Below are 224606 nucleotides of genomic sequence, written 5' to 3'. Positions count from 1 at the left end.
CCGGCGCCTCGCGTTCGATCGAACGCATCAGCGACGGCAGCCAGAAGGCGGCGGTGGCGTCGGCCATGGCCAGGCGGAAGGTGGCATGCGCCTTGGACACGTCGAAAGTCTCGGGCGTGACCGCCGCCTCCAGGCTGGCCAGCGCGCTGCGCACGGACGGCCACAGGGCCTCGGCGCGCGGGGTCGGCTTGACGCCGTAGGCGGTGCGGATCAGCAGTTCGTCGCCCAGGCTTTCGCGCAGGCGCTTGATGGCGTTGGAGACGGCCGGCTGGGTCATTGCCAGGTGGCCGGCGGCACGGGTGAGGTTTTGCTCGGTCATCACCGCGTCGAATACACGCAGCAAGTTCAAGTCCAGCGTCAGGAAGCTCATAAATACTCGGCTCGGTGGTAAGGACTCTTATTCACGTTCCGTATAGTTGATATCGGGAAACGGAATTGGATTTATATGTTGCAGCGCACTATAGTGACACTTGATTGTAATTGCACCTGAACTTCAATGTCTACCTTCATTTCTGCTGTACAAGCCTTAACTACTGGAATTTCTATCATGGAAGCCGTTCAAATCCTGCTGGGCGCCGTGCTGGCGCTGGCCATGCTGCTGTTGTTTAAGCCGCTGCTGCGCGGTATCGCGCGTGCGCTGCTGCTGGTGGTGAAACCCAAGCTGAGCAAGGAAGAACGGCTGCAGCGCCGCCTGATGAAGGACGCCATGATGCTGAACCGCATGCTGAATTCGATGGAAAGCGCGCCCAGCCACGCCGCCGAATTGCGCGCCATGGCCGCCCGCGCCTGAGTTGCCCAAGATTTACGCAGCACAGATGGTATTGCGCGGCAGAACGGTTTAATACGTCTGCCGCGCCGCAACAACTTTATTTTTCCCCCAGCAGCTGAGGCTTCAGCGAGCTGTCCACCGGCTTGTCGCCCAGCCAGATGCGCAGGATGGCGTTATAGAACGCCACGTCCGGCAGCGTGCCGCCGACATTCTTGCCGTTCAACATCACCTGCGAACCGGTACCCGGTATCCAGTCCACCGTCAGCACATCGCCCTTCTTCAGCGCGGGGAACATGGCGAACATTTCACCGAATTGTTTGGTTTGCGGCACCAGCTTGGCGCGCTCGGCCGCGTCCGTGTTGTCATTGAGGCCACTCATGAAGGCTTTGCCGAACTCGTCCGACGTGAGCTCGCGCAGCACCACGATTTTCACACGGCGCGGGCCCTCGGCGGCCAGGATCTCGGCCACGGTCGATTTCTTTTCAGGGAGATACAGGCCCAGCGCGTAGACCTTGAAGATGACTTTGGTGCGCAGGCCGGCGCCATTCAGTTTCAGCGTGGCGCCGTTGACGGCGATGGTCTCGTCGAACTTCACGCCGGCCACGTCGGCGGCGAAAGCGGGCAAGGCGGCCAGCGCAAGCACAGCGGCTGCGGCGGCGCTTTTCAGGATGGAACGGCGGGCAAAGGTCATGTTGTCTCCATAAAGGTGTTATGGAGGCAAATATACCATTCCTTTAAGCGTTGTCAGCTTCGCCTTCACCCTTGCCTGCGGTCAAACGCTCGTATTTCGCCATCAGCTGCTCCTTGGTCTCAATCCAGGCCGGATTGAGGGGGATGCATTCCACCGGGCAGATCGCCACGCATTGCGGCTCGTCGAAGTGGCCGACGCATTCGGTGCACTTGTTGGGGTCGATCTCGTAGATCTCGGCCCCCATGTAGATGGCGTCGTTCGGGCACTCGGGCTCGCACACGTCGCAGTTGATGCACTCGTCGGTAATCAGTAAAGCCATGGTAAATCCTTAGCCCGCCGCCTGCGCGCCCTTGATCGCTGCAATTTTCTTTTGCAGCCAGCGGTCGACGGAAGGGAATACAAATTTGGACACGTCGCCGCCCAGCATGGCGATCTCGCGCACGATGGTGCCCGAAATGAACTGGTACTGGTCGGACGGGGTCAGGAACAGCGTTTCGACGTCCGGCAGCAGGTAGCGGTTCATGCCCGCCATCTGGAACTCGTACTCGAAGTCGGACACGGCGCGCAGGCCGCGCACGATCACCCGCGCGTCGTGCTGGCGCACGAAGTCTTTCAGCAGGCCGGAGAAGCTCTCCACTTTCACGTTCGGATAGTGGCCCAGCACCTCGTTGGCGATTTCCAGGCGTTCTTCCAGCGAGAAGAAGGGGTTTTTGTTCTGGCTGTCGGCCACGCCCACCACCAGCGTGTCAAACAGGCCGGAGGCGCGGCGCACCAAATCTTCATGCCCGCGGGTCAGCGGATCGAACGTTCCCGGATATACGGCTACTACCATTGCGGCTCCCTTGCGACGCACCATAGAACGCGCATTATGCCTGAAAATCAGGCGCTCCCGCAGGTCCGGGCCGGGTTTGGCCTGGTCCAGCCTAGCCCTGGTACTGAAGTAAATGATAGAACACCATCCCGGCCTTGTCAGCCCGGACCACGTTCCAGCCATTCATCCACTCGGGCGCCTCGCCCTCTTCGAAGGTCAGCGGCAGCCCGGATTCGGCATAGACCAGACCCTTTTCCTTGAGCAATTTGCTGCAAAGCGGCAAAACGCGCGCCAGGAAGTCCTGCTGGTAGGGCGGGTCCAGGAAGATCAGGTCGAACTTCTGGCCGCGCACGGCCAGCGACTGGGCGGTGGCCAGCGCGTCGCTGCGCAGCAGCTGCACATTGGCGGCGTTCAGCTTATTCTTGATCGCGTCCAGCTGGCGCACCACGGCGGTGTTGGTGTCGGCCATGATGACGCCGGCGGCGCCGCGGCTGGCGGCTTCGAAACCGAGCGCGCCGCTGCCGGCGAACAGGTCCAGCACCTGGGCGCTGGCCCATTCGCCGTCGCGCAGGTGGCTGATCCAGTTGAAGGCGGTCTCGCGCACGCGGTCCGGCGTCGGACGCAGGCCCAGCGCTTCCAGCACGGGCAACGGGGTGCGCTTCCAGGCGCCGCCGATAATGCGGACCTGGTTGCTGTGTTTTGGCCCGTGGACGGGCACTTTGGCGGGTTTTTTAACGGGCTTCTTTTGCATGGCGGCACTATAACATGCGGCGCCGGGCCGCTTCCCGGGCTGCGCCTACCTGGCCTGCACCGCCAGCGCGTTCAAATCCTCGATCCAGCCCTGCATGCGCTTGTGCGCGTGCGCCTTTTGTTCCGGCGTGGCGATGCGGATCACGGTCAGCACCAGTTCCATGGTGCCGTTGGCGTAGGCGTCGAAGAAAGGCTTGCGGTCGGACGGCTTCTCGGTGCGCTCGAAGTTTTCCTGGATCAGCTCGCGCACCATGGTCTCGGCCGCCGCCTGCGACGGCTTTTCCTGCTGGATGCGGTGCGCCAGCGCGAGAATGCCCTTCTGGCGCCGCATGCGCTCGTCCAGCCACAGCTCGTTGTCCAGCGGACGGGCGTCGGACGCCTTGCGGATCACGGCCTCCTGCTCGCGGCTGAAATTGCCGAACCATAACCCGAACTGCTCCATGGATTTCTTGTAGCGGAACTTGAGCTGCTCGTCGCGCCCGCCCTTCATGTTCTTTTTGCGGAAGTCGCGGTTGTTCTTGTCGAACTTCTCTGCCATCTGCTCGAGCTGCTCCGGCTTCAGCGACAGTGCCAGCTCGGCGATGTCCGGCGCCGCCTTGAGCAGCATGGCCTGGGTGCGCGCGCGGATGTCCTTGTAGTCCGCCTGCAAATCGGCCAGGCTGGGATTGGCCTGCAGTTGCTGCTGGGCGCGCTGCAGCACCTGGGCGTAGTCCTGCAGCTGGGTTTTGCGGTGCCAGCGGAAGAAGTTGCCGATGTCCGACTTGACCGGCGGCTTTTGCGCCGAATCCAGGTCCACATAGGCGTCCAGCCACCAGAACAGCAGCGTGTCGCCGTTGTTATAGGCCAGGCGCAGCGAGCTGCACGCGCCCAGCAGCACCAGGAAAAGGAAGGCGAAAATGTACCGTGCGCCCCGGTTGCGGGTGTCCTGCATGTTAAACTTTTCCATATTCTTAACTCTTTGAGTAGGCCTATGAACGTAGTTATTCTCGCCGCCGGCATGGGCAAACGTATGCAGTCCGCATTGCCCAAGGTATTGCATCCGCTGGCAGGCAAGCCGCTGTTGTCGCACGTGATCGATACTGCGCGCGGCTTGTCCCCGGCCAAATTATGCGTGATTTACGGCCACGGGGGCGCAGCCGTGCTGGAGCAGCTGGAAAAGGAGAAGCAGGTGCCCGGCGCCGATATCTCCGCCGCGCTGCAGGAACCGCAGCTGGGCACCGGCCACGCCGTCATGCAGGCGCTGCCGGTGCTGGACGAAGCCCACCCCACCCTGATCCTGTACGGCGATGTGCCGCTGACCACTTCGGCCTCGCTGCAGCGCCTGGTGGACGCGGCCGGGTCGGACAAGCTGGGCATCCTCACCGTGGAGCAGGATGATCCGTTCGGCCTGGGCCGCATTGTGCGCGAAGGCGGGCAAAGGACCGGCCAGATCATCCGCATCGTCGAGGAAAAGGATGCCAGCGCGGAAGAACGCGCCATCAAGGAAATCAACAGCGGCATCATGGTGGCGCCTACCGCGCGCCTGAAGAAATGGCTGGCCGCGCTGCAGAACAATAACGCGCAGGGCGAGTACTACCTGACCGACATCGTGGCCCAGGCGGTGGCGGACGGCGTGCCGGTGGTCTCGGCCAACCCGGGCGGCGTGTGGGAAGTGGCGGGCGTCAATTCCAAGGTGCAGCTGGCCCAGCTGGAACGCATCCACCAGCTCAATATTGCCCAGGCGCTGCTCGAGCGCGGCGTGACCGTGATGGACCCGGCCCGCATCGACGTGCGCGGCGAACTGGTTTGCGGCCGCGACGTCACCATCGACGTCGGCTGCGTGTTTGAAGGCAAGGTCGAGCTGGCCGACGGCGTCACTGTCGGTGCGCACAGCGTGCTGGTCAACGCCCGCATCGCTGCCGGTGTGCAGATCAAGCCCTTCTGCCACATCGAAGACGCGGTGGTGGGCGCCAAATCCATCATCGGCCCCTACGCGCGCCTGCGCCCGGGCACCGAGCTGGCCGAAGACGTCCACATCGGCAACTTCGTCGAAATCAAGAACAGCCAGATCGCCGCGCACAGCAAGGCCAACCACCTTGCCTACGTGGGCGACGCCACCGTCGGTTCGCGCGTGAACGTGGGCGCCGGTGTCATCACCTGCAATTACGACGGCGCCAACAAGTTCCGCACCGTGATCGAGGACGATGCCTTCATCGGCAGTGACAGCCAGCTGGTGGCCCCGGTGACGGTGGGCCGTGGCGCCACTATCGGCGCCGGCACCACGCTGACCAAGGATGCGCCGGCCGAGCAGCTGACCATCTCGCGTCCCAAGCAGCTGACCATTCCCGGCTGGAAGCGCCCGGTCAAGATCAAGAAGTAAGTTTCCGCATGCAGTGCACGGCGCCTTCGGGCGCCGTTTTTTTTGTGGATAACCATGTGAGCAAGCTTGTAGACAAGCTGTCCATATGCGGTGGGCAAGCAGGGGGTAAGTTGGCATAGGCGCAGTGGCTACTTGCTTGCTAGCTTTAGCGAGGTGCGCATGCGGACAGCTGCGCCGATTGTGGATAAGATTGTTGATATCCCACTGAAAAAGTCCTGAACAAGTGTTGGATAAGCCGGTATAAGCGGATTTTGATTCCGGACGGCCATATTTGCTGTGTGCATAAGCCTGTGGAAATCGACAGGAAAACTGCTGGATAACAGGGCTCCGACCGGGTGACGGCTGGGCGGCCGCCGGAGCACGCCGGCCGCGCGCTGATTTTTTTGCCCGCGCTGACCCCTTTTTCCGTTTCGGCGGTCATGGATAGTAAGGATGCCTTCGGCGTCCCTCCTGTCCGAAAAGGTTTGAGTGCATGGCAATTCCCCTTCCTTCCAAGTTCCGCCGCAACGCCGTGCTGGCGCTGCTGGGCGCCGCCGCGATAGCGGCCGGCGTTGCCGCATGGCGCCAGCAGCAGGCGGCGCCCAAAGTTGAAACCGTGCGCGTGGCGCGCGCCAGTATCGAGGCCAGCGTCATGGCCATCGGGACGCTGCAGCCGCGCAGCTATGTGGACATCGGCGCGCAAGTGTCCGGCCAGGTGCTGCGCCTGCATGTGGCGCCCGGCGCCGTGGTCGAAAAGGGCGACCTGCTGGTGGAGATCGACCCCAGCGTGCAGCAGGCCACGGTGGACGCGGGCCGGGCCGCGCTGGCCGGGCTGACGGCCCAGCTGGCCGAGCAGCGCGCCCAGCACCGCCTGGCCAGGCAGCAGGATGCGCGCCAGCAGCAAATGGCGCGCGACGGCGCCACCCGCGAAGAGGACGTGCAAGTGGCCGCCGCCGCCGTGGAGACGGCCGTTGCCCGCATCGCCAACCTGCGGGCGCAGATTGCGCAGACCGAAGCCGCGTTGAAGGCGGACGTGGCGCGCCTGGGCTACACCCGCATCTACGCGCCCATGGGCGGCACCGTGGTGTCGGTCGAAGCGCGCGAGGGGCAGACCTTGAACGCCACCTACCAGACGCCCAACGTGCTGCGCGTGGCGGACCTGTCGGGCATGACGGTATGGACCGAAGTGTCCGAGGCCGACGTGCGGCGAGTGAAGGCCGGCATGCCGGTCTATTTCACCACCCTGGGCGCCAGCCAGCGCCGCTGGGAGGGCAAGGTGCGGCAGGTGCTGCCCGCGCCTGCGGCCCAGCCGCGCGACGGCGCCACCGCGCTGGCGCCCACGCCCGGCAAGGTGATTCTGTACACGGCGCTGTTCGACGTGGACAACGCGGACGGGGAGCTCATGCCGCAGATGACGGCGCAGGTGTCCTTCGTCACCGCCGCCGTGAAGAACGCGCTGGCGGCGCCGCTGCCCGCCCTGGCCGCACGGGAAGGCAAGCCGGGACGCTACACCGCGCGCGTGCTGAACGGCGCGGGCGAGCTGGAACAGCGCGAAGTGGAAATCGGCGTGCGCGACCGCCTGCACGGGCAGGTGCTGCAAGGCCTGCGCGAAGGCGAGCAGCTCGTCCTGCGCGACATCGCGCCCGAAGGCACGGGCAGGTTCCAGCTGTGAGCGCGGACATGTACGCGCCGCCGCGCGCGCCGCAAGCTGGGGCCACCCGGTTGCTGCCGGCGGCCGCGCAGCCGCTGATCGCCCTGCGCGGCCTGCGCAAGCGCTACGGCGGCGAGAACGGCTCCCCGGCGGTGGAAGTGCTGCGCGGCGTTACGCTGGACATCCATGCCGGTGAGTTTGTCGCCATCGTCGGCGCCTCCGGCTCCGGCAAGTCGACCCTGATGCACCTGCTGGGCTGCCTGGACCGCCCGAGCGAAGGCAGCTACCGCTTCGCCGGGCAGGACGTGGCGGACCTGGGCGCCGACCAGCTGGCATGGCTGCGCCGCGAAGCATTCGGTTTCGTTTTCCAGGGCTACCACCTGATCGCTTCCGAAACCGCGCGCGAGAACGTCGAACTGCCCGCCATCTACGCCGGCATGCCGGAGCACCAGCGCAAGGAGCGCGCCGGGGCGCTGCTGCGCCGCCTGGGCATGGGCGAGCGCCTGGAACACCGTCCCAGCCAGCTGTCCGGCGGCCAGCAGCAGCGCGTGTCGATAGCGCGCGCGTTGATGAACGGCGGCCGCATCCTGCTGGCCGACGAACCCACCGGCGCGCTGGACAGCGCCAGCGGTGCGGAAGTGATGGCGCTGCTGAACGAGCTGGCCGACGCCGGCCACACCATCATCCTCATCACGCACGACCGCAGCGTGGCCGCGCAGGCGCGCCGCGTAATTGAAATCCGCGACGGCGCCATCGTCGGCGACAGCGGCGCCGCGCCGTCCGGACAGGGCCTGCCCGCCCCGGACATGGCCAGCGCTGGCGCCACGGGGCACAGCGCTGCTTCCTTCTGGGCCGACCTGCGCGAGGCCGCGCGCGCCGCCTGGCGCGTCATGTGGATCAACCGCTTCCGCACCGGGCTCACCTTGCTGGGCATCGTCATCGGCGTGGCGTCGGTGATCGTCATGCTGGCGGTTGGGCTGGGCGCCAAGCAGCGCGTGGTGGCGCAACTGGGCGCGTTCGGCTCCAACCTCATGTACATGTCCTCCATCGGCGCCAGTTCGCGCATGCCGGGCCGCAGCATCACACTGGCGGACCTGGACGCGGTCGCTACACTGCCCAACGTCGCGCACGTGCTGCCGAATGTGACCGGCAACCAGGTGGTGCGCTTCGGCGGGCGCGACGTGCAGACCTATGTGCGCGGCAGCGGCCCCGCACTGCCCGAAATCCAGACCTGGCCGGTGGCCAGGGGCGGCTTCTTCACCCCGGACGACGAGCGCGACATGGCCAATGTGGCGGTGCTGGGCCATAAGCTGGCGCGCGAACTGATGCCGGACGTGGCCGACCCGGTAGGCAAGGTGATCCTGATCGGCAACCTGCCGCTGCAGGTGATCGGCGTGATGTCGGAGAAGGGCGCCATCAGCGGCGACCGCGACGAGGACAACCTGCTGATCCTGCCGTTCTCGACCGCCGGGCTGAAGGTGTTCGGCCAGCGCGAGCCTACCTACACGGTGATGGCGGTCGACGACGTGAGCCGCGTCGCGCAGACGCAGGCCTCGGTGGAAGCGCTGATGCTGGAGCGCCACGGCCTGCGCGACTTCGACATCGGCAACGCCGCCGCCTCCATCGCCGCCGAGGCGAAAACCGGCGACACCATGACGCTGATGCTGAGCCTGATCGCCGCCGTGTCGCTGGTGGTGGGCGGCATCGGCGTGATGAACGTGATGCTGATGACGGTGCGCGAGCGCACCCGTGAAATCGGCATCCGCATGGCGACCGGTGCGCGCCGGCGCGACATCCTGCGTCAGTTCCTTACCGAAGCGGTGCTGGTCACGCTCACCGGCGGCAGCATCGGCGTGGCCGTGGGGCTGGCGGTGGGGTCGGCCCTGCTGTGGTGGGACGTGGCGCTGATCTTCTCGCTGAGCGCAATTGCGGGCGCGTTCGGCTGCGCGCTGGTTACCGGGCTGGTATTCGGCTTCATGCCCGCGCGCACCGCCGCCGCGCTGGACCCGGTGCAAGCGTTGGCCTCCGACTGAAATGGAATCGACTATGACAAGAATATCGTGGCTGCTGGTCCTGCCTCTGCTGGCGCTGGCCGGCTGCCGCACCGTGCCGGTTTCGGAGCGCTTTGCCTCCCACCCCGCCCCCCCCGCCGCCTGGCGCCAACCAGCGCCAGCAGTCTCAGCGCCCCTCGTCGCGCCGTCCGCCGCTGCGCCGCCGTTCGCTGTCGCCGCCGCACGGCCGCCAGCCGCTTTGCCCGCAACACCCGGCGACGGCTGGTGGCGCAACTTTGGCAGCGCCGAACTGGCCGAGATGGTCGAAGCTGCGCAGCGCGACAGCTTTGACCTGGCCGCCGCCATCGCCCGTGTCGGCCAGGCCGACGCCGCATCACGCGTGGCCGGCGCCGCCCGGCTGCCGGTGCTCTCCACATCGCTGGAGGCCAGCGGCGGCGGCAGGGCGGACGGCCTGGCTCGCGGCAGCGTGGCGCCAGCCTCCGGGGCGGCCGGCAACACCGCCAGCACCGGCGGCGCCTACGGTCTCGCCTTTCGCGCCAGCTACGAAGTCGACCTCTGGGGCGGCAACCGCGCGCGTGACGACAGCGCCGCCGCCCTGCTGCAGGCCAGCCGCCACGCGCGCGACGCGGCACGGCTGGCCGTCACCGCCAGCGTGGCAGCCGCCTGGCTGCAAAGCGCCGGCTTGCGCGACCGCCTGGGCGTCGCCGACAGCAACCTGGCCAGCGCCGAGCGCATGCTCGCAATGGTGGCTTCCCGCTCCAGCGCTGGCGCCGCGCACCCGCTCGAACTCGCCCAGCAGCGCGGCCTGGTCGCCGCCCAGCGCCGCCAGCGCGCCGAACTCGCCCAGCAACTCGACGAAAGCCGCACCACCCTCGCCATCCTGCTGGGCCGCACTGTTGCCCCCGCCGCCCCGGACGTCGTCCCCGTCCCGGCCGTCTCCCCGGGGCCCGCTGCTGCCGACCCTGCAGTCGCCACCATCCCGGCCGCAGCCGTAGCCGCCGCCCCCTATCCCGCCCCGGCCGCACGCCTTGCCGACCCTGCCGCCGCCACCGCCGCCAACGCCAACGCCAACGCCAACGCCAACGCCAACGCCAACGCCAACGCCAACGCCAACGCCAACGTGGCGCCGCCAGCCCCCAGCCTGCTCGCCAGCCTGCGCTTGCCCGCCATCGATGCCGGCCTGCCGTCCGCCCTGCTGGCGCGCCGTCCCGACATAGCGCAGGCCGAAGCCCAACTGGCCGCAGCGGACGCCGACATCATCGCCGCCCGCGCCGCCATGCTTCCCAGCGTCGCGCTGGGCGGCATCCTGCAATCCAGCGGCCACCGCCCATCCGGCTTGCTCGACAACCCGCTCTACAGCCTCGCCGCCAGCCTGGCCGCCCCCATCTTCAATGGCGGCCGCCTCGCCGCCCAGCGCGACCTGGCCGCCGCCCGCCGCGCCGAACTGCTGGCCGGCTACCGAAGCGCCATCGTGGCTGCCTTTGGCGACGTCGAACGCGCGCTGAACGCGCTGTCCTCCCTTGCCGAACAGCACGCCGCCCAGGAAGAAGAACTGGCCCAGGCCAGCCGCGCCTTCGACCTGGCCAGCGCCCGCTACCGCGCCGGCGCCGACAGCGCGCTCACCCTGCTCGACGCCCAGCGCACCCTGTACGCCGCGCAGGACGCCGCCCTGCAACTGCGCCTGGCGCGCCTGCAAGCCTCGGTGGCCCTGTACCGCGCGCTCGGTGGTGGATGGCAAATCGATACCGGAAACGGCGCCTGATATGTATAATGAGAATCATTCGCATTTATATGTCAGGATGTTCCCGTGTCCACCATCGCCCTCGCGCCCCGCTCCGACCTCGCCGCCATGTATGTGGACCACCACGGCTGGCTGGTGGGCTGGCTGCGCCGCAAGCTCAATGGCGCCGACCATGCGGCCGACCTCGCGCACGACACCTTCATGCGCATCCTCTGCCTGCACCAGGAAAAGCGCGCTCCGGCCATCCAGGAGCCGCGCGCCTACCTGACCACGGTGGCGCGCCACTTGCTCATCAACCACGCGCGCCGGCAGTCGCTGGAACTGGCCTATCTGGAAGTGCTGGCGCAAATGCCGCCCGCGCTTGCCCCGTCCCCCGAGGAGCGCCTGGCGCTGCTGGAAACGCTGCACGAAATCGACGCCATGCTTGACAGCCTGCCGCAAAAAGCCCGCGAAGCCTTCCTGCTGTCCCAGCTCGAAGGGCTAACCTATGCCGAGATCGGCGAACGGATCGGCGTCACCGTGCGCACTGTCAAGCGCTACATGGCGCTGGCTTTCGAGCAGTGCATCCTGCACGCGCCGGACCACGCATGAACCTCTCCCAGCGCGCCGCGCGCGAAGCCGCGTATTGGATGATGCGCATGCAGGACGGCGGCCTGTCCCCCGCCGCCCGCAGGCGCTGGCGCGCCTGGCGCGCCGAAAGCGAAGAGCATGAACGCGCCTGGCGCCGCGCCGAACAAGTCACTGGAACACTGGACAGCGTGCCATCCGCCCTGGCCGCCCCCGCACTGCGCCGCGCCGCCAGCCGCCGCAACGCCGTCAAGACGCTGGCGCTGGTGCTCACCGGCGCCCCACTGGGCTGGGCCGCCTGGCGCGCCGCGCCGTGGGACGAATGGCGCGCCGACCAGTGCACCGCCGCCGGCGAGCGCCGCGATATCACCTTGCCCGACGGCAGCAGCCTCACCCTCAACACCGATACCGCACTCAATGTCCGCTTCGATGCCGCCACGCGCACCGTGCACCTGCTGCGCGGCGAGATCCTGGTCCAGACCGCGCCCGATCCGGCAGGGCGGTCTTTCATCGTGCGCGGTCCGCAAGGCTCCATGCGCGCGCTCGGCACCCGCTTCACGGTGCGCCTGGATGAAGCCCACACCCGCCTCGCCGTGCTGCAAGGCGCAGTCGAAGTCTCCCCAGCCAACGCATCCGCCTACCGGTTGCCTGCCGGCAGCCAGACCCGTTTCAGCACCGCCGGCGGCGCCGTCGAAGGCCTGAACGAGGACGCGGCCGCCGCCTGGGTGGACGGCGTGCTGTACGCCGAGCGCATGCCCTTGGGCGAATTCATCGCCGAACTGGCGCGCTATCGTCCCGGGCTGCTGCGCTGCGACCCCGCCGCCGCGCATCTGCGCGTTTCCGGCGCCTTCCAGCTGCGCGACACGGACGGCGTGCTCAAGGCCTTGGCCTCCTCCCTCCCTGTGCGCCTCCAGGCGCGCACCCGCTACTGGATCACCGTGGCGCCGGCCTGAGCTTATTTCGCGCCGGCGTGTCCCCTTTCCGAACCTCGCGTGTCAAACAACTCAGGAGCAGCACAACTCATTCACGCACAAGGAAAGTTTTCATGGTTCGCACGTCCATCACCGCCGTCATGATCGCCGCCGCAGCGGCCGCACCTACCCTGGCCCTCGCCAAGGACTACCAGATTGCCGGGGGCGCCCTCAGTCCGGCGCTGTCGCGCTTCGCAGGCCAGAGCGGCGTCACCCTGTCGTCCAACCCGGCGCTGACCGACGGCCTGTCCACGCGCGGCCTGCAAGGCAACTACGGCGTTGCCGAAGGCTTCGCGCAACTGCTGGAAGGCAGCGGCCTGGAAGCGGCCCAGCAGGGCGGCGGCGTGTACGTGCTGCGGAAAACTGCGGCCGCAGCCACGGCGCAAAACGCGGCCGTGATGCAGCAGGTGACGGTGCTGGGCCAGGCGCTCGGCGCCAGCACCGAAGGCACCGGTTCCTATACCAGCGGCGCCATGCGCACCGCCACCCGCATGGAAATGTCGGTGCGCGATACGCCGCAGTCGGTCAGCGTCATCACCCGCGCGCGCATGGACGACCTGGGCATCAGCCGCCTGGACGAAGCGCTGGCGCAAACCACCGGCATCATGGTCGGCCAGCAGGACAGCGAGCGCACGCGCTACTATGCGCGCGGTTTCGGTATCAACAACATCCAGGTGGACGGCATGCCGCAAGGCGGCAACGCGCCGCTGTCGGACACCATCCTGTACGACCGCGTGGAAGTGGTGCGCGGCGCCAGTGGCCTGATGGGCGGCACCGGCGACCCGTCCGCCGCCATCAACATGGTGCGCAAGCGCCCTACGCGCACCTTGCAGGGCAACGCCGGGGTGGTGCTGGGGCGCTGGGACAGCAAGCGCGTGGAAGCCGACCTGTCCATTCCGCTGGCGGCGGATGGCAGCGTGCGCGGACGCGCCGCCGTGGCGCACCAGGAACGCGACTCCTACATGGATATGTACCAGGAGCGCAAAACCGTCGGCATGGCCATCGTGGAAGCGGATCTGGCCGAACGCACCCTGCTGACCGTGGGCGCGGACTTCCAGCACAACGCCCCCAAGGGCTCCACCTGGGGCGCAGTGCCGTACTGGAACTCGGAAGGCGGACTGGCCAACCTGCCGCGCAACTTCAGCCTGAGCGCACCGTGGAGCACCTGGGCCAACGAACAGGAAACCGTGTTTGCCTCGGTTGACCAGCGCTTCGCCAACAACTGGAAACTGCACGCCGGCTATGCGCGCACCACCAGCCGCAACAACACCGCCGTGGTCAACGGCGGCAGCGGCTACCCGAATGCCGCTACCGGCGCCGGCATGACGCTATGGACCGGTGTGTGGGGTGAAGGCGAATACGTGGACGACAACTTCGACGTCTACGCCACCGGCCCCTTCTCCCTGCTGGGCCGCCGCCACACCCTGATCGCAGGCTGGAACGGCGGCAACCAGACCTACACTACGCAAGGCGGTGAAGCGGACGTGAAATACCCGGCCAAGATTCCGGATTACCGCATCTGGACCGGCAATATCCCGCGCCCCGTATTCATCCCGGACGGCACCCGCAGCGAAGGCGTCACGCGCCTGACCGGCGCCTATCTGGCCGGCCGTTTCAGCCTCGCCGACAGCCTCACCGCCATCGTTGGCGCGCGCATTAGCAGCTACCGCACCGAGACCCGCAACTTCGATTCCAGCGGCAAGCACACCGGCACCACCGACTCCGTCGCCATGCCCGACGAGCGCACGCCCTACGTCGGCCTGGTGCTGGACCTGGGCGACAACCTGTCTGCCTACGCCAGCTACACCACCTTGTTCAATCCGCAAACCAGCAGAGACAAAAACAACAACTTCCTGCCGCCGGAGACCGGCACCAACGCGGAACTGGGCATCAAGGGCGAATACCTCAACGGCCGCCTTAACGCGTCCGCCGCCGCCTTCCAGACCAAGAAAAAAAACCTGGCGGAACTGGACAAGAGCGTGGCCCCCGGCTTCACGCTGCCGGACGGCGGCATGGCCTATGTGGCCAACGGCGAAGGCATCACCGCGCGCGGCCTGGAGTTCGACCTGTCCGGCCAGGTGGCGGCGGGCTGGAACCTGAGCGCCGGCTATACCTGGCTGGACGCCAGCGAAGCGAACGGCAAGCGCGCCGTGCCCACCCAGCCGCGCCACCTGCTGCGCCTGTCCGGCGCCTACGACTTCGGCGGCGCGTGGCAAGGCCTGAAACTGGGCGCCGGCATCACTGCGCAAAGCGCTACCTACGGCGAGTCGTGGTACGGCCGTCCGAAGGCGCCGAAGACCGAAGAAGCGCGTCTCGAACAGGGCGCGTATGCGCTGGTGAGCGCCATGGCCTCCTACCGCATCAACCGGCAGGCCAGCGTACAGCTCAACATCAGCAACCTGCTGGACAAGCACTACTACCGCAACGTGGGCTTCTACGACAGCGTGTTCTGGGGCGAGCCGCGCAATGTGTCGCTGTCGCTGAACTACCGCTTCCAGTAAGCATCACCAGCACCGATCGGGAGCCATCATGACCACCAAGCACGCTGCCACCGCCACCAGCCGGCTCGCACTCCTCCTCAACACGCGGCGCCCTGTGCTCGCGCGCACCCTGGCCGCGCTGCTGGGGGGCTATCTGTTCGCATCTGCCGGCGCCGTGCTGGCCTCGGTGATGTTCGTCGACCGCGACGGCCTGCCATCCGATGCGCTGCTGGGCGGCGCGCTGTGGGGACTGGTGCTGTACGCGCTGGCCATCATCTGGGCCTTCGGCGTGCGCAGCCCGGCCAAGGCATGGGGTAGCCTGTTGGGCGCGACCGCCGTGCTGGGCGCCTCGGCGGCATTGCTGGTGCTGGCGCAGCGGGGTGCGGCGTGAGCGGCGGCCTGCGGCAGCGCATGTCCTGGCTGCACACCTGGGGCGGCCTGTGGTTCTGCTGGCTCGCCTTCGCCATATTCCTGACCGGCACCCTGAGCGTCTTCACCGACGCCATCTCCGACTGGATGCGCCCGGAAGCGCCGATGCACGCCGACGCCGCGCCCTACGCGCGCGCCGGCAACCATGACGCGCAACTGGCGCACGGGCTGGCGTTGCTACAGCGGAAAGCCCCGCACAGCAACATGTGGGAATTGTGGCCGCGCGAAGGCGAACAGCGCTTCAACATCTATTGGCTCAATGCGCAGGGCCGCTACGAGGACGCGCACGTCTCCACCGCCACCGGCACCGAACTGCCGGAGGAAGCGCGCACCGTGCGCGACACGGCGGGCGGCAACCACTTCGTGGAGTTCCACCACGCGCTGCACGCCGGCGTCGCCGGCCTGTGGATAGTCGGCGCCGCATCGGTGGCCATGCTGGTGGCGCTGATCTCCGGCGTCATCACCCACAAGCGCATCTTCAAGGACTTCTTCACCTTCCGTCCCGCCAAGGGCCAGCGCTCCTGGCTGGATGCGCACAACCTGGGCGTGCTCACGCTGCCCTTCCTGTTCGTCATCGTCTACAGCGGCCTGGCGATCAGCTGGCACACCTACGTGCCGGCTGTGCTGTGGGCGCAGCAGCTGCGCGGCGAAGGCCACGTTAACGTGAAGGACTACGGGCCCGAACGGGGCGCAACCGGCAGGCCAGGCGTGCTGGCACCACTGGCGCCGCTGGTGCGGCAGGCCGAGGAAACCTTCCGCAGCCCCGTGTTCGCGGTGGTGATCAACCATCCGGGCGACGCCGGCATGACGGTGCAGGTGTACGGCACCACGTCCCCCGCCACGCAGGACGGTAACCTGCTCAGCACGCGCGGCGTGCTCACCTTCGACGGCGTCAGCGGGGCCCTGCTGGAGACGCGCATGCCGCACCGCGCGCCCGCCAACGGCGCCCGCGCCACTATGAGCACCCTGGACGAGCTGCACCGCCTGCACTTCGCCGGCAGCGCCATCCGCTGGCTGTACTTCGTGTCCGGCCTGGCCGGCACCGCCATGATGGCCAGCGGCGCCGTCCTGTTCATGGTGAAGCGGCGCCAGAAGTCGCAGCGCGAGTTCGGCGCGCGCACGCCGCAGGTGTACCGCCTGATTGAAGTGCTCAACGTGGCCTCGATTGCAGGCCTGTCGCTGGCCTGCATCGGCTACCTGTGGGCCAACCGCCTGGTCCCGCTCGGCATCGACGAGCGGCATGACTGGGAGATTCTCGCCTTCTTCGGCGCCTGGCTGGCCACCCTGTTGCACGCCGCCCTGCGTCCCGCCGCGCAGGCCTGGCGCGAACAGTTGCTCGCCGCCGCAACGCTTTGCCTGCTGCTGCCGGCGCTGAACGCCGCCACCACCGGCCAGCACTTCGCCGGCTACGTCGCGCAAGGGGACTGGGAGCGCGCCGGCGTGGAGTTGACCTCGCTCGCCTTCGGCCTGCTGTTGGTAGCCGCCGCCTGGCGCGTGCGCGGCGGAGCGGCCGCCAAGCCTGCGGCGAGCAATACCGCCGCTGTCGCCGGCGCCCGCACCGCCGGCAAGGCCGGTGCATGATGGCCGCGCTGCAAACTCTGGGCGCGCTGGCGCTGTGCTACGCGGGCATGGCTGCCCTGGCACTGGCGATGGACCGCCACCACCAGCAATGGCGCGGCCGCGATGCCACGCCCCTCGCGCGCAGCAGCCTGCGCGTGGCCGGCGCGCTGCTGCTGGCGGCAGCCCTGCTTTCCTGCAGCGATTTGTGGGGCGTCGGCGCTGGCGTAGTCGGCTGGACCGGCTTTCTCACTGCCGGCGCGCTGATCCTGGCCTTCCTGTTGCCCTACGGAGCAAGGCTGGGTGCGGCTTTGGCGCCCGTCAGCGCCATTTTCGGCCTGTGGACAACCCTGTAGAAAACCCTCTGGAAAAGCATGGAATAAGGCTGGTATAACCGTGGTAAAGATGGTGGATAACCCCGTGCATAAGCGGTGAATATACGGTGGATATACGGTTGAATAATCGTTGGATAAACCTTGGATAAGCTATGGATAAGCCTGTATAAGCTACACCGCGATGCGCGTTTCGAACTTGCTGCGCAGGGTGGAGAAGTAGGTTTTCACGTTGCGCACGTTGGTATGCGCCGCGAACAGCCGGTGCGCCAGCGCGTTGTAGGCTGGCATGTCCGCCACCTGTATCACCAGCACGAAGTCCGGCCCCGGCGACACCCGGTAGCACTGCAGCACCGCGTCGTCGCCTGCTACATGCTGCTCGAACTCCGCCATGCGTTCGGCCGCCTGCACATCCAGCGTGATCTCCACGATGGCAGTGAGGCGCGCGCCCACGCTTTCCGGTGATACGATAGCGACCTGCCGCTGGATCACCCCGGTTTCCGTCAGCTGCTTCACGCGCCGTAAGCACGTGGGCGGCGACACGTGCACTGCAAGTGCCAGCTCGGCATTGGTCAAAGCCGCATTCTGCTGCAGCACGTTCAGGATGCGACGGTCTACTTCATCCAGTTCTGGAATATTCATAAAATATAAGACATTAAGTGAAATTTAATTTCATTATTATACTTGAATGAAAGAATATTTCATACACGATTGAATTTAGAAAGCTTATTTCAAGACCGCTGCTCTAGTATGGATTCATTAACTATCCATACAGAGGTTTTCATGTGCGGCATCGTCGGCGCGGTAGCGCAACGTAACATCACCCCCATCCTGCTCGAAGGCCTGAAGCGCCTGGAATACCGAGGCTACGACTCCTGCGGCGTGGCGCTGCACGTGAACGGCCAACTGCAGCGCTCGCGCAGCACCTCGCGCGTGGCCGACCTGGAAAAGCAGGTCGCGGAAACCGGCCTGAGCGGCTTTACCGGCATCGCCCACACCCGCTGGGCCACACACGGCGCACCCGCCTCGCACAACGCCCACCCGCACTTCTCGCCTAGCTCGGACAACGCGCGCATCGCGCTGGTCCACAACGGCATCATCGAAAACCACGACGAGCTGCGCGCCGAACTGACCGCGCTGGGTTATGTGTTCCAGAGCCAGACCGACACCGAAGTGATCGCCCACCTGGTCGACCATATGTACAACGGCGACCTGTTCGAGACCGTGCAGCAAGCCGTCAAGCGCCTGCACGGCGCTTACGCCATCGCCGTGTTCTCGCGCGAGGAGCCGCACCGCGTGGTGGCAGCGCGGCAGGGCTCGCCGCTCATCGTCGGCATCGGCGAAGGCGAAAACTTCGTCGCCTCGGACGCCATGGCGCTGGCCGGCACCAGCAACCAGATCATCTACCTGGAAGAAGGCGACGTGGTCGACCTGCAACTGGGTAAAGTGTGGATCGTGGACGTCAACGGTAAGTCCGCCGAGCGCGAAGTCAAGACCGTGCACGCGCACACCGGCGCGGCCGAACTGGGTCCGTACCGCCACTACATGCAGAAAGAGATCTTCGAGCAGCCGCGCGTCATCGGCGACACGCTGGAAGGCATCACCGGCATCATGCCCGAGCTGTTCGGCGACGGCGCCTACAAGGTGTTCAAGGAAATCGACCGCGTGCTGATCCTGGCCTGCGGTACCAGCTATTACGCCGGCTCCACCGCCAAGTACTGGATCGAATCGATCGCCAAGGTCCCGGTCAACGTGGAAATCGCCAGCGAATACCGCTACCGCGACTCGGTGCCCGACCCGCGCACGCTGGTGGTCACCATCTCGCAATCCGGCGAAACCGCCGATACCCTGGCCGCGCTCAAGCACGCGCGTTCGCTGGGCATGGAGCACACCCTCACCATCTGCAACGTGGCCACCAGCGCCATGGTGCGCGAATGCAAACTGGCCTACATCACCCGCGCCGGCGTGGAAGTGGGCGTGGCCTCGACCAAGGCCTTCACCACCCAGTTGGCCGCGCTGTTCCTGCTCACCTTGACCCTGGCGCAAGTGAACGGCCGCCTGACGGACGAAGAAGAAAGCGCGCACCTGAAAGCCATGCGCCACCTGCCATCGGCCATCACCTCGGTGCTGGCGCTGGAGCCGCAGATCATCGCCTGGGCCGAAGAATTCGCGCGCAAGGAAAACGCCCTGTTCCTGGGCCGTGGCCTGCACTACCCGATCGCGCTGGAAGGCGCGCTCAAGCTCAAGGAGATTTCCTACATCCACGCTGAGGCCTACCCTGCGGGTGAACTGAAGCACGGCCCGCTGGCGCTGGTGACCGAGGAAATGCCGGTGGTGACCATCGCCCCGAACGACACGCTGATCGAAAAGCTGAAATCGAACATGCAGGAAGTGCGCGCGCGCGGCGGCCAGCTGTTCGTGTTCGCCGACGTCGATTCGCGCATCACCTCCGGCGACGGCGTGCACGTGATCCGCATGCCCGAGCACTACGGCCAGCTGTCGCCTATCCTGCACGTGGTGTCGCTGCAGCTGCTGGCCTACCACTCCGCCCTGGCGCGCGGCACCGACGTCGACAAGCCGCGCAATCTGGCCAAGTCGGTGACGGTCGAGTAAGGCTTGCGGGACTTCTTCCGGGGCAGCGAGACCAGCACAGGCGCTAAGGCGCGCATTGAAACCGGTACGCTGTTCCGCCCCGAAGGCGTCCGCCACTTCCTGAAGGCGGTGCCCAGCCGCGCCGCTATGGGCAAGCGGCCGCTGGTGATATTGCTGCACGGCGCTGGTTCCTCCGCCGAGCAATTGCTCGGGCTGAGTTTTCCGCCGTCTCCCTTGTCGCTGTGGCTGGAAATCGCCGAGCGCGAACAGCTGCTGGTGATTGCGCCGAATGGCAGCAAGCGCCGGGGCGAGCGCGCGTGGAACGACAGCTACGCCGGTGTCACCGCCAATCCCAAATCCGACGACAGTGCGCTGATCGGCGCCTTGATAGACCGCGCCATTGCGGAGGATGACGCCGACCCGGCGCGGGTCTATCTCATGGGCGTTTCCAAGGGCGGCATGATGGCCTACCGTGCGGCGACGGAGATCGCGCCGCGCCTGGCAGCCTTGTCGGTGGCGCTGGCCGCCATGCCCGTTGCCAGTAACTGCGGCCAGCCCCGCACGCCGCTGCCGGTCCTGTTCATGGCAGGCACGGCCGATCCCTTTATTCCCTACACGGGGCGTAAGTTCCTCTACCAGTTCCGCATCTTCTCCTCGCTTGCCGCGCCGATGACCAGCGTGGAGGAATCGGTCGCCGTGTGGCGCGAGCTGGCCGGTTTGCGTGGCGAACCCGCCGTCACCGCCATCGCGCAGCAGCGGCCTGGCGCCGCCACGCGCGTTACCCGCTATACCTGGGGCGCCGACCCCGCGGCGCTGCAGGTCTGCTTGCTGAAGATAGAAGGCGGCGGCCATGCCGAGCCCAGTGCGCTGAAACGCTATCCTGGCCTGTTTTCCTGGTTCCCCGGCGCCCAGAACGCCGACATCGAGGCAGCCGAGGAAGCATGGGCCTTTTTCAAGGACAAGCGCGCTCCGGTTACCGCATCAGCGTAGCGACCAGTTCGCCGATGCTGCCGCCGTCGGGCGCGCCCTGGCTGCGCCAGCCGATGACGCCGTCCGGCCGCACGACGGTGGCGCCTTCCGGCGGTACGCCGAACAGGGCGCCGAAGGGTTGCGCGGGCGGGAATACGATGCCGGTGCCCGCCGCCACGGGCTGCAGACCCAGCTCCCCGGCCACGGCCAGCCACGTCTCGCTCGCCGAGATCAGCACATAATCCTTACCGAACAGGTCGAGCGACGACATGCGCCGGCCCGCCCTTTCCAGCCACACGTGCGGCGCGCGGGTTCCGGGTTGGCCGATCCATTGCCCGGGCGCGGCGGCGGCCGGCAGGTCCGGGCCTGCGCCGGCCACTGCTGCGGATCGAACCAGCTGGCCAAACTCCAGGGCGTCGTTGCCGAATAGCGGGTCTGGCGTGAAGGCCGCGCCGGCCCGCGTCGCGTAATCGGGTCGGGAAAACGTCTGCTGGTGCCGCAGCCAGCCGATCGGCCGCCGCTCCGCGTCGTAGGTATCAAGCAGGCCCGGTGCCGCCTCGCCGGCGAGCACGCGCTTCAATTTCCATGCGAGGTTCCAGGCGTCGTCGATGCCGGTGTTGGCGCCGAAACCGCCGCGCGTGGGCGGCAGCTGATGGGCAGCGTCGCCCGCCAGGAAGATCGGCCCGTGGCGGTAGGTATCGGCAACGCGCCCTGCCAGTTCCCAGCGCCCCGTCGTGATGATCTCGAAGGCCAGGTCCGCACCGAGCGCGCGGCGGATCGCCGACTGCAGTTCCGCGCCGGTGCGGTCTTCGTCGCCGTCCAGCATCAGCACCCAGCGGCTGTCGCCATACGTGGTCAGGAAGGCGCGGTATCCCTGTTGCTCGATGGTGAACTGCTGCGCGCCGCGCTGCAGAAAGGCATCCGCGCCCGGACAATAAAACAGTACGCTGCGCAATACGCCAAGATGGCCAACTCCGCTGCGCGGTATGCCGAGTTTTTCGCGGATGGGACTGGCGGCGCCATCGGCTGCGATCAGGTAGCGCGCGCCGATTTCATACTGCTGCCCGCTAATACGGTCGCGCACCTGCGCCAGCACGCCGTCCTGCTCCAGACGGAAATCGATGAGTTCGGTACTGGTGCGGCAATCCGCGCCGCGCTTGATTGCCGCCGCCCGCAGAATCGGCTCCAGCCGGTCCTGGGCGATGGCGGCACCGGTGCACGGCGATAGTTCGCTCGGCCGGACCGGCGCTTCGCCGGGTGTCCAGGCCTGTTCGCTTTTCCAGTCCCCGGCCAGGCTGTCCACTGTCACGCGCCGCAAGCGCGTGCCGGCCGGCACCTGTGGAATCTGGTCGGCGATGCCGACCGCGCGGTAATGCTCCAGGGTGGTTTCGGTAAAGCCCATGGCGCGGGGATGCGGCGAACTGCCGGGGTGCTTGTCGATAACGATGTGGGCCACGCCGTGCCACGATAGGAACAGCGAGGTGGAGAGTCCAACCAGGGACCCGCCGACAACGAGGATGGGAGTATGTTGCATGGGAACGTCCTTTCTTGCCTATGGCTACAAAGGACGCGCGTCGATCCGCGAGAACCACAGCCCCGCCGGGCGGCAGGGCACGTCAAAAAAGTTCCACGAGAAATCGGCGCACGTCCGCTCTCGTCGTGGTTTTCAGCGCTGAGGCTGAGAAAATGCATCACTCCATGCCTGGAGTTGGCCGGGGCTCACCACGCCGGCCCACCTTTTTCGACAGGGCGATTGTAGCATCGCAACGCGGCGCCGATTTTGTCCTCTTCGCACGCCTGAAAAATTTTTACAAAAATAGCTTGCTATTGATTAGCGTACTACTTATACTTCTTCACATCGGTTGCAAACAAAGAAGCCTGTAGTAAACAAGTAGTGCACTATATATTGGTTCGCTAAATAAAATCTCTCACGAAAGGATTCACCATGAAAGCCATCAAAAACATCGCCCTCGCCCTGTCGATCATCGGCGCCGCCGCAGCACCTGCCATGGCAGCGTCCGCAGCGTCCGCAGCGCCTGCAAGCAGCGTCAAGCCGACCGTGGTCCTGGTGCACGGCGCCTTCGCCGACGCAACCAGCTGGAACGGCGTCGCCGCCAAGCTGCGTGCAGACGGGTACAACGTCATCGGCGCAGCCAATCCGCTGCGCAGCGTGAAGGGCGATGCGAATGTGGTGGCCGATATCGTGCGTAGCGTGAAAGGCCCGGTCGTGCTGGTGGGACATTCCTACGGCGGCGCCGTCATCTCGGCGGCAGCGAACGGCCAGCCCAACGTCAAGAGCCTGGTGTACGTGGCCGCGTTCGCCCCTGAACAGGGTGAGACCGCGCTCGAGCTGTCCGGCCGCTATCCAGGCGGCACGCTGGGCGGCGCGCTGGCCGAGCCGGTGGCGCTGGCGGACGGCGGCAAGGACTTCTACATCCAGCAAGATAAGTTCCACAAGCAGTTCGCTGCCGACGTTCCGAAGGCTGAGGCCGATCTGATGGCAATTGCCCAGCGTCCTATCGCCGAGGCGGCCCTGGCCGAAGCGGCAGGTGCGCCAGCCTGGAAAAGCGTGCCGTCCTACTTCGTCTACGGCACCGCCGACAAGAACATTCCGGCTGCGGCACTGGGCTTCATGGCTGAGCGCGCCAAGTCGCGCAAAACCGTCGCCATTCCGGGCGCTTCGCATGTGGTGATGACCTCGAATCCGGCCGCGGTGGCCAAACTGATCGAGGAAGCGGCGCAGGCCAAGTAACACGCCGCGGATCAGCGCCGTCAAACGACAAAGCCGTCTTGCCGATCGAGGTTGGCAAGACGGCTTTTTTGTTCGCGGCAGGCCAGTGCGGCCAGCCCTTACGGCGTTACGGTATTACGCCTGCTTCTTCGCGCGGCGGCGTACGGCGCCCATCAGGCCGAGGCCGGCGATCAGCGTTGCCAGGGTTGCTGGCTCTGGCACTTCGCCGGTAGGCGTGTAGGTGTAGGTGACCAGCACGTTACCGGCTGCCGACGTGTTGAACTGGGTCAGCAGGTTGCCGGCGCCGGTGCCGCTCGAATTGCCGATGGCGTTCAGGCCCAGATTGATGGTGCCGCCACCCAATGCCGAGAACAGCGAGAAGTCGCTGGCATTGAAGCTGGTGAAGGAGTTCGAGCCGTTTGCCGACACGGTGCCGGTGCTGCCGCCGGAAGCGCCGCTGAAGTTGATGGTGCCGTCGAAGGCGCCGAATTCGAATACCTGGCTAAACAGAGGATTGGTCACAACCAGCGTGCTGCCGTCTGGACGGGTCAAGCCCAGCAGTGCGCCCAGGCTCAGGGTAACGCTGGAAGCTGCGGCATCCAGGCTCTCGGCGTTGCCAGCACCCTGGACCGTGCCGCTCAGGTCGAATTTGATTGAGGTCAGGGTGCCCAGGCTGCTGTCGAATTTACCGAAGCTGAGGAAATCGGTCCAGTTCGTGGTGGCGATGGATTTGGTATCGGCAAAGCTGATGGTGGCGGCTTGGGCGCTGGCAAACGGGGACAGGGCGGCGGCAACCGCCAAGGCTGCAAAGATTTTTTTCAAGATAATTCTCTGGTTGAAAGGAAATGATCGGATAGGTGCTACGGCTGTATCGTTATGGAAGCGAAGTCGTTGGAAGTCTGATTCCTAATGAATACATCGATTACCTAAGAGCATAATCTATGCCAACTGGAAATGTTTCCTTAAAAACAAAGACTTAACTCTCGCACAACTGATATGACCTCTGCGGATGTAAAATTTGCCGACAGCCCCGTATCCTGCGCGACACATTTCCCCCTGGCCTGCTAGCCGCACTTCATCGACAGCTCCACATCGCCGCCGAACGGCAGGGACAGATACCCGCTTTGCGGCGCGCGTACCAATGCCAGGTACTCGGGGCAGTAGTCGGCGTTGTCGGCAACGATGAGGGCGCCGGGCCGGAGCCGCTGCTCCACCAGGCGCAGCACATCCGCATACAGCGCCTTGGCGCCGTCCAGCAGCAGCAGGTCGATCCATTCCGGCAGGTCCGCGCGCAGCGTTTCGAGCGCGTCGCCTTCGCGTATTTCCACCAGGTCCAGCAGGCCGCCGGCATCGAGATTGGCGCGCGCGCGCTGCGCCTTGGATGGCTCGAATTCCGTGGTGATCAGCCGGCCGCCGCCGTTGTCGCGCAAGGCTGCGGCAAGATGCAGGGTCGAGATGCCGAACGATGTGCCGAACTCGACAATGGCGCTGGCCTGAGTGCTGCGCGCCAGCATGTACAGCAGCGCGCCGGTCGCGCGGCTGACCGGAATCGCGGCCTCTTTCAATTGCGCGTACAGCTCGCGGTATTCGGTCTTGCTGCCCATCATGCGTGCGCGCTCCGCCGGGAGCAGCGCGGCGAACGCCGCCATTGCAGGTATCGGCGTGCTGCTGGCCTCGGCGAACAGACGCTCAAGCAGCGGGCCGACAGGGGTGTTGGTCAGGGTCGTCATGGGTATTCCTTTCTGAATTGAGAGCAGTAATAATATGAAGAATCCTTCACATTTCATATTCGCGTTCCCTGCTCCCGCCATGACGCCACCCCGCAGCCCCCGCATTTCCTCGCGCAGACAGCCGAAACAGGCACGTTCGAACGAGCTCGTTTCCGTGATTTTGCAAGCGGCTATTCAGGTTTTGGCGAAGGAAGGGGCGCACCGCTTCACCACCACCCGTGTGGCGGAGCGCGCCGGCGTGAGCGTGGGGTCGGTGTACCAGTACTTTCCGAACAAGGCGTCCATCCTGTTCCGGCTGCAAAGCGATGAATGGCAGCAAACGTCGGCCATGCTGGCCAGCATTCTGCAAGAGGCCGGCACGCCGCCGCTGCAACGCCTGCGCATGCTGGTACACGCCTTCGTGCGCTCGGAATGCGAAGAAGCGGAGGTCCGCACGGCGCTCGACGATGCCGCGCCCTTTTACCGCGACGCGCCGGAAGCGGCCGAGGCCAGGGCCGCCGGAGACCGCATGGTCCAGGCCTTCATGCTGGAAGCGCTGCCGGCCGCCGCCGAACCGGTGCGCGCAATGGCAGGCGATCTGCTCATGGCTACCCTCGGCGCCGTCGGCAAGCAGTTCTCGGAAATGCCGCGCACGGATGGGGAAATCACGGCATATGCGGACGCCCTCGCCGACATGCTGTGCGCCTACCTGGCCACGCTGTCCGTGCGCGGCGGCCTGGACGCTGACAGGCGCCCCGCAGTCAGCGGCGCAGCTGGCGAGCCGGCAGATGTTCCATGATAAAGCTTATCTCTTCCGGAAAAACGCACTGGGAACTGCCCGCCTTACTTGTGCCGCCGCCATCGGGCCCCTACACTCGCAGCAACCCTACACCGCCCTGGATCCCGCATGTCCGCCTACGAACTACGTGAAGCACTCTTGTTTTTGGCCTTGGCCGGCATCCTCGTGCCGGTAATGCAGCGCCTGCGCATCAACCAGATGCTGGGCTTCCTGATCATAGGCGTTTGCTTCGGACCGCATGGCCTTGCCAGCTGGGCTGGCGGCATGCCTTGGCTGTCGCATGTCACTTTCCATGACGTTGAGCGCATCCAGCCGCTGGGCGAACTGGGCATTGTGTTCATGATGTTCATGATCGGGCTGGAGCTGTCGCCAGGCCGCTTGTGGGCGCTGCGGCGCGACGTATTCGGCACCGGCGCTGCGCAGGTGGTGCTCACCGCCGTTGCCATCGGCCTGTTCGCATTCGCGTTCGGCAATCCGCCACCTGCCGCCATGGCCATTGGCATGACACTCGCCATGTCCAGTACCGCCGTGGCCATGGCGCTGCTGAGCAAACAGCATGCGCTCAAGACCCCCCTGGGCCAGAAGTGCTTCGCCATCCTGATGCTGCAGGACCTGGCCGTGGTGCCGGCCTTGATCCTGGTCGAGGGCCTCGCAGGCGATAGCGACGAGGCGCTGTGGCTGTCGCTGCTGCTGGCGGTCGCGAAAGCGGTTGCGGCGATTGCGCTGATCTACATCGTCGGGCGGCGCGTTGTCCGGCCCCTGTTCTCGTCGGCAGCCGTGCAGCGCCAGCCGGAAGTGTTTGTCGCCCTCATCCTGCTGCTGACGCTGGGGATCGCCGCCCTCACGGCAGCGGGCGGCCTGTCGCTGGCGCTGGGCGCCTTGCTGGCTGGCCTGCTGCTGGCCGATACCGAGTTCCAGTACGAAGTGGAAATCATCGTCGAACCGTTCAAAGGCTTGCTGATGGGCCTGTTCTTCATGTCGGTCGGCATGGGCGTCGATTTGCGCGTGGTGGCGGACTACCCGTTGCTGCTCCCGGCCTCCGTGCTGGGGCTGCTGGCGATCAAGGCGCTGGTCATCATGCTGCTGCTGGCGCCGCTGGGCTGGGCCACCGCCTTGCAGGGCGGGCTGTTGCTGGGACAGGGCGGTGAATTTGCCTTTATCATCCTGGCCTATGCGGTCAGCACGCAGTTGCTGACGCCCGCCGACAGCCAGTTTCTGCTGCTGGTGGTGAGCCTGAGCATGCTGCTCGCCCCCGGCGCGGCGGCGGCCGGCGCGTTCATCGCGCGGCGCGGCCGCGCCGGCCAGGACGCAGCGGGCGAAGCGCGTGGCGATGGCCAGGCGCTGGGCCACCGTGCCGGCCACGTCATCATTGGCGGCTACGGCCGGGTCGGCCAGCTGGTTGCGGATGTGCTGGGGCGCCAGGGTATCCAGTACATCGCGGTGGAGCGCGACCGCCATTTGGTGGAAGACGCGCGCAAGAAGCGGCAGGAGGATTGCGTGTATTCGGGCGACGCCGCCTTGCCCGAGCTGTTGCAGCGCCTGGGCAGCGTTGACGCGGCTTGCGTGGTGCTGACCATGGACGACCCGCGCGCGGCCCTGCAGGCAGTGAGCGCGCTGCGGCGCCACTACCCGCACCTGTGCCTGCTGGCCAGGGCGCGCGACGCGCGGCACGCCCAGGCCCTGAAAGCCGCCGGCGCCACGGAAGTGGTGTCCGAAGCTATTGAATCCGGCCTGCAGCTGGCCTGCTTCGCGCTGAACGCGGCGGGCATGCCGATGGGGACGGCGGGCTATCACATCGAACAGGAGCGCGCCAACCAGCTCGCCAGGATAGCCGACGCACCGCCCGGTTGAGACTGCCGGCAGCTTGCCCCATTCAAGCTGGCTGCCGAAGATGGACCGCGCCGGCCGCGCTGGCATCGCGCACCATCGGCAGGGACGACAACCGCAGGACCGGTTCCGGTTCGACAGTCGTGACGTTCAACCGCTGAAATCGGCCTGCGCGGCGCGGATGTAGTCCAGCATGGCAGCGCTGACCCAGGTGCCCTTCAGCAGCGCTGGTTCGCGCTCGTGCGCAAGCCGGATCCGCTCCAGCGTGGCCGGATCGCCGCCGCAGCGCAAATGGAATAGTCTCATCCACTCGGCGGCCAGTCCCTGCGATGACGGTTCATGGGCCGCAATGCCGCTGGCCATGTGGCGGTGCACCGTCACGATCAGCGCCATCCACGCGCGGAAGTGCTTGCCGCCATGCTCGCGCATGTGCTGAACTTCGGCGGCATGCAGGTATTTCGCATACAGCGCCAGGCGGTGCGCGCCCCATGCCTCGGCCACGTACTGCTTGAGTTCCGGCGTGATGCGGGTGAGCCGCTGCGCCGAGGCTTCCTGCTCCAGCATGCGCGTCATGCGCCACGCGAATTCCGGATCCCCGCCGGTGTCATCTTCCAGCATCTGCATCCAGCGCTGCGCCAATGCGCCGGCTTCCGGGGCGGCGGCGGGCAGGCCGCGCGCAATCGCCTCCAGCAGCTCGGTAACCAGCGTGGCCCAGGCCTGGTTGCGGCGCGCGTCCTGCTGCCAGAAAGGTAGCCGGCGCAGCTCCTCTTGCGAGAAGTATTGCTCGTACAAGTGCATATGTTCCAGGGTGGCCAGCCAGTCTTCCAGCTCCGGCTTGCCGCCGCCGTCCATATGCCGCTGCAGTTGCGTGAGCTGCGCCCGCAGCGCCGACGCTTGCGCGATCTGGCGGTCGAGCGCTTCGATCTGCTGCGCCACGACGCCGGCAAACGGCGCGTCCGGGCTGGCCAGCAAGGTGCCGATGTCGGCCAGCGCCATGCCGAATTTGCGCAGCGCCAGAATCTGGTGCAGGCGCGCGGCGTCGTCCCGGTTGTACAGGCGGTGGCCGGAATCGGCGCGCGCCGACGGCCGCAGCAGGCCGATGCTGTCGTAGTGGTGCAGCGCGCGCACCGTGAGTCCGGAGCGTGCCGCCAGTTCGCCGATTCTCAGTGCTTTCATGTCAGTGCTTTCATGCGCGCCAGTGTACTTCACACCACTGCGTCGCTGGGCAGCTTGAGCAGCAGCGCTAGCAGCGCCGCCAGCTCGGTGCGCATCTCGCGCCGGTCGACAATCATGTCGATGGCGCCGCGCTCCAGCAGGAACTCCGGCCGCTGATAGCCGTCCGGCAGCGTGACGCCGAGCGTGCTTTTGATCACGCGTGCGCCGGTGAAGGCAATCAAGGCCTTCGGCTCAGCGATCACCAGGTCACCCAGGAAGCAGAACGAGGCGGAGATGCCGCCGGAAGTGGGATCGGTCAGCACCGACACGAATGGCAGGCCCTGCTCCGCCAGCTTGGCCAGCATGGCGGTGGTCTTGGCCATTTGCATCAGCGACAGCAAGCCTTCCTGCATGCGTGCGCCGCCGCTGGCGGTGATGCAGACGAAGGGCACGCGCTGGTCGATTGCCGCCTGCACGCCGCGCACAAAGCGTTCGCCCACCACGGAGCCCATCGAGCCGCCCATGAAATTGAACTCGAAGCAGGCCACCACCACCGGCACCGACAGCACGGCGCCGCCGATGACGATCATGGCGTCGGTTTCGCCGGTGCTGTCCATGGCGGACTGCAGGCGTTCGGGGTAGCTTTTGCTGCCTTTGAATTTCAGCGTATCGACCGGCAGCACTTCCTGGCCGATTTCGTAACGGCCGCCCGCATCGAGCAGCGCGTCCAGCCTGGCGCGCGCGGCGATGCGCATGTGGTGGCTGCACTTGGGACAAACCTGCAGGCCCGCTTCCAGGTCGGGGCGGTACAGCACCGCTTCGCAAGCCGGGCATTTGATCCACAGTCCCGCCGGTACCGCCTGGCGCGCGCTGCCGCCCTTGATGCGGGGCGGCAGCAATTTTTCAATCCAGCTCATAGGGTCGCTCGCATGGTGTAGTCATGCGGTGCATCCTAAATCCTCACGTTACGTCAGGTTCAAGCGGAATTTCGCGCGCCTGCGGCAACGCGCCTTCCTACATGCGCGGCACGCCGTCGCGGTTCACCGGAATGTACTCACCCGGCGCCGAAGCCAGCTGGGTACGGTGTTCCACGCCGCGGTGCACATAGGTAACGTCCCAGTACTGCGGCGTGGCGTTGGCCACGTTTTCGCAGCGCCGCACATCCTGGCCATAGGTGTTGTTGCCGCCCCGGCCTGCGTTGGCGCCGATCGCGCCGCCGGCCAGCGCGCCGCCCACGGTCGCGATGTCGCGTCCCGACCCGCCGCCCACCTGGTGGCCCAGCACGCCGCCGAGGATGGCGCCGGCCAGCATGCCGCCGGTGCTGGGGCGGTTGTCCTGGGATTGCACTTGCTGGCGTTCAACCCAGCAGCGCTGTTCCGGCGGCCCCACCACGGCGCGCACCGAGGTCACGCGCGCCTCATAGGTGCGTTCGTTCGGGCGCTGGCGGTATTCGTAGCTGGGTTGCGGCATCGGCGCCGGGGCCTCGTTGTCGACCCGGCGGTTGCCGCGCACCTGGCGCACGGACGAAATGCTGTTGTTCAGGCCCATGCCGGCCAGCGAGTCATAGCTGCCGCGCTTGAGGATGCGGCATGCGCCACGGAAGCCGGCGTCCTCGCACACCTCCCAGCGGCCCTTTTCCACCACCACGGATGAGGCGCGGTCGTTGAAGTCGGCCCGGCGCAAGTCGTCCGAGGTGCTGGAAATGGTGACGGCGCGTCCGCGCCAGCCTTCGCCTTGATACAGCGTGATCTGAGCCATTGCTTGTCCGCCAAGCAGCATGGTGCAAGCCGCAAGTGTTGTTTTTAGTGGGAATTTCATGATGGTCTCCTAGTCATTAGGCCTTGAACAGCCCGGTATCATCAAGCTACCCGATAACAAACAGTTGGTCTGTGCGGAAGCGCGCTTAGGACACTGCCAGATGGCAATTGCTTAAACAATAAGCGTGCGCTAGAATGAGAATAATTCTTATTCACATTTGTCGGTGCCCGGCACCTGACCGGGAACTGTCATGTCCGTCGCCGAACCGGCCCTCCTTGAGCTGCAGGTCCACAGCCTCTACAGCCACCACCACGGCTGGCTGCAGGGCTGGCTGCGCAAAAAGCTGGGCTGCTCGCACCGCGCCGCGGACCTGGCGCACGACACCTTCCTGCGCCTGCTGGCGCGCGACGAGCCGGTCGCGATAGCCGAACCTCGCGCCTTCCTCACCACTGTGGCGCAGCGCGTGCTGGCCAACCACTGGCGCCGCGAGCAGATCGAGCGGGCTTACCTGGACGCGCTGGCGCAGGCCCCGGCGGCGCTGTCGCCGTCGCCCGAAGAGCGCGCCATGCTGCTGGAAACGCTGGTCGAGATCGACTGCCTGCTGGCCGGCTTGCCGCCGCAGGTCAAGCGGGCTTTCCTGTACGCCCAGCTGGACGGGTTGAGCCAGGCGGAGATTGCCGCCGAGCTTGGCATTTCGGTCAGCACCGTCAAGCGCCACCTGGTGCGCGCGGGTACGCAGTGCTACTTCGCCCTGGCGCAGGACTGATGCGCGGCGCCGACACCGCCGAAGCCGCCGCCGCCGATGCCGAGGTCGCCGCCGCAGCGGCAGCTGCGCCGCCTGTACCGCCAGCGGTGGCGCGGCGCGCGGTGGAGTGGCTGGTCGAGCTGCAGTCCGCCGAGACCGGGGACGCCGCCCGCGATGGCCTGGAGCGGTGGCGCCAGCAGCATCCGGATCATGAACGCGCCTGGCAGCGCATAGCCGCCGTCAACGCGCAGTGGCGCAGCGCGCTGGGCGGCTCTGCCGCTGCGGGACGGGCGGCGTCCCCGTTCGTGTCACAGGTGGCCCGTGGCGCGCTGCTCGATGCGCCGCAGGCCGGTCCGCACCAGGCCCGGCGGCGCGACGCCATCAAGACGCTGGCACTGCTGTTCGGCGCCGGCGGCGGCGCCTGGCTGGCGCAGGAGCACACGCCCTGGCGCGCGTGGAGCGCGGACGAACGCACCGGCGTGGGCCAGCGCCGCACAATCGCGCTGGCCGACGGCGGCAGCATCGACCTGAACACCGGCACTGCCATCAATGTGCGCTATTCCGGCGCCGAACGGCGCGTGCACCTGGTCAGTGGCGAGATCCTGGTGCGCACCGGCAAGGACGGCGCAGGCCGGCCGTTCGTGGTCGAAACCGTCCAAGGCGAACTGCGGCCGCTGGGCACGCATTTCGCCGTGCGCCAGCATGCCGCTCACGGCCGGGTCGACGTCTTCGAAGGCGCCGTATCGGTGCAACCGCGCGGGGGCCCTGGGCGCATCCTGCAAGCCGGCGAACTGGCCCGCTTTAGCGGTAGTGCCGTTTCGCCCGCCGAAGCCGTCAACGGCGACAGCATCGCCTGGAGCGACGGCATGCTGGTTGCCAGCGGCATGCGCCTGGATGACTTCCTGGCGGAAGTGGGGCGCTACCGCCATGGCCGCCTCGGCTGCGACCCGGCTATCGCCGGCCTGCGTGTGTCGGGCAGCTACCCGCTGGCGGATACCGGCCTCATCCTGGACACGCTGCGCGCCACCCTGCCGGTGGAGACACAGTTCATCACGCGCTACTGGGTCACGCTGCGGCCTGCGCACCGCTGAAAATATTTTGCGCCAGGGTGGTCTGTTTTCTGTTCTCGCGGGACATGGAAGGTGAGCAACGCACATCTTCAACTTTGTCCAAGGAACCGATCATGGGAGCACGCGCCCAATTGCCTTACTCTTTCAAGCACTCCGCCCTGCTGGCCGCCCTAAGCCATGCCCTGGCCGCCGGCACGGTCGCCGCATCAGCGTGGCCGGGCGCAGCACTGGCAGCTGAGGGCGCCGCCGAGGTGGCCCCGGCGCCCAGGGCCTACGCCATTCCCGGCGGGCCGCTGGAAGCGGCACTGAACCGCTTCGGCAGGGAAGCGGGCATCTTGTTGTCCTTCACCACCGAGACGACCGCCGGCTTGCATAGCAAAGGCTTGAGCGGCAGCCACATGGTGCCGGACGGCCTGGCCCTGCTGCTGCACAACACGGGCCTGGCGGCGGTGCCGCAGCCCAACGGCAGTTATGTGGTGCGGAAGCGTGCTCCTGCCACCGCTGCCGCTGCCGACAGCTTGCCGGTGGCGGCGCAGACCCTGTCCGAGATCACGGTGCAGGGCAGCGCCGCCGAGGACAGCGCCACCGGGCCGGTGGTCGGCTACGTGGCAGCGCGCAGCACCACGGCCACCAAGACTGCCACCCCGACGCGCGAAATACCGCAGTCGATCTCGGTGGTGACACGCGATGCGCTGGACGCGCGCGGCGTATCCACTCTTGCCGAGGCGTTGGAATACCTGCCCGGATTCACGCCCCGCACTTACGGCCGCGACGACCGCTATGACTGGTCGATCGCGCGCGGCATCGGCAACACCAACGGCGCGAACTTCCGCGACGGCTTGAAGGACAAAGGCCACAACTACGCCGTGCCGCGCCTGAACAGCTACGGCGTGGAGCGGGTGGAATTCATGCGCGGGCCGGCCTCCCTGATGTTCGGCAGCAACATCCCCGGCGGCGCGGTCAATTCGCTCACCAAGCGCCCCACGGAGGCGGCGCAGGGCGAGATCCGCCTGCGTGCTGGAGAGATTGACCGGCGCGGTGTGGCGGGCGATCTCTCCGGCCCCGTGAGCAGCGACGGCGCCGTGCGCTACCGCCTGGTGGCGCTCGCCGAGCAGTACGACCTGATGACGCCAGGGGCCAGCAAGGAAGAACGCTACTTTGCGCCTTCGCTGAGCTTTCGGCCCGGCAGCGGCACCGAGGTGACGCTGCTGGCCGACTACCAGCAGGACCGCATCGACGGCGACGCCTACCCGTACAACTACTACGAAGCGGTGGGCCGCTACATCCCGGTCGCGGAAAAAGGCTGGGACCGCTTTTACCGCGATCAATGGTCGGCTGCCCTGCTGCTGGACCACCGTGTCAGCGAACGCCTCAGCTTCCACAGCCGCAGCCGCTACAGCCGGGTCAAGCTGGACTACCGCGTCAATTTCCTCCGTGGCTTGGTGAGCGACACCGTGGTCACGCGCGCCGCCCAGCACATCGATGACGCATCGCGCGCCTGGCAGACCGACAACTACCTTGAGGCGCGCTGGAACGCCGGCAAGTGGGAGAACAGCACCATCGCCGGAATCGACTTCAGCAAGCTGACCGGCGCGCTGTCTCGTGGCGACGGTGACGCCATGCCCTACGACCTGGCACAGCAGCGCGGCCCCGGCGCGTTCGTCTCGCCCGCGCTGGCGCCCAACTATGTCTCCGCAACCCGGCAGACCGGCCTCTACCTGCAAAACCAGGCCAAGTTCGACCAGCGCTTCGTGATCGTGGCGGGCGTGCGCAATGACAGATACCGCGAGCGCGCGGTGGCTGCCTGGGTCGAGGGGCCCGTGCGCCACAACAAGGCCACCGGCCGCCTGGGCGGCGTCTGGCTGTTGCCGGCCGGCGTTTCGCCCTACGTCAGCTACGCCACTTCCTTCGAGCCGCAGTCTGGCGCCACTTACGAAGGCGCGTCTTTCAAGCCGACCTCGGGACGCCAGTATGAAGCCGGCGTGCGCTACGAGCCGGCCGGCGCGAACGCCATGTTCTCGGCAGCGGTATTCGACATACTTCAGCAGAACGTGCCCGCCGGCGATCCGCAGCATCCCGGCTTCAACGTCCAGCGCGGCGAAGTGGGCTCGCGCGGCCTGGAACTGGAGGCGAACGCCAGCCTGGCGCAGGGACTGGATTTCACGGCCAGCTACAGCTACACCGATGCCAGGATCACGCGGGACACCAATCCCGCTGCGGTAGGCCTCAAGAGCGGCCTGGTGCCGGCGCACAAGGCGGCGCTGTGGCTCAACGCGCGCCTGCCCGGCGACTGGCTGCGCGGCGCGAAGGTCGGCCTGGGAGCGCGCTACAACAGCAAGGTGCCGGACTTCGACAATACCCGCTGGGTGCCGGGCGTGACCCTGGTGGACGCGCGCATCGGCTACCAGTTCGATACGCACTGGGAGCTGGCGGTCAACGCCCGCAACCTGTTCGATAAGCAGCACCTGGGCAACTGCAGCTACGGCAGTTGCTATCCCGGCGACCGGCGCGAAGTGATCGCCACGGCGAACTACCGCTGGTAAGCTGGACGGCGCGCCCGCATGTGTGTAAAACACGGGGATGAGCGCGCCGAAATTCCATTCCGTCGAGGACTACCTGGCCACACTGGAGCCGGTGAAAGCCTCGACCGTCAAATCCATCATCGATTTCACATTGGCGGAATTTCCCGGCCTGGAAGCGAAGATCGCCTGGAACGTGCCGACCATACACCGCAAGGGCCAGTACGTCGCCGGCCTGGCCGCCTACAAGCGCCACCTGACTTTTTCTCCGTGGAGCATCTGGGTCATGGAAGACTTCAAGGACCGGCTGCAGGGTTTCGTGGTGTTCAAGAATTGCTTTCAGATTCCGGTTGACTGGGAACTCGATAAAGATCTGGTGCGCGACCTGGTGCGCGCCAGGCTGGCCGAACTCGAGTAAGAAGGCGGCACGCTAGCGGCCGCCGCACGCGCGCCTGCGAACTGGCATACTGGGCTACAATCGCTCCCACTTCCTGCAAGCAGGCCTCGCAGGCACGGCGACAATTCCCGGGTAGTTCAGTGGCAGAACGCTTGGCTTCAGACCGAGAGGGCGCAGGTTCAATTCCTGCCCCGGGACCCCTTACCCTGGCGAGGTTGCGACTTCGGGCGACATATGACTGACGGAAAACAGCACGGTAGCCCGGCCCCGGCCTATGCGGCCTTTCAGCTTGCCAAAGCCCTTCGGACCAGCGAGGACCACCAGCACCCGGACACCCGCGCGCGGGCGCTGGGCAAGGCCTCCACCTGGCAGGCGATTCTCGACAATATGCTGAGCGGCGCAGTGGCCTACGGCTCGCGCCAGCCCCTCGAAGGGATACCCGAGTGGGCCACGCTGGATGTTGCGGCCGGCGGTTTCGCCAGCGGGCGCCTGCTCGCGGGCGGGCCGCTGCTGCCGCACGAGCAGGCGCTGCTGGCTACGCTCCCGGCAGGCGCGGCGCGCGGCGGCCGGCTTGCCCTGAACGCGCATTTTCTGACCGAGGCGGGGCTGGCGCAGCTTCAGGAACGGCTGCGCACGGCCTGCTACCAAGTGGACGTGCCCGAGGAAGGCGCGCTGCTGGTGGTCGCCTGGCTGGCGGCGCACGGCCACGCTGAGCAAGCGCGCACAGTGCTGGACCAGATCGCTCCCTTCTTTTCCTCGCTGCGCTTCTATCCGGCGCCGCGTGACAAGCCGCAACGCGGCGGGCCGCAGGTGCATCGCCAGGATGTGCGGGCAACGGTGGAAGAGCTCCGCGGCATCAGGGAGCACCAGCGCATTCAGCGCCAGAAAGAGGCGGTGGAAATCTGGGCGCCGCTGTACGACCGCATGGTTGCAATGTTTTTGGAAACCGTGGCCGAAGACTGGCCGTGCAGGCAGTATCCGCAAGGCTGGGATGCGCGCGCCCGCGCGCTGCTGGCCGACTACGCCACGCTCAGGGAGCGGCACCGTTTGTGCGGCAAGTTCGAGCGCAGCGGCGCGCACAGCGCACAGCTCAGGGAGTTCCTGGGCCGCTGCGCGCGCGATCCGGCTTCCCTGTCGGGCCGCGATGTGGGACGAATCCGCCTGATCCTTCAGCGCTACCGGGACAAGCGCGGCGAACCTGGCTCCCCGGCCTGCAGCCGCATGCGCAGCCAGCAGGCGGCCGATGTGGGCGCACCCTCCTTCCCTTCGATTGCGCGCGTGGTGCTGTCGCGCCTTGCCGGCTATCCGCAGGATGAGGGCCTGGACGAGGTAGGCATCCTCGCGCACGCCGTGACTGCGGAGGAAAGCACCCGCACCGGTGTGCCGCAGGATACCGCGATTCCTCCGTCCATGCGGGCCAAGGCGGAGCGCTGCCTGAACGACACCATCGATGCGCTGATCGAACGCGGGCTGATCGGCTCGGGCGAAGTCCTGGCGCAGGTATTGCCGCAGATGACGTCGGACATCCGGGCTGCCGGCATAGACGAGCCGGTACTGCGTCAACTGTACGCCGCCATCTACCGCGCGTTCCGGCGCCACCGCTCTTTGCTGTTGTTGAGTATGGAGAAGCAGGTGCAGCTGGAGAGCCTGCCGTGGGTGGCCGCAATCGACCGTTACCGTTCCACAGAGCGGGATGCGCGCAGCCTTGCCAGGCAAACGCTGGAAGAGCTTGCAGTCGCCACGCTGGCGGCGTTCCCGCAGGCCGTGGTGCCCAACAAGCTGATACAGGAATTCGACGCGCTGGTGGCCGGCGCCGGCCTGCAGATTCCCCTGGTGAACGAGCTGGCCACGGACATCTTCATGGGGCAGTTCTCCCCGAAATTCACTGCGGCGGCAAAGGTGGCCGCCGGGCTGCTGAAGGGCAGCCTGTATGCAGCCTATTACGGGATCGACTATGACGAAATCGAGCGCCTGCCTGCCGGGGAAAAAACCGCGCGGGGCGCCGATGCCTTCGCCCGGATTTGCGCGGCGCGCGCCGGGGTGCCGCCAGGCGGATGGAATCCTGCAGTCAACGGCATGCTCATCGAGCAGCAACAGATACTGACCACCCAGAACCTGGCCGCCCTCTGCGCCGGCCTGCACTTGTCCCAGCCGCTGGCCGCCCACCTGCACGACATGGCGATGCGCTGCTTCACCTGGATGTGCAGCCGCCAGCAAGTCAAGGCGGAAGGCTGGCACGCCCGGCTTATCGTGGTCAAGAACACCGCGTACGCCTGGCGCCAGATGCTGTTTTTCCTGGCCCTGCTTCCGCCGCCAGGCCTGCAGCAGTTTCTTCGGCTCGCGGCTGCACACCTCAAAGCGCAACCAGACCAGTACCAGGCCCGGTTTGCCCCCGCGATGCAGGGCTTGCTGCTGGCTGCCGCCGGCGTGCCGCTCGACAGCGCGCAGGCGGCCGGCGCAGGCGCGCGCCGTTTTCTGGGATGGTCGCGTCCCGGCACCAGCCACTGGCTGCTACCTTGATGGAGATACGCATGTCAAAACCACTGCCGCAGTACATTCCTGTCAGCTGCGAGTTCCACGACCGGCTGGAGGATCTCGCCACGCTGCGCAAGCAGGCCAGCGTCAGCTACCTCGACGGCGGCGGCGTGCTGCAGCAGCGCGACGCCGTCATCAAGGATGTGTTCGCCCGGGAAGGCGCCGACTATGTGGCGCTCAGTTCCGGCGAGACCGTGCGGATGGACCGCCTGGTGGAAGTGGACGGCTACCAGCTGGCCGACTTCCCGCCGGACTGCGCGCTGTAGCCGGGCAGCGGCGCTGCGCTCACTTGCGCAGCGGACGGAAGCCGGCCCGCACTTCCTGCGTGAACAGCGCCGGCTGTTCCCATGCCGCGAAGTGGCCGCCCCTGTCGAGCTTGTTGTAGTACACCAGGTTCGGGTACGCGCTCTGGGCCCAGCTCTTCGGCGGCTGGTACAGCTCGTCCGGGAACACGCTCACGGCGGCCGGGATCTTCACGCCCTTGACGGCGAAGAAGGGATGCTTGTTTTCCCAGTAGAAGCGGGACGACGAGACCGCCGTGTTGGTCAGCCAGTACAGCGTGATGTTGTCCAGCACGTCGTCCCGCGTCAGGCCTTCCGTCTTGCCGTTGAATACGCGGCTGATCAGTTCCTGGCTGGGGCCGTCGTGATCCAGCAGGAAGGCCGCCAGGCCCACCGGCGAGTCCGTCAGGCCGGTCAGCGTCTGGGGACGCGAGCCCATCAGGCGGGCGTAGGCCACGTGGTCGTACACATAGGTCAGCTGGCCGGTCGCGCTTTTCTCCTCGGCGCTCAGGCCCGCCGGCAGCGGATTGCCGGCCCACAGCGCCTTGTCGATATCGGTCGGCACCGCGCCGGCCATATTGGTGTGGATGCCGATCAGTCCCGGCGGCGCCTGCACCGCCATCAGGTCGGTCACGATGGCGCCCCAGTCGCCGCCCTGCGCCGCGTACTTCTTGTAGCCCAGGCGCGTCATCAGTTCAGCCCAGGCGCGCGCGGTGCGGTCCGGACCCCAGCCGGTTTCGGTCGGCTTGCCCGAGAAACCATGGCCCGGCAGCGACGGGATCACCAGGTCGAACGCGTCCTCCGCCTTGCCGCCGTGCGCGGTCGGATTGACCAGCGGATCGATGATCTTCAGCTGCTCCACCACCGAGCCCGGCCAGCCGTGCGTGACGATCAGCGGCAGCGCGTTCTTGTGCTTGGAGCGCACGTGGATGAAGTGGATGTCCACGCCGTCGATCTTGGTGACGAACTGCGGCAGCGCGTTCAGTTTGGCCTCCACCTTGCGCCAGTCGTAGCCGGTGGCCCAGTAGTCGGCCAGCGCCTGGACGGTGGCCAGCTTCACGCCTTGGGTCGAGTCGGTGACGGTTTCGCGGTCCGGCCAGCGCGTCGCCTTGATGCGTGCGCGCAGGTCGGCCAGTTGCGCTTCCGGCACGTCGATGCGGAAGGGGCGGATCTGGCTGGCGTCGGCGGTGGCCGCGGCGGTTGGCGCCGTCGCTGCTGCTGTTGCCGCGCCGGCAAAACCTGGCGCGAAGGTGAAGGCGGCGGCCACGGCGAGGCTGGCGGCGGTCTTGAAGAGGTTGCGGCGGATGTGCATGGTGTTTTCCTTAGGGCGGTGGGCAGCGGCGCTCAGGCGGTAACGACGGTCAGCGCGACGTCGATATTGCCTTTGGTGGCTTTCGAGTAGGGGCAGATGGCGTCGGCGCCGTGGGCGATGGCGGTGGCCACTTCGAGGTCGAGGCCGGGCGCGATCAGGTTGATGCGGGCCTGGATGAAGTACTCGTTGCCGCCCAGGCCCAGATCCACGTCCAGCTCCACCGCCGTGTCGGCAGGCAGCGTCACGTTCATTTGCCTGGCGACGATGCCGACCGCACCGCTATAGCAGGCCGACCAGGCGCCGGCAAACAGCTGCTCGGCGGTCGGGTGGGCTACCACGGCGTCGAAGCGGTATTCGCGCACGCCAGGGTTGCCCGGCGCAGTCAGGTGGATGTCCAGCTTGCCTTCGTGGTTGCCGGAGAAGATGGCGGCATCGGTGCCGGTGGTGCGGGTCTTGCCGGTGGTCAGGACTTTGGTGATTTTGCTCATGATAATTGCTCCTTTAAAGCGTTATTTTGTTCGCATACGTTTACATCGCATGCGATATGTATATCGGTGTTTTAAGCGGTCACGACGTTGATGGCCACGTCGATGTTGCCTTTGGTGGCTTTCGAGTAAGGACAGATGGCGTCGGCGGCATGGGCGATTTTGGCGGCCACTTCGGCATCCAGGCCGGGCACGATCAGATTGATGCGGGCCTGGATGAAGTACGCGGCGCCGCCCAGGCCCAGGTCCACTTCGATTTCCACTGCAGTGCCGGCCGGCAGCGCCACGTTCAATTGCTTGGCCGAGATACCCACAGCCGCGCTATAGCAGGCCGACCAGGCGCCGGCAAACAGTTGCTCGGCGGTCGGGTGCGCTTCGACGGCCTCGAAGCGGTGCTCGGGGGCAACTGGGTTGCCGGGCGTGGTCAGATGGATCTCCAGCTTGCCTTCATGGTTGCCGGAGAAGATGGCGGCGTCGGTGCCGGTGGTGCGGGTCTTGCCGGTGGCCAGGACTTTGGTGATTTTGCTCATGATATTTCCTCTGTAAAGGTACGGTTCACTCCGAGTGGATTTGTGTCGCACTCGTTTAGATCGGATGCGATGAATGAATCATAGACCTCCGAAACGCGGAGGTCAAGCATTATTTTCGCATCCGATTAAAGCGTTTGCGATATAAATCCTGGCTTACCGGCGCGCCCGGCCGCATTCGGCCACGAGGTAGCGCCGCAGCTTGGGGCCGGACGGGGTGCGTTCGGTATTGTGGTAGCGGTCCAGGATGGTGTATTTGCCGTCGCAGGCATCCGCCGCTGCGTTGTAGCAGGCGTCCCAGTCCTGCTCGCCGCCGTCGCAGGAGACCACGAAGCCGGCGCGGCCGTTCGGCGTTGTGATGGGTTTGACTTCAGCCACGCAGCCAGCCAGCAGCGCAACCGCCGCTGCGGCGAGCGCAAATTGGAGAGAGTGAGAAAGCATGATCGACCTCGCATGGTTGCTGGCGGCCACATTGCCGCCGGACGCAGTGTGCGGGCCGGGCATGAAGAAAAACTGATGGGTGCGTGAAGATTGAATTAAGCGGGGCCGGTCAAACGCCTGTCATAAACGGGCGATACCATGCAAGCCGGCTCAAGAACACGGGCCACTATCAAGCGCCACTCGATGGCTGCTCTACCGGCGCCGGCGGTCGGGAAACATACCGGCACCAAACAAGACCCGCGCTGCGCCTACGCGGCGTGCACGAAACCCTGCACGTTGACGGTGCTGACCGGGGCTTCGAGCACCTTGGCCACCGTCACCCCGCGCAGCGAGACGTCCTTCACCGGCATTTCCGCCTCGCCCTGGATGCGGCACACGAAGGCGGCCTCGTCCACCTTCACATTGCTCACGTGCAGGCCCTCGATCGGCGTCAGCCGCCGCTCGTAGGTCGGTACCAGGTCGCGCCACTGGTATAGCACGTCCGTCTCCACGCTCAGCACGCCGCCGGCGATCCTGGTCGCGCTCACGTTCGACACGTGGATATTCTTCACGTAGCCGCCGCGCCGCTCGTTGGTCTTGACGAACAGGATGTTGTTGATGGTGCTGCGCGCGCCGGAGCCGGCATTGTCGAAGTGGCAGTTGTCCACGAACACGTTTTCCACGCCGCCGGACAGCTCGCTGCCGATCGCCATCAGCTGGTGGCCGTTCTTCACGCGGCAATTGCGCATGATGATGTTGCGGGACGGCACGTTGAGGCGCCAGGCGTCCTGGTCGCGGCCGGACTTGACCGAAATCGCGTCGTCGCCCTGGTCGAACACGCAGTCCTCCACCAGCACGTTCTGGCTCATTTCGGGGTCCACGCCGTCGTTGTTGTGGCCGTGTGCGCGCACCTTCACGCGGCGGATCACCACGTCGCGGCTCAGGTAGGGATGCAGCACCCAGAACGGGCTGTCGACGATGCTCACGTCCTCCACCAGCACATTGCGGCAGCGGTTGAACTGCACGAACTGCGGGCGCAGGTTGGCCTGGCCGACAGCCATCTGGCGCTGCTCCACCGGCACGCGCTTGGCGGCCAGGTGGTACAGCGCCACCAGCGCGTCCATGTGCGGCTTGGGGCGCGCGTACCAGACCTTCCACACGTCCAGTTTGGCCTTCAGCGTGCCCTCGCCGGTGATGGCCACGTTGTCGCACCCGTAGGCGTACACCAGCGGCGAATAGTTGTAGCACTCCAAGCCTTCCCAGGTCGTCATGACGGCGGGCAGGTAGTCGTCCGGGCGTTCCGAGAACAGCAGCGTGGCGCCCTTGGCGACATGCAGGTTGACATTGCTTTTCAGATGGATCTTGGCGGTGGGCCACACGCCCTCCGGCACCACCACCACGCCGGACCCGGCGGCATGCGCCGCTGCAATTGCCTGGGCGATGGCGGCGCTGGTCTTCTGCTGGTCGCCCTGCGCGGCGCCGAAATCGGTGATCGGGAAGCGCCGGCTGGCGGAAAAATCCGGTACGCTGATGTCCGGCATGGGGAATGGCGCGGCGGCGCGCACCCGCTCCTGCGGCAGTTGACGGGACGATGCCGATGCGGTCCCCGCGCGCGGTAGCGGCGCGCAGCCGGCGGCGGCGAGGGCCAGGCCGGCCAGCAGGGCCTGGCGGCGGGAGGGTAAGTGGCGTGTCAAAGCGGTCTCCAGAGTGTTTTTCCCATGGTAAACCGCCCTGCCGTGCGCAGCGGCCGGGCCGGGCAAACACTCACGCAATTGATCCGGAAAAAATAATTTGTCGAATTTGTCGAATTCCGGCGGCGCCAGCCGTCGTGCCTGTGAAAGCCACCGAAATACATTGAACCACCTAACCTGGAGACATCATGAACAAGCAAATTTTCGTCAACCTGCCCGTCAAGGACTTGCCACGCTCGAAAGACTTTTTTGCCGCCCTGGGCTATAGCTTCAACCCGCAGTTCACCAATGACCAAGGGGCTTGCATGGTGATCTCGGAGAACATCTTCACCATGCTGCTGACGGAAGAGTTCTTCAAGACCTTCATCAACCGCCCGCTGTCCTCGGCGCACGAATCGGCCCAGGTGATCAACTGCCTGTCCTGCGAAAGCCGGGAGGAAGTCGACGCCACCGTGGCCAAGGCGGTCGCCGCCGGCGGCGCCACGCTGCGCGAGCCGCAGGACATGGGCTTCATGTACAGCCACGGCTTCTCCGACCTGGACGGCCACCTGTGGGAATTGGTATTCATGGACCCTGCGGCCGTCCCGCCGCAAGCCTAAGCCCGCAGCGCGTCCGCCGCCCGCATGCGCATGGCCAGCCAGGCGTGGCGGGCCACGGCGGCGGCGGCCACCGCCAGCGTGGCCGCCAGCGCCAGCAGCAAGGTCCAGCCGCCTATCGGCGCGTGCTCGACATAGCCTGCCAGGTAGCGCTGGATTGCGAGCGCTGCCGGCGGCAGGCCGATCAGCGCGGCCAGCAGCGCCAGCAGGCCCACTTCCTTGACCACCAGCGCGCCGATGGCGCTGCTGCCCGCGCCGTACAGCTTGCGCAGCACGATCTCGCGCGCGCGCCGCTGCACGGTGTGCGCCGACAGCACATAGGTGCCGAACGCCGCGATGGCCAGCGCGATGCCGGTGGCCAGCGCCAGCAGGCGCGCCATGCGCGCGTCGTCGGCGTAGTTGACGGCCAGGATGTCGGCGGCCGGCCGGGTTTTCAGCATCGCATCCGGGAAGTACCTGGGCCACAGCGCGCGGATCGCCGGTTCCAGCCCGGCGGCCCCGGCGCCGTTGCCGCTGTCCGCGCGCACGCTGAGGGTAATGCCGGCGGTCCACAATTCATAGGCCACCGCGCGCGGCGCGGTGCGCAGCGAATGGAAGCGCAGTTCGGGCGCGATGCCCACCACGCGCTTGTGGATCACCTTGTTGTCGAAGCCGCTGAACAGCAGGGTTTGGCCGATGGCGGCGGCCGGATCGGCAAAGCCCAGCTCGCGCGCGGCGATGGCGTTCAGCACCAGCGGCACCGGGTCGTCTTCCTGGTCCAGCCGTGCATCGAACAGGCGGCCCGCCTGCGGCCGGATACGGTATTGTTCGAAGAAGTTGGCGCTCACCGACTTCATCTCCATGGCGGCGCTTCTGCCGTCCAGCCGCTTCAGGTCGCGGAACCAGGACACGTTGCTGCGCCCTACCGCATCCTCCGAAATCGCCACGCCTGCCACGCCCGGCTGGGCCTTCAGCGCCGCCACGAAGCTGTGCGCCGTGGGGCTCATGCGCACCGGCTCGGGCAGGTCCACGATCAGCAGCGGCGCCGGATCGAAGCCGGGCGAGGCACGCATGGCGTACCCGGTTTGCCAGCTGATGGCCACGGCCACGCTGGCCAGTCCCATGGCGGCGGCCACCTGCAGCACGGTCAGCACGCGGCGCGTGCGCAGGCCGTGCGCGGATTCGGCGTCGCCCCGGCCCGCCAGCACCTGGCTGGGCCGCACGCGCAGCGCGATCCAGGCCGGATAGAGCGCCGTCAGCACGCCGAGCAGGCAGCCCAGCAGCAGCGCGGCGCCCACATAGCCCGGCGATAGCACACTGTCCAGCCTGCGGTTTACCAGTGCCGAGAACAGCGGCAGCGCCAGCCACGCCAGCAGCAGGCCGATGACGGTGGCCAGCATGGCCACCAGCATCGATTCGGCCAGCAGCTGCAGCGCGATCTGGCGCGCACCGGCGCCCAGCACTTTGCGCATCGCCACTTCGCGCTGGCGGCGCAGCACGCGCACCGCAGCCAGGTTCACGTAGTTGACTGCCGCCAGCGCCAGGATCAGCAGCGCCACGGCGCCCAGGCCGGCAATGGCGGCCGGATGGGCGCGCGGGCCGGGCGCGGCGACGAAGTTCTGCGCCACGTCGGTGTCGAAGTAGGCGTCCTTCAGCGGCGCCAACGCCACATCCATCACCTTGCGCTGGCCCAGGCGCTGGCGCACTTCGGGCGGCTGCTTCTTCAGGCCCGGATTGGTGTCCACCGCGCGCTGCAGCGCCTCGGTGATGGCGGGCACGGACGCTCCCGGCTGGACGCGCACCAGCATCTTGCCCCACCAGCCGCGCGCGCCGGACGCCAGTTCGTCGCGCACCTCTGCCTCCACCAGTACCGAGTGCACGCCGAGCAGGGTTTCAAACGGGATGGTGCTGCTGGGCGGCGGCGTGCGCAGCACGGCGCCCACGCGCAGCAGCTTGCCTTCGGCCAGCATGGTCATGCCGAGCGCGCCGGTCGTGCCGAACAGGCGTTGCGCGGCTTCCTCGGTGATGGCAAAACTGTCCGGCTGCTGCAGCGCGGCAGCCAGGTCGCCCTGCACCGCCTGCAGGCCCAGCATGGCGGCGAAGTCGGGCAGCACGGTCAGGCTGTCGAGCTTGCGCAGCTGGCCGCCGATGCGCACCGTCAGGCCCATGCTTTCCGCCCGCGAGGGCAGGTAGCCGGTGGCTGCGGCCACGCCCGGGGTGCCGGCGGCGGCGGCGCGCAGCATCAGCGGCGCCTGGTCGAACCAGGGCGCCTTGGGGTCGGCATTGAAGCGCTGTTTCACCACGTAGACCTGCTCCACCTCCGGTATGTGGCGGTTGTATTGCCAGGAATGGCGCACCAGCCCGAGCAGCAGCAGCGCGGCGGCCAGGCCGATGCCGAGTCCGGCAACAACGACGAATGAGTATGCCGGGTCTTGCAGCAAGCTGCGCCAGCCGATACGGAAGTCCCGCAGTGTCATGATGAGAGCGTAGTGGTTGATCCGGGCTGGTAGGTGCAACATCTGTGCCACGCCGGGGCGGCGCGCCGCTGGGCGCGCCGTTGCGCCGCCTGGCGGCCCGGCGTCCGGAAGCGGACGCTGCGGTGTGCGCTTCCGGACAGTGTCCGCGCTAGGGCAGCGGCGTCAGCAGCGGCTGGCCGGCGAAGTGAGCCAGCAGGTTGTCCACCGCCAGCTGGCCCATGGCGTGGCGCGTCTCCACCGTCAGGCTGCCGATATGGGGCGTGAGCACCACGTTGTCCAGCGCGCGCAGCGCCGGCGGCACCTCCGGCTCGTGCGCGAACACGTCCAGCGCCGCCGCGCCCAGCGTGCGCGCCTGCAAGGCGGCGATCAGCGCGGCTTCGTCCACCAGCGCGCCACGGGCGATGTTTACCAGCGTCCCCTCCGGGCCGAGCGCTGCCAGCACGGCGGCGTTCACCGCGTGGCGGGTGGCCGCGTTGGCCGGGGCGCTCAGCACCAGGTAGTCGCTCTCATGCGCCAGCGCCAGCAGCGAGTCGGCGCGCGGCACGGGAACGCCCTGCACCGCCGCGCCGCCCACCGGGCGTGGCTGGTAGTAGTGGATCTGCATGCCCAGCGCAGCGAGCCGGCCGGCGATGGCCTGGCCGATGCGGCCGAAGCCGAAGATGCCGGCCACCTTGCCGCGCACGCTGCGCGACGGCGCCAGCGGCTTGCGCGCGCTCCAGTCGCCGTCCCGCACGTAGCGGTCCATGGCGGGCAGGCGGCGCGCGGCGGACAACAGCAGCAGCACGGCAAGGTCGGCCACGTCGTCGGTCAGCACGCCAGGCGTGTTGGTCACCGGGACGCCGCGCGCGCGCAGCGCGTCGAGGTCGATCTTGTCGTAGCCCACGCTGTTCAGGCTGACGATCTCCAGCCGCGGCAGGCGCGCGGCCAGCGCCGCGTCCACGCCCAGCGGCCCGGTGGTGACGATGCCGCGCACCCGGGCGGCCACGCTGTCCACGTAGGCCTCCTGTTCGGCGGCGGGAATCGACCACAGGTGGTGGCACTGGAAATGCGCATCGAGCTGCTGCATGACGGAAGCCGACGGGCTGGGGGCGAATACGAGGATGTCTGGTTTCATGGGGCTTTGAATAGGGGGGGGCGGTTTCAATCCAGGCCGTATCTGGCCAGGATGCGGCGGCTGCTGCCGTCGGCGGCCATGGCGGCCATGGCGCGCTGGAACTGCTGGACTTCGTCCGGGCTGAAATCGAGCGAGCCGGCCAGCCAGGCGGTGGTGCTGCGCAGCGGCGCACTCAGTTCGAAATCGGCCTCTTCGCCCCGGTTGCGCAGCGATGTGCGGATGATGTTGCGCTCGCCAAAGGCGGCGTCGGCGATGCCGGTCAGCAGGAAGCGGTGCACTTCGTCTATGGAGGCAGCTTCCACCAGGTTGCTGTAGCCGAGCTCGCGCAGCATGGCCGCCTGTCCCGCCCCGCGCAGCATGGCAATGCGGCGCGTCTTCATTTGCTGCCCACTGCGCACGTCGAACGGTCCCTTGCGCAGCGCCAGGAACACGTAGTGTTCGTCGTACAGCGGGGCCAGCCAGCGGTACTGGGCTTCGCGCTCGGGCAGCCGCGTCAGCGGGTAGATGGCCGTGGCCGGCATGGTGGTGGCCAGGAAGGTGGCGCGCCGCCATGGCACGAACTGGGTCTGCGGCGCCAGCTGCATGCGCTTGCACAATTCCGCCACCAGCTCCGTCAGTGCACCTGGCCGGGCGCCCCCGTGCTCGAGCACCAGCGGCGGCAAATGCGTGGTGACGAGCCGCATGCGGGCGGCGGCAGGGCTGGCGGCGGTTTTGGCGGGGGCGTCGGCCCAGGCATGGGGCGCGAGGCCCAAGATGGCGGCGGCAATGACAAGTCGTCTGTTCATGCGGCTAGTTTCACACATTTCCACCGTGTTGTAGTATATTTCGATAATCGTTGAAATATCGAATTGGAGCAAGCATGGACACCAAACAAGTTCTGGCGGCGCTGTCGGCACTGGCGCAGGAATCGCGCCTGGCGGCGTTCCGGCTGCTGGTGCAGGCCGGTCCGCACGGCCTGGCGGCCAGCAGGATCGCCGAGCAGCTGGATATGGCGCCGTCTTCGCTGTCCTTCCACTTGAAGGAGCTGGCCCATGCCGGGCTGATCGTGGCGCGCCAGGACGGCCGCTTCATCATCTACAGCGCCGGCTTCGACACCATGAACGGCCTGCTGGCCTTCCTCACCGAAAACTGCTGCGGCGGCGTGCCATGCGCGCCGGGCGCCGCCGGCACCCCGGCCTGCTGCGATCCGGCCACCACCACCAAGGAAGCCTAAATGAACGTTTTAGTACTGTGTACCGGCAACTCCTGCCGTTCCATCCTCGGCGAAGCCACTTTCAACCACCTGGCGCCGGCCGGCTGGCATGCCGTGAGCGCCGGCAGCAAACCGGCCGGCTATGTCCACCCGCGCTCGCTGGCGCTGCTGGCCCGCGAAGGCATCGCCACCGAGGGCTGCCACAGCAAATCGTGGGACCAGCTGCCGGTCACGCCGGACATCGTCATCACCGTGTGCGGCAGCGCGGCGGGCGAGGAATGCCCGGCCTACCTCGGCCCGGTGCTGCGCGCGCACTGGGGCGTGGAAGATCCGGCCCATGCGACCGGCACCGAAGAGGAAATCGACGCGGCCTTCCTGCACGCCTACCGCGTGCTGCGTGCGCGCATCGAAGCCTTCTTCGCGCTGCCGCTGGAGCAGCTGAAAAACAATCCGGCCCGCCTGAAGGCGGAGCTGGACAAGATCGGCGCCCTGCTGCCATGACCCTTGCCAAGCGCATCGTGGCCGAAGGCCTGGGCACGGCGCTGCTGCTGGCGCTGGTGGTCGGCTCGGGCATCATGGCCGAGCGCCTGGCCGGCGGCAATGTCGCCATCGCCCTGCTGGCCAATGCGCTGGCCACCGGCGCCGGGCTGGTGGCGCTGATCCTGATGTTCGGCCCCGTGTCCGGCGCCCATTTCAATCCCGTGGTGACGCTGTCGGCCGCCTGGCAGGGCCTGCATGCGCCGCGCGAAGTGCTGCCCTACCTGGCGGCGCAGACCGCCGGCGCCCTGGCCGGCGTGGCCGCCGCGCACGCCATGTTCGGCCTGGAGGCGTTCACCGCGTCGGTCCACGCGCGCACCGGCGCGGCGCAGTGGTGGAGTGAATGCGTGGCCACCTTCGGCCTGCTGGGCGTGATCATCGGCTGCACCCGCAGCCGGCCCGGCGCCACGCCGTTCGCGGTGGCGGCCTACATCACCGCCGCCTACTGGTTCACCGCGTCCACCTCGTTCGCCAATCCCGCCGTCACGCTGGCGCGCAGCGTGACGGACACTTTCGCCGGCATCCGTCCCGTGGACGCGCCCGGCTTCATCGCCGCGCAGCTGCTGGGCGCGGCCGCCGCCACCATCTTGTTCCGCTGGCTGTACGCGGAGAAAAAGGAGTTGTCATGAGCATCCCCAAGCTGCCCAACATCAAACCCGAGCTGCTGGACATGCCCACCCTCGCCAAGCTGGCGCCGGTGGGCGAGCTGGACCATCCGCCGCGCATCCTCATGCTGTACGGCTCGCTGCGCGAGCGTTCCTTCAGCCGCTTCCTGGTGTACGAGGCGGCCCGCATCCTGGAGCAGTTCGGCGCCGAGGTGAAGATTTTCGATCCGATGGAATTGCCGATGGCGGGCAGCGTGCCCGAGACCCATCCCAAGGTGGTGGAACTGCGCGAGCTGAGCTTGTGGTCCGAGGGCCAGGTGTGGTGCAGCCCGGAGCGCCACGGCGCCGTCACGGCCGTGATGAAGAACCAGATCGACTGGATACCGCTGGAACAGGGCGCGCTGCGCCCCAGCCAGGGACGCACGCTGGCGGTGATGCAGGTGTGCGGCGGCTCGCAATCCTTCAATGTGGTCAACACGTTGCGCTTGCTGGGACGCTGGATGCGCATGTTCACCATCCCCAACCAGTCCTCGGTGCCGATGGCGTACAAGGAGTTCGACGAGGAAGGCCGCATGCGCCCATCGGCTTATTACGAGCGGGTGGTGGACGTGATGGAGGAATTGTTCAAGATGACCCTGCTGCTGCGCGGCCGCACCGGCTATCTGACGGACCGCTACAGCGAGCGCAATGAACGGGCGGTCAAGGCCATCGACCGCCAGATTCAGAAGATTTGATCAGGCCTGGCCGGCCTTGCGGCGGCGCGCGGCCAGCAGGCCCAGCAGGCCGATGCCGGCCAGCGCCAGGCTGCCAGGTTCGGGCACGGCGCCGTTGCGGGTGATGCTGGCGGCGGTGAACCTGCTGGCGCTGGAGGCGCTGGCGTTGTTGTAGTAGCTGATGTAGCTGCTGTTGTTCAGGATGAAGATATCCGCACCCGGGGTGACGCCGTAGGTGGTATCGATATTCCAGGCGGTCGGCAGGAAGTTGGCAAAACTCATGGCGATGGTGAAGCGGCTGGTGGTGCGCACGTTGTCGAAGGTATTGTGGCCATCCTGGAACATCCATTTGATGCCGGGGTGGATCTGGCCGTGCGACGTGGAAATGTTGCCGGTGCCCTGGGCGCTGAGCAGGCTGGAATCGAAGCTTACATAGCCGGTGATGCGGTCGGCGGTGGTGAACGCGCCGCCGACGTTGGTGAAGGCCGGGCCGTTGAAGGTGTAGGTGATCGGGGTGGCCTGGGCGGTGGCGCAGGACAGGGTAATGGCGGCGGCCAGGGCCAGTTTGGAAATCAGGTTCATCGTGACTCGGTAAATAAATGGATGTGGCATGATGTTAAGCAATAACTGTTCCACTATAGAAATATCAATCACTTAGCGGAAATTCGTGTATTTTCATATATAAATATTTTGCGACTGTAAAGTTTTCCGACACCCATGCCCATGCCAACCATCCGCCCCGCCCGTGCCGCCGACGCGGCCGCCATCGCCGCCATCTACAACCACTACATCGCCACCACCACCATTTCCTTCGAAGAGCAGCCGGTGCCGGCCGAGGAGATGGCCGGCCGCATCGAGACCGTGGGCGCCATGCTGCCGTGGCTGGTGTGCGAGCACGATGGCGCCGTCGTGGGTTATGCCTACGCCACGCCGTGGCGGGTGCGCAGCGCCTACCGCTTTTCGGTGGAAAGCAGCGTCTACGTGTCGCCAGAGCATCCGCGCAAGGGCGTGGGCACGCGCCTGTACCGCGAACTGCTCGACCAGCTGCGCGCGCGCGGCCTGCACATGGTGATCGGAGGCATCGCCCAGCCGAATGAGGCCAGCGTGGCGCTGCACGAATCCATGGGCTTCAGGAAAGTGGCGCACTTCGCCGAGGTCGGCATGAAGTTCGGCCGCTGGATCGACGTCGGCTACTGGGAGCTGAAACTGGCCTAGTCTGGTCCGTTCAGCACAGCGCGGCCAGGCTGGCGAAGGACAGCAGATTGTCAGGCCGCAGTATCGCCAGCCAGGCCCAGCCGCACACGGCGGCCAGCGCGCCCCACAGCAGCAGGCTGTGCAGCGGTTTCATGCCGGCTCCAGCCCGGCCACGGCGCGGTCGTCGATGGGCCAGTGCAGCAGCGCTGCCACCAGGCCGATGCCGACCGACGCGGCCCACACCAGGTCGTAGGATCGGGTGGCGTCGAACACCGCGCCGCCCAGCCACACGCCGAGGAAACCGCCCAGCTGGTGGCCCACGAACACCAGGCCGAACAGCGTCGAGATGTATTTCACGCCGAACAGCTGCGACACCAGCCCGTTGGTCAGCGGCACCGTACCCAGCCACGTCAGTCCCATCGCGAACGAGAACAGGTAGATGCTGGCCGTGCTGATGGGCGCGGCGACAAACAGCAGCATGGCGGCCGAGCGCGCGCAGTACAGCCAGGCCAGCAGGTGCTTGCGCCGGTAGACGTTACCCAGCTTGCCGCACAAATAGGTGCCCGCCACGTTGGCCAGCGCCACGATGGCCAGCGCCATCACACCGGTGCTGGCCGAAAAGCCCTTATCGAGCAGGTAAGCGGGAAAGTGCCCGGCGATGAAGGCGAGCTGGAAGCCGCAGGCGAAAAAGCCCAGGTTCAGCAGCCAGAACCCCCGGTGCGCCAGGGCCTCGGCGATGGCGCGCCGCATGGACTGGCCGGGCCGCTGCGGCGCGCTGGCGGCGGCGCTGTCGTCCATGGGGAAGGCCAGCGGCGCGGCCAGCGCCAGCACGAAGGCCAGCACGGCCAGGGCGGCCATCCAGCCGGCGCCGGCGATCAGCCCTTGCGCGGCGGGCACCATGGCGAACTGGCCCACGCCGCCCACCGCGCCCGCCAGGCCCAGCGCCCAGCTGCGCCGCGCCGGCGGCACGATGCGGCTCAGCGCGCCGTACACGGTGCCGAAGGCGGTGCCGGACAAGGCCATGCCGATCAGCAGGCCGCCGGTGAGCGCCAGCTGCATGCTGCTGGCCGCGTGCGCCATCAGGTACAGGCCGAGCGCGTACAGCAGGCTGGCGCCGGCCAGCACGCGGCGCGATCCGTAGCGGTCGGCGATCATGCCGGTGAAGGGCTGTGCGATGCCCCAGACCAGGTTCTGCAGGGCGATGGCGAGCGCGAACTCTTCCCTGCCCCAGCCGCGCGCCGAGGTCATGGGCAGCATGAACAAGCCTTGCACGTGGCGCACGCCCAGCGCCAGGCCCATGATGATGCCGCCGCACAGCACCGCCGCCAACGGCGTCTTCAGGAATTTCATCGCGTTTCTCCCCGGTTTTCTGCAAGTGTGCTGCCAGCATAGCCAGGACGGTGGCGTGCGCGCCAACGGTAAATCGGCATGCGACCCATGCGCCGCACGCATGGATGGCATGCCGCGATAACGGTTGCCGCCAGGTCGTCGCAAGGCAACAATGCAGGCATAGCCAAACCAGGGAGAAAGCCATGCAAATCACCTTGCACCCGAAGGAAGGCGCCACCATGGCCCCCGGCCTGCCAGTGCGCATCCACTGTCTGGCCGGCACGCTCTGGATTACGAGCGAGCGCGACAGCAATGACCGTGTGCTGACGCCGGGCCAGAGCATCGAGTTGCCGGCCACGCATCGCCAGTACCTGTCCAGCGTGGGGCGTCACGAACTGGTGTCGTTCGACGTGAGCGGCGCGCTGGCCCGCATCAGCGTGAACCGCAGCGGCGCGACGGCAGCCAGCCCAGCGCGCGACGGCGTGCGGGCATGGCTTCAAGGCGTCTGGAGCAGTGGCTGGAGAGTGGCCTGACGCGAGAGGCAACGGCTGAGCGCTATGCGGTTGGCAACTGCGTGTCTGGTGGGTCAGGCCATGGCGCCGTAGGCCTGCGCCAGCTCCTGCGCCGTCAGCGCGGCCTGTTGCACCAGCCAGTCGCGGAAGGCGGCCACTTCCGCGCGCTGGGCGCCGGGCGCCTCCATCAGCCAATAGCGGTAGTCGTCAACTTGCAGGCACTGGTCCATGCGCGCGGCCAGGCGGCCGTCCTTGAGCATCGGCAGCAGCAGCGGCAGCCGCCCCACCGCCACCCCGTGTCCACCCAGCGCCGCGTGGATCAACTGGTCGTAGTGGTTGAAGTGCAGCCGTCCTTTCGGCTTGCGCCGCTCCAGCCCTTGCTCCTGCAGCCAGTATTCCCAGTGCAGCCACGGCCCGACCTTGTCGTCCAGGTCCAGCAGCACATGCTGCAGCAGCGCTTCCGGCTTGCGGAACGCTCTGGCAGCCACCACCGGACTGGCCACCGGCGCCACCACCTCGTCGAACAGCAGCTGGCCGCCCTGCGTCGCGTGCGAGGCGGGGCTGTAACGGATGGCGAGGTCGATGCCGTCGCGTTCCAGGTCCAGCACGCGGTTGCTGGTGGCCACGCGCACGTCGATGTGCGGATGCGCGCTCTGGAACCCGCCCAGCCGGGGCAGCAGCCACAGCGACGCCACGCCCATGCTGGCCGAGACCGTCACCGGCCGCACGCGCTGGTCCTGCCGCAGCGACTCGGCCAGATCCGCCAGGCGGTCCATCCACGGCGACGCCAGCTGGAACAGCTGTTCGCCCGCCGCCGTCAGCGCGATGCTGCGGTTGCTGCGCGTGAACAGCGGCGTGCCGAGGCGTTCTTCCAGCGCCTGGATCTGGCGGCTGACGGCCGATTGCGTCAGGCATAAATCGTCCGCCGCAGCGGTAATGCTCATGCGCCGCGCCGCCGCGACAAAGCCGCGCAGCGCGTCCAGCGGCGGCAGGGAAACGAGGCGGTTCTGCATGGCGGCTCCGGCAAGGTGAATACATGATTCTAGCGCATGGATCATCCGCGTGTGGGCAGCCGGGTGCGCGCTATAGCGGCGTTTCGTACTGCAGGCGGATGCCGGCAGTGGTGGGGGCGGTGGTGCTGCGTCCGGTGCTGCCGAAGGCGTCGGCGTAGTACTGGGCGCTGCGGCGGTCCCGGTGCAGCGCGTTGGCCACGGACAGGCGCAGTTGGCTGGTCTTGCCGGGCTTCCATAGCGCGTACAGGTCCAGGGTGCGCGCCGTTGCGGTGTCGCTGCTGAGCGCCTGCGTGATACGGGCCGGGCCGCCGCCCTGGACGTTGAAGTTGAAGCCGCCGCTCCATGCTGGCGTGACCCTGTAGTCGAGGCCGAGATTGGCTGTCAGCGGCGTCTGTTCGGCCAGGCGGTTGTGCGGCCCCGGCACGCTGTCCAGGCGCGACCAGTTGCGGCTGGCGTTGACGCGCAGGTCGATGCCGGGCGCGCCGGCGTATAGCGCGGCCAGCGGGAACTTGGCGTCGAATTCGATGCCTTGCGATGCGGCGCGGCCGTCGTTGGCGAGGGTGCCGACCCAGGTGGCGCCGTCCTGGAACAAGCGCTGCACCGTCACGTCGCTGATGCGGCGCGCGTAGGCGGACAGGCTGGCCACGCCGCCCTTGCCGAAATAGCTTTCGTAGCCCATGTCCACGCCCCAGGCCAGTTCCGGCTGCAGCTTCGGATTGCCTTCCACGTCCGGGTTGGTGGGGCCGTTGCCGTTGTTGATGGTGTAGCGGCGCGGCACCAGGTTGCGCGTCAGCGGCGCCTTGTAGGTGCGCGACAGGGCGAAGCGCAGCTGGTCGCGCTCGCGCTCGGGGAGCCGCCACAGCATCTGCAGCACCGGGCTCCACACGCTGGAGCGGCTGCGCACCTTGTCCATGGCGCGGCCCACGGTGCCGGTGTCCAGCCCTTCCCAGCGCAGCCCGAGGTAGGCCTGCAGGCGCGGCGTCACGTCCCATTCATCCTGCGCATACAGCGCCATGCGCTTCACGTCCGCCGTGTAGTCCTGGTCCAGCGTGTACAGCGGCGCGCCTTGCGGCGTGCAGTCCTGTTGCAGGCGCGCTTCGCGGCGGCGCGTGAAGCTGCCGTCCCAGCCGGCGCCGAAGCTATGGCCGGGCCACAGGGGCATCAGGTATTTGCCGCTGCTGCCGGCGCTGTTGTCGCTGGCGCTGGAGGTCACCTTGCGCACCAGCCAGGGCACACTGTTCGCGTCCGCGCCCTGGAAGAGGTAGTCGATGTCGCGCTGGTTGACGTTGACGCCAGCCTTGACGGTGAGCTTGCCATCCCCGCCCGTGCTGTGCGTCCAGCTGGCGTCGCTGCGCAGCGCGTCGTTGCGGATGCGGGAGCGGTAGGTGCTGACGGGCGAGCGCGTGGCGGCGCCTTGCAGCGTGGTTTCACGCGCGCCGCCGTGGTTGTCGATGCGCGCCAGGTCCAACAGGCTTTGCCAGGACACCGTGTCGCCGCCATCCAGCGTCCAGTTCAGGCGCGGCGCCAGGCTGGCCTTGGCGACGCTGCCGAGGTAGCGTTCGTCGAACCGGCGCTGCGTGGTGGCCAAGCCTGGTTCGCCATCCGGGGCCGGTGCGCCTGCCAGCGTTTCTCTGATGCTGGCGCCGTTGTCGTAGCCGGTGCGCGACAGCGTGCCGGCCACCGAGTACGCGTAGGCGCCATCGCTGCCGGACAGCTGCATGGTGGCGGCGGGGTTCCAGCGCTGGTCATGCTCGGCTTGCAGCTTCAGCTCGCGCCGGGCGCGGCTGGCGCCTTTCCTGAGCACGATATTGATGCTGCCCGCCACCGCCTGCGCGCTGAATTCCGCCGCCGTGGTGCGCATGATCTCGACGCGCTCGATCAGCTCCGGCGCCAGCGTATCGACGGCGAAGCCCGGCGGTGCCGGATCGCCGTTGATGAGGATTTGCGTGTAGCCCGCGCCCAGTCCGCGCATGCGCACTTCGCTGCCGGCGACGGACAGGCCGGGCAGGCGTTTCAGCACGCCGGACAGGGCGCTGTCGCCGTACTGCAGCAGCTCGTCCCTGCCCACCACGAGCTTGCCCGCCGTGTCGTTGCGGCGCTGGTTCTCCGCACCCGGCCCGCTGACTTCCACCCTTGCCATCTCCGCAGGCGCGGTATCGGCCGCGCAGCTGGCGCCGGCGTGGAGCGCGCCGGCCAGGGCGCTGAGTTGAAGGCGGCGGAATGTGTTCATGCAAGGCGTCTGCGAGGTTGGTCGAGGCTGCGAGTGTAATGACGCCTCTGCCGGCGCGCCTCGGCCATGTGACGAAGCGGCCCGGGCGCGGGACGAATTCCTGGGCTTCGCCGATGTTCCGGTCCATCGCTGCGGGTATACTTCCCGGCATGAATTCTTACCTCCATGCCGCCCGTGTGCTGGCGATCAACGCCGCCTTGTGGACCATGCTGTGCGCTCTCGGCGCCCTAGGCAGCTACAGCGACGGCCTGCGCGAGGGCATGACGCGTTCCTACGCGGTGCCGCTGTGGAACTGGTTCAGTACCCATCTGCTGATGATGGTGTTCAGCAGCGCCATGTATCTGCTGTTCTCGCGCCGGGGCGCCCTGCTGGGGCACGCGCGCCGCATCGCCGCCGTGTATGGGCTGGTGGTGCTGCTGTTCCTGCCGCTGGAACTGGCCTACGTGGGTGCGGTGTATGCGGTGCGCGGCGGAGCGGTCCTGTCGCCGGCCCATGTGTGGGCCGCCGTGCAGCGCCTGCACAATTTCGACCTGTTCATGGAACTGGCATGGACCAGTTTCACCTTCATCGCCGTGGTGGCGGTGTGCACCTGGCAGCGTGCGCGCGAGCGCGAGCAGGCCTGGCGCCAGGCGCAGACCGACAACCTGTCGCTGCGGCTGGAACTGGAGCAGCAGCGCTTGCTGGCGCTGCGCAGCCAGCTGGAGCCGCACTTCATCTTCAACGCCCTGAACGCCATCAGCGCGCTGGTGCGTTCGGACGACAAGCGCGTGGCGCTGACCGGCATCAGCCGCCTGAGCGACCTGCTGCGCTACGCGCTGGCCGCCAGTTCGCGCGACCGGGTCAGCGTGGCCGAGGAATTGCAGTTCGTGCGCGACTATCTCGACCTGCAGCGCCTGCGCTATGGCGAACGCTTGCGCGTCAGCATCGAAGGCGGCGATGGGCCGGTGCTGGCGGCGGACTGTCCGCCGTTGCTGCTGCAGCCGCTGGTGGAGAACGCGCTGCGCCACGATCTCGATTGCCATGACGGCGCCAGCGATATCCGCCTGGAGCTGGTGTGCGAGGCAGGCCTGCTGGTGATCCGCATCAGCAATCCGCTGGCGCAGGCGGCGCCGCCCAATCCCGGCCTGGGCCTGGGATTGCGCAGCACGCAGGCGCGTTTGCAGATGGCGGCCGGCGCCGCCGCGTCGCTGCATACGCGGCGGGACGGCGGCCGCTTCGTGGCCGAGGTGCGCATGCCGATGGAGCTGGCGGCATGATTGGCGGGCATGGGCAAAGCCGGGACCAGATTCGGGCGCTGATCGTGGACGACGAGGAGCCCGGCCGGGTCAACCTGCGCTATGCGCTGGCCGAGCATCCGCATTGGCTGGTGGCCGGCGAATGCAGCAACGCCGCAGCCGCGCGCGCCGCGCTCGAGGGAAACGGTATCGACGTGCTGTTCCTCGACGTCCAGATGCCGAACGAATCCGGGCTGGTACTGGCGCGCGAGTTGGCACAGCGGCAGGAACCGCCGTTGATCGTGTTTGTCACCGCCTACAACAGCTACGCAGTGGAGGCCTTCGACGTGCATGCGCTGGATTACCTGCTCAAGCCCTTCGACGACCAGCGCTTCGCGCAGGCGGTGGAGCGCGCGCAGGCCATGCTGGCGCAGCGCCAGCGCGCCAACTATGGCGCCGCCCTGAGGGTGTACGCGCAGGATTCGGTGCAAGATTCGCCGCAGGATTCGCCGCAATACTGGCGGCAGCTCAGTGTGCGTTCGGTCGGCCGCATCGAGTTCGTGCAGCTGGAGGACGTGCTGTGGATGGAGGCGGCGGGAAATTATGTCGAACTGCACATGGCCGGGCGCCGTGTGCTGCACCGGGTGACCCTGGGCCGCCTGGAGCAGCACCTGGACCCGGCGCGCTATGCGCGCGTGCACCGCAGCGCCATCGTGCCGGTGGCGCAGATCGCCAGGCTGGAATCGAACGGCGACGGCATCTGCCAGGCGGTGCTGCGCTGCGGGGATACTGTCCCCGTCAGCGAGCGCCACCTGGCATCGGTCAAGGCGCGGCTGGGCGCGTAGGGCCTGCGGTCAGGCCGTGTAGCGCGCGGCAGGCCTGCTGCGCGAGAGGTTGGGGCCCATGGCCAGACGCGCGGCCTCGAACTTGTCCCAGTCGGCACGGTCCGGCAGCGACGGTATCGTCACCACTTCGCCCAGGTCCAGGCCGGCCAGCGCCGCGTCCACCAGATCGTTCACGTTCATCACGATTTCGCCCGGCAGGTGCGCCACCGGCACGCCCGCGTGGTCCCAGAACTCGGTGCCGGTGGCGCCCGGCAGCACGGCCTGCACGCGCACGCCCTTGGCGCCCAGTTCGTGCTGCAGCGATTGCGTGAAGGCCAGCACATAGGCCTTGGTGCCGCCGTAGGTGCCGTTCAGGACTTCCGGCGCCACCGCCACGATGGAGGCAATGTTGATGATGCTGCCATGTCCGCGCGCGGCGAAGCCCGGCGCCACGGCGCGCGTGAGGCGGGTCAGCGCGTGCACGTTCAGGAAGATCATGCGGTCCAGATCTTCCTGCTTCGACTCGACCAGCGGCGCGGTGGCGCCCAGGCCGGCGTTGTTTACCAGCATGGTGATGCCGGCGTCGTTCGCCAGCCGCTGCTGCACCTGTGCCAGGCCGTCCTCCTGCGTCAGGTCGGCGGGCAGGATCTCCACGTTGCGGCCGGTGGCGGCGGCCACGCTGGCGGCGACGGCCTGCAGGCGTTCGCGGTTGCGCGCCACCAATACCAGGTCGTAGCCGCGTTCGGCCAGGCGCTGGGCGTAGCGCGCGCCGATGCCGGTGGAGGCGCCGGTGATGAGGGCAATGCCGGGATGTGCGTTGGTGTTCATGGTTGCTGTCCTTGGGTTTAAGTTGACAAGTGCAGTGTAGGCGCCTAGATTGAGTCCCGTATGCCATATATACCTCGTTTTGGGACATGAACATGACACGCAAGATAGGACTGCTGCTCTTCCCCCGCTTCCAGGTGCTGGACCTGGTCGTTACCACCGTGTTCGAGGTGGCCAATGAACTGAAGGGGGAAAGCTGCTACAGGATGGAGCTGTTGTCCGAGCACGGCGGCGTGGTGCCCAGCTCGTCCGGCGTGCCGGTGATGACGGAGCCGTTCGGCAGCCATAGCTACGATACGGTGCTGGTGGGCGGCGCGATGGAACTGGTGGTGTCGACGCCCGGCTTCATCGATTTCCTGCGCTCTGCCAGCGCGCTGTCGCGCCGCACGGCGAGCATCTGCACCGGCGCCTTCCTGCTCGCCGAAGCGGGCCTGCTGGACGGGCGCCGCGCCACCACGCACTGGTGCCAGGCGCGCGTGCTGCAGCATATGTATCCCAAGGTGAAGGTGGAGGAGGACCGCATCTTCACGCACGACGGCCGCGTGTGGACCTCGGCCGGCATGACGGCCTGCATCGACCTGTGCCTGGCGATGGTGGAAGCGGACCATGGCGTGGAGCTGGCGAAGGCGGTGGCGCGCAAGATGGTGGTGTACCACCGCCGCAGTGGCGGGCAGTCGCAGTTCTCGGCGCTGCTGGAGCTGGAACCGAAGTCGGACCGCATCCAGGTGGCGCTCACTTATGCCAAGAGCAATCTGCGCAAGCCGCTGTCGGTGGATGAACTGGCCGATGCGGCAAACCTGAGCAGGCGCCAGTTCAGCCGCACCTTCCGCATCGAGACCGGCCAGTCGCCGGCGCGCGCGGTGGAGGTGCTGCGGGTGGAGGCGGCGCGTGCGCTGATCGAAGCGGGCACGCTGTCCATCGACGTGGTGGCGCGTGAGACGGGATTCGCGGACCCGGAGCGCATGCGGCGCGCTTTCCTGCGCGCATATGGCCAGCCGCCGCAGGCCATCAAGCGCGCGGCGCGCGGGCAGGCATGAGGGAGCCGGCCGGGCCGTCCTGCTGCGCCTAGCGGTCGGTGCGCTCCAGCCAGTCGGCGGCTTCCTGCAGGGTGGCTTCCAGCACGCCGCGCACTTCGGCCAGGCGCGCGGGCAGTTCGCCGCTGCGCTGCTGGGAAATGGCGCTTTCCGCCTCCAGCGTGACGCGGATCAGGCGCTTGGCGCCCAGCACGCCGATGGCGCCGCGCAGTCCGTGCAGGACTTGGGCGGCCTCGGCGGCGCGGCCCTCGCGCCAGGCGCGGTCGGCGTCGTCCATCGGCTGCATGCCTCCTTCCAGCGCGCCGCGCACCATCTTGAACATGACCTGGCGGCCTTTCGGGTCCTTGCCCATGACCCGCACCAGGCTGTCCATGCTGAACAGGGGTTCGGCCGCCGCCGGGGCAGCGCTGGACGCCATCGCCGAGGCCGGCGCGGCGGCGGGGGCTGTCAGCGCCGGCGCGGGCGCAGGCGGCGCGTCGCCGGCGCGCTGGCCCGGCAGGTGGCGCTGTATCACCGCCATCATTTCCTCCACCACCACCGGCTTTGGAATGAAGTCCGTGATGCCCGCCTCCACGCAACGGTCGCGTTCCGAGGCCAGCACGCCGGCCGTCATCGCAATGACCGGCAAGGTCAGTTTGAACTCGCGGCGCAGCATGGCGGTGGCGCTGAAGCCATCCAGCACCGGCATCTGCATGTCCATCAGCACGATGTCGTAGCGGCCGGCGTGCTCGCGCATGATGTCCACCGCCTGCTGGCCGTCGCCCACCACGTCCAGCGTGGCGCCGGCCAGTTCCAGTATGCCGCGCGCCACCGCCTGGTTCAGCAGATTGTCCTCCACCAGCAGGAAATGCCGGCCCTGCAGGCGGCCGGCGATGCCTTCCGCCTGCGCATTGTTCTCCTCGCCGCTCTTGGCCACCAGCGCCTGGTGCAGTGCGTCGAACAGGCTGGAACTGGTGATGGGTTTTACCAGCACCACGTCGGCCTCCGGCGCGCCCGAGATCTCCTCCAGCTGGCCGCGCGCGAAGGCGTTGACCATGACCACGATGGGCTGCGCGTGCGGCCCGGCAGCCTGCCGTATGGCCTTGGCGACGGCCACGCCGTCCATGCCGGGCATGTGCCAGTCGGCCAGCACCACGTCGTAAGGCTTGCCGGCCTGCTGCTGTGCGCGGAAGCGCGCAATCGCTTCAGCGCCGGACGCCACCTCGTCCGCCGCCCAGCCCCAGGCGCGTATCAGCTTGCCCACCAGGTCGCGCGTGGTGCTGCTGTCGTCCGCCACCAGCAGGCGCAGCGCGCCCAGTGCGGGCTGGCGCTTGGCCGCAGGCGGCAGCACGGTAAACGGCAGGCTGAACCAGAAGCGGCTGCCCTGGCCCTCCTGGCTGTGCACGGAGATCTTGCCGCCCATGAGTTCTATCAGGCGCCGGGTGATGGCCAGCCCCAGGCCGGTGCCGCCGAAGCGCCGCGTGATGCTTTCGTCCCCTTGCGAGAAGGCGCCGAACAGTTGCCCCAGCTGCGCTTCGCTGATGCCGATGCCGGTGTCGCTGACGTCGAAGCGCAGCACTGTGCGATGGTCCGCCGCGTGCCCGCCATGGTTGCCCGCGGCCTGCTCCACGCTGACCCGCACCACCACCTCGCCCTGCTGCGTGAACTTGACGGCGTTGCCGGCCAGGTTGACCAGCACCTGCTGCAGCCGCAGCGCGTCGCCGTGCAGCAGGCGCGGCACGTCCGGCTCCACGGCGATGGCCAGCTCCAGTTCCTTGTCGCCGGCGTTCATGGTCATGGTGGTGGCCAGCGTGCTCATCACCTCGTCCAGGTCGAAATCGGTCGGCGCCACTTCCATGCGGCGCGCTTCGATCTTGGAGAAATCCAGTACGTCGTTCAGGATGGCCAGCAGGGTCTGGCCGGAGGACTGCACCATGGAAAGGAATTTGCGCTGCTGCGCCGTCAGCGGCGTATTGCCAAGCAGGTAGGCCATGCCCAGCACCGCGTTCATCGGCGTGCGGATTTCATGGCTCATATTGGCCACGAAGTCGCTCTTGGCGCGGTTGGCCGCCTCGGCGCGGTCGCGCGCCTGCTCCAGTTCCGCCGCGCGCGCCTCCACTTCGAGCTGCAGGCGGTGGCGCTCGGTGATGTCGGCGATCATGGCCAGCACCTTGGCGCCCTCGCCGGTCTGGATCGCGCTCAGGTTGACCTCCACCGGGAAGCCGCTGCCGTCCTTGCGCTGGCCGAACAGCTGCCGGCCCTCGCCCATGCGCACCGGCTCCGGCGTCAGCCGCGTGGCGGAGAAGCCCTGCCGCAGCCGGACATGGGCCGCACGCTGGACCGACGGCAGCAGCGTCTCGACCGGCTGTCCCAGCACTTCCTCCCGCTGGTAGCCGAAGTAGCGCTCGGCCTGGCGGTTGAAGGTTTCGATGCGGCCGTCCGCGTCCACCACTACGAAGGCGTTCGGCGCCAGTTCGATCAGGTCGTTCAGGCGCCTGTCGGCGGCCAGGCGCTCCTGCATCAGTGAATTGAAGGCGGTCGCCAGCGCGCCGATTTCGTCCTCCTGCCTGACCGTTATCGGCGTGTAGTCGGCTGCGTTGCCGCGCATGCGCTCGATGGCCCCGCGCAGCTGCGCCAGCGGCGACATCAGCCGCATGGTGAGCCAGCCGATCAGCGCGGCGGCCGCCAGCGAAGCCAGGCAGCTCCACACCGCCAGCCGCGCCAGCATGCCCTCGAAAGGCTCGAACGCCTCCTCCACCGGCAGCGAGGCGGCCAGCACCCAGTCCACCGACTTGAGGGTCTTGAAGCTGTTCAGCGCGCGCAAGCCGACGCTGTTGGTGCTGATGACCGTGCCCTCGAAGCCTTCGTTGAGGGCGCGCGTGGTGGCCGGATTGGCATTGGCCGGGCGCGGCTTCATCAGCCGGTTCAGGTCCGGGTACAGCACGTACAGCGGCACCTCGGCGCGCGTGACGGCGAAATAGTAGCCGGTGCGGCCGACCTTGGCGGTACGCAGGTGGCCCAGCACATTGTCCTTGTACAGGCGCAGCACGCCGATCAGCACGGCCCGCACTTCGCCCTTGTGGTCCAGGATGGGCGCGGCCATCTGCACGATGGGCTGCTTGCCGGTGCGCCCGATCACCGGCTCGGCGATCAGCGGCTGGCGCGTGGCCATCACGCGCTTGAAGTAGGCCCGGTCGCTGGCGTCCACGCCCATGCGGCCTGGGACCACCGGCAGGTCGGAGATCACCCGTCCCTGCGGGTCCAGCACCAGCACGTCGTCGAACAGGGACAGCACGGCGCGGTTGGCGTAGTAGGCGCGCAGGGCGGCCGCATCGCCGGCGATCTCCAGCGGCTGGTTTTTGGCCGACAGGGCGATAATCCCCAGCAGCATATTGAGCTTGTCGTCCAGCTCTTCGGCGGTGCGGTTGATCAGGGCGGTTTGCTGCGAAAACAGCACGCGCGTGAAATCGGCCTCCATGCGCTGCATTTGCATCACCGTTACCAGCACCACCATCACCACCGAGGTGATGCTGGTAGCCAGGGCAACCTTGACTTTGATACCGAGAGGTTTCATGTCTTCCTTGAGGAGGGACGCTGGGGAATTCTCCTATCAAAGTGGTTTTTTAGCAAGACACGCATGGTCCGGCGGCTGCGGGGTGTCGCCTTTCGCGCCAGCGTGGCCTTTCAGGAAAGGTTGCTGTTCAGTTTATCCAGCCCGCTGGCCAGCTGCTCCACATCCCGGTGGGTGATGGCGCAGGCGTGGGCGAACTGCTGGCTCACCCGCAGGCCGGCGGCGCGCAGCTCCTTGCCCTTGTCGGTCAGGGTCAGCACGCGGTTGCGCTCGTCCTGCGGATCGCGCCCGCGCAGCAGGTAGCCTTCCGCCTCCAGCCGCTTGACCAGGGGCGTGATCGAGCCCGAGTCCTGCTGCAGGCGCTGGGCGATGTCCTTGATGCCCAGGCCTTCCTGCTCCCACAGCACCACCATCACCAGGTACTGTGGATAAGTGAGATTGAGTTCGGCCAGCAGTGGCTTGTAGTGCTGCGTCATCTTCAGCGACGTCGAATACAGCTTGAAGCACAGGTGCTGGTCCAGCGTCGGGGGCTTGGGATGGTTATTTTTTTCGCTCATGGCGTGTAGCCTACCAAAATATTTTTGAATCCGCGAATCCAAACCCGCTTTGCCCGCCTCTTAGTAGCCGAGGGACGTCCTCTTGATGCAATCTACCAAAGGAGAGCAAAATGTTCTATGTGAAAAATGTACCGAATGGCGAGCGCGTGTTGCGCGTGGTGGCCGGCCTGGCGGCAGCGGCTATCAGCCTGATAGCGGTGGACGGCGCGCTGGGCGCGCTGCTGGCGGCGTCGGCGGGCGGCATCGCCGCCTCCGGCCTGTTCGGCTTCTGCCCCATGTGCGCCTTGGTGGGCCGCCGTCTCGATAAAGCGAAGAAGAATGGCACTGTCTGATCATCATTTGCCGGTGCTGGACGCCGCCCACCGCGGCGATCCGGCCGCGCTGGCCCAGTTGCTGCGCCTGTGCCAGCCCGACATCCGGCGCTACGCCCAGCGTTCCTGCCTGATCAGCGACGTCGACGACGCCGTGCAGGAGGCGCTGCTGGTGCTGTCGCGCCGTCTGGAGGCAGTGCGCATGCTGGCGGCGTTTTCCGGCTGGCTGTTCAAGGTGGTGCAGCGCGCATGCCGCCGCCTTGGCCGCGCCGCGCTGAACTACGACCCCTACGGCGAGGAACACGCCGAGCAATGGCTGGCCGCGCAGGACACGGCCGGTCTGCGGCGCGACCTGGTCAACACCCTGGAGTCGCTGCCGGCCGACTACCGCGAGGTGATACTGCTGCGCGACTTCGCCGAAATGAGTATCGCCGAAATCGCTGCGGAGCTGGGCTTGAGCGTGCCGGCGGCCAAGAGCCGTCTGCACCGCGCGCGCCAGATGGCGCGCGAATACCTGATCGCCTGAGTGCGGATTAGGCGATTTGCGGCGGTGCATCGTTTACACTGCGCGGATGACTATCGAGCTTCCATCCCTGACCATTCCCGGCATGACGGTCGACGTGCTGCGCGCCAAGTGCGCCAATTGCAGCATGCACCAGCTTTGCCTGCCGATGGGACTGGGCGCGGCCGACATGGATCGCCTGGACGAGATCATCGGCCGCCGCCGCAAGGTGCCGCGTGGCGGAACGCTGTTCCGCATCGGCGACCCCTTCGCCAGCCTGTACGCGATCCGCCTCGGCCACTTCAAGACCTACCAGGTGAACCCGGACGGCGCCGAGCAGATCACCGGCTTCCAGATGGCGGGCGAATTGCTCGGCATGGACGCCATCAGCACCGACCGCCACCACTGCAACGCCATCGCGCTGGAAGACAGCGAAGTGTGCGACATTCCGTTTGCCAGCCTGCAGCAGCTGCTGGCCGACATGCCGGCCCTGCTGCGCCACTTCCACCGGATGATGAGCCAGGAGATCACGCGCGAACAGAGCGTGATGCTGTTGCTGGGGAATATGCAGGCCACGCAGCGCTTCGCCGCGTTCATCGTCAACCTGTCCTCGCGCTACGAGGCGCGCGGCTACTCGGCGACGCAGTTCCAGCTGCGCATGTCGCGCGAGGAGATCGGCAACTACCTGGGGCTGACCATCGAAAGCATCAGCCGCCTGCTGTCGAAGTTCAAGAAGGAGGCGCTGCTCAAGGTCAGCAACCGCGAAATCGAACTGCTCGACCTGCCGCGCCTGAAGGCCATCACGGCCGGCACCGACCGCTGCGGCTGACCTTTCCTAGTCGGCCCGCACCGTCACTTCGCGCTGCGCTGGCCACTGCCAGCTGCCTTCCAGGCGCCAGTCGCGCTGTTCGTTTTCCAGCAGCACCTGCCAGCGGCTGCGCTCCAGCATCGGCAGCGCCGCTTCGAAGCTGCCGTCGGCGGCGGGCGCCAGTACCAGTTTGATGTCCCGCTCCGGCTGCGTGGCGTGCGCCAGGTGCAGCAGCACGCGCTGCGTTGCCGCGCCGCTGGAGACGCCGGCGACGGAGCCCCTCAGCACGCCGCGCGCCACGTCGTAGCGCAGCTCGGCCGACAGCCCCAGCGCGCTGGCCGCGCGGTCGCGCCGCAAGTCCTGGTTGATGGCCTTGCCGCGCTTGTAGTAGTCGCCCACCACCAGCGAATCGGGCTGCGAGAAGGCCAGCCAGCCGGTGTACAGGCCAGCCAGCAGCACGATGAACGGTCCCAGCATCAGCAGCCAGGGCCAGCGCTGCGACCACCACGGCTGGGGCGGGGCGGAAAAAGTAGTCGATTGCATGATGCGTCCCTCAAGTTATCCAGTTATCGCGGCACGATGAATACCGCTTCTTCCTTCACCCGCAGCGCCGGATCGTCCACCGCCGTCAGCTCGACGGCGATCTTGTTCGAACCCTTGGCGCCGTCGCCGTGGGCCGCGCGCAGGCGGATCGGCACCGCGCGCGTTTCCGTGCCGGCCAGCTCCACCTCGTTGTCCGTCACCACCGCCAGCGACGGCAGGCCGGACACGCTGATGCGGTAGCGGTGTCCCTGCTCGGAGGTGTTCATGATCTGCAGCCGGTACACGTTCTCTATCATGCCGTCCTCCACTTCGCGGCCCATGGCGCCGCGGTCGCGGATCACGTCCATCTTGAGCGGCGTGCGCAGCCACAGGGCGGCGCCGACCGCGCCGATGATGAACAGCAGGATGGCGCTGTAGATCAGCACGCGCGGGCGCAGCGCATGCTGGCGGATCTGCTTCGGCGTGTAGCGCTCGGCCAGCGCATGGTCGGTGCTGTAGAGCACCAGGCCGCGCGGCTGGCCGATCTTGTCCATCACGCTGTTGCAGGCGTCCACGCAGGCCGCGCAGCCTATGCATTCGTACTGCAGGCCCTTGCGGATGTCGATGCCCACCGGGCACACCTGCACGCACATGGAGCAGTCGATGCAGGAGCCGTTGCCATCCTTCACGCCGCCTTTGCCGAGCGGGCCGCGCGGCTCGCCGCGCTTGGCGTCATAGGTGATGATCAGCGTGTCGCGGTCGAACATCGAACTCTGGAAGCGCGCATAGGGGCACATGTACTTGCACACCTGCTCGCGCAGCCAGCCGGCGTTGCCGTAGGTGGCCAGGCTGTAGAACAGCACCCAGAACCATTCCCATGGTCCGAAGCTCAAGGTCAGCGCTTCCTGCGCCAGCGACTTGATGGGCGTGAAATAGCCCACGAAGGTGTAGCCGGTCCACAGCGCCACCGCGCCCCAGGCCAGGTGCTTGCCGCCCTTGCGCCAGGCCTTGTTGAAGGTGGCGCCCTCCTTGGCCAGCCGCATGCGCGCGCTGCGCGTGCCTTCGAACTTGCGCTCTATCCACAGGAAGATCTCGGTGTACACGGTCTGCGGGCAGGCGAAGCCGCACCACACCCGCCCCGCGATGGCGGTGGCCAGGAACAGCAGGTAGGCGCAGATGATCAGCAACGCCGCCAGGTAGATGAAGTCCTGCGGCCACAGCACCAGGCCGAAGATGTAGAACTTGCGCGAGGCCAGGTCGAACAGCAGGGCCTGGCGGCCGTTCCACGTCAGCCACGGGGTGCCGTAGAAGGCCAGCTGCGTGAGCCAGACAAACACCCAGCGCAGGCTGGCGTAGCGGCCCTTGGTCTCGCGAGGATAGATCTCCTCGCGGGCCGCGTACATCTTAATGACTTGTTCCGGCGCGTTCATGCTCGCTGCTTTCAGCCTTGGCTACGGCCGGTTGGTTCGACAAGCCCCACACGTAGGCGGCCAGCACGTGCACCTTGCCTTCGCCGAGGAAGTCCGCGAAGGCCGGCATGGTGTTGTTGCGGCCCTTGCGGATGGTTTCCATGATGGTCTCGGCGCTGCCGCCGTACAGCCACACCTTGTCCGCCAGGTTGGGCGCGCCCAGCGCCTGGTTGCCGGTGCCGGCGCCGGTATGGCAGCCCATGCAGGCGTTGAACTTGTTCTTGCCGAACACCACCTTGATCGGGTCGGCCGCGCCGCCGGACAGGCTCAGCACATAGTGCGCCACGTTCTCCACGTCCTTGTCCGACCCGAGCGCCGCGCCCATCGGCGGCATCACGCCGTGGCGGCCGTTCATGATGGTGGTCTTGATGACGTCCGGCGCGCCGCCGTACAGCCAGTCCTTGTCGGTCAGGTTGGGGAAGCCCTTGTTGCCGCGCGCGTCGGAGCCGTGGCACTGGGCGCAATAGGTCAGGAACAGGCGTTCGCCAATGGCCTGCGCCTTCGGATCGGCCGCCACCGCCTGCACCTCCTGCTTCAGGTACTGGTTGAACAGCGGGCCGTACTCCGCCTCGGCCAGCTTCAGCTCCTTGGTGTACTGGCCGCTGGACTGCCAGCCCAGCTTGCCGGCGTAGTCGCCCAGGCCGGGATACAGGAACAGGTAGGCCAGGCCGAACACGATGGTGATGTAGAACAGCCACATCCACCAGCGCGGCATCGGCGTATTCAGTTCCGTCAGGTCCTCGTCCCAGATATGGCCGGTGGTGCCCACCGGCGCGTTCACATCCTTGAGCGCCTTGACCTTGTGCTTGGACTGCGACCAGAGCAGCACCGCGCAGCCGAACACGCCGAGCAGCGTGAGCGTCACAATGTAGTAGTTCCAGAAACCGCTGGTGAAGTCAGACATGGTCTTTCTCCTCGTCGGCGAATGGCAGTTGCGCGGCTTGCGCAAAGCCGGCCTGGTTGCGGCGCGCGTAGGCCCACGCAACGATGCCCATGAAGGTGATGAATGAGATGACGGTCATCACGCGGCTGGCGTTGTCAAACAGGTTTTCCATGTCAGTTCCTCGTCTTGATCTGGGTGCCCAGGCCTTGCAGGTAGGCGATCAGGGCGTCTTCCTCGGTCTTGCCTTCCAGTTCGGCCGGAGCGGCGGCGATCTCGGCGTCCGAGTACGGGTCGCCCAGGCGCTGCAGCGCGCGCAGGCGCGGCACGATGTCGGCCGGTTTCAGCGCGGCCTTGGCCAGCCACGGGTAGTTCGGCATATTCGATTCCGGCACCACGTCGCGCGGGTTGGCCAGGTGGGTCTTGTGCCATTCGTCGCTATAGCGGCCGCCTACGCGCGCCAGGTCCGGGCCGGTGCGCTTGGAGCCCCACTGGAAGGGACGGTCGTAGACGAATTCGCCGGCCACGGAATAGTGGCCATAGCGTTCGGTCTCGGCGCGGAACGGGCGCACCATCTGCGAGTGGCAGTTGTAGCAGCCTTCGCGCACGTACACGTCGCGGCCCGCCAGGCGCAGCGGGCTATACGGCTTCAGGCCCGCCACCGGTTCGGTGGTCGATTTCTGGAAGAACAGCGGTACGATCTCCACCGCGCCGCCGACCGACACCACCAGCGTCACCAGCACGATCAGCAGCCAGGGGTTCTTCTCTATCCATTCATGCGAAAATTTCATGTTCTTAACTCCGTTGTCATTGCGCTGAAATCAGGCGGCTTTCAGTTCGGGGATGCGGGCCGTAACCGGGGCGCGGCCGCGCAGCGTCATCCAGGTGTTGTAGCCCATCAGGCACATGCCGCCCAGGTACAGCAGGCCGCCGGTGAAGCGCACCACGTAGTAGGGGTAGGTGGCTTTCACGCTCTCGACGAAGGTGTAGGTCAGCGTGCCGTCCGGGTTCACCGCGCGCCACATCAGGCCCTGCATCACGCCGGCGATCCACATCGCGGCGATGTACAGCACGATGCCGATGGTGGCGACCCAGAAGTGCAGGTCGATCAGCTTGACGCTCCACATCTGCTTCTGGCCGGCCAGGCGCGGCAGCAGGTAGTAGATCGAGCCCATGGTGATGAAGCCGACCCAGCCCAGGGCGCCGCCGTGGACGTGGGCGATGCCCCAGTCGGTGTAGTGCGACAGTGCGTTGACGGTCTTGATCGACATCATCGGGCCTTCGAAGGTGGCCATGCCGTAGAACGACAGCGAGACGATCATGAATTTCAGGATAGGGTCGGTGCGCAGCTTGTGCCATGCGCCGGACAGCGTCATCATGCCGTTGATCATGCCGCCCCACGACGGCGCCAGCAGGATCAGCGAGAACACCATGCCCAGCGACTGGGTCCAGTCGGGCAGCGCGGTGTAGTGCAGGTGGTGCGGGCCGGCCCACATGTAGGTGAAGATCAGCGCCCAGAAGTGGACGATGGACAGGCGGTACGAATACACGGGACGCTCGGCCTGCTTTGGAATGAAGTAGTACACCATGCCCAGGTAGCCGGCGGTCAGGATGAAGCCCACCGCGTTGTGGCCGTACCACCACTGGATCATGGCGTCCTGCACGCCGGTGTACATCGAGTAGGATTTGGTCAACGTTGCCGGCATGCTCATGCCGTTCACCACGTGCAGCAGCGTCACGGCCAGGATGTAGCCGCCGAAGAACCAGTTGGCCACGTAGATGTGTTCCACCTTGCGCTTGATGACGGTGCCGAAGAACACGATGGCGTAGGCGATCCACACCAGCGCGATCAGGATGGTGATGGGCCATTCCAGCTCGGCGTATTCCTTGCCGCGCGTGAGGCCCATCGGCAGCGTGACGACCGCGCTCAGGATCACCGCCTGCCAGCCCCAGAAGGTGAAGGCGGCCAGCTTGTCGGAGAACAGCCGCACCTGGCAGGTGCGCTGCACCACGTAGTAGGAGGTGGCGAACAGGCCCGAGATGCCGAACGCGAAAATCACCGCGTTGGTGTGCAGCGGACGCAGGCGTCCGTAGGTAAGCCAGGCGATGTCGAGGTTGAGGCTGGGCCAGGCCAGCTGCGCGGCGATGATGACGCCGACCAGCATGCCCACGATGCCCCAGACCACCGTGGCGATCGCGAACTGCTTCACGATCTTGTAGTTGTACTGTGCTTGATCCACTTTGTGTTCTCCCAAGAACGCTTTGATGATGTAAGTCAAAGGTTACGTGGGTGGGGCCTAAAAAACTTTGATGTGGATCAAAATTGGCCGAACGAGGAAGAGCTAGCTGTCGTCGTCCTGCAGCACGCGTAGCGCGGGGCCGACAAGGTCGTCGAACTGGCCGTTGTCGGACGCCTTGAAAAAGATCCACAGCGCGCCGAAGACCAGCGCCACGCTCAAGGGGACCAGCAGATACAGGGCTTCCATGATATTTCCTCTATTTTTCCGCGCGCAGGCGCAGCGCATTGAGCACCACCACGGCGGAACTGATGGCCATGCCGGCGCCGGACAGCCAGGGGTTCAGGTAGCCCAGCGCGGCGGCCGGAATGGCGGTGACGTTGTACAGCGTGGCCCAGGCCAGGTTCTGGCGTATCACGGCCATGGTGTGTGCGGCGGCGCGCGCGGTGTCGGCCACTGCGCCGAGCTGGCCGTTCATCAGCACCGTGTCGGCGTGGGCTTGCGCCAGCGCGGCGCCGCTGCCCATGGCAAACGAGACATCGGCGGCGCTGAGCACTGCGGCGTCGTTGATGCCGTCGCCCACCATCGCCACCACCGCGCCATCGCGCTGCAAGTCCTGCACGAACGCCAATTTTTGCTGCGGCAGGAACTCGCCGCCCGCCGCCGCGATGCCCAGGCCGCGCGCGACCTGCTGCGTGATCGCCTCATTGTCGCCGCTGAGCAGCACCAGCTGCTTGCCCTGGGCGCGGAAGTAGTCGACGGTGTCTTGCGCGTCCGGCCGCAGCGCGTCGCACAGCAGGAAGCGCGCGATCCACTCGCCGCCGCAGCCCAGGTACACCGGCGTGGCCTCGGCACCATCGGCGGCGGTGTCCGGCAGGGCCGCGACGGCCAGCTTGGCGGAGCCGGCGATGCCGGCCACGAAGGCCGCGTTGCCGAGGCGGTAGCGGGTACCCTGCACCACGCCTTCCAGGCCCTGGCCCGGCAGTTCCTGCACGTCGGCGGCGTTCCAGCGCGCCATCACGGCCGCTTCGCCCGCTGCCGCCAGGATGGCGCGGCCGATCGGGTGCGCACTGTTGGCCTCCAGCGCGGCCGCCACCTGCAGCGCGGCGCTGGCGGCGGTGTGGCCCAGCGGGTCCACGCGCTGCACCGTGGGTTTGCCCAGCGTGAGCGTGCCGGTCTTGTCGAATACCACGTGGGTGGCGCGGTGCAGCGTTTCCAGCACGTGCGGCCGCACGATCAGGATGCCTTTGCCGAGCAGGCGGTCGGTGGCGGCGGCCAGCGCCGACGGGGTGGCCAGCGACAGCGCGCACGGGCAGGACACCACCAGCACCGCGATCGCTATCGGCCAGGCGCGTGCGGCGTCGTGCCAGCTCCACCAGGCAAATGCGGCCAGCGCGAACAGCAGCAGGGCGGCCACGAACCGCGACGCGGCGCGGTCGGCCCACTGCGAGATCTGCGGCTTGTCCGAGCCGGCGTTCTCGATCAGCTTGAGCAGGCCGGAAAGCGTGCTGTCGCTGGCCGGCTTGACCACGCGGGCCACCACGGCGCTGCCGGCGTTGATGGCTCCGCCGGGCACCGCGGCGCCCACCGCCCTGTGCTGAGGCGCGCTCTCGCCGGTCAGCAGCGACAGGTCGACCGAGGTATGGCCCTCCACGATGTCGCAGTCTGCAGCGAAGGTCTCGCCCGGCTTGACGTGGATCAGGTGCCCGATGCGCAGCGCGGCTGCCGGCACGGTGCTGACGCGGCGGTCCAGTGGCCAGTCCGGCATATGCGAGGCCGACGCCGGCAGCCCGTGCTGCATGCGTTCCAGCGCGGCGCTGGCCTTGCGCCGCGCCGCCAGTTCCAGGTAACGGCTGCACAGCAGCAGGAAGATGAACATGGTCACCGAGTCGTAGTACACGTCGCCGTGCCCGCGCCAGGTGGCAATGCAGCTGGCCGCGAAGGCTGCGGCGATGCCCAGCGCCACCGGCACGTCCATGCCCAGCGCGCGGGCGCGCAGGCTGTTCCAGGCGCCGCGGAAGAAGGGCAGCGCCGAATAGCATACGGCTGGCAGCGTCAGCAGCAGGCTGGCCCATTGCATCAGCGCGGCCATGCCGGCGTCCAGCGTGCCGTCGTCGGCCAGGTAGGCGGGGGCGACGTACATCATCACCTGCATCATGGACAGGCCGGCGACGAACAGCTGGCGGCCCAGCGTGCGGCCGGCCTGCTGCAGCTGCCTGCTGTGGCGGGCGGCATCGTAGGGCCAGGCCTGGTAGCCGATGCCGTGCAGCGCGCCCAGGATGTCGGCAGGCCGGCACCGGTCTTTGTCCCAGCGCACTTGCAGGCGCTCGGTGGCCACGTTCATGCTGGCGCGCTGCACGCCGGGCAGCTGCATCAGGCGCCGTTCTATCAGCCACACGCAGGCGGCGCAGCGGATGCCTTCCACCAGCAGGGTGGCTTCGGCGTTGGCGGTGCTGCCGTCGCGCGCGCGGAAGCGCGGATCGGCGTTGTCGTACAGGGCCAGTTCGGGCGGCACCAGCTGCCCCTGCGCGGCGGTGGCGGCGTAGCCGGTGCGGTCCTTGTAGTAGGAGGCTTGCCCGGCGTCGGCAATGGCTTGCGCGACGGCGGCACAACCGGGGCAGCACATGGCGTGTTCGACACCGTCGATGCTGGCGGACCAGCGCTCGCCGCGCGGCAGCGGCAGGCCGCAGTGGTAGCAGTCGGATTGCGCAGGCGTGCCGTGCGGCGCCGCAGCCGTCGACGGTGCTGGCGCGGCGCTGCGGGCTGCGCGGGAGGCGTACTGGCCGTCGTTCATGGCCGGGTTCCTATGCACAGCGCGTCGAGCCAGCCGTGGGCTGCCGTGGCGTCGGGCATGCCGAGCGCGTGCAGCAGCGGCGCGGCGGCGCCGCTGGCGCGCAGCAGGCCCAGCAGGCCGAACGCCAGGACCAGCAGGCCGCAGGCGGTGCGCGCGGCGCGCCGCTGCAGCAGCTGGCGCACCTGCAGGCCCAGCGCGCCAAGGGCTGCCAGCATGGGCAGGGTGCCGAGTCCGAAAGCGAGCATCACTGCCGCGCCGCGCGCGGCCGAACCGCTCAGCGCTGCGGTCAGCAGCACGCTGTAGACCATGGCGCACGGCACCCAGCCCCACAGCCCGCCCAGCGCCAGCGCCTTGGCGGGGCTATCCATCGGCAGCAGGGGGCGCAGCAATGGCTGCAGGCGCTTCCACAATGCGCCGCCGGCGGCCTCCAGTCGGGACAGGCCGCGCCAGGCGTTCATCAGGTACAGCCCGAGCGCCACCAGCATCAGGTTGGCCAGCAGGAAGGCCGCGTTCTGCCAGAATGCGGCCTTCGACAGGCTGGCTGCGCCGCCCGCCAGGCCGCCGGCGATGGCGCCCGCCAGCATGTAGCTGCCGATGCGGCCGGTGTTGTAGGCCAGCAGGCGCAGCGCGGCGCCGCCGGCCACTGCCGCTGCCGGCGCGTGCTGCGCGGCGGGCGTGCAGGGCATCGCCTGCATGGCGGGGGCGGCAAGCCGCAGCGGGGCTGGAGCGGCGGCGATGGGGATCACCCGCCCGGCTGCCTTGGCGGCGCCGGGCGCGGCCGACAGCGCGCCGACGATGCCGCCGCACATGCCTATGCAATGCACGCTGCCGGCCAGGCCGACCAGGAACACCGGCAGCAGATTGACCCCGTCCATGGCGTTCTCAGATCGTTTTCGAGTAGCGCAGCGGCTGCGTTGTGGAGGCGGCGGAGGCAGCGCCGGCGGCGGATGCGCAAGCGGCGTCGTCCTGCGCACGCGGCATGCCGAGATAGCGGTCGAACACCATGCAGATATTGCGCACCAGCAGGCGGCCCTTCAGCGTTACCGACAGCCACTCGCTGTCGATGGCGATCAGCCCGTCCTCCTCCAGCGCGCGCAGCTGCGCCAGCTCGCCGGCGAAGTACTCCGCGAAGCGCAGCGGGTAGGCCATCTCGATGGAAGCGATCGACAGCTCGAAGCTGCACATCAGCTTTTGGATGATGATGCGGCGCAGCAGGTCGTCGGTATTGAGCTTGATGCCGCGCGCCACCGGCAGCACGCCCTGGTCCAGCTTCTCGTAGTAGGCCTCCAGCGTTTTCTCGTTCTGGCTGTAGGTATTGCCCACCGAGCTGATGGCCGACACGCCCACCGCCACCAGGTCCGCTTCCGCGTGCGTGGAATAGCCCTGGAAGTTGCGGTGCAGCCGACCCTGGCGCTGGGCCACGGCCAGGTCGTCGCCGGGCTTGGCGAAATGGTCCATGCCGATGTACACGTAGCCGGCCGCCGTCAGTTCACGGATGCACAGCGCCAGCATGTCCAGCTTCACGTCGGCCGGCGGCAGGTCGGCTTCGAGGATGCGGCGCTGCGGCTTGAACAGGTGCGGCAGGTGCGCGTAGTTGTACAGCGAAATCCGGTCCGGGCTGGCGGCGATCACTTTCGCCATGGTCTGGCGCATGCTGTCCAGCGTCTGCTTGGGCAGGCCGTAGATCAGGTCGATGCTGATGGAGCGGAAGCCGGCGTCGCGCGCGGCCTGCATCACGGCCAGCGTTTCCGCTTCGGGCTGGATGCGGTTGACCGCCTTTTGCACGTCCGGGTCGAAATCCTGCACGCCCAGGCTGACGCGGTTGAAGCCCTGCTGGCGCAGCGAATGCACCCGTTCGCGCGACACGGTGCGCGGATCGATCTCGATCGAGTACTCGCCCTCTTCGTCCGGCGCGAACTCGAAGTTCTTGCGCAGGTGGGCCATCAGCTCTTCCATCTGGCGGTCGCTCAGGTAGGTCGGCGTGCCGCCGCCGAAATGCAGCTGGCCGAGCTGGTTCATGCCGGAGAACAGCTTGCCCTGCATGCCGATTTCCTGCTTCAGGTAGCTCAGGTAGGTGGCCGCCTTGCTGCGGTCCTTGGTGACGATCTTGTTGCAGCCGCAGTAGTAGCACACCGTGTCGCAGAACGGCACGTGCACGTACAGCGACAGCGGGCCGCGCCCGCCGCCGCGCATCTTCAGGCCGGCCACCGCTTCCAGGTAGCTGCCGTAGCCGAAGTCGGCGCTGAAGCGGTCGGCGGTCGGGTAGGACGTGTAGCGCGGGCCGGAGGTGCTCAGGCGGCGGATGGTGGCGGGGTCGAAGCGCAGCGGCTGGGCTGCATCGCCAGTGCTGGACGCAGCGGTGGCGCCGGCGGCGCCGAAGATTTCCTGGGTCATGGCCGTCACCGCTTTCACGCAGCCAGGCGCTTGGCGCCGCTGTCTTTGCCCTTGCCGCTGCTGCGGATCGGGCTCACTTTGCCGCGCTGCGGCGGCAGCGCGCGCTTGCCGAACTTGAACAGGCTGACCGCCTGCGACAGGCCGCCCGCTTCCACCGCCAGGCTGTTGGCCGCCGCCGCCGCTTCCTCCACCAGCGCCGCGTTCTGCTGCGTCACCTGGTCCATATGGGCAATGGCCTGGTTCACCTGGTCCACGCCGATGCTCTGTTCGCGCGAGGCCACCGAGATCTCGTGCATGATGGCCGTGACCTGCTTGACCGAGCTGACCACCTGTTCCATGGTGGCGCCGGCGCGGTGCACCTGCGTCATGCCGGCGCTGACCTTGCCCACCGAGACGTCGATCAGGTGCTTGATGTCCTTGGCCGCCACCGACGAGCGCTGCGCCAGGTTGCGCACCTCGCCCGCCACCACGGCGAAGCCGCGTCCCTGTTCGCCGGCGCGGGCCGCCTCGACCGCCGCGTTCAGCGCCAGGATATTGGTCTGGAAGGCGATGCCTTCGATCAGGGCGATGATGTCGACGATTTTGCGCGAGGACGCGTTGATGTCGTCCATGGTGGCGATCACGTCGGCGACGATCTCGCCGCCTTCCACCGCCACGCTGGAGGCGGCCAGCGCCAGTTCGTTGGCCTGCACCGAATTCTCGGCGTTCTGCTTCACGGTCGAGGCGAACTCCTCGATGCTGGACGCGGTTTCTTCCAGGCTGGCGGCCTGCGCTTCGGTGCGGCCGGACAGGTCGGCGTTGCCGGCGGCGATCTGGCGCGTGGCCACGGCCATGGTTTCCACGTTGACGCGCACGTCGCGGATGGTGGCGATCAGGTTGCTGTTCATCTGTTGCAAGGCGCGCAGCAGCTGGCCCACCTCGTCGGTGGCGCTGGTGTCGAAGGACCCGGACAGGTCGCCCGCGGCGATGGCGCGCGCGCCGTCCAGCGCCTTGCCCAGCGGCTGCAGCACGCTGGTGCGCAGGGTGTACCACAGGAACACATTGACCAGCAGGCCGATGAAGGTGGCACCGAAGATGGTGTAGCGGGTCAGCCCGGAACTGCCGTCGCCGAACAGGCTGGCCAGGCAGACGAACAGCAGCAGCGTGTTGACGCCGCTGGTGGCGGCCCAGATGCGCGCGGCCAGCGAGAAATGGCCCAGGCGCGACAGCAGGTTGCCCACGCCGGGGTGGATCAGCTGGCCGTTCTTGATGACGATGCCGGCCGTCTTGCCGCCTTCGCGGATCTGGCGGTAAGCCTGCTCGGCGGCCCGCACCTGCTCGTTCGAGGCCTTGGTGCGCACCGACATATAGCCCAGGGTCTGGCCGTTTTCGCGGATCGGCGTGATATTGGCCTTGACCCAATAGTAGTCGCCGTTCTTGCAGCGGTTTTTCACCAGCCCGGTCCACGGCGTGCCGCTGCGGATCGAGCTCCACAGGTCGGCGAAGGCTTGCGGCGGCATGTCGGGATGGCGCACGATATTCTGCGGCGCGCCGATCAGTTCCTGTTCGCTAAAGCCGCTGACCTGCACGAAGTAGGGATTGACGTAGACAATATTGCCATTCAGATCAGTCTTCGAGACGATGGCCTGGTCTTCTGCAATCTCGACTTCACGGTTGGTGACGGGTAAATTGGTGCGCATCTGTGCTCTCCTGCGGGCTGTTTGCTTGCTCTATCGCAAGACATGCAGCCAGTGTAAGGAGTGCGGCGGGCAATTTTATTGATGTAGATCAAAAATGCCCGGATTGCGCGCGCTTCATTTCTCGGGCAGCGATCTCAGCAGGTTGTCGCGCAGCGCCACCACGCTTTTTTGCATTTTCGGAAATTCCTGGGCCGACAGGCCGCAGGCCTGGAACAGGTTTTTGCCCTCGGAGGCCTTGCGGCGCAGTTGCTGGCCCGCGTCGGTCAGGCTGACCAGCACCTGGCGCTCGTCGGCCGCGTCGCGCCGCCGCGTCAGGTAGCCCTGGGCTTCCAGCTTCTTCAGGATGGGCGTCAGCGTGTTCGATTCCAGGAACAGCTTCTCGCCCAGGCCGCTGACGGTCTGGCCATCCTGCTCGGACAGCGCGATGATGGTGATGTACTGCGTGTACGTCAGGCCCAGCTCGTCGAGGATGGGCTTGTACGCCTTGCCGAAGGCCAGGTTGGCCGAATAGATGGCAAAGCACAGGTAGTCCGCCAGCGGCAGCTTGGCGGCGTCGGGTGCAGCGGGGGCGGACGTGTCCATGGGAACTCCTGGTTGAGAGTTCCCATTATACATCGTATGCGATCTAATCGGTGCTGCTTAACATCGGCCGCGGCATTCCCACCGCGTGCCCCTGGGCATAATCGACCCCGAGGCCGCGCACCAGGCTGAGGGTTTCCTCGTCCTCCACGTACTCGGCCACGGTCAGCATGCCCATCACGTGGCCCACTTCATTGATGGCTTTGACCAGCGCGCAGTTGATGGCGTTGCTCTTGATGTCGCGGATGAACATGCCGTCGATCTTCAGGTAGTCCACCGGCAGCGCCTTCAGGTAGGCGAACGAGGACAGGCCGCTGCCGAAGTCGTCCAGCGAGAAGCGGCAGCCCAGGGCTTTCAGGCGCGACATGAACACCTGCGCCTTGGGCAGGTTGGCAATGGCGGCCGTTTCCGTGATTTCGAAGCAGATGCGCGTCGGATCGACGCCGAACTCGGCGAACTGCGCCAGGATGTAGTCGTGCAGCCCCTCGTCGTTGAGCGAGGTGCCGGACAGGTTGACCGAGTACAGCGTGCCGTTCGAGCGCTGCGCCCCCCGCTCGCTGCGCACATAGTCGCACACCGCGCGTATCACCCAGCGGTCGATCGCCACCATCAGGTCGTAGCGCTCGGCGGCCGGGATGAAGGCGCCCGGCAGGATCAGGTCGCCCTTGTTGTTCTGGATGCGGATCAGCACCTCGTCGTGCTCCTCGTCGTGCGTGCCCAGGTGCACGATGGGCAGCGCGAACAGGCGGAAGTAGTTGTGCTCGAAAGCCTCGTTCAGGCGCGACACCCACTGCATCTCGCCTTGCCGCTGGGCCAGCTTCAAGTCCGACTCCATGTAGTGGTGCACCCGGTTGCGGCCCTGCTCCTTGGCCAGGTAGCAGGCCTGGTCGGCCGCCATCAGCAGGTCGGTCATCGACTTGCTGTCGTGGTTGATCTCCACCAGGCCGATGCTGGCGCCGATCTCGAAACTGCGGCTGTCCCACACGAAGCGGAAATTCTTGATCGACTGGCGCAGCTGGTCGGCGATCAGCATGGCCTGGTTGGGCGGACAGTGCGGCAGCAGCACGCCCAGCTCGTCGCCGCCCAGCCGGGCCAGCACGTCGCTGTCGCGCATCTGGGTTTGCAGCATCTTGGCCAGGAGCTGCAGCAGCACGTCGCCGGCGCTGTGGCCGCAGGTGTCGTTGACCACCTTGAACTGGTCCAGGTCGATGTACAGCAGCGCGTGCGTGTGGCCCTCGTGCTTGGCCGAGTGCAGCGCGGCGGCGATCTGGTGTTCGAATTCGCGCCGGTTCATCAGGCCGGTCAGCGTGTCGTGGCTGGCGTACCAGGACAGCTGCTGGGTCAGCTTGCGCTCGTGGCTCACGTCGCGGAACACCACCACCGTGCCCAGCATGTCGCCATTGCCGGACCAGATCGGCGAGGCCGAATCTTCGATGGCGATCGAACGCCCGTCCCGCGTGATGAGCTGGGTGCCGTTGCTCACCCCGATAGACTGGCGCAGGCGCAGGCAGCGCGTGGCCACGTGCTCGGGGGCGCTGACCGGGTCGGCGCGCAGCGCCTGCGGCAATTGCTGGTCCCCCGGCTGCGGGCTGTCGTACACCAGCTTCATGGTCTGTTCGATCGGCAGGCCGCTGGCCAGGTCCTGGCTCCAGCCGGTCAGCTGCTCGGCCACGCGGTTCAGGAAGCGCGTGTTGCCTTTCGCGTCGGTGGTGACCACGCCGTCGCCGATCGACGCCAGCGTCACTTCCGCCAGTTCTTTTTGTTCCGCCGTTTCCAGTTCCTGCAGCTTGCGCGCGGTGATGTCCCAGACGATGCCCAGCGTGCGCTCGGCCACGCCCTGTTGACTGCAGTCGGCGTGGGCTTTCGCGGCCAGCCAGTGCACGCTGCCGTCCTGCCACACCACGCGGTACTCCACCTCGTAGTCGCGGCAGCGGTCGGCGGCGTCCTGCATGCGTTCGAACAGCTGGTCGCGGTCGTCCGGGTGCACGAATGCCAGGAAGTCCCGGAACGGCTGCTCGCACTGGCGTGCGGGCAGGCCCAGCAGCGCCGCGCCGTCGGGCGACCAGTGCACCATGCCCTCGGCAACCTTCCCGTCCTTCAACACGGAGTCCCAGATTGCCATGTGCGCTGCCGACATCGCCATGTGCAAGCGTTTTTGCAGGTCTGTCATCGCTGTCCTCCACGGTGCTTGGTCTCGGTGTGACTTGGGCGCCGGCGGAAAGTTCCGGCCCCTGCTGGCATAATAGGAAAGCAAATGAGGCAAGACAAGCAACGCGGACCAGGGAGCGGCGATGGCATCTCAGCAGGGCACGGTGGATTTTCTGGTGGACCAGATGGCGGGCGCGGGCACCTTGGCGGCGCGCAAGATGTTTGGCGAATACGCGCTCTACTGCGACGGCAAGATGTTCGCACTGGTGTGCGACGACCAGCTGTTCATCAAGCCGGTGGCGGCCAGCCGCGCCTGGATAGGCGAGCCGCGGCAGGCGCAGCCTTATCCGCAGGCCAAGCCGTGGTACGTGATACCGGGCGATCAGTGGGACGACCGCGAATGGCTGGCGGAGCTGGCGCGGCGCACGGCGGCCGCGCTGCCGTTGCCGGCGCCCAAAAAGAAGAAGCCGGCTGCGTAGCATGGGCGCAGCCGTGTTGCATCACACTTCGCCGGACTGCGGTTCGTCCTTGCTGCCGGCGCTGTCGCGCACGTTTTTCTGCACCGCCACGGCGGCAAACAGGCTCAGCACGAAAGACATGGCGTAGAAGCCTTTTTCGCTGGGCGCCAGCGTGGCGTTGAACAGGCCCACCGACAGCAGCAGCAAGGCCAGCAGCAGCGAAATCCAGCACAGGCCGAAATACATATTGGTGACCGGGATGCCTTCCATGCGGTCGCGCACCGACTTTTGCAGCGACACGGCGGCGAACAGGCCGTAGGCCAGCAAGGTGAAGTAATAGCCCTTCTCGTTGAGCTGCATGGTGGCGTTCCACAGCCCGGTCAGATAGGTGGCGGCGCCCACCAGCAGGGCCGCCCAGGAGGCGCCCACGAAGGCGGCGGTCGGGCGTTGCGGCGTGTTCTTGTTCATGCTCTCTCCATTCTTATGGCCGGGCGCCGGCTGGCGCCCGAACTGCTATCAAACCAGAAATGTCAATGCGAGCGCTTGAACAAGCGCAAGAATCGGCCGGCCGCCATCACGCCCACCAGCACCAGCGCGCCGGCGATCACGCCGGCGACGGCGTCCAGCAGCGACGGCGTGACCGCCTGCAGCACGCCGCCCAGGCCGGGCGCGGAACCGACGAACTCGGCCGCGTGGTGGATCACGTCGTGCGCGGCGGGAATGCCGTGCGTCAGGATGCCGCCGCCCACCATGAACATGGCCAGCGTGCCGGCCACCGACAGGAACTTCATCAGCTTGGGGGCCGCCGCCAGCAGGAAGCGGCCCAGGCCGCGCGTGAAGCCGCTGGCGCCGGGGCGCTGCGTCAGGTACAGGCCGGCGTCATCCATCTTGACGATGGCCGCCACGATGCCGTACACGCCCACCGTCATCGCCACCGCGATGCTGGCCAGCACCGCCACCTGCTGCGAGAACGGCGCATTGGCCACCGTGCCCAGCGCGATCACGATGATCTCGGCCGACAGGATGAAGTCGGTGCGGATGGCGCCCTTGATCTTGTCTTTCTCCAGCGCCACCATGTCCACGTCGGGATTGGCCACGGCGGCCACCAGCTCGGCGTGGTGCTGCTCGTCCTCGTGCTCGCTGTGCAGGTATTTGTGGGCGATCTTTTCAAAGCCTTCGAAGCACAGGTAGGCGCCGCCCAGCATCAGCAGCGGCGTGATGGCCCAGGGCGCGAACGCGCTGATGGCCAGCGCGGCAGGCACCAGGATGGCCTTGTTCTTCATGGAGCCGATGGCCACCGCCCACACCACCGGCAGTTCGCGGTCGGCGTTCACGCCGGCCACCTGCTGGGCGTTCAGGGCCAGGTCGTCGCCCAGCACGCCGGCAGTTTTCTTGGCGGCGACCTTGCTCATGGCGGCGACGTCATCAAGGATGGTGGTGATGTCGTCAATCAGGGCCAGCAGACTGGTGCCGGCCATCTCAGCGGCCTCCCCGGACAGCGGTGGACAGGCGGGCGGGAGCGTGTTTTTTCATGGTGCGTGGGAAATAAGTGGAAGCAGCGCTAATCTTACATCATAAGCAACTGCCGCCAGGCATGAGTTGACGCAAGCGCGTGCTGCCCGCGCTACAATGGCCGCTCAACAAACCCGCACCGGAACCCTCAGCATGGCCTTCAGCACCTGGATCACTTTCGTTATCGCCGCCTCCATCATTGCCGTCTCGCCCGGCTCCGGCGCGGTGCTGTCGATGTCGCACGGCCTGTCGTATGGCGTGCGCAAGGCCAGCGGCACCATCCTGGGCCTGCAGGCGGGCCTGCTGCTGGTGCTGGCCATAGCCGGCGCCGGCGTCGGCTCGCTGCTGCTCGCTTCGGAGCTGGCCTTCAACGTGGTCAAGACGGTGGGCGCGCTGTACCTGATCTGGCTTGGCTTCAGCCAGTGGCGCGCCAAGGTGCAGGCGGCGCCGGCCGGCGCCGATCGCGGTGCGCCGGCCAGGGCCGAGCTGCCGTCGCTGCAAAAGCGCGTGCTGACCGGTTTCCTCACCAATGCCACCAATCCCAAGGGCATCATCTTCATGGTGGCGGTGCTGCCGCAGTTCATTTCGCAAGAGCATCCGCTGCTGCCGCAGCTGCTGATCCTGGCCGCCACCATGTGCACCATCGACCTGGTGGTGATGCACAGCTACGCTTTCCTGGCCGCCTCCATGCAGCGCTTCTTCCGCGACGCGCGCGCCGTCAAGCGCCAGAACCGCGTGTTCGGCGGCCTGCTGATGGCGGTGGGCGCCGCGCTGTTCTTCGTCAAACGCGGCGGTTCCCACGCCTGAGCACCGCGCCTGAGGATGTAGCCGCGTTCTACAATGTGAAAACATTTGTAACCGGCGTCGCCGGAAACGCAAATGCGGCGTTAAATGAGTCCATCAGTACCAATCACCTATTGGAGTGCCGCCATGGGCCGCAAACTTGTACACATCATCCTGCTGACTGCGCTGGTTGCCGTCAGCTCGCTGGCGCTGGCGGACGACGATCCGCCCGGCCGCGTGGGCCGCATTTCCAGCGCCGAGGGCCAGGTGACGGTCGAGGCCGACGGCGAAGAAGCCAGCGGCAGCCTGGTGAACTGGCCGGTGGCCAGCGGCACCCGCATCACCGCCGCCCGTGGTTCCCGCCTGGAATTTCGCATCGGTTCGGCAGCCATCCGCATGGACGGCGATTCCAGCCTGGAAGTGGAAGCGCTGGACGACGACAGCCTGCGCCTGCGCCTGAATTACGGCACCGCCAGCGTGCGCCTGCGCAGCGGCGAAATGCTGGGCGACTTTGAGCTGACCACCCCGCAAGCCCGCGTCACCCTGCTGGAACCCGGCCTGGTGCGGGTCGATACCGAACGCCAGCCGGACACCAGCACGGTGTCCGTGCTGCTGGGCGTGGCCAGCGTCGATGGCGGCGGCACGGCATTGACGCTGCGCGCCGGCAAGCGCGCGGTGGTGCAGGGCGACCAGGTCAGCACCGGGCAGGCGCAGCGCGACCGTTTCGACGAATGGGTGATGGCGCGCGACCAGCGCGACGAGAATTCCCAGTCGCTGCGCTACCTGACGGCCGACGTCACCGGCTACGAGGAGCTGGACCAGCACGGCAGCTGGCGCGACAGCGACGAGTACGGCCCGCTGTGGTCGCCGCGCTCGGTGCCGCTGGGCTGGGCGCCCTACCGCGACGGCCGCTGGACCTGGCTGGACCCGTGGGGCTGGACCTGGGTCGACGACGCCCCTTGGGGCTACGCGCCCTCGCACTATGGCCGCTGGGTGATGCTGGACACGCGCTGGTACTGGGCGCCGGGCCGCTTCACGTCGCGCCCGGTGTGGGCGCCGGCGCTGGTGGGCTGGGTGGGCGGCAGCAACTGGAGCGTGGCGTTCGCCAACCGGCATAACGGCCCCGGCGTGGGCTGGTATCCGCTGACCCCGCGCGACCGCTTCGTGCCCTACTACCGGGTATCGGCCGAGCACGAGCGGCGCCTGGGCTGGCACCACCAGAACAGTGTGCGCTGGAAGCCGCAGCGCGAAGTGCGCCGCGAAGGCGTGACCGTGCTGCCGCGCGACCAGTTCGATGCGCGCCGCACCGTCAACGTCAACAAGGCGCCGCGCATTTCTCTGGCGCCCAACGACGCCCGCAATGTGCCGATCTCGACCGCGCCGCTGCCGCTGACCCGCATGACGCCGGGCGCGGTGACGCCGGGCCGCGTGATTGAAACCCGGCGCGAGCGGGGCGACGGCTTCGTGCGCCAGCCGAGGAACAGCATCAGCCAGCCGTTTGCGCAGCCCCCCGCCGCTGCTCCGCAGCAGCAGGCTCAGCAACCGCAGCAGCAGTTTACCGCGCCTGCCGCGCCGATCGTCACGCCGCGTCCGCAGACGGCCGACCGTAACGGGGACGACGAGCGCCGCGCGCGCATGGTGCGCGAGCGGGAGCAGAATGACGACCGCGAGCGCCGCGAAGGGGGCCAGCGCTGGAATCGCCAGTCCATCCAGGCTCAGCAGCCGCAGCCGCAGCCGCAGCCGCAGCACCCGTTTGCGCAGCCGGCGCAAGCCGCGCCGCAGCCGGCCGCCCAGTTCCGCCAGCGCGACGACGGCGCCGAGCAGCGCATGCGCGAGCAGCGGGAACGGGTGCAGCGCGAGCAACGTGAGCAGCGCGAGCAGCGTGAAGCGCCGGTGTTCCGGGCGCCGCCACAGCAAGCCCAGCCGCAACCTCAGCCTCAGCCGCAAGCGCAGCCCGCGCCCCGGCCGCAGATGCAGGCGCCGCAGCCGCCACAGCAGCGCGACGACAACAGCGGCCGCCGCTACCGCAACGACAAGGACGAGCGCGGCAAGATGCGTGAATAGGGACAGGGCGGGAACGCACTGCATTTCAGTCCGGGATTTCGCGCGTCCAGGGCGCGATTTATGCAGTTCATCACATTCCGATGGCAGCCTGGCTCCCGTTTTCATACAGTGGAGCCAGTCAAAAGTTCCCGACTATTTTTCTTTTCCCAATTAAAAATAGTGTTCGAGCCGGCCCTCCCAGCCGGCTCTTTTTTTACCGTCTTACTTTCCGCCTGCCAAATTGCGTATCCGCGCCCGCCATTCCCCCAGCGCCGACAGCGCGTCGTGAAACTCGCGCTCTATCAGATCCGCCTCGGATGGTGTAATCTTGCCATCTAATAAAGATTGTGAAACGGCCTCGGCGACGTCACCCACCTGGCTCATCACCCGGCACACGGTTTGCGACAGGTCGTCCTGCGCCACTTTCTCGGGCAGCGGCACGACGAACGCAGCCATGCCGTGCCGCGTCAGCAGGGCATGCAGGGGCAGCAGGGCGTCTTTCACCCCCGCTTTCTGGCACAGTTCTATGATGGCCGAGACCTCTTCGAACGAGGGGTAGTGCGAGGCAATCGTGGGTGACAATTTGTTACGTAATACGTTCACGGAAATACCCATGCATTGCGACAATGCCTCTATGCCGCCGGGATAGCCCCGGGCCACGGTGTAAAGCGCGTCGTGTTGATTCATATCAGAGTATTTGCGGGTCATGGTGAAGCGCGTCCTTTTTTACCGATGCTTTTATGAAGCATCAACATTATGCTGTTAATCATTCAACTTTGAGGTTGGGGCAATGAAGAAGTCTCTCCGCACTACGATAGCGCTGGTTTTGTCGATGACGCTGGCCATGAACGGCGCGTATGCCGATACGCGCCCGGCCAAGAGCTCCGGCTCGTTCAAGAGCGGATTCTCGTCGCAAAAGAGCAGCCCTGCAAGAAGTAGCAATTCTAACAAGGCCGACAGCGCCCGCAGCGGCAATACCTCGTTCGGCTCGTTCGGCTCGGCGCGCCGGGCGCCGGACAGCGCGGCGGGTTCGCGCAACCAGTCGGCCATGTCGCAGGACATGACGCGTCGCCAGGCCGAAGAAAACGCGCTGCGCACCATGGACAGCCGGCGCGCCGCCCGCGAAGCGCAGCAGCGCACCCTGCCGCCGCTGGACCCGGTCATGCCGCGCCAGCCGCAGCAGCAGCAGTCGCCGCAGTACGGCCAGCAGGCGCCGCGCTATGACAATCGCGGCTACGACAACCGGGGCTACGACAACCGGGGCTATGACCGGAGCGGCTACGACAACCGCGGTTACGACAGCCGGGGCTATGACCGCAACGGCCGCCTGGCGACCGCCGGCGCCGCAGCGGCGGGCGTGGTGCTCGGTTCCATCCTGAGCGGTCCGGCCCATGCCAACCGCACGCAGGCGCCGGCGCCGGTACCGGGCAATGTGCCGGCCGACATCGGCGCGCTGGGCCCGGTGGACCCGGCCGCCCCGGCTGGCCCCGCAGCGGAAACGGCCGGCGCCGCTGCAACCGGCAGCGCCACCGGGATGGATGCGGTGCAGGCCGAGCAAGCCAAGCCGCAGCGCAAGGAATCGGGCGGCCTGGGCTGGTTAGGCTGGGCCATGATCATCGGCCTGGGCTACGTCGGCTGGCGCTTGCTGCGCGGCCGCCTGACGAAGCCGAAAGCCGGCCGTAACTATTCTTTGGGAGATTGAGATGGGTTGGAAAGATGCAATGGATTATGTGCGTGGCGCGGCCACCAAGCGCGGCCTGGCCGAGGCGCCGGCGGACCAGCAACTGCCGCTGGGTGCGCGCATCGGCAGCGTGCTCAGCCTGCAGCAGTCGCCACTGCTGCGCGCCAGCACCGCCGGTTCGCTGATCCGCATGCCGAACGGCAGCGACACACGCATCCTGGCCGTCTCGCGCATCAAGCTCAACCTGTCCGGCAAGCTGTACCGCTACTACCTGGACAAGGGCGACGACGCCGACGATGAGAAGTTTCTGCAAGTGTATGTGAACGAGCAGGGCCAGGTGGCCGAGATCCTGTACTGCACCCAGCTGGCGCGGGTGATCCCGCAAACCGCCGAGGACCAGGAAGCCTATACCGGCGAAGCCGGCTACGGCCTGGGCGACGCCAGCTACACCCTGTGGCGCGCCCAGTTGGACGGCTACGGCCTGGACCCGCAAGACCTGGACCTGGCCTTCGGTGGCGAGGAGGGCCTGGAATACCTGCGCGACGCGGGCGATCCGGACGCGGAATTCGTGGCGCCGTTCAAGGGCACTGAAACCCGCATCGACGACGCCGGCGGCATGGGCGGCTTGCAGCAGGAAATGTATTTGATGCCCTATGTGCGCCAGCTGAACGGCGCAGGCAAGGAGTTTTTGCTGATCAGCACGGAGATCCTCCGCAGCGTGAACGGCGACGCAGGGAAACGCGGTATCCATGTCGATTTTGTCATCGGCATACCGGTTGAGCAGGAACGTCTCGTCATCCAGTGAGGACGGCGGCACGCACAGGCAGTTTCAACTTACTGAAAGGAAGCACAACATGAGCACTTCGAATGGCTGGGGTTTAACCGCGCGTCTGATCACCAAACACTTCGGCGCCCTGGGCGACCGCGTCTCCGAAGCGATTGCCAATTTCGATCCCGAAACGGCGACCGAGGCTGACCGCGACCGCCTGGCCGACACCTTGCGCGCCACGGCCCAGAAGCTGGCGTCGGCCCGTTCCTCCTTCGAAAAGGAGCACGCGGACGTGGTCAAGCTGCAAGAGCTGATCGCCAACGACGAAAAGGCCGCCGAAACGCTGGGCGAGCGCCTGGCCTCGGGCCGCATCTCGGAAGCGACCATCAACCTGTTCTGCGACGAGCTGGAGTCGAACAAGGCCCGCCTGCCGCTGGAAATCCAGGAGCAGGCCGACGCCGAGGAATACATGAACGAGCTGCAGAAGATCGTCGACGCGCTGTCGCAGCAGCTGGCCGACTTCGACGCCGCCGCCAAGAAGGCGCTGCAAGCGCTGGCGCAAGCCAACGCCCAGCGCGACCTGCAGCAAGTGCGCGCCGAGCGCCAGGAGCAGCTCAACGGCCTGAAAGGCCTGCAAGGCAACTCCAGCGCGCTGAATGCGCTGACCCGCCGCGCCCAGTCCGTCAGCAATGAAGCGGCCGGCATGAAGATCGTGGCCGACATCGGCCAGCGACCGATCGACCAGGCCGCCGAGCTGGACGCCATCCGCAAGTCCGTCAGCAATCCGGGCGCGGCCGGCGGCGAGTCCGCCCTGGCCCGCCTGCAGCGCCTGTCCGGCAAAACCGCCGCGGCGTAATCCGGCCATGCATGCCGCCGATATTGTGACCGCGTTACAATATCGGCTGGCATTCATTTTCTGGAATTATCATGGCAACAGCGATCCCCCCGGGCGAGTCCCTCATCGAATACCCGAGCGATTTCCCCATCAAGGTGATGGGTCCGACGCATATCGACTTCGCTCCCACCATCCTGGAGCTTGTGATCAAGCACGATCCGACCTTTCACAAGGGCAAGATGGAAGAGCGTCCGTCGGCCAAGGGCAACTACACCGGCCTGACGGTGACCGTGCGCGCCACCAGCCGTCCGCAGCTGGACGCGCTGTACACCGAGCTGTCGGCGCATCCGATGGTCAAAATCGTGATGTAAGCGCCTTAGCTGTGCTGGAGCTGCGCGGTGAACGCCGCCATCTCCGCCAGCATCCACGCGCGGAAGGCCCGCACCTGCGGCTTGGCCGCCGCCCCCGGCGGACTGACAAAGTAGTAATCGTGCGGACTGGGCGCGGCAATATCGAACAGCCGCACCAGCTGGCCCGACGCAATCTCCTGCATCGCCACCACGTGCCGCACCAGCGCCACGCCGTCGCCATCGACGGCCGAGCGTATCAGCATCGACAAATCCTCGAACATCACGCCGCCGGCAGGCTCCGGCAGCTCCAGCCCGGCCGCGCGGAACCAGGGCAGCCACGGCTCGTTGGAGCGCAGCAAGGTGGCTTGCGCCAGGTCGGCCGGCGTGGCCGGCAGCGTCCCGCCCCGGTAGTGAGGACTCACAGCCGGATAGTAGATGTCGCCCATCAGCCGGTCCACCACCATGCCCGGGTACTGCCCGCGTCCAAAGCGGATGCCCACGTCGATGGCTTCCCGCTCCAGGTCCTGCATGTGGCCGCTGGCCTGCAGCAATACCTCCACATTGGGATGGCGCTCGATGAAATGGCCCAGCCGTGGCGCCAGCCAGCGCGCCGCGAAGGATGGAATGGCCGACACCGTGAGGCGCTGGGTGCCCTGGCCGGGCCGCAGCGCGTCGGCCCCGGCGGCGATGTCGCCGAACGCCCTGGCCAGCAGCTGCGCGAACTTCAGCGCGTCCGGCGTCACCTTCACGTGGCGGCCGTTGCGCACGAACAGCGGCGTGCCCAGTTCCTGTTCCAGCGCGCGCACCTGGTGGCTGATGGCGCCATGGGTCAGGTGCAGCTCGTCGGCCGCGCGCGAGAAATTCTCATGCCGGGCCGCCGCCTCGAAAGCGCGCAGTTGCTGGAAGGTGGGCAGGCGCATGGCTGTGTGAACTCGATGGACGGTTTTTATGTGAATGAGATTAGCAAGAACAGTCAAAATATATCGTTATGTGGACGCATGGGCAAGCTTTACCATGTGTGGAAACCCTCACTACGCCGGAGCGCATCATGAGCCTTACCCTGTACGTCGACAGCCAGTTCACCAGTCCCTACGCCTTGTCCGTGTTCGCCACCCTGAAGGAAAAGGGCTTGCCGTTCGAACTGAAGACCGTGGACCTGGACGCCGGAGCCCAGCTGCAGCCCCCGTTTCGCGACCTGGCGCTGACCGCGCGCGTGCCGGCGCTGGTGCACGACGGCTTCGTGCTGACCGAGTCGAGCGCCATCAGCGAGTACCTGGACGAAGTGTTTCCGGCGCCCGAATACCACGCCGTGCTGCCGCGCAATTCGCAGCGCCGCGCCCAGGCGCGCCAGATCCAGGCCTGGCTGCGCAGCGATTTGATGCCGATCCGGCAAGAACGCAGCACCATCACGGTGTTCTACGAGCCGGCCACGCAGCCGCTGTCGGCCGAGGCGCTGGCCGCGGCCGACAAGCTGATCCGCACCGCCGGCAAGCTGGTGGACGGCCCCAACCTGTTCACCCGCTGGTGCGTGGCCGACACCGACCTGGCCATCATGCTGCTGCGCCTGATCAGGAGCGGCCACGAGGTGCCGCAAAAGCTGGTCGACTACGCCGAGGGCCAGTGGCAGCGTCCGCCGGTGCAGGCGTGGCTGACGCTCCTGCCCAAAAAATAGGCGCGGCAAGAAAGTATTTCATCACTGACTTATAATGTCGGGATGTCCATCGCCCCGGCAATCATCCGCCACCTCGGCCAAGCCGAGTACGAACCCACCTTCGCCGCCATGCGCGTGTTCACCGACGCGCGCACGCCCGATACGCCCGACGAACTGTGGATCGTCGAGCATCCGCCCGTCTTCACGCTGGGCCTGGGCGCCGACCGCGGCCACCTGCTGGCGGGCGCGGCGGCCATCCCGGTTGTACAGACCGACCGGGGCGGCGAAGTCACCTACCATGGCCCCGGCCAGGTGGTGATCTACCTGATGATGGACCTGCGCCGCAACAAGCCGGGCGGCAAGCTGTACGCCCGCCAGTTCGTCCATAAAATCGAGCAAGCCATCATCAATGTGCTGCAGGCGTATAATCTCGGCGGTGAACGCGTCGAGGGCGCGCCCGGCATCTATATCGCCGGCGGCCCGAAAAAAGGCGCCAAGATCGCCGCGCTCGGCCTGAAAGTGCGCGGCAACGGCTGCACCTACCATGGGGTGTCGCTGAATGTTGGCATGGACCTTGCTCCGTTTACCTGGATTAACCCATGCGGCTACTCCGGACTGGAAACCATCGATATGCGATCCATGGGGGTTGAAGCGCCGCTTGCCGACGTGCAGCTGGCGCTGGCCAACGAACTGGTGCGGCTGCTTGAGGCAGCTGTTCCCGCCGAAGAAACTACTGTATCAATTTAAGCCTATGACCACCGAGACCCCTTCCAGCACCGCCCCCGCCGCCCCAGCTTACAACGCTAGCGAAAAGCAAAAAGGCGCCAGCAAGACCTCGCGCATTCCGATCAAGATCACGCCGATCGAGCAGATCGAGCGCCTGAAAAAGCCGGACTGGATCCGCGTCAAGGCCGCCTCGGCGAACACCCGCTTCTACGAGATCAAAGAGATCCTGCGCGAGAACAAGCTGGTCACCGTGTGCGAAGAGGCGAGCTGCCCCAACATCGGCGAATGCTTCGGCAAGGGCACGGCCACTTTCATGATCATGGGCGACAAGTGCACGCGCCGCTGCCCGTTCTGCGACGTCGGCCACGGCCGCCCGGACCCGCTGGACGTCGACGAGCCGCAAAACCTGGCCAACACCATCGCCAAGCTGCGCCTGAGCTACGTGGTGATCACCTCGGTGGACCGCGACGACCTGCGCGACGGCGGCGCCCAGCACTTTGTCGAGTGCATCACCAAGACCAAGGAACTGTCGCCGAAGACGCAGATCGAAGTACTGGTGCCGGACTTCCGCGGCCGCCTGCAAAAGGCGCTCGACATCTTCGCCAACGGCCTGCCGGACGTGATGAACCACAACCTGGAAACCGTGCCGCGCCTGTACAAGGAAGCGCGTCCGGGTTCGGACTATATGCATTCGCTGAAGCTGCTGAAAGACTTCAAGGCCATGTACCCCGGCGTGAAGACCAAGTCCGGCATCATGGTGGGCCTGGGCGAGACCGACGAGGAAATCCTGCAGGTGATGCGCGACATGCGCGAGCACGACATCGACATGCTGACCATCGGCCAGTACCTGGCGCCGTCCAACAGCCACCTGCCGGTGCGCCGCTACGTGCACCCGGACGTGTTCAAGATGTTCGAGGAAGAGGCCTACAAGATGGGCTTCAAGCACGCCGCCGTGGGCGCCATGGTGCGTTCCTCGTACCACGCCGACGAACAGGCGCACAACGTGCTGGAAGCCGTGTAAGCCTGGCGCAGGTGCGCATCGAACCGTCCTGGAAGCTGCAGCTGCAGGACCGGTTCGGGCAGCCGTACTGGTCCTCGCTGACCGCCTTCGTGAAGGAAGAGTACGCGGCGGGCCACTGCTGCCCGCCCGGCCGCGACATCTTGCGCGCCGTCGGCCTGACGCCATTCGACGACGTCAAACTGCTCATCCTGGGCCAGGCCCCCTACACATGCCGGGCTTCTACGCAGCCTGAGTGAACCCGGCACGGTTGGCCGCAAAATGCCGCTCTACCTCGCCGATGGACCGGTGTTTTTAAAGGATGGCTCCGTTACTGGCGAGTGCAAATCACTTTCCGCACCTATCGCGCAGTCCTGGCAGAGCTAGTGCGTGTCTGCCGTCGAGGACAATATCTTGAACATGTCTGCGGCGCCGAGCGTGCCCTGTTTGCCCTCTTCCGCAGCCGTCACCAGTTCCGTCATGCGGCGGTTGACGGGCGCATCCATGCCCAGCGAGGCCGCCAGCGCCGTGATGGCGCCGTTCAGGTAGTGCACTTCGGTCTTGCGGCCGGCCTGCAAGTCTTCCCACATCGATGAACGCGCTTCCGGGTCTATCTTCAGCATGGACGCCGCCACCCGCGTGAACAGCGCGTCCGGCAGCCGCAGGATCAGCGAGAACGCGCGCGGGCCGACGCTGACCACCTTGGCCGGCTTGATGCCCGCCCTGGCCAGCACCGCGCGGCCCTCGTCCACCATCAGTGCCAGCGAGCGCCGGTAGCCGCGCTGGCGCAGCTGCTGCACCAGCGGCACGCCGGACAGCGCGTTCACGGAATTGTTCAGGTTGATGAGCAGCTTGCCCCACTGGATGGACGCGAAATCCGCACATTCGGTGACCGGCAGCTGCGCCGCTGCGAACGCGGCCAGCCACGGCTGCAGCGCGGGCGATGCCTCCGCCATCAGTTCGCCCGCCGTGCCCCGGTGCAGGCGGCCATCGGGCATTTGCACCACGTTGAAGGGCACCATGCCGCCGAGTACCGTCCAGCCGGGCAGGATGCGGCGCAGCGTGTCCGCATTGCCGACGCCGTTCTGCAGGCTGAGTACCAGTGCGCCGGGCCCCGCATGCACACGGATGGCCTCGGCTGCCGCTGCTGTGTCCGCGCTTTTCACCGTCACCAGGATCAGCGCGGCGCCAGCCAGCGCGGCGGCATCGTCCGTGTAGGGTATGCGCGCGCCGTCCAGTCTTAAAGCGCGGCCATGCAGGTCGGTCAGCTGCAGGCCGTGCGCGGCGATGCGCTGGCGCATGCGCGCCCGCCCCAGCAAAGTCACATTGGCGCCCGCGCCCAGCAGCGCGCCGCCGACGTAGGCGCCGATCGAGCCGGCGCCGAAGACGGCGATCGCGCCGGGAGAGGGAGCAAGCGGACTGTCCATGAATAGCAATAGAATACTGTTGTGGGCCAGGCTCCAATATGAACGCAAACGCCGTCGTGAACAGTAAAAATAGCGACAATCCGGCGGCGCTTCTCTATGATTCGTCTAAGACAAAGTGAATGGAACAACGCATGAACGCACCGAAATTCAGCATCGAACAGTTCAACGAACGCAGCGAAGGCAAACTGCCAGGGCACATGGGCATCCACTTCACGGCCATCGCCCCGGGCGAGGCCAGCGCTGAACTGACGGTGGCGCCCCACCACCTGGCGCCGAACGGCTACCTGCACGCCGGCACCGTGGTCACCCTGGCCGATACCGCCTGCGGCTACGGCTGCATCGCCAGCCTGCCGGAAGGTGCGGCCAATTTCACCACGCTGGAACTGAAGTCCAACCATCTCGGCACCGCGCGCGAGGGCGTCGTTGCCGTCACCGCCAAGGTGGCGCACATGGGCCGCACCACCCAGGTCTGGGACGCCACCGTGGTGCACAAGGATACGGGCAAGACCATCGCCATGTTCCGCTGCACGCAGATGATCCTGTATCCGAAGTAAGGCGCTAAGGATTGCTCATGATCGAAGCCGCCCGTACCGCAACGCTCGGCCTGCTGCTGGCGTCCTCGCTTGCCTGCGCGCAGACTCCGTACAACGACGATGCCACCTACCGGGGGCTGGGCGGCCAGGAAGGGATCAAGAAGATCACCGATACCTTTGTCGCGCTGGTGCTGGCCGACCCCCGCATCAAGGCGTCGTTCGACGATTTCGACATTCCGCAGCTGAACCTGCGCCTGCAGGAGCAGTTCTGCGAGTTCGCGGGCGGCCCGTGCAAGTACACCGGCAAATACCGCGACAAGACCATGGACGGCGTGGGCACGGTGCGCGACATGAAGTCGGTCCATATCGACCTGAAGATCAGCAACGCGCAGTTCAACGCGCTGGCCGAGGATCTGCAGATCGCCATGGAACAGCACGGCGTGGCCACCAGCGTGTCGAACAAGCTGATCGCCAAGCTGGCGCCGATGCAGCGCGATATCGTGACGTCCTCGCCGGGTGTGCAGCTGGGCGCCCGGCCGGACATGGGCAAATTCCTGGCTACCGGCGGCGTGAGCCAGCTCGAAGGCGCCGGTGGCGGCGGCATCACGCCGTGGGCGCTGATCACCGGCTACGGCTCGCGCGACAGCTGGGGCGCCAATGCCCACTACACGCAGGTGAAAACGCAGGACTATTCGCTGGGCGCCTACGGCGTGGCGATCGGCATCGGCGACCGGCTGGAGCTGTCGCTGGCGCGCCAGGACTTCAAGGGCGACCTGGCGCCGCTGCACGACTTGCGCATCAAGCAGGACATCGTCGGGCTGAAGGTGCGCCTGATGGGCGACGCGGTCTACGAGCAGGACTCCTGGCTGCCGCAGGTGGCGGCGGGCATCATGTACAAGAAAAACAAGGGCGTCGGCGGCCTGGGCGCGCTGGGCGTCACCAATGTGACCCAGCTGGGCGCCAGGGATGACAGCGGCTACGACTACTACGTGGCCGCCACCAAGGTGCTGTTCGAGCAGAGCCTGCTGGTCAATGCCACCTTGCGCGCCACCAAGGCCAACCAGATGGGCATACTCGGCTTCGGCGGCGACCAGGGCGACCATGCCAGGATCATGCCGGAAGCGTCGGTGGCCTACCTGATCAACCGCAAGCTGGCGCTCGGCGCCGAGTACCGCCGCAAGCCGCACAATCTGGGCGTGGACCCGGAAAAAGCCTACTGGGACGCTTTTGTAGCCTGGTTCCCGACCCGCAACATGTCCGTCACGGCGGCCTACGCCAACCTGGGCGAGATCACGGTGTTCAACAAGAAAAAGCAGAAGGGCTGGTACCTGTCGGTGCAAACCGGCTTCTAAAACGAAAAGGACGCCGGCGGCGTCCTCTTTTTAACCCTGCAGCGCTTTTTCAAGCAGCTTGTGCAGCGCCGGGAATTCCGGCTCGCCCACGTAGCGCTTGATGATGCGGCCTTCCTTGTCGATGACGAAGGTGGTGGGCGTCATGGCCACGTTGCCGTAGGCCTTGGCCGCGTCGCCCTTCACGTCCAGCGCCACCTTGAACGGCAACTGCCGCGTTTCCGCGAAGTTCAGCACGTAACTGGGCGGATCTTCCTTCATCGCCACCGCCACGAACTCCAGGCCCTTGTCCTTGTACTTGTTGTACGTGTCCACCATCTGCGGCATTTCCTTGACGCAGGTGGCGCAGGAGGTGGCCCAGAAGTTCACCATCACCACCTTGCCGCGCAAGCTGGCCGGCGTGATCTGCTCGCCTTTGATGCCGAGGAAAGTCACATCCGGCGCACTGCTGTGCTGGTTCAGCGAAAAGTAAGCGGTCACTCCCAGGCCGGCGATGACAGCGGCGGCCAGGGCGGGTTTGATCCAGGCGGTGGAGGAGGACATGATCAGTTGGCGGCAGGTTTAGGCTGGTACTGTTTCCATTCTTCTTCAGTAATATACTCGAAAACCTTGACCACCTTGTAGACGCCGCTCACGCCGCGCGCCACGTCGGCCGCGATGGTGCCTTCGCGCTGCGTCACGCGGCCCATCAGGTAGACGTTGCCGCGCTCGGTGACCACCTTGAAGGAGTTGGCCGAGATGTCTTTCATGTCCACCAGGCTGGCTTTCACCTTGGTCGTGATGAGGGCGTCGTTCGAGCGCGAGGTGTAGCTGGCCGGACCGGCGATTTCCAGCTCGTTGGTGACCGACAGCACGCCTTCGATGGCGCGTACTTCGCGTTCCACGTTGTCCTTCATGGCCTGGTCGCGCACTTCGCCGGTCAGCAGCACGCGGCGGTTGAAGCTGGCCACGTTCACATGGCCGGCGTCGCCCACCAGGTTGGGCAGCTTGACTTCGGTCTTGACGGCGATGGCCTTGTCTTCGGTTTGTGCGCCGAAAGTGCGGCGGTCGGATGCGGCCAGGGTGCCGCCCACGGCGCCGCCCACCACCAGCGGAACGCAGGCGGACAGCGACGACAGCAGGACAGCGCCAAATACCACGCGGCGAACTACGGTGCCGGCTTTACTCATTCACATCTCCTCCAAATAGCGCGACGTCGATGCCGTCGCACAAAGCATGTATGGTCACCAGGTGGACTTCCTGGATGCGGGCGGTACGGTCGGCCGGTACGCAGATGTGCACGTCGGCGTCGGTCAGCATTTTGCCGATGGCGCCGCCGCCCTTGCCGGTCATGGCGATCACGCGCATTTCGCGTTCCAGCGCCGCTTCGATGGCCGCCATCACGTTGGCCGAGTTGCCGGACGTGGAAATGGCCAGCAGGATGTCGCCGGCCTGGCCGAACGCCTGCACCTGCTTCGAGAAGATCTCGCGGTAGCTGTAGTCGTTCGCCACCGCCGTCAGGATGGAGGTGTCGGTGGCCAGCGAAATGGCCGGCAGCGGGAAGCGCTCGCGTTCGAAGCGTCCCACCAGCTCGGCGGCGAAATGCTGCGCGTCGGCAGCCGAGCCGCCATTGCCGCAGGCCAAGATCTTGTTACCGTTGGACAAAGCCGAAAACATCAGTTCAATAGCCTGCCCGATCGGCTGCGCCAGCACGGTCGCGGACTGGATCTTGATTTCGGCACTTTCGTGGAAGTGGGAGAGGATGCGTTGAGTATTCATGGTGTGGGATTATAGTGCAGTCGCGAGACAGACCGGACAAGCGCTGTTAAAAATGCTTACATATCAAGCAGGGCGCTCAGGAACCCGCCTCCAGCACGTTTTTGAGCCAGCTTAACTTCCCGGCATCGATGGCCACCAGGTCGAAGCGGCACGGCGGCAGCGGTTTCATGCGCAGCAGGTAGAACTGCGCGGCGTGAACCAGGCGGCGCTGCTTGGCCGGCGTGACGCTGGCGGCGGCGCCGCCGAAGCCGCGGCTGGTCCGCTGGCGCACTTCGACGAACACCAGGCCCTTGCCGTCGCGCATGATCAGGTCGATCTCGCCGCCCTGGCAGCGGAAATTGCGCTCCACCAGTACCAGGCCGTGCTGCTGCAAGTGGGCCAGCGCCTCGTCCTCGCCTGCGTTGCCCTGCAGCTGCCGCGTGGTGAGGGGCATGGCGCCGGCCTAAGGCTGCACCGGTTGCGGCACGCCGTTCTTGTACACCGCCGGCTGCACGCGCCGCTCGAACACGGCCGGGCCGTCGCCAAAGCGCACCTTCAACTGCCCGGTCACCCCATCCAGCTTGAAATCGGCGCTTTGCTTGTGCTGCGCGTTGCGGGCGATTTCGTGCGCGATGCGGAAGGCGTCGATGCCCAGCGCGTACAGGCGCTCCATGTCCGCGTCCCGGCCCACCGTTTGCGGATAGACCATCACCGCCGGGTGGTCGCGCTGTATTTGCCATGGCAGGTCCAGCAGGCGCACGCCGTCCAGCTCGGGGCCGGGCAGCTGCCTGGCCTTGCCAGGGTTGAGCGACGAGGTGCCGTAGACCGCGATCTCGCCCAGCGGCGGCGCCTGCAGCGCCACGCGCAGCTGGCGCGCCTGGTCCGGGTCCAGCGCGGCGAACACCAGCGCCGACGGCTCGCTTTGCAGCCGCGCGCGCAGCGCCACCATTTCGCCGTCGCTCAGGTAACCGTTCAGCACCATCATTTCCGCCGTCTTGGCCGAGCGGCCCAGGCGCTGCCATTGCGCGGCGAAGGCGCTCGCGCTGCGGCGCTGGTACTGGGCCTGATTGGACAGGATGTAGGCGATGGCGCCAGGCTGCTCGCGCGCGGCCCAGTTGGCGGCCTGGCGCGCCTCGTCCTCGATCGACAAGCCGATCACCAGCATTTGCGCAGGCAGCGTGGTTTCGCCGCGTCCGTCCGGGTGGTTGAGGGCGATGGTGGGTTTCTGCACCAGCGGGCTGGCCGCCACGGCGGTGACCGCCGAACGGGCCAGCGGGCCGACTATCATGTCCTGCTGCTCCAGCGCCGTGCCGTAAGTGGCCAGCACGTCCTGCGCCGCGTCGCCGGTTTCGATCACGGTGACGGCGATGCCCGCGCGGTCGCGTTCCCAGGCGGCCAGGAAGCCGTCGCGCACGGCCTCGGCGGCCACGCGCAGCGGTTCGGAGCGCAGCGGCAGCATCAGGCCGATGCGGTAGCCGGGAGCGGCATCGGCTGCCGCGCCTGCGGTGGCGCTGGGAGCAGCGGCGGATGCGTCCGCGCCGGCGCTGGCCGGCAGCGCGGCAGGCGATTCGGTCTGCGTGCCGGGCATGGCCACGGCAAAAGTTTCCACGACCGGCTGCGGCGCTTCCGGCGGGCGTTCCGGCGCGGGCCGGGGCGCGGCGGGCGCCGGTTGCGGCATCGGGCTTGTAATTGACGTCACAGGCGCGCACAATTTGCCCGGCGCGTCGCAAGGCGTGCTGCAAGCGCTGGTCAGACCGGCTGCCAGGCACAACAGCAGCATTTTCACTCTTATAGGCAGCATCCAACCTCCATGACAGACCAAGCAACCAGCATCGCCACCCTGCCCGTACTGGGCGAGACAGCCAACCAGACCTATCCTATCGCAACATTGTACGTAGTGGCGACCCCGATCGGTAATGTCACCGATATAAGTCTGAGGGGGTTGCATGTTTTGAGCCTGGTGGATGCGGTGGCCTGCGAGGACACCCGCAACACCGCCCAGCTGCTGACCCGCTTCGGCCTGCACAAGCCGCTCATCGCCGCCCACCAGCACAACGAGCGCGAAGCGGCCGAAACGCTGGTCGCGCGCCTGCAGGCGGGTGAACGCATCGCCCTGGTGTCGGACGCCGGCACGCCCGCCGTGTCCGACCCCGGCGCGCGCATCGTGGACGCGGTGCGCGCGGCCGGCCTGCGCGTGGTGCCGCTGCCCGGCGCCTCGGCGGCCGTGACGGCCATCTCCGCCAGCGGCCTGCTGAACGACCAGTTCCACTTCATCGGTTTCCTGCCGTCCAGAGCCAAGCAGCGCGAAACCATGCTGCAGCAACTGCGCAACGTCACCGCCACCATGGTGTTCTACGAAGCGCCGCACCGCATCGTCGAATGCGCGGCTGCGCTGGCGGCAGCGTTCGAGCCCACGCGCCAGGTGGTGTTCGCGCGCGAGCTGACCAAGCTGTTCGAAGAAATCCACCGCTGCCCGCTGTCCGAGGCCGTGGCCTGGCTGGGCGCGGACCCGCACCGCGAGAAGGGCGAATACGTGGTGCTGCTGGAAGGCGCGGCCGAAGCGGAGGACGCGCAGGACGCCGAAGCCGAGCGTATCCTGGCCCTGCTGGTGGCCGAGCTGCCCGTCAAACAGGCCGCCGCGCTCACCGCGCAAATCACCGGCCGCAAGAAAAACGCGCTGTACGAGCGCGCCCTGCAGATGAAGGCCGGCGCTGGCGCATAAACGCCCGGATGATATAAATTTAGCAATTGATTTGCAGCTGCTTTGGCCGCATACTGGGCTGTTTGATACTTAATGTTGTTCATTATGCCATGCAAGTAACCCATCGCTGTTCTTACAAGGAGCTCTTATGATCTCGTCGGAAGAATTGAGCCAACTGACTGCCAAGGCTGCAAAAAAAGAGGCTTTTCAAATGGGAAAAGCCAACAAGTCCTGGGACGATTTTGAAAAGTGGATGAAGGACAAGTGGGGGCAGCCGCATGCGGCCAAGTTGCAGGCGCTGTACTACGATGCGATCGCGAATACCCAGATACTGGCGGACTACAACGCGGTGTGTCAGCGGTTTCTGAACCTTAATCTGGGAAATTTTCAGACTTGCAAAATCGGATTGAGTGAGCACCGTAAAGTGCGTCTTTGCAGTTTGGTCGATGGGCTGAATATTGCCCTGCCCGGTAATGTCGACTTCCAGCCGACCATACTCATCAAGCTGCAGCCCAGCTCCGAAGAGGCGGGCGGCAAGAACCGAAAAGAGCTGTTCAAGTCCCAGATCAAAGCCAGCGTTACCCTGCTCAACGCGGCTACCGCTTTGTTGACCTATCTATGCGATCTGTCGGATACGGCGCGGCAAAATATGAGATCCGAAGACGGACTGGATTTCCGCTTTCTGCTGACCACCGACTTTTACAAGACTGCCAGCGGCCTGCCGGGAGGAATTTGCCACGTCCAGGTTCATAAGGCTTTATCCGCCAAGTCCGCACAATTCTTCTTGCGCAAGGGGTGATTGCCGCCGGCAGGCGCTACCATTTGCAGCCGTGATCCTTTTTGTCCATGGCCAGCAATAGCGGCGCCAGCAGGCCGCCCGGGATGCCGTCCTTGCAGTCGGCGCGCGCCGCCCGCGACATCTTGCGCGCCAGCGGCGTTTCGCTGGCCAGCGGCTTCTCGGGAAATTGCCCCACCGCCGTTCCCGCCTTGGCCGGATCGCGCTCGTTCGCCACCTTGCGCGCCGAGCGCCGCGCCGCATCCATATCGAACTTTGGGGCCGCCTCGGCCTGTGCCGGCTCCGCGAACGGATCGGCCGGCGTCGCCGGCGCTTCCGATGCGGGCGCAGGGGCCACCCAGGTCATGCCCGGCGCTTCGCTTGTCGGCGTGGCCTCAGGGTTTGTTGCTGGCGCTGGTGTGCGCGCAGTGCGTTCCTTGCGGATGTTTTTTTTCGGCGGCGGCGGCGGTTCGGCTTGCACCGTCAGCGGCACGCGCTGCGGCGGCAGCGGCTGCGGGATGGGCGGCGCGACGGGCGCCGGGCGCAGCCAGACCGTGATGGTTTCCTGCTGCGGCAGTACGGGCGCCGGCGGCGTCCAGCCGAAACGGGACTGATACAGCAAGCCCACATGCAGCACGATGGAAATCGCCACGCCGATGGCAATGCCGCCCGGCCTGCTGGCCGGCGAGCCATACCGCTCCACTGCGTAGGAAGAGTGCAGGCGCATGATGTTTTGCTTAATTAATATGCAGACAGTGTCCCATAACGAAGAAAAACCTGCATTTCTGAAGTTTTTTCGCCGCTGCCCTTGACCGAAGAAAACCCAGCTTGTATTATCTTGCTTCTTCGGAGTGTAGCGCAGCCCGGTAGCGCACCTGGTTTGGGACCAGGGGGTCCAAGGTTCGAATCCTTGTACTCCGACCAAAATTTAAAAACCCGCTTGATGGCAACATCAAGCGGGTTTTTTCTATTTCAGGCTGATGAAATTTAAGGCAAGCTAAGCCGCATTTCCCCCACCTCGGGGTCAGACCCCGAAGTGGGGGGGAATGCGGCTCAGCTTGCTAGCCGGCGCGCTTCGCCGCTATGGCGTTGCCGGCGCGGCTGGCGCCTTTGCGGCCCAGCACTTGCGAAATGTATTGCCCCGCGTCCACGACGATGTCGAGGTCGATGCCGGTTTCAATGCCCAGTCCGTTCATCATGTACAGCACGTCTTCGGTGGCCACGTTGCCGGTGGCGCCCTTGGCGTACGGGCAGCCGCCCAGGCCGGATACCGAGGAGTGGAAGATCGCAATCCCCAGCTCCAGGCTGGCGTAGATGTTGGCCAGCGCCTGGCCGTAGGTGTCGTGGAAGTGCCCTGACAGGCCGTCCAGGCGGAACGCGCCAATGGCAGTTTGCATCACCGCCTGTGTCTTGCGCGGCGTGGCCACGCCGATGGTGTCGGCGATGTCGATCTCGTCGCAGCCCAGGTCGCGCATGCGGCCCACCACGTCGGCCACCGCGTCCAGCGGCACGTCGCCCTGGTACGGGCAGCCGAACGAGCAGCTGATGGAGCCGCGCAGGCGCAGGCCGTTGTCCTTGGCGGCCTTGGCCACGTCCACGAAGCGGGCGATCGATTCGGCGATGGAGCAGTTGATGTTCTTCTGCGAGAACGCTTCCGAGGCCGAGCCGAAAATCACCACCTCGTCCGCCCTGGCCGCCAGCGCCGCCTCGAAGCCTTGCATATTTGGCGTCAGCGCGGAGTAGATCGTGCCCGGCTTGCGCGCGATGGCGGCCATGACCTCTTTGCTGGTGGCCATTTGCGGCACCCATTTGGGCGACACGAAGGACGCCGCTTCGATGTTGGCGAAACCGGCGCTGGTAAGGCGGTCCACCAGCTCGGTCTTCACCTCGGCGGAGATGGTCTCCTTCTCGTTCTGCAGGCCGTCGCGCGGGCCGACTTCAACGATTTTGACTTGCTTGGGCAGTGCGTTCATTTGAGTCCCTTGTTCAGTATCCATGCTGGCGGTTGATGACGTCGGCCACCGCCTCGCCGCGTTCCATCTGGCGGATCTTGCCGGCGATTTGCTGCACGCTTTCGCGCCGCAGCGTCAGGGCCGAAATATGCGGCGTGATGGTGATGCGCGGCTCCTGCCAGAACGGGTGCTGCACGGGCAACGGCTCGTTGCGGAACACGTCCAGCGTGGCCGCCGCGATATGGCGGGATTTGACCAGCGTCAGCAGGTCCGGCTCGGCCAGGTGTGCGCCGCGGCCGACGTTGATCAGGTAGGCGCCTTGCGGCAGCTTGCACATATTGGTGCGGTTGAGGATGTTGGCGGTGTCCGGCGTCAGCGGCAGCAGGCATACGGCCACGCGCGAGCCACGCAGGAAGGTGTCCAGCCCGTCGGCGCCATGGAAGCACTGCACGCCGTCCATGCTTTTGGCGCTGCGGCTCCAGGCGCGCAGCGGGAAGCCGAACTCCTTCAGCGCTTGCAGTACGCGGGTGCCCAGCATGCCCATGCCCAGCACGCCCACTGAAAAATCTTCGCGGTTGTGTTGCTGCAGCGGCGTCCATTGCCCGGCGCGCGCCTGCGCCTCGTACTCGTCGAAACGGCGGTAGTAGCGCAGCACCGCGTGCGTGACGTATTCGGCCATCTGCACGCCCATGCCCGCGTCGCCCAGGCGCACGATGGGCACGTTGTGCGGCAGCTGGGCGTCGAAATTCAGGATGCCGTCCGCGCCGGCGCCGGTCAGGAATACCGCCTTCACATCGGCCAGCGCCTGCAGCATGGCTTCCGGCGGCGCCCACGTCACCGCGTAGTCGCAGGGCTGCAGCGGCTCGTCTGCGTGCCATACCACCACTTCGGCCTCCGGCAGGTGCCGCGCGAAGTCCTTGATCCAGGGCTCGGTCTGGCCATCCGCCCTGTGCAGCAAAATTCGCATGCCGCTCTCCTTCTCAGGCGGCGGCCTTGAACGCCAGCAGCGGAGCGCCGTCGGCAACCTGGTCGCCCACCGCGTACAGCACGTCTTCGACCAGGCCGTCGTGCGGGGCGGAGATGGTGTGCTCCATCTTCATCGCTTCCATGATGACCAGCGCGTCGCCCTTCTTCACTTGCCTGCCCTTCTCGGCCAGCACCGCCACCACCTTGCCCGGCATCGGCGCGGTCAGGCGGCCGCCATCGGCTTCGGCCTCGCCGGCATGCGCCATCGGATCGTTGTAGGCCAGTGCGTAGTGCGCGCCGCCGGTGAATACGTGGAACACATCCCCGTCGCGGCGCACGCTGCCGTGCCAGGCGGTGTCGCCCAGCTTGATGCTGAAGTCCGTGCCCTGCTGCGACATCAGGCTCAGGCGCTCGGGCTGCGCCTCGGCGCAAGCCGGCAGGTTGAACAGCCAGTCCGCGTCGCGGTAGGTGATCTGCACGTTGTAGGCTTTGGCCGGCAGCGCCGCCGCGTAGTCGTCCGTGAAGGACAGGCCGCGCGTGTAGGCGTTGTTCATGCGCCAGCCCAGCGCCTGTCCCCACGGGTCGGCGGCATTGGCGCCGGACTGCGCGGCCGATGCGTCCTTCTCTGCTTCGATCAGCGCCACGGCGGCCAGCGCCAGCGCGCCTTCGGCTGCCGGCTGGGCGGCCGGGAACAGCGCGTCGTGGTTGCGTTCAATCAGGCCGGTGTCCAGGTCGGCGGTGGCGAAGGCTTCGCCTTCCACCAGGCGTTTCAGGAAGGCGATGTTGGCCGCCAGCCCCACAATCTGGTACTGCGCCAGCGCCTGCGACATGCGGGCCAGCGCCTGCTTGCGGTCCGCGCCCCAGACGATCAGCTTGGCGATCATCGGGTCGTAGAACGGCGAGATGGCGTCGCCCTCGCGCACGCCGGAATCGATGCGCACGCCGGACGGATGGCCCGGAATGCCGCCCAGTTCGAAGTTCACCGCATCGGGCGTGTCCAGGTGGCGCAACGTGCCGATCGAGGGCAGGAAGCCCTTCTCCGGGTTCTCCGCGTAGATGCGCGCTTCGATGGCGTGGCCATGGATGCGCAGCTCGTCCTGCTTCTTCGGCAGCGGCTCGCCTGCGGCCACGCGCAGCTGCCATTCCACCAGGTCGGTGCCGGTGATCATTTCGGTCACCGGGTGCTCCACCTGCAGGCGGGTGTTCATCTCCATGAAGTAGAACGAGCCGTCCTGGTTGGCGATGAACTCCACCGTGCCGGCCCCGACGTAGCCCACCGCCTTGGCGGCGGCCACCGCCGCTTCACCCATGGCGGCGCGGCGTTCGTCCGTCATGTTCGGCGCCGGCGCTTCCTCCAGCACTTTCTGGTGGCGGCGCTGCACCGAGCAGTCGCGCTCGAACAGGTAGATGCAGTTGCCCAGCGTGTCGGCGAACACCTGGATCTCGATGTGGCGCGGGCGCTGCAGGTATTTCTCGGCCAGTACCTTGTCGTCGCCGAAGGAGCTGATCGCTTCGCGCTTGCAGGAGGCCAGCGCCTCCTTGAAGGCGTCCGAATTGTCAACCACGCGCATGCCTTTGCCGCCGCCGCCGGCGGAGGCTTTGAGCAGCACGGGGTAGCCGATGCGGTCGGCTTCCCGGTTCAGGAAATCGGCGTCCTGGTTGTCGCCGTGGTAGCCGGGCACCAGCGGCACGGCGGCCTTTTCCATCAGCGACTTGGCGGCGGACTTGGAGCCCATTGCGCGCATCGCCGAAGCCGGCGGGCCAATGAACACCAGGCCCGCTTCGGCGCACGCGTCAGCGAACTCGGCGTTCTCCGACAGGAAGCCGTAGCCGGGGTGGATCGCCTGCGCGCCGGTGGCCTTGGCCACAGCAATGATCTTGTCGCCGCGCAGATAGCTTTCCTTGGCGGCGGCGGGGCCGATCAGCACCGCTTCGTCGCACACCGCGACGTGCTTGGCATTGGCGTCCGCTTCCGAGTACACGGCAACGGTCTTGATGCCCAGGCGGCGTGCGGTGGCGGCGACGCGGCAGGCGATTTCGCCACGGTTGGCAATCAGGATTTTCTTGAACATGTGGTCTCTCTCTATTCAGCTCGTGGCTTTAGATTTTTTGGTGCGCTTGGCCGGTTACGCTTCGCTAACCCGCCCTACGGTGTTCGTGATCCGCTGGCAAAGAAGTTCGTTCAGCAGGCGCAGCTTTCCTTCTGCACCGATTCCAGCGTGTTGGCGCGGGTGGCCAGGCCCAGCTTGGCCAGCAGCGCGCGGTCGTCGTTCGCTTCCGGGTTGTCGGTGGTGAGCAGCTTGTCGCCGTAGAAGATGGAATTGGCGCCGGCCAGGAAGCACATGGCTTGCACCGCTTCGCCCATCTGGCGGCGGCCCGCGGACAGGCGCACGCGCGCCTTAGGCATGGTGATGCGGGCCACGGCGATGGTGCGCACGAACTCGAACGGGTCCAGCGGGTCCATGCCGTGCAGCGGCGTGCCTTCCACCTGTACCAGGTGGTTCACCGGCACCGATTCAGGGTAGGGGTTCAGGTTGGCCAGCTGCGCGATCAGGCCGGCGCGCTGCAGGCGCGTTTCGCCCATGCCGACGATGCCGCCGCAGCAGACCTTCAGGCCGGCGTTGCGCACGTGGCCCAGCGTGTCCAGGCGGTCCTGGTATTCGCGGGTGGAGATCACGTTGTTGTAGAACTCGGGCGCGGTGTCCAGGTTGTGGTTGTAGTAGTCCAGGCCGGCGGCCTTCAGGCGTTCGGCCTGCTGCTCTTCCAGCATGCCCAGCGTGGCGCAGGTTTCCAGGCCCAGCGCCTTCACTTCGCGTACCATTTCCTCGACCTTGTCCATGTCGCGGTCCTTCGGGCTGCGCCATGCTGCGCCCATGCAGAAGCGGGTGGCGCCGTTTTCCTTGGCCTGGCGCGCCGCTTCCAGCACGGTGTCGATGCCGAGGATCTTCTTGGCTTCCACGCCGGTGTCGTAGCGCGCGGCCTGCGGGCAGTAGCTGCAGTCTTCTTCGCAGCCGCCGGTCTTGATCGACAGCAGCGTGGCCAGTTCCACGTCGCCGGCCGGGAAGTTGGCGCGGTGGGTTTCCTGGGCGCGGAACATCAGCTCATTGAACGGCAGCTCGAACAGCGCCATCACGTCGTCCAGCGGCCAGGTGGCCGCTTCCGGCAGTTTGATGGCAGGGCTTGGGCGATGCAGTTCTACGGTCTTTGGTTCTTGCAGGGACATCATGTTTCCTTCACGTTCAGGTATTGTTGCGGCGGGCCGGCCAGTTCGGCAGGCCCGTAAAATTCAGGTGCGCGGCTGCCGCTGCGGCAGTCGGCTGTTCCAGGCGCGGCACGCGTCCCAGCAGCGGCGCCGGGATGCGCTGCGCCAGTGCGGCCACGTTCTCGTCGGCGAAATTCATCTCGGCTTGCAGCTCGTTGGCCACCCAGCCAACCAGGGTCAAGCCGCGCGCGACGATGGCCTCGACCGTCAGCAGCGCGTGGCTGATGCAGCCCAGCCGCAGGCCCACCACCAGGATCACCGGCAGGTCCAGCTGCTGCGCCAGGTCGGCGGTGTCGAAGCTGTCGTTCAGGGGCACGCGGAAGCCGCCCACGCCTTCGACCACCACCGCGTCGGTGGCGGCGGCGATCTCCAGGTAGGCGGCCAGGATGGGCACCGCGTCGATGGCCACGCCTTCCATAGCGGCGGCGATGTGCGGCGCCGCCGGTTCTTTCAGCATGTAGGGCGTGGTCAGCGACTGCAGCATGGTGACGTTGCCGGCGGCGGCCAGCTGGTCGGCGTCGTCGTTGTGCAGCTCGCCGTCGCGCAGCTCGGCGCCCGCCGCCACCGGCTTCATGCCGCAAGCGCGCACGCCCTGCTTCACCAGCGCGTGCAGCAGCGCCGAGGAAGTGAGGGTCTTGCCGATCTCGGTGTCGGTGCCGGTGACGAAGCAGGCGAAACGCGGCGGCAGGCCGGCCATCGCCGGCGCTGGCGATGGGCTGGCCTGCGGCGCAGCCGCCGCAGCAGGCGTGGCCAGGCCAACGGCAAGATCCGTGTCTGGCGCGGCCACGATCACATCCGGTGCGTCGGCGGTGGGCGCGATGGTCGAATTTTCAGGGCGCATGGCTGGTCCTTTCCAATGCGTTCAGTGCTGCGATGAGCTGTTCCACTTCGGCTGCGGTGTGGCCGGCGGCCAGCGTCACGCGCAGCCGCGAAGTGCCTTGCGGGACCGTGGGCGGGCGGATGCCGCCTACCCACAGGCTTTGCGCGTACAGGGCTGCCGCCGCGCGCATGGTTTCCGGGTTCTCGCCGATGATGATGGGCTGCACCGCCGTATCGGACGGCATGTGCTGCCAGCGTTGCAGCTTCAGGCCGGCGCGCAGCTGTTTCACTAGGCTTTGCACGTTGGCGCGGCGCGCGCGGCCTTCGTCGCCGGCGATGATGTCGATGCTGGTGAGCAGCGCGTGCGCCAGCGCGGGCGGCGCGGCGGTGGTGAAGATGTAGGGACGGGCTTTCTGGATCAGTGTTTCGATCACCACTTCATGCGCGGCGACGAATGCGCCGCCCACGCCGGCAGCCTTGCCCAGCGTGCCCATGTAGACCAGGTACGGCGAGCGCAGCTTGAAGTGCTCCAGCGCGCCGCGTCCGTTCTCGCCCAGGGTGCCGAAGCCATGCGCGTCATCCACCACCAGCCAGGCGCCGTGCTGTTCGCACAGCGCCAGCAGTTCCGGCAGCGGCGCCAGGTCGCCGTCCATGCTGAACACGGAATCGGTGACCACGATCTTGTTGGCGGCCGTGCTGGCGGCCAGCAGGCCGGCCAGCGCCGCCACGTCCGCGTGGCCGTACACCTTGATGGCGGTGCGCGACAGGCGCGCGCCGTCGATCAGCGAGGCGTGGTTCAGCGATTCGGAGAAGAACTCGGTGTCCTTGTCGCCTGCGGCCAGGCCGGTCAGCACGCCCAGGTTGGCCATGTAGCCGGTGCAGAAGTACAAGGCGCGCGGCGATTCGATATACGGGCCGACGAATTCGGCCAGGCGTTCTTCCAGCTGCGCGTGGGCGCGGCTATGGCCGCTGATCAGGTGCGAGGCGCCGCTGCCGGCGCCGTACAGCGACACGCCTTCCTGCAGTGCGGCCATCACGCGCGGGTGGCTGGCCAGGCTCAGGTAGTCGTTGCTGCTGAAGCACAGCAGTTCGCGGCCGTCCACCGTCAGGCGCGGGCCGGTGGCCGAATCGACGGTGCGGCGCTTGCGTATCAGGCTGCGCTCTTCCAGCACGTTGAGCTGGGATTGGAGTTTGTTCAGCAGTTCCATCATGCCTCCGCTCCGGCCAGCGTTGCTTCGAACACGGACAGCGTGCGCGCGGCCAGGCCGTCGATTTCCCCGTCGTCGAGGATGTAGGGCGGCATCAGGTAAATGGTGGGACCGATGGGGCGCAGCAGCAGTTCCTGGCGCGTGGCTTCGGCGAAGTAGCGGCGCGAGAAGGTGGGGCCGGCGTCGATGGCGTCGAAGGCCCAGATCATGCCCTGCTTGCGGGCGTTCTTGATGCGGGCGTGGTTCGCCAGCGGTTCCAGCGCTTTCGTCAGGCGCGCGGCGCGCAGCTTGTTCGCTTCCAGCACGTTGTCCTGCTCGAAGATGTCCAGCGTGGCCAGCGCGGCGCGGCAGGCCAGCGGGTTGCCGGTGTAGGAGTGCGAGTGCAGGAAGCCGCGCGTCACGTCGGCGCTGTAGAAGGCCTGGTAGATCTCGTCGCGCGACAGCACCAGCGACAGGGGCAGATAGCCGCCGCTGATGCCTTTCGACAGGCACAGGAAGTCCGGCCAGATGCCGGCCTGTTCGCAGGCGAAGAAGGTGCCGGTGCGGCCGCAGCCGACGGCGATTTCGTCCAGGATCAGGTGCACGGAATGCTGGTCGCACAGCGCGCGCACCAGCTGCAGGTAGATCGGGTCGTGCATCGCCATGCCGGTGGCGCATTGCACCAGCGGCTCGATGATGATGGCGGCGATTTTGTCGCCGCGTTCATTGAACAGGCGCTCGACGTCGGCGGCGGCGCGGCGGGCGACATCCTGTGCCGTCTCGCCTTCGGCAGCCTGGCGCGCGTCCGGCGACATCACCGTCTGGGTGGCGCGCAGCAGCGGGCCGTAGGCGTCCTTGAACAGCGCCACGTCGGTCACGGCCAGCGCGCCGATGGTCTCGCCGTGGTAGCTGCCCTTGAGGCAGACGAATTCCTGTTTCCCGGACCGGCCCTTGTTGCGCCAGGAGTGGAAGCTCATCTTCAAAGCGATTTCGACGGCGGAGGCGCCGTCCGATGCGTAGAACGCGTGGCCGAGCTTGTGGCCCGTCAAAGCGGCCAGCCGCTCGGACAGCTCGATCACCGGCTCGTGCGTGAAGCCGGCCAGCATGGCGTGCTCCAGCGTGTCCAGCTGCTCCTTCAGCGCGGCGTTGATGCGCGGGTTGGCGTGGCCGAACAGGTTCACCCACCAGGAGCTGATCGCGTCCAGGTAGCGGCGGCCTTCATGGTCGTACAGCCATGCGCCACGGCCGTGCTTGACCGGGATCAGCGGCACAGTCTCATGGTGCTGCATCTGGGTGCACGGATGCCATACACTGCGCAGGCTGCGTGCTACCCAATCACTTTGTAAATTCGATTCCAAACATACTCCATTAGTTTAGCCATGCCGGCTTGCGCTTCTCCAGGAAGGAAGCGACGCCTTCGCGGCCCTGCTCCGAGGCGCGGATATGCGCGATGCGCAGCGCCGTGTCGGCCAGCAGCGCGTCGGTTACCGGCTGCCCGGTCACCTCGCGCACCAGCGTCTTGGCTTCCTTCACCGCGTTCGGGCTGTTGCCCAGCAGCGCCTTGACGATCTCCGCGACTTTCGCGTCGATCGCCTCCGCCGGCACCACCTCGTGGGCGAAACCGATACGGTAGGCTTCCGCCGCGCCAAAGCGCTCGGCGCTCAGGAAATAACGGCGCGCAGCCTGCTCGCCCATGGCTTTGATCACATAAGGTGAAATGGTGGCCGGGATCAGTCCCAGCTTCACTTCGCTCAGGCAGAAATTGGCCACATCGGCCGCCACCACCACGTCGCATGCGGCCACCAGGCCCATGCCGCCCGCGTAGCAGTCGCCGTGCACCTTGGCCACCACGGGCTTCGGGCACAGGTAGATGGTGCGCAGCATTTGCGCCAGCTGCATGGCGTCTGCATTGTTCTCGGCGTGCGTGTAGCCCGCCATTGCTTTCATCCAGTTCAAATCGCCGCCGGCGCAGAAGGCGGCGCCATTGGCGGCCAGCACAATCGCGTGTACCAGCTCGTTGCGGCCCAGCTCATCGAAAGCCAGCGCCAGTTCGTTGATGGTCTTCTCGTTGAACGCGTTGCGCACGTCCGGGCGGTTCAGCGTCACCGTCGCCAGTTTACCCGCGATTGTCACTTCCAGGGTTTCGTAAGTCATATATGTCCCCCCTTACATGCGGAATACGCCGAACTTGGTGTCCGGGATTTCCGCGTTCAGTGCCGCCGACAGGCCCAGGCCCAGCACCATGCGCGTGTCGGCCGGGTCGATCACGCCGTCGTCCCACAGGCGCGCGGTGGCGTAGTAAGGGTGGCCCTGGTGCTCGTACTGGTCCTTGATCGGCTGCTTGAAGGCCGCTTCCTCGTCGGCGCTCCACTGGCCGCCCTTGGCTTCGATGCCGTCGCGCTTGACGGTGGCCAGCACCGAGGCGGCCTGGTCGCCGCCCATCACCGAGATGCGCGCGTTCGGCCACATCCACATGAAGCGCGGCGAGTAGGCGCGGCCGCACATGCCGTAATTGCCTGCCCCGAAGCTGCCGCCGATGATGACGGTAAACTTCGGCACGGCGGCGGTGGCGACAGCCGTCACCATCTTGGCGCCGTTGCGGGCGATGCCTTCGTTCTCGTACTTGCGGCCCACCATGAAGCCGGTGATATTCTGCAGGAACACCAGCGGGATCTTGCGCTGTGCGCACAGCTCGATGAAGTGCGCGCCCTTCAGCGCGGACTCGGAGAACAGGATGCCGTTATTGGCGATGATGCCGACCTTCATGCCGTAGATGTGGGCGAAGCCGCACACCAGCGTGGCGCCGTAGCGCGCCTTGAACTCGTCGAAATCGCTGCCGTCGACGATGCGCGCGATCACTTCGCGGATGTCGAACGGCTTGCGGGTATCGACCGGGATCACGCCGTACAGTTCCTGGGTCGGGTATTTCGGTTCCACCGATTCGCGCAAGGCCATCTGCTGCGGCTTGGTGCGGTTCAGGTTGGAGACGATGGTGCGCGCCAGCGACAGCGCATGCAGGTCGTTTTGCGCCAGGTGGTCGGCCACGCCGGACAGGCGCGTGTGCACGTCGCCGCCGCCCAGGTCTTCCGCCGTCACGACCTCGCCGGTGGCCGCCTTCACCAGCGGCGGGCCGCCCAGGAAGATGGTGCCCTGTTCCTTGACGATGATGGACTCGTCGCTCATGGCAGGCACGTAGGCGCCGCCGGCGGTGCAGGAACCCATCACCACCGCGATCTGCGGGATGCCCTTGGCCGACATATTGGCCTGATTGTAGAAGATGCGGCCGAAATGGTCGCGGTCCGGAAACACCTCGTCCTGGTTGGGCAGGTTGGCGCCGCCCGAGTCCACCAGGTAGATGCATGGCAGGTTGTTCTGGTCGGCGATTTCCTGCGCACGCAGGTGCTTCTTCACCGTCACCGGGTAGTAGGTGCCGCCCTTGACGGTGGCGTCGTTGCAGACGATGACGCACTCCTGGCCGGACACGCGGCCGATGCCGGTGATGATGCCGGCGGCCGGCGCCGCGTCCACGCCCTTGGCGTCCTGGTACATGCCGTAGGCGGCCATTTGCGAGAATTCGAGGAAGGGCGTGCCCGGATCGAGCAGCATCTGCACCCGGTCGCGCGGCAGCAGCTTGCCGCGCGCAACGTGCTTGGCGCTGGCAGCCTCGCCCCCGCCCTGGGCGATCTTGGCCACCTTGTCGCGCAAATCATCGACCAGGGCTTGCATGGCGGACGCGTTGGACTTGAAGTCTTCGCTGCGCGGATTGAGTTTGCTTTCGATGTGCGGCATTCGGGTTCCTCTTGTTCTGGTCGCGCTGTCTCCGGCGCGTGCTGTCTATTCGGGGAAAGTACCGTCTACGTAAAACCAGCGCAGGCCCTCGGGGGAGGGTTCGCGCAGAAAGCGGCTGACTTCGTGCAGGCGCTGGCCGCGTCCGTTGACGCGAAAGCGTGCCACAAATTCAACAAAATCCTCGTTTTCTGCCTGATTTGCTTTACGTTGACGTAAACGTAAAGCAGATTTTACCTCAAGTCCCAGCCATTGCAATTTTTCATCGCTGCTGATGATGGGGTCCTGCGGGCGGGTACTGGCGTGCCAGGTGGCTTGCAGGTAGGGTTCGATGCCCAGGCTGTAGGCACTGTAGCGCGAGCGCATCAGTGCCTCCGCCGTGGGCGGCAGGGCCGCGCCCTCTATATAAGGGCCGCAGCAGGCGGCGAACGACGGCCCGCCGCATGGGCAGGCCGCTGGGGATTTGGACTTGGACATCCCGCAATTATCCGCCATAACGGGGTGGCCCGCCTTAAGGCGGTGCGCTTTCGTCGCGGTTCAGTATGGCGATACAGGCCGTATCGGCGTAGCTATGGTTGCGTTTTTGGCCAGACAGTTCGCGCACGATGCCGAACTCATCCGCTGGCGTTGCGGGCTGGTCAGGCGGCCAGCGTCAGGCCGTCGAGGGCGAAGGGGGTGGATTTACCGCGCATCAGGTCGGCCAGCAGGGCGGCCGTGCCGCAGGCGAAGGTGAAGCCGAGCGGGCCGTGGCCCACGTTGAGCCATAAGTTCGGATAGCGCGTGGCGCCGATGATGGGCGAGCTGTTCGGCGTGGCGGGACGCAGGCCGGCCCAGGCTTCGGCGCGGCTGTAGTCGGCCGCCGTCGGCATGGCCGCGCGCGCCAGGCGCTTCAGGCCGGCCACGCGGTCCGCGTCCAGGCTGGTGTCCTCGCCCACCATGTCCACCATGGCGGCGATGCGCAGGCTGTCGCCGATGCGCGCATACAGCACCTTGCGCTCGAAGTCGGTCACGCTGATTTCCGGTGCGCAGTCCTCGGCCCGGATCGGCGCGGTCAGGCTGTAGCCCTTCAGCGGGTAGATCGGCAGGTAGATGCCGGCGCTGGCGGCCAGGTCGCGGCTCTGGATGCCGGCGGCCAGCACGAACTGGTCGGCCTGGATCCAGCCCTCGCTGGTGTCGATCGCGGCGATGCGGCCGTGTTCGGCGAAGATGCTGCGCGCCTCGGCGTGGATCACGCCCTGGAAGCGCGGATGGGCGCGCAGGCGCTGCTCCAGCGCCAGGCAGAACGCGTGGCAGTCGGCCACCGCCTCGCCCTTGTTGTAGATGCCGCCCGCCAGCTGCGGGCTCAGTTCGGCCAGCGCCGGCTCCATGCGCGCGGTGTCGGCCGCCGACAGCACCTGGCGGTTGCCTTCGGCGTCGGGACGCGCCACGGCGGCGTCGAAGATCTTCCGGGAGCGGTACACCACCAGCTTGCCGGCGTCGCGCCATTCGAATTCGGACAGCGGCAGCACCAGTTCCAGCTGCGCCATGGCGTTGCGGCTCAGTTCGCCCAGTTCCAGCAGCTTGGCGGTGGTGCGGTGGTTGCTGGCGGCGTTGCAGTTGGCCAGGAAGCTGGCCAGCCAGCGCCACTGGCGCAGGTCCGCCTCGGGACGGAAACGCAGCGGGCCGTCCTGCTGCAACAGCCATTGCACGGCTTTCAGCGGCACGCCGGCGTCCGCCAGCGGCGCCACGTAGCGATAGCTGAGCTGGCCGCCGTTGCGGTAGCTCGAGGCGCTGCCGACGATGGGCGCGCGCTCCAGCAGCGTGACGCGATAGCCGGCCTCCAGCAGCCACCAGGCGGATGCCAGACCCACCACGCCGCCGCCGATGACCACTACCTGCTGTGCGTCTTGCTGTGTAACCTGATGCATCTGGAGAGCCGTTTATTGAAGATGGTTCAGAGTGTGGCGGCAGGCCCCGCTTCTTTCCAATGAATCGTCATGCGCAGGCCATAACCTTGGGTGATGTGTAAAGCCAGGCGCTACTCAGCCCGGCGCAGCACGGCGCGCCGGTACAGCGCCGTCAGGATCAGCTCCTCGGACCGCACCAGCGCCGAGTACTTTCCCGGATACTGGTCCGGATCGGCGCCGAAGCCGCCGATCAGCGAGACCAGGCCGTTGCGCCCGGCCAGGTCGAGCGCGAAGGTGGACACCAGGCCGTAGGCCTCGCCCAGGTGGCCCACGGCGCTGAAGCCGCCGCCCTGCACCAGGCGGTTGCCGCTGCCGGGCGCGTCGGCGAAGCGCTGCGTGCCCAGGCCCCAGCTGTGGTACAGGCCGCGCAGCGTATCGCCGTTGCTGCCATTGTTTGTCCATTGTTCGCTGAACATCAACTTGATCGTGTCCGGTTTCAGGATCTGCTTGCCCTCGTGCTTGCCGTGGTTGATCAGCATCAGCATGACTTTGCCCATGTCCGGCGCCGAGATGCGCATGCCGCCGGTCGGGCTGAACAAGGTGCCGTTGCTGCCGACGGCGTAGCCGTCGATGCCGGCCGGGGGAGCCGGCGGCGCTACGCCGTAGTTGTCGACCTGCGCGATCCACGGGCCGGCCGGGTCCCAGATCTCGGTGTCCGTGCTGCGCTTGCGGTACAGCGTGGCCGTGTCCGCCACTTCGGCCGGCGAGAATTCGGCGGTGTTGTAGCCGCCGCGCAAGCCCATCGGCGCCAGCAGCAATCGCTTCATCAGGCGGTCGAAGCGTTCGCCGCTCACGCGCTCCATGATGGTGCCGATCACACCCCAGTTCAGGTTGCAGTAAGTGAAATAGGCGCCGGGGGCGGCGTCGCCTGGCGCGGCCGCCTGTTGTGCCCACATGGCGCCGCTGCCGTATTTGCCGCCGCCGGGCAGCAGCACGTCGCTCAGCCTGGTGTCCGTGCCCCAGGAGTAGCCGGCATCGTCGCGCAGCGAGGAGGTGTGGGTCAGCAAGTGGCGCAGCGTGATGGCGCGGTCCGGATAGTGCGGGTTGCGCAGCGGGAAGCCCAGGTAGGCGCTGACGTCGGCGTCCAGTTGCAGACGTCCTTCCTCCACCAGCTTCATCAGGCCGAAGGTGGTCATCATCTTCGAAATGGAGGCGATGCGGAACATGGTGGCCGGCGTGACGGGCGCGGTGGCGTTGACCTTGCCGCTGCCGGCGGTGTCGATGCGGCGCAAGCCAAACTGTTGCTGGTAAGCCACCTTACCGTCGCGGATGGCCAGCACGGACAAGCCGCTCAGCGGATGCTGCGCGTCGTTGACGACGGCGGCCAGTTCGCGGTCCAGCAGGGCGGCGGCGGCCGTGGGCGGCGCCGGGACCGCGCCAGCCGCTGCCGGGCCCGCCGCCACGGCCTGCATCAGCCCGCCGCCCATCAAGGCCCATCCCAGCAGTGCGCGCATGCCCATTTTCATGGCCTGATCCCCTTCGTGTTGTTGTTGGAATGAGCATACGGGGCGCTTTGGGCCGCGCCTAATGAAATCGTTTCATCCGCGCATAACTTGGCGCTATGCGATGCCAGTATATTTTCATGCAACCAAAAATGAGCGCAAATTGGCCATCGCTATTACACTAGACGCCTTAGGAGATACCGTATGAGCCAGACCAGCGTTGAATTTCAAGCCGATGCAAAAGACAATTCGCCGCTGTACATGCAAATTGCACGCAAGTTGAGTGACGATGTGCGCAATGGACGCTACCAGGTCGACCAGGCGCTGCCGTCCGAGCGCACCTTGTCCGAATTGTTGAACGTATCGCGCGTTACCGCCCGCAAGGCTATCGACCAGCTGGTGGAGCAAGGCCTCGTAGTGCGCCGCCGGGGTTCCGGCAACTATATCGCCCCGCGCATCGAACAGCCGCTGTCCAATCTCACCAGTTTTTCAGAGCAGCTGCAGCAGCGCGGCTACAAGCCCGGCTCGCGCTGGCTGAAGCGCGCCATCGTCAGCGCCAGCGCGGACGAACAGATGAGCCTGGCCCTCTCGCCCAACAGCAAGGTGGCGCGCCTGGAGCGCCTGCGCCTGGCGGACGACGTGGTAATGGCCTATGAGGTCAGCGTGCTGCCGCAAAGCGTGGTGCCGCGTCCGGAAGCGATCGGCGATTCGCTGTATGAATTCCTGGACGCGTCCGGCAAGGCGCCGTCGCGCGCGCTGCAGCACATCCGCGCCATGAATGCCTCCGGAGAACTGGCGCGCCAGCTGGACGTGCCGGAAGGCCAGGCCGTACTCTTCATCACCCGCATCGCCTACCTGGAATCCGGCGAAGCGGTGGAGCTGACCCATTCCTATTGCCGCAGCGACCATTACGACTTCGTCGCCGAAATGCGGCGGGGGCCGGGATGAGCGGCTTAGCCGCCGTATAACTTTTACGCATGCCCGCGCATCGAGCTTTCATGGGCGGGGCGTCAGCGTAGGTGTTGTTTTGGTATTACACTGGTCTCATCGTATCACCACTGACAGATGACGATGTTAAAAACCGAAACACCTAGCCAGCAGCACGCGCAGCTGGACCAATACCTGGACATCGAGCTGGTGTCCGCCTTCATCGACGACCAGTACAACGCCGTGCGCGCCGTGCAGGCGGCCGCGCCGCGCATTGCCGCCGCCGTTGCCGCCGCCGTGCCGCGCATGCAGGCCGGCGGACGCCTGATCTACGCCGGCGCCGGCACGTCCGGCCGGCTCGGCGTGCTCGACAGCGTGGAACTCAACCCCACCTTCTCCTGGCCCAACGAACGCGCGCTGGCCCTGCTGGCCGGCGGCAACGGCGCCATGTTCCAGGCCGTGGAAGGCGCCGAGGACGACCGCGCACAGGGCGCCGCCGACCTGCTGGCGCTGGCGCCCGGCCCCCACGACGTGGTCTTCCTGCTGGCGGCCTCGGGCGGCACGCCCTATGTGTTGGGCGCGCTGCACGCGGCGCGCCAGGCCGGCGCACTGACCGTGGGCCTGGCCAACAACGCCGACGCCCCGGTGGCGCTGGAAGCGGAAATCGGCATCACGCTGGACACCGGCGAGGAAGTCATCTCCGGCAGTACGCGCCTGAAAGCGGGTACGTCGCAGAAGATCGCGCTGAACACCATTTCCAGCGCGCTGATGGTGCGTTTGCACAAGGTGTACGGCAACCTGATGGTAGACTTGAAGCCCACCAACGCCAAGCTGGTGCAGCGCTCCGTGCGCCTGACCATGCACGCCACCGGCGTGGAGGAAGCCGCCGCCCGCGCCACGCTGGAGCAGTGCAACTTCCACGTCAAGGTCGCCATCGTCGCGCTGCTCAACCAGCAGACCGTGGCCCAGGCGCGCGCCGCGCTGGAAACGGCGCACGGCAGTGTGAGGGCGGCACTGGCAGGATAAAGACATCGATAAAGGACGGAATGAAAGACGCGCATCAACGTAGCCCCTGGTGGTGGATCCCCAGTTTGTACTTCGGCCAGGGCATTCCGTATGTCGTAGTGATGACGCTGTCGGTGGCGATGTACAAGAACACCGGCATTTCCAATACCGACATCGCGCTCTACACCGGCTGGCTGTACCTGCCCTGGGTGATCAAGCCGCTGTGGTCGCCCGTGGTGGAACTGCTGGGCACCAAGCGCATGTGGATCGTGGCGCTGCAGCTGGTGATCGGCGCTGCGCTGGCCATGGTGGCGTTTACCATGCACCTGCCGGATTTCTTCCGCGCCAGCCTGGCGGTGCTGTGGCTGATGGCCTTCAGTTCCGCCACGCACGACATTGCCGCCGACGGCTTCTACATGCTGGGCCTGCGCCAGCAGCAGCAGGCTGCGTTTGTCGGCGTGCGCTCCACCTTCTACCGGCTGGCCATGATCGCCGGCCAGGGCGGCCTGCTGTACCTGGCCGGCCAGCTCACCGACCAGCTGGGCGACCCGCACGTGGCCTGGTCCATCGTGCTGTTCATCCTGGCGGCGCTGTTCGGCGTGTTGTTCGTCTACCATTTCTTCATGCTGCCCAAGCCCGCTGCCGACGTGCGCGCAGCGGCCGGCGGCGACCTGTTCCGCGAGTTTTTCGCCACCTTCGCCTCCTTCTTCCGCAAGGAAGGCATCCTGGTCACGCTGGGTTTCCTGCTGCTGTTCCGCCTCGGCGAAGCGCAGCTGCTGAAGCTGGCCGTGCCCTTCCTGCTCGATCCGGCCGCCAAGGGCGGCCTGGGGCTGAGCAACCAGGAAGTGGGCCTGGTGTACGGCACCATCGGCATCATCGCGCTGACGCTGGGCGGCCTGGCGGGCGGCGTGGTGATTTCGCGGTTCGGCCTGAAGCGCTGCCTGTGGCCGATGGCGTTCGCGGTGCACGTGCCGGACCTGGTGTTCGTCTACCTGTCCAGCGCGCTGCCCGAGAACATTTACCTGATTTCCGCGCTGATGGCGGCCGAGCAGTTCGGCTACGGGTTCGGATTTACGTCCTACATGCTGTACATGATCATGGTGGCGGACGGCCCGCACAAGACCGCGCACTACGCCATCTGCACCGGTTTCATGGCGCTGGGCATGATGCTGCCGCAAATGGCCAGCGGCTGGATCCAGCAGATGCTGGGCTACCAGCACTTCTTCCTGTGGGTGTGCCTGGCGACCATACCGGGCTTCATCATGACCGCACTGGTGAAGGTGGACCCGGCGTTCGGCCGGGAATGAGGCAGGTACAATACGGCCGCTTCAATTGAATCGAGGATACGGATTTGGCTTTTGACCCGAAAAAGCGGCGCACCCTGGCCGCCGCCGCTACTACCGCCACCGCCGCCGCAGTGGCGGCTCTGCTGGGCGCCTGCAGCAGCACGCCGCTCACGCCCGCAGCGGGCGGCGGCCCGGTGATGCCGTCGGCGCCCGGCGCCGGCCCAGCGGCAGGAACGGGCGCCGGGCCCGGCCAGGTTCCGCCGCCCAGCCTGACCGGGCCGGTGCCGCCGCCCGCGCCGCGCGAATTTCGCGCCGCCTGGGTTTCCACCGTGGCCAATATCGACTGGCCGAGCCGCGCCGGCTTGCCGGTGGCGAAGCAGCAAGCGGAAGCCATCGCCATCCTGGAGCGCGCCAAGGCGCTCAACCTGAACGCCATCGTGCTGCAGGTGCGCCCCAGCGCGGACGCGATCTACCCGTCCGAGCTCGAGCCGTGGACCGAGTACCTGACCGGCCAGCAAGGCAAGGCGCCGTCGCCGATGTACGATCCGCTGAAATTCTGGATCGACCAGGCCCATGCGCGCGGCCTGGAGCTGCACGCCTGGTTCAATCCATACCGCGCGCGCCACGCCACGGCCAAGTCGCCCAACTCGCGCGACCATATTTCCGCCACCAAGCCGCAGACGGTCAAGACCTACGGCCGCTACCAGTGGATGGACCCGGGCGAGGCCGAAGCGTCGAAGCACACGCTGGACGTGATCCTGGACGTGGTGAAGCGCTACGACATCGACGGCGTGCACATCGACGACTATTTCTATCCCTACCCGATCGAAGCGCCCGGCGCCGCAGGCGAAGCGGCCGCGCTGGAAGCCGGCAACGGCGCCGCCAACGCCGCGCCGCGGCCGGAACTGGAGTTCCCCGACCAGCCAGCCTGGCAGCGGTACCAGGCCGGCGGCGGCCAGCTGGACCGCGCATCGTGGCGCCGCCAGAATGTGAACCAGCTGATCGAAGCAATGTACACCGGCATCCACCGCGAAAAATCGTGGGTACGCTTCGGCATCAGCCCGTTCGGCATCGGACGCCCGGACCGCCGTCCGCCCGGCATCCTCGGTTTCAGCCAGTACGACAAGCTGTACGCCGACGCCGAGCTGTGGCTGAAAAACGGCTGGCTGGACTACCTGGCGCCGCAGCTGTACTGGGCCATTACGCCGCCGCCGCAGGCGTTCGACGTGCTGCTGGACTACTGGCTGCGCGAAAACACGCGTGGCCGCCACGTGTGGCCGGGGCTGTACACCAGCCGCATCGACAGCACCGGGAAGTCCTTCGAGCCGGAAGAGATCGTCAAGCAGATCGGCGTCACGCGCAGCCGCGCCGGACGGGGTGTAAACAGCATCGGCCATGTGCACTTCAGCATTGCCGCGCTGATGCAGAACCGCAAGGGCATCAGCGACCAGCTCAAATCGATCAGCTACCAGAGCGCCGCGCTGATCCCGGCCACGCCATGGCTGGGTTCGGAAGCGCCGGGCGCGCCGAAAGTGGGCGCGCGGCGCGGCTCGGCCGGGCTGGACCTGAAACTGAGCGCGGGCAAGGGCGCCACCCAGTACGCCATCTGGGCCCGCTACGGCGAGGAATGGCGCTTCACCACCGCCCCGGCCGGACGCGGCGACGTTACGCTGGCCGACGAGGCGGGCGTGCCGGCCCGCGCCGTGGTGGTCAGCGTGGTGGACCGCCTCGGCAACGAGAGCGAACGGGTGTCCGTGCAATCCCCCGCGCCGCCCGCGGCGCAGCCCACGGCGCAGCTATAACCTTTGGGCATGGCGTGCGGCCAAGGTTTCATTCAATCCCGGCCGCATTTCAATTTACACTCTGGCACTATGGCTAAATCTGACACGGATACCGCGCTGGGCCTGGGCATCGATGCCGGCGGCACGCAGACGCGCTGGGCACTGGCCGACGCGGCCGGCGCCATCGTGGCCGAAGGCAGCGTGGCGGGCTTGTCGGCTTTACAGATGGGCAACGCGGCGGGTCGCGGCACGGTGCGCGCCACCTTCGCCGCCCTGGCGCAGGACGTGCTGGCCAGCGGCTGTCCGCAGCGCGTGTGCGCCGGGCTGACCGGCTTCGGCGGCGACAGCGAACTGCTGGTCGAATGGCTGGCCGAACTGCTGGGAATCGACCCGGACACCGTCATCGTTTCCAACGACATTGAAATCGCCTACCTGGACAGCTTCCAGCCGGGCGAAGGCTACCTGGTGTACGCCGGCACCGGCTCCATCGCCGCCTTCATCGACGCCCACGGCGTGTTCCACCGCGCCGGCGGCCGCGGCGTGACCCTGGACGACGGCGGCGGCGGTTTCTGGATTGCGCGCGAGGCGCTGCGCCGCATCTGGCGCCGCGAGGACGAGGAACCGGGCGCCTGGGAAGATTCGGCCATGGCGCGCAGCGTGTTCGACTATGTCGGCGGCAGCGACTGGGCATTTTCGCGCCAGTTCATCTACGGCCGCGAACGCGGCGAAGTGGGCAAGCTGGCGCTGGCGGTCGCCGCCAGCGCCGAACACGACCAGGCCGCCCGCTTGATCCTGCAGCAAGCCGGGCGCGAACTGGCGCGGCTGGCCACGGCGCTGGTCTCGCGCTTCGGCGTGCGGCCGGTGGTGCTGGCGGGCCGCGCCGCCGAATTGCACCCGCTGATCGCGGAAACCATGCGCGCCACCTTGCCGCCCGAAGTGCCGCTGCGGCGCAAGACCGCCCAGCCCCATTACGCCGCCGCCCGCATGGCCGCGCAACCCCAACACTAGCCGTACACCACCGCAACCTCTGGAGACCGTTTTGAAAAAAATCCTGCTTATCATCCTGGCCGCCGTGCTGGCCGGTTGCGCCACGCCGCCGCCACGCCTGGACAACAGCCTCAGCGCGCGCAGCCAGAGCAGCCGCGTGAAATTCATCATCATCCACTACACGGTGGCCGACCTGCCGCGCTCGATCAAGATCCTCACCGAGCAGGAAGTGAGCAGTCACTATCTGCTGACCGACGAAGCCGAGCCGAAGTTCTACACGCTGGTGGACGAGGCGCGCATGTCCAACCATGCCGGCGTGAGCAGCTGGAAGACATACAGCAACCTCAACCCCATGTCGATCGGCATCGAGATCGTCAACTCGGGCTTCAAGGAAACACCGCAAGGCCGCGTCTGGTATCCCTTCCCGCAGTCGCAGATGGACCAGCTGATCCCGCTGCTCAAGCAGATCGTTGCCCGCCACAATATTCCGCCGCAGAACATTCTTGGCCACAGCGACATCGCCCCGCAGCGCAAGCAGGACCCGGGCCCCTTGTTCCCGTGGCAGCAGCTGGCCGCAGCCGGCCTGATCACCTGGCCGGACGCCGCCCAGGTGGCGGCCCAGCGCGCCGTGTTTGAAACCCAGCTGCCGGACGTGGCCTGGTTCCAGAAGCGCCTGGCCCAGCATGGCTACGCCGTGCCGCAAACGGGCGTGCTGGACGAAGCGACGCGCAACGTGATGTTCGCGTTCCAGTCGAAATATCGCCCGGCCCGTTTTGACGGCAACCCGGACGCCGAATCGGCCGCCATCCTGCAAGTGCTGGCGCCGACGCCCAAGAACGAGATCATCCATCCTGCCGTGCCGATGCTGCCGGGCGCGCCGGCCGCCCTGCCCGCGGCGCCGGCAACACCGGTGGCCGCGCCCGTGGCGCCGGTCCAGCCGCCCCAGCCAACCGAAACCCACTAAGCGCCATGGCATTGCGCCGCATCCTGCTTTCCCCTATCCTGCACGGATTCCGCAGGGACGGCTCTGCGGCGCTGGATCGAGGATAGAGCAATGCGGCTGCGCCATATAGAAGTGTTCCACGCCATCATGCAGGTCGGCACCATCAGCGGCGCCGCCCAGGTGCTGCACATCTCGCAGCCGGCCGTCACCAAGGTCCTGCAGCACTGCGAACTGCAGCTGGGCATGCCGCTGTTCGAGCGCGTGCGCGGCAAGCTGTATCCCAAGCCCGAAGCGCACCGCCTGTTCGCCGAAACCGAAAAACTGAACCGCGACCTGCAGGGCATCCGCCGCCTGGCCGCCAGCCTCAAGGGCCGCGCGCTGGAAACCATCCGCCTGGTGTCCACGCCCACGGTGGCCATCAGCGTGCTGCCGCAGGCCGTCACCGCCTGGCGCAAGGAATTCCCCGGCGCGCGCTGCGAGCTGGCCACCCACCACACCAGTGAAATCGTCAACACCCTGCGCCTGGGCGAAGCGGACCTGGCCCTGTCGCTGCAGGACCCGCGCCACCCCGGCATCGTCGCCGAGCCGCTGGCGCAAGGCGTGATGACCGTGATCGCCCCCGCCGGCACCTGGAACGCCGCCGACAGCGCCATGCCGCTGGCCGCGCCGGGCCTGGCGGGCGAACTGATCGGCCACGCCGACAACGACCCGCTGGGTGAAATGGTGGTGGCCGCGTGCGAAGCGCAAGGCCTGCATCCCGTATTCCACACCGTGGTGCAGACTTACCAGATCGCCCGTTCGCTGGTGGAAGCGGGCGGCGGCATGGCCGTGGTCGACCCGTTCACGGCCGCGTCCGCCTCCAGCGCGCTGGTGCAGCGCCGCCCATGGGCGCCGGCCATCCCCGTGCAACTGTATCTGCTGACGGCCGGCCACGCGCCGCTGTCGCACGGCGCGCGCCAACTGGCCGGCTGCATCGCCGCCGCCGCGCGCGCCTGCCTGGAAAAGAAAGCGTAGCAATGAACACCATCCGCAACGAAGATGTGCCGTCCAGCCCGGACTACCGGCATCTGAGCAGCATCGCCGGCATCGCCATCGAGTTGCGCTACGCCACGCCGGACAACTTCGTCGGCCGCGACCTGTACTCCCCGCACGACTGCGCCTGGCTGCACCGCGACGCGGCCGCCGCGCTGGAACAAGCCGTGGCGTGGCTGGCCCAACGCCGTCCCGGCAGCAAGCTGCTGGTGCTGGATGCGCTGCGGCCGCAGCGCGTGCAGGAGCAGCTGTGGGCCGCGCTGCAGGGCACCGAGCTGCTCGGCTACCTGGCCGAACCCACGCGCGGTTCCATCCACTCCTTCGGCATGGCGGTCGACCTCACCATCGTGGATGAACAGGGCCGCGAGCTCGACATGGGCACCGGCTTCGACGACCTGTCCGAGCTGTCCCACCCTGCGCTGGAGCAGCAAATGCTGGCCAAAGGCGCCATCTCGGTCGAACAGATCGCCAACCGCGAACTGCTGCGCGGCGCCATGTTCCAGGCCGGCTTCGTCGGCATCAACAGCGAATGGTGGCACTTCGACTGCGGCGACCGCGTGCAGGTGCGCGCCACGTTCACGCGCGTGCTGTAGCGCGCTTGTCCTCGGCCGCATCCACGTATTCCACGAACGCCGTCACCGCTTTGCCGTAGCGTTCCGCCTCCCCCGCTTCCAGGGTGACTTCTCCACAAGCATTGCAGAACTCGCCCGTCACGTCGGGAATGGTGGCGGTTTGCCCGTGATAGTTGTAGTGCAGGTTTCTCGTATCGCGGACCAGTCCAGGTCCGCCGCAAACCGGGCATTTCATGGTGGTCTCCTTGAAGGTGTGAGATAGCTTGAAGGTAGCCCACTTGCCGGTCCGTGGCAAGCACGCGCGTGTCGAAAAACTTTACAGGCCGCAGCCGGCGGACGCTAGCCGCACGCATAAGCTATTGATTTGAAAGTAAGTTGTTGTGTGGGCATATTTATTGCTTAATGATATGTTCTATTAATAAAGCGCAACTCATGAAATTGAAGACCTTTATCGCGGCAGCAGCCCTGCTGGCCGCCGGCACCGCCCAAGCCAACCTGATCAAGAACGGTACTTTCGAGAACGGCGCCACCTCCAACTGGAACCGCACTGGCAACGTGCGCGTCACCGACTACCTGGGCAACGGCGTCTATTTCAGTGGCGGCAGCGCCGCCAACGGCCACTACATGGCCGCCTTCAATGCCGGTGACAGCACCCCGAACGGCAGCTTGTCGCAGACTTTCCAGACCGTCGTGGGCCAGCGCTATGTGTGGGAATTCGACTTCGGCGTGACCGGCGGCGGCGCGCAGAGCCTGAACGCGACCATCCTGGGCAGCAACGGCGCCACCATCCTGGCCTCCAACCAGGTGACCGACAATGCGCCCGGCGCCCTGTCGCACTTCAGCTATGTCTTTTTCGGTGACGGCAACAAGGCCACCTTGCGCTTCTCGGACATCGGCGCCAACGCGAGCGGCGGCGTGGACAGCCTGGTGGACAACGTCGGCGTCAACGCCGTACCGGAACCGGCCTCGCTGGCGCTGATGGGCCTGGGCCTGCTGGGCTTGCTGGCCGCGCGCCGCCGCAAGCAAGGCTGATCGGCCGCGCCGGGGCGTCAGGACCGGCGCGCAATCAGCCGGCAGGCGCAAGCTTAGTGATGACGCGGGTCGTCGCTATCGCAGATGTACTTTATGCCCAGCGGCCCCATGCCCGACACTTGCGTCATGTAATCGCCCGACTTCGCCCAGTGGAAGTGCGGCGTATTGGCGGGCAAGGTCAGCACCGTGCCCGGTGGATAAGCTTGCAGCTTGTCGGGGTCGAAGGTTTTGCCCAGGCCAATGTAGAACACGCCGGAAATCACCGTGTAGATGCGGTCTTCCGGATGGGTATGCGGCATCAGTTGTACGCCGCCGGGCAATTTGACCCGTACCACGTAGGGCCCGGCCTGGCCCGGGTTGCCCGCTACGACGGCCAGGCGCGCCTCGGGCGGAAATGCCGGGAAGGATTGCCATGTCATGTGTTCCGGCAGGACGGAGCCGAACTGGTTGACCGGCAGGCCTTGCGCGCCGGCGGCGCCGGTGAAGGCGGCTGCGGCTGCGAATGGAATGAGTTTCTTGAGGATGTGCATGTGCATGCTCCGCTGGGTAAATAATGGAATCACTGGGCACGGATGACCAGTGGCTTGCCCTTTTCGATGATGTAATGGGCAAGTGCCTTGAACGGCGCGCTGCCGGTATTGCAGACATCATGCATTTCGCCAGCGGCGAATTGCAGTGCTTGCCCGGCCTTGAGCGGCAAGGCGGGCTTGCCGTCAATCCGCGCCAGCACCTCTCCCTCCAGCACAAAGGCGCTTTCGGCGCCGGGATGCGCGTGACGGCCCGTGCATTGGCCCGGCGCGAGCTCGGCGATCACACTGAGGATCTGGTGCCCCGCCGGGTAGTCGATGGTCTGCAGCACCGTGCGCTGCTGGGCCGCTGCGCTGCCTGCGCCGGCGGCCAGCATAGCGGCGCACAGCAGTGCCGCCGGCAGTTTGGTGAAAGCCATGCCGATGCTCCTGTCAATGACGTTCATGCGGCCAGTCCGCCATCGATCAGATAGATGGCGAACGGGAACGTGACGATGGACAGTGCGGTACTGACCAGGATGGTGGTGGCCGCTTCGCTCTGGTAGGCCCCGGCCTCGTTGGCGAACATGGCCGGGATGGTGGCCGACGGCAGTGCCGCCAGCAGTATCATTTGCTGGGCGTAGATTCCCTTGGCGCCAAACAGCAGGACGGCGGCGACCATCAGCGCCGGCTGCAACAGCAGCTTCAGCCCCAGGTTGCCCCACACCTCGCCGGACAGCTTGAGCGGCACCGACGACATGATCAGGCCCAGGCACAGCAGCGACACGCCCGGCGTCGCCTTGCCCATCAGATGGAACGATTCGGCCAGCAACGGCGGCAGTTTCAGTTCCAGCACCGAACACAGGATGCCCAGCGCCGGCGCCCACATCAGCGGCCGCCTGACCGCCTGCGCGATGCTGGAGCGGAAGGCGTGCCAGCCGCTGCTGCCGCCCGCCGCCACCGTCAGCAGCATGGTCGTCATCGGTATCATCAGCAGGCTGGCAATCAGGTTCAGCACCAGCACCGTGTAGATGCTGTCGCCGCCATACATTGCCTGCAGGATGGGGATGCCCATGAACGCCGCGTCCGGATACGCCGTGACGAAGCCCTTCAACGTCGCCGCCTTCAGTTCGCGGTAGCGCAGCCAGCCGATCAGCAGCGCTATCAGGTACATGCCCATGATGCCGGCGAAGGTCGCCGAGATCAGCCTCACGTCGAACAGCTGGGAGCGCGGCGTGGCGGCCATGCTGACCAGCAGCAGGGCGGGGAAAATCCAGCCCAGCACCAGCCGGCTGATCACCAGGCTGTCGGCCCGGCTGAGGCTGCCCCGTTTGCCTGCGGCATAGCCCAGGATAATGACGAGGGCGACGGGCAGGATGGGGCCTACGATTCGGTCTAACATGGTGTTCTCCCGGAGTTCACGGTGCGAGTCGGTAATCCCGGATCACGTCCGGATTCGGTTCCAGGCCCAGGCCTGGGCCCTGCGGCACCTGCAGGCGTCCCTGCTTGGGAAGGATGGCGTCGCCGTACAGCTGCGCTTCCAGGTCGAAATAGCGCCATTCAACGATGGCTTTGGAACCGCCCAGCGCGGCGCTGGCGTGCACGCTGGCCAGCAGGCCCGGACCGTCGTAAAAGGTGTGCACCATGACGGTGGTGTTGTGCGCGTTGGCCAGTGCGTAGACTTTTTGCAGTTCGGTGATGCCGCCCATCTTGGCAGGGCTGGGCTGGATGAAGTCGACCGCGCCGGCTTCCAGCATGTGCTGGAAGTCCATCAGCGTGGAAGCGTTCTCGCCGGCCGCCACCGGTATGCCGCCTTGCTTGCGCACGGCCGCCAGGCCGGCATAGTTTTCCGGTGGCCACACCGGTTCTTCCAGCCAGCGCAGCTTGAGGGGGCGCAACTGCTCTGCCATGTCCAGCGCTTCGCGCACAGTCCACGGGCAGTTGACGTCCAGCGTGATTTCAATGTCGGGACCGGCAGCTTCGCGCGCCGCGCGCACGCAGGCGATATCGACTTCATGCAGCTTCAGGTAGCGGTAGCCCTCATCGACCGCGCGGCGCACATTGCGCCGCACCAGTTCCGGATCGGCGTAGCGGATCAGGCTGGCATAGGCGGCCAGCGAGGTCGCTTCGCCGCCGCCCAGCAGCTGGTAGATGGGCTTGCCGGCGCGCTTGCCGGCGATATCCCACAGCGCGATGTCGATCGCCGACAGGCCATAAATGAAGGCGCCGCTGCGGCCGAAGATGTGGAACTTCTTCTGCAACTCCGCCATCAGCCGCTCGCGCTGGGTAAGCTCGCGGCCAATCACGTCGGGCGCCAGGATGGTGTCGATCACCAGCTTGACCGCCGGAATCGCGGTAAAGCCGAAAGTTTCGCCCCAGCCCACGGTGCCATCCTCGGCAGTGACTTTGACGACCAGTGAATCGACCACCTGCAGATCCTTGCTTCCCCACACGCCGCCGGCGGATTGGCCGCCGGAAGTGAAGGGGATGCGCAGCGGGATGGTTTCAATGTTGGCTATTTTCATGGGGACTCCTCAGTTGGCGGGGGGGTGATCCAATAATAGAGGACATCCGGTTGTCCTGCAAGAGAATAACTTGTTCTTTTTTACGCGTACGCGTCACTGCGCCATGAAACTAAGGGAAAAACCAAGGGCAAGGGAGGCCGTTATCCTGATGTAGAATAAGGTGATAGCAGAGAGGAAATCCGAGCATGAATGAAATGAACGTCCGCCGGGTGGAACGCAGGCCGCATCTGGCCGAGCACATCGTCACGGCCTTGAGCGAAGAGATTGCGTCGGGCCGCTTGCGGCATGGCGACCGCCTGCCAACGGAGCAATTTTTAGCCGAGAACTTCGGTGTCAGCCGCAACGTGGTGCGCGAAGCGATCGCCAGTTTGCGCAGCCAGGGACTGGTGCAATCGCGCCAGGGCATAGGCGCGTTCGTGTCGGTCGCGCGCGAGGCGGCGCAGCCGCTCGAGCCGGTCAGCGCGCAGTTGCTGGAAGGCGACAACATGATCCGCAATATGTTCGAGGTGCGCGCTGCGCTGGAAGGGCAGGCCGCCGCACTGGCCGCCGTCAGCATGACGCCGCGCAAGCTGAAAAGCATCCGCGACGCAGTCGAGCGCATGCGGTTCGAGGGCGCGCCCACCGCCGCCACCGTGAACGCCGACCTGGATTTCCACCGCGCCGTGGCCGCCGCCTCCGGCAACGATTATCTGGAGGCGATGATACGCACGGTGCTGGAGCCGATGCGTCCGCTCATCGCCGCCAATTTCTCGCGCCATGGGCCGATGTTCGGCCACATTCCGCACGCGGCGCGGGACGAGCACGAAACGCTAGTGCAGGCCTTCATCGACAAGGATGCCGCGCTGGCGCGCAGGCTGATGGGCGAACATATCGTCAGCGCGGCGTCCCGCTTCGGCTACGAGATCGCGCACTACTGATACCGCGCCACCCAGTCCAGCAGCGCGTCGAGGGCTTTGCGGCCGTTGCCGTTGCCGGTCAGGTCGTGGTTGATCATGGCCACCACGATGCACAGTTCGCCGTTCGCGTCCGGCACATAGCCGGCGATGGCGACCACGTTCTTCAGCGTGCCGGTTTTTACGCGCGCGCGCGACGCGGCGGCGCTGTCCTTCAGGCGCCGCTTCATGGTGCCGTCCACTGCCGCGATAGGCAGGCTGGTGAGGAACTCCGGCATCCACAAGCTCTTTTGCGCCGCTTGCAGCAGGCCGGCCATTTGCGCCGGCCGCACGCGCTCCAGGCGCGACAGGCCGGAACCGTTTTCCAGCACCAGGCCGGTGTCGTCGATGCCGTGGCGCTGCAGCCAGCCGCGTATGACTTGTTCCGCGCGGGCGGCGCTCTGCGCCGGGACCGCCGCGTCGGGCGCCGCCTCGCCGCCGCCGGGGATCATGGCGCCGGCCGCCGGCGATGCTGCCGGCGCGGCGGCGTCGCTGCTCAGCGAGTCGCCGGGCAGGACGGCCGGGCTGGCCGTGCGCGCTGCAAGCTGCAGCGTGGGGAGGGGACGGCTGCCCAGCACCGGGTCCGGCGCCAGCGATCCCAAGGTCAGGAACAGCGTGCGGGCCAGGCCGTTGTCGGACGGCTTGTTGATGTCGCGCAGCACTTCGGCCAGCGGGCGCGAGACGTGCTCGGCCAGCAGGCGGGTGGCGGGGGCTGCCGTGGCGGCCGGCGCAGGCGCTGCCGAAGTCGCCTCGCGCGCGATGCCGGTGAAGCTGCCGCCCAGCCGCGCCCAGGTGCTGCGGAACAGGCGCTCGGTGTAGTCATTGCGCTCCAGCACATTGATTACCGTGGTCTTGCTGCAATTCTTCGGGAAGGTGCCGTGCAGGCGCACCACGATCTTGCTGCCCTTGCGCGTGTAATCCGGCAGCTTCCAGCCGTCCTCCCACTTGGCGCAGTCGGCCTCCACCAGCGTCATGTCCGATTCGATGGTCACGCGGTCGAGCTGCGGCAGCATGCCCAGCCTGAGCTTGCCGCCGGTCGAGTTCATGTCCACCCGCAGCAGGTTCATGTTCAGCAGCAGCGCGTCCGGGATGATGTTGTAGTAGGCCTCGGGCGACTCGTCGAACGGCGCCGCGCCCAGGTCGGTGCGGGTGGGCTGGAACAGCTGGCGGTCCAGCACCAGGTCGCCCTGGATCTTGCGGATGCCCTGGATGCGCAGCTTTTCCAGCATGTGCACCAGCACGTCCTCGCTGAAGTCGGGGTCGGCGCCGCCGCGCAAGTGGAGGTCGCCCTTCAGCACGCCGTCTTTCACTTCCGCGCTGCTGCGCAGTTCGGTGCGCGCCTTGAATACCGGCCCCAGCTGGTCAAGGCCCACCATGGTGGTGACCAGCTTCATGGTCGAGGCGGGCTGCATCGGGCGGTCCGGATGGTGCGACACCAGCGGCATGCCGCCGCGCAGCACGATGGCGCCCACCGCGTCCTCGGGAATGCCGGCCGCTTGCAGCGCGCGCGCCATGGGCTCGGGCAACTGGGCTTGGGCGCTTGGGCTGCCGGCGGCGGCCAGCAGGGATACCAGCATCAGGCGACGGAACATGGATTAGCCTTGGTGGAAGAATACATAGGAAACGGCGATGGCGGTGATCACGCCGGCCAGGTCGGCGATCAGGCCGCAGGAGATAGCATAGCGCGTCTTGCGGATGCCCACCGAGCCGAAATACAGCGCCACGATGTAGAAGGTGGTGTCGGCCGAGCCCTGGAATACGCAGGCCAGGCGGCCGACGAAGGAGTCCACGCCGTAGGTGTTCATGGCGTCGATCATCATGGCTTTCGAGCCGCTGCCGCTGAGCGGCTTCATCAGCGCGGTCGGCAGCGCCGGCACGAAGTCGGTGTTCATGCCGAGCGCGGTGAAGATCCAGTTGAAGCCGCCCACCACGAAACTGAACACGCCCGCGTTGCGGATCACGCTGATGGCCACCAGCATGCCCACCAGGTAGGGGATCACCGTCAGCGAGGTCTGGATGCCGCCCTTGGCGCCTTCGATGAAGGCTTCGTACACATTCACCTTCTTGCGCAATGCGCCGACGATGAAAATCGTGATCACCCCGATCAGTATCGCGTTGCTGACCACCTTGGACACGGTGGCGATCTCGGCCTTGGTCAGGTATTGCGTGAAGTACCAGATCAGCGCCACGATGGCCGATGTCATGCCGCCCAGCCAGGACAGCACCACGCTGTCGAACAGGTTGATGCGCTGGCGGATCGACACGGCGATGATGCCGGCCACGGTTGCCACATACGTCGCGATCATGCAGGGAATGAAAATGTCGGACGGGTCGGCCGCGCCGAGGATGGAGCGCTGCGCCATGATGGCCAGCGGAATCAGGGTCAGGCCCGAGGTGTGCAGCACCAGGAACATGATCTGCGCGTTGGTGGGTTCGTCCTTGTTCGGGTTCAGCGTCTGCAGGCTTTCCATTGCCTTCAGGCCGAACGGCGTGGCCGCGTTGTCCAGGCCCAGCAGGTTGGCCGAGAAATTCATCACCATGTGGCCGTTGGCCGGGTGGTCTTTCGGCACTTCCGGGAAGATGCGCGAGAAGAACGGTGCGATCACTTTCGCCAGCCAGCCCACCACGCCGGCCTTCTCGCCGATGTTCATGATACCCAGCCACAAGGTCATCACGCCAGCCAGCGGCAGCGCAATGTCCATCACGCCCATCTTGGCCGACTCGAAGGTGCCGTCGATCACTTTCTTGAAAATCTCGTTATCGCCCAGGAACAGCCATTGCGCAAAGGCAGCAGCAAAGCCGACCAGGAAGAAGCCAGACCAGATGTAATTGAGCGACATAGGACGAAATTTCCGATAACAGGGGTGACAGGACGATTTTGCAGGCAAAGTATAGAGCCACGGCATTATGCCGCGATGAAAGAATGCAGGCCGCGCATGCAAAAAAGTTATAAGCTGCGGGCCCGATTTCATGGTCGGTCAAGCGCGCGATGGCTTATCCTGTGGCGGTTTCTATAGAGCGAGGAAAGAAGATGGCAGGCAACATGGCATTGAAGTGGAAACGGGCGCTGGGGACGGCTGTGCTGGCGCTGGCTGCCGCGCAAGCGCCCATCGTGGCAGCCGCCCCCGGCACTGCCGCCGCGCCCAAGGTGCTGCACGCCTTCCTGTCCACCGGCGAGACCGGCCTCGACCCGGCAGTCGCCTCCGACATCGCCACCCTGGCCCTGCTGGAAAACCTGTACGACCCGCTGCTGCGCTACGACTACCTGGCGCGCCCGGTCAAGCTGCAGCCCAACACGCTGCGCGCCATGCCGCAGGTGGACCAGGCCGGCCTGACCTATACCTTCCAGCTCACCCCCGGCATCCGCTTCACGCCCGATCCCGCCTTCAAGGGCAAGCCGCGCGAAGTGACCGCCGAAGACTACGTCTACAGCCTCAAGCGCCTGTATGACCCGGAACTGAAATCGCCCTGGCTGTTCCTGCTGGAAGGCAAGCTGGCGGGCGATGGTGCCTTGAAAACCAGGTTCAGCCACGCCACCGCCATCCCCGGCCTGCAGGCGGTGGACAAGTACACCCTGCGCATCCGCCTGAGCGCGCCCGATCCGAACTTCCTCTACTACCTGGCCATGCCGGCCACGGCCGTAGTGGCGCGCGAAGTGGCCGAAGCCTACGGCAGCCAGATGGGCAACCACCCGGTCGGCACCGGGCCCTTCCTGGTGGGCGAATGGAAGCGCAGCGACAAGATCACCCTGCTGGCCAATCCGGACTTCCGCGCCACCGTGTTTCACGCCGCTCCGGCCGCCGGCGTGCCGCCCGAATCGCGCGCCGCGGCCGCCGCGCTGGAGGGCAGGCGGCTGCCGCTGGTGGACCGTATCGAGGTCAAGATCATGGAGGAGTACCAGTCACGCATGCTGGGCTTCCTGAACGGCGAGTTCGACTACATCGAGCAGGTGCCCGAGTCGATGAAGGACATGGTGCTGCGCAGCGATTCCGCCGCGCCCGAGCTCAAGCCCGAGCTGGCCGGGAAAGGCATGCAGCTGTCGCCCTTCCCCGTGCTGCAGACCTACTACATGTGGATGAACATGGAAGACCCGCTGATCGGCGGCTATGGCAAGGACAAGGTGGCGCTGCGGCGCGCCATCGCGCTCAGCTACAACAGTGCGGAGGACGTGGCGCTGCTGAAGAAGGGCCTGGCGCTGCCGGCGCAGTCGCCGCTGCCGCCCAATGTGCTGGGCTACGACCCCGCCTACCGCAGTCCCATCGCCTATAACCCGGCGCTGGCGCGCGCTTTGCTGGACCGCTACGGCTACCGCATCGGCAAGCACGGCTATCGCACCCTGCCCAACGGCCAGCCACTGCTGCTGACCATGCATTCCGAACCGTCCATGGTGGGCCGCCTGCGCGACGAACTGTGGCGCAAAGGGTTGAACGCCATTGGCCTGCAGGTGCAGTTCAAGAGCGACAAGAAGACTGAAATCATCAAGGCTTCCCGGTTGGGCAAGGTGATGATGTTTGAAACCAACTGGATTGCCGATTTCCCGGATGGCGATAATTATTTGCAATTGTTGTATGGCCCCAACAGCGGCCGCGCCAATTACGCGCGCTTCAACCTGCCCGAGTACAACCGCCGCTACGAGCGCGCGCGCCAGCTGGGCGACACGCCCGAGCGCCGCGTGCTGTACCGCGAGATGAAGCAGCTGATCCACGCCTACAACCCGTGGGTGCTGCTGACCCACCCGATTTCCGCTGATATCAGGCAACCGTGGCTAAAAAACTACATCCGCCACCCGGTGGAGTTCACAAACTGGCGTTATCTCGATTTGGACGTTGCAGAGCGGAATCAGCTCACTAAAATGGCGCCCTGATTGAATTTCTTACATTCATTCCTAAAAGTTATGGTTAAGTGAGGTATTTTCATTGGATAGCGTGGAGTGCAAAGCGCTACTCTGAATTTTCCATGCGGCGCGCAAGACGCCGTGCCCGGTACCGGGCAGTCAAGAGTTCGTTCAAATCAAGGGAGAGTACGGTGAAGGTTAAAAAACTCGCGCAGATGATTGCGCTGATAGGTGTAGTGGGCCCCGTCATGGCTCAGCAAGCTGCCCCGCAGCAAATCCAGCGGGTGGAAATCACCGGCTCCAGCATCAAACGCGTGGCCAAGGAAGGCGCGCTGCCGGTGCAAGTGGTGACCTTCGACGCCATCGAGAAGGCCGGCATCACCGACACCGAACAGCTGCTGCGCACCATTTCCGCCAGCGGCACCGGCGCCGACAATATGACTTCCGGTAATAACGTGTTCGGCGCGGACGCCGACCGCGTTTCCGGCGGCGCTTCCTTCGCCTCGCTGCGCGGCCTGGGCCCGAACGCCACGCTGGTGCTGCTGAACGGCCGCCGCGTGGGCAACCACGGCGCCTCCGGCAAGGCGGTCGACCTGAATTCGATCCCGCTGGGCGCCATCCAGCGCGTGGAAATCCTGAAAGACGGCGCTTCGGCCATTTACGGCACCGACGCCATCGGCGGCGTGGTCAACTTCATCCTGAAGACCGACTACAAGGGCCTGGAACTGTCCACCACGCTGAACGGCACCGAAGCGGGCGGCGGCATGAACCGCCGCGTGTCGGCGCTGGGCGGCCTGGGCGACCTGCAAAAGGACGGCTGGAACGTCATGGCCTCCGTCACGCACGACAACAACGACAAGCTGAGCTCGAGCCAGCGCGACTTCGCCAACGGCTTCCAGCCGTCGCGCGGCCTGTCGCCGGACACCACCGGCACGCCGTTCGCCAACATCCTGACCGGCCCCGGCACCGCGCTGGGTACCGGCTTCAAAATGCCGGGCGACAGCACCACCTATCTGCAGGCCGGCCTGCTGAGCCTGCAAGGCAAGTGCGACACCATTCCCGGCATGTCGCAGTACCAGAGCGACCTGTGGAAGGACGTCACCGCCGTCACGCGCTCCAAGTATTCCTGCGCCTACGATTACGGCGGCGACTACGTGATCAGCTTCCCGGTCGAGCGCACCAACGCCGTCTCGCGCGGCACGCTGAAGATCAACGACGACCACAAGGTGTTCTTCGAACTGCTCGGCTCGCGCACCGAAGCCACCGCGTCGCTGACGCCGGTGCAGATCTCCACCAGCCTGGCCAACGGCGCCGCCTACCCGGTCAACGGCCCCTACTACCAGGACCTGTCGCAATACATCCCGACCTACGACAAGACCAAGCCCATCATCTACAAGTGGCGCAGCACGCCATGGGGTGACCGCACGCAGAATAACGTGACCGAGAACTACCGCCTGCTGGTGGCCGCCGAAGGCCTGCTGCTGGGCAAATACGACTACAAGCTGGGCCTGTCGCGCGCGGAAAGCACCACCAAGACCGCGCTGGTGGACGGCTATGGCTACACCGACAAGATCTACGCGGCCCTGGGCAGCGGCAAGATCAACCCATGGCTGGCGCCGGGCCAGACCCAGACCGCCGAAGCGATGCAGCTGATCGAATCGACCAAGTACAAGGGCGCTTTCCAGCACGGCAAGACCACCATGACCCAGCTGGACGGCTCGGTCTCGGGCGAAGTGCTGCAGCTGCCGGCCGGCGCCATGTCGATGGCGGCGGGCTTCGACCTGCGCAAGGAAACCTATGACTTCGCGCAGGACGTGGACGCGACCAAGATCCTGCTGTCGCCCGGCAATGCTCCGCTGAACGGCGCGTCGCGCAATGTGCGCGCCGTCTACGCCGAGCTGCTGGTGCCGGTGCTGAAGGACCTGGAAGTGCAGCTGGCCGTGCGCCGCGACGATTACAGCCTGATCGGCGCCACCACCAACCCGAAAGTGTCGTTCCGCTACCAGCCTACCAGCAACATGGTGCTGCGCGGTTCGGCCAACAAGGGCTTCCTGGCGCCGAGCTTCACCCAGCTGTACGCGGGCCGCCTGTCGCAGGAACTGCCGAACGGCATCATCGACCAGGAAGGCTGCGCCAAGAATCCGGGCAATCCGCTGTTCTGCGCCATTCCGCGCCTGAACTACAACACCGGCGGCAACCCCAACCTGAAGCCGGAAACGTCCAAGCAGGGCACGCTGGGCATTGTGGTGGAACCGGTGCGCGGCTTCTCCGCGTCGCTGGACTTCTGGGCCATCAACATCCAGGACCGCATCCTGAACCGCACGCCGCAAGTGGTGCTGGCCAACTGGCAGTTCCTGCCCGAGTACATCATCCGCGACCAGGCCACCGGCGTCATCGACCATGTGGAAGCGGGCTGGATCAACGCGGCCGGCCTGAAAACCCGCGGCGCCGACCTGGGCCTGCAGGCCGACGGCAAATATGAAGGCTACAAATGGGTCGCCAAGCTGGACGGCACCTACATGAAGAGCTTCAAGTTCGCCGAATTCGAAGGCCAGCCGTTCAAGGAGCAAGTGGGCGTGTTCAACAGCCGCGACATCTACCTGCGCTGGAAGCACAACGCCAGCATCAGCGTGTCCAAGGGCGACTGGAGCGCGCTGTTCACGCAGAACTACTCCACCGGCTACAACGACCAGGTGCCGAACGGCGGCAAGGGCACGCCGCCGCCGGGCTTCGTGCCGCGCGTGAAGCACTACGAGAAGTATGACCTGACGGGCACCTACACCGGCTACAAGAACGCCACCATCACGGTGGGCATCCTGAACCTGTTCGACAAGACCCCGCCGTTCACCGCGCACAACGTGGATGAAGTGGTGGGGGCAGGCTGGGACCCGCGCGTGGCAGACGCGCGCGGCCGTTCGCTGTCCGTCAACCTCAAGTACAAGTTCATGTAAGCGGATCGCGGTGCCGACACATACACAACTGAGCCGGCGCCGCTTCGGCAGCCTGGTGGCTACCGCCACCGGGGCCGCGCTGGCAGCCGTCGCGCTGCCAGCCGCAGCGGCCAAGCATGTCCCTTCGCAAGGAAACAAAGCCATGACCAAGCCGCAGTTGACCAAGCCGCCGCGCCTGGAGCCCGGCGACCTGGTCGGCATCATCGCACCCGGCGGGCACACCAGTCCCAAGGCCATCGAGAAAGCCGTGCGCAACATCGAGTCGCTCGGCCTGCGCGTCAAGCTGGGCGAGCACATCCACGCGGTGCACGGCAATTACGGCGGCACGGTGGCGCAGCGCCTGGAAGACCTGCACGGCATGTTCGCCGACCCGCAAGTGAACGCCATCTGGGCCATCCGGGGCGGCTCCGGCTGCATCTCGCTGCTGCCCCATATCGACTACCGGCTGATCGGCGCCAATCCCAAGGTGCTGATCGGCTATTCCGACATCACCGCCCTGCACCTGGCCATCAACAAGCACGCCGGGCTGGTCACTTTCCACGGACCGGTGGCGTCGTCCACTTTTTCCGAATACGCGGTGGCGCAGCTGAAAAACGTGCTGATGACGCCGCACGAGCGCTACACCATCTCCATGTCGCAGGACAACGCGCACAAGGCCGTGGCCGAGCCGCAGTACACGGTGCGCACGGTGCACGGCGGCCAGTGCACCGGCCACCTCACCGGCGGCAACCTGTGCCTGGTCAGCGCGCTGGAGGGCACGCCGTACGCGGCCGACATCAAGGGCAGCATCCTGTTCCTGGAAGAGGTGAACGAAGCGCCCTACCGCATCGACCGCATGCTGATGCAGTTGCAGCTGAGCCAGGGCTTGAAGAATACCGCCGGCGTGATGCTGGGCATCTTCGAAAACTGCGAGAACCAGGATGACGACATCTCGCTCACGCTGAACGAAACCGTGGACCAGCATCTGCTGCCGCTGCAACAGACCGCCGTGGCCGGCTACTCCTTCGGCCATATCCGGCACCAGTTCACCATCCCCATGGGCGTGCAAGCCACCCTGGACGCCGAGCGGCAGACGCTGACCTTGCTGGAGCCGGCGGTCAGCTGACGCGGCGCGCTGCGGGCTGTTGCGCGCCAGCCATTGTGCGGGCTGCGTAGAATGGGCCCATGCGTATGCTCACAAGCAAGGCCGCCGCCTGGGTGGCCAGCCACCCCCTGGATTTCGCGCTGCAGTGCATTCGCGGCTTCCGCGCCAACCAGGGACTGCTGCTGGCGGGCGCCGTCGCCTATTACTCACTGCTGTCCATCGTGCCGCTGCTGATGCTGGTGGTGGTGGTGCTGTCCCATTGGCTGGACCCGGTCGAACTGCTGGGCACCATCGGCCACTACCTGGAATGGCTGGTGCCGGGCCAGTCGCGCGCCATCGTCGCCGAGGTCGGCCAGTTCCTGGCCCAGCGCAGCGTTATCGGCTGGCTGCTGGCGCTCACCATGCTGTTTTTCAGCTCGCTGGCCTTCACGGTGCTGGAAAACGCCATGTGCGTCATCTTCATGCACCGGGTGGCGATACGGCGCCGCCACTTCCTGGTCTCCGCCATCCTGCCCTACTGCTACATCCTGTCGCTGGGCCTTGGCATCCTGCTGGTGACCCTGGTGGCCGGCGGCCTGCAGGTGATCGGCGAGGAAGAGCTGCAATTTCTCGGCTACCGCTGGTCGCTGCACGGCGTGTCCGGCGTGCTGCTGTACACGCTGGGCGTGGCCGGCGAAGTGCTGATGCTGACCTCGATTTACCTGGTGATGCCGGTGGGCCGGTTGTCGTATGCGCACGCGCTGATCGGCGGCGTGACCGCCACCGTGCTGTGGGAACTGGCGCGCCATGTGCTGGTCTGGTACTTCAGCACCCTGTCGCAGGTGAACGTGGTGTACGGCTCGCTGACCACCGCCATCGTGGTCATGTTCAGCCTGGAGATCGCCGCCGCGCTGCTGCTGTTCGGCGCCCAGGTGATCTCCGAGTTCGAGCGCGTGGGACGCCACCAGCAGGACCAGGCGGCGCCGCCGCTGCGCACCGTCAGCCCGGCAGGCGAATGACGAAGCGGGCGCCGCCCAGCGCGCCGTCCTCGACATGCAGGCTGCCGCCGTGCAGCGCCACCGCCTTGTGCGCAATCGACAGGCCCAGGCCGAAGCCGCCGCTGGCGCGGTCGCGGCTGCGGTCGAGCCGGTAGAACGGCGCGAACACCCGTTCGCGCTCCGCAGCGGGAATGCCGGGGCCGTCGTCCTCGACGGCGATGACGATGGCGCCGCCTTGGCCCGGGCCTGCGCTGCCCTGGCGTTCTGCGTCCAGCAGCACCCGGCCGGCGCCGTATTTGGCCGCGTTGCCGAGCAGGTTGGCCACGGCCCGCATCAGCAGGCGGCCGTCGCCGTCCAGCTGCCCCAGGTCGCCGATGCGCGTTGCCAGCGCCGTGCCGCCGGCTTCGGCCGCTGCCGCTGCGGCGTGCAGCGCCGCCGCCAGGTCGAAGGGCTGGCGCTGCATGGCTTGGCCGCTGTCCAGCTTGGCCATGCCCAGCAATTCTGTCATCAGCCCGTTCAATTCGCGCAGATCCTGCTCCATGGCGGCGATGCGCTCTTCCAGCGCCGGCCTGGCCGCCGCGTCCGCCGCCGTGCGCAGCAGCTCCAGGCCGAACTCCAGCCGCGCGATCGGCGTGCGCACCTCGTGCGAGACCGAATGCAGCAGCGTGCGCTGCGCCTCCATCAGGCGCTCGATGCGGTCCGCCATGTTGTCCATGCGCTCGGCCAGCGGGTAGATGCTGGCGCTGGCCGGCATGCGCGCCCGCGCCGACAGCTGGCCGGCGCCGAACTCGTCGGCCACGCGCGCCAGCGCCTGCATGCCGCGCCAGTGCGCGCGCGACCACAGCGCGATCGGGATCAGCAGGGCCAGCGCCACGATGGCGTAGCGCAGCGCCTCCTGCTGCAAGGCTTGCGCGATATTGATCGGCAAGCCCTCGGCGCGCAGCACCTCGGCCTCGCTGCCGATGTAGCGCTCGCCGGCCAGGTCCACCCGCCGCAGGAAGGCCTTGTCGCCCACCTGGAACACCATGCCGCCGCGCCGCAGCACGGCCGCGTCGGCGGCGGGCAGCGCGGCCAGGCTCGGTTCCAGCGGCAGCAGCTCGTAGCGCACCGTGGAGACCTCGCGCAGCTTGTTCAGCCGCACCAGCCACTCGTCGGCCGGCGCCTGGTCGACATATTGCTCCAGCAGGAACACCTCGGCCGCCGCCTGGCGCCGGGCGATGTCCTCCAACGGATCGCCGTACAGGCGGCTGATCGCGAAATAGATGGCAAAGGTGGCCGCCGTGATGGCCAGCATGACCAGCACGAAAAAGCGGAAGAACAGGCGGTTCATGGCCTTAGTTTATAAGCAATGGCGTGGCGCCGTCGGGGCGCTTACAAATTTATGACAATTGACCGACATTTGGAGGGGGACGCCCGCCGCGCCCCTGCCTAAGATGGCATGATTACTTACCAAGGAGCTATCATGAGCAAAGTGTCAAGCAAGGCCGTTGCCGCAGTTCTGTTTCCCCTGGCCGCAGTCGTGCTGGCCGCGTGCGGCGGCAGCGGCGGTGCCGCCGCGCCCGGCGGCCAGAGCAAGCCCATCGCCGTGGGCGAGCCGTCGCCCGCCGCCCTGGTGGTGAAGGCCGATTTCGTCAGCATGGCGCGCGCCGCCACTTGCAGCGAGCTGCGCAACCGCCTGTACCTCATCGACCAGAAGCAGGTGCTGTGGGACCGCGCCGGCAATTGCCCCGACAACGCCGATAGCCGCACCCTGTTCGGCGCCCTGCCCGCGCAGCAGTTGTGCCTGTCCGGCGGCCTGCTTTCCGGCCCGCGCACCAGCTGCGCCGACGACAGCAAGCGCGCGCAGTTCGAGACCATGATCAACAACCTGGACAAGGCCGACCTGGGCCTGGGCGCCGGCCACCAGATCGAGATCGTCAACGTGCTGCCGCCGGACGGCGCCACGCTGGGCATGGAAATCCTGAGGCAGAGCCCGTACACCGGCATCGACGAGGCGCGCACCGTGGTGCTGACCGACACGGCTTCCTTCGAGGCGGTGTGGAACGACTGGCACCGCATCCTGAGCAGCATCCACCTGCCGCCGAAGATCGACTTCAGCCGCAAAATGGTGGTGGGCATACTGACCGGCAGGCAGAAGAGCGATTGCCGCTCGGTCACGGTCGGCCGCGTCGGTGTCGCCGACGGCAAACTGGCGGTGCAGTACGAGCAGGACCGCGTGGACCCGGCGGCGCAGTGCATCGCCCAGTTCACCAGCCCCGGCGTGCTGGTGGTACTGGACCGCTACGACGCCCCGGTGGTGTTCAGCCGCATCACGCCGCAGAAGGTGGCCTTCAGCCGCGTCCAGACCAGCCTGAACCACGCGCTGACGGGGCAAGCGCCCAGCAACGCGGTGGTGAAGGACGCCGCCTCCTGGGCCGCGCTGTGGAGCCGTTACAGCACGCCCGGCGCGCCGCTGCCGGCGGTGGACTTCAGCAAGTCGATGGTGCTGTCCGCCTACTACGGCATGGCTCCCGGCTGCGACGGCACCAGGCTGGAAGAAGTGGCGCGCGTGGACGGCCAGCTGTACGTCACCAGCAGCGACACGCCGCCCGGCCCGAACGTAGCCTGCCACGCCGCCTTTACCGCGCGCGGCGCCATGGTCACGGTGGACCGCAGCGACGAGCCGGTGGCGTTCATCATCCGGCAGATGCCTGCGCCGACCATATAGAATGGCGGGCATCGCCCCCACTGAGCCATCATCCATGCGCATGCCCCACACCATTGCCCGTTGCTTTGCCGTTGCAGCGCTGCTGGCCGCCTGCGGCACGGCGGCCGCGCAGACGCCGGTCGTCAACCCGATGCCGGACGGCAGCCGCGATATGTACCTCGGGCTGGGCCTGCAAAGCGCCAACCGCTACGAGGGCGGCCGCAGCCGCCACGCGATGCTGATGCCGGTGCTGCAGGCCGAATGGAGCAACGGCGTATTCCTGTCGGGCGCCACCGCCGGCATGCACTGGTCCGACCGCGCCGGCCTGGAGTACGGGCCGCTGCTGTCGCTGCATCCCGGGCGCAGCGAGCGCGGCCGGGCACTCACCGGCGGCGGCCTGAGCGGCACGGGCAGCAACACCGCGCTGCCGCAGATCGGCATGGACGGCGGCACCCCCCTCACCCGCATGACCGGCATGCCCGACGTGCCGCGCCGGCTGGAGGCGGGCGCTTTCCTGACCTGGTACCTGACGCCCGAATGGCGCCTGGCGAACAACGTGCTGTATGGGGCAGGCCAGCAGCATGACGGCCTGCGCGCGATGCTGGACCTGCAGCGCATCGCCACCCACGTGGCGCCGCACCACACGCTGTCCTTCACCGCCGGCCTGGCGCTGGCCGACGCCCGCTACAACCGCGCGATGTTCGGCGTCAGCCCGGCCCAGGAAATGATGACGCCGGGCGTCACCCGGCGCGCCTATGCGCCCGGCGGCGGCATCAAGGACGTGCATGCCGGCGTGCGCTGGAACTGGGCCCTGGCGCCGTCCTGGATGCTGACCAGCGGCACCCATGTGGCGCGCCTGGCCGGCGACGCCAAGGCCAGCCCGCTGGTTGAACGGTCCGTCAACGTCACGGTGTGGTCGGCACTGGCCTACCGCTTCTGAGCATGAACGCCAGGCGCTCCCTGTTCGCGGTGCTGCTGCTGCCGGCCTGGCTGGCTATGCAGGGCGCCGGCGCGCAAGCGCAGGAAGGCGAGTGGCTGAGCTATCGCGACGCCTACCGCGCCATGGTGGTGTTCGAAAAATACGGCAAGCCCAAGCATTTCCTGCAAAACCACTTCCAGATCATTGCCAGGGACGGCGCCACGCTGGACGGCTTGCGCCTGACGCTGAACGCCAGGGGCAGCCAGCTCAACCTGCCGCTGGACGCGGCCGGACGCGCCGTGTTCCCGCTGCTGAAGGCGGCCTACGACGACAATGCCGTGCTGATGCTGAACCGCAAGCTGTCCGGCTACGCCTACCGGCCGCGCGTGTCCATCATGGCGCGCGCCGACGGCGTGTACGAGGCGGCCGACCTGCGCACCGCCTGCGAGCAGGCGCAGGCTTACCAGCGCGTCACGGACGCGGCGTTTCGCGGCGGGCGCTGCGTGGGTGTGCGGTTTGCTTTTGCGCGCAGGGGCGAGGCCCAGGTGCGGCTGCGGCACGGCGCGCAGGACAGCGCGCCGCTGCCGGTGGCCGAAGGCCCGGCGTTCGCGGACGGCGCCGGCGCCGACTTCAGCATCGTCAGCTACCGCTTCGACGCGCCGCCGGCGCCGGGGCAGGCCGCCGGCCACGCTGCCGGTCAGGTCATCAGCCTGTCGCCGCCGCTGGCGATCGCGCCGCTCTACGAGTAGCGCGGCAAGCGGCTTACTGCCAGGCCGACGGCGAGAACAGGTAGCCCTCGCCCCATACCGTCTTGATTTTTTCCGCCTCGTGGTCATCGAAGCGGCGGCGCAGCTTGGAGATGCTGTTGTCGATGCTGCGGTCCATGCCGTCGAATTCCAGGCCGCGCAGCTTCTTCAGCAGCGCATCGCGCGACAGCACGGTGCCGGCCGCCTCGGCCAGCACCAGCAGCAGCTTGTATTCGCTGCCGCTGAGTACCACCGGCGCGCCGCGCCAGCGTACCTGGCGGTCGCTGGTGGCGATGCACAGCGCGCCGAATTGCAGCGTGCCCGGCGCGGCGGCCGGCGCATTGGCTGCGCCGCCCTCTGCGGAACCCGGGCCCGCGGCCGGTCCCGCGCGCCGCAGCAGCGCGCGCAGGCGCGCCAGCAGCACGCGCGGCTGTACCGGCTTGTTGATGAAATCATCGGCGCCGTGCTCCAGCAGCGCCACCTGGTCGTAATCGTCCTCGCGCGCCGTCAGCACCAGGATGGGCGTGCCGGCCAGCGCGCGCAGCTGGCGGCACACGTCGGCGCCGTCCATCCCGGGCAGCATCAGGTCCAGCACCACCACGTCCGGCGCGAACGCCTGGAAGCGCGCCGGCGCTTCGTCGCCGCGCGCCACCACCGCCACCTCGAACTCGTAGGCGGCCAGGTACTCGGCGATCAGGGAAGACAGCCTGGCGTCATCCTCCACCAGCATCAGCCTTGTCGCCATGCCTACAGTGCCCGCGCGATCAGCAGCTTCTGGATATCGCTGGTGCCCTCGTAGATCTGGCACACGCGCACGTCGCGGTAGATGCGCTCGACCGGGAAGTCGGACACATAGCCGTAGCCGCCGTGCACCTGGATCGCGTCCGAGCACACGCGCTCGGCCATCTCGGAGGCGAACAGCTTGGCCATGGCCGCCTCTTTCAGGCAGGGCTGGCCGGCGTCCTTCAGCGCGGCCGCGTGCATGATCAGCTGGCGCGCCGCTTCGATCTGCGTGGCCATGTCGGCCAGCTTGAACTGCACCGACTGGTGCTCGAAGATGGCCTTGCCGAAGGTCTCGCGCTCGCGCGCGTATTTCAGCGCGGCTTCGTAGGCCGCGCGCGCCATGCCCACCGACTGCGAAGCGATGCCGATGCGGCCGCCCTCCAGGCCGGACAGCGCGATCTTGTAGCCCATGCCCTCTTCACCGATCAGGTTCTCGGCCGGGATGCGGCAATTCTCGAACAGGATCTGCGCCGTGTCCGACGAGTGCTGGCCCATCTTCTGTTCCAGGCCCGCCACGATGTAGCCCGGCGCATTGGTCGGCACCCAGAACGCGCTGATGCCCTTCTTGCCGGCCGCCTTGTCGGTGACCGCCATGACAATGGCCACGTCGGCGTATTTGCCGCTGGTGATGAACTGCTTGACGCCGTTGATCACATATTCGTCGCCATCGCGCACGGCGGTGGTGCGCAGCGCCGCCGCGTCCGAGCCGGTGTGCGGCTCGGTCAGGCAGAACGCGCCCAGCATCTCGCCCTGGGCCAGCGGGCGCAGCCACTGCCGCTTCTGTTGCTCGCTGGCGTACATCATGGCGATGCTGCACACCGGGCAGTTGTTGACCGAGATGACGGTGGAGGTGCCGCCGTCGCCGGCCGCGATTTCCTCCAGCACCAGCGCCAGCGACACGTAGTCCATGCCGGCCCCGCCCAGTTCCTCCGGCACCGCCACGCCGAACGCGCCCAGTGCCGCCAGCTCCTTCAATTCTTCCTTGGGGAAGTGGTGTTCCTTGTCCCAGCGCGCCGCATTGGGCGCCAGGCGCTCCTGCGAAAAGGTGCGCAGGGCGTCTCGTATCATTTGGTGTTCTTCGCTCAGTATCATTCTGTGCTTTCAATGCGGGGTTACCAGGCGATGGGGGTGCCATCGTAGTTGCGGAACACGGCTTGCGTCGAGCCGGGTACGGTATCCAGCGTGTGGCGGATGCCGGCTGCGCTTTCTTCCACCGTCAGGTCGGCGCCGCCGCCGCCCATCTCGGTGCGCACCCAGCCCGGGTGCAGCGCCACGCAGGTGACGCCCTTGGCGCCGAAGGTGAGCGCGGTGTCGATCAGCACCGAGTTGAGCGCGGCCTTGCTGGCGCGGTACAGCGAGCCGCCCGCGTGGCCGCGCTCGCTGAGCGAACCCATGCGCGAGGACAGCACCGCCAGCTTGCCGCCGCTGCGCTTGCCATGCGCGGCCACCAGCGGCGCCAGCATGGGCAGCAGCCGCATCGCCGCCAGCACATTGGTGTGCATCACCTGGTCGAAGTCGGTCTGCAGCGGGAAGCCGTCGTGGCGCGGGCCGTACACGCCCGCGTTCAGGATGGCCACGTCCAGCTGTTCGCCGTCCAGCTTCCAGCCCAGGCCGGCCACCGCTTCCACGTCGGTCACATCCAGCGTGTGCGTTTCCGCACCCATGTCGGCCAGCTCGGCGATGTCGTCCGGCTTGCGCGCGGTGGCGATCACGCGCCAGCCGTCGTGCAGGTACTGGCGCGCCAGTTCGTGCCCGATGCCGCGCGAGGCGCCGATGATGAGTGCGGCCGGCATGCTTACACCAGTTCGATGGCCATGGCGGTGGCTTCGCCGCCGCCGATGCACAGCGCCGCCACGCCGCGCTTGCCGCCGGTGCGCTTGAGCGCGCCGATCAGCGTGACGATGATGCGCGCGCCGGAGGCGCCGATCGGGTGGCCCAGCGCGCAGGCGCCGCCGTGCACGTTCACTTTGCTGTGCGGGATGTCCAGGTCGCGCATGGCGGCCATCGGCACGGCGGCGAACGCCTCGTTGATCTCGAACAGGTCCACGTCCTTGGCGGCCCAGCCGGTTTTCTTGAACAGCTTCTCGATGGCGCCGATCGGCGCCACCGTGAACTGGTCCGGCGCCAGCGCGTTGGTGGCGTGGCCCAGCACCCTGGCGATCGGCGTCAGGCCCTGCGCCTTGGCGGTCGATTCGCGCATCATCACCAGCGCGGCGGCGCCGTCGTTGATGGACGAGGACGAGGCGGCGGTGATGGTGCCGTCCTTCTTGAAGGCGGTGCGCAGGGTCGGGATCTTGTCGATCTTGGCCTTCAGCGGGCCTTCGTCTTTTTCAACCACGGTGTCGCCGGCGCGGGTGGTCACCGTCACGGGCGCCACTTCCCACTTGAACCAGCCTTCGCTGGTGGCGGCCTGCGCGCGCTTGACGGATTCGATCGCGAACGCGTCCTGGTCTTCACGGGTGAACTGGTACTTGGCCGAGCACTCTTCGGCGAAGGTGCCCATGGAACGGCCTTCGCCGGTCTTCTCGTTGCGCGAGTAAGCGTCTTCCAGGCCGTCGTACATCATGTGGTCGAACATCATGCCGTGGCCGATGCGGTAGCCGCCGCGCGCCTTGGGAATGATGTAGGGCGCGTTGGTCATCGATTCCATGCCGCCGGCCACGATCACGTCGGCGCTGCCAGCCGCCAGCGCGTCGTAGGCGTAGATCGCGGCCTGCATGGCCGAGCCGCACATTTTCGACAGCGTCACCGCGCCGGTGGAGGTCGGCAGGCCGGCTTTCAGCAGCGCCTGGCGCGCCGGCGCCTGGCCCTGCCCCGCCATCAGGCAGTTGCCGAAGTAGACGTGTTCGACGGCGGCCGGCGCCACGCCGGAACGCTCGACGGCGGCCTGGATCGCCACGGCGCCCAGGTCGTGCGCGCTCTTGGCCGAGAAGTCGCCCTGGAAGGCGCCCATGGGGGTGCGGGCTGCGCCCACGATAACGATAGGATCATTCATTTTCACTGGTCTCCAAAAGAGTCGGCGCCACGTGCGCCGCCGGGGTGATGGCAGGTGTGCCCTGATACGAAAAACGGATGTGCTGCGGATACGGGAAGACGTCCTCCACGATGCCGGCTTCGATGCGCTCCTTGCGCCGCTGCCAGAATTCGCGCGTCAGCAGGTCGGCGTGGTGCTGCATGAAATACTTGCGGATCTTCGCGTTGCCCAGCAGGAAACGGCCGAACTGTTCGGGGAATACGTCGTGCTTGCCGACGTGGTACCACGGCTCGGCCGACATCTCTTCCTCCTCGGTGCGCGCCTCGGGGATGTCGCGGAACACGCAGTCGGTGATGTACTCGATTTCGTCGTAGTCGTAGAACACCACGCGTTTGTGGCGGGTGACACCGAAATTCTTGTACAGCATGTCGCCGGGGAAGATGTTGGCCGCCACCAGTTCCTTGATGGCGTTGCCGTATTCCAGCACGCCGTGCTCGAGGCGGGCATCGTCGCCCTGCTGCTCGGCGTTGGTGAGCCAGATATTCAGCGGCACCATGCGGCGTTCGATGTACAGGTGCTTGATGACGATCTTGTCGCCATCCTCTTCCAGCAGCGACGGCGCGTACTTGCGGATCTCGTCGAGCAGCTCTTCCTTCATGCGCGCGCGCGGGAAGGCCACGTTGGAATACTCCAGCGTGTCGGCCATGCGGCCCACGCGGTCGTGGTGCTTGACCAGCAGGTATTTTTCCTTCACCAGCGCGCGCGTGGTCTCCTTGGGCGGCGGGAAGAAATCCTTGATCACCTTGAACACATAGGGGAAGGACGGCAGCGCGAACACCAGCATCACCAGGCCGCGGATGCCGGGCGCCACGTCGAACTGGTCGGACGAATGCTTCAGGTGCTGCAGGTAGTCGCGGTAGAACAGCGTCTTGCCCTGCTTCTGCAGGCCGAGGATGGTGTAGATCTCGCTGCGCGGCTTGCGCGGCAGCAGCGTGCGCAGGAATTGCACGTAGGCCGAGGGCACTTCCATGTCCACCTGGAAGTAGGCGCGCGTAAACGAGAACAGGATGATGATCTGTTCCTGCTCGAACAGCACCGTGTCCAGCACCAGCTGGCCGTGGCGGTTGTGCAGGATCGGCACCACGAAGGGATACTCGCGCGCGCCGTTGATGCCCTTGCCCACGATGTAGGCGCCCTTGTTGCGGAAGAACAGGCTGGACAGCACCTGGATCTGGTGGTTGGGCTCCAGCGTTTCGCCGCCGAACAGCTGGCGCAGGCGCGACTCCACCTGCTCCACGTCGCGGTCCAGGTTGGCGAACCGGGCGTTGAGCTGGAAATTGGTGACGATGCGCCTGAGCGTGAAGCGCAGGCCGTCCGTGCCCGGGTAGTACATGCGGTAGGTGGGCGCCGGCTCTTCCGTTTCGATGTACTCGGTGGACACCACCGGCCGCACGAAGATGAACTCGTTGTGGAAATAGCTGCGGTGCAGGATGTTGCAGCACACCGAGTTGAAGAAGGTCTCGGCCAGCTCCGGCTGCTTGTGGCCGGACAGCAGGCCGATGAAGTGCAGCTTGCATTCGCGCCACACCTCGTCGCTCAGGTCCTCCGGCGCGTACTCGTCCTCCAGCAGGTGCACGCATTCCTGCACCCGCTTGTCGTAGAAGCCGATGCGCTCGCGCGCGGCCTGCTGCGCCACCTTCCAGTCGCCGCGCTCGAAATACTCGCGGGCTTGCTGGCTGGACTGGCGGAACAGGCGGTAATGCTTGTCGAAGCCGTCGCGGATGGTGAGCGCGATGTCGAACGCTATCTGGGAAGACAGCAGTTTGGGGAATGCAGCCTGGTTCATCATGGACGGGCCGGCATCATCGCGCTCTGGCGGCTTACTTGGTTTCCGCGAACAGCTCGCGGCCGATCAGCATGCGGCGGATCTCGCTGGTGCCGGCGCCGATTTCATACAGCTTGGCGTCGCGCCACAAGCGGCCCACCGGATACTCGTTGATGTAGCCGTTGCCGCCCAGGGTCTGGATCGCCTCGCCGGCCATCCACGTGGCTTTCTCCGCGCTGTACAGGATGGCGCCGGCGGCGTCCTTGCGCAGCTGGCGCACCGCTTCCGGCGTGGTGGCGCGGTCGCAGGCCTGGCCGACGGCGTAGACATAGGCCTTGCAGGCCATCATGGTCGAGTACATATCGGCCAGCTTGCCCTGCATCAGCTGGAACTCGCCGATCGGCTGGCCGAACTGCCTGCGGTCGTGGATGTAGGGCACCACCGCGTCCATGCAGGCCTGCATGATGCCCAGCGGGCCGCCGGACAGCACGGTGCGCTCGAAGTCCAGGCCGGACATCAGCACGTTGACGCCCTTGCCCAGGCCGCCCAGCACGTTCTCGGCCGGCACTTCGCAGTCCTGGAACACCAGTTCGCCGGTGTGCGAACCGCGCATGCCCAGCTTGTCCAGTTTCTGTGCCACCGAGAAGCCCTTGAAATTCTTCTCGATCAGGAAGGCGGTCATGCCGCGCGGGCCGGCTTCCAGGTCGTTCTTGGCATACACCACCAGCACGTCCGCGTCGGGGCCGTTGGTGATCCACATCTTGGTGCCGTTGAGCACCCAGCGGTCGCCCTTCCAGTCGGCGCGCAGCTTCATGCTCACCACGTCGGAACCGGCGTTCGGCTCGGACATGGCCAGCGCGCCCACGTGTTCGCCCGAGATCAGCTTGGGCAGGTATTTTTGTTTTTGCTCTTCGGTGCCGTTGCGCTTGATCTGGTTCACGCACAGGTTGGAGTGGGCGCCGTAGGACAGGCCCACCGAGGCCGAGGCGCGCGAGATTTCTTCCATCGCCACGATGTGGGCCAGGTAGCCCATATTGGCGCCGCCGTACTGCTCGCTGACGGTGATGCCCAGCAGGCCCAGGTCGCCCATCTTGCGCCACAGGTCCATCGGGAACTGGTCGCTGCGGTCGATCTCGGCGGCGCGCGGCGCGATTTCGGCGGCGGCGAATTCCTGCACGGCGGAACGGAGGGCGGCGATGTCTTCGCCGTGGTCAAAGGTCAGGCCTGGGAGATGGAGCATGTCGTCCTCATTCTTCTGGTTGGGGGTGTTGAAGCCCTCATCATACCGCGATGTGACGTTAACGTAAACGTCAAGTAGCGCTGGTCTGCGGCTCCGCGATCGCCGCCAGCATGCGCCTGCAATCTTCCTCGTGGGCGGTGATTTCGGCCAGCGTCATGTCGATGTCTTCGCGCTGCTGTTCCAGCATGTCGCGGTGCTGCTGCAGGACGCCCAGGAAGCGGTGCATCTGCGCGCTGGTGTCCTTGGGCGACTCGTACATGTCCACCAGGCCCTTGATTTCGGACAGCGACAGGCCCAGGCGCTTGCCGCGCAGGGTCAGCTTCAGGCGGGTGCGGTCGCGCGGCGTATACACGCGGTTGCGGCCGCCGGCGCCTTCGCGCGACGGGCTCAGCAGGCCCTGGTCTTCGTAGAAGCGGATCGCGCGCGCCGTGATGTCGAATTCACGGGCCAGTTCGGTGATGGTATAGGTTGGCATATTGATAAAATAGGCAGCAGCGGTGGCTTTAGGCTTCCGTTTACGTAACGTTAAAGACATTGTAGCCCATGACAGGACGGACAGTTGGTGGCAATTGATGACCACGAATGGCGTATCGTGCGACGGCCTTGCGCTGCGGGCGGCATCATATGTATTGGCATAAAGGCAGCACCATCACCGTGCATGCGCTCGCGTCTGTCCTGAACGAACGTTCAGTCTAAAAAATTGCCCTCTAAATTCAATTTGCCGTATCATGTCATATCAGAAATAAAATTTGGACGTTATGCGAGCGAAAGCACGCAGCAATGAGGGAAAAATGTTAAATCTTCCATTCTTGATTGTCACAGTTTGTCTGACACTGCGAGAGACTGACTTTCATTGCATGACATGAAATAGTGCAACTATGAATTCTTCTAACGAACGCGAAAGCTTTAGCCAGCGCTTGCAGCAGGCTCTGAAAAACGCCCACTACTCCCCCGATAGCCCGACCCGACTGGCACGCGAATTTAACATTCGTTTCGACGGACGCCCCATAACGGTGCACGCAGCGCGCAAATGGCTGGTCGGCGAAGCCATTCCCACCCAGGAAAAGCTGCGCATGATAGCCCAATGGCTGGGTGTGCCTGCCGACTGGCTCCGTTTCGGCGGTCCGGAAGCGGCAGCGCCGGCCGGCGAAAGCAGCAATGGCCTGTCCCGTTTCGAGTCGGCCGACGTCAAGCTGATCGCCGATTTGCAGCGCCTGGACGAACATCACCGCCAGATCGCGCGCGAATTTATCCGCATGCTGGTGCGGGTGAACTACCAAAAGTAACAAAACAGCACGTCCGTTCTTGATACATTGCCAAATATAAGAACGGGCGTGCCACGATTGCGCCGCAGCGCGCTTTTCCGCCGAATGTTCGGCTCCAATAGCAAATTGTCATAGTTCCGAAACGGATTTGGTGCACAATAGGGTTGCGTAATGCACGCGCTATTTCAGGAGTCCGGATTGAGCCGCTTGATGAGAAACAACTACAGCAATGTAGCGCAGCTGAAAGACCTGATGACCGCCCCGCCGATGACGGCAGCCCGCCACGCTGAATTGATGCGCAAGCGCATCGCGCAGCGCCGCATGCTGGAAGAAGCGAGGGAATTGAAGCGTGCCAGCAGCAGCTTCGAGAAAACCTAGCGCATAGCGGGTTTCAGGTCGGGCTCAGGCCGTGCCAGCGCGGCGCCAGCTGGTGTTCCAGGCCGAACAGGTCGATCACGCGGGCCACCGTGTGGTCCACCATCTCGGCGATGCTTTGGGGCTGGTGGTAGAAGCTGGGCAGGGGCGGGAAGATGATGCCGCCCATTTCAGTGACGGCGGTCATATTGCGCAGGTGCGCCAGGTTGAACGGCGTTTCGCGCACCATCAGCACCAGGCGGCGGCGCTCCTTGAGCACCACGTCGGCTGCGCGCGCGATCAGGTTGTCCGACAGGCCGTGCGCCACGGACGCCAGCGTCTTCATCGAGCACGGCGCAATCACCATCCCGTCCGACTGGAACGAACCGCTGGCGATGGACGCGCCGATATTGTGCTGCCGGTGCACCACGTCGGCCAGCGCTTCCACTTCCTTGCGCTGCAGGCCGGTTTCCTGGTGCAGGGTCAGCACGGCCGCGTCCGAGACCACCAGGTGGGTCTCGACGTCCGGCGTCTCTTTCAGCACCTGCAGCAGACGCACCCCATACACGGCGCCGGTGGCGCCGGTGATGGCAATGACGATCCGCTGCGGGCGATCAGGCATCCAGCAGGGCCTTCAGTTCGCCCGACTCAAACATCTCGTTCATGATGTCCGAACCGCCGATGAATTCGCCCTTGATGTAGAGCTGGGGGATGGTCGGCCAGTTCGAGTATTCCTTGATGCCCTGGCGGACTTCAGGATCGTCCAGCACGTTTACGGTGGCGATGTTTTCCACGCCGCACGCCTTCAGGATCTGGATGGCGCGGCCGGAAAAGCCGCACTGCGGGAACTGGGCGGTGCCCTTCATGAACAGGACCACTGGGGTGTTGGTCACGGTTTCTTTGATCCAGGTTTGTACGTCGCTCATTTGCTGCCTCGGGGGAAAAAGGGAAAGATGCCGACATTTTATAAGAAAACGCCGGCGGGGGTACTGCGGGCCTTGCCGGCTTAGCCGCGCAGCTTGGCGAAGGCGGCCGCCATGGAGCCGCCCATGGCCGGTTCGCGGGTCTGCGATTTTTGCTGTGATCCCATGGCGCGGCGGTCGTTACGGTCGGCGCGCTGCTCGGGCTTGCTGCCGGCGGCCGGCGCGCTGTCGGAGAGGCGCATGGTCAGCGCGATGCGCTTGCGCTTGGGATCGACTTCCAGCACCTTCACCTTCACCACCTGGCCGGCCTTGACCACCGTGTGCGGGTCTTTCACGAAGGTATTCGACAGCGCCGAGATGTGCACCAGGCCGTCCTGGTGCACGCCGATGTCGACGAAGGCGCCGAAAGCGGCCACGTTGGTCACCACGCCTTCCAGGATCATGTCCGGACGCAGGTCCGAAATTTCCTCCACGCCGTCCTTGAAGGTGGCGGTGGTGAACTCGGGACGCGGATCGCGGCCCGGCTTTTCCAGTTCCTTCAGGATGTCGGTCACGGTCGGCACGCCGAACTTGTCGTCGGCGTACCTGGCCGGATTCAGGGTCTTGATCAGGCCGCTTTCACCGATCACGCCCTTGATGTCCTTCTTGATGTCGGCCAGGATTTTCTCCACCAGCGGATACGATTCCGGGTGCACCGCCGAGGCGTCCAGCGGGTTGTCGCCGCCCATCACGCGCAGGAAGCCGGCCGCCTGCTCGAACGTCTTGTCGCCCAGGCGCGGCACGGCTTTCAGGCCGGCGCGCGACGTGAACGCGCCCTTGCTGTCGCGGTAGGTGACGATGCTTTGCGCCACGCTGGCCGACAGCCCGGACACGCGCGCCAGCAGCGGCGCCGAGGCGGTATTGACGTCCACGCCGACCGCGTTGACGCAATCCTCGACCACCGCGTCCAGCGTGCGCGCCAGTTGCGACTGGCTCACGTCGTGCTGGTATTGGCCCACGCCGATCGATTTCGGGTCGATCTTGACCAGTTCGGCCAGCGGGTCCTGCAGGCGGCGCGCGATCGACACGGCGCCGCGGATCGACACGTCCAGGTCGGGCAGTTCGCGCGAGGCGAATTCGGACGCCGAATACACCGAGGCGCCCGCTTCGGAAACGACGATCTTGGTCAGCTTCTGTTCCGGCAGCATCTTGATCAGGTCCTGCGCCAGCTTGTCGGTTTCGCGCGAGGCGGTGCCGTTGCCGATGGAAATCAGCGACACATGGTGCCTGGCGGCCAGCCTGGCCAGCGTGTGCAGCGCGCCGTCCCAGTCGTTGCGGGGCTGATGCGGGTAGATGGTGGCATGTTCGACCACTTTACCGGTCGGATCGACCACCGCCACTTTCACGCCGGTGCGCAGGCCGGGATCCAGGCCCATGGTGGCGCGCTGGCCGGCCGGGGCCGCCAGCAGCAGCGCTTTCAGATTGGTGGCGAACACATTGATGGCGTCCGTTTCGGCGCGTTCGCGCAGCGCGCCCATCAGTTCGCTTTCCAGGTGCATGAAACTTTTCACGCGCCAGGTCCAGCGCGCCGTGTCGGCCAGCCATTTGTCGGCCGGGCGGCCGGCGCTCTTGATCCCGAAGCGGGCGGCGATGCGGCTTTCGCACGGATTGTGCGGCGCGTCCCACTTCGGTTTTTCGGCTTCGGTATCCAGCCGCAGGGTCACGTCCAGGATGCCTTCGCGGCGCCCGCGCAGCAGCGCCAGCGCGCGGTGCGAGGGCACGGTGGCGATGGTTTCCGAGTAATCGAAATAATCGGCGAATTTTTCGCCTTCTTCCTGCTTGCCTTCCACCACTTTGGACTCAACTATACCGTGATCGGTCACGTATTCGCGCAGCGACTGCAGCAGGGTGGCGTCCTCGGCGAAGCGCTCCATCAGGATCTGGCGTGCGCCGTCCAGCGCGGCCTTGCTGTCGGCCACGCCCGGATTGTTGCCGTCCGGCGTGGTGAACGCCTCGCGCAGATAGGCCGTGGCTTCCGTTTCGGGAGTCAGTTCCGGGTTCGCCAGCAGGGCGTCGGCCAGCGGCATCAGGCCCGCCTCGATGGCGATCTGGGCCTTGGTGCGGCGCTTTTGCTTGTATGGAAGATACAAGTCTTCCAGCCGGGTCTTGTCCTCGGCGTGCAGCACGGCCTCCAGCAGTTCCGGCGTCATCTTGTTCTGTTCGGTGATCGAGGCCACGATGGCGGCGCGGCGGTCTTCCAGTTCGCGCAGGTAACGCAGGCGCTCCTCCAGCAGGCGCAGCTGGATGTCGTCCAGGCCGCCGGTCGCTTCCTTGCGGTAGCGCGCGATGAATGGCACAGTGGCGCCCTCGTCCAGCAGGGCGACGGCGGCGGCCACCTGGGCCGGTTTGGCGGCCAGTTCGATGGCAAGGCGTTGTTCGATGGTAGGCAGCATGAGCGTGATTCCTGTGGTGACCAGGCCGGAATCATACTCAAACGGCAGCGATGCGCCAACTTGCTTCGTCCTATGTTGGAAGAAACACAAACAAGAGTTACGCTAAACCGGATAATATTGCATGTTGCAGTTTTTGAACCGTCTTCAAACCGTCATCGATCAGTAACAAATGCGCACTATGGATTTGACCCGCGACGAAACCCGCGAAACGACTGCGCCGGCCCCGGCCTCCGCCCCGGCATCGGCCCCCGCTCCCCAACTGCCCTACGCCGTCGCGACGTGGCTGCAGCGGGTGGACGCTGCCGCGCACCCGAAAGCCAAGCTGCTGGCGGTCGAGCCCGACCCCAAGGCAGCCCAGCCGCAATACAAACTGATCTATGTGCTGGCGCCCACCAGCGGCGGGCGCCACGTGGCGCTGTGCCTGTACAAGGCGCGCCTGCGGCCGAACGGCGACGTGGCCGCCGCCACCCCGGTCAGCGAAGTGTTTTCGCTGCTGTCTGCCCCGCCCAGCTTCCTGGCGGGCGGCGACGATGACCTGATCCGTTTCTTCGTGGCCATGCGCAGCGGTCCGAATTCCCAGACCGGCACCGCCACCGAGCCGCGCGGCAAGATCGGCGCGGCGCTGCTGACCATGCTGGCCGAGCAGGACAAGCTGCTGTGGGCCAACTCCTGGGCCGACGTGGGCAACGGCCTGGTCTATCCGATGAAGTTCGGCCCCCTGCGCCAGGCCAACCTGGCGTGGCGCGAGGAAGGCAAGGGCCTGCGCCTGGGCTGGGCGGTGGAGCCGCCCGAGGGCGCGCGCCACCACGGCGCCGACCAGATCGACTACATGCTGCCGACCGAACCGCCGTGGTATATCGACAACCTGTCGTGCGGCGAGCTGTTCCTGAACCAGGGCGGCGCCGAGATCCCGCTGGCCGACCTGCAGGCGCTGGTGGCGCAGGCGCCGCTGCTCACCAGCAACGACAAGCTGCGCGTGTCGCAGCTGCTGCTGGCGCACGGCCTGCAGCAGCTGATGCCGCTGCCCCAGCCGCTGCCGCAGCGCCTGCGCCAGGACGTCAAGCCGCGCCCCATCCTGGTGCTGGACGCGGCCATGCTGGCCGACGGCAGCGTGCAGCGCTGGCACGACTTCGCCGTGCTGTCCTACGACTATGACGGCGAGCGCGTCTCGTTCGACCCGTCCCAGCGCGTGGTGCGCCAGCGCGGCGATGTGACCGAAGTGATACAGCGCGACGAGCAGGCCGAGGCCGATGCGCTGGCCACGCTGGCGGCGCTGGGCTTCCGCAAGCCCAGCGCGCTGCCGCTGTCGAGCGTGCGCGGCGGCCTGCTGCTGGCCGGCCAGGCCGACTGGCTGCGCTTCGCGGCCGACGGCGTGAATGAATTGATGGCGCACGGCTGGCAGGTGGAAAAATCGGCCAAGTACCGCTACGACGTGACGGCCGTGGACGGCTGGTACGCCGAAGTCGAGCCGGACGAGGCCGACGGCGGCAACGCCTGGTTCGACCTGGAGCTGGGCATCACGGTGGAAGGCGAGCGCATCCCGCTGCTGCCGGTGCTGGTGCAGATGATACGCAACGCGCCGCTGGACTTCAGCCCGAAGGCGCTGGCGTCCCACGCCGAGGAGGACCAGATGCTGGCCACGCTGGCCGACGGCACCCGCGTGGCGCTGCCGTGGAACCGCGTCAAGCCCATCCTGGCCACGCTGGGCGAGCTGTATTTCAACGACAAGATCAAGCACGCGGTGCACATGGCCACGCTGGACGCGGCGCGCCTGGACGAGCTGGCCCGCCTGGTCGATTTCGACTGGAGCGGCGGCGAGGAACTGCGCGACATGGGCCGCAAGCTGAACCAGTTCAACTCGGTCAAGCGCGTGCCCACGCCGGCCGGCCTGCGCGCCACCTTGCGCGACTACCAGGCCGACGGCCTGGCCTGGATGCAGTTCCTGCGCGAGTACGGCCTGGCCGGCATCCTGGCCGACGACATGGGCCTGGGCAAGACCGTGCAGACCCTGGCCCACATCCTGGTGGAAAAGGAAGCCGGGCGCCTGACGCACCCGGTGCTGGTGATCGCGCCGACCAGCCTGATGGGCAACTGGCAGGACGAGGCCGCGCACTTCGCGCCCGACCTGCGCGTGCTGCTGCTGCAGGGCAAGGACCGCATGCAGCAGTTCGAGCAGATCCAGCAGTCCGACCTGGTGCTGACCACCTACGCGCTGCTGCCGCGCGACGAGGAAAAGCTGCGCGAGCATGAGTTCCACATGGTGATCCTGGACGAGTCGCACTACATCAAGAACACCCGCTCCAAGGCGGCCCAGAGCGCCGGCCTGCTGAAGGCCAAGCACCGCCTGTGCCTGTCCGGCACGCCGCTGGAAAACCACCTGGGCGAGCTGTGGTCGCAGTTCCACTTCCTGCTGCCCGGCCTGCTGGGCGACGAGAAATCGTTCAACGCCCAGTTCCGCCATCCGATCGAGCGCCAGGACGACCCGCAGCGCCGCGCGCTGCTGAACCGCCGCATCAAGCCCTTCCTGCTGCGCCGGACCAAGGACAACGTGGCCAAGGAATTGCCGGCCAAGACCGAGATGGTGCGCAAGGTGGAGCTGACCGGCGCCCAGCGCGACCTGTACGAGACGGTGCGCCTGGCCATGGACCAGAAAGTGCGCGAGGAGATCGACCGCAAGGGCGTGGCGCGCAGCCAGATCGTGATCCTGGAGGCGCTGCTCAAGCTGCGCCAGGTGTGCTGCGACCCGCGCCTGGTGAAGTCGCTGCCGTCGAAAAAGCAGACCGCCGGTTCGGCCAAGCTGACCGACCTGATGCAGATGGTCGAGGATTTGCTGGAAGAAGACCGCAAGATCCTGGTGTTTTCGCAGTTCACCTCGATGCTCGAGCTGATCGAGGAGGAACTCGAGCTGCGCGACATCCCCTACGCGCTGCTGACCGGCGAAACCAAGGACCGCAGCGCGCAGGTGGCCGCCTTCCAGCAGGGCGCGGTGCCGATCTTCCTGATCAGCCTGAAAGCCGGTGGCGTCGGCCTGAACCTGACCGCGGCCGACACCGTGATCCACTACGACCCGTGGTGGAACCCGGCGGCCGAGAACCAGGCCACCGACCGCGCCTGGCGCATCGGCCAGGACAAGCCGGTGTTCGTCTACAAGCTGATCGCCAAGGGCACGCTGGAGGAGAAAATCCAGGTGCTGCAGCAGAAGAAGTCCGACCTGGCGCAGTCCATCCTGGCCGAGGGCGAATCGCAGAAGATGGCGCTGACGCAGGAAGACCTGCAGCAGATCTTCGCCCCGCTGGCGGACTAGGCCATGGACGACCCGGCCTTCAATCCCGAGCTCTACAAGCAAATCCTCGACAACAGCAGCGAGGTGCATTTCCTGCTGGACTGCGAAAGCGGCCGCATCCAGTACCTGAGCCCGGCGGCCGGGCGCCGCTTCGGCTACAACCTGGAGCGCGCGCAAGCGCTATCGGACCTGCTGGTGGCCGACTTGCCGCTGCGCCTGGAGCGCTTCGCGGCGGGCGAGCGCAGCCGCCTCCGCGTGCGCCGCGAGCTGGAAGTGGCGCACGCCGACGGCCACTTGATCCCGGTGGAGATCGAATCGACGCTGGTGCTAAACGACATCGGCGCCGCCGTCGCGCTGTCCGGCTCGGTGCGCGACGTCAGCGAGCGCCAGCAATGGCAGAAGCAGCAGAAGAAGTTCGCCTCCATGCTGTCGCACGAGTTCCGCACCCCGCTGTCGACCATTGACGGCGCCATCCAGCGCCTGGAAATGACGGGCGCCCACCACGACGAAGCGACCCGCAAGCGCTACACCAAGATCCAGAACGCGGTCGAGCGCCTGCTGGCCATGCTGGACGAGTACCTGTCGCCCGAGCGCATGGCCAGCATCGGCCGCCGGCGCCAGCCCAACGAGGTCTCGCCGCTGGCGTTGCTGGAGCATGCCGCCGGGCAGGCCCAGGCCCGGCGCGCCGCAGTCCGCGTGGTGGAGGACGGCTTGCCGCAATGGATGCGCTGCGATCCGGTCGGCATGCGCCTCGTCCTGGACATTTTGCTGGACAATGCCATTAAGTACACAGATGATAGCGACGAGATAACGCTTGTCGGCAAAAAAGCAACAGAAGGCGGAATAGAGTTGTCGGTATCGGACCGGGGGGCTGGCATACCTGCCGATGAAGTGGGTAAGCTGTTCGACAGGGGCTTTCGCGGCCGCGCCGCCGACGGCATACCGGGCTCGGGCCTGGGCCTGTACATGGCGCGCGCGGTGGTGGAAGTGCACGGCGGCACGCTGACGGTGGAAAATTTTGCTGAAAGCGGCAAGAAATTTAGGATTTGGCTGCCTATACCGGCCTGAGCCGGGAAATACCTTGCGCCGCGCGATTGCAACCGTGATAATTCTCGCACGCAAGCTTCGGCTTGCAACTAATTTGAGATTGGCGCATCAATGACGCAAATACTGATCGTGGAAGACAATCTGGACTATGCCGAGGAAATGGCAGAGTTCCTGACTGAGCTTGAACACGAAGTCCACATCACCAACAACGCCGGCGAAATGTGGTCGGCACTCAGCCAGGGCAACGTTGGCGTGGTGGTGCTCGACCTGGGCCTGCCCGACGAGGACGGCTTCAACGTCATTCCGCGCATGCGCCAGCTGTATCCGCAGATCGGCCTGCTGGTGCTGACCGGCCGCGTGGCCTTCGACAACCGCATCCTCGGCCTGCGCCTGGGCGCCGACCATTACCTGACCAAGCCCATCAAGTTCCCGGAACTGGCCGCCCATATCGAGGCGCTGGACCGCCGCGTCGGTCCGCAGGAGCCGGTGCCGCTGCCCAATAAGTGGACCTTGAAGCTCAGCGCCCGCCTGCTGGAACTGTCCGGCCAGTCCATCACGCTGACGGAAAAAGAATGCAACTTCCTGCACCTGCTGACGATTAACACGCGTCCCGTGCCGCGCCAGGTCATCGTGGCCGGCATCGGCGGCGACGACCCGGACGCCGGCCGCCGCGTCGACATGCTGGTGTACCGCCTGCGCAAGAAGGCGCGCAGCGGCCTGGGCGAGGATCTGCCGCTGCGCAGCGCCTACGGCGAAGGCTACAGTCTGTCCGCCAGCTTCAACCTCTCCTGAAACGGATGGCGCCGCCGCGCGCGGCGTGACATTTCAATAGTTTCCAGCCATACCATTTGACTTACCATGGACTTCCAGGCGCCGCCTGTGGTCCGGTGCGGTTGCGGCGCGTCCTTGCGGGAGGGTGCTATGGTAAAGGTGCGGAATCTGGGGATAGGCGTGCGGCTGGGCGGCGGCTTCGGCGTCGTCATGCTGATGATGCTGATGATGGCGGCGGCCGGCGTCTGGCGCTTGCAGGCGGTGGGCCAGCTGAGCGAAGAGATGGTGGGCAGCGCCATGCTCAAGGAGCGCCTGACCGCCGAGTGGCATGGCCTGATCAGCATCAGCGGCGTGCGCGTGATGGCGTTCGCCCGCAATCCCGAACAAGTGGAATCGAAGGCCGAGGCCGACAAGGCGGCCGCCACGCGCGAGCGCGTCAACGCCATCCAGAAGCAGCTCGAACCGCTGCTGGCCAGCGGCGAGGAAAAGCGCCTGCTGGAGGCCGTGGGCGCGGTGCGCAAGGACTACGCCGCCACCCGCGACGCGGTGTTCGCGCTGAAGAAGGGCGGCGACGCCGACGGCGCCCGGCAATTGGTGGACGGCAAGCTGGAACGGCAGTTCGCGGGCTACCAGCGCGCCGTCGAACAGATCGGCGAGCACGAGGCCGGCGTGGGCCGGGTGCTGGCCGGCCAGGTGCAGCAGCAGTTCCGCGACGGCCGCCTGTTCCTGCTGGCCATGGCCTGCGGCGTGCTGCTGCTGGGCAGCTGGTTCGCCTACGTGCTCACGCGCTCCATCACGGCGCCGCTGGCGCAGGCGGTGCGCGTGGCGCAGACCGTTGCCGCAGGTGACTTGAGCAGCCGGATCCGGGTCGACAGCCGGGACGAGACGGGCCAGTTGCTGCAGGCGCTGAAGGAGATGAACGCCAGCCTGGTGCGCATCGTCAGCCAGGTGCGCGGCGGCACGGAGACCATCGCCAGCGCCTCCGGCGAGATCGCCAGCGGCAACCTGAACCTGTCGTCCCGCACCGAGCAGCAGGCCAGCTCGCTGCAGCAGACCGCGTCCTCGATGGAGGAGCTGACCGCCACCGTCAAGCAGAACGGCGACAATTCGCGCCAGGCGCACACGCTGGCGCTGTCGGCGTCGGACGTGGCGCAGCGCGGCGGCGCCGTGGTCAGCCAGGTGGTCGACACCATGGGCATGATCAACGCCTCGGCCCACAAGATCGTCGACATCATCGGCGTCATCGACGGCATCGCCTTCCAGACCAATATCCTGGCGCTGAACGCGGCGGTGGAGGCGGCCCGTGCCGGCGAGCAGGGGCGCGGCTTTGCCGTGGTGGCGTCCGAGGTGCGCAACCTGGCCCAGCGCAGCGCGGCGGCGGCGCGCGAAATCAAGGTGCTGATCGGCGACTCGGTGGAAAAAGTGTCCACCGGCGCCAGGCTGGTGGACCAGGCCGGCAGCACCATGGAGGAAATCGTGGTCAATGTGCGCCGGGTGAGCGACATCATCGGCGAAATCACCGCCGCCAGCGTGGAGCAGACCAGCGGCATCGAGCAAATCAACCGCGCCATTTCGCAGATGGACCAGGTAACCCAGCAGAACGCGGCCCTGGTCGAGGAAGCGGCGGCGGCCGCCGCCGCGCTGCAGGACCAGAGCCAGGCGCTGGCCCACGCGGTCAGCGTGTTCCAGCTGGCCGGCCCGCCTTCCGGACGGCGCGCGCTGGCAGCGCCGCAATAATCAGGGACGGAGTCAAGGCGATTTTCGCGCGCCGCGAAATAATTGGGGACAGAGTGGGCGGGATGCGGTAGCATGGGCGTTTTCCACCACGCTGATCCCCGCTGCCATGGCCCGTCTGCCCCGCCTCATCGTTCCTTTCCAGCCCCACCACGTGGTCCAGCGCGGCCTGAACGGCCAGGCCCTGTTCCAGGACGCCGACGACTATATCGCCTTTCTTGCCTGGCTGCGCAGCGCCGCCAAAAACTGGAAAGTGGCCGTGCATGCCTACGTATTGACGCCCGCCGAGCTGCATTTCCTGGTCACCCCCAGCGACGAAGACGGGCTGGGCTTGATGATGCAGTGGATAGGGCGCTACTACGTGCCCTACTTCAACCAGAAATACGGCCGCGCCGGCACCCTGTGGCAGGGCCGCTACAAGACCTCGCTCATCGACGCCGAGTCATACCTGATGAGCAATAGCCGTTATATCGAGTTCTTGCCGGTGCGCAAGGGCCTGGCGGGCCAGCCGGAGCAGTACGCCTGGTCCAGCTATGCCCACCATGCGGGCTTGCGCTCCGATCCGGCGGTGACCGACCACGCGCTGTACTGGGCGCTGGGCAACACGCCGTTCCAGCGCGAAGTGGCGTACAAGGAACTGGCCGGCAGCGACCTGTCCCCGGAGGAGATCGCCACGGTGGAACAGGCCGTGCTCAAGGGCTGGCCGCTGGGTTCGGAGCGCTTCAAGACGGAGCTGCAAAACCGCGTCAAGCGCCAGGTGTTGCCGGCCAAGCGCGGCCGTCCCTTCAAGAAAAGTGCGCCGGCCGAACAAGGCGAATGACTGTGTCCCTAATTAAATTTCAAACCGACGCGTAAAAAATTAATTCGACTCCGACCCTAATTATTCTTGTTGAGTTTTTTTGTGCATTGCACTACTCTGACTTTTCGATAGTTATCAGCAGTGGAGAAACGCATGATTGCGCAAGGTTTGTACGACCCAGCTAATGAACATGACGCCTGCGGCGTCGGTTTCGTCGCCCACATCAAGGGCAACAAGAGCCATTCCATCGTGGAGCAGGGTCTGCTGATCCTGAAGAACCTGGATCACCGGGGCGCCGTGGGCGCCGATGCGCTGATGGGCGATGGCGCCGGCATCCTGATCCAGATCCCGGACCAGTACTACCGCGACGAAATGGCCAAGCAGGGCGTGGAACTGCCGCCGCCAGGCGAATACGGCGTGGGCATGGTGTTCCTGCCGAAGGAAAACGCGTCGCGCATCGCCTGCGAACAGGAAATCGAGCGCGCCGTGCGCATCGAAGGCCAGGTCGTGCTGGGCTGGCGCAATGTGCCGGTCGACTACGACATGCCGATGTCGCCCACCGTGCGCGCCAAAGAACCGATCATCCGCCAGATCTTCATCGGCCGCGGCCCGGACATCATGGTGACCGACGCGCTCGAGCGCAAACTGTATGTGATCCGCAAATCGTCCGGCCACGCCATCCAGGCGCTCAAACTGCTGCACGGCAAGGAATTCTTCGTGCCGTCGATGTCGGCCCGCACCGTGGTCTACAAAGGCCTGCTGCTGGCCGACCAGGTCGGCGTCTACTATAAAGACTTGCAGGATCCGCGCTGCATCTCGGCGCTGGCGCTGGTGCACCAGCGGTTCTCCACCAACACCTTCCCTGAGTGGCCGCTGGCCCACCCGTACCGCCTGATCGCCCACAACGGCGAAATCAACACGGTGAAAGGCAACTTCAACTGGATGCGCGCCCGCGAAGGCGTGATGAAGTCGGCCGTGCTGGGCGACGACCTGCAGAAGCTGTTCCCGCTGATCTACGAAGGCCAGTCGGACACCGCCTGCTTCGACAACGCGCTGGAACTGTTGCTGATGGCGGGCTATCCGCTGGCGCAGGCCATGATGATGATGATCCCCGAGGCGTGGGAAAACCACACCCTGATGGACGACAACCGCAAGGCCTTCTACGAATACCATGCGGCCATGATGGAACCATGGGACGGCCCGGCCGCCATGGCCTTCACCGACGGCCGCTACATCGGCGGCACGCTGGACCGCAACGGCTTGCGTCCCGCGCGCTACATCATCACCGACGACGACCTGGTGGTGATGGCGTCCGAATCGGGCGTGCTGCCGATCCCGGAATCGAAGATCATCCAGAAGTGGCGTCTGCAGCCGGGCAAGATGTTCCTGATCGACCTGGAAGCGGGCCGCATCATCGACGACAAGGAACTGAAGGACACCTACGCCAACGCCAAGCCCTACAAGGCCTGGATCAACGCGGTGCGCATCAAGCTCAACGAGATCAAGCTGTCCGAGAGCCAGCAGGCGCACAACCGCATCAAGTACAGCGCCGCGCCGGGCGAAAAAGCCGTCGCGTCCGTGCTGGACCGCCAGCAAGCCTTCGGCTACACCCAGGAAGACCTGCGTTTCCTGATGGCGCCGATGGCCGCCGCCGGCGAGGAAGCCACCGGCTCCATGGGCAACGACTCGCCGCTGGCCGTCATGTCCAACAAGCTCAAGCCGCTGTACAACTACTTCAAGCAGCTGTTCGCCCAGGTGACCAATCCGCCGATCGACCCGATCCGCGAAGCGATGGTGATGTCGCTGGTGTCCTTCATCGGCCCGAAACCGAACCTGCTTGATACCAACAACGTGAACCCGCCGATGCGCCTCGAAGTGTCGCAGCCGGTGCTGGGCTTCGACGACATGGCGCGCCTGCGCGGCATCTCGCTGCACACCGGCGGCAAGTTCAAGTCGTACGAGCTGAACATCTGCTACCCGCTGGCCTGGGGCAAGGAAGGCGTGGAAGCCTGCCTGGCCTCGCTGTGCGCGGAAGCCGTTGACGCGGTCAAGTCCGGCCACAACATCCTGATCGTGTCGGACCGTTCGATCGGCCCGGACCGCGTGGCAATCCCGGCGCTGCTGGCCACCTCCACCATCCACCAGCACCTGGTGTCGAAAGGCCTGCGCGCCTCGACCGGCCTGGTGGTGGAAACCGGCTCGGCCCGCGAAACCCACCACTTCGCCCTGCTGGCGGGCTACGGCGCGGAAGCCGTGCACCCCTATCTGGCGATGGAAACGCTGATGGAGCTGGCCCACGAAATGTCGGGCGAGCTGAGCGGCGAGCAAGCCATCTACAACTATACCAAGGCCATCGGCAAGGGCTTGATGAAGGTCATGTCCAAGATGGGCATCTCGACCTATATGTCGTACTGCGGCGCGCAGATCTTCGAAGCGATCGGCCTGAACAAGTCGCTGGTGGACAAGTACTTCAAGGGCACCGCCTCCAACGTGGAAGGCATCGGCGTGTTCGAAGTGGCGGAAGAAGCGCTGCGCCTGCACAACCTGGCCTTCGGCAACGATCCGCTGCTGAAGGAAGCGCTGGACGCGGGCGGCGAGTACGCCTTCCGCATCCGCGGCGAGGACCACCTGTGGACGCCGGACGCGATCGCCAAGCTGCAGCACTCGACCCGCGCCAACAACTACTCGACCTATAAAGAGTACGCGCAGATCATCAACGACCAGAGCAAGCGCCACCTGACCCTGCGCGGCCTGTTCGAGTTCAAGCTCGACCCGGCCAAGGCCATCGCGCTGGACGAAGTCGAGCCGGCCAAGGAAATCGTCAAGCGCTTCGCCACCGGCGCCATGTCGCTCGGCTCGATCTCGACCGAGGCGCACGCCACCCTGGCCGTGGCCATGAACCGCATCGGCGGCAAGTCCAACACCGGCGAAGGCGGCGAAGATCCGGCCCGCTACAGCATGGAACTGAAGGGCATCCCGATCAAGCAGGGCGACACCATGGCCTCCGTGGTGGGCAAGCAACAAGTGGTGGTCGACATTCCGCTGCAGGCGGGCGACTCCATGCGTTCGCGCATCAAGCAGGTGGCCTCGGGCCGCTTCGGCGTCACCGCCGAGTACCTGAACTCGGCCGACCAGATCCAGATCAAGATGGCGCAGGGCGCCAAGCCCGGCGAAGGCGGCCAGCTGCCGGGCCATAAAGTGTCCGAATACATCGCCCAGCTGCGCTTCTCGGTGCCGGGCGTGGGCCTGATTTCGCCGCCGCCGCACCACGACATCTACTCGATCGAAGATCTGGCCCAGCTGATCCACGACCTGAAGAACGTCAACCCGCGCGCCTCGATCTCGGTCAAGCTGGTGTCCGAAGTCGGTATCGGCACCGTGGCCGCCGGCGTCACCAAGGCCAAGGCCGACCACGTGGTGGTGGCCGGCCATGACGGCGGCACCGGCGCCTCGCCGCTGTCCTCGGTCAAGCATGCCGGCACCCCTTGGGAGCTGGGCCTGGCCGAGACCCAGCAGACGCTGGTGCTCAACGGCCTGCGCAGCCGCATCCGCGTCCAGGCCGACGGCCAGATGCGCACCGGCCGCGACGTGGTGATCGCCGCCATGCTGGGCGCCGACGAGATCGGCTTCGCCACCGCGCCGCTGGTGGTGGAAGGCTGCATCATGATGCGCAAATGCCACCTGAACACCTGCCCGGTGGGCGTGGCCACCCAGGATCCGGTGCTGCGCGCCAAGTTCCAGGGCAAGCCGGAATACGTGGTGAACTACTTCTTCTTCGTAGCCGAAGAAGCGCGCCAGCTGATGGCCCAGCTGGGCATCCGCACTTACGACGAGCTGATCGGCCGCGTGGACCTGCTGGACAAGTCCAAAGCCATCACCCACTGGAAGGCGCAGGGCCTGGACTTCAGCAACATCTTCTTCCAGCCGCAGGTGCAGGGCGAGCAAGCCATCCGCCACGTGGAAGACCAGGACCACGGCCTGGACAAGGCGCTGGACCACAAGCTGATCGCGCAAGCCAAGGCCGCGCTGGAGAAGGGCGAACGGGTGTCCTTCATCTCGCCGGTGAAGAACCTGAACCGCACCGTGGGCACCATGCTGTCGGGCGAAGTGGCCAAGCGCTACGGCCACGCCGGCCTGCCGGACGACACCATCCACATCCAGCTGCAGGGCACGGCCGGCCAGTCCGCCGCCGCTTTCCTGGCGCACGGCATCACGCTGGACCTGGTGGGCGAGGGCAACGACTACGTCGGCAAGGGCTTATCGGGCGGCCGCATCATCGTGCGTCCGAACACCGAGTTCCGCGGCTGGGCCGTCAACAACATCATCATCGGCAACACCGTGCTGTACGGCGCGATTGCCGGCGAAGCCTTCTTCAACGGCGTGGCCGGTGAACGCTTCGCGGTGCGCAACTCGGGCGCCACGGCCATTGTCGAAGGCGTGGGCGACCACGGCTGCGAATACATGACCGGCGGCACCGTGGTGGTGCTGGGCGCCACTGGCCGCAACTTCGCGGCGGGCATGTCGGGCGGCATCGCCTACGTGTACGACCCGGACGGCGATTTCGCGCAGAAGTGCAACCCCGCCATGGTCAGCCTGGAGTCCGTGCTGCCTGCCGCCGAGCAGAAGCTGGACCGGAACACCTGGCACGCGCAGCACCGCGACGGCGAACCGGAGGCCGACGAGGTGATCCTGAAGCGCCTGATCGAGCGCCACTTCAAGCACACCGGCAGCACCCGCGCCCGCCTGTTGCTCGACAACTGGGCCGAAGGCCGCGCCAAGTTCGTGAAAGTATTCCCGAACGAGTACAAGCGCGCCCTGATCGAGATGGCGGACAACGCCGCGCTGGAAATGGAAACCCAGGCCATCGCCGCCTGAACTGGACAAGAATAAGGAATTATCGTGGGTAAAATCACCGGCTTCATGGAATTCAAGCGTCAGGAAGAGAGCTATCTGGCTCCCGAGTCGCGCCTCAAGAACTACAAGGAATTCGTCCTGCACCTGAGCAACGACCAGGCCAAGGTGCAAGGCGCGCGCTGCATGGACTGCGGCATCCCGTTCTGCAACAACGGCTGCCCGGTCAACAACATCATCCCGGACTGGAACGACCTGGTCTATCGCGGCAACTACCGCGACGCGCTGGACGTGCTGCACTCGACCAACAACTTCCCCGAGTTCACCGGCCGCATCTGCCCGGCGCCGTGCGAAACGGCCTGTACCCTGGGCATCAGCGACGACCCGGTGGGCATCAAGTCGATCGAGCACAAGATCATCGACGAAGGCTGGGCGCACGGCTGGGTGGTACCCCAGCCGGCCGAAAGCAAGACCGGCAAGAAGGTCGCTGTCGTGGGCTCCGGCCCGGCCGGCCTGGCGGCGGCCCAGCAGCTGGCCCGTGTCGGCCACGACGTGACCGTATTCGAGAAGAGCGACCGCATCGGCGGCCTGCTGCGCTACGGCATTCCCGACTTCAAGATGGAAAAGTCGCACATCGACCGCCGCGTCGAGCAGATGCAGGCCGAAGGCGTGACTTTCCGCACCAGTGTGCTGATCGGCAAGGATTTCCCGGCCAATGTCAACAACTGGGCCAAGGAAACCATCTTCCCGGAAGACCTGGAGAAGGAATTCGACGCCGTGATCCTGGCCGGCGGCGCCGAGCAGCCGCGCGACCTGCCGGTACCGGGCCGCGAGCTGAAGGGCGTGCACTTCGCCATGGACTTCCTGCCGCAGCAGAACAAGATCAACGCCGGCGACAAGGTGAAAGACCAGATCAAGGCCACCGGCAAGCACGTGGTGGTGATCGGCGGCGGCGACACCGGTTCCGACTGCGTCGGCACCTCGAACCGCCAGGGCGCAGCCTCGGTGACCCAGTTCGAACTGATGCCGATGCCGCCGGAACAAGAAAACAAGCCGCTGGTGTGGCCATACTGGCCGACCAAGCTGCGCACCTCCTCGTCGCACGAGGAAGGCTGCGAGCGCGACTGGGCGGTGGCCACCAAGCGCCTGGAAGGCAAGGGCGGCAAGGTCGAGAAGCTGATCGCCTGCCGCGTGGAGTGGAAGGACGGCAAGATGCAGGAAGTGCCGAACTCCGAATTTGAAATGAAGGCCGACCTGGTGTTCCTGGCCATGGGCTTCGTGTCGCCGGTGCAAAACATCCTGGATGCCTTCAGCGTCGACAAGGATGGCCGCGGCAACGCCAAGGCCAGCACCGAGGGCGAGCAGAGCTACAAGACCTCGGTCGCCAAAGTATTTGCCGCCGGCGACATGCGCCGTGGCCAGTCCCTCGTGGTCTGGGCCATCCGCGAAGGCCGCCAGTGCGCCCGCGCAGTCGATGAATTCCTGATGGGTTCGTCGGTCCTGCCGCGCTGATTCCCAAGTAGTAGTTTCACTCCCACCGGAGCACGACGGGCGATCCTCGACGGCTCCGGTTTTTTTATTGACAATGCGGCAATCATTTGCGATATTGAACGACTTAACGCACGGAGAGGGATGACGTTGTGGCGACCATTAGCGGCCTGACGCAAAAGTACGATTCGATTGAAAAGAGCGGCTACGTCATGTGGCAGCTGAGTCCTGCGCCCGGCGGCTACCGCCAGGCCCATGTCACCATCTCCGACGACACCCACGCCGTGGTGGTGCGTTCCTGGCCGCATCTGACCTGGAAAAACGCGAAGGGCACGCCGACCCATCTGTACTTCTGCCTGAAGGGCGGCGAATACGTCTACCTGAAGTCCAACCGTGGCAAATATGAAACGCCGGGGGCCGCCGACCTGGCGCTGGCCCAGCGCTGCGTCTACGACATGGTGTTCAACAAACAATTGCCCGCCAGCGAGCAGCATAAGGTGGATATCGCCGCTGAAATGGAGCGCCGCCGCCTCGAGCAGCTCGCCGCGGTGGCCAGCCATGACGCCCGCATCAAATCCGACAAGGCGGCCGGCCTGGTGTGGGGCAAGCGCGTCTAGCCGCGTTCGCCGGCGGCGCGGCATCAGGCCCTGCGGGGCCTTTTCTTTGGCTGCGCTTTGCTGCAATGCAGCAATTAACAAACCTTTCCAGATGTAAATTACTGACTTTCTAGTTATTAATGTTGTATTATTTGCCTCTTGCCTCCCCCTCCCGAGGGGGCTCTCAGCAGAGGTTGGCGTTTCTGCACTACAATACGGGATTCAAAAAAGTGAGCGTGGTCGTGCCGAATCTAGTCGAAATCCGTGATTTACACTTCTCCTATGGAAAAAGGTCGATATTGTCGGGCCTCCAGATGGACTTCCCGCGCGGGAAGGTGGTGGCGGTCATGGGTGGCTCGGGCAGCGGCAAGACCACGGTGCTGCGCCTGATCGGCGGCCAGATCCGCCCGTCCAAGGGCCACGTGTCGGTGGACGGCCAGATCGTTCACAAATTGAAGACCGACGACCTGTATCTGCTGCGCCGCAAAATGGGCATGCTGTTCCAGCACGGCGCGCTGTTTACCGACCTGTCGGTGTTCGAGAACGTGGCCTTCCCGCTGCGCGAGCACACCGACCTGGCCGAAGAGCTGATCCGCGACCTGGTGCTGATGAAACTGCACGCCGTGGGCCTGCGCAACGCCGCCAGGATGAAGCCGGGCGAGATTTCCGGCGGCATGGCGCGCCGCGTGGCGCTGGCGCGCTCCATCGCGCTCGACCCGCAACTGATTATGTACGATGAACCGTTCGCCGGCCTGGACCCGATATCGATGGGCGTGACCGCCAACCTGATCCGCAACCTGAACGACGCGCTCGGCTCGACCACCATCCTGGTGTCGCACGACGTGAAGGAATCGTTCCACATCGCCGACTACGTCTACTTCCTGTCGCAGGGCAAGGTGGTGGCGCACGGCACGCCGGACGAAATGATGGTGTCGGCCGACCCTTACGTGAAGCAGTTCGTGCACGCCGAGGCCGACGGCCCGGTGCCCTTCCACTACCCGGGCAAGTCGCTGGCGGCCGACCTGGGCCTGAAGGAGCGCGCATGATCGGCCGCCTGCTGGAGCGCCTCGGCAACTGGGTGCGCGAACACATCGAAGGCGTCGGCTACAGTACCCGCACCTTCTTCTACATGCTGGGCGTATCGCCCGGCCTGCTGCGCCGTCCGCGCCTGATCGTCGAGCAACTGCACTTCATCGGCAATTATTCGATGCTCATCATTACGCTGTCCGGCCTGTTCGTCGGCATGGTGCTGGGCCTGCAGGGCTATTACACGCTGAACAAATACGGCGCCGAGCAGTCGCTCGGCCTGCTGGTGGCGCTGGGGCTGACGCGCGAACTGGGGCCGGTGATCACCGCGCTGCTGTTCGCCGGCCGCGCCGGCACCTCGCTGACGGCGGAAATCGGCCTGATGAAGGCGGGCGAACAGCTGTCGGCCATGGAAATGATGGCGGTCAACCCGGTGCAGCGCGTGCTGGCGCCGCGTTTCTGGGCCGGTGTGATTGCCGTGCCGGTGCTGGCCTCGATTTTCAGCGCGGTCGGCATCTTCGGCGGCTACCTGGTCGGCGTGCAGCTGATCGGCGTGGACGAGGGCGCTTTCTGGTCGCAGATGCAGGGCGGCGTGGACCTCTGGAAAGATGTGTTCAACGGTTTCGCCAAGAGTATCGTGTTTGGCATCGCCATCACCTTCATCGCGCTGTACCAGGGCTACGAAGCCCGCCCCACGCCGGAAGACGTGGCCGGCGCCACCACGCGCACCGTGGTGATCTCGTCGCTGATGATCTGGTGGCTGGACTTCATGTTGACGGCGCTGATGTTCAGCAAATAACGGCATTGTGCGCCGCAGAAATAAAAACAAGTTAGGATAGTGTCATGCAACGTAAATCTCTGGATCTGTGGGTCGGTTTGTTTGTCGTGCTGGGCGTGGCCGCGCTGGCCTTCCTGGCGCTGAAGGCGGGCAATGCCAGTTCGCTGTCGTTCGCCCCGACCTACGAAGTGACCGCCAAGTTCGACAATATCGGCAGCCTGCGCGAGCAGGCCGCAGTCAAGGCGTCCGGCGTGGTGGTGGGCCGCGTGGCCAAGATCCGCTTCGACGACAAGTCATATAAGGCGCTGGTGACCCTGAATATGGAAACCAGCTACGCATTCCCGAAAGACAGCTCGGCTAAAATCCTGACCGCTGGCTTGCTGGGCGAGCAATACATCGGCATCGAAGCCGGCGGCGACACCAACAACCTGGTGGCGGGCGACAAGATCGCGCGTACCCAGTCCGCTGCCGTGCTGGAAGACCTGATCAACCAATTTATCTACAGCAAAGCAGCTGAAGGAAAGGATAGCAACTAATGAGTGCATCGATGAAATTCCGTCACCTGGCCTTGCTTGTAGCGGCGGCCGCCACATTGACCGGCTGCGCCGGCCCCAACCCGCGCGACCCGTACGAGGGTTTTAACCGCAGCATGTTCAAGTTCAACGACGCGGTCGACCAGGCGGCACTGAAGCCTGCCGCCACCGCCTACAAGAACGTGCTGCCGACGTTTGTGCAGACCGGCGTGAACAATTTCTTCGGCAACCTGTCGGACGTGTGGAGCGCCGCCAACGGCTTCATGCAGGGCAAGGGCGAGCAGGGCATGTCGGACGTGATGCGCGTGGCGCTGAACTCCACCTTCGGCCTGCTGGGCGTGCTCGACATCGCCTCCGAAGCCGGCTTGCAGAAGCACAACGAGGACTTCGGCCAGACGCTGGGCTACTGGGGCGTGCAATCGGGCCCCTACCTGATGCTGCCGCTGCTGGGCCCGTCCACCGTGCGCGACACCGTGGCGCTGCCGCTGGACATCAAGGCCGACCCATGGGGTTATAAAGATCCTGTCAACGTGCGCAACATCGGCAGCGTTACCCGCGTGATCGACAAGCGTGCCGGCCTGCTGGACGCCACCAGCCTGATGGAAGAGGCGGCACTGGACCGTTACGAGTTCGTGCGCGACAGTTTCCTGCAAGCACGCGAGAGCAAGGTCTTCAATGGCGAATCCGGTCCGCGCGGCGGCAAGGGCGCCGACAAGAAGGAAGACAAGCAGGAAGACAAACCGGCAGCCAAGCCGGCCGCCGCCGATGCCGGCCATGGCAACGATGCGGCCCCGGTCACGGGCGAGGCTATAATGGCGGCACCGGCTGCGGAAAAGAACGCCAGCCTGTAACCCTGAAGCAACTAAAATAAGGTTCAACAGAGATGAAATTGATTAAACAGCTTTTCGCTTTCGCGACGGTCGCTTTCGCCTCCGCCGCCATGGCCGCCACCGCAGCCCCGGCCCCGGCCGGCAATGAAGCGCCGGACGTGCTGGTCAAGCGCATCAGCCAGGACGTGCTGGACACCGCCAAGGCCGACAAGGAAATCCAGGCCGGCAACCAGAAGCGCGTGATGGACCTGGTGGAAACCAAGATCCTGCCCTATGTCGACTTCCAGCGCATGACCTCGCTGGCCGCCGGCCGCTACTGGCGCGAAGCGAGCCCGGAACAGCAAAAGCAGCTGTCCACCGAGTTCCGTTCGCTGCTGATCTTCACCTACTCGGGCGCGCTGTCCCAGGTGAAGAACGAGACCATTGAATTCAAGCCGCTGCGCGCCGACCCGTCTGACACCGAAGTGGAAGTGCGTTCCCAGGTCAACGTGGCCCGTGGCGAGCCGATCCCGCTGAACTACCGCGTGGCCAAGTCGCCAAGCGGCTGGAAGATCTACGACATCAACGTGCTGGGCGCGTGGCTGGTCGAGACCTACAAGGGCACGTTCGCCTCGGAAATCAGCAAGGGCGGCATCGACGGCCTGATCAAGACCTTGTCCGAAAAGAACAAGAAGCTGGCCAGCCGTCCCATCAAAGCCGCTTCGGCCAAATAAAGACTTCAAGACCATGTCCGCATCCACCGACAACATGCAGTCCCTCACGTCCCTGACCGTGTCCAACGCCACTGCGGCGCTGGAGCAGGGCGTGGCGGCGATCGCCGGCGGCCAGTCCGTGTTCGACCTGCGCAATGTGCAGGCGGTGGATTCGGCCGCGGTGTCGGTCATGCTGGCATGGCAGCGCGCCGCGCAGGAAGCGGGCTTGCAGCTCGAGCTGAAGAACCTGCCGGCCAACCTGAAAAGCCTCACCAAGCTGTACGGCGTTTGCGCGCTGGTTTCACCCTCGCTGGCCGAATGCGGCGAAGCAAGCTCCCCGGCGGCCGCAGCGCCGCAGCATCACCGCCATCATTGACCCCCGCCCCACCCCCCCAGCAGTTTCCGGTCCGGCGTAGCCGAACCAAATTTCCAATATAATTGACCGTTGCCGTTGCCTGAGTGCCACGGCATATCGCACCTCCGGGTCCTGTGCCCTTCCCGCGACGGTCATGGTGCCGTAGCCAACTTAAAGCCAAGCATGACAGCAATCCAAATCAGCAATGTCGAGAAGCGCTACAAGTCGCTCCAGGCACTGGGCGGCGTCTCCCTCACCATCGAGGAGGGCGAATTCTTCGGCCTGCTCGGTCCCAATGGTGCCGGAAAAACCACACTCATTTCCATTATCGCCGGCCTGATCCGGCCCGACGCGGGCAAGGTCAGCATCCACGGCCACGACGTCACGGGCGACTTCCGCGCCGCGCGCCGCAAGCTCGGCGTGGTGCCGCAGGAACTGGTGTTCGACCCCTTTTTCACGGTGCGCGAAACCTTGCGCCTGCAGTCCGGCTACTTCGGCCTGCCCAACAACGACAAGTGGATCGACGAGGTGATGGAAAACCTCGACCTGACCAACAAGGCCGACGTCAACATGCGCGCGCTGTCGGGCGGCATGAAGCGCCGCGTGCTGGTGGCCCAGGCGCTGGTGCACAAGCCGCCCGTCATTGTGCTCGACGAGCCGACCGCCGGGGTGGACGTGGAACTGCGCCAGACGCTGTGGAAGTTCATCTCGCGCCTGAACCGCGAAGGCCACACCGTGGTGCTCACCACCCACTACCTGGAAGAGGCGCAGGCCATGTGCAAGCGCGTTGCCATGCTCAAGCTGGGCCAGGTGGTGGCGCTGGACACCATGTCCCAGCTGATCCGCCGCATCTCCGGCTCCTCGCTGATCCTGCACCTGAAGCAGGGCGCGCTGCCGGAAGACCTGCACCACCTGGTCACCCACCCGGAAGAGGCGGCCCAGGGCAAGTACAGCCTGCGCATCAATGAATACTCGGAAGTGGAGCAGATCCTGGCGCGGGTGCGCGCGAGCGGCGCCGTCATCGACGAGATGCAGCTGCAGCAGGCCGACCTGGAAGACATCTTCCTGCAAATCATGGACAAGGGGGCAGTATGATTTCCACCGGCTTCCGCACCCTGGTCTACAAGGAGACGTTGCGCTTCTACAAGGTCGCCACGCAAACCGTGGCCGCGCCCATCCTCACCGCCATGCTGTACCTGCTGATCTTCGGCCACGTGCTGGAAGGCCGCGTGCAGGTGTATCCGGGCGTGAGCTACACCGCCTTCCTGATTCCCGGCCTGGTGATGATGAGCGTGTTGCAGAACGCCTTCGCCAACTCCTCGTCCTCGCTGATCCAGTCCAAGATCACCGGCAACCTGGTGTTCGTGCTGCTCACGCCGCTGTCGCACTGGGAGATCTTCTCGGCCTACGTGATCGCCGCCATGGTGCGCGGCCTGGTGGTGGGCGCCGGCGTGTTCGTCGTCACCGCCTGGTTCGCCAACATGAGCTTCGTGGCGCCGCTGTGGATTTTGGTGTTCGCGCTGCTGGGCGCGGCCATCCTTGGCACCATGGGCCTGATTGCCGGCATCTGGGCCGAGAAATTCGACCAGCTGGCCGCGTTCCAGAACTTCCTGATCATGCCGCTGACCTTCCTGTCCGGCGTGTTCTACTCGATCCACTCGCTGCCGCCGTTCTGGCTCACCGTGTCGCACCTGAACCCGTTCTTTTACATGATAGACGGCTTCCGCCACGGCTTTTTCGGCCAGAGCGATGTCAACCCATTCATCAGCCTCGGCATCGTCGGCGCCTTCCTGGCCGTGCTGTCCTTGCTGGCCATACGTTTATTGAGCAGCGGTTACCGCCTGCGCCACTAAGAAGGAAAACAACACCATGACCACCACTCCAGAAGCGATCCACGGCTATATCGCGGCCGGCCTCGAATGCACCCACCTTGAAGTGGAGGGCGACGGCCAGCACTTCCAGGCCGTGATCGTCTCGCCGGCGTTTGCCGGCAAGCGTCCGATCCAGCGCCACCAGCTGGTGTACGCCGCACTGGGCGACCGCATGCGCGAGGAAATCCACGCGCTGTCGATGAAAACGCTGACCCCAGAAGAATACCAAGGCTAAGGACGACACCATGGACAAACTCCTCATCACCGGCGGCAAGCGCCTGGTCGGCGACGTCACCATCTCCGGCGCCAAGAACGCGGCGCTGCCCATCCTGTGCGCCGGCCTGCTGACGGCGGGCGACGTGGTGCTGGACAATGTGCCGCACCTGCACGACGTGGCCACCATGCTCAAGCTGCTGGGCCAGACCGGCCTGGCAGTGCAGCAGGACGGCGAGCGGGTAGTGCTGAACGGCAGCGCCATCGACAAGCTGGAAGCGCCGTACGAGCTGGTGAAAACCATGCGCGCCTCGATCCTGGTGCTGGGCCCGCTGCTGGCGCGTTTCGGCGAAGCGAAGGTCTCGCTGCCGGGCGGCTGCGCCATCGGCTCGCGCCCGGTGGACCAGCACATCAAGGGCCTGCAGGCGCTGGGCGCCGAGATCACCATCGACGCCGGCTACATCTACGCCAAGTGCAAGAAACTCAAGGGCGCCCGCATCGTCACCGACATGATCACGGTGACCGGCACCGAGAACCTGCTGATGGCGGCCACCCTGGCCGAGGGCGAAACCATCCTGGAAAACGCCGCGCGCGAGCCGGAGGTGACCGACCTGGCCAACTTGCTGGTGGCCATGGGCGCGCAGATCTCCGGCATCGGCACCGACCGCCTGGTGATCCAGGGCGTGCCTGAACTGCACGGCGCCTCGCATTCCGTGATCTCGGACCGCATCGAAGCGGCCACCTTCCTGTGCGCCGTGGCGGCCACCGGCGGCGACATCACCCTGCACAACACCCGCACCGACATCATGGACGCCGCGCTCGACAAGCTGCGCGAGATCGGCCTGCAAATGACCATCGACAAAGACACCATCCGCGCGCAAATGGATGCGCGCCCGAACCCGGTGACTTTCCGTACCACCGAATACCCTGGCTTCCCGACCGATATGCAGGCCCAGTTCATGGCGGTGAACACCATCGCCAATGGCGCCAGCCGCGTGACCGAAACCATTTTCGAGAACCGCTTCATGCACGTCCAGGAGATGAACCGCCTGGGCGCCGCAATTGAAACCGACGGCAACACGGCCTTTATCAAAGGCGTGGATCAGCTGGTGGGCGCGCCCGTGATGGCGACCGACCTGCGCGCTTCGGCTTCGCTGGTGATCGCAGGCCTGGCCGCCAAGGGCGAAACGCTGATCGACCGCATCTACCACCTCGACCGCGGCTACGACCGCATGGAAGTGAAGCTGCAGGCGATCGGCGCCAACATCAGCCGAATCAAGTAAAGAGACCATCATGAGCGGATTTAACAGCGACGCCAATTCCCAGCTGATCCTTGCGCTGTCGAAGGGCCGTATTTTCGAAGACACCTTGCCGCTGCTGGAAGCGGCCGGCATCACCGTCACCGAGAATCCGGAAACTTCGCGCAAGCTGATCCTGGCCACCAACGACCCCAATGTGCGCGTGCTGATTGTGCGCGCCACCGATGTGCCGACCTATGTGCAGCACGGCGCGGCGGACTTCGGCGTGGCCGGCAAGGACGTGCTGATCGAGCACGGCGGCGAGGGCCTGTACCAGCCGGTGGATCTGAACATCGCGCAGTGCCGCATGTCGGTCGCTGTGAAATCCGGCTTCGACTACGAAGCGGCGGTGCGCCAGGGCGCGCGCCTGCGCGTGGCCACCAAGTTTACCACCACCGCGCGCGAGCACTTCGCCGCCAAGGGCGTGCACGTGGACCTGATCAAGCTGTACGGCTCGATGGAGCTGGCGCCGCTGGTCGGCCTGTCGGACGCCATCGTCGACCTGGTGTCGACCGGCAGCACGCTGCGCGCCAACAACCTGGTGGAAGTCGAAGAGATCATGGACATCTCCTCGCGCCTGGTGGTGAACCAGGCGGCGCTCAAGCTCAAGCGCCAGCGTCTGCAACCGATTATCGAAGCGTTCGAGCGTGCTTCGAAAAAGGTGAAGTAATGGCTATCCAGATCCGCAAACTCGATTCCTCGGCCGCCGATTTCAAGCCGACCCTGGACGCGCTGCTGGCCTTCGAAGCGTCCACCGACGACGCCATCGAAACCGCCGTGGCCAAGATCCTGGCCGACGTGAAAGCGCGCGGCAATGCCGCCGTGCTGGAATACACCAACCGCTTCGACCGCCTGCCCAACGGCGGCGCTGCCTCGGTGGACACGCTGGACTTGCCGCAGGCCGAACTGCAAGCCGCGCTGGCGGCGCTGCCGGCAACCCAGCGCGCTGCGCTGCAAGTGGCGGCCGACCGTATCCGCGTGTTCCACGAGCGCCAGAAGCAGGAGCTGCAAGGCTTCAGCTACACCGAGCCTGACGGCACCGTGTTGGGCCAGCGCATCACGCCGCTGGACCGCGTCGGCATCTACGTCCCGGGCGGCAAGGCCGCCTATCCCTCGTCGGTGCTGATGAACGCGATTCCCGCGCAAGTGGCGGGCGTGAGCGAAATCATCATGGTGGTGCCGACCCCGGACGGCGTGAAGAACCAGATGGTGCTGGCCGCCGCCGCGCTGGCCGGCGTCACCCGCGTCATCACCATCGGCGGCGCGCAGGCGGTCGGCGCGCTGGCCTACGGCACCGAGAGCATCGCCGCCGTCGACAAGATCGTTGGCCCCGGCAACGCCTACGTGGCCGCGGCCAAGCGCCGCGTGTTCGGCACCGTTGGCATCGACATGATCGCCGGCCCGTCCGAGATCCTGATCGTGTGCGACGGCAGCACCGACCCGGACTGGGTGGCCATGGACCTGTTCTCGCAGGCCGAGCACGACGAGCTGGCGCAGGCCATCCTGTTGTGCCCGGACGCTGGCTACATCGCGCAGGTGGAGGCCAGCATCAACAAGCTGCTGCCCACGATGCCGCGCCAGGACGTGATCCGCACCTCGCTGAACGACCGCGGCGCGCTGGTCAAGGTGCGCGACATGGACCAGGCCTGCGCCATCGCCAACAGCATCGCCGCCGAGCACCTGGAAATCTCGGCGCTGGAACCGCAGCAGTGGGCCGACAAGATCCGCCACGCCGGCGCCATGTTCCTGGGCCGCTTCTCGTCCGAGTCGCTGGGCGACTATTGCTGCGGCCCGAACCACGTGCTGCCGACGTCGCGCACCGCGCGCTTCTCGTCGCCGCTGGGCGTGTACGACTTCCAGAAGCGCTCGTCCATCATCTTCGTGTCCGAGGCCGGCGCGCAAACGCTGGGCAAAGTGGCGGCCGAACTGGCTTACGGCGAAGGCCTGCAGGCGCACGCCCGCAGCGCCGAGTTGCGCATCAAGGCCGGCGGAAGCAACTGATGAGCGACTGGCTGAACCAGGTCTTCTGCGAGGATGCGCTGGCCGGACTGGCGCGCATCCCGGACGGCGCCGTCGACCTGATCCTGACCGATCCGCCCTACAACCTGGGCAAGGACTACGGCAATGCGTCGGACCAGCAAACGGTGGAGGAATACCTGCGCTGGACCGAGCAGTGGATCGACGCGGCGCTGCCCAAGCTCAAGCCGAACGGCAGCCTGTACATCTTTTTGACCTGGCGCTTTTCGCCGGAGATCTTCGTCATGCTGAAACAGCGCATGACGATGATGAATGAAATCATCTGGGACCGCCGCGTGCCGTCCATGGGCGGCAGCGTGCGCAGCTATTCGTCGGTGCACGACACGGTGGGCTTTTTCGTCGGCCGCAAGGACTACTACTTCGACCTGGACGCCGTGCGCATTCCCTACGACGCCGAGACCAAGAAGGCGCGCTCGCGTTCCATCTTCATCGGCGCCAAGTGGCTGGAAGTGGGCTACAACCCGAAGGACGTGTGGAGCGTGTCGCGCCTGCACCGCGAGCACCCGGAGCGGGCCGACCATCCGACCCAGAAGCCGCTGGAGATCATCGAGCGCATGGTCAAGGCCTCGTGCCCGCCGGGCGGCGTGGTGCTGGACCTGTTCATGGGCAGCGGCACCACCGCGCTGGCCGCGCGCCGCTGCGGGCGCCAGTTCGTCGGTTTCGAACTGAACCCGCAATACTGCGCCATCATCAACCAGCGCCTGGCCGCGCTGGAAACGCTCGAGGCGCTGGCGCTGGCGGCGGCGCCGGATGCGCCGGCCAAGCCGAAGTCCGAGGCCCGGCCGAAGGCCAAAGCCGCAGCAACGGCCAAGGCGGCCGCGCCGGCAAAGAACGCCGCAATAAAGAAAGCCGCAACAAAGAAAGCCGCAATCAAGAAAGCCGCAATCAAGAAAGCCGCAACCAAGAAAGCCGCCGCCGCCCCCACGGCAGCCGCGCCCAAGCGATCACGGGCCGTGAAAAAGGCGCCCCCCGAAGAAGTTACCATTTAAGTTAAGGAGTGCAGCAAGATGTCCATCGACAGTCTCATCCGCAACACCATCCGTTCCGACGTACTGGCCGTTCCAGGCTACCACGTGGCAGATGCAAGCGGTTTTATCAAACTGGACGCGATGGAAAATCCTTATCCGCTGCCCGCGCATCTGGCCGCCGAGCTGGCCGGCCGCCTGGCCGCCGTGGCGCTGAACCGCTACCCGGTGGCCTCCTACGCCAGCGTCAAGGAACGCATCTGCAAGCACCTCGGCGTGCCGGCCGGCTACGACGTCCTGCTGGGCAACGGCTCCGACGAGCTGATCTCCATCCTGGACATGGCCTGCGCCCGCCAGGACCGCCGCGCCGTGGTGCTGGCGCCGGTGCCCACCTTCGTCATGTACGCCCGCTCGGCGCAATTTGCCGGCATGGACTTTGTCGGCGTGCCGCTGAAGGACGACCTGACCCTGGACCTGCCCGCCATGCTGGCCGCCATCGCCCGGCACCAGCCGGCCCTGGTCTACCTGTCGTATCCGAACAACCCGACCGGCAACCTGTTCAGTGCGGATGACATCGTCGCCATCATCGAGGCGCTGGGCGACACCGGCCTGGCCGTGGTGGACGAGGCCTACGAGCCGTTCGCCCAGCAGAGCTTCATGCACCGCCTGCCGGAATTCGACAATCTGGTGGTGATGCGCACCGTGTCCAAACTGGGCCTGGCCGGCATCCGCCTCGGCTACATGTCGGCGGCCCCGAAATTGCTGGAACAGTTCGACAAGGTCCGTCCGCCGTATAATGTGAACGTGCTGACGCAAGTCGCCGCCGAATTCGCACTCGACAACCTCGACGTGCTCAACCAGCAAGCCGCCATTCTGCGCGAACAACGCGCACTGCTGGCAGAGGCCTTGGCCGCCGTACCCGGCGTGCAAGTGTTCCCCTCCGCCGCCAATTTCATCCTCGCCCGGGTGCCCGACGCCGACGCCGCTAATACCTATCTGTTGTCCCGTAAGGTACTGGTCAAAAATGTGGGTAAAATGCACAGTGTACTGGCCAATTGTCTGCGTATCACGGTCAGCACCCCGGAAGAGAACGCCGCTTTCCTCGAAGCATTTAAAGCATCGCAGGCAGCCTAAGACCAACGTAGAGCTTTCCATGAACCGCACCGCAGAAATCACCCGCAACACCAACGAGACCCAGATCCGTGTCGCCATCAACCTGGATGGCACCGGCGTGCAGAAGCTGAACACGGGCGTCCCCTTCCTGGACCACATGCTGGACCAGATCGCCCGCCACGGCCTGTTCGACCTGGAAGTGGAAGCCACCGGCGACATCCATATCGACAACCACCACACTGTGGAAGACGTGGGCATCACGCTGGGCATGGCGTTCGCCAAGGCCATCGGCGACAAGAAGGGCATCGTGCGCTACGGCCACTCCTACGTGCCGCTGGATGAGGCGCTGTCGCGCGTGGTGATCGATTTTTCCGGCCGCCCAGGCATCGAATACCACATCCCGTTTACCCGCGCCATGATAGGCGGCTTCGACGTCGACCTGACGCTGGAATTTTTCCGCGGTTTCGTCAACCATGCGCTGGTGACATTGCATATCGACAACTTGCGCGGCACCAATGCGCACCACCAGTGCGAAACCGTGTTCAAGGCTTTCGGCCGCGCGCTGCGCATGGCCACCACGCTGGACGAACGCGCAGCGGGCACCATACCGTCGACCAAAGGTAGCTTGTAATCAATCGCAGCGCGGTTCGCCCTTGCGCGGGCCGCGCTGTCTCTGCTTGAATGGCACTATGAAGAAAATTGTTGTTGTGGATTACGGCATGGGCAACCTGCGCTCGGTGGCGCAAGCGCTGCGCGCCGTGGCGCCGGAAGCCGATATCGTTATTTCGGGGCAAGTGGCCGACATTGAAAATGCCGACCGCATCGTGCTGCCCGGCCAGGGCGCCATGCCGGACTGCATGCGCAGCCTGCGCGAGTCCGGCGTGCAGGACGCGCTGCTGCGCGCGGCCGAGAGCAAGCCGCTGATGGGCGTGTGCATCGGCGAACAAATGCTGTTCGACTCGTCGGAAGAGGGCGGTGCGCTGGGCCTGGGTTTGTTGCCGGGCAAGGTGGTGCGCTTCCAGCTGGACGGCCAGCTGCAGCAGGACGGTTCGCGCTTCAAGGTGCCGCAGATGGGCTGGAACCAAGTGCGCCAGCGCGCGTCTCACCCCATGTGGGCCGGGATCCCGGACAACAGCTATTTTTATTTTGTGCACAGCTACTACGTGCAGCCGGGCGACGACGCGCACAGCGTGGGCGAGACCGTGTACGGCGCGCCGTTCTGCTCTGCCGTGGCGCGCGACAACGTGTTCGCCACGCAGTTCCACCCGGAGAAGAGCGCCGCCGTGGGCCTGCAGCTGTACAAGAATTTCGTGCATTGGCAACCGTAAGAAACTTATCAGTCACCTTCGGCAACCCTAAACCTTTCAACTCACACATACTATGCTGCTCATTCCTGCCATCGACCTCAAAGACGGTCACTGCGTACGCCTGAAACAGGGCGATATGGAACTTGCTACCGTATTTTCCGAAGACCCGGCCGACATGGCGCTGCACTGGCTCAAGCAGGGCGCGCGCCGCCTGCACCTGGTGGACCTGAACGGCGCCTTCGCCGGCAAGCCGAAAAACGAAGGCGCCATTAAGGCCATCCTGAAGGCGGTGCAGGACTTCGCCGAGGAAAACGACATCGACGAGATCCCCGTGCAGCTGGGCGGCGGCATCCGCGACCTCGACACCATCGAGCGCTACCTGGACGCCGGCATCACCTACGTCATCATCGGCACCGCCGCCGTGAAAAGCCCGGGCTTCCTGCACGATGCCTGCGGCGCCTTCCCGGGCCACATCATCGTCGGCCTGGACGCCAAGGACGGCAAGGTGGCCACCGACGGCTGGAGCAAGATGTCCGGCCACGAGGTGATCGACCTGGCGCAGAAATTCGAAGCTTACGGCGTGGAATCCATCATCTACACCGACATCGGCCGCGACGGCATGATGGGCGGGGTGAACATCGAAGCGACCGTGAAACTGGCGCAGGCGGTGAAGATACCCGTGATCGCCTCCGGCGGCCTGCACAACATTTCCGACGTGGAAGCGCTGTGCGCGGTGCAGGACGAAGGCATCGAAGGCGTGATCTGCGGCCGTTCGATCTACGAAGGCACGCTCGACTTGAACACGGCGCAGCTGCGCGCCGACGAACTGACGGAAGGCAGTCTGGAAGACTGATCCCACCATGCTTGCAAAACGCATCATCCCCTGCCTGGACGTGACCGACGGCCGCGTCGTCAAAGGCGTCAACTTCACCGAGCTGCGCGACGCCGGCGACCCGGTGGAAATCGCGCGCCGCTACGACCAGCAGGGCGCCGACGAACTGACCTTCCTCGACATTACCGCCTCCTCGGACAACCGCGGCCTGATCCTCGACATCATCGAAGCGGTGGCGTCGCAGGTCTTCATTCCGCTGACCGTGGGCGGCGGCGTGCGCGAGGTGGCCGATGTGCGCCGCCTGCTCAACGCCGGCGCCGACAAGGTCAGCATGAATACCTCGGCCGTGACCAATCCGCAACTGGTGTTCGACGCCTCGCAAAAGCACGGTTCGCAGTGCATCGTGGTGGCGATCGACGCCAAGCAGGTGCAGCCCGGCCGCTGGGAAGTGTTTACCCACGGCGGACGCAAGGCCACAGGCCTGGACGCGGTCGCCTGGGCGCAGAAAATGGAATCGCTGGGCGCCGGCGAATTGCTGCTCACCAGCATGGACCGCGACGGCACCAAGTCCGGCTTCGACCTGGGCCTGACGCGCGCCGTGTCGGACGCGGTGGGCATCCCGGTGATCGCCTCGGGCGGCGTGGGCGGCTTGCAGGATCTGGCCGACGGCGTCAAGCTGGGCCGCGCGGACGCCGTGCTGGCGGCCAGCATTTTCCACTATGGCCAGCACACCGTGCAGGAAGCCAAGCGCTTCATGGCGCAGCAGGGCATTCCGATGCGCCTGAGCTGATGCTTAGTGGCTAGACATAAGGAAAACCGTATCATGATGCCGACACAGACGCCCAGCGTGGCCAAGGCCAAGTGGCTGAACAAGATCAAGTGGGACGAACACGGCCTGGTGCCGGTGATCGCGCAGGAGGCGGGCAGCAACGACGTGCTGATGTTCGCCTGGATGAACCGCGACGCGCTGTATAAAACGGTGGAGCTGGGCGAGGCGGTGTACTGGAGCCGCTCGCGCAAGAAGCTGTGGCACAAGGGCGAGGAATCGGGCCACGTGCAGAAGGTGCTGGAGATCCGGCTGGACTGCGACGAGGACGTGGTGCTGCTGAAGATCGAGCAGGCCGGCGGCATCGCCTGCCACACCGGCCGCCACTCCTGTTTCTTCAACAAATTCGACGGCGACGCCAAAGAGGGCGACTGGCAGGCCAGGGAGCCGGTGCTGAAAGACCCGGACACGATTTACACGGAAGCGAAAAGCAAATGAGCACCATCCTGGACCGCGTAGCGGCCACCATCGAGTCGCGCAAGCCGGCCAACGGCGGCGACCCGGCCACGTCCTACGTGGCCAAGCTGTTCGCCAAGGGCGACGACGCCATCCTGAAAAAGGTCGGCGAGGAGGCCACCGAGTTCGTGATGGCCTCGAAAGACGCGCGCCACGGCGGCGATACTTCCAAAGTACTGTACGAATGCGCCGACTTGTGGTTCCATTCGATGGTGATGCTGGCCCAGTTCGGTTTAACGCCGCAACAGGTGCTCGACGAGCTGGCGCGCCGCGAAGGCGTGTCCGGCATCGAGGAAAAAGCGTCCCGCAAAGAATAACTTACTGGAGTTGTTGTGGAAAACTGCCTGTTTTGCAAGATTGCCGAGAAAAAGATTCCCTCCACCATCGTGTATGAAGACGAAGACTTGCTCGCCTTCAAGGACATCCACCCGCACGCGCCGGTGCACCTGCTGGTGATCCCCAAGACCCACATCGGCACCCTGTCGGACTGCAGCGCCGGCCATGCGCCGCTGTTGGGCAAGATGCTGGCGCTGGCGCCGCGCCTGGCCGAAGAGCACGGCGTGGCTGTGGCTTACGACGAGGACGGCGCGCCGCAGCGCGGTTACAAGACGGTGATTAACAGCGGACCGGACGGCGGCCAGGAAATCTACCACCTGCACCTGCACGTGATCGGCGGCCCGCACCCGTGGCGCCACGAGCGCTGAGGCCCTGACGAACTAGTACGGTAGCAATAAATATTGCTACTACTTCATGACAAGCACATGACAGGCGCGCTTCGCGTATACTGTCCGCACTAACCGCAATTTTTTGGGGCGCGTTGCGTTCCGCAAGGGGAATATGATGGGTTCGATGAGCATCTGGCACTGGCTGGTGGTACTGGTAATTATCATGCTGGTCTTCGGCACCAAAAAACTGGGCAATATCGGCTCGGACGTGGGCAAGGCAGTGAAGGGCTTCAAGGATGGCGTGAAGGGCGGCGAAGAGGAAAACAAGGCCGCTGCACCCGGCACGCCAGGCAGCACCCAGCAAGTGGCGGACAAGTCCACCATCGACGTGGAAGCCAAAGAGAAAAACAAGCTGTAATGCGTTGCAGCTAAGGCGTTTATGATCGATCTCGGTCTCTCCAAACTTGCCATCATCGGCGTGGTCGCGCTGATCGTCATCGGTCCGGAAAAGCTGCCCAAGGTGGCGCGCATGGTCGGGACGCTGTACGGCCGCGCCCAGCGTTACCTGCACGACGTGAAATCCGAAGTCAGCCGCGAAATCGAGCTGGAGGAGCTGCGCAACTTGCAAAAAGAAGTGCAGGAAACCGCGCAGTCGATCAAGCAGGGCGTGGAGCAATCGATCTCGGAAAGCGTGGCCGAGGTACAGAACGCCTGGCAGGACAGCAGTCCGGGCCACGATTACGGGCAAGTGCCGCCCAGCCCCGAGCACCTGGCCCGCAAGGCCAAGGAGTTCCGCCGCAAGCGCCTGGTGCGCACCTCGGCGCTGCCGGCCTGGTACAAGCAGCAGCACGGCACGCGCATGCATGTCACGTCCGGCGCCGCGCGGGTCGCGCGCTTCCGCCCCAGCAGCAAACCTCCTGCATCGTTTTACTAAATGAGTGAACAAACCCCGGTCGAGGAGACATTCATCTCCCACCTGATCGAGCTGCGCGACCGCCTGGTCAAAGCCTCGATCGGTATCGCCATCGTGTGCGCCGCGCTGATGTTCTGGCCGGGCCCGGCGGCCATCTACGACATCATCGCCGCGCCCATGCTCGCTTCGCTGCCCACCGGCTCGAAGATGATCGCCACCGGCGTCATTTCCCCCTTCCTGGTGCCGATGAAGGTGACCCTGCTGCTGGCCTTCATCCTGGCCTTGCCGTGGGTGCTGTACCAGTTGTGGGCCTTCATAGCGCCCGGCCTGTACGCGCACGAGAAGCGCCTGATCGCGCCGCTGGTGATCTCGTCCTCGCTGCTGTTCGCGGCCGGGGTGGCGTTCTGCTACTTCTTCGTATTCGGCCGCGTGTTCCACTTCATTTCGGATTTTTCACCTTCGTCGATCGCGGTCACGCCGGACATTGAAAACTACCTCGATTTCGTCATGTCGATGTGCCTGGCCTTCGGCGCCACTTTCGAGGTGCCGGTGGTGGTGGTGGTGCTGGTACGCATGGGTATCGTGTCGGTGTCCAAGCTGAAGGAAGTGCGGCCGTACGTGATTGTGGGCGCCTTCGTGATTGCCGCCATCGTCACGCCGCCGGACGTGGTGAGCCAGTTCTCGCTGGCGATTCCGATGTGGGTGCTGTTCGAGCTGGGATTGCTGGTGGCGCCGATTTTCGTCAAGGCGACGCAGGCGCCGGAAGAGCCGGTTTAAGCATAGAGCTTGAACAGGATCACGGCATCTACCGCAAACTGGATGCCGAACAGCAGATAAAATCGGGTTTCGAGGCCGGCTATCCTGCGTTCCAAGCCATCGATCCTTAGCTCCAAGGCATCAATCCTGCTGTAGACTTCCTGCTTGAGCAGATCCATCCGGTCGTAGACTTCCTGCTTGAGCAGATCCATCCGGTCGTAGACTTCCTGCTTGAGCAGATCCATCCGGTCGTAGACTTCCTGCTTGAGCAGATCAACCCGGTCATAGACTTCCTGCTTGAGCAGATCCACCCGGGCCAGCAGGTCGCTGCGCTGGATCACCAGATCGGACTCGACGGCTACCTGGCATTCGTTGAGCACGGTGCCCAGCGCTTCCGCTTGCAGCTCAGCCTGCTCTGCGGACAAACCACTTTCCTTCAGCAGCTGCGCATACTTCAGCGTGTCAATCCGGATGGGCATGGTCATGATCGCTCCCGAGTTCATATTAGCAGAACGGGGGCCTCGCCCCCGCCCCCATCGTACCCGGTCGCGCGCGCGGCCCCTTGAGGCCGCGCAACGAGCTTGCTGCCTTGCCTATTGCGTCATCAGCTCACGGATCACGCGCACCGGCGCGCTGCCGTAGCTGAGGAACTGCTCGTTGAACTCCTTGAGCACGAACTTGTTGCCCAGCGCCTGCCTGCGCTCTTCGCGCAGCTCCATGATCTCGCTGTAGCCGCTGAAATAGCTGGCCAGCTGCACCGACGACAGCTGCGCGCGGCGCCATTTCTCGGCCGCTTCGCGCTGGGTCTGGAAAGCCTGGCGCGTCAGCAGGTCCATTGCTTCGGCCTGCTGCATGCCCAGCACGTGCACGCTGTAGTCGAGGATGGTGTTGGTCACGCTGCGCAGATTCCACTTGGAGTACATCAGCCACATCTCCGGCGCGTTGTCGCCGTAGCCGGATTCGAGCATCATGCGCTCGCCGTACACCGCCCAGCCCTCCACCATGGCGCCGTTGCCGAAGATCGATTTCACGATCGACGGCGACTTGTTGGCGTACACCAGCTGCGCATAGTGACCCGGAATCGCTTCGTGGATGTTGAGGATCTGCAGGATCCAGTGGTTGTACTCGCGCAAGCTGCTCTCGGCCTGCTCGGTCGATACGCCATCCAGCGGCGTCACGTTGTAGTAGGTGCGGTCCTGCGGACGGTAGGGGCCCGGCGCCTCGATGCTGGCGCCGGCCACGCCGCGCTGGTAGGCCGGTGTTTCGCGCACTTGCAGCGGCTTGTTCGGGTCCAGCGTCAGCAGGTTCTTCTGGATCACCCAGTCCTGCAGAATCGGGATCTGGCGGCGGATCTCGGGGAAGAAATCCTCGCGCTTGACGTGGTTGGCCGACAGCGTATCGATCATCAAGCCGATCTTCGCGGTGCGGTCGGCCGGCTTGGCGGTGCCGCCCATGTATTTCGGCCACAGTTCGTCGGACAGCCGGTCCATATTCGCCAGCAGCTGCTCGCGCGCCGCCAGCGCCTTGTGGTAGGTCTGCTCGCCGCTGCTGCCGGCCTGGATGTCGAAGGCGAACTTGGCCTCGTACAGGTCCTTGCCGATGCGGAAGGAGCGCCCGCCGCCGGTCTGCGCCATGGTCTTGTCCAGCTCACCCAGCCAGGCGGCATAGCCGTCCACCGCCATTTTCGCCTGGTTCACGCGCTGCGCGAACAGCTGCTTTTCCATCGGCGACAGGATGGATGCCTGCGCCTCCTTGTCCAGGTCCGCCAGCAGCGCGAGCACGCCCGGCGCCTGTGCAATGGCCAGTTGCGTGTGTTCGCGCGTGGGGTTGCTGATGTTGGCGCGCGCCGCGTCGTAATAGGCCGGCACGCCGGCGATGCGCTTGAGCAGCGTGCGCAGGCGCTGCGGCTTGGCCGCATATTCGGTGTTGAGGATGAAGTCGATCGGGCTGGCGATGTTGTACAGCGCCGGGTTCCATTCGAATTCGCGGAACGTGGTCAGGTACCAGCGGTCCGAATTGAGCTTGTTGACCAGCAGCGCCAGGTCGGTGCGCTGCTTGGCCGACAGCTGGCGCGCGTCGGTCTTGGCGAAGCGGCCCAGCCAGTCGTCGATGAAGGCCAGCTGGCTGGCGCGGGTGGCCGCGTCCGGGATGGTCATGCTGGCGGCGGTGTCGTATTTGCCCACCGAGATCGCGGTCTCGGGATCGACTTTCCACAGCGCGCCCAGGAACTGGGTGGACAACGCATCCATGCGGCGGTCCTGGCTGCGCTCGGACGGCGCCTGCTTGATCATCGGCGTCGCTGCTGCTGCTGCTGCGCCCTTGGTGGCCTTGCCGGCGGTGCTTTTACCGCCTTTGCCGGTGGACTTGGACTTGGACGACTTGACGGTCTTGCCGGACTTGGCTTTCTGCGGCGCCTTGGCGGCGCTGGCCGGCGTCAGCGCGAGACAGGCCAGTACTGCTGCCAGCGCGATTTTGGTTTTGATCATGTGAATTTCAGCCCTCAGAGTAATGCGGGGCGCCCGGCCCGACAGGCCCGGCGCGCAGATGCAGCGTGGGAGATTATCATTATTCAGGCCGCTTGCGCAGCCTGTTACACGCCGCTACATGCGAGCGCAGGCCATGGCGCGCAACTGCGCCGCCTGACATCAGTTGATCGCATTGCTGCGGATCAGCTCCTGGTGGCGGGCGTTCAGCCTGGCGACCGCATCCTTGCCGTTCGCCATGCGCGTCAGCAGGATCTCGCTGCCCTTGGTGTAGCGGTGGCCGATGCGGATCGAATAGGAGCGGAACAGCCAGCTGAAGAAGGATTGCACAAACGTGGCTTCGTCCATGTCGCGCCATTTCACGCCCTGCACGCCCTTGGACCACGGCAGGATGCCCGAATACAGCCACACGCCCACATCGTCGTAGTACAGCTGCACGCTGCGCAGCACCAGGATGCGGTAGCCCACCACCAGCACCGCGAACAGCATCACGGCGCCCGCCGCCAGCTCGCTGTAGCGGAACGCGAACGGCAGCGCAAAGCCGAACAGCAGCAGCGCCAGCAGCAGGGTGTTCAGGTAGGCGGTCCAGGACTTCACGCACAGCAGCGTGCCGTGGCCTTCGGGGCGGGATGCATTGTCTTCTTCCATGCTCTGGTTTCCTTAAAGTTTGAAGCCTTCTTGCAGCATCGTCAGCATCTCGCTGGCCGACATGCGGGCCGCCATGTCGCTGCCGTCGAGCAGGCTGTCGGCCAGGTCGCGCTTGTGCTGGTGCAGGTCGACGATGCCTTCCTCGATGGTATGCCGGGCCACCAGGCGGTAGATGGTGACCGGGCGCAGCTGGCCCATGCGGTGCGCGCGGTCCGAGGCCTGGTCTTCCACCGCCGGGTTCCACCACGGGTCCATGTGGATCACGTAGTCGGCCGCTGTCAGGTTGATGCCCATGCCGCCCGCCTTCAGGCTGATCAGGAAGACATCGCCCTCGCCGGCCTGGAAGGCATCGACGCGCTGTTTGCGCGCCGCCATGGGCGTGCTGCCGTCCAGGTACTGGTAGGCCACGCCTTGGCGGTCCAGGTGCTCGCGGATCAGGCTCAGGTGGTCCACGAACTGGCTGAACACCAGCACCTTGTGGCGGTTCTCCAGCAGGCCGGAAAGCAGGTGGGCGAAAGCGGCCAGCTTGCTGCTGGCGAGCTTCAGTCCCGGCGCCACCAGGTTCGGGTTGCAGCACGCGCGGCGCAGCTTCATGATCTCGGCCAGGATCTGGATCGATTTCTTCTCGGCCGGGCCCTCCACCGTGGCCAGGTTCTCCAGCGCCTCGCGCCGCAGCGACTCGTACAGCGCCGTCTCTTGCGGCGACAGGTCCACCTCCAACACGATTTCGGTGCGCGGCGGCAGTTCGGTCAGCACCTGCGTCTTGGTGCGGCGCAGGATGAAAGGACCGATCAGGCGCCGCAGGCGGTTGCGCGCGCCCACCTCGGCGCGGTGGTCTTGCGGCTTTTCTATCGGTCCCGCGAAACGCAGGCTGAACTGCTCGATGCTGCCCAGCAGGCCCGGATTTGTAAAGCGGAACAGGTTCCACAGCTCGCCCAGGTGGTTCTCCAGCGGCGTGCCGGTGGCCACCATGCGGAAGCCGCCCTTCAGCGCCATGACGGCCTGCGAGCGCTTGGTGGCGCCGTTCTTGACGGCCTGCGCCTCGTCCAGCACGATGGTGTGCCACTGCCTGGCGGCGAAGCGTTCGGCCTCCTGCTGCAGCAGGCCGTAGCTGCACACCACCAGGTCGAAGGCCTCGGCGCCGTCCACCATGGCGGCGCGGTCGCCGCTGCCGAACACCTTCACATTCAGCGTGGGCGCGAAGCGCGCCGCCTCGCTCACCCAGTTCAGGCACACCGAGGTCGGCGCGATCACCAGGGCCGGGCCCTGCGGCGCACGCGACAGGATCAGCGCCAGCGCCTGCAGCGTCTTGCCCAGGCCCATATCGTCGGCCAGGCAGGCGCCCACGCCCCAGTGGGCCAGGCGCGCCAGCCAGTCGTAGCCCTCGCGCTGGTAGTCGCGCAGCTCGGCCTGCAGGGTGCTCGGCACCTGCGGCGTGAAGGCGGTGTTCGCTTCCATGCGTTTCAGATGGTCGCGCCAGGCCGGATCGGCATCGACCTGGCCAGCCTCCGCCGCCAGGTCCTCCAGCGCGAACGCGGCCAGCGGATGGATATGGATGCCGTCGGCGCTGATGTCGCCATAGGCCTGCAGCTCGTGCAGGCGGCGGTGCAGCTCCTCGGTCAGCGCCAGGTACTGGTTGTTCCCCAGTTCCACGAAGCGGCTCTTATTTGCCTGCATCAGCTCCAGCAGCGCGCGCAGGTCCATTACCTGGTTCTCGTCCACCTGCAGCTGGCCGCTGGCGGCGAACCAATCCTTCTCGGTCTTGATGTTAAGACGGAACTGCTTGCCGCCGATGCGCTGGCTGACGCGGAATTTCTCCCCCTCCGGCCATGCCACCACCACGAATTCCGCCGGCAGCTCCTGCAATTCCGACAGCAGCTGCAGGCACAGCGCGGGCTGCCCCAGCAGCCATTCGCCGTGTTCCTGCTCGGCCTGTTCCAGCACCAGGCACTTGCCGACCAGGCGCCGCTCCGCATCGCGCTCGCCGCTCAGGCTGCGGCGCGTCTGCACCGGCTTGCCGTCCAGCTCCGCGCTCATGCTCTCGGCGCCGCTGCCCGGCGTGTAATAAGCGCCGCCCGCCAGCGGGCGCACCATGATCTGCATCTTCAAGCCGTGCTGGTAGGGCAGCAGGTGCACATGCAAGCGCGTGTCCGCCTCCACCTGTTCCGCGTTGCCGGTGCTGCCGCCGATGTCCGACTGCACCGTCACCAGCGAGGACACCGCGCCGATGGCCTGCAGCACCTGCTCCTCCGCGCTGGCGGGCACGTCCAGCCCGTCGCCGACAATGGCGGCGATGCGGCGGTGTTCCTCCTCCACGCTGACCACGCGCAGGCGCGTCGGCGTTTCGCGCACCACCATCACGCTGGCGTTGAGGTCGGCCAGCGCCGGCTGCAGGGTCAGGCGCAGGTCGCCACGCTGTTTGCGTATCAGCAGCTCCGGCGTGCCGGCCAGCAGTTCCACGCGCGTGTCCGGCGCTTCCAGCCAGTAGGCGTGCGGGTGGCCCACCAGCGCGAGCGCGGCCTGTTCATGGTCGATGTCGTAGCGCAAACCGGATGAATAGGCCTGGCGCGACGGCGAGATGGTGCTGCTGATGCGGATGTCCTGCGGCGTCAGGAACTCCATCTGCGCCGCGTCCTCGCGCAGGCGCTTCAGCGCCAGCGGGCGTCCCTTGCCCCAAGCGCCCTTGGCGTCGCGCTTCTGCTCGCGCGGTTCGATCTCGGTGATGCCGTGGCGCGGATCGAAAGCGATCATCCACACCAGCCGCGCTTCGCCGCTCACAGGTTCGGGCACGCCCTGCTGCAGGTTGATTAGGGCCGAGAGCTGGCGCTGCCAGGCTTCCTGCCGCTCGAACCAGCCGCTCATGTCGGCGAAGCCGCCGCGCTCGCGCAGCGCCGCCGCATGGGTGGCCATGTCGGCGTCGCCGTGGTGGCCCAGCAGGCTGGCGGCCTGCGCGGCGATGAATTTGTAGCCCAGCGTTTCAGCCTGCTGCGCCAGCGCGTGCAGCTGTTCGCGCTTGCCCTCCAGCTGCGGCAACGCCAGCCAGAACCACAGCAGCGCCTGGAACATCTGCGGCTGCATCGCCGTTTCCCAGGTGCGCGACAGCACCACGTCGGTCTGCATGGTGCCGGCGCGGATCTGGCGCAGCATGCTCAGTTGCGCGTACACCGCGCTGTCCGGATTGGCCTGCGCGTGGATGGCCAGCTCCAGGTAGCTCTCGGCTGCCTTCTGCATTTTCGGGTCCGCGCTGCGCAGCATGGCCAGCACGTACAGATGGCCGCCCATGCCCTGGAACAGCAGCTTGCGCTTGCCCGATTCGCGCCGCAGCGCTTTGAGCGCCGCCTCGAAGCCCTGCAGCGATTTGTCCAGTTCGCCGCGCAGCAGCAGGATCACGCTCAGCAGGAATTGCGGCAGCGCGCCGTCCAGGCCCTCCAGGTAGACCACGGCCTGCTTCAGCTCCCCGCACAGGATGGCGTCTTCGGCCAGCGCCATGCGGAACGTTTCGGTGATGTACTCGTTCTTGGCAAGGCGGCGCTGCACATGGCGCCCGGTCAGGCCGCGCACGGTGGGCGCCAGCGACGGGTCGCGCTGGCAGTGCTGCAGCAGCAGGGTAAACACGTCGTCCACCAGCAGCGGATGCACCAGGATCAGCATGCCCGCTTCCAGCGGCCTGGTGAAGATGTCGACCACCGGGTGCAGCTGCGCCGCCTCGTAGCACACCATGCAGGCCTGCAGCAGCGGCAGCACCTGCTGCGGGGCCTGGCCGCGCAGCAGCGCCATGCGCAGGCGCGCCACGGCCTGGCGGTAGCTGCGCGCTTCCAGTGCGCCGTTCCAGCCCTGGCGCATCGGGTTCAGCGCTTCGTAGGCGGTGCACAGGTCGCCCAGCAAGTGCGCGCCGATGGCGGCGCGGATCGCCGGCCAGCGCAGCTTGGCGTTGCAGGTGTAGCCGCGCGCGGTGACCACGGTGGTGAAGGCCAGCCGCTCCAGCTTGCGCAGCGGCTCGTCCAGCGTGTCCACATTGAACATGAAGCCGCGCGGATCGCGCACGCCGGCCTTGTTCATCAGGTCCAGGATGGCCGTGCGGCCGGTGGCGTCGCCGATCAGGGCGAGCAGCGCCAGTATCATCTTTTCGTCGAGGCTGAGCGCCTCGAATTCCGCGAGCAGTTGCTGGTCCGTCATCGTGCTTTACAGGTTGTGGATCTCGACCGCGGCGTGCGCCCCGGCCGTCGGCAAGCCGAACATGCGCTGGTAAAAATACAGCTCCGCCTCCAGCGTGCGGATGATGTTCTCGGCCTTGCGGAAGCCGTGGCCCTCGCCCTCCAGCGCCACATAGGCCACCGGCACGCCGCGCCGCTTCAGCGCCTGCACCATCGATTCGGACTGCTGCGGCGGCACCACCTTGTCGTCCAGGCCCTGGAAGAAGATCATGGGGCGCGCCAGGCGGTCCGTGTGGTTGATCGGCGAGCGCGCCTGGTACAAGGCGTCCGCGTGCGGCGCCGGCGCGATCAGGTATTCGTTGTAATGCGATTCGAACTTGTGCGAGTCCTGGTCCAGTCCCTTCAGGTCGGACACGCCGTAGTAGCTGGCGCCGAGCTTGAACACGTCGTGGAAGGTAAGGGCGCACAAGGTCGTCAGGCCGCCGGCGCTGCCGCCGCGGATGATCAGGCGTTCGCCGTCGGCCATGCCATGCTGGACCAGGTACTGCGCGCCGGCGATGCAATCCTCCACATCGACGATGGCCCACTGGCCTTGGAGCGCGTCGCGGTAGGCGCGGCCGAAACCGGTGCTGCCGCCGTAGTTCACGTCCAGCACGCCGAAGCCGCGGCTGGTCCAGAATTGCGTGGCCAGCTTGAGCGTGTTGACCGTCATGCTGGTGGGGCCGCCGTGGCTGATCACGATCACCGGCGGCTTGCTGTCCTCCGGCGCCTGCATGTCCTGGTTGGCCGGCGGGTAGAAGAAGGCATGCGCGGTGCGGCCGCTCGCGCTGGGGTAGCTGATGCTCTGCGGGACCGACAGGTAGCCCAGGTCCGGCGTGTCGGCGATCGAGTGCGCCAGCACTTCCAGTTCACCGCTGGACAGGTCGATGCGCGCCAGCTCCAGCGGAATGGTGGGGCTGCCGCCCAGCAGCGCAAGGAAGCCTGCGCCTCGGCCCCGGCCCACGCGCAGTTCGCGGATTTCCTCGTAAGGGGTGGCGATGGCGGCCAGCCTGCCGCCGGCGATATCCAGGCGCGCCAGGCGGCTGACCCCCTTGTCGATATAGGTGCAGACGATTTCTTGGGCGCTGGCAAAGCCGTACATCGCATTGCCGAAGGTCCAGTGCGGCGAGCCGAACTCGGCCTCCATCGGGCAGATCGCGTCGGCCGGTCCGCCGGCATCGCGGTGGCGGTACAGGTTCCAGAAGCCGCTGCGGTCGGACACGAAGTACAGCCGGCCGTCCGGCGCCCACTCGGGCTGGCAGATCGATTCCTGCGGGCCGCCCGCGATGCACAGCGGCGTGCCCAGCGTGCCGCCTTCCAGCACGGCCGCCAGCCACAGTTCGGTGCCCTGCCACGGCATGCGTGGATGGTCCCAGGTCAGCCAGGCCAGCATGCGGCCATCCGGCGACAGGCGCGGCGACGAATAGAAGTCGTGGCCCGAGGCCAGAACGGTCTCGGCGCCCGCCGCAGCGCTGCCCGGCAGGCCCACCGCGCACAGCGCGTTCGCCGGCTGCGCGTGGGAAGCCGGATCGTCAGGATGCTGTTCGCGCACCGCGATCAGGCGCTGGCGCGCCGCGTCCACCACGAAATCGGCGAAACGCTGGCGTCCCGGCGCCGTGAAGGGGGCTGCCTCGGCGTCGCCGCCGCGGCAGTACAGCCGGTTGTCGGCGAAATGCGAAAAATACACGGTATCGCCGTGCACCGCGTAGGCGCCGCCGCCGTATTCGTGTACCCGGGTGCGCACGTTCAGCGGCAAGGGCGTGACCTCGTCCGTGCGCGCGCCGTGGCGGCGCTGCAAAGTCTGGCGGCCGGCCTCGCTGGCGCGGCCCGCCAGCCAATACAGGTCGCCGTCCGGGCCCAGGGCCAGGGAAGACAGCGGCGTGGCGCCGGCCGCCACCAGGGCGGCACTGATCGGGGACGCCCACGCGCCGTACGGCGCCGGGCTGGCAGGGGACTGCGGCGTGATGGACATGGCTTCGCTCCGTAAATATCTGCCGAATGATACAGACAGCCGCAGTCGATGCGCAAAAAAGGCGGCAGGGGATGCGATAATAGCCCCTTTCCTTCGCTTTTTGATTGCATTCCATGCCACAATTTGCCCCGCTGAAGAACGACACCTTCCTGCGCGCGCTGCTGCGCCAGCCCACCGAGTACACCCCCGTGTGGCTGATGCGCCAGGCCGGACGCTACCTGCCGGAATACCGCGCCACGCGCGCCAAGGGCGGCTCCTTCATGGGCCTGGCCACCAATCCCGACCTGGCCACCGAGGTCACGCTGCAGCCGATCGAGCGCTACCCGCTGGACGCGGCCATCCTGTTCTCGGACATCCTGACCATACCGGACGCCATGGGCCTGGGCCTGCATTTCGTGGAAAACGAAGGCCCGAAATTCGAGCGTCCGCTGAAAACCGAAGCGGACGTGCTGGCGCTGCGCGCTCCGGAAGCCGGTTCGCTGGACTACGTGTTCAAGGCCGTGACCCAGATCCGTACCGAACTGAACGGCCGCGTGCCGTTGATCGGCTTCTCCGGCAGCCCATGGACGCTGGCCTGCTACATGGTGGAAGGCCAGGGTTCGCGCGAGTTCCACACCATTAAGAAGATGCTGTACGGCCGCCCCGACCTGATGCACCGCATTCTGAGCATCAACGCCCAGTCGGTGGCCGACTACCTGAACGCCCAGATCGACGCCGGCGCGCAAGCGGTGATGGTGTTCGACTCCTGGGGCGGCGCGCTGGCCGACGGCGCCTTCCAGGAATTCTCGCTGCAGTACATGCAGAAAGTGGTATCCCTGCTCAAGCGTGAAAAAGACGGCGTGAAGATACCCGCCATCGTCTTCACCAAGGGCGGCGGCCACTGGGCCGAGGAAATCGCCGCCATCGGCGCCGACGCCATCGGCCTGGACTGGACCGCCAACCTGAGCAAGATCCGCGCCCTGGTGGGCGATAAAGTGGCTTTGCAGGGCAACCTGGACCCGGCCATCCTGTTTGCCAGCCCGGAGCAGATCCGCGCCGAGGTGGTCAAGGTGCTCAACGCCTACGGCAAGCACGACACCGGCCATGTGTTCAACCTGGGCCACGGCATCTCGCAATTCACGCCGCCGGAGTCTGTCGCCACCATGGTCGATGCTGTACATGCGCATAGCCGTACGCTGCGCAGCGCCTGATGTAGTTTCATGACAAAGGGCGCGTTTCCTCGGGAGCGCGCCCTTTTTTCATGCCTGCACGCACCAATGCAGAGCGACTTATGCACAATTTTTTTTGCTGCGGAAATAACAGGCAGTGAAAATCCATCCGCCCGGAGCGGCGATCCAAGTGACTGATTTCAAAAGGCTTATTTTTTCGTTGCCGGGCAGGGGAGGGGGCGAAGTAAACTTTATCCCAAGGCAAAAGTGGTCTTATGGGCGCATTCTCCACAAAGTTATCCACAAAAACTGTGGATAAAAACGAAAAGTACTTAGTAAACCGTGACTTAGTCACATTGCTAAGATTTCTGATGAAGAAATGTTGCGGTGCATGATATTTAGATAAGTTTTTCTTGCCTCAATTACATTGCGTTTGCACAAACCCAGGCATAGCAGAATGTGTAGAATGCGCCGGGCCCTGTATGCGGCTTGCATGCTGTACCGCACAAGCGAGCGGGCGGCCTGACCGATCCGCAAAAAGTACTTGATTTCAGTAAAAAAGTCGGCCCTAAATACTTCACTTATGCACAGCAAGGGGAAAAGTGGTATGGTTTTTGAGCCCTCTGGGAGGGATTTTGCAAGCCATTGATTTTAAAGAATAAAAAAGAGCGGTTTGGGAGCCGGTTATGTGAATTTCCCACTCCCGGTTATCGGTTTCCTGAAATTAAGTATCCGTTGTTCACAAAGTTATCCACAATCAATTGGATGGAGATGCCGGCCCGAAAAGCACCGCATCTTCAGGCCGGATTCGACCAAGTTAGGACCAGATGGCGCAGTGCATACTGAGAATCGCGCTCGACACCCCGTTGAACGCTGTCTTCGACTACCGCTGGCAGTACGAGGCGGGCGTGGGCGGGGACGGCGCGCGTCCCCAGGTTGGCCAACTGGCGCTGGTGCCGTTCGCGCGCCGGGAAGTGATGGGCCTGATCGTCGGCCTGGCCGAGCACAGCGAGGTGCCGGCTGACAAGCTCAAGGACGCGCTGGCGGTGCGCCACCAGCTGGCGCCGCTGTCCGCGCAATGGCTGGCGCTGGCCGGCTTCGCGGCCGACTACTACCAGCGCCCGCTGGGCGAGGTGGCGCTGCCCGGCCTGCCGAAGAATCTGCGGGTGCTGACCACGGTGGCGCTCGATCGTGCCATCAAGAAACTGGGCAAGCTGGAAGACAGCCACGATCACACGCCGCTGAACATGCCCCAGCTCAATCCCGAGCAGCAGGCGGCGGCCGACTACATCGGCGGCGCGCAGGGCTACCAGCCGGCGCTGCTGTACGGCGTCACCGGCAGCGGCAAGACCGAAGTCTATCTGCAGGCGTGCGCCCAGGTGCTGGAGCGCGAACCGCAGGGCCAGATCCTGATCATGGTGCCGGAGATCAACCTCACGCCCCAGCTGGAAGGCAATATCCGCGCCCGTTTCCCGGGCGTCATGCTGGCCACGCTGCACAGCAGCCTGTCCGAAGGCGAGCGCATGCTGCACTGGCTGGCCGCGCACCAGGGGCAGGCGCGCATCGTGCTCGGCACGCGGCTGGCCATCCTGTCCTCGCTGCCGAAGCTGAAGCTGATCGTCATCGACGAAGAGCACGACCCGTCCTACAAGCAGCAGGAAGGGCTGCGCTACTCCGCGCGCGACCTGGCGGTGTGGCGCGCCTGGCAGCTGAAAATCCCCATCGTGCTCGGTTCGGCCACGCCGTCGCTGGAAAGCTGGCACCACGCGCAGGGCGGGCGCTACAGGCTGCTGGCGCTGCGCGAACGGGCCGTGAAGGCCGCCGTGCTGCCGGCGGTCAAGCTGATCGACATGGAGCGCGACAAGCCGCGCGACGGCCTCACGGGGGCGCTGGTGGCGGCGTTGAAGCTGCGCATGGCGCGCGGCGAGCAGTCGCTGCTGTTTTTGAACCGGCGCGGCTATGCGCCGGTGATCTGCTGCGAATCGTGTGGCTGGATCAGCGACTGCACGCGCTGCACCTCCTTCATGGTGCTGCACAAGCCGGAGCACCGGCTGCGCTGCCACCACTGCAGCCTGGAGATGCGCATCCCGCACCACTGCCCGACTTGCGGCAACGTCGACCTGCAGCCGGTCGGGCGCGGCACGCAGCGGGTGGAAGAGGGCCTGCAGGCGCTGTTCCCGGAAGCGCGCATCCTGCGGATTGACGCCGACAGCACGCGCAAGAAGGGCAGCGCGCAGGAAGCGTTCGACACCGTGCACCGGGGCGAGGTGGACATCCTGATTGGCACGCAGATGGTCGCCAAGGGGCACGATTTCAAGAAGCTCACGCTGGTCGGCATCATGAATCCGGACACGGCGCTGTTCTCGCAGGACTACCGCGCCAGCGAGCGCCTGTTCGCGCAGCTGATGCAGGTGGCCGGCCGGGCCGGTCGGGCCGCGCAGACCGAAGGCGGCAGTGCGGCCGAAGTGCTGATCCAGACCCGCTACACGCAGCACCCCTTGTACTCGGCGGTGGTGCACCACGACTACGACCACTTCGCCTCCGCGCTGCTGGACGAGCGCAAGCAGGCCGGGTTGCCGCCGTATCTGTTCCAGGCATTGTTGCGGGCCGAAGCGCCGGAGCTGGCCACGGCGATCGAATTCCTCGAGATCGCGCGCGACTGCGTGCTCCATCCCGGCATCACCATCAACGACCCGATACCGATGACGATGACGCGCATCCACAATGTCGACCGCGCCCAGTTGCTGGTCGAGTGCGCCTCGCGTCCCAATCTGCAAGTGTTCCTGAAGGAATGGATGGACACCCTGCGCAGCCTCAAAACCCGCGTCAAATGGTCGCTCGAAGTCGACCCCCTCGACATCTAGCCCAAGCAGCCTGTGCCGCATAACCCCTACCTCGGGGTCAGACCCCGAAGTAGGGGTTATGCGGCTGAGTTCGTTTGTCGGGAAAGGACTATGGTGGTAGGCGGTCGCCGCGGGCCGCTGGTGATGATTTCCTCGACTGGCGGGTGCCTGGTGGGGATGTCGCATGGCCAGGCGCGCCTTTGCCCCACCTGCGGGGTCTGACCCCGAAGTTGGGGAAATGCGGCTTAGCTCGCTTGTCGGGGAAGGCCTATGGTTGTAGGAGGTAGCGGCGGGCGCTGGTGATGATTTGCTCGGACAGGGCACGCGTGAAGGGGGTGTCGAGGTTCCAGGCGTGCCAGTCGAGCGGGACGTCGAGCACGTAACCGGGGGCGACGTCGACCAGGCGTTCGCTGTCGATGGCGCCGGCCGCGTGCAGCTGGGGCAGCAGGCCGTAGGCCAGGCCGCCGTAAATGCATTCGTACAGCGCGGGCGAGACCGGCAAGGTGTGGTGCGGGAAGCTGCCCTGCTGGCCAACGGCGCCGGCCAGGAAGCGGGCCATGGCGGCCCGCTCGCTGACTACCGCCGGTGCCAGCTGTACCGCTTCGGCCGAGAAGCCGTCGCCGAACCAGTGGCCGGCGAACACCGGCGTGGCCACGCAGAGGTAGCGCATGACGCCCAGCGGCGTGCTGGCCGGGCCGTTCAGACCGCCCGCGCCGGCCTCGGCCCGGGCCGCGACGGCGCCAAATACGCTGCCTTCCTGCACCATGTGCAGTGCCTGCTCGCGCCCGGCCTGCTGCACGTCGAGCTGGCAACGCGGCGGCGTCAGCAGCGGCGGCAGGGCCAGCGGGAACCAGGTGGCGAGACTGGCGGCGTCCACCGCGAGCGAAATTTCCGGCATGCTGACCCGGTTGCCCAGGTCGATGTCCAGCGACGCTTCCATCAGCCGCACGTTGCGGTGGTGCGCAATCAGGCGCTGGCCCAGGCCGGTGGGAACGCACGGGACGCCGCGCACAATCAGCAGGCGGCCGCTGCTGTCTTCCAGCGCCTTGATGCGCTGGGACACGGCGGACTGGCTGATGCCCAGCGCGCTTGCCGCTTTTTCAAAGCTGCCGTGGCTGGCCACGGCATCCAGCACCGCCAGCGCCTTGTAGTCCAGATTTGCCATAAGTGGTTTATTAGCCGCGCTTATATGAATCGAAAATGATAAGCAATACTAATGCCTTTCCAGCATTCATGCTTAAAATTTCGCAACAGAGTAGTATTTCTGAACGAAAAAAATAAACGGAGTGCGCATGAAGCAACTACATACCGATGTGGCCATCATCGGCGCCGGCAGTGCCGGGCTGACGGCTTATCGCGCGGCCCGGGCCGGCGGCAAGCGGGCGGTGCTGATCGAGAGCGGCCCCTACGGCACCACCTGCGCCCGGGTCGGCTGCATGCCCAGCAAGCTGCTGATCGCGGCGGCCGAGGCCGCCCACGCGCTGGCCGCCGCGCCCGCGTTCGGCGTGCACCCGGGGCAGGTCCGCATTGACGGCCAGGCCGTCATGGCGCGCGTGCGCAGCGAACGCGACCGCTTTGTCGGCTTCGTGTTGGAAGGCATGGAACACATTCCCGAGGCAGACAAGCTGCGCGGCCACGCCCGTTTCACCGGCCCGCGCGCGCTGCAGCTGGACGAGCACACGCTGGTGCAGGCCGAGCGCATCGTCATCGCCACCGGCTCCAGCCCCGTGGTGCCCAAGGAGTGGCAGCAGGCCGGCGCGCGCGTCATCACCAGCGACGCGGTGTTCGACTGGACCGACCTGCCGGCCTCGGTGGCGGTGGTGGGCACCGGCGTGATCGGCCTGGAACTGGGCCAGGCGCTGCACCGGCTGGGCGTGCGGGTGGCAATTTACGCGCGCGGCGGCAGCGTGGCGCAGCTGGGCGATCCGCAGGTGCTGGCCGAGGCCGCCCGCGTGCTCAGCGCCGAGCTGGACATCCGCTTCCAGACCCAGGTGGCGGCGGTGGAACGCGCGCAGGACGGCAGCGAGCAACTGGTGCTGACCAGCCGCGACGCCACCGGCCAGCAGCGCCAAGAGCGCTACGACTATGTGCTGTCGGCCATAGGCCGCAATCCGAATGTGCACGCGCTGAACCTGGAGCTGGCGCAGATCGCGCTGGACCGGCGCGGCATCCCGCTGTACGACCGCCACACCATGCAGTGCGGCAGCAGCGCCATCTTCATCGCCGGCGACGCCGACGACGAGCTGCCGCTGCTGGGCGAGGCGGCCGACCAGGGCAAGATCGCCGGCGCCAACGCGGCGCGCTTTCCGGCCGTGCAGCCGGGCCTGCGCCGCACGCCGCTCACGGTGGCCTTCTGCGAGCCGCAGATCGCCACCCTGGGCGCGGGCTACCAGGCCTTGTGCGCCAGCCACAACCGCCGCTTCGCGGTCGGCATGGTGTCGTTCAGCAACCAGGGCCGCAGCCGGGTGATGCTGCAAAATCACGGCATGCTGCGGGTCTACGGCGAGTTCGGCAGCGGCCGCTTCCTGGGCGCCGAGATGATAGGGCCGCGCGCCGAGCATATCGGCCACCTGCTGTCCTGGGCCTGCCAGGCCGGGCTGACGGTGGACGCCATGCTGGACATGCCTTTCTACCATCCGGTCGTGGAGGAGGGCGTGCGCACCGCGCTGCGCGACCTGGCCCAGCAGCTGGCCAAGGAGCCGCCCGCGCCGCAGCCTTGTCCCGATTGCACGCCGGGAACTTGATGTAGGGCAACACTGTAGAATAGGCGCCACGTAGTCAACCGCAGGCGGAGACCAGTAGTGAAGATTCGGAAGATCGGCCCTGACGAGCTGCACGTCGGCCAGCTGTTGCCCTGGGATGTGTACGGGGACGGCGGCGGCCTGCTGGCGCGCAAAGGGCATCTGGTTGCCGACCGCTGCCAGCTCGACAGCCTGACCGAGCGCGGCGTGTATGAGGACTGGAGCGAAGCGTTGCCGCAGTCGCGCGCGCCGCAGTCGGTGCTGCGCCTGCTCAACGGCGCGCAGCTGGACTTGCAGCGGGCGCTGCAGCAGATCGCCACCGGCGTGCCCTTTGGCAATACGCAAGGCATGCTGGAGCAGATTGCCGCGCTGGTGACGTCGGCGCTGCGGCTCAATGCGGACGTGGCCGTGGCGAGCTTGCTGCACAGCCGCTCCAGCGTGCCGTATTCGGTGCGTCACAGCGTGGACACGGCGGTGGTGGCGCAGCTCATGGCGCTGGCGCTGAAGAAGCCGGATGACGATGTCCAGACCATCACGCTGGCGGCGCTGACCATGAACGTGGGCATGCTGGGAGTGCACGACCGGCTGCAGGCGTCCGGCGCGCCGCTTGGCGAAGCCGACCGGCACGTGGTGCGGTTCCATCCGCAGGCGGGTGTGGTGCTGCTGCGCCAGGCCGGCATCGAGCACCCGGGCTGGCTGGCCTGCGTGCTGGCGCACCACGAGAATGAGGACGGCACGGGCTATCCGGGCGGCAAGACCGGGCCATACGTGCCGGAATCGGCCAAGCTGGTGGCGCTGGCGGACCGCTATTGCGCCCGGCTGGCGCCGCGCCGCTACCGCAACAGCATGACGCCCAACGCCGCGCTGCGCGACCTGCTGCTCGATGCCCGCAACACGCTGGACAGCCTGCTGCCCGCCGTGCTGATACGCGAGCTGGGGATTTATCCCATCGGCACTTGCGTACGCCTGCTGAACGGGGAAGTGGGGGTGGTGTCGCGCAAGGGGCTGAATGCCACCACGCCGTGGGTGACGTCGCTGCTGGGCCCGTCCGGCGCACCGCTGCCGCAGCCGCTGCAGCGCGACACGCGCACTGCACCCGGTGCCATCCGCGAGGTGCTGGAGGTGGGGGCGCTTGGGCAGGCCGGCCTGCAGTTGCACATGGAACAGGTGTGGGGCCGCGCAGCGGCCCTGTAAGCTCGGCTCAAACCAGCCCGGCTCAGTTCAGCATCGAATCGAGCCGCCCCTGCTCGGCCAGATCGCGCAGCACGCGGATGGTGTCGATGTCCGACTCCTGGTAGGCCGACTTGCGGAACTCGTCGTACATGGCGTTGGCCTGGTCGGTGGCCGCGTCGTGGCCGTCGTCGTACTCGAAGCGTACCCACAAGGTGCCCGGCTGCGGCGTCTCGATGGTCATGGTCAGGCTGGACGCGCTGATATCCTGCTGCGGAGCAACTTCGTAGCGCACGCGGCGCATCGGCTCCAGCAACACCTGGTCGGCGATCACCAGTTCGCCGTAGCGCAGCTTGCGGCTGAAGCTGTTTTCCTGGCGGTCGGCGATCTGGCAGTCATCCAGGTGCGGCACGAACAGTTTGGGCGATTCGGCGCGCAGCACCAGGCCGCGCCACAGCTGTTCGTGGCTGAGTTCGTCGATCAGCGGATTCAGCGGATCGTTGATTTCGATGAGGTGTTCAAATTTCATGATGCTGCCCGATTATGTATGAGTCCAATGACACTATATTCTGCCGCAGCCTGAATTATCAATGCTTGCGCTGCTACAATGACCGGCTTGTTTCGCCCCTCCCGCCTGGAAATCATGTCTAACGCACCACAGTTCGGTCTCAATGCTCCGCAAAGCGAAGCCGTGCTCTACCTGGACGGCCCCTGCCTGGTGCTGGCCGGCGCGGGCTCGGGCAAAACGCGCGTCATCACCCAGAAAATCACCCACCTGGTCGAGGACCGGGGCTACGATCCGCGCACCATCGCCGCGCTGACCTTCACCAACAAGGCCGCGCTGGAGATGCAGGAGCGGGTCGCCAAGCTGCTCAAGCAGCCGCGCCAGGCCAAGCTGCTCACAGTATCCACCTTTCACTCGCTGGGCGTGAAAATCCTGCGCCAGGAAGCGAACCACCTGGGCCTGAAGGACCGCTTCTCCATCATGGACAGCGACGACTGCTATTCGCTGGTGCAGGACCTGGCCATCACCACCGACAAGCAGATCATCCGCGGCATCCAGAACGATATTTCGCTGTGGAAAAACGGCCTGGTGGAGCCGGCCGACGCGCTGCGCGACGCCAAGGACGAGGACGAGGCGCAATCGGCCCGCATCTATGGCAGCTATGTGTCGACGCTGGCGGCCTACCAGGCGGTCGACTTCGACGATCTGATCCGCCTGCCGGTGGAGCTGTTCCGCGAGAACGGCGCGGTGCGCGACAAGTGGCAGCGCCGCCTGCGCTACCTGCTGGTGGACGAATACCAGGACACCAACACTTGCCAGTACGAGCTGGTAAAGCTGATGGTCACCGGCATCGGCAAGAAGCCCATGTTTACCGCCGTGGGCGACGACGACCAGGCCATCTACGCGTGGCGCGGCGCCACGGTGGAAAACCTGGCCAACCTGAAGGTGGACTTCCCGGACCTGAAGCTGATCAAGCTGGAGCAGAACTACCGCTCCACCACGCGCATCCTGCAGGCGGCCAACGCGGTCATCGGCAACAACCCGAAACTGTTCGAGAAGTCGCTGTGGTCCGAACACGGCCTGGGCGAGCCGATCAAGGTGCACGCCATGCCGAACGACGAGCAGGAGGCCGAGCAGGTGGCCATCATGATCTCGGCCGACCATTTCGAGCGCAAGAACCAGTGGACCGATTACGCCATCCTGTACCGTGGCAACCACCAGGCCCGCATCATCGAGCAGGCGCTGCGCAACCAGCGCATCCCGTACACGATCTCCGGCGGCCAGAGTTTCTTCGACAAGGCCGAGATCAAGGACATCATCGCCTACCTGCGCCTGCTGGCCAACCAGGACGACGACCCGGCCTTCATCCGCGCCGTCACCACGCCGCGCCGGGGCATCGGCCAGTCCACGCTGGAAGTGCTGGGCGCGTTCTCGGGCCAGTGGCAGTGCTCGCTGTTCGAGGCCGTGTTCAAGGGCGGCATCGAAGCCAAGCTGCCGGACCGCCAGCTGCTGCCGCTGCGCGAGTTCTGCAACTTCATCAACAACCTGGAGGCGCGCGCCAGCCGCCCCGGCGCGGCCGGGTCCGGCGACAACGCCGCGCAGGTGCTGGACGACCTGATGGAAGCCATCCACTACGAGTCCTACCTGTACGACAGTTTCGAGGAGCGCGCCGCGCAGGGCAAGTTCCAGAACGTGATGGAATTCGTCAACTGGCTGAAGGACCGCGGCCGTGGCGGCAAGGACCGCGACGGCGAGGAAAAGAACGTGCTGGAGCTGACCCAGATGGTGGCCCTGATGACCATGCTGGAGGGCAAGGACGAAGAGCCGGACGCGATCCGCATGTCCACCCTGCACGCGTCGAAGGGGCTGGAGTATCCGCATGTGTTCCTGGTCGGCTGCGAGGAAGGCATCCTGCCGCACAAGGGCGACCCGGACGCGCCGGTCGAAACGATGGCGCAGCGCATCGAGGAAGAGCGGCGCCTGATGTACGTGGGCATCACGCGCGCCAAGCGTACCCTGCAGATCACCTGGTGCAAGAAGCGCAAGCGCGCCGGCGAGCAAGTGCATTGCGACCAGTCGCGCTTCATCAAGGAGATGCAGCTGGACGTGGGCGACGCGGTGCCGAAGGAATCCGAAATCATCAGTCCGCGCGAACGCCTGGCGCGCATGAAAGAACTGCTGGCTACCCCGAAAGCGGTGCCCAATCCCAATGCCAACTGATCACTACCTCGCCTCCGGCAACTGGATCGACGGCGGTCATCCGGATGTCGCCCGCAAGGCGGCCGAACTGGCGGCCGGCGCCGCCACGCACGCCGAGGTGGCGCGCCGCTGCTTCGAGTTCGTGCGCGACCACATCAAGCACAGCTGGGACTACCGCATGGACCCGGTGACCTGCCGCGCCTCCGACGTGCTGCGCCACGGCACCGGCTACTGCTATGCCAAGAGCCACTTGCTGGCGGCGCTGCTGCGCGCCAACCGCATTCCCGCCGGCCTGTGCTACCAGCGCCTGGCGGTGGGCACGGAAGGTCCGCCGTTCTGCCTGCACGGCCTGAACGCCGTGTACCTGGAAGGCCATGGCTGGTACCGCATCGACGCGCGCGGCAACAAGCCCGGCGTGGACGCGCAATTCACGCCGCCGCGCGAGCAGCTGGCTTTCCCGGTGCTGGCGCCGGACGAACGCGACCTGCCCGAGATCTGGGCCGAGCCGCTGCCGGTGGTGGTGCATGCCCTGCAGCGCCACGCCACCGTGGCGCAGGTGGCGGCCGACCTGCCCGATGTCGAGCTGCTGGCGCCGGTACAATACGGCTTTACCGCGGAGAGCAAGCAGTGAGCACCGAAGACCGATTCGTCGACATTGAAATCAAGATCGCCCACCAGGAAGACATGGTGGAGTCGCTGAACCAGCGCATCTACGAGCAGCAAAAGCAGATCGACAAGCTGGAGCAGATGCTGCACGCCTTGGCCCAGCACCTGCGCGACAATCCGCAGGGCGGGCAGGGGCCGCTCAACGAGCGTCCGCCCCACTACTGACACCGCCGGCGCCAGCGGCGCCGGGGGCCCCCCCTGCACCAGCTGCGCCAGGGTCGCCACCACCACCGGGGGCGCCGGCCTCGCCGGCCGCGACCGCCGGCCCGGACGCGGCGATCAGCATCGGCATGCCTTGCTGGCGCTGGCCGGCAGCCGCACCTGCGGCGCCGCGTCCAGTGCCGCCGGCCTCAACGCCGTCCGCGATGTGCTCGCCCAGCCGCTGGCCCAGGCACAGCAGCGTGAGCGTGGGCGGCAAGCCCCACGGTCCCGGTATCACCGACGCGTCGCACACATACAAGCCCGGTGTGGCCGTTCGCAGGTCGCTGTCCACGCCGTCGCCGATGCGCACGCTGCCGCCGGGGTGCGCGGCAAAGTGCCAGCTCCTGAACACATGCTTGGCCCCCGCCGCCGCCAGGACGCCGCGCGCAATGTCCTCGCCCTGTTTCAGCTTGTTCCTGTCCGCCGCCTGCAACCGCTTGTCCACCCAGTGCGGGCCGATGCCGCCGCCGATCTCGTCGCGTATCTTCACCATGATGCTCAGCGTGCGCGCATGCGCCGCCACGCGGCCGAAGCGCCCCACCTGCAGGGCGAACGCCTGGTACATGGGCTTGGGCAGCGTGAGGTCGGCCAGCGCTATGCCGTCGTCCTGCAGCTGCATGCCAGCGGCCATCGGCACTTCGGCGCCGGCGTCGTGCGCATCCAGGTCGTCCACGCTGCCCATCACCGCCACCACCGGGTCGCTGAAGAAAGGCACGCTGCGCGGCGCCAGGCCTGAGCTGTGCAGCAGGCGCGGGCTGCCGATGCCGCCGCCGGCCAGTACCACCGTGTCAGCCAGCAGCGCGCGCAGCTCGCCGCCCACTACTGCTTCCACGCCGATCGCGCGGCCGCCGCGCAGCAGCACCCGCGTCACGCGCGCCTCATCGGCCAGCACCGCGCCGTGGGCGCAAGCCTGCTCCAGGAAATCGCGCGCCGTCCATTTGGCGCCGTAGGGGCAGCCGTACACGCAGCGCCAGCAGCCCCTGCGGCAGATCTGCGGCCGTATCATCTTGTCGAGCTTGTGCCAGTCCAGGTTCAGCGAGCGCGCCGCCTGCAGGAGGCGCGCCGCCATCGGGCCGACCAGGCTGTCCGGCAGCGGCGCCATCGGCAACTCGGCGCGCAGCGCTGCCAGTTGCGGCGCCAGGTCGATGCCGTGCGCGGCAAACATGGCCTGCGGCGGCGCCGCCGCAGTGGCGAAATTGATGGCCGAGCTGCCGCCCGCCACCAGCCCCCGCACCAGCAGCGACGCGTCGCTGTGCAGGAACGCGCCTTGGCCCGGAACGGCCGCGATGGCGGCCATCTGGCCCAGCGTGCCCGCCAGCGGCGCCGCGCTGCCCTGTTCCAGCACCAGCACGCGCATGCCCCGCAACGCCATGGCGCGCGCCACGCTGGCGCCGCCGGGGCCGCTGCCTGCCACGATGGCGTCGTACCGGATGGGGGAAGAGTTGGCCATGCGACGATGGTAGCACGCTGATTGCTTCGGTTTTGCGCCACTTTCACGCGCTTTCGTCGCACGCAGGTTGCCGCTCCGACCATTTTGAATTATCGTCAAGCCATCTTCAACATGGAGCGACGCGATGACTGTGCTGGTACTGGGTTTGCTGATTTTCCTTGGGGTCCACTCGGTGCGCATCGTGGCCGACCCATGGCGCACCGCCATGCGCGCACGGTTGGGCGAGAACGGCTGGAAAGGTGTCTATTCGCTGCTGGCGCTGGCCGGCTTCGCGCTGCTGATCTGGGGCTACGGCCAGGCGCGCCAGGCGCCGCTCGTGCTGTGGACGCAGCCGGTGGGCATGCGCCACCTGGCGGCGCTGCTGACCGTTTTCGCCTTCATCTTCCTCGCCGCCGCCTATGTGCCGCGCAATCGCATCAAGGCCAGGCTGCATCATCCGATGCTGCTGGGCGTGAAAGCGTGGGCGCTGGCGCACCTGCTGGCCAACGGCACGGTGGCGGACGTGCTGTTGTTCGGCAGCTTCCTGGCGTGGGCCGTTGTTTGCTTTGCTTCCTCGCGCCGCCGCGACCGCGCCGCCGGCACCGTCTACCCGCCCGGCACCGCATCCGGCACCGTCATCACGGTGGTGGTGGGCTTGGCGGCGTGGGCGGCTTTCGCCATCTGGCTGCACGGCCCGCTGATCGGCGTGCGTCCGTTCGGCTAAGCCCATGGTTCAGCAAGCAGGGCCGGATCGGGGCCGCGTTCTCGCGGTCGCGCAGCGATGCACCGGACAGGCGCCATTGCAGGACGCCGGCCAGCTGCTGGCGCTGGGCGGGCAGGGCCTGTTCGATGACGTGCACGCGGATCCGCTCTCGCCGCGCCAGCTCCTGCTGGCCGGTGCGCCCGCCTATGCCCGCCATGGCTTGGCGGCGCACGCGCTGCGGGAAAACCTTCTGCTCGACATGGATACGGCCGGCTTGCGCTCCGGTATGGTGCTGCAGGTAGGGACCGATGCGCTGCTGTGGCTGACATTCCAGTGCGAAGCCTGCGGCCAGCTTGACGCCATCGCGCCTGGCCTGGCGCGCCGGATCGGCCCGCAGCGCGGCATGCTGGCGCGCGTCCTGCGCGGCGGCATCATCCGGCCTGGCGACGCGGTATCCATGCTGCCGGGCGGTCTGCCGCCATGGTCCGACGACTGGCGCCAGCGCGCCGTCGCTGTCCTGGCTGCCGTGCCGGACGGGATGGTGCTCGAATACCGCCAGCTGGCCAGGCTGATCGGCGTACAGAGCAGCTATTGCCGCGCGTTGCCCAGGCTGGCCCGCGCTGCCGGGCTGGGCGGCAAGGCGGTGACCCTCCAGGACCGCTCATCCGCACCCCGGTGGCAAGGCCGCGAGCTGTTCGGCGCCAGCGCCGGCGCATAGCGCATGCGGCTGCTTGCTCTCCGCCGCTTCTCCCGAATGGCAGGCTGTGATGGACGCGCCATGTTTGCTACTATGAGATGATTATCTGGACAGTCATGAGGCTGCCATGTACACATTGACGCTGGCCCAAACCAAAGCGCAGCTGGGCCGCCTGGTTGCCATGGTTGAAGCGGGCCAAGAGGCGACGCCTACGAAACGCAGCCAGGCCGTGGCACGGCTGGTGTGCAGTGCGCCGCCGCGCCAGCAAATGCCCAGCGTGGCCGAGCCGGCAACTTCGAATCAGACAGGATAGCAAATGGGTAAAGGCAGGCTGGAAGCATTTAGCGATGGCGTGATCGCCATCATCATCACCATCATGGTGCTGGAACTGAAGGTGCCGCATGGCGCGACGTGGGACACGCTGCTGCCGCTGGCGCCGGTGATGCTGAGCTACGTGCTGAGCTTTGTCTATGTGGGCATCTACTGGAACAACCATCACCACATGATGCACGCGGTGAGCAGGGTCAACGGCAGCGTGCTGTGGGCCAACCTGCACCTGCTGTTCTGGCTGTCGCTGATACCCTTCGTCACCGGCTGGATGGGCGAGAACCACTTCGGCGCCATTCCCGCCGCCATCTACGGCGTGGTGCTGACCATGTGCGCGCTGGCCTATCTGCTGTTGGAAAAGGTGCTGATCAGGCTGCACGGCGCGAACTCCGCGCTGGCGCTGGCGGTCGGCAAGGAGCGCAAACTGTGGCTATCCATCGCGCTGTACCTCGCCGGCATCGCCACGGCGGTGCTGCATCCGTGGGTGAGCGTCGGACTGTATGTGCTGGTGGCGGTCTGGTGGTTCATTCCGGACCGCCGCATTGAAACCAGGCTGGCTGGCTAAGCGCCTCAGCCCAGCTGCACCAGATTGATGGCCGGCAGTACGCCGCCGGGGAATTGCTGCAGCGCGCCGCCCACGTCAAGGCCGCCCAGGTCGATGCCGGCAAAGCGGATGCGCTCGGTGAGCTGCAGCACCACGGCCTTGGCCTCGGCGTCGTTGCCGGACACCCATACCACGCGGCGGCCGCCGCCTTCCTCCGGATCGCTGGCCAGCACCTGCGACAGCAGCGTGTTGTACGCTTTGACCACGCGCGCCCCTTTTGCCCAGCCGCTCAGTACGTGCGTCGAGGTACGGCCGCCCAGCTCGGCCTTGCGCAAGCCGGGCATCAACACCGGATTGGTGGCGTCGATCAGGATGCGGCCGTCCAGGTTCAAGCCGCGCAGGACGCTCTCGGCCGCGCCCCAGCCTACGCTCAGGAACACCACATCGGCTTCGGCGGCCTGCTGCACCGTGCCGGCGCGGGCCAGCCCGCCCAGCTGCTTGACGGTGTCCGCCAGCGATGCCGGACCACGGCTGTTGCTGAGGATGACGTTGATGCCGGCGCGCACCAGTTGCTTGGCGAAGGCCTGGCCGATGGCGCCAGCGCCGATGATGCCGATGGTGGTTGGGGTGCTCATGGTGGTGTCCTTTTCAGTTGGTTGGGCTGCTGTTCTCAGCAGGTGATACCAGTATATTGGCGGCCAGTCGCATGATAAATATACGATCAGGCACTCCACTATTCCCAATCCGATGACAATCGGCAGGCTGCGCACGCGTTTTTGTAAATGGCTTTATGCTAAGAATGCACGCTCGCTGGCGCGTGCCCGATTAGTCATCCACATGGAGAAAGTTATGTCGAAGGTACTTGTTCTGTATTACTCGTCGTACGGCCATATCGAGTCGATGGCCGAGGCCATGGCCGACGGTGCACGCGCGGCAGGGGCAACGGTGGACCTCAAGCGGGTGCCGGAAACGGTGCCGCAGGAAGTGGCCGAGAAGGGCCATTTCAAGCTGCAGCAGAGCGCGCCCGTGGCCACTGTGGCCGAACTGGCAAACTATGACGCCATCATCATCGGTGCGCCGACCCGCTTTGGCCGCATGCCGTCGCAAATGGCCGCATTCCTGGACCAGGCCGGCGGCCTGTGGGCCAGCGGCGCGCTGAACGGCAAGGTGGGCGGCGCGTTTACCTCCAGCGCCACGCAGCACGGCGGCCAGGAAGTGACGCTGTTCTCCATCATTACCAACCTGATGCACTTCGGCATGACGATTGTCGGCCTGCCTTACAGCTATCAGGCGCAGATGACGCTGGATGAGATCGTGGGCGGCAGCCCGTACGGCGCCACCACCATAGCCGGCGGGCAGGGACAGCGGCAGCCGAGCCAGCTTGAACTGGACGGCGCGCGTTTCCAGGGGGGATTGATCGCCAAGACAGCCAACAAGCTGTTCGGCTGAGCAGGACAGGCGTAAAAAAGCCAGCTCCACGGAGCTGGCTTTTTTCATGCTGCGGCTGGATTCATGCCGCTGCGCGGCGGCCGCCGGTAGCGGCCAGTGCTTTGGCATCCAGGCTGTAGGCGCCGGCGCCGAAGGCCACCACCTGCAGCAGGCCGCCGGCCATGGCCAGGTTTTTCATCAAGTGGATCATCTGGTTCTGGTCGCCGATGGCGCCATGGAAGAGCAGGCCGGTCAGCACCGAGAACGCGGCCAGTACCAGCGCCACCAGGCGGGTCTTGTAGCCCAGGGCCAGCAGCAGGCCGCCGCCCAGTTCCACCACGATGGCAAGCACCAGCCCGGCGCCGGCCAGCGGCAGGCCCATGGCCTGGATGTAGCCGATGGTGGCGGCGGGTGCCATCAGCTTGCCGACGCCGCTCATGACGAAAATGGCAGCCATCAGGACGCGGCCGGTCAGGGGCAGGGCGGTAGTGTGGATGTTGTTGGTGTTCATGGCAAATCCTTTCTAGTTTAGGTAAGTTGCAGTGCGTTGCTGGCGCACTCTTAAATCAATTTCGCGGCACGCAGCTGGCTGCCGATGCGGCGGATTTCGTGTTCTCCCTGGATCAGGGCCGCGGCGCTGGTGTGCACCGAATACATGCCCGTCACCAGCGGGTAGGGATGCCTGGCCGCCGAGCCGAGCACGAACTCGGTGTCGCCGCGCGCCGTGAACAGCAGCCCGCCGCCGCCCTCGTCGAACACTGCCACTTCGCCTTCCAGCACGGCCTCGCCGACTGCCAGGGCGCCGCTGCCCACCGCTGCCCAGGCCACGCCGTGGCCGGCCGGCGGCGTGTACAGCCACTGCTCGCCGTCGCGCAGCTTCACGTGCAGATACGTCAGCGCTGCGCGCGGCTGGATCAGGCTGGCAACGCCTTCGTAGTTGCCGAGAATGACGCGGGCCGGGCCGCTGGACGGCACTTGGCCGGGCGCCAGGTACTGGCTGTGCGCCGGGCCGTTCTCGTCTTGCGCCGGCAGCGCCAGCCACAGCTGGAAACCGGCCACGCCGGCGTCGCCGTGCGGGCTGCCGCCGTGCCACACGCCGCCGCCGGCATGCATGAACTCCACCCCGCCTGCGCGCAGCACGCCTTGCTGGCCGGTGGTCTCGCGGTATTCGATCGCCCCTTCCATCACCACGGTCACCGTCGCAATGCCCGAGTGCGGGTGCATGCCCATGCCGCCGGCGCCGGCATTGCCGCCCATGCGGAACAGATCGAGGAAGACAAACGGTTTGATCAGTTCGCCCAGGTCGCCGGGGCTGACGAGGCGGGTAATGCCGCGCTGGCCGTGGCCCTGGGTGCGGGCCACGATGCCGCGCTGGACGGCTGGGGCCAGTTGCGCTGGCTGGATTGCCTGGTTCATCTGCTGCTCCTTCAATGTGCGGTTGGTATGGAGGCATGTTAGGCCCCGGCCATCCATCGTGAAAGCCTATATAATTGGATGGATACTATCTAAGGAGTAGATGGATGCTGGATGCCATGTCGCTGGACCAGCTGCGCACGTTTATCGCCGCAGCCGACGAAGGCAGCTTCTCGGCTGCCGGCCGCAAGCTGCGCCGCGCGCAGTCGGTGGTCAGCACCACCCTGGCCAACCTGGAGCTGCAGGTGGGGTTCGCGCTGTTCGACCGCGGCGGCCGCTACCCGAAGCTGACCGAGGAAGGCAGGGCGCTGCTGGACCAGGCCCGTTCGGCCGTGCTCGGCATGGACGCGTTCAAGGCCAAGGCGCGCACGCTGGCCGAAGGACTGGAGCCGGAACTGGCGGTGGCGGTGGACGTGATGTATCCGATCGCCACGCTGACGGCGGCGGTGCAGGCTTTCCACCGGCAATTCCCCGGCACGCCGCTGCGCCTGTTCGTGGAAGCGCTGGGCGCCGTGGTGCAGCCGCTGTTGACGGGGCAGTGCCGCATCGCCGTGATTGGCTCGCTGCCCGAAATACCGCCGGGCTGCGCCTCGCAATACCTGCTCAGCGTGCCTGCCGTGACGGTGGTGGCGCCGGACCATCCGCTGGCGGCCATCGAGGGCATGGTGCTGCGCGCGCTCGCCGCGCGCCACGTGCAGCTGGTGCTCACCGACCGTTCGCCGCTGACCGAGGGCCGCAACTTCGGGGTGCTGGCGGCACAGGCCTGGCGCCTGGCGGACATGGGCGCCAAGCACGCCTTCCTGAAAGCCGGGCTCGGCTGGGGCCACATGCCGCTGCACATGGTGCAGGAGGACCTGGACGCGGGCCGCCTGGTGGCGATTGCGCTGGAAGGCATCACCGGGCTGGGCGCGGGTTTTTCCATGCACGCCATCCACCGCCGCGATCACCCGCCGGGCCCGGCCGGGCGCTGGTTTGTCGAGCGCCTCAAGCATGGCGCGGTGGCGCAGGCCGCGGTGCCGCCGGCTTAGCCCGGCGGGCCGGGACGGACGGCGTACGGGCTGTTGCCGAACACCTCCGCCATCCAGGCCACGAAAGCGCGGGTGCGCGCGCTCAGGTGGCGGTTGGCCGGGTACACCACGTGGATCGGCACCATGGGCGCGCTCCAGTCCTGCAGCAGCGGCTGCAGTGTCCCGGCGTCGATCTGCGCGCCGACGATGAACAGCGGGCAGTGCACCACGCCCAGCCCCGCCAATGCGGCGGCCAGCAGCGCATTGCTGTCGTTGACGGAAAGGAAGTGGCGTCCGGCCAGCGTGGCCGGGCTGGCCGGGTCGGTGGCGTGGGTCAGCACCCATGGCGCCTGGCGGTTCGAGCCGGCGAAAAAATGGCGCACCAGTGTGTGGCCGCCGGCCAGGCTGGACGGGTGCAGCGGCACGCCGTGCCGCGCCAGGTAGGCCGGCGACGCGCAGGTCACCACCGGCAGGTTGCCGATGTGGCGCGCGATCAGCGACGGATCGCTGATGGCGCCGGCGCGCACCACGCAGTCGATGCCTTCGCCCACCATGTCGGCCTGGCGGTCGCTGGCGCCGATGTCGAGCTGCATCGCCGGGTAGCGTTCCTGGAAGGCGCCCAGCGTGGGGATGACCAGCAGCGCGGCAAGCGCGGTGCTCATGTCCACCCGCAGCCGGCCGCGCGGCGCGTTGCGCGCCTGCGCCACGTCGGCTTCGGCCTCCTGCCATTCGTCCAGCAGGCGCGACATGCGCTGGAAATAAGCCGCGCCGTCGTTGGTGGGGGACACCCTGCGCGTGGTCCGGTGCAGCAGCTTGACTTGCAGGTGCGCTTCCAGCGATTGCACCAGCTTGGTGACCGTGTTGCGCGGGCAATGCAGCGTGTCGGCCGCCCTGGCGAAGCTGCCTGCCTCCACGACCCGCACGAATGCCCGCACTGCGGTGAAATAGTCCACGCTTACCCTTTCGTTCAGTTTTGCAGATTGTAGCGTGTGCATTGCAGCATCAATAGCGAGTGACGTTGTATAGACTGCCTGCTATCATCAGCGGCTTCCGTCCTGCCGCCGGTTGACAGCTTGTTGCAGGGTAGTCCTTGGCCCACTTAGAAAGATGCTATGTCCCGTCCTCAGATGCTCGTCCTCGCAGCCAGCCTCGGCCTGGCGCTGACCCCGTTCGCGTACGCCGCGCAAAGCGCCGCCGCTCCTGCTGCCGCGACTGCGGCCGCCGCCCAGGCGGGCAATCCCTTCTTCAGGCTCAGCCCGCTGCCTTTGCACTACCCGCAGTTCGACCTGATCAAGGACGAGCACTTCGCGCCCGCGTTTGCCGAAGGCATGGCGCAGCAGCTGAAGGAGATCGAGGCCATCGCCCATAGCGCCAAGCCGGCCAGCTTCGACAACACCATCGTCGCCATGGAGCGTTCCGGCCAGCTGCTGACCCGCGTGGCCACCACCTTCAGCAACCTGCAGGGCGCCAACACCAACGCCCAGCTGGACGCGATCGACACCGAGATGTCGCCCAAGCTGGCCGCGCACAACGACGCCATCTACCTGAACGCCAAGCTGTACGCGCGTGTGAAATCGCTGTACGACAAGCGTGCCAAGCTGGGCCTGGACGCCGAATCGAAGCACCTGCTGGAGCGCTACCACACCGACTTCGTGCGCGCCGGCGCCAAACTGTCCGCCGCCGACAAGGAAAAGCTGAAAGTGCTGAACGGCGAGCTGGCCACGCTGCAGACCGCCTTCCAGCAGAACGTGTTGAAGGAAATCAACGCCAGCGCGCTGGTGGTCGACACCCGCGCCGAGCTGGCCGGCATGTCCGAAGCGGCCATCGACGCGGCAGCGGCCGCCGCCAAGGCGCGCGGCCAGGACGGCAAGTTCGCCGTCGCCCTGATCAACACCACCGGCCAGGCGCCGCTGGCCGTGCTGACCAATCCGGCCACCCGCAAGCGCATGATGGACCTGTCGCTGGCGCGCGGCAGCCACGGCGGCGAGTTCGACAACCGCGCCAACGTGCTGAAGATCGCCAAGCTGCGCGCCGACAAGGCCGTGCTGCTGGGCTACCCGAACTACGCGGCCTATTCGCTGGAAGACCAGACCGCCAAGTCCACCGGCGCCGTCAACACGCTGCTGGCCGAGCTGGCCAAGCCGGCCGTCACCAACGCGCGCAAGGAAGCGGCCGACCTGCAAGCGGTGGCCGACGCGGAAAAAGCCGGGCTGCAGATCGGCGCGGCCGACTGGTCCTACTACACCGACAAGGTGCGCGCCCAGCGCTTCAGCTTCGACGGCAACCAGCTCAAGCCCTACTTCGAGCTGACCAATGTGCTGGAGAAAGGCGTGTTCTTCGCCGCCAACAAGCTGTACGGCCTGTCGTTCAAGGAGCGCAAGGACTTGCCGCTCTACCATCCGGACGTCAAGGTGTACGACGTGTTCGACGCCGACGGCAAGCAGCTGGCCATCTTCCTGGCCGACATGTACGCGCGCCCGTCCAAGCAGGGCGGCGCCTGGATGAATGAGTACGTGTCGCAATCGGCGCTGATGGGCACCAGGTCGGTGGTGGCCAACCACCTGAACATTCCCAAGCCGCCGGCTGGCGAGCCCACGCTGCTGACCGTGGACGAAGTGAAGACCACCTTCCACGAATTCGGCCACGCGCTGCACGGCATGTTCTCCAATGTGAAGTACCCGCGCTTCTCCGGCACCAGCGTGCCGCGCGACTTCGTCGAATACCCGTCGCAAGTGAACGAAATGTGGATGGTGCAGCCCGAAGTGCTGGCCAACTACGCGCGCCACTACAAGACCGGCGAGCCGATGCCGAAAGAATTGCTGGAAAAAGTGGCCGCGTCGAAGAAATTCAACCAGGGCTTCGCCACCACCGAATACCTGGCGTCGTCGCTGGTGGACCAGCGCTGGCACCAGCTGACAGCCGCCCAGATCCCGAGCGACGTGCTGGCCTTCGAAGCGGCCGCGCTGAAGGATGCCGGCATCGATTACGCGCCGGTGCCGCCGCGCTACCGCACCACCTACTTCTCGCACACCTTCTCGGGCGGCTACGCGGCCGGCTACTACGCCTACCTGTGGAGCGAAAAGCTGGACGCCGACACCGTGGAATGGTTCAAGGAAAACGGCGGCCTGCAGCGCAAGAACGGCGACTGGTTCCGCAAGACGCTGCTGTCGCGCGGCGGCACGGCGGACGCGCTCGACCTGTTCCGCAACTTCCGCGGCCGCGATGCCAGGATCGAGCCGCTGCTGGACCGCCGCGGCCTGAGCGGCAAGTAAGCCCGGCCGGCGCCCGCTTGTTGCTATGATGTCGCCATGAGCACCGCCGCGTGCATAGGGGGAGACATGATGGAGCAATTGCTGAACAAGCTGGCGCAGGCGATGGGCCAGCTGGACCACCTGGACCAGGAGGGCTTCGTCGGCCTGGTCAGCGAGGCGCTGGCGCCCTACCCGGACCTGGGCTGGGTGCTGGCGCCGGACCCGGCCAACAGCGCGCTGCTGCGCCTGAGCTTGTCGGTGCGCAACGCGCCCGAGTTCCGCGAGCGTGCCGCCGCGTCGGGGCTGCTGCCGCTGGCCGGCGAGGGCTGGGAAATCGGCCTCGGCGTGCCGCCGCGCGACGGGCCGATCTACCTGGAAGCGCAGGCCGGCGACGAGGTGCTGGCCATCGACGGCGAACTGATGGGCTGGCAGATGCGGGCCGCCGACGGCATGGTGGACCTGGTGCTCGGCATCGCGCCGGGACCGCTGCGCGCGCTGGGCCAGGCCGAACTGGAAGAGCTGGCCGACATCTTCACGCTCGGCGAGTTGGGTGAACTGAACATGATGGACCACGTCAATTCCGTCAGCGTCGAGCAGATCGACGGCCTGTCGCGCGACTGGCCGTCGCTCGCTACGCTGCGCGCCGGCTTTGCCGACGCGTTTCCCGCCTGCGCGTATGCCGAATGGCTGCGTAGCGCCAGGTCATAGCTGGCTGCGGCAATTGGGTGTATAAATTCACTATGGCGATTACAAAGGGGGCGGGACTATGGACAGCAATCTGAAGGCATCGTTGAAGACCCTGCACACCGAACTGGCCAGCGCGCCCGGTCCGGTGGATGAGGAGCTGCTGGACTTGCTGGCGCAGCTGGACGGCGATATCAAGCAATTGCTGGAGCGCCGCGTGGCGCAGCAGGAGGCGGGCATGGGCGGCGAGGACACCACCACCTACGGGCTGGCCGAGCGCACGCAGGAAATCTCGGCGAAATTCGCTGTCAAGCATCCCACGCTGGAGCCGGCCCTGCGCGAGCTGGGCCGCATCCTGGGCAATATGGGCATTTAAGTGGAGCGGCGCAGTCATGGCGGCGGAAAACGCTGACGGCGCCGAAGCGCCGCCACCGCCCTGCTGCCTGCCAAACCGGACCCGGGGCCGCCGGCCTCGCTAGGGCCGGCTCCCGGGCAGCCAGCGTTACGGAAACGCCAGCATAGGCGGTTCAATACCGCCAAAGCTGATTTCGGGATGCCGCTTGGCGATCATCTCCTCGATCTCCTGCACGCGCCGGGGCGGCACGTCCACGATCATCAATACCTGCCCGCGCTCGATGGCGGGGGCAAACTTTTCCAGTTTCTTGTTCGGCACGGCCGCCGCATTCATGCCGGAAGCCCAGGCGCCGAACAGGGCCCCGCCCAGCGCCACCAGCAGGATGGCCGCAGTGCGCAGGGTCAGGCCGTCGAACGAGACCATGGTCAGGAATATGCCCGCAGCCAGGCCCACGATGCCGCCGATGATGGTGCCCAGCTGTGCGCCGTGGACCAGGTCGGTGCGCTGCAGGAAGCTGCAGTCCGGCATGTCGTCGGGCAAAGCGCCTTCCTTGGCCATGAATTTCATGTGGCGTTCTTCTATCCGGGCCAGCAGCATTTCGTCCAGCATGGCGCGGGCGCTGGGTACATCGGGAAGCATGAAGTAGAGGCGGCGTCGCATGGTGTTCTCCTGGAGGGTTGTTCTTCTCGTTATAGCAAAAATGACAGCAAAGGCAATGCAAATCGCCGCATTCTTGTCCCGGCGGCATACTTGATCATCCTTCACAAGTTATTGAAAATTAAAAGAATTTCCAATTGATTGTGCCTATCGCTTGAGCAGAGGGCGCGCATTTCCGGTACAATCCCGTCCCTATGACCCCCACCAATTTATTTGCGACCGTCCCCAAGCGGTCTGCCCGCGCTGCCACTGCGCCTTTCCTGCCCATGTCCCGCGCCGAAATGGACGCCCTGGGCTGGGACCAGTGCGACGTCATCCTCGTCACGGGCGACGCCTATATCGACCATCCGAGCTTCGGCATGGCCCTGGTCGGCCGCCTGCTGGAAGCGCAGGGCTACAAGGTCGGCATCATCAGCCAGCCGGACTGGCACTCGGCCGACGCCTTCCGCGCGCTGGGCAAGCCGCGCCTGTACTGGGGCATCACGGCCGGCAATATGGATTCCATGGTCAACCGCTACACCTCGGACCGCAAGATCCGTTCGGACGACGCCTACACCGCGAACGCCGAGCCGAACAAGCGCCCGGACCGCGCCGTCACCGTCTACTCGCAGCGCGCCCGCGAAGCCTATCCGGACGTGCCGGTGGTGATCGGCAGCATCGAGGCGTCGCTGCGCCGCATCGCCCATTACGACTACTGGTCGGACAAGGTGCGCCGCTCGGTGTTGCCGGACTCCAAGGCCGACCTGCTGATCTTCGGCAATGCCGAGCGCGCGCTGGTGGACCTGACGCACCGCCTCAACGCGGGCGAGCCCATCAAGGACATCAAGGACTTGCGCGGCACCGCCTTCATGGTGCCGCAGGGCTGGCTGCCGGGCGACGACTGGGGCGTGCAAAACAGCAGCCGCGTGGACGTGCCCGGCAAGGTGGACGCCCACCCGGACCCGTACGCCATGGCCAAGGAAGACAAGGCCGCCTGCGCCACGGAGAATGCCGCCAGCGCGCCGGAAGTGGTCAAGCCGATCCGCATCATGACGCGCGAAGAGCGCCAGCAGATGCTGCGCGAGCAGCACATGCGCACCGTGGTGCGCCTGCCGGCCTATGAAGTGGTGAAGGACGACCCGGTGATGTACGCGCACGCCTCGCGCGTGTTCCACCTGGAATCGAACCCCGGCAACGCGCGCGCGCTGGTGCAGGCGCACGGCGAGCGCGACGTGTGGATCAATCCCCCGCCGCTGCCGCTGGCCATGGACGAGATGGACGGCGTGTACGACATGAACTACGCGCGCGCGCCGCACCCGAGCTACGGCAAGGCCCACATCCCGGCCTGGGAAATGATACGTTTCTCGGTCAACATCATGCGCGGCTGCTTCGGCGGCTGCACCTTCTGCTCGATCACCGAGCACGAGGGCCGCATCATCCAGAGCCGCTCCGAGCCGTCGATCCTGCGCGAGATCGAACACATCCGCGACAAGACCAAGGGCTTCACCGGCACCATCTCGGACCTGGGCGGCCCCACGGCGAATATGTACCGCCTGGCCTGCAAGGACAAGAAGATCGAGGAATCGTGCCGCCGCCTGTCCTGCGTGTACCCGTCGATCTGCGTCAACCTGGGCACCGACCACAGCAAGCTGATCCAGCTGTACCGCAAGGCGCGCGCCATACCCGGCGTGAAGAAGATCCTGATCGGCTCCGGCCTGCGCTACGACCTGGCGGTGCGCTCGCCCGAGTACGTCAAGGAACTGGTGACCCACCACGTGGGCGGCCTGCTCAAGATCGCCCCCGAGCACACCGAATCGAACGTGCTGAGCAAGATGATGAAGCCGGGCATCGGCGCCTATGACGAGTTCAAGGCCATGTTCGAGAAGTTCTCGCTGGAGGCGGGCAAGAAGCAGTACCTGATTCCCTACTTCATCGCGGCGCACCCCGGCACCACCGACGAGGACATGCTGAACCTGGCGCTGTGGCTGAAAAAGAACAACTTCAAGCTGGACCAGGTGCAGACCTTCATGCCGACCCCGATGGCCATGGCGACCACCATGTACCACTCGCGCAAGAACCCGCTGAAGAAGGTTACCGAGGATTCGGAAGTGGTGGAGACCGCGCGCAGCGGCAAGGTGCGCAAGGCGCACAAGGCCTTCCTGCGCTATTACGACCCGGAAAACTGGCCCATCCTGCGCGAAGCGCTGGTGAAGATGGGACGCGGCGACCTGATCGGCAACGGCGAGAAGCACCTGATCCCGCCGTGGAGCGCCGGCGAGGAAAACCTGAAGGCGGCGCCGGAAGGCAAGCGCGCCATGCCGATGGCCGCGCCGGGCGCCAAGCCGCGCGCCGCGGCCGGCGTACCCGGCGTGCCGGGCACGCGCGGCGGCCGGGCCGCCGTGGCGGCGCCGGCGGGCCGCGGCGGCCGCGCCAACGCGCTGACCGGTTCGCTCACCGCGCGCGACACCGTGGAAACCAAGGTGCGCGCCTCCATCCTCGACACCATCAAGGTGAAAGCCAAGCCGGCCGCCGCTCCCGCCAAGGGTGCGCGTGCGGCCGGCGGCGCCCCGCGCGGCCGCAAATAGGCCAGCCTTCCCGCCATCTCGACACCGCCCACGGGCGGTGTTGTTGTTTTCTTTGCCCATCTTTCTTAAAAGCACGATAATTCACGCCAGTTCCCTGGATCGCAGAGCGCAGGATGCGGCTACACTAGTGGTTGACTCGCGCCCTGCGTTCGCGACATCGACTGGATGAAAATGAAAATGACCCTCAAGCTGAAATCCCTGTTCCTGGTGCCCGTGCTGGCGCTGCTGGCCGCCTGCGGCGGCGGCGGCGACGACGCCCCCGCCACCCCCACCACGCCTGCGGCGCCGACCGTGGTGTCGATCGCGGTCACGCCGGCCAATCCCACCCTGTCCATCGGCGCCACCCAGAAAATGGTGGCCACCGGCACCTACTCGGACGGCAAGGTGAGCGCCCTCACCACCGGCGTCACCTGGACCGTCAAAGGCCCCGCGCTGAGCGTGGCGGCGGACGGCACGGTTACCGCGAAGACGCTGGGCACCGACACCGTGACCGCCGCGGTGGGCGCCGTCAGCGGCGCCACCAGCGTCACGGTCAAGGGCCAGTGGGCGGCGGTGGCCGCCGGCGGCCGCCACAATGTGGCGCGCCACCTGGATGGCAACCTGCACGCCTGGGGCAGCAACCTGCAAGGCCAGCTGGGCGACAACACCACCATCGGCCGCAACAAGCCCGCCGTGGTGGCCGGCGCCAACACCACCTGGCGCCAGATCGCCGCCGGCGAATTCCATACCCTGGCGCTGCGCGCCGACGGTACGCTGTGGGCCTGGGGCTTCAACCAGAACGGCCAGCTGGGCGACGGCACCTCGGTCGACAAGCTGGTGCCGACCAAGATCGGCACCGGCAAGTGGCTCTACGTGGCGGCCGGCAAGGCGCACAGCCTGGGCATCGACGACAAGGGCGCGCTGTGGGCCTGGGGCCGCAACTTCAACGGCCAGCTGGGCGACGCCACCGTGCTGCCGCGCCTGGCGCCGGTGAAGATCACCGTGGCCGGCACCGCCACCTGGACCGCCGTGGCGGCCGGCGACACCCATTCGCTGGGTCGCCGCAGCGACGGCACGCTGTGGGCCTGGGGCGGCAACGCCAGCGGCCAGCTCGGCA

General features: G+C 66.3%; 214 protein-coding genes, 1 tRNA gene and 1 pseudogene (2 of these 216 running past the window's edge). 120 read left to right on the top strand and 96 right to left on the bottom strand.

What is annotated here, in order from left to right:
- Positions 1–370 carry the beginning of a LysR family transcriptional regulator gene (locus tag ASD15_RS07890; RefSeq protein WP_057154267.1) on the bottom strand. The gene continues 599 nt to the left of window position 1, outside the view, so 370 of the gene's 969 nt are visible here — the first part of the coding sequence; it begins with the start codon at positions 368–370; its stop codon lies beyond the left edge, outside the window.
- Positions 371–547: 177 nt separating this feature from the next.
- Between ASD15_RS07890 and ASD15_RS07885 the strand changes: the two genes are divergently transcribed.
- Positions 548–790, top strand: coding sequence for a hypothetical protein (locus ASD15_RS07885; protein ID WP_229418109.1), 243 nt, complete (start codon positions 548–550; stop codon positions 788–790).
- A gap of 76 nt (positions 791–866) precedes the next feature.
- Here the strand turns inward: ASD15_RS07885 and ASD15_RS07880 are convergent, their stop codons facing one another.
- From ASD15_RS07880 to ASD15_RS07860, 5 genes are all read right to left on the bottom strand, one after another.
- Positions 867–1460: a chalcone isomerase family protein gene (locus ASD15_RS07880; protein ID WP_057154265.1), complete on the bottom strand. Its 594-nt coding sequence runs from the start codon at positions 1458–1460 to the stop codon at positions 867–869.
- Between the two features lie 43 nt (positions 1461–1503).
- Entirely contained in the window at positions 1504–1779 is a 276-nt protein-coding gene (locus tag ASD15_RS07875; protein ID WP_057154264.1) for a YfhL family 4Fe-4S dicluster ferredoxin, read from the bottom strand.
- A 9-nt stretch (positions 1780–1788) separates the two neighbouring features.
- Complete coding sequence (gene coaD, locus ASD15_RS07870) at positions 1789–2292, bottom strand: pantetheine-phosphate adenylyltransferase (protein ID WP_028833720.1); 504 nt, start codon at positions 2290–2292, stop codon at positions 1789–1791.
- 91 nt (positions 2293–2383) lie between these two features.
- Positions 2384–3022, bottom strand: coding sequence for a 16S rRNA (guanine(966)-N(2))-methyltransferase RsmD (gene rsmD / locus ASD15_RS07865; RefSeq protein ID WP_057154263.1), 639 nt, complete (start codon positions 3020–3022; stop codon positions 2384–2386).
- A 45-nt stretch (positions 3023–3067) separates the two neighbouring features.
- Positions 3068–3967 (bottom strand): DUF6279 family lipoprotein, encoded by a 900-nt coding sequence (locus ASD15_RS07860; protein WP_229418108.1) that lies wholly within the window; start codon positions 3965–3967, stop codon positions 3068–3070.
- Between the two features lie 24 nt (positions 3968–3991).
- Here ASD15_RS07860 and glmU point away from each other — a divergent pair, with 24 nt between their 5' ends.
- The 10 genes from glmU to ASD15_RS07810 all read left to right on the top strand — a co-directional run bounded on the left by glmU (position 3992) and on the right by ASD15_RS07810 (position 17123).
- Positions 3992–5380, top strand: a complete 1389-nt coding sequence (gene glmU, locus ASD15_RS07855) for a bifunctional UDP-N-acetylglucosamine diphosphorylase/glucosamine-1-phosphate N-acetyltransferase GlmU (RefSeq protein ID WP_057154262.1) — start codon at positions 3992–3994, stop codon at positions 5378–5380.
- Positions 5381–5852: 472 nt separating this feature from the next.
- Positions 5853–7031 (top strand): efflux RND transporter periplasmic adaptor subunit, encoded by a 1179-nt coding sequence (locus tag ASD15_RS07850; RefSeq protein ID WP_057154261.1) that lies wholly within the window; start codon positions 5853–5855, stop codon positions 7029–7031.
- Positions 7032–7039: 8 nt separating this feature from the next.
- The gene (locus ASD15_RS07845; RefSeq protein WP_057154260.1) at positions 7040–9043 is read left to right on the top strand and encodes a MacB family efflux pump subunit; all 2004 of its coding nucleotides are present in this window, start codon (positions 7040–7042) and stop codon (positions 9041–9043) included.
- 13 nt (positions 9044–9056) lie between these two features.
- Complete coding sequence (locus ASD15_RS07840) at positions 9057–10784, top strand: TolC family protein (protein WP_162249886.1); 1728 nt, start codon at positions 9057–9059, stop codon at positions 10782–10784.
- Between the two features lie 87 nt (positions 10785–10871).
- Positions 10872–11354 carry a sigma-70 family RNA polymerase sigma factor gene (locus tag ASD15_RS07835; RefSeq protein ID WP_057154335.1) on the top strand — a complete coding sequence of 161 codons (483 nt, stop codon included), beginning with the start codon at positions 10872–10874 and terminating at the stop codon, positions 11352–11354.
- Entirely contained in the window at positions 11351–12283 is a 933-nt protein-coding gene (locus tag ASD15_RS07830; RefSeq protein ID WP_057154258.1) for a FecR domain-containing protein, read from the top strand. Before ASD15_RS07835 ends, ASD15_RS07830 begins: the two co-directional genes overlap by 4 nt.
- A gap of 92 nt (positions 12284–12375) precedes the next feature.
- Positions 12376–14802, top strand: coding sequence for a TonB-dependent receptor (locus ASD15_RS07825; protein ID WP_057154257.1), 2427 nt, complete (start codon positions 12376–12378; stop codon positions 14800–14802).
- Between the two features lie 28 nt (positions 14803–14830).
- Complete coding sequence (locus tag ASD15_RS07820) at positions 14831–15172, top strand: hypothetical protein (RefSeq protein WP_229418107.1); 342 nt, start codon at positions 14831–14833, stop codon at positions 15170–15172.
- Complete coding sequence (locus ASD15_RS07815; RefSeq protein WP_229418106.1) at positions 15169–16791, top strand: PepSY domain-containing protein; 1623 nt, start codon at positions 15169–15171, stop codon at positions 16789–16791. Before ASD15_RS07820 ends, ASD15_RS07815 begins: the two co-directional genes overlap by 4 nt.
- The gene (locus ASD15_RS07810; protein ID WP_057154256.1) at positions 16788–17123 is read left to right on the top strand and encodes a DUF3325 domain-containing protein; all 336 of its coding nucleotides are present in this window, start codon (positions 16788–16790) and stop codon (positions 17121–17123) included. Before ASD15_RS07815 ends, ASD15_RS07810 begins: the two co-directional genes overlap by 4 nt.
- A 150-nt stretch (positions 17124–17273) precedes the next feature.
- On the opposite strand, the gene ASD15_RS07805 is transcribed toward ASD15_RS07810, so the two are convergent.
- Entirely contained in the window at positions 17274–17741 is a 468-nt protein-coding gene (locus ASD15_RS07805) for an Lrp/AsnC family transcriptional regulator (RefSeq protein ID WP_057154255.1), read from the bottom strand.
- Positions 17742–17882: 141 nt separating this feature from the next.
- Here ASD15_RS07805 and glmS point away from each other — a divergent pair, with 141 nt between their 5' ends.
- Positions 17883–19712: a glutamine--fructose-6-phosphate transaminase (isomerizing) gene (gene glmS / locus ASD15_RS07800; protein WP_057154254.1), complete on the top strand. Its 1830-nt coding sequence runs from the start codon at positions 17883–17885 to the stop codon at positions 19710–19712.
- Positions 19713–19715: 3 nt separating this feature from the next.
- Complete coding sequence (locus tag ASD15_RS07795; protein WP_057154253.1) at positions 19716–20681, top strand: PHB depolymerase family esterase; 966 nt, start codon at positions 19716–19718, stop codon at positions 20679–20681.
- Here the strand turns inward: ASD15_RS07795 and ASD15_RS07790 are convergent.
- Positions 20665–22194 carry an FAD-dependent monooxygenase gene (locus ASD15_RS07790; RefSeq protein WP_057154252.1) on the bottom strand — a complete coding sequence of 510 codons (1530 nt, stop codon included), beginning with the start codon at positions 22192–22194 and terminating at the stop codon, positions 20665–20667. The two genes, ASD15_RS07795 and ASD15_RS07790, sit on opposite strands and share 17 nt — an antisense overlap.
- A 411-nt stretch (positions 22195–22605) precedes the next feature.
- Here ASD15_RS07790 and ASD15_RS07785 point away from each other — a divergent pair, with 411 nt between their 5' ends.
- Positions 22606–23412: an alpha/beta fold hydrolase gene (locus tag ASD15_RS07785; protein WP_057154251.1), complete on the top strand. Its 807-nt coding sequence runs from the start codon at positions 22606–22608 to the stop codon at positions 23410–23412.
- A 114-nt stretch (positions 23413–23526) separates the two neighbouring features.
- Here the strand turns inward: ASD15_RS07785 and ASD15_RS07780 are convergent, their stop codons facing one another.
- Together ASD15_RS07780 and ASD15_RS07775 are read right to left on the bottom strand one after the other, a co-directional pair.
- A complete protein-coding gene (locus ASD15_RS07780) occupies positions 23527–24213 on the bottom strand; it encodes a choice-of-anchor E domain-containing protein (protein WP_162249885.1) in 687 nt (228 codons plus the stop codon).
- A 242-nt stretch (positions 24214–24455) separates the two neighbouring features.
- On the bottom strand, positions 24456–25121 hold the full coding sequence (locus ASD15_RS07775) for an O-methyltransferase (protein WP_057154249.1): 666 nt from the start codon (positions 25119–25121) through the stop codon (positions 24456–24458).
- Between the two features lie 79 nt (positions 25122–25200).
- Here ASD15_RS07775 and ASD15_RS07770 point away from each other — a divergent pair, with 79 nt between their 5' ends.
- Positions 25201–25899, top strand: a complete 699-nt coding sequence (locus tag ASD15_RS07770) for a TetR family transcriptional regulator (RefSeq protein WP_082551675.1) — start codon at positions 25201–25203, stop codon at positions 25897–25899.
- Positions 25900–26007: 108 nt separating this feature from the next.
- Positions 26008–27750 (top strand): cation:proton antiporter, encoded by a 1743-nt coding sequence (locus ASD15_RS07765; RefSeq protein ID WP_057154248.1) that lies wholly within the window; start codon positions 26008–26010, stop codon positions 27748–27750.
- Positions 27751–27876: 126 nt separating this feature from the next.
- Here the strand turns inward: ASD15_RS07765 and ASD15_RS07760 are convergent, their stop codons facing one another.
- The 3 genes from ASD15_RS07760 to ASD15_RS07750 form a co-directional block, all read right to left on the bottom strand.
- A complete protein-coding gene (locus ASD15_RS07760; RefSeq protein ID WP_057154247.1) occupies positions 27877–28902 on the bottom strand; it encodes a MerR family transcriptional regulator in 1026 nt (341 codons plus the stop codon).
- A gap of 29 nt (positions 28903–28931) precedes the next feature.
- Entirely contained in the window at positions 28932–29798 is an 867-nt protein-coding gene (accD, locus tag ASD15_RS07755; RefSeq protein WP_057154246.1) for an acetyl-CoA carboxylase, carboxyltransferase subunit beta, read from the bottom strand.
- A 97-nt stretch (positions 29799–29895) separates the two neighbouring features.
- Positions 29896–30639: a beta/gamma crystallin-related protein gene (locus tag ASD15_RS07750; RefSeq protein WP_229418105.1), complete on the bottom strand. Its 744-nt coding sequence runs from the start codon at positions 30637–30639 to the stop codon at positions 29896–29898.
- 250 nt (positions 30640–30889) lie between these two features.
- Between ASD15_RS07750 and ASD15_RS07745 the strand changes: the two genes are divergently transcribed.
- From ASD15_RS07745 to ASD15_RS07715, 6 genes are all read left to right on the top strand, one after another.
- Positions 30890–31405: a sigma-70 family RNA polymerase sigma factor gene (locus tag ASD15_RS07745; RefSeq protein WP_057154244.1), complete on the top strand. Its 516-nt coding sequence runs from the start codon at positions 30890–30892 to the stop codon at positions 31403–31405.
- Positions 31405–32475: a FecR domain-containing protein gene (locus tag ASD15_RS07740; RefSeq protein ID WP_082551656.1), complete on the top strand. Its 1071-nt coding sequence runs from the start codon at positions 31405–31407 to the stop codon at positions 32473–32475. Before ASD15_RS07745 ends, ASD15_RS07740 begins: the two co-directional genes overlap by 1 nt.
- Before the next feature lie 92 nt (positions 32476–32567).
- On the top strand, positions 32568–34997 hold the full coding sequence (locus tag ASD15_RS07735; RefSeq protein ID WP_157200853.1) for a TonB-dependent siderophore receptor: 2430 nt from the start codon (positions 32568–32570) through the stop codon (positions 34995–34997).
- A 37-nt stretch (positions 34998–35034) separates the two neighbouring features.
- Positions 35035–35391 (top strand): iron chaperone, encoded by a 357-nt coding sequence (locus ASD15_RS07730; protein WP_057154242.1) that lies wholly within the window; start codon positions 35035–35037, stop codon positions 35389–35391.
- Positions 35392–35604: 213 nt separating this feature from the next.
- A complete protein-coding gene (locus tag ASD15_RS07720; protein WP_057154241.1) occupies positions 35605–37890 on the top strand; it encodes a hypothetical protein in 2286 nt (761 codons plus the stop codon).
- 11 nt (positions 37891–37901) lie between these two features.
- Positions 37902–38171 carry a hypothetical protein gene (locus ASD15_RS07715; RefSeq protein WP_057154240.1) on the top strand — a complete coding sequence of 90 codons (270 nt, stop codon included), beginning with the start codon at positions 37902–37904 and terminating at the stop codon, positions 38169–38171.
- A gap of 19 nt (positions 38172–38190) precedes the next feature.
- On the opposite strand, the gene ASD15_RS07710 is transcribed toward ASD15_RS07715, so the two are convergent.
- The 5 genes from ASD15_RS07710 to ASD15_RS07690 all read right to left on the bottom strand — a co-directional run bounded on the left by ASD15_RS07710 (position 38191) and on the right by ASD15_RS07690 (position 42624).
- Positions 38191–39498 carry an epoxide hydrolase family protein gene (locus tag ASD15_RS07710; protein WP_057154239.1) on the bottom strand — a complete coding sequence of 436 codons (1308 nt, stop codon included), beginning with the start codon at positions 39496–39498 and terminating at the stop codon, positions 38191–38193.
- Between the two features lie 32 nt (positions 39499–39530).
- On the bottom strand, positions 39531–39986 hold the full coding sequence (locus ASD15_RS07705; protein WP_057154238.1) for an Ohr family peroxiredoxin: 456 nt from the start codon (positions 39984–39986) through the stop codon (positions 39531–39533).
- A gap of 71 nt (positions 39987–40057) precedes the next feature.
- Complete coding sequence (locus tag ASD15_RS07700; protein ID WP_057154237.1) at positions 40058–40513, bottom strand: OsmC family protein; 456 nt, start codon at positions 40511–40513, stop codon at positions 40058–40060.
- A 153-nt stretch (positions 40514–40666) separates the two neighbouring features.
- Entirely contained in the window at positions 40667–40951 is a 285-nt protein-coding gene (locus ASD15_RS07695; protein ID WP_157200852.1) for a hypothetical protein, read from the bottom strand.
- Between the two features lie 248 nt (positions 40952–41199).
- The gene (locus ASD15_RS07690; RefSeq protein ID WP_057154235.1) at positions 41200–42624 is read right to left on the bottom strand and encodes a glycoside hydrolase family 28 protein; all 1425 of its coding nucleotides are present in this window, start codon (positions 42622–42624) and stop codon (positions 41200–41202) included.
- 185 nt (positions 42625–42809) lie between these two features.
- Between ASD15_RS07690 and ASD15_RS07685 the strand changes: the two genes are divergently transcribed.
- Entirely contained in the window at positions 42810–43220 is a 411-nt protein-coding gene (locus ASD15_RS07685; protein WP_057154234.1) for a VOC family protein, read from the top strand.
- Here ASD15_RS07685 and ASD15_RS07680 read toward each other — a convergent pair.
- From ASD15_RS07680 to ASD15_RS07670, 3 genes are all read right to left on the bottom strand, one after another.
- Positions 43217–45673, bottom strand: coding sequence for an FtsX-like permease family protein (locus ASD15_RS07680; RefSeq protein ID WP_057154233.1), 2457 nt, complete (start codon positions 45671–45673; stop codon positions 43217–43219). The genes ASD15_RS07685 and ASD15_RS07680 overlap by 4 nt on opposite strands.
- Before the next feature lie 148 nt (positions 45674–45821).
- A complete protein-coding gene (locus tag ASD15_RS07675; RefSeq protein ID WP_057154232.1) occupies positions 45822–46787 on the bottom strand; it encodes a 2-hydroxyacid dehydrogenase in 966 nt (321 codons plus the stop codon).
- 26 nt (positions 46788–46813) lie between these two features.
- Positions 46814–47572, bottom strand: a complete 759-nt coding sequence (locus ASD15_RS07670) for an ABC transporter substrate-binding protein (RefSeq protein ID WP_082551654.1) — start codon at positions 47570–47572, stop codon at positions 46814–46816.
- Positions 47573–47646: 74 nt separating this feature from the next.
- Here ASD15_RS07670 and ASD15_RS07665 point away from each other — a divergent pair, with 74 nt between their 5' ends.
- Genes ASD15_RS07665 through arsH form a run of 4 tightly spaced genes read left to right on the top strand, consistent with a single transcriptional unit; the run spans position 47647 to position 49855 of the window.
- Positions 47647–48000 (top strand): helix-turn-helix transcriptional regulator, encoded by a 354-nt coding sequence (locus ASD15_RS07665; protein WP_057154231.1) that lies wholly within the window; start codon positions 47647–47649, stop codon positions 47998–48000.
- Positions 48001–48480: an arsenate reductase ArsC gene (locus tag ASD15_RS07660; RefSeq protein ID WP_057154230.1), complete on the top strand. Its 480-nt coding sequence runs from the start codon at positions 48001–48003 to the stop codon at positions 48478–48480.
- Positions 48477–49145, top strand: a complete 669-nt coding sequence (locus ASD15_RS07655) for an aquaporin (RefSeq protein WP_057154229.1) — start codon at positions 48477–48479, stop codon at positions 49143–49145. The genes ASD15_RS07660 and ASD15_RS07655 overlap by 4 nt, the downstream gene beginning before the upstream one ends.
- On the top strand, positions 49142–49855 hold the full coding sequence (arsH, locus tag ASD15_RS07650; RefSeq protein ID WP_057154228.1) for an arsenical resistance protein ArsH: 714 nt from the start codon (positions 49142–49144) through the stop codon (positions 49853–49855). The genes ASD15_RS07655 and arsH overlap by 4 nt, the downstream gene beginning before the upstream one ends.
- Here arsH and ASD15_RS32875 read toward each other — a convergent pair whose 3' ends face one another.
- On the bottom strand, positions 49856–50416 hold the full coding sequence (locus ASD15_RS32875; RefSeq protein ID WP_057154227.1) for a PEP-CTERM sorting domain-containing protein: 561 nt from the start codon (positions 50414–50416) through the stop codon (positions 49856–49858).
- Positions 50417–50551: 135 nt separating this feature from the next.
- Between ASD15_RS32875 and ASD15_RS07640 the strand changes: the two genes are divergently transcribed.
- Complete coding sequence (locus ASD15_RS07640; RefSeq protein ID WP_373888163.1) at positions 50552–51049, top strand: arsinothricin resistance N-acetyltransferase ArsN1 family B; 498 nt, start codon at positions 50552–50554, stop codon at positions 51047–51049.
- A gap of 10 nt (positions 51050–51059) precedes the next feature.
- Here ASD15_RS07640 and ASD15_RS33515 read toward each other — a convergent pair whose 3' ends face one another.
- The gene (locus ASD15_RS33515; RefSeq protein ID WP_267877824.1) at positions 51060–51182 is read right to left on the bottom strand and encodes a hypothetical protein; all 123 of its coding nucleotides are present in this window, start codon (positions 51180–51182) and stop codon (positions 51060–51062) included.
- Positions 51179–52378, bottom strand: a complete 1200-nt coding sequence (locus ASD15_RS07635; RefSeq protein WP_057154226.1) for an MFS transporter — start codon at positions 52376–52378, stop codon at positions 51179–51181. The genes ASD15_RS33515 and ASD15_RS07635 overlap by 4 nt, the downstream gene beginning before the upstream one ends.
- Before the next feature lie 182 nt (positions 52379–52560).
- Here ASD15_RS07635 and ASD15_RS07630 point away from each other — a divergent pair, with 182 nt between their 5' ends.
- Positions 52561–52890, top strand: a complete 330-nt coding sequence (locus ASD15_RS07630; RefSeq protein ID WP_057154225.1) for a DUF2917 domain-containing protein — start codon at positions 52561–52563, stop codon at positions 52888–52890.
- A 53-nt stretch (positions 52891–52943) separates the two neighbouring features.
- Here the strand turns inward: ASD15_RS07630 and ASD15_RS07625 are convergent, their stop codons facing one another.
- Both ASD15_RS07625 and ASD15_RS07620 read right to left on the bottom strand, forming a co-directional pair.
- Positions 52944–53882 (bottom strand): LysR substrate-binding domain-containing protein, encoded by a 939-nt coding sequence (locus ASD15_RS07625; RefSeq protein WP_057154224.1) that lies wholly within the window; start codon positions 53880–53882, stop codon positions 52944–52946.
- Positions 53883–53952: 70 nt separating this feature from the next.
- Entirely contained in the window at positions 53953–56112 is a 2160-nt protein-coding gene (locus ASD15_RS07620; protein WP_229418104.1) for a TonB-dependent siderophore receptor, read from the bottom strand.
- A 149-nt stretch (positions 56113–56261) separates the two neighbouring features.
- Here ASD15_RS07620 and ASD15_RS07615 point away from each other — a divergent pair, with 149 nt between their 5' ends.
- Both ASD15_RS07615 and ASD15_RS07610 read left to right on the top strand, forming a co-directional pair.
- Positions 56262–57368: a sensor histidine kinase gene (locus ASD15_RS07615; RefSeq protein ID WP_057154223.1), complete on the top strand. Its 1107-nt coding sequence runs from the start codon at positions 56262–56264 to the stop codon at positions 57366–57368.
- A complete protein-coding gene (locus ASD15_RS07610) occupies positions 57365–58171 on the top strand; it encodes a LytTR family DNA-binding domain-containing protein (RefSeq protein WP_057154222.1) in 807 nt (268 codons plus the stop codon). The genes ASD15_RS07615 and ASD15_RS07610 overlap by 4 nt, the downstream gene beginning before the upstream one ends.
- Positions 58172–58180: 9 nt before the next feature.
- Here the strand turns inward: ASD15_RS07610 and ASD15_RS07605 are convergent, their stop codons facing one another.
- Complete coding sequence (locus ASD15_RS07605; RefSeq protein WP_057154221.1) at positions 58181–58978, bottom strand: SDR family oxidoreductase; 798 nt, start codon at positions 58976–58978, stop codon at positions 58181–58183.
- Between the two features lie 92 nt (positions 58979–59070).
- On the opposite strand from ASD15_RS07605, the gene ASD15_RS07600 reads away from it, so the two are divergent.
- Positions 59071–60012, top strand: a complete 942-nt coding sequence (locus ASD15_RS07600) for a GlxA family transcriptional regulator (protein ID WP_057154329.1) — start codon at positions 59071–59073, stop codon at positions 60010–60012.
- Between the two features lie 28 nt (positions 60013–60040).
- Here the strand turns inward: ASD15_RS07600 and ASD15_RS07595 are convergent, their stop codons facing one another.
- Together ASD15_RS07595 and ASD15_RS07590 are read right to left on the bottom strand one after the other, a co-directional pair.
- Positions 60041–63562, bottom strand: coding sequence for a response regulator (locus ASD15_RS07595; protein WP_057154220.1), 3522 nt, complete (start codon positions 63560–63562; stop codon positions 60041–60043).
- A gap of 110 nt (positions 63563–63672) precedes the next feature.
- The gene (locus tag ASD15_RS07590; RefSeq protein ID WP_057154219.1) at positions 63673–64116 is read right to left on the bottom strand and encodes a MarR family winged helix-turn-helix transcriptional regulator; all 444 of its coding nucleotides are present in this window, start codon (positions 64114–64116) and stop codon (positions 63673–63675) included.
- 110 nt (positions 64117–64226) lie between these two features.
- Between ASD15_RS07590 and ASD15_RS07585 the strand changes: the two genes are divergently transcribed.
- Genes ASD15_RS07585 through fnr form a run of 3 tightly spaced genes read left to right on the top strand, consistent with a single transcriptional unit; the run spans position 64227 to position 65758 of the window.
- Positions 64227–64448 (top strand): YgaP-like transmembrane domain, encoded by a 222-nt coding sequence (locus ASD15_RS07585; protein WP_057154218.1) that lies wholly within the window; start codon positions 64227–64229, stop codon positions 64446–64448.
- On the top strand, positions 64435–64953 hold the full coding sequence (locus ASD15_RS07580) for an RNA polymerase sigma factor (RefSeq protein ID WP_057154217.1): 519 nt from the start codon (positions 64435–64437) through the stop codon (positions 64951–64953). Before ASD15_RS07585 ends, ASD15_RS07580 begins: the two co-directional genes overlap by 14 nt.
- A gap of 46 nt (positions 64954–64999) precedes the next feature.
- Positions 65000–65758 (top strand): fumarate/nitrate reduction transcriptional regulator Fnr, encoded by a 759-nt coding sequence (gene fnr / locus ASD15_RS07575; RefSeq protein WP_057154216.1) that lies wholly within the window; start codon positions 65000–65002, stop codon positions 65756–65758.
- 6 nt (positions 65759–65764) lie between these two features.
- Here the strand turns inward: fnr and ASD15_RS07570 are convergent, their stop codons facing one another.
- From ASD15_RS07570 to ASD15_RS07510, 13 genes are all read right to left on the bottom strand, one after another.
- Complete coding sequence (locus tag ASD15_RS07570) at positions 65765–66280, bottom strand: FixH family protein (RefSeq protein WP_057154215.1); 516 nt, start codon at positions 66278–66280, stop codon at positions 65765–65767.
- 23 nt (positions 66281–66303) lie between these two features.
- Positions 66304–67689, bottom strand: coding sequence for a cytochrome c oxidase accessory protein CcoG (gene ccoG, locus ASD15_RS07565; protein WP_057154214.1), 1386 nt, complete (start codon positions 67687–67689; stop codon positions 66304–66306).
- Complete coding sequence (gene ccoP, locus ASD15_RS07560) at positions 67664–68632, bottom strand: cytochrome-c oxidase, cbb3-type subunit III (RefSeq protein WP_057154213.1); 969 nt, start codon at positions 68630–68632, stop codon at positions 67664–67666. Before ccoP ends, ccoG begins: the two co-directional genes overlap by 26 nt.
- On the bottom strand, positions 68625–68783 hold the full coding sequence (locus ASD15_RS07555; protein ID WP_057154212.1) for a CcoQ/FixQ family Cbb3-type cytochrome c oxidase assembly chaperone: 159 nt from the start codon (positions 68781–68783) through the stop codon (positions 68625–68627). The genes ccoP and ASD15_RS07555 overlap by 8 nt, the downstream gene beginning before the upstream one ends.
- A gap of 1 nt (position 68784) precedes the next feature.
- Positions 68785–69399, bottom strand: coding sequence for a cytochrome-c oxidase, cbb3-type subunit II (gene ccoO / locus ASD15_RS07550; RefSeq protein WP_057154211.1), 615 nt, complete (start codon positions 69397–69399; stop codon positions 68785–68787).
- Between the two features lie 30 nt (positions 69400–69429).
- Positions 69430–70848: a cytochrome-c oxidase, cbb3-type subunit I gene (gene ccoN / locus ASD15_RS07545; RefSeq protein WP_057154328.1), complete on the bottom strand. Its 1419-nt coding sequence runs from the start codon at positions 70846–70848 to the stop codon at positions 69430–69432.
- Positions 70849–70950: 102 nt separating this feature from the next.
- A complete protein-coding gene (gene ccoS / locus ASD15_RS07540; RefSeq protein WP_057154210.1) occupies positions 70951–71094 on the bottom strand; it encodes a cbb3-type cytochrome oxidase assembly protein CcoS in 144 nt (47 codons plus the stop codon).
- A 10-nt stretch (positions 71095–71104) separates the two neighbouring features.
- Positions 71105–73639, bottom strand: coding sequence for a heavy metal translocating P-type ATPase (locus ASD15_RS07535; protein WP_082551652.1), 2535 nt, complete (start codon positions 73637–73639; stop codon positions 71105–71107).
- The gene (locus tag ASD15_RS07530) at positions 73636–74514 is read right to left on the bottom strand and encodes a sulfite exporter TauE/SafE family protein (protein WP_057154209.1); all 879 of its coding nucleotides are present in this window, start codon (positions 74512–74514) and stop codon (positions 73636–73638) included. Before ASD15_RS07530 ends, ASD15_RS07535 begins: the two co-directional genes overlap by 4 nt.
- Before the next feature lie 7 nt (positions 74515–74521).
- A complete protein-coding gene (gene hemN / locus ASD15_RS07525) occupies positions 74522–76033 on the bottom strand; it encodes an oxygen-independent coproporphyrinogen III oxidase (RefSeq protein WP_082551672.1) in 1512 nt (503 codons plus the stop codon).
- A 14-nt stretch (positions 76034–76047) separates the two neighbouring features.
- A complete protein-coding gene (locus ASD15_RS07520; RefSeq protein WP_057154208.1) occupies positions 76048–77712 on the bottom strand; it encodes a PAS domain-containing methyl-accepting chemotaxis protein in 1665 nt (554 codons plus the stop codon).
- 114 nt (positions 77713–77826) lie between these two features.
- A complete protein-coding gene (locus tag ASD15_RS07515) occupies positions 77827–78294 on the bottom strand; it encodes a MarR family winged helix-turn-helix transcriptional regulator (protein ID WP_057154207.1) in 468 nt (155 codons plus the stop codon).
- A 43-nt stretch (positions 78295–78337) separates the two neighbouring features.
- Positions 78338–80461: an EAL domain-containing protein gene (locus ASD15_RS07510; protein WP_057154206.1), complete on the bottom strand. Its 2124-nt coding sequence runs from the start codon at positions 80459–80461 to the stop codon at positions 78338–78340.
- 121 nt (positions 80462–80582) lie between these two features.
- Here ASD15_RS07510 and ASD15_RS07505 point away from each other — a divergent pair, with 121 nt between their 5' ends.
- Complete coding sequence (locus ASD15_RS07505; RefSeq protein ID WP_057154205.1) at positions 80583–80918, top strand: TfoX/Sxy family protein; 336 nt, start codon at positions 80583–80585, stop codon at positions 80916–80918.
- A 21-nt stretch (positions 80919–80939) separates the two neighbouring features.
- On the opposite strand, the gene yiaA is transcribed toward ASD15_RS07505, so the two are convergent.
- Complete coding sequence (gene yiaA / locus ASD15_RS07500) at positions 80940–81365, bottom strand: inner membrane protein YiaA (RefSeq protein WP_057154204.1); 426 nt, start codon at positions 81363–81365, stop codon at positions 80940–80942.
- A gap of 62 nt (positions 81366–81427) precedes the next feature.
- The gene (locus tag ASD15_RS07495) at positions 81428–82375 is read right to left on the bottom strand and encodes a DUF808 domain-containing protein (RefSeq protein WP_057154203.1); all 948 of its coding nucleotides are present in this window, start codon (positions 82373–82375) and stop codon (positions 81428–81430) included.
- A gap of 187 nt (positions 82376–82562) precedes the next feature.
- Here ASD15_RS07495 and ASD15_RS07490 point away from each other — a divergent pair, with 187 nt between their 5' ends.
- Both ASD15_RS07490 and ASD15_RS07485 read left to right on the top strand, forming a co-directional pair.
- Positions 82563–83216 carry a LysE family transporter gene (locus ASD15_RS07490; protein ID WP_057154202.1) on the top strand — a complete coding sequence of 218 codons (654 nt, stop codon included), beginning with the start codon at positions 82563–82565 and terminating at the stop codon, positions 83214–83216.
- A gap of 123 nt (positions 83217–83339) precedes the next feature.
- Positions 83340–85256, top strand: coding sequence for a DUF6600 domain-containing protein (locus ASD15_RS07485; RefSeq protein WP_057154201.1), 1917 nt, complete (start codon positions 83340–83342; stop codon positions 85254–85256).
- Between the two features lie 201 nt (positions 85257–85457).
- Here ASD15_RS07485 and ASD15_RS07480 read toward each other — a convergent pair whose 3' ends face one another.
- Complete coding sequence (locus ASD15_RS07480; RefSeq protein WP_057154200.1) at positions 85458–85943, bottom strand: phage regulatory CII family protein; 486 nt, start codon at positions 85941–85943, stop codon at positions 85458–85460.
- Between the two features lie 82 nt (positions 85944–86025).
- On the opposite strand from ASD15_RS07480, the gene ASD15_RS07475 reads away from it, so the two are divergent.
- The 4 genes from ASD15_RS07475 (at position 86026) to ASD15_RS07460 (ending at position 88891) form a co-directional block, all read left to right on the top strand.
- On the top strand, positions 86026–86937 hold the full coding sequence (locus tag ASD15_RS07475) for a hypothetical protein (RefSeq protein ID WP_157200851.1): 912 nt from the start codon (positions 86026–86028) through the stop codon (positions 86935–86937).
- A 19-nt stretch (positions 86938–86956) separates the two neighbouring features.
- Positions 86957–87721, top strand: coding sequence for a DUF2491 family protein (locus tag ASD15_RS07470; RefSeq protein ID WP_229418103.1), 765 nt, complete (start codon positions 86957–86959; stop codon positions 87719–87721).
- Positions 87722–87770: 49 nt separating this feature from the next.
- Positions 87771–88541, top strand: a complete 771-nt coding sequence (locus ASD15_RS07465; RefSeq protein ID WP_057154197.1) for a hypothetical protein — start codon at positions 87771–87773, stop codon at positions 88539–88541.
- A 71-nt stretch (positions 88542–88612) separates the two neighbouring features.
- The gene (locus ASD15_RS07460) at positions 88613–88891 is read left to right on the top strand and encodes a DUF493 family protein (protein WP_057154196.1); all 279 of its coding nucleotides are present in this window, start codon (positions 88613–88615) and stop codon (positions 88889–88891) included.
- A 5-nt stretch (positions 88892–88896) separates the two neighbouring features.
- Here the strand turns inward: ASD15_RS07460 and gcvA are convergent, their stop codons facing one another.
- Complete coding sequence (gene gcvA, locus ASD15_RS07455; protein ID WP_057154195.1) at positions 88897–89790, bottom strand: transcriptional regulator GcvA; 894 nt, start codon at positions 89788–89790, stop codon at positions 88897–88899.
- Between the two features lie 128 nt (positions 89791–89918).
- Between gcvA and yfcF the strand changes: the two genes are divergently transcribed.
- From yfcF to ASD15_RS07435, 4 genes are read left to right on the top strand one after another with little or no spacing between them, the layout of a single operon-like run.
- Positions 89919–90542 carry a glutathione transferase gene (gene yfcF / locus ASD15_RS07450; RefSeq protein ID WP_057154194.1) on the top strand — a complete coding sequence of 208 codons (624 nt, stop codon included), beginning with the start codon at positions 89919–89921 and terminating at the stop codon, positions 90540–90542.
- A gap of 42 nt (positions 90543–90584) precedes the next feature.
- The gene (gene lipB, locus ASD15_RS07445) at positions 90585–91268 is read left to right on the top strand and encodes a lipoyl(octanoyl) transferase LipB (RefSeq protein WP_057154193.1); all 684 of its coding nucleotides are present in this window, start codon (positions 90585–90587) and stop codon (positions 91266–91268) included.
- Between the two features lie 4 nt (positions 91269–91272).
- On the top strand, positions 91273–92268 hold the full coding sequence (lipA, locus tag ASD15_RS07440) for a lipoyl synthase (RefSeq protein ID WP_057154192.1): 996 nt from the start codon (positions 91273–91275) through the stop codon (positions 92266–92268).
- Positions 92269–92279: 11 nt separating this feature from the next.
- On the top strand, positions 92280–92504 hold the full coding sequence (locus ASD15_RS07435) for a hypothetical protein (RefSeq protein ID WP_057154191.1): 225 nt from the start codon (positions 92280–92282) through the stop codon (positions 92502–92504).
- A gap of 123 nt (positions 92505–92627) precedes the next feature.
- On the opposite strand, the gene ASD15_RS07430 is transcribed toward ASD15_RS07435, so the two are convergent.
- Entirely contained in the window at positions 92628–93671 is a 1044-nt protein-coding gene (locus tag ASD15_RS07430) for a 2-dehydropantoate 2-reductase (protein ID WP_057154190.1), read from the bottom strand.
- 131 nt (positions 93672–93802) lie between these two features.
- Here ASD15_RS07430 and ASD15_RS07425 point away from each other — a divergent pair, with 131 nt between their 5' ends.
- From ASD15_RS07425 to ASD15_RS07420, 3 genes and pseudogenes are all read left to right on the top strand, one after another.
- Positions 93803–94225 (top strand): PaaI family thioesterase, encoded by a 423-nt coding sequence (locus ASD15_RS07425; RefSeq protein ID WP_057154189.1) that lies wholly within the window; start codon positions 93803–93805, stop codon positions 94223–94225.
- A 17-nt stretch (positions 94226–94242) separates the two neighbouring features.
- Positions 94243–94644 (top strand): annotated as a pseudogene (locus ASD15_RS32870) (group 1 truncated hemoglobin); the annotation flags it as partial.
- 45 nt (positions 94645–94689) lie between these two features.
- Complete coding sequence (locus ASD15_RS07420; RefSeq protein WP_057154325.1) at positions 94690–95556, top strand: DUF3034 family protein; 867 nt, start codon at positions 94690–94692, stop codon at positions 95554–95556.
- A 30-nt stretch (positions 95557–95586) separates the two neighbouring features.
- Here ASD15_RS07420 and ASD15_RS07415 read toward each other — a convergent pair whose 3' ends face one another.
- The 5 genes from ASD15_RS07415 to ASD15_RS07395 all read right to left on the bottom strand — a co-directional run bounded on the left by ASD15_RS07415 (position 95587) and on the right by ASD15_RS07395 (position 98899).
- Complete coding sequence (locus ASD15_RS07415; RefSeq protein WP_057154188.1) at positions 95587–96096, bottom strand: TlpA disulfide reductase family protein; 510 nt, start codon at positions 96094–96096, stop codon at positions 95587–95589.
- A gap of 2 nt (positions 96097–96098) precedes the next feature.
- On the bottom strand, positions 96099–96722 hold the full coding sequence (locus ASD15_RS07410; RefSeq protein WP_057154187.1) for a BON domain-containing protein: 624 nt from the start codon (positions 96720–96722) through the stop codon (positions 96099–96101).
- A complete protein-coding gene (locus ASD15_RS07405; protein ID WP_057154186.1) occupies positions 96715–97311 on the bottom strand; it encodes a phosphoheptose isomerase in 597 nt (198 codons plus the stop codon). The genes ASD15_RS07410 and ASD15_RS07405 overlap by 8 nt, the downstream gene beginning before the upstream one ends.
- A 76-nt stretch (positions 97312–97387) precedes the next feature.
- Positions 97388–97744: a YraN family protein gene (locus tag ASD15_RS07400; RefSeq protein WP_057154185.1), complete on the bottom strand. Its 357-nt coding sequence runs from the start codon at positions 97742–97744 to the stop codon at positions 97388–97390.
- Positions 97745–97753: 9 nt separating this feature from the next.
- The gene (locus tag ASD15_RS07395) at positions 97754–98899 is read right to left on the bottom strand and encodes a penicillin-binding protein activator (protein WP_229418102.1); all 1146 of its coding nucleotides are present in this window, start codon (positions 98897–98899) and stop codon (positions 97754–97756) included.
- Positions 98900–99100: 201 nt separating this feature from the next.
- Between ASD15_RS07395 and rsmI the strand changes: the two genes are divergently transcribed.
- On the top strand, positions 99101–100012 hold the full coding sequence (gene rsmI / locus ASD15_RS07390) for a 16S rRNA (cytidine(1402)-2'-O)-methyltransferase (protein ID WP_057154184.1): 912 nt from the start codon (positions 99101–99103) through the stop codon (positions 100010–100012).
- Positions 100013–100139: 127 nt separating this feature from the next.
- Positions 100140–100790: a hypothetical protein gene (locus tag ASD15_RS07385; protein ID WP_057154183.1), complete on the top strand. Its 651-nt coding sequence runs from the start codon at positions 100140–100142 to the stop codon at positions 100788–100790.
- Between the two features lie 16 nt (positions 100791–100806).
- Here ASD15_RS07385 and ASD15_RS07380 read toward each other — a convergent pair whose 3' ends face one another.
- Positions 100807–101493, bottom strand: coding sequence for a hypothetical protein (locus tag ASD15_RS07380; RefSeq protein WP_057154182.1), 687 nt, complete (start codon positions 101491–101493; stop codon positions 100807–100809).
- Positions 101494–101613: 120 nt separating this feature from the next.
- On the opposite strand from ASD15_RS07380, the gene ASD15_RS07375 reads away from it, so the two are divergent.
- Positions 101614–101690 (top strand) — tRNA-Pro (locus ASD15_RS07375).
- A 137-nt stretch (positions 101691–101827) separates the two neighbouring features.
- Here ASD15_RS07375 and ASD15_RS07370 read toward each other — a convergent pair.
- The 12 genes from ASD15_RS07370 to ASD15_RS07315 all read right to left on the bottom strand — a co-directional run bounded on the left by ASD15_RS07370 (position 101828) and on the right by ASD15_RS07315 (position 116150).
- A complete protein-coding gene (locus ASD15_RS07370) occupies positions 101828–102739 on the bottom strand; it encodes a hydroxymethylglutaryl-CoA lyase (protein ID WP_057154181.1) in 912 nt (303 codons plus the stop codon).
- Positions 102740–102752: 13 nt separating this feature from the next.
- Complete coding sequence (locus tag ASD15_RS07365; RefSeq protein WP_057154180.1) at positions 102753–103685, bottom strand: glyoxylate/hydroxypyruvate reductase A; 933 nt, start codon at positions 103683–103685, stop codon at positions 102753–102755.
- A gap of 13 nt (positions 103686–103698) precedes the next feature.
- Complete coding sequence (locus tag ASD15_RS07360) at positions 103699–105756, bottom strand: acetyl/propionyl/methylcrotonyl-CoA carboxylase subunit alpha (RefSeq protein ID WP_057154179.1); 2058 nt, start codon at positions 105754–105756, stop codon at positions 103699–103701.
- Positions 105757–105866: 110 nt separating this feature from the next.
- A complete protein-coding gene (bioB, locus tag ASD15_RS07355; RefSeq protein WP_157200850.1) occupies positions 105867–106910 on the bottom strand; it encodes a biotin synthase BioB in 1044 nt (347 codons plus the stop codon).
- Between the two features lie 13 nt (positions 106911–106923).
- Positions 106924–107643, bottom strand: a complete 720-nt coding sequence (gene bioD, locus ASD15_RS07350) for a dethiobiotin synthase (RefSeq protein WP_157200858.1) — start codon at positions 107641–107643, stop codon at positions 106924–106926.
- Between the two features lie 133 nt (positions 107644–107776).
- Positions 107777–108973: an 8-amino-7-oxononanoate synthase gene (gene bioF, locus ASD15_RS07345; protein WP_057154322.1), complete on the bottom strand. Its 1197-nt coding sequence runs from the start codon at positions 108971–108973 to the stop codon at positions 107777–107779.
- Positions 108973–110310: an adenosylmethionine--8-amino-7-oxononanoate transaminase gene (gene bioA, locus ASD15_RS07340; RefSeq protein ID WP_057154177.1), complete on the bottom strand. Its 1338-nt coding sequence runs from the start codon at positions 110308–110310 to the stop codon at positions 108973–108975. Before bioA ends, bioF begins: the two co-directional genes overlap by 1 nt.
- A gap of 10 nt (positions 110311–110320) precedes the next feature.
- On the bottom strand, positions 110321–111106 hold the full coding sequence (locus ASD15_RS07335) for an enoyl-CoA hydratase/isomerase family protein (RefSeq protein WP_057154176.1): 786 nt from the start codon (positions 111104–111106) through the stop codon (positions 110321–110323).
- A gap of 12 nt (positions 111107–111118) precedes the next feature.
- Positions 111119–112741, bottom strand: coding sequence for a carboxyl transferase domain-containing protein (locus tag ASD15_RS07330; protein ID WP_057154175.1), 1623 nt, complete (start codon positions 112739–112741; stop codon positions 111119–111121).
- A 45-nt stretch (positions 112742–112786) separates the two neighbouring features.
- Positions 112787–113215, bottom strand: a complete 429-nt coding sequence (locus tag ASD15_RS07325; RefSeq protein ID WP_057154174.1) for a YchJ family protein — start codon at positions 113213–113215, stop codon at positions 112787–112789.
- Between the two features lie 161 nt (positions 113216–113376).
- On the bottom strand, positions 113377–114645 hold the full coding sequence (locus tag ASD15_RS07320; protein WP_057154173.1) for a D-amino acid dehydrogenase: 1269 nt from the start codon (positions 114643–114645) through the stop codon (positions 113377–113379).
- Positions 114646–114755: 110 nt separating this feature from the next.
- Positions 114756–116150 (bottom strand): serine hydrolase, encoded by a 1395-nt coding sequence (locus ASD15_RS07315; protein ID WP_157200849.1) that lies wholly within the window; start codon positions 116148–116150, stop codon positions 114756–114758.
- Positions 116151–116330: 180 nt separating this feature from the next.
- Between ASD15_RS07315 and ASD15_RS07310 the strand changes: the two genes are divergently transcribed.
- From ASD15_RS07310 to ASD15_RS07275, 8 genes are all read left to right on the top strand, one after another.
- A complete protein-coding gene (locus tag ASD15_RS07310) occupies positions 116331–117074 on the top strand; it encodes a GntR family transcriptional regulator (protein WP_057154171.1) in 744 nt (247 codons plus the stop codon).
- Positions 117075–117197: 123 nt separating this feature from the next.
- Entirely contained in the window at positions 117198–118079 is an 882-nt protein-coding gene (locus ASD15_RS07305; protein ID WP_057154170.1) for an N-acetylmuramic acid 6-phosphate etherase, read from the top strand.
- 20 nt (positions 118080–118099) lie between these two features.
- Positions 118100–119365: an MFS transporter gene (locus tag ASD15_RS07300; protein WP_057154169.1), complete on the top strand. Its 1266-nt coding sequence runs from the start codon at positions 118100–118102 to the stop codon at positions 119363–119365.
- A gap of 44 nt (positions 119366–119409) precedes the next feature.
- Complete coding sequence (locus ASD15_RS07295) at positions 119410–121146, top strand: glycoside hydrolase family 10 protein (RefSeq protein WP_057154168.1); 1737 nt, start codon at positions 119410–119412, stop codon at positions 121144–121146.
- A 69-nt stretch (positions 121147–121215) separates the two neighbouring features.
- Entirely contained in the window at positions 121216–122133 is a 918-nt protein-coding gene (locus ASD15_RS07290; protein ID WP_057154167.1) for an N-acetylglucosamine kinase, read from the top strand.
- A gap of 31 nt (positions 122134–122164) precedes the next feature.
- Positions 122165–123076 (top strand): N-acetylmuramoyl-L-alanine amidase, encoded by a 912-nt coding sequence (locus tag ASD15_RS07285; RefSeq protein WP_082551647.1) that lies wholly within the window; start codon positions 122165–122167, stop codon positions 123074–123076.
- A 90-nt stretch (positions 123077–123166) separates the two neighbouring features.
- Positions 123167–124069, top strand: coding sequence for a LysR family transcriptional regulator (locus ASD15_RS07280; protein ID WP_057154166.1), 903 nt, complete (start codon positions 123167–123169; stop codon positions 124067–124069).
- A 2-nt stretch (positions 124070–124071) separates the two neighbouring features.
- Complete coding sequence (locus ASD15_RS07275) at positions 124072–124680, top strand: M15 family metallopeptidase (RefSeq protein WP_057154165.1); 609 nt, start codon at positions 124072–124074, stop codon at positions 124678–124680.
- On the opposite strand, the gene ASD15_RS07270 is transcribed toward ASD15_RS07275, so the two are convergent.
- Positions 124664–124894 carry a type II toxin-antitoxin system MqsA family antitoxin gene (locus tag ASD15_RS07270; protein WP_057154164.1) on the bottom strand — a complete coding sequence of 77 codons (231 nt, stop codon included), beginning with the start codon at positions 124892–124894 and terminating at the stop codon, positions 124664–124666. The two genes, ASD15_RS07275 and ASD15_RS07270, sit on opposite strands and share 17 nt — an antisense overlap.
- Before the next feature lie 197 nt (positions 124895–125091).
- Here ASD15_RS07270 and ASD15_RS32865 point away from each other — a divergent pair, with 197 nt between their 5' ends.
- Complete coding sequence (locus ASD15_RS32865; protein WP_057154163.1) at positions 125092–125691, top strand: PEP-CTERM sorting domain-containing protein; 600 nt, start codon at positions 125092–125094, stop codon at positions 125689–125691.
- Positions 125692–125744: 53 nt separating this feature from the next.
- On the opposite strand, the gene ASD15_RS07260 is transcribed toward ASD15_RS32865, so the two are convergent.
- From ASD15_RS07260 to ASD15_RS07245, 4 genes are read right to left on the bottom strand one after another with little or no spacing between them, the layout of a single operon-like run.
- Complete coding sequence (locus ASD15_RS07260; RefSeq protein WP_200953933.1) at positions 125745–126221, bottom strand: cupin domain-containing protein; 477 nt, start codon at positions 126219–126221, stop codon at positions 125745–125747.
- 29 nt (positions 126222–126250) lie between these two features.
- A complete protein-coding gene (locus ASD15_RS07255; protein ID WP_229418100.1) occupies positions 126251–126664 on the bottom strand; it encodes a cupin domain-containing protein in 414 nt (137 codons plus the stop codon).
- Positions 126661–127599, bottom strand: coding sequence for an AEC family transporter (locus ASD15_RS07250; protein WP_057154162.1), 939 nt, complete (start codon positions 127597–127599; stop codon positions 126661–126663). Before ASD15_RS07250 ends, ASD15_RS07255 begins: the two co-directional genes overlap by 4 nt.
- Positions 127600–127615: 16 nt before the next feature.
- Entirely contained in the window at positions 127616–128722 is a 1107-nt protein-coding gene (locus tag ASD15_RS07245; RefSeq protein WP_057154161.1) for a mandelate racemase/muconate lactonizing enzyme family protein, read from the bottom strand.
- A gap of 185 nt (positions 128723–128907) precedes the next feature.
- Here ASD15_RS07245 and ASD15_RS07240 point away from each other — a divergent pair, with 185 nt between their 5' ends.
- Positions 128908–129639 (top strand): FadR/GntR family transcriptional regulator, encoded by a 732-nt coding sequence (locus tag ASD15_RS07240; protein ID WP_057154160.1) that lies wholly within the window; start codon positions 128908–128910, stop codon positions 129637–129639.
- Here the strand turns inward: ASD15_RS07240 and dacB are convergent.
- The gene (dacB, locus tag ASD15_RS07235) at positions 129633–131246 is read right to left on the bottom strand and encodes a D-alanyl-D-alanine carboxypeptidase/D-alanyl-D-alanine-endopeptidase (protein ID WP_057154159.1); all 1614 of its coding nucleotides are present in this window, start codon (positions 131244–131246) and stop codon (positions 129633–129635) included. The genes ASD15_RS07240 and dacB overlap by 7 nt on opposite strands.
- Before the next feature lie 3 nt (positions 131247–131249).
- Positions 131250–132494 carry a nucleoside recognition domain-containing protein gene (locus tag ASD15_RS07230; RefSeq protein ID WP_057154158.1) on the bottom strand — a complete coding sequence of 415 codons (1245 nt, stop codon included), beginning with the start codon at positions 132492–132494 and terminating at the stop codon, positions 131250–131252.
- 191 nt (positions 132495–132685) lie between these two features.
- On the opposite strand from ASD15_RS07230, the gene ASD15_RS07225 reads away from it, so the two are divergent.
- The 4 genes from ASD15_RS07225 to ASD15_RS07210 all read left to right on the top strand — a co-directional run bounded on the left by ASD15_RS07225 (position 132686) and on the right by ASD15_RS07210 (position 139521).
- Positions 132686–134518, top strand: coding sequence for an ABC transporter substrate-binding protein (locus tag ASD15_RS07225; RefSeq protein WP_229418099.1), 1833 nt, complete (start codon positions 132686–132688; stop codon positions 134516–134518).
- 218 nt (positions 134519–134736) lie between these two features.
- The gene (locus tag ASD15_RS07220) at positions 134737–137439 is read left to right on the top strand and encodes a TonB-dependent receptor (RefSeq protein WP_229418098.1); all 2703 of its coding nucleotides are present in this window, start codon (positions 134737–134739) and stop codon (positions 137437–137439) included.
- A 10-nt stretch (positions 137440–137449) separates the two neighbouring features.
- Positions 137450–138544: an LD-carboxypeptidase gene (locus ASD15_RS07215; protein WP_057154156.1), complete on the top strand. Its 1095-nt coding sequence runs from the start codon at positions 137450–137452 to the stop codon at positions 138542–138544.
- A 59-nt stretch (positions 138545–138603) separates the two neighbouring features.
- Positions 138604–139521, top strand: a complete 918-nt coding sequence (locus ASD15_RS07210; protein ID WP_057154155.1) for a YihY/virulence factor BrkB family protein — start codon at positions 138604–138606, stop codon at positions 139519–139521.
- On the opposite strand, the gene ASD15_RS07205 is transcribed toward ASD15_RS07210, so the two are convergent.
- The gene (locus ASD15_RS07205; RefSeq protein WP_057154154.1) at positions 139502–140830 is read right to left on the bottom strand and encodes an ATP-binding protein; all 1329 of its coding nucleotides are present in this window, start codon (positions 140828–140830) and stop codon (positions 139502–139504) included. The two genes, ASD15_RS07210 and ASD15_RS07205, sit on opposite strands and share 20 nt — an antisense overlap.
- A gap of 132 nt (positions 140831–140962) precedes the next feature.
- Here ASD15_RS07205 and ASD15_RS07200 point away from each other — a divergent pair, with 132 nt between their 5' ends.
- The 3 genes from ASD15_RS07200 to ASD15_RS07190 are packed head-to-tail and all read left to right on the top strand — an operon-like array spanning position 140963 to position 143854.
- Positions 140963–142207, top strand: coding sequence for a hypothetical protein (locus tag ASD15_RS07200; protein ID WP_057154153.1), 1245 nt, complete (start codon positions 140963–140965; stop codon positions 142205–142207).
- A 34-nt stretch (positions 142208–142241) separates the two neighbouring features.
- A complete protein-coding gene (locus tag ASD15_RS07195) occupies positions 142242–143126 on the top strand; it encodes a MipA/OmpV family protein (RefSeq protein WP_229418097.1) in 885 nt (294 codons plus the stop codon).
- A 2-nt stretch (positions 143127–143128) separates the two neighbouring features.
- Positions 143129–143854, top strand: coding sequence for a hypothetical protein (locus tag ASD15_RS07190; RefSeq protein WP_057154152.1), 726 nt, complete (start codon positions 143129–143131; stop codon positions 143852–143854).
- Between the two features lie 13 nt (positions 143855–143867).
- On the opposite strand, the gene ASD15_RS07185 is transcribed toward ASD15_RS07190, so the two are convergent.
- The 7 genes from ASD15_RS07185 to ASD15_RS07155 form a co-directional block, all read right to left on the bottom strand.
- Positions 143868–144596 carry a response regulator gene (locus tag ASD15_RS07185; protein WP_057154151.1) on the bottom strand — a complete coding sequence of 243 codons (729 nt, stop codon included), beginning with the start codon at positions 144594–144596 and terminating at the stop codon, positions 143868–143870.
- A 2-nt stretch (positions 144597–144598) separates the two neighbouring features.
- Complete coding sequence (locus ASD15_RS07180) at positions 144599–145726, bottom strand: acyl-CoA dehydrogenase family protein (RefSeq protein ID WP_057154150.1); 1128 nt, start codon at positions 145724–145726, stop codon at positions 144599–144601.
- A 20-nt stretch (positions 145727–145746) separates the two neighbouring features.
- Positions 145747–146427, bottom strand: a complete 681-nt coding sequence (locus ASD15_RS07175; RefSeq protein ID WP_057154149.1) for an SDR family oxidoreductase — start codon at positions 146425–146427, stop codon at positions 145747–145749.
- Positions 146428–146429: 2 nt separating this feature from the next.
- The gene (locus ASD15_RS07170; protein ID WP_057154148.1) at positions 146430–147629 is read right to left on the bottom strand and encodes an acetyl-CoA C-acyltransferase; all 1200 of its coding nucleotides are present in this window, start codon (positions 147627–147629) and stop codon (positions 146430–146432) included.
- Complete coding sequence (gene aceK / locus ASD15_RS07165) at positions 147622–149454, bottom strand: bifunctional isocitrate dehydrogenase kinase/phosphatase (RefSeq protein ID WP_057154317.1); 1833 nt, start codon at positions 149452–149454, stop codon at positions 147622–147624. Before aceK ends, ASD15_RS07170 begins: the two co-directional genes overlap by 8 nt.
- Positions 149455–149488: 34 nt before the next feature.
- A complete protein-coding gene (locus ASD15_RS07160) occupies positions 149489–150673 on the bottom strand; it encodes an isovaleryl-CoA dehydrogenase (protein ID WP_057154147.1) in 1185 nt (394 codons plus the stop codon).
- Positions 150674–150743: 70 nt separating this feature from the next.
- Positions 150744–151148, bottom strand: a complete 405-nt coding sequence (locus ASD15_RS07155; RefSeq protein ID WP_057154146.1) for a MerR family DNA-binding transcriptional regulator — start codon at positions 151146–151148, stop codon at positions 150744–150746.
- Between the two features lie 403 nt (positions 151149–151551).
- On the opposite strand from ASD15_RS07155, the gene ASD15_RS07150 reads away from it, so the two are divergent.
- Together ASD15_RS07150 and ASD15_RS32860 are read left to right on the top strand one after the other, a co-directional pair.
- Positions 151552–151959, top strand: coding sequence for a hypothetical protein (locus ASD15_RS07150; RefSeq protein ID WP_056400088.1), 408 nt, complete (start codon positions 151552–151554; stop codon positions 151957–151959).
- Between the two features lie 189 nt (positions 151960–152148).
- Positions 152149–152316, top strand: coding sequence for a hypothetical protein (locus tag ASD15_RS32860; protein ID WP_165917882.1), 168 nt, complete (start codon positions 152149–152151; stop codon positions 152314–152316).
- A 13-nt stretch (positions 152317–152329) separates the two neighbouring features.
- On the opposite strand, the gene ASD15_RS07145 is transcribed toward ASD15_RS32860, so the two are convergent.
- From ASD15_RS07145 to ASD15_RS07135, 3 genes are all read right to left on the bottom strand, one after another.
- The gene (locus tag ASD15_RS07145; RefSeq protein WP_057154145.1) at positions 152330–152914 is read right to left on the bottom strand and encodes a UbiX family flavin prenyltransferase; all 585 of its coding nucleotides are present in this window, start codon (positions 152912–152914) and stop codon (positions 152330–152332) included.
- Positions 152907–153218, bottom strand: a complete 312-nt coding sequence (gene grxD, locus ASD15_RS07140; RefSeq protein ID WP_057154144.1) for a Grx4 family monothiol glutaredoxin — start codon at positions 153216–153218, stop codon at positions 152907–152909. Before grxD ends, ASD15_RS07145 begins: the two co-directional genes overlap by 8 nt.
- 80 nt (positions 153219–153298) lie before the next feature.
- Positions 153299–155647: a Tex family protein gene (locus ASD15_RS07135; RefSeq protein ID WP_057154143.1), complete on the bottom strand. Its 2349-nt coding sequence runs from the start codon at positions 155645–155647 to the stop codon at positions 153299–153301.
- A gap of 178 nt (positions 155648–155825) precedes the next feature.
- On the opposite strand from ASD15_RS07135, the gene ASD15_RS07130 reads away from it, so the two are divergent.
- From ASD15_RS07130 to tatC, 32 genes are all read left to right on the top strand, one after another.
- A complete protein-coding gene (locus ASD15_RS07130; RefSeq protein ID WP_057154142.1) occupies positions 155826–158951 on the top strand; it encodes a DEAD/DEAH box helicase in 3126 nt (1041 codons plus the stop codon).
- A gap of 3 nt (positions 158952–158954) precedes the next feature.
- Positions 158955–159998: a HAMP domain-containing sensor histidine kinase gene (locus tag ASD15_RS07125; protein ID WP_057154141.1), complete on the top strand. Its 1044-nt coding sequence runs from the start codon at positions 158955–158957 to the stop codon at positions 159996–159998.
- A 90-nt stretch (positions 159999–160088) separates the two neighbouring features.
- Positions 160089–160769 (top strand): response regulator transcription factor, encoded by a 681-nt coding sequence (locus tag ASD15_RS07120; protein WP_057154140.1) that lies wholly within the window; start codon positions 160089–160091, stop codon positions 160767–160769.
- 129 nt (positions 160770–160898) lie between these two features.
- Positions 160899–162485 carry a methyl-accepting chemotaxis protein gene (locus ASD15_RS07115; protein WP_057154139.1) on the top strand — a complete coding sequence of 529 codons (1587 nt, stop codon included), beginning with the start codon at positions 160899–160901 and terminating at the stop codon, positions 162483–162485.
- A gap of 106 nt (positions 162486–162591) precedes the next feature.
- On the top strand, positions 162592–163302 hold the full coding sequence (locus ASD15_RS07110; protein ID WP_057154138.1) for a transposase: 711 nt from the start codon (positions 162592–162594) through the stop codon (positions 163300–163302).
- Positions 163303–163434: 132 nt separating this feature from the next.
- Entirely contained in the window at positions 163435–168156 is a 4722-nt protein-coding gene (locus ASD15_RS07105; protein ID WP_057154137.1) for a glutamate synthase-related protein, read from the top strand.
- A 24-nt stretch (positions 168157–168180) separates the two neighbouring features.
- Positions 168181–169644 carry a glutamate synthase subunit beta gene (locus ASD15_RS07100; protein ID WP_057154136.1) on the top strand — a complete coding sequence of 488 codons (1464 nt, stop codon included), beginning with the start codon at positions 168181–168183 and terminating at the stop codon, positions 169642–169644.
- Positions 169645–169772: 128 nt separating this feature from the next.
- Positions 169773–170237, top strand: coding sequence for a hypothetical protein (locus ASD15_RS07095; protein ID WP_057154135.1), 465 nt, complete (start codon positions 169773–169775; stop codon positions 170235–170237).
- A gap of 221 nt (positions 170238–170458) precedes the next feature.
- On the top strand, positions 170459–171262 hold the full coding sequence (locus tag ASD15_RS07090; RefSeq protein ID WP_082551668.1) for an ABC transporter ATP-binding protein: 804 nt from the start codon (positions 170459–170461) through the stop codon (positions 171260–171262).
- Positions 171259–172041: a lipid asymmetry maintenance ABC transporter permease subunit MlaE gene (mlaE, locus tag ASD15_RS07085; RefSeq protein WP_057154133.1), complete on the top strand. Its 783-nt coding sequence runs from the start codon at positions 171259–171261 to the stop codon at positions 172039–172041. Before ASD15_RS07090 ends, mlaE begins: the two co-directional genes overlap by 4 nt.
- A 44-nt stretch (positions 172042–172085) precedes the next feature.
- Positions 172086–172556, top strand: coding sequence for an outer membrane lipid asymmetry maintenance protein MlaD (mlaD, locus tag ASD15_RS07080; protein WP_056400019.1), 471 nt, complete (start codon positions 172086–172088; stop codon positions 172554–172556).
- 11 nt (positions 172557–172567) lie between these two features.
- Complete coding sequence (locus tag ASD15_RS07075) at positions 172568–173404, top strand: VacJ family lipoprotein (protein WP_229418096.1); 837 nt, start codon at positions 172568–172570, stop codon at positions 173402–173404.
- A 32-nt stretch (positions 173405–173436) separates the two neighbouring features.
- A complete protein-coding gene (locus tag ASD15_RS07070) occupies positions 173437–174096 on the top strand; it encodes a phospholipid-binding protein MlaC (protein WP_057154131.1) in 660 nt (219 codons plus the stop codon).
- Between the two features lie 13 nt (positions 174097–174109).
- Positions 174110–174451: a lipid asymmetry maintenance protein MlaB gene (locus tag ASD15_RS07065; RefSeq protein ID WP_057154130.1), complete on the top strand. Its 342-nt coding sequence runs from the start codon at positions 174110–174112 to the stop codon at positions 174449–174451.
- Positions 174452–174613: 162 nt separating this feature from the next.
- Entirely contained in the window at positions 174614–175525 is a 912-nt protein-coding gene (locus tag ASD15_RS07060; protein ID WP_057154129.1) for an ABC transporter ATP-binding protein, read from the top strand.
- Complete coding sequence (locus ASD15_RS07055; RefSeq protein ID WP_057154128.1) at positions 175522–176283, top strand: ABC transporter permease; 762 nt, start codon at positions 175522–175524, stop codon at positions 176281–176283. The genes ASD15_RS07060 and ASD15_RS07055 overlap by 4 nt, the downstream gene beginning before the upstream one ends.
- A gap of 16 nt (positions 176284–176299) precedes the next feature.
- Entirely contained in the window at positions 176300–176536 is a 237-nt protein-coding gene (locus ASD15_RS07050; RefSeq protein ID WP_057154127.1) for a BolA family protein, read from the top strand.
- 10 nt (positions 176537–176546) lie between these two features.
- Positions 176547–177797, top strand: a complete 1251-nt coding sequence (murA, locus tag ASD15_RS07045) for a UDP-N-acetylglucosamine 1-carboxyvinyltransferase (protein ID WP_057154126.1) — start codon at positions 176547–176549, stop codon at positions 177795–177797.
- Between the two features lie 10 nt (positions 177798–177807).
- On the top strand, positions 177808–178482 hold the full coding sequence (gene hisG / locus ASD15_RS07040) for an ATP phosphoribosyltransferase (protein ID WP_057154125.1): 675 nt from the start codon (positions 177808–177810) through the stop codon (positions 178480–178482).
- Positions 178482–179813 (top strand): histidinol dehydrogenase, encoded by a 1332-nt coding sequence (gene hisD, locus ASD15_RS07035; protein WP_057154124.1) that lies wholly within the window; start codon positions 178482–178484, stop codon positions 179811–179813. The genes hisG and hisD overlap by 1 nt, the downstream gene beginning before the upstream one ends.
- Positions 179813–180838: a site-specific DNA-methyltransferase gene (locus ASD15_RS07030; protein ID WP_082551643.1), complete on the top strand. Its 1026-nt coding sequence runs from the start codon at positions 179813–179815 to the stop codon at positions 180836–180838. The genes hisD and ASD15_RS07030 overlap by 1 nt, the downstream gene beginning before the upstream one ends.
- Positions 180839–180856: 18 nt before the next feature.
- Positions 180857–181948, top strand: a complete 1092-nt coding sequence (gene hisC, locus ASD15_RS07025) for a histidinol-phosphate transaminase (RefSeq protein WP_057154123.1) — start codon at positions 180857–180859, stop codon at positions 181946–181948.
- 19 nt (positions 181949–181967) lie between these two features.
- Positions 181968–182558, top strand: a complete 591-nt coding sequence (gene hisB / locus ASD15_RS07020; RefSeq protein WP_056399982.1) for an imidazoleglycerol-phosphate dehydratase HisB — start codon at positions 181968–181970, stop codon at positions 182556–182558.
- 58 nt (positions 182559–182616) lie between these two features.
- Positions 182617–183255 carry an imidazole glycerol phosphate synthase subunit HisH gene (gene hisH, locus ASD15_RS07015; protein ID WP_082551642.1) on the top strand — a complete coding sequence of 213 codons (639 nt, stop codon included), beginning with the start codon at positions 182617–182619 and terminating at the stop codon, positions 183253–183255.
- A gap of 52 nt (positions 183256–183307) precedes the next feature.
- Positions 183308–184087, top strand: a complete 780-nt coding sequence (gene hisA, locus ASD15_RS07010; RefSeq protein WP_057154122.1) for a 1-(5-phosphoribosyl)-5-[(5-phosphoribosylamino)methylideneamino]imidazole-4-carboxamide isomerase — start codon at positions 183308–183310, stop codon at positions 184085–184087.
- Positions 184088–184094: 7 nt separating this feature from the next.
- On the top strand, positions 184095–184856 hold the full coding sequence (gene hisF / locus ASD15_RS07005; protein WP_057154121.1) for an imidazole glycerol phosphate synthase subunit HisF: 762 nt from the start codon (positions 184095–184097) through the stop codon (positions 184854–184856).
- A 36-nt stretch (positions 184857–184892) separates the two neighbouring features.
- Entirely contained in the window at positions 184893–185330 is a 438-nt protein-coding gene (hisI, locus tag ASD15_RS07000; protein WP_057154315.1) for a phosphoribosyl-AMP cyclohydrolase, read from the top strand.
- The gene (locus ASD15_RS06995) at positions 185327–185665 is read left to right on the top strand and encodes a phosphoribosyl-ATP diphosphatase (protein WP_057154120.1); all 339 of its coding nucleotides are present in this window, start codon (positions 185327–185329) and stop codon (positions 185663–185665) included. Before hisI ends, ASD15_RS06995 begins: the two co-directional genes overlap by 4 nt.
- 15 nt (positions 185666–185680) lie before the next feature.
- Complete coding sequence (locus ASD15_RS06990) at positions 185681–186052, top strand: histidine triad nucleotide-binding protein (RefSeq protein ID WP_056399972.1); 372 nt, start codon at positions 185681–185683, stop codon at positions 186050–186052.
- Positions 186053–186188: 136 nt separating this feature from the next.
- The gene (tatA, locus tag ASD15_RS06985; RefSeq protein ID WP_057154314.1) at positions 186189–186431 is read left to right on the top strand and encodes a Sec-independent protein translocase subunit TatA; all 243 of its coding nucleotides are present in this window, start codon (positions 186189–186191) and stop codon (positions 186429–186431) included.
- A gap of 21 nt (positions 186432–186452) precedes the next feature.
- Positions 186453–186947 (top strand): Sec-independent protein translocase protein TatB, encoded by a 495-nt coding sequence (tatB, locus tag ASD15_RS06980; protein WP_057154119.1) that lies wholly within the window; start codon positions 186453–186455, stop codon positions 186945–186947.
- Positions 186948–187703 (top strand): twin-arginine translocase subunit TatC, encoded by a 756-nt coding sequence (gene tatC / locus ASD15_RS06975; protein ID WP_057154118.1) that lies wholly within the window; start codon positions 186948–186950, stop codon positions 187701–187703. It abuts the gene before it with no gap.
- Here tatC and ASD15_RS06970 read toward each other — a convergent pair.
- The 5 genes from ASD15_RS06970 to ASD15_RS06950 all read right to left on the bottom strand — a co-directional run bounded on the left by ASD15_RS06970 (position 187700) and on the right by ASD15_RS06950 (position 196978).
- Positions 187700–188167: a hypothetical protein gene (locus ASD15_RS06970; RefSeq protein WP_057154117.1), complete on the bottom strand. Its 468-nt coding sequence runs from the start codon at positions 188165–188167 to the stop codon at positions 187700–187702. The two genes, tatC and ASD15_RS06970, sit on opposite strands and share 4 nt — an antisense overlap.
- Before the next feature lie 108 nt (positions 188168–188275).
- The gene (locus ASD15_RS06965; RefSeq protein WP_057154116.1) at positions 188276–190168 is read right to left on the bottom strand and encodes a DUF885 domain-containing protein; all 1893 of its coding nucleotides are present in this window, start codon (positions 190166–190168) and stop codon (positions 188276–188278) included.
- Positions 190169–190327: 159 nt separating this feature from the next.
- Complete coding sequence (locus tag ASD15_RS06960; protein WP_057154115.1) at positions 190328–190813, bottom strand: hypothetical protein; 486 nt, start codon at positions 190811–190813, stop codon at positions 190328–190330.
- A 12-nt stretch (positions 190814–190825) separates the two neighbouring features.
- Entirely contained in the window at positions 190826–194989 is a 4164-nt protein-coding gene (locus ASD15_RS06955) for a DEAD/DEAH box helicase (protein WP_057154114.1), read from the bottom strand.
- A gap of 6 nt (positions 194990–194995) precedes the next feature.
- Complete coding sequence (locus ASD15_RS06950) at positions 194996–196978, bottom strand: S9 family peptidase (protein WP_057154113.1); 1983 nt, start codon at positions 196976–196978, stop codon at positions 194996–194998.
- A gap of 113 nt (positions 196979–197091) precedes the next feature.
- Here ASD15_RS06950 and hemE point away from each other — a divergent pair, with 113 nt between their 5' ends.
- Positions 197092–198168: a uroporphyrinogen decarboxylase gene (gene hemE / locus ASD15_RS06945; RefSeq protein WP_057154112.1), complete on the top strand. Its 1077-nt coding sequence runs from the start codon at positions 197092–197094 to the stop codon at positions 198166–198168.
- A gap of 785 nt (positions 198169–198953) precedes the next feature.
- Entirely contained in the window at positions 198954–200990 is a 2037-nt protein-coding gene (locus tag ASD15_RS06940; protein ID WP_057154111.1) for a primosomal protein N', read from the top strand.
- A gap of 247 nt (positions 200991–201237) precedes the next feature.
- Here ASD15_RS06940 and ASD15_RS06935 read toward each other — a convergent pair whose 3' ends face one another.
- Positions 201238–202134, bottom strand: a complete 897-nt coding sequence (locus ASD15_RS06935) for an ArgP/LysG family DNA-binding transcriptional regulator (RefSeq protein ID WP_057154110.1) — start codon at positions 202132–202134, stop codon at positions 201238–201240.
- Positions 202135–202261: 127 nt separating this feature from the next.
- Between ASD15_RS06935 and ASD15_RS06930 the strand changes: the two genes are divergently transcribed.
- Together ASD15_RS06930 and ASD15_RS06925 are read left to right on the top strand one after the other, a co-directional pair.
- Positions 202262–203713 carry a dihydrolipoyl dehydrogenase gene (locus ASD15_RS06930; protein WP_057154109.1) on the top strand — a complete coding sequence of 484 codons (1452 nt, stop codon included), beginning with the start codon at positions 202262–202264 and terminating at the stop codon, positions 203711–203713.
- A 57-nt stretch (positions 203714–203770) separates the two neighbouring features.
- The gene (locus ASD15_RS06925; RefSeq protein ID WP_057154108.1) at positions 203771–204904 is read left to right on the top strand and encodes an HD-GYP domain-containing protein; all 1134 of its coding nucleotides are present in this window, start codon (positions 203771–203773) and stop codon (positions 204902–204904) included.
- Between the two features lie 22 nt (positions 204905–204926).
- Here ASD15_RS06925 and ASD15_RS06920 read toward each other — a convergent pair whose 3' ends face one another.
- Positions 204927–205409, bottom strand: coding sequence for an SRPBCC family protein (locus ASD15_RS06920; protein ID WP_057154107.1), 483 nt, complete (start codon positions 205407–205409; stop codon positions 204927–204929).
- A 114-nt stretch (positions 205410–205523) separates the two neighbouring features.
- On the opposite strand from ASD15_RS06920, the gene ASD15_RS06915 reads away from it, so the two are divergent.
- Genes ASD15_RS06915 through ASD15_RS06905 form a run of 3 tightly spaced genes read left to right on the top strand, consistent with a single transcriptional unit; the run spans position 205524 to position 208415 of the window.
- The gene (locus tag ASD15_RS06915) at positions 205524–207605 is read left to right on the top strand and encodes a UvrD-helicase domain-containing protein (protein ID WP_057154313.1); all 2082 of its coding nucleotides are present in this window, start codon (positions 205524–205526) and stop codon (positions 207603–207605) included.
- Positions 207595–208215, top strand: a complete 621-nt coding sequence (locus ASD15_RS06910) for a transglutaminase family protein (RefSeq protein WP_057154106.1) — start codon at positions 207595–207597, stop codon at positions 208213–208215. The genes ASD15_RS06915 and ASD15_RS06910 overlap by 11 nt, the downstream gene beginning before the upstream one ends.
- Positions 208212–208415 (top strand): SlyX family protein, encoded by a 204-nt coding sequence (locus ASD15_RS06905; RefSeq protein WP_082551641.1) that lies wholly within the window; start codon positions 208212–208214, stop codon positions 208413–208415. Before ASD15_RS06910 ends, ASD15_RS06905 begins: the two co-directional genes overlap by 4 nt.
- On the opposite strand, the gene ASD15_RS06900 is transcribed toward ASD15_RS06905, so the two are convergent.
- Positions 208390–209901 carry a GMC family oxidoreductase N-terminal domain-containing protein gene (locus ASD15_RS06900; protein WP_082551640.1) on the bottom strand — a complete coding sequence of 504 codons (1512 nt, stop codon included), beginning with the start codon at positions 209899–209901 and terminating at the stop codon, positions 208390–208392. The two genes, ASD15_RS06905 and ASD15_RS06900, sit on opposite strands and share 26 nt — an antisense overlap.
- A gap of 124 nt (positions 209902–210025) precedes the next feature.
- Between ASD15_RS06900 and ASD15_RS06895 the strand changes: the two genes are divergently transcribed.
- From ASD15_RS06895 to ASD15_RS06880, 3 genes are all read left to right on the top strand, one after another.
- Positions 210026–210604 carry an NnrU family protein gene (locus ASD15_RS06895; protein ID WP_057154105.1) on the top strand — a complete coding sequence of 193 codons (579 nt, stop codon included), beginning with the start codon at positions 210026–210028 and terminating at the stop codon, positions 210602–210604.
- 76 nt (positions 210605–210680) lie between these two features.
- On the top strand, positions 210681–211301 hold the full coding sequence (locus ASD15_RS06890; RefSeq protein WP_229418095.1) for an MOSC domain-containing protein: 621 nt from the start codon (positions 210681–210683) through the stop codon (positions 211299–211301).
- 295 nt (positions 211302–211596) lie between these two features.
- The gene (locus ASD15_RS06880) at positions 211597–212172 is read left to right on the top strand and encodes a TMEM175 family protein (protein ID WP_057154102.1); all 576 of its coding nucleotides are present in this window, start codon (positions 211597–211599) and stop codon (positions 212170–212172) included.
- 5 nt (positions 212173–212177) lie between these two features.
- Here the strand turns inward: ASD15_RS06880 and ASD15_RS06875 are convergent, their stop codons facing one another.
- The gene (locus ASD15_RS06875; protein ID WP_373888162.1) at positions 212178–212885 is read right to left on the bottom strand and encodes an NADPH-dependent F420 reductase; all 708 of its coding nucleotides are present in this window, start codon (positions 212883–212885) and stop codon (positions 212178–212180) included.
- A 115-nt stretch (positions 212886–213000) separates the two neighbouring features.
- Between ASD15_RS06875 and wrbA the strand changes: the two genes are divergently transcribed.
- Positions 213001–213600 (top strand): NAD(P)H:quinone oxidoreductase, encoded by a 600-nt coding sequence (wrbA, locus tag ASD15_RS06870; RefSeq protein WP_057154100.1) that lies wholly within the window; start codon positions 213001–213003, stop codon positions 213598–213600.
- Positions 213601–213661: 61 nt separating this feature from the next.
- On the opposite strand, the gene ASD15_RS06865 is transcribed toward wrbA, so the two are convergent.
- Entirely contained in the window at positions 213662–214090 is a 429-nt protein-coding gene (locus ASD15_RS06865) for a DoxX family protein (protein WP_057154099.1), read from the bottom strand.
- 50 nt (positions 214091–214140) lie between these two features.
- Positions 214141–214995: a pirin family protein gene (locus tag ASD15_RS06860; protein ID WP_057154097.1), complete on the bottom strand. Its 855-nt coding sequence runs from the start codon at positions 214993–214995 to the stop codon at positions 214141–214143.
- A 104-nt stretch (positions 214996–215099) separates the two neighbouring features.
- On the opposite strand from ASD15_RS06860, the gene ASD15_RS06855 reads away from it, so the two are divergent.
- Positions 215100–216020 carry a LysR family transcriptional regulator gene (locus ASD15_RS06855; RefSeq protein ID WP_057154095.1) on the top strand — a complete coding sequence of 307 codons (921 nt, stop codon included), beginning with the start codon at positions 215100–215102 and terminating at the stop codon, positions 216018–216020.
- Here ASD15_RS06855 and ASD15_RS06850 read toward each other — a convergent pair.
- Positions 216017–216952 carry a LysR substrate-binding domain-containing protein gene (locus ASD15_RS06850; RefSeq protein WP_057154093.1) on the bottom strand — a complete coding sequence of 312 codons (936 nt, stop codon included), beginning with the start codon at positions 216950–216952 and terminating at the stop codon, positions 216017–216019. The two genes, ASD15_RS06855 and ASD15_RS06850, sit on opposite strands and share 4 nt — an antisense overlap.
- A gap of 159 nt (positions 216953–217111) precedes the next feature.
- Here ASD15_RS06850 and ASD15_RS06845 point away from each other — a divergent pair, with 159 nt between their 5' ends.
- Genes ASD15_RS06845 through ASD15_RS06835 form a run of 3 tightly spaced genes read left to right on the top strand, consistent with a single transcriptional unit; the run spans position 217112 to position 220310 of the window.
- The gene (locus ASD15_RS06845; RefSeq protein WP_229418094.1) at positions 217112–219271 is read left to right on the top strand and encodes a M3 family metallopeptidase; all 2160 of its coding nucleotides are present in this window, start codon (positions 217112–217114) and stop codon (positions 219269–219271) included.
- A 36-nt stretch (positions 219272–219307) separates the two neighbouring features.
- Positions 219308–219958, top strand: a complete 651-nt coding sequence (locus ASD15_RS06840; protein ID WP_157200848.1) for a hypothetical protein — start codon at positions 219308–219310, stop codon at positions 219956–219958.
- 58 nt (positions 219959–220016) lie between these two features.
- On the top strand, positions 220017–220310 hold the full coding sequence (locus tag ASD15_RS06835; protein WP_057154090.1) for a DUF4404 family protein: 294 nt from the start codon (positions 220017–220019) through the stop codon (positions 220308–220310).
- Between the two features lie 126 nt (positions 220311–220436).
- Here the strand turns inward: ASD15_RS06835 and ASD15_RS06830 are convergent, their stop codons facing one another.
- Positions 220437–220949 (bottom strand): hypothetical protein, encoded by a 513-nt coding sequence (locus ASD15_RS06830; protein WP_057154088.1) that lies wholly within the window; start codon positions 220947–220949, stop codon positions 220437–220439.
- Between the two features lie 263 nt (positions 220950–221212).
- On the opposite strand from ASD15_RS06830, the gene ASD15_RS06825 reads away from it, so the two are divergent.
- Together ASD15_RS06825 and ASD15_RS06820 are read left to right on the top strand one after the other, a co-directional pair.
- Entirely contained in the window at positions 221213–223510 is a 2298-nt protein-coding gene (locus tag ASD15_RS06825) for a YgiQ family radical SAM protein (protein ID WP_057154086.1), read from the top strand.
- Positions 223511–223681: 171 nt separating this feature from the next.
- Positions 223682–224606 carry the 5' portion of an Ig-like domain-containing protein gene (locus ASD15_RS06820; protein WP_082551638.1) on the top strand. It continues 509 nt past the right edge of the window, so the window shows 925 of its 1434 coding nt (coding positions 1–925); the start codon lies at positions 223682–223684; the stop codon falls past the right edge of the window.

Origin of the sequence: Massilia sp. Root351, assembly GCF_001425045.1 — a bacterium.
Classification (GTDB): domain Bacteria; phylum Pseudomonadota; class Gammaproteobacteria; order Burkholderiales; family Burkholderiaceae_D; genus Rugamonas.
This window is presented reverse-complemented; position numbering and strand designations above follow the sequence as displayed.

What these genes read in the sequence shown, in the direction of transcription:
- ASD15_RS06950 (WP_057154113.1), bottom strand. Translation starts at nt 196,978, where the DNA reads ATGTCCATCACGCCGCAGTCCCCTGCCAGCCCGGCGCCGTACGGCGCG.
- ASD15_RS07765 (WP_057154248.1), top strand. Translation starts at nt 26,008, where the DNA reads ATGTCCGCCTACGAACTACGTGAAGCACTCTTGTTTTTGGCCTTGGCC.
- ASD15_RS07730 (WP_057154242.1), top strand. Translation starts at nt 35,035, where the DNA reads ATGAGCGCGCCGAAATTCCATTCCGTCGAGGACTACCTGGCCACACTG.
- ASD15_RS06910 (WP_057154106.1), top strand. Translation starts at nt 207,595, where the DNA reads ATGCCAACTGATCACTACCTCGCCTCCGGCAACTGGATCGACGGCGGT.
- ASD15_RS07160 (WP_057154147.1), bottom strand. Translation starts at nt 150,673, where the DNA reads ATGCTCCATCTCCCAGGCCTGACCTTTGACCACGGCGAAGACATCGCC.
- ASD15_RS06970 (WP_057154117.1), bottom strand. Translation starts at nt 188,167, where the DNA reads ATGACCATGCCCATCCGGATTGACACGCTGAAGTATGCGCAGCTGCTG.
- hisA (WP_057154122.1), top strand. Translation starts at nt 183,308, where the DNA reads ATGCTGCTCATTCCTGCCATCGACCTCAAAGACGGTCACTGCGTACGC.
- ASD15_RS07415 (WP_057154188.1), bottom strand. Translation starts at nt 96,096, where the DNA reads ATGTCCTCCTCCACCGCCTGGATCAAACCCGCCCTGGCCGCCGCTGTC.
- ASD15_RS07830 (WP_057154258.1), top strand. Translation starts at nt 11,351, where the DNA reads ATGAACCTCTCCCAGCGCGCCGCGCGCGAAGCCGCGTATTGGATGATG.
- ASD15_RS07805 (WP_057154255.1), bottom strand. Translation starts at nt 17,741, where the DNA reads ATGAATATTCCAGAACTGGATGAAGTAGACCGTCGCATCCTGAACGTG.
- ASD15_RS07480 (WP_057154200.1), bottom strand. Translation starts at nt 85,943, where the DNA reads ATGACCCGCAAATACTCTGATATGAATCAACACGACGCGCTTTACACC.
- ASD15_RS07535 (WP_082551652.1), bottom strand. Translation starts at nt 73,639, where the DNA reads ATGAACGACGGCCAGTACGCCTCCCGCGCAGCCCGCAGCGCCGCGCCA.
- ASD15_RS07410 (WP_057154187.1), bottom strand. Translation starts at nt 96,722, where the DNA reads ATGAGTAAAGCCGGCACCGTAGTTCGCCGCGTGGTATTTGGCGCTGTC.
- glmS (WP_057154254.1), top strand. Translation starts at nt 17,883, where the DNA reads ATGTGCGGCATCGTCGGCGCGGTAGCGCAACGTAACATCACCCCCATC.
- ASD15_RS07705 (WP_057154238.1), bottom strand. Translation starts at nt 39,986, where the DNA reads ATGAGCAAAATCACCAAAGTCCTGACCACCGGCAAGACCCGCACCACC.
- ASD15_RS07125 (WP_057154141.1), top strand. Translation starts at nt 158,955, where the DNA reads ATGGACGACCCGGCCTTCAATCCCGAGCTCTACAAGCAAATCCTCGAC.
- ASD15_RS07185 (WP_057154151.1), bottom strand. Translation starts at nt 144,596, where the DNA reads ATGGCGACAAGGCTGATGCTGGTGGAGGATGACGCCAGGCTGTCTTCC.
- ASD15_RS07370 (WP_057154181.1), bottom strand. Translation starts at nt 102,739, where the DNA reads ATGAACGCACTGCCCAAGCAAGTCAAAATCGTTGAAGTCGGCCCGCGC.
- ccoS (WP_057154210.1), bottom strand. Translation starts at nt 71,094, where the DNA reads ATGGAAGCCCTGTATCTGCTGGTCCCCTTGAGCGTGGCGCTGGTCTTC.
- ASD15_RS06840 (WP_157200848.1), top strand. Translation starts at nt 219,308, where the DNA reads ATGAGCACCGCCGCGTGCATAGGGGGAGACATGATGGAGCAATTGCTG.
- yiaA (WP_057154204.1), bottom strand. Translation starts at nt 81,365, where the DNA reads ATGAACAAGAACACGCCGCAACGCCCGACCGCCGCCTTCGTGGGCGCC.
- ASD15_RS07365 (WP_057154180.1), bottom strand. Translation starts at nt 103,685, where the DNA reads ATGCGAATTTTGCTGCACAGGGCGGATGGCCAGACCGAGCCCTGGATC.
- rsmD (WP_057154263.1), bottom strand. Translation starts at nt 3,022, where the DNA reads ATGCAAAAGAAGCCCGTTAAAAAACCCGCCAAAGTGCCCGTCCACGGG.
- ASD15_RS06880 (WP_057154102.1), top strand. Translation starts at nt 211,597, where the DNA reads ATGGGTAAAGGCAGGCTGGAAGCATTTAGCGATGGCGTGATCGCCATC.
- ASD15_RS07610 (WP_057154222.1), top strand. Translation starts at nt 57,365, where the DNA reads ATGATTGGCGGGCATGGGCAAAGCCGGGACCAGATTCGGGCGCTGATC.
- ASD15_RS07135 (WP_057154143.1), bottom strand. Translation starts at nt 155,647, where the DNA reads ATGCTGCCTACCATCGAACAACGCCTTGCCATCGAACTGGCCGCCAAA.
- ASD15_RS07675 (WP_057154232.1), bottom strand. Translation starts at nt 46,787, where the DNA reads ATGAAACCAGACATCCTCGTATTCGCCCCCAGCCCGTCGGCTTCCGTC.
- ASD15_RS07360 (WP_057154179.1), bottom strand. Translation starts at nt 105,756, where the DNA reads ATGTTCAAGAAAATCCTGATTGCCAACCGTGGCGAAATCGCCTGCCGC.
- ASD15_RS07505 (WP_057154205.1), top strand. Translation starts at nt 80,583, where the DNA reads ATGGCATCTCAGCAGGGCACGGTGGATTTTCTGGTGGACCAGATGGCG.
- ASD15_RS07585 (WP_057154218.1), top strand. Translation starts at nt 64,227, where the DNA reads ATGTTCTATGTGAAAAATGTACCGAATGGCGAGCGCGTGTTGCGCGTG.
- ASD15_RS07515 (WP_057154207.1), bottom strand. Translation starts at nt 78,294, where the DNA reads ATGGACACGTCCGCCCCCGCTGCACCCGACGCCGCCAAGCTGCCGCTG.
- ASD15_RS07175 (WP_057154149.1), bottom strand. Translation starts at nt 146,427, where the DNA reads ATGCCGGCCGCACTCATCATCGGCGCCTCGCGCGGCATCGGGCACGAA.
- ASD15_RS07405 (WP_057154186.1), bottom strand. Translation starts at nt 97,311, where the DNA reads ATGAATACTCAACGCATCCTCTCCCACTTCCACGAAAGTGCCGAAATC.
- ASD15_RS07145 (WP_057154145.1), bottom strand. Translation starts at nt 152,914, where the DNA reads ATGCCTGATCGCCCGCAGCGGATCGTCATTGCCATCACCGGCGCCACC.
- ASD15_RS07715 (WP_057154240.1), top strand. Translation starts at nt 37,902, where the DNA reads ATGTCAAAACCACTGCCGCAGTACATTCCTGTCAGCTGCGAGTTCCAC.
- accD (WP_057154246.1), bottom strand. Translation starts at nt 29,798, where the DNA reads ATGAGCTGGATTGAAAAATTGCTGCCGCCCCGCATCAAGGGCGGCAGC.
- ASD15_RS32865 (WP_057154163.1), top strand. Translation starts at nt 125,092, where the DNA reads ATGAAATTGAAGACCTTTATCGCGGCAGCAGCCCTGCTGGCCGCCGGC.
- ASD15_RS07170 (WP_057154148.1), bottom strand. Translation starts at nt 147,629, where the DNA reads ATGAATGATCCTATCGTTATCGTGGGCGCAGCCCGCACCCCCATGGGC.
- ASD15_RS07120 (WP_057154140.1), top strand. Translation starts at nt 160,089, where the DNA reads ATGACGCAAATACTGATCGTGGAAGACAATCTGGACTATGCCGAGGAA.
- aceK (WP_057154317.1), bottom strand. Translation starts at nt 149,454, where the DNA reads ATGAACCAGGCTGCATTCCCCAAACTGCTGTCTTCCCAGATAGCGTTC.
- ASD15_RS07605 (WP_057154221.1), bottom strand. Translation starts at nt 58,978, where the DNA reads ATGAACACCAACGCACATCCCGGCATTGCCCTCATCACCGGCGCCTCC.
- ASD15_RS07240 (WP_057154160.1), top strand. Translation starts at nt 128,908, where the DNA reads ATGAATGAAATGAACGTCCGCCGGGTGGAACGCAGGCCGCATCTGGCC.
- ASD15_RS07050 (WP_057154127.1), top strand. Translation starts at nt 176,300, where the DNA reads ATGACCACCACTCCAGAAGCGATCCACGGCTATATCGCGGCCGGCCTC.
- ASD15_RS07555 (WP_057154212.1), bottom strand. Translation starts at nt 68,783, where the DNA reads ATGGAAAACCTGTTTGACAACGCCAGCCGCGTGATGACCGTCATCTCA.
- ASD15_RS07470 (WP_229418103.1), top strand. Translation starts at nt 86,957, where the DNA reads ATGGATTATGTGCGTGGCGCGGCCACCAAGCGCGGCCTGGCCGAGGCG.
- ASD15_RS07105 (WP_057154137.1), top strand. Translation starts at nt 163,435, where the DNA reads ATGATTGCGCAAGGTTTGTACGACCCAGCTAATGAACATGACGCCTGC.
- ASD15_RS07060 (WP_057154129.1), top strand. Translation starts at nt 174,614, where the DNA reads ATGACAGCAATCCAAATCAGCAATGTCGAGAAGCGCTACAAGTCGCTC.
- ASD15_RS07680 (WP_057154233.1), bottom strand. Translation starts at nt 45,673, where the DNA reads ATGACACTGCGGGACTTCCGTATCGGCTGGCGCAGCTTGCTGCAAGAC.
- hisI (WP_057154315.1), top strand. Translation starts at nt 184,893, where the DNA reads ATGCCGACACAGACGCCCAGCGTGGCCAAGGCCAAGTGGCTGAACAAG.
- murA (WP_057154126.1), top strand. Translation starts at nt 176,547, where the DNA reads ATGGACAAACTCCTCATCACCGGCGGCAAGCGCCTGGTCGGCGACGTC.
- ASD15_RS07320 (WP_057154173.1), bottom strand. Translation starts at nt 114,645, where the DNA reads ATGCATCAGGTTACACAGCAAGACGCACAGCAGGTAGTGGTCATCGGC.
- mlaD (WP_056400019.1), top strand. Translation starts at nt 172,086, where the DNA reads ATGCAACGTAAATCTCTGGATCTGTGGGTCGGTTTGTTTGTCGTGCTG.
- ASD15_RS07280 (WP_057154166.1), top strand. Translation starts at nt 123,167, where the DNA reads ATGCGGCTGCGCCATATAGAAGTGTTCCACGCCATCATGCAGGTCGGC.
- wrbA (WP_057154100.1), top strand. Translation starts at nt 213,001, where the DNA reads ATGTCGAAGGTACTTGTTCTGTATTACTCGTCGTACGGCCATATCGAG.
- ASD15_RS07640 (WP_373888163.1), top strand. Translation starts at nt 50,552, where the DNA reads ATGCCCATGCCAACCATCCGCCCCGCCCGTGCCGCCGACGCGGCCGCC.
- ASD15_RS07325 (WP_057154174.1), bottom strand. Translation starts at nt 113,215, where the DNA reads ATGTCCAAGTCCAAATCCCCAGCGGCCTGCCCATGCGGCGGGCCGTCG.
- ASD15_RS07305 (WP_057154170.1), top strand. Translation starts at nt 117,198, where the DNA reads ATGTTAAAAACCGAAACACCTAGCCAGCAGCACGCGCAGCTGGACCAA.
- ASD15_RS07875 (WP_057154264.1), bottom strand. Translation starts at nt 1,779, where the DNA reads ATGGCTTTACTGATTACCGACGAGTGCATCAACTGCGACGTGTGCGAG.
- ASD15_RS07115 (WP_057154139.1), top strand. Translation starts at nt 160,899, where the DNA reads ATGGTAAAGGTGCGGAATCTGGGGATAGGCGTGCGGCTGGGCGGCGGC.
- ASD15_RS07495 (WP_057154203.1), bottom strand. Translation starts at nt 82,375, where the DNA reads ATGGCCGGCACCAGTCTGCTGGCCCTGATTGACGACATCACCACCATC.
- ASD15_RS06900 (WP_082551640.1), bottom strand. Translation starts at nt 209,901, where the DNA reads ATGGCCAACTCTTCCCCCATCCGGTACGACGCCATCGTGGCAGGCAGC.
- ASD15_RS07330 (WP_057154175.1), bottom strand. Translation starts at nt 112,741, where the DNA reads ATGCCGCACATCGAAAGCAAACTCAATCCGCGCAGCGAAGACTTCAAG.
- ASD15_RS07465 (WP_057154197.1), top strand. Translation starts at nt 87,771, where the DNA reads ATGAGCACTTCGAATGGCTGGGGTTTAACCGCGCGTCTGATCACCAAA.
- ASD15_RS32875 (WP_057154227.1), bottom strand. Translation starts at nt 50,416, where the DNA reads ATGAACCTGATTTCCAAACTGGCCCTGGCCGCCGCCATTACCCTGTCC.
- rsmI (WP_057154184.1), top strand. Translation starts at nt 99,101, where the DNA reads ATGACAGACCAAGCAACCAGCATCGCCACCCTGCCCGTACTGGGCGAG.
- ASD15_RS06830 (WP_057154088.1), bottom strand. Translation starts at nt 220,949, where the DNA reads ATGCGACGCCGCCTCTACTTCATGCTTCCCGATGTACCCAGCGCCCGC.
- ASD15_RS07665 (WP_057154231.1), top strand. Translation starts at nt 47,647, where the DNA reads ATGGACACCAAACAAGTTCTGGCGGCGCTGTCGGCACTGGCGCAGGAA.
- ASD15_RS07460 (WP_057154196.1), top strand. Translation starts at nt 88,613, where the DNA reads ATGGCAACAGCGATCCCCCCGGGCGAGTCCCTCATCGAATACCCGAGC.
- ASD15_RS07245 (WP_057154161.1), bottom strand. Translation starts at nt 128,722, where the DNA reads ATGAAAATAGCCAACATTGAAACCATCCCGCTGCGCATCCCCTTCACT.
- ASD15_RS06825 (WP_057154086.1), top strand. Translation starts at nt 221,213, where the DNA reads ATGTCCCGCGCCGAAATGGACGCCCTGGGCTGGGACCAGTGCGACGTC.
- lipB (WP_057154193.1), top strand. Translation starts at nt 90,585, where the DNA reads ATGTCCATCGCCCCGGCAATCATCCGCCACCTCGGCCAAGCCGAGTAC.
- ASD15_RS07775 (WP_057154249.1), bottom strand. Translation starts at nt 25,121, where the DNA reads ATGACGACCCTGACCAACACCCCTGTCGGCCCGCTGCTTGAGCGTCTG.
- tatA (WP_057154314.1), top strand. Translation starts at nt 186,189, where the DNA reads ATGGGTTCGATGAGCATCTGGCACTGGCTGGTGGTACTGGTAATTATC.
- ASD15_RS07745 (WP_057154244.1), top strand. Translation starts at nt 30,890, where the DNA reads ATGTCCGTCGCCGAACCGGCCCTCCTTGAGCTGCAGGTCCACAGCCTC.
- ASD15_RS06965 (WP_057154116.1), bottom strand. Translation starts at nt 190,168, where the DNA reads ATGATCAAAACCAAAATCGCGCTGGCAGCAGTACTGGCCTGTCTCGCG.
- ASD15_RS07130 (WP_057154142.1), top strand. Translation starts at nt 155,826, where the DNA reads ATGGATTTGACCCGCGACGAAACCCGCGAAACGACTGCGCCGGCCCCG.
- ASD15_RS07425 (WP_057154189.1), top strand. Translation starts at nt 93,803, where the DNA reads ATGAACGCACCGAAATTCAGCATCGAACAGTTCAACGAACGCAGCGAA.
- ASD15_RS07850 (WP_057154261.1), top strand. Translation starts at nt 5,853, where the DNA reads ATGGCAATTCCCCTTCCTTCCAAGTTCCGCCGCAACGCCGTGCTGGCG.
- ASD15_RS07735 (WP_157200853.1), top strand. Translation starts at nt 32,568, where the DNA reads ATGGGAGCACGCGCCCAATTGCCTTACTCTTTCAAGCACTCCGCCCTG.
- ASD15_RS07860 (WP_229418108.1), bottom strand. Translation starts at nt 3,967, where the DNA reads ATGGAAAAGTTTAACATGCAGGACACCCGCAACCGGGGCGCACGGTAC.
- bioB (WP_157200850.1), bottom strand. Translation starts at nt 106,910, where the DNA reads ATGATGTCCCTGCAAGAACCAAAGACCGTAGAACTGCATCGCCCAAGC.
- ASD15_RS07615 (WP_057154223.1), top strand. Translation starts at nt 56,262, where the DNA reads ATGAATTCTTACCTCCATGCCGCCCGTGTGCTGGCGATCAACGCCGCC.
- ASD15_RS06845 (WP_229418094.1), top strand. Translation starts at nt 217,112, where the DNA reads ATGTCCCGTCCTCAGATGCTCGTCCTCGCAGCCAGCCTCGGCCTGGCG.
- ASD15_RS06860 (WP_057154097.1), bottom strand. Translation starts at nt 214,995, where the DNA reads ATGAACCAGGCAATCCAGCCAGCGCAACTGGCCCCAGCCGTCCAGCGC.
- ASD15_RS07220 (WP_229418098.1), top strand. Translation starts at nt 134,737, where the DNA reads ATGGCTCAGCAAGCTGCCCCGCAGCAAATCCAGCGGGTGGAAATCACC.
- ASD15_RS06930 (WP_057154109.1), top strand. Translation starts at nt 202,262, where the DNA reads ATGAAGCAACTACATACCGATGTGGCCATCATCGGCGCCGGCAGTGCC.
- ASD15_RS07750 (WP_229418105.1), bottom strand. Translation starts at nt 30,639, where the DNA reads ATGGCTCAGATCACGCTGTATCAAGGCGAAGGCTGGCGCGGACGCGCC.
- hisG (WP_057154125.1), top strand. Translation starts at nt 177,808, where the DNA reads ATGAGCGGATTTAACAGCGACGCCAATTCCCAGCTGATCCTTGCGCTG.
- arsH (WP_057154228.1), top strand. Translation starts at nt 49,142, where the DNA reads ATGAGCATCCCCAAGCTGCCCAACATCAAACCCGAGCTGCTGGACATG.
- ASD15_RS07880 (WP_057154265.1), bottom strand. Translation starts at nt 1,460, where the DNA reads ATGACCTTTGCCCGCCGTTCCATCCTGAAAAGCGCCGCCGCAGCCGCT.
- ASD15_RS07335 (WP_057154176.1), bottom strand. Translation starts at nt 111,106, where the DNA reads ATGACTTACGAAACCCTGGAAGTGACAATCGCGGGTAAACTGGCGACG.
- ASD15_RS06920 (WP_057154107.1), bottom strand. Translation starts at nt 205,409, where the DNA reads ATGAAATTTGAACACCTCATCGAAATCAACGATCCGCTGAATCCGCTG.
- ASD15_RS06915 (WP_057154313.1), top strand. Translation starts at nt 205,524, where the DNA reads ATGTCTAACGCACCACAGTTCGGTCTCAATGCTCCGCAAAGCGAAGCC.
- ASD15_RS07770 (WP_082551675.1), top strand. Translation starts at nt 25,201, where the DNA reads ATGACGCCACCCCGCAGCCCCCGCATTTCCTCGCGCAGACAGCCGAAA.
- ASD15_RS07230 (WP_057154158.1), bottom strand. Translation starts at nt 132,494, where the DNA reads ATGTCGCTCAATTACATCTGGTCTGGCTTCTTCCTGGTCGGCTTTGCT.
- ASD15_RS07385 (WP_057154183.1), top strand. Translation starts at nt 100,140, where the DNA reads ATGATCTCGTCGGAAGAATTGAGCCAACTGACTGCCAAGGCTGCAAAA.
- ASD15_RS07275 (WP_057154165.1), top strand. Translation starts at nt 124,072, where the DNA reads ATGAACACCATCCGCAACGAAGATGTGCCGTCCAGCCCGGACTACCGG.
- fnr (WP_057154216.1), top strand. Translation starts at nt 65,000, where the DNA reads ATGACTATCGAGCTTCCATCCCTGACCATTCCCGGCATGACGGTCGAC.
- ASD15_RS07710 (WP_057154239.1), bottom strand. Translation starts at nt 39,498, where the DNA reads ATGCACATCCGCCGCAACCTCTTCAAGACCGCCGCCAGCCTCGCCGTG.
- ASD15_RS07255 (WP_229418100.1), bottom strand. Translation starts at nt 126,664, where the DNA reads ATGAACGTCATTGACAGGAGCATCGGCATGGCTTTCACCAAACTGCCG.
- ASD15_RS07825 (WP_057154257.1), top strand. Translation starts at nt 12,376, where the DNA reads ATGGTTCGCACGTCCATCACCGCCGTCATGATCGCCGCCGCAGCGGCC.
- ASD15_RS07845 (WP_057154260.1), top strand. Translation starts at nt 7,040, where the DNA reads ATGTACGCGCCGCCGCGCGCGCCGCAAGCTGGGGCCACCCGGTTGCTG.
- ccoG (WP_057154214.1), bottom strand. Translation starts at nt 67,689, where the DNA reads ATGAACGCGCCGGAACAAGTCATTAAGATGTACGCGGCCCGCGAGGAG.
- ASD15_RS06940 (WP_057154111.1), top strand. Translation starts at nt 198,954, where the DNA reads ATGGCGCAGTGCATACTGAGAATCGCGCTCGACACCCCGTTGAACGCT.
- ASD15_RS07065 (WP_057154130.1), top strand. Translation starts at nt 174,110, where the DNA reads ATGTCCGCATCCACCGACAACATGCAGTCCCTCACGTCCCTGACCGTG.
- ASD15_RS07520 (WP_057154208.1), bottom strand. Translation starts at nt 77,712, where the DNA reads ATGCGCACCAATTTACCCGTCACCAACCGTGAAGTCGAGATTGCAGAA.
- ASD15_RS07625 (WP_057154224.1), bottom strand. Translation starts at nt 53,882, where the DNA reads ATGCAGAACCGCCTCGTTTCCCTGCCGCCGCTGGACGCGCTGCGCGGC.
- ASD15_RS07760 (WP_057154247.1), bottom strand. Translation starts at nt 28,902, where the DNA reads ATGAAAGCACTGAGAATCGGCGAACTGGCGGCACGCTCCGGACTCACG.
- ASD15_RS07670 (WP_082551654.1), bottom strand. Translation starts at nt 47,572, where the DNA reads ATGAACAGACGACTTGTCATTGCCGCCGCCATCTTGGGCCTCGCGCCC.
- ASD15_RS07195 (WP_229418097.1), top strand. Translation starts at nt 142,242, where the DNA reads ATGCGCATGCCCCACACCATTGCCCGTTGCTTTGCCGTTGCAGCGCTG.
- ASD15_RS07595 (WP_057154220.1), bottom strand. Translation starts at nt 63,562, where the DNA reads ATGAAACCTCTCGGTATCAAAGTCAAGGTTGCCCTGGCTACCAGCATC.
- ASD15_RS07180 (WP_057154150.1), bottom strand. Translation starts at nt 145,726, where the DNA reads ATGATACTGAGCGAAGAACACCAAATGATACGAGACGCCCTGCGCACC.
- ASD15_RS07810 (WP_057154256.1), top strand. Translation starts at nt 16,788, where the DNA reads ATGATGGCCGCGCTGCAAACTCTGGGCGCGCTGGCGCTGTGCTACGCG.
- ASD15_RS07835 (WP_057154335.1), top strand. Translation starts at nt 10,872, where the DNA reads ATGTATGTGGACCACCACGGCTGGCTGGTGGGCTGGCTGCGCCGCAAG.
- ASD15_RS07315 (WP_157200849.1), bottom strand. Translation starts at nt 116,150, where the DNA reads ATGAAAATGGGCATGCGCGCACTGCTGGGATGGGCCTTGATGGGCGGC.
- ASD15_RS07630 (WP_057154225.1), top strand. Translation starts at nt 52,561, where the DNA reads ATGCAAATCACCTTGCACCCGAAGGAAGGCGCCACCATGGCCCCCGGC.
- ASD15_RS06865 (WP_057154099.1), bottom strand. Translation starts at nt 214,090, where the DNA reads ATGAACACCAACAACATCCACACTACCGCCCTGCCCCTGACCGGCCGC.
- ASD15_RS07655 (WP_057154229.1), top strand. Translation starts at nt 48,477, where the DNA reads ATGACCCTTGCCAAGCGCATCGTGGCCGAAGGCCTGGGCACGGCGCTG.
- ASD15_RS06855 (WP_057154095.1), top strand. Translation starts at nt 215,100, where the DNA reads ATGCTGGATGCCATGTCGCTGGACCAGCTGCGCACGTTTATCGCCGCA.
- bioF (WP_057154322.1), bottom strand. Translation starts at nt 108,973, where the DNA reads ATGGAACTGCTGAACAAACTCCAATCCCAGCTCAACGTGCTGGAAGAG.
- ASD15_RS07055 (WP_057154128.1), top strand. Translation starts at nt 175,522, where the DNA reads ATGATTTCCACCGGCTTCCGCACCCTGGTCTACAAGGAGACGTTGCGC.
- ASD15_RS07600 (WP_057154329.1), top strand. Translation starts at nt 59,071, where the DNA reads ATGACACGCAAGATAGGACTGCTGCTCTTCCCCCGCTTCCAGGTGCTG.
- ASD15_RS07580 (WP_057154217.1), top strand. Translation starts at nt 64,435, where the DNA reads ATGGCACTGTCTGATCATCATTTGCCGGTGCTGGACGCCGCCCACCGC.
- ASD15_RS07270 (WP_057154164.1), bottom strand. Translation starts at nt 124,894, where the DNA reads ATGAAATGCCCGGTTTGCGGCGGACCTGGACTGGTCCGCGATACGAGA.
- tatB (WP_057154119.1), top strand. Translation starts at nt 186,453, where the DNA reads ATGATCGATCTCGGTCTCTCCAAACTTGCCATCATCGGCGTGGTCGCG.
- ASD15_RS06935 (WP_057154110.1), bottom strand. Translation starts at nt 202,134, where the DNA reads ATGGCAAATCTGGACTACAAGGCGCTGGCGGTGCTGGATGCCGTGGCC.
- hisB (WP_056399982.1), top strand. Translation starts at nt 181,968, where the DNA reads ATGAACCGCACCGCAGAAATCACCCGCAACACCAACGAGACCCAGATC.
- ASD15_RS07200 (WP_057154153.1), top strand. Translation starts at nt 140,963, where the DNA reads ATGAGCAAAGTGTCAAGCAAGGCCGTTGCCGCAGTTCTGTTTCCCCTG.
- hemE (WP_057154112.1), top strand. Translation starts at nt 197,092, where the DNA reads ATGCCACAATTTGCCCCGCTGAAGAACGACACCTTCCTGCGCGCGCTG.
- ASD15_RS07590 (WP_057154219.1), bottom strand. Translation starts at nt 64,116, where the DNA reads ATGAGCGAAAAAAATAACCATCCCAAGCCCCCGACGCTGGACCAGCAC.
- ASD15_RS07030 (WP_082551643.1), top strand. Translation starts at nt 179,813, where the DNA reads ATGAGCGACTGGCTGAACCAGGTCTTCTGCGAGGATGCGCTGGCCGGA.
- ASD15_RS07150 (WP_056400088.1), top strand. Translation starts at nt 151,552, where the DNA reads ATGAATTCTTCTAACGAACGCGAAAGCTTTAGCCAGCGCTTGCAGCAG.
- ccoP (WP_057154213.1), bottom strand. Translation starts at nt 68,632, where the DNA reads ATGTCTGACTTCACCAGCGGTTTCTGGAACTACTACATTGTGACGCTC.
- ASD15_RS07420 (WP_057154325.1), top strand. Translation starts at nt 94,690, where the DNA reads ATGCAGCGCGATATCGTGACGTCCTCGCCGGGTGTGCAGCTGGGCGCC.
- ASD15_RS07620 (WP_229418104.1), bottom strand. Translation starts at nt 56,112, where the DNA reads ATGAACACATTCCGCCGCCTTCAACTCAGCGCCCTGGCCGGCGCGCTC.
- ASD15_RS07260 (WP_200953933.1), bottom strand. Translation starts at nt 126,221, where the DNA reads ATGCACATCCTCAAGAAACTCATTCCATTCGCAGCCGCAGCCGCCTTC.
- ASD15_RS07510 (WP_057154206.1), bottom strand. Translation starts at nt 80,461, where the DNA reads ATGACAGACCTGCAAAAACGCTTGCACATGGCGATGTCGGCAGCGCAC.
- ASD15_RS07070 (WP_057154131.1), top strand. Translation starts at nt 173,437, where the DNA reads ATGAAATTGATTAAACAGCTTTTCGCTTTCGCGACGGTCGCTTTCGCC.
- ASD15_RS07400 (WP_057154185.1), bottom strand. Translation starts at nt 97,744, where the DNA reads ATGCCCCTCACCACGCGGCAGCTGCAGGGCAACGCAGGCGAGGACGAG.
- grxD (WP_057154144.1), bottom strand. Translation starts at nt 153,218, where the DNA reads ATGAGCGACGTACAAACCTGGATCAAAGAAACCGTGACCAACACCCCA.
- ASD15_RS07205 (WP_057154154.1), bottom strand. Translation starts at nt 140,830, where the DNA reads ATGAACCGCCTGTTCTTCCGCTTTTTCGTGCTGGTCATGCTGGCCATC.
- ASD15_RS07190 (WP_057154152.1), top strand. Translation starts at nt 143,129, where the DNA reads ATGAACGCCAGGCGCTCCCTGTTCGCGGTGCTGCTGCTGCCGGCCTGG.
- ASD15_RS07570 (WP_057154215.1), bottom strand. Translation starts at nt 66,280, where the DNA reads ATGCAATCGACTACTTTTTCCGCCCCGCCCCAGCCGTGGTGGTCGCAG.
- ASD15_RS07210 (WP_057154155.1), top strand. Translation starts at nt 138,604, where the DNA reads ATGCGTATGCTCACAAGCAAGGCCGCCGCCTGGGTGGCCAGCCACCCC.
- lipA (WP_057154192.1), top strand. Translation starts at nt 91,273, where the DNA reads ATGACCACCGAGACCCCTTCCAGCACCGCCCCCGCCGCCCCAGCTTAC.
- ASD15_RS06955 (WP_057154114.1), bottom strand. Translation starts at nt 194,989, where the DNA reads ATGACGGACCAGCAACTGCTCGCGGAATTCGAGGCGCTCAGCCTCGAC.
- ASD15_RS07660 (WP_057154230.1), top strand. Translation starts at nt 48,001, where the DNA reads ATGAACGTTTTAGTACTGTGTACCGGCAACTCCTGCCGTTCCATCCTC.
- ASD15_RS07790 (WP_057154252.1), bottom strand. Translation starts at nt 22,194, where the DNA reads ATGCAACATACTCCCATCCTCGTTGTCGGCGGGTCCCTGGTTGGACTC.
- ASD15_RS07430 (WP_057154190.1), bottom strand. Translation starts at nt 93,671, where the DNA reads ATGGACAGTCCGCTTGCTCCCTCTCCCGGCGCGATCGCCGTCTTCGGC.
- hisH (WP_082551642.1), top strand. Translation starts at nt 182,617, where the DNA reads ATGAAGAAAATTGTTGTTGTGGATTACGGCATGGGCAACCTGCGCTCG.
- hisC (WP_057154123.1), top strand. Translation starts at nt 180,857, where the DNA reads ATGTCCATCGACAGTCTCATCCGCAACACCATCCGTTCCGACGTACTG.
- dacB (WP_057154159.1), bottom strand. Translation starts at nt 131,246, where the DNA reads ATGTTCCGTCGCCTGATGCTGGTATCCCTGCTGGCCGCCGCCGGCAGC.
- ASD15_RS32860 (WP_165917882.1), top strand. Translation starts at nt 152,149, where the DNA reads ATGAGAAACAACTACAGCAATGTAGCGCAGCTGAAAGACCTGATGACC.
- ASD15_RS07685 (WP_057154234.1), top strand. Translation starts at nt 42,810, where the DNA reads ATGAACAAGCAAATTTTCGTCAACCTGCCCGTCAAGGACTTGCCACGC.
- ASD15_RS07695 (WP_157200852.1), bottom strand. Translation starts at nt 40,951, where the DNA reads ATGCTTTCTCACTCTCTCCAATTTGCGCTCGCCGCAGCGGCGGTTGCG.
- glmU (WP_057154262.1), top strand. Translation starts at nt 3,992, where the DNA reads ATGAACGTAGTTATTCTCGCCGCCGGCATGGGCAAACGTATGCAGTCC.
- tatC (WP_057154118.1), top strand. Translation starts at nt 186,948, where the DNA reads ATGAGTGAACAAACCCCGGTCGAGGAGACATTCATCTCCCACCTGATC.
- ASD15_RS07885 (WP_229418109.1), top strand. Translation starts at nt 548, where the DNA reads ATGGAAGCCGTTCAAATCCTGCTGGGCGCCGTGCTGGCGCTGGCCATG.
- ASD15_RS33515 (WP_267877824.1), bottom strand. Translation starts at nt 51,182, where the DNA reads ATGAAACCGCTGCACAGCCTGCTGCTGTGGGGCGCGCTGGCCGCCGTG.
- ASD15_RS07700 (WP_057154237.1), bottom strand. Translation starts at nt 40,513, where the DNA reads ATGAGCAAAATCACCAAAGTCCTGGCCACCGGCAAGACCCGCACCACC.
- ASD15_RS07485 (WP_057154201.1), top strand. Translation starts at nt 83,340, where the DNA reads ATGGGCCGCAAACTTGTACACATCATCCTGCTGACTGCGCTGGTTGCC.
- ASD15_RS07155 (WP_057154146.1), bottom strand. Translation starts at nt 151,148, where the DNA reads ATGCCAACCTATACCATCACCGAACTGGCCCGTGAATTCGACATCACG.
- mlaE (WP_057154133.1), top strand. Translation starts at nt 171,259, where the DNA reads ATGATCGGCCGCCTGCTGGAGCGCCTCGGCAACTGGGTGCGCGAACAC.
- hemN (WP_082551672.1), bottom strand. Translation starts at nt 76,033, where the DNA reads ATGACCCAGGAAATCTTCGGCGCCGCCGGCGCCACCGCTGCGTCCAGC.
- ASD15_RS06895 (WP_057154105.1), top strand. Translation starts at nt 210,026, where the DNA reads ATGACTGTGCTGGTACTGGGTTTGCTGATTTTCCTTGGGGTCCACTCG.
- ASD15_RS07475 (WP_157200851.1), top strand. Translation starts at nt 86,026, where the DNA reads ATGAAGAAGTCTCTCCGCACTACGATAGCGCTGGTTTTGTCGATGACG.
- ASD15_RS06835 (WP_057154090.1), top strand. Translation starts at nt 220,017, where the DNA reads ATGGACAGCAATCTGAAGGCATCGTTGAAGACCCTGCACACCGAACTG.
- ASD15_RS07720 (WP_057154241.1), top strand. Translation starts at nt 35,605, where the DNA reads ATGACTGACGGAAAACAGCACGGTAGCCCGGCCCCGGCCTATGCGGCC.
- ASD15_RS07490 (WP_057154202.1), top strand. Translation starts at nt 82,563, where the DNA reads ATGGCCTTCAGCACCTGGATCACTTTCGTTATCGCCGCCTCCATCATT.
- ASD15_RS07840 (WP_162249886.1), top strand. Translation starts at nt 9,057, where the DNA reads ATGACAAGAATATCGTGGCTGCTGGTCCTGCCTCTGCTGGCGCTGGCC.
- yfcF (WP_057154194.1), top strand. Translation starts at nt 89,919, where the DNA reads ATGAGCCTTACCCTGTACGTCGACAGCCAGTTCACCAGTCCCTACGCC.
- gcvA (WP_057154195.1), bottom strand. Translation starts at nt 89,790, where the DNA reads ATGCGCCTGCCCACCTTCCAGCAACTGCGCGCTTTCGAGGCGGCGGCC.
- ASD15_RS07635 (WP_057154226.1), bottom strand. Translation starts at nt 52,378, where the DNA reads ATGAAATTCCTGAAGACGCCGTTGGCGGCGGTGCTGTGCGGCGGCATC.
- coaD (WP_028833720.1), bottom strand. Translation starts at nt 2,292, where the DNA reads ATGGTAGTAGCCGTATATCCGGGAACGTTCGATCCGCTGACCCGCGGG.
- ASD15_RS07530 (WP_057154209.1), bottom strand. Translation starts at nt 74,514, where the DNA reads ATGGACGGGGTCAATCTGCTGCCGGTGTTCCTGGTCGGCCTGGCCGGC.
- ASD15_RS07110 (WP_057154138.1), top strand. Translation starts at nt 162,592, where the DNA reads ATGGCCCGTCTGCCCCGCCTCATCGTTCCTTTCCAGCCCCACCACGTG.
- ASD15_RS07740 (WP_082551656.1), top strand. Translation starts at nt 31,405, where the DNA reads ATGCGCGGCGCCGACACCGCCGAAGCCGCCGCCGCCGATGCCGAGGTC.
- hisF (WP_057154121.1), top strand. Translation starts at nt 184,095, where the DNA reads ATGCTTGCAAAACGCATCATCCCCTGCCTGGACGTGACCGACGGCCGC.
- ASD15_RS07250 (WP_057154162.1), bottom strand. Translation starts at nt 127,599, where the DNA reads ATGTTAGACCGAATCGTAGGCCCCATCCTGCCCGTCGCCCTCGTCATT.
- ASD15_RS07310 (WP_057154171.1), top strand. Translation starts at nt 116,331, where the DNA reads ATGAGCCAGACCAGCGTTGAATTTCAAGCCGATGCAAAAGACAATTCG.
- ASD15_RS07380 (WP_057154182.1), bottom strand. Translation starts at nt 101,493, where the DNA reads ATGCGCCTGCACTCTTCCTACGCAGTGGAGCGGTATGGCTCGCCGGCC.
- ASD15_RS06995 (WP_057154120.1), top strand. Translation starts at nt 185,327, where the DNA reads ATGAGCACCATCCTGGACCGCGTAGCGGCCACCATCGAGTCGCGCAAG.
- ccoO (WP_057154211.1), bottom strand. Translation starts at nt 69,399, where the DNA reads ATGAAATTTTCGCATGAATGGATAGAGAAGAACCCCTGGCTGCTGATC.
- ASD15_RS07075 (WP_229418096.1), top strand. Translation starts at nt 172,568, where the DNA reads ATGAAATTCCGTCACCTGGCCTTGCTTGTAGCGGCGGCCGCCACATTG.
- ASD15_RS07785 (WP_057154251.1), top strand. Translation starts at nt 22,606, where the DNA reads ATGAAAGCCATCAAAAACATCGCCCTCGCCCTGTCGATCATCGGCGCC.
- ASD15_RS07820 (WP_229418107.1), top strand. Translation starts at nt 14,831, where the DNA reads ATGACCACCAAGCACGCTGCCACCGCCACCAGCCGGCTCGCACTCCTC.
- hisD (WP_057154124.1), top strand. Translation starts at nt 178,482, where the DNA reads ATGGCTATCCAGATCCGCAAACTCGATTCCTCGGCCGCCGATTTCAAG.
- ASD15_RS07300 (WP_057154169.1), top strand. Translation starts at nt 118,100, where the DNA reads ATGAAAGACGCGCATCAACGTAGCCCCTGGTGGTGGATCCCCAGTTTG.
- ASD15_RS07225 (WP_229418099.1), top strand. Translation starts at nt 132,686, where the DNA reads ATGGCAGGCAACATGGCATTGAAGTGGAAACGGGCGCTGGGGACGGCT.
- ASD15_RS07290 (WP_057154167.1), top strand. Translation starts at nt 121,216, where the DNA reads ATGGCTAAATCTGACACGGATACCGCGCTGGGCCTGGGCATCGATGCC.
- ASD15_RS06960 (WP_057154115.1), bottom strand. Translation starts at nt 190,813, where the DNA reads ATGGAAGAAGACAATGCATCCCGCCCCGAAGGCCACGGCACGCTGCTG.
- bioD (WP_157200858.1), bottom strand. Translation starts at nt 107,643, where the DNA reads ATGGCCGGCCTGCCGCCGCGTTTCGCCTGCTTCGTCACCGGCACCGAC.